This window comes from uncultured Dysgonomonas sp., from assembly GCF_900079725.1.
Lineage (GTDB): Bacteria > Bacteroidota > Bacteroidia > Bacteroidales > Dysgonomonadaceae > Dysgonomonas.
Map to the genome: position 1 here is coordinate 2,601,518 of NZ_LT599032.1, position 230,686 is coordinate 2,832,203.

At 39.3% G+C, this 230,686-nt stretch carries 194 protein-coding genes, 1 tRNA gene and 3 pseudogenes (1 of these 198 only partly in view); 94 read left to right on the forward strand and 104 right to left on the reverse strand.

The annotated features are described in order from the left end of the window. Positions 1-510: 510 nt before the first annotated feature. Positions 511-1,983, forward strand: a complete 1,473-nt coding sequence (locus QZL88_RS10805) for a hypothetical protein (protein ID WP_296941054.1) — start codon at positions 511-513, stop codon at positions 1,981-1,983. A gap of 68 nt (positions 1,984-2,051) precedes the next feature. Here the strand turns inward: QZL88_RS10805 and QZL88_RS10810 are convergent, their stop codons facing one another. The 7 genes from QZL88_RS10810 to QZL88_RS10840 all read right to left on the reverse strand — a co-directional run bounded on the left by QZL88_RS10810 (position 2,052) and on the right by QZL88_RS10840 (position 12,666). Beyond that, positions 2,052-3,023, reverse strand: a complete 972-nt coding sequence (locus tag QZL88_RS10810; protein ID WP_296941056.1) for a polyprenyl synthetase family protein — start codon at positions 3,021-3,023, stop codon at positions 2,052-2,054. Positions 3,024-3,179: 156 nt separating this feature from the next. Beyond that, positions 3,180-4,724, reverse strand: coding sequence for a PglZ domain-containing protein (locus QZL88_RS10815; RefSeq protein WP_296941058.1), 1,545 nt, complete (start codon positions 4,722-4,724; stop codon positions 3,180-3,182). 133 nt (positions 4,725-4,857) lie between these two features. Next, on the reverse strand, positions 4,858-5,982 hold the full coding sequence (locus QZL88_RS10820; RefSeq protein ID WP_296941060.1) for a glycoside hydrolase family 18 protein: 1,125 nt from the start codon (positions 5,980-5,982) through the stop codon (positions 4,858-4,860). A 61-nt stretch (positions 5,983-6,043) separates the two neighbouring features. Beyond that, positions 6,044-8,560, reverse strand: coding sequence for a zinc-dependent metalloprotease (locus QZL88_RS10825; RefSeq protein ID WP_296941062.1), 2,517 nt, complete (start codon positions 8,558-8,560; stop codon positions 6,044-6,046). A gap of 303 nt (positions 8,561-8,863) precedes the next feature. Further along, positions 8,864-10,216, reverse strand: a complete 1,353-nt coding sequence (locus tag QZL88_RS10830; protein WP_296941064.1) for an FISUMP domain-containing protein — start codon at positions 10,214-10,216, stop codon at positions 8,864-8,866. A gap of 232 nt (positions 10,217-10,448) precedes the next feature. Beyond that, positions 10,449-11,297 (reverse strand): LytTR family DNA-binding domain-containing protein, encoded by an 849-nt coding sequence (locus tag QZL88_RS10835; RefSeq protein WP_296941066.1) that lies wholly within the window; start codon positions 11,295-11,297, stop codon positions 10,449-10,451. A 310-nt stretch (positions 11,298-11,607) separates the two neighbouring features. Continuing rightward, the gene (locus tag QZL88_RS10840; RefSeq protein ID WP_296941068.1) at positions 11,608-12,666 is read right to left on the reverse strand and encodes a tyrosine-protein phosphatase; all 1,059 of its coding nucleotides are present in this window, start codon (positions 12,664-12,666) and stop codon (positions 11,608-11,610) included. A gap of 267 nt (positions 12,667-12,933) precedes the next feature. Here QZL88_RS10840 and QZL88_RS10845 point away from each other — a divergent pair, with 267 nt between their 5' ends. Next, entirely contained in the window at positions 12,934-13,941 is a 1,008-nt protein-coding gene (locus QZL88_RS10845) for a tyrosine-protein phosphatase (RefSeq protein ID WP_296941070.1), read from the forward strand. Between the two features lie 228 nt (positions 13,942-14,169). Next, positions 14,170-14,574: a DUF5856 family protein gene (locus QZL88_RS10850; protein WP_006800761.1), complete on the forward strand. Its 405-nt coding sequence runs from the start codon at positions 14,170-14,172 to the stop codon at positions 14,572-14,574. A 327-nt stretch (positions 14,575-14,901) separates the two neighbouring features. On the opposite strand, the gene QZL88_RS10855 is transcribed toward QZL88_RS10850, so the two are convergent. Next, positions 14,902-15,045 (reverse strand): hypothetical protein, encoded by a 144-nt coding sequence (locus QZL88_RS10855; RefSeq protein ID WP_296941072.1) that lies wholly within the window; start codon positions 15,043-15,045, stop codon positions 14,902-14,904. A gap of 473 nt (positions 15,046-15,518) precedes the next feature. On the opposite strand from QZL88_RS10855, the gene QZL88_RS10860 reads away from it, so the two are divergent. From QZL88_RS10860 to QZL88_RS10875, 4 genes are read left to right on the forward strand one after another with little or no spacing between them, the layout of a single operon-like run. After that, positions 15,519-17,186 (forward strand): formate--tetrahydrofolate ligase, encoded by a 1,668-nt coding sequence (locus tag QZL88_RS10860; RefSeq protein ID WP_296941073.1) that lies wholly within the window; start codon positions 15,519-15,521, stop codon positions 17,184-17,186. Between the two features lie 60 nt (positions 17,187-17,246). After that, the gene (locus QZL88_RS10865) at positions 17,247-18,107 is read left to right on the forward strand and encodes an N-acetylmuramoyl-L-alanine amidase-like domain-containing protein (protein ID WP_296941075.1); all 861 of its coding nucleotides are present in this window, start codon (positions 17,247-17,249) and stop codon (positions 18,105-18,107) included. Between the two features lie 12 nt (positions 18,108-18,119). Further along, positions 18,120-18,995: a type II CAAX endopeptidase family protein gene (locus QZL88_RS10870; RefSeq protein WP_296941077.1), complete on the forward strand. Its 876-nt coding sequence runs from the start codon at positions 18,120-18,122 to the stop codon at positions 18,993-18,995. Positions 18,996-19,027: 32 nt separating this feature from the next. Continuing rightward, positions 19,028-20,440, forward strand: a complete 1,413-nt coding sequence (locus QZL88_RS10875) for an undecaprenyl-phosphate glucose phosphotransferase (protein ID WP_296941079.1) — start codon at positions 19,028-19,030, stop codon at positions 20,438-20,440. Positions 20,441-20,529: 89 nt separating this feature from the next. Here QZL88_RS10875 and QZL88_RS21210 read toward each other — a convergent pair whose 3' ends face one another. Beyond that, positions 20,530-22,467: an FISUMP domain-containing protein gene (locus QZL88_RS21210; protein ID WP_363927922.1), complete on the reverse strand. Its 1,938-nt coding sequence runs from the start codon at positions 22,465-22,467 to the stop codon at positions 20,530-20,532. Then, positions 22,373-22,918 (reverse strand): hypothetical protein, encoded by a 546-nt coding sequence (locus QZL88_RS10885; protein ID WP_296941081.1) that lies wholly within the window; start codon positions 22,916-22,918, stop codon positions 22,373-22,375. Before QZL88_RS10885 ends, QZL88_RS21210 begins: the two co-directional genes overlap by 95 nt. A gap of 301 nt (positions 22,919-23,219) precedes the next feature. Between QZL88_RS10885 and QZL88_RS10890 the strand changes: the two genes are divergently transcribed. The 12 genes from QZL88_RS10890 to QZL88_RS10945 all read left to right on the forward strand — a co-directional run bounded on the left by QZL88_RS10890 (position 23,220) and on the right by QZL88_RS10945 (position 43,362). Further along, complete coding sequence (locus QZL88_RS10890; protein ID WP_296941083.1) at positions 23,220-27,278, forward strand: two-component regulator propeller domain-containing protein; 4,059 nt, start codon at positions 23,220-23,222, stop codon at positions 27,276-27,278. A 199-nt stretch (positions 27,279-27,477) separates the two neighbouring features. Continuing rightward, positions 27,478-27,636, forward strand: coding sequence for a hypothetical protein (locus QZL88_RS10895; protein ID WP_296941086.1), 159 nt, complete (start codon positions 27,478-27,480; stop codon positions 27,634-27,636). 326 nt (positions 27,637-27,962) lie between these two features. After that, complete coding sequence (locus QZL88_RS10900; RefSeq protein ID WP_296941088.1) at positions 27,963-31,178, forward strand: TonB-dependent receptor; 3,216 nt, start codon at positions 27,963-27,965, stop codon at positions 31,176-31,178. 34 nt (positions 31,179-31,212) lie between these two features. Next, positions 31,213-32,853 carry a RagB/SusD family nutrient uptake outer membrane protein gene (locus QZL88_RS10905; RefSeq protein WP_296941090.1) on the forward strand — a complete coding sequence of 547 codons (1,641 nt, stop codon included), beginning with the start codon at positions 31,213-31,215 and terminating at the stop codon, positions 32,851-32,853. A gap of 433 nt (positions 32,854-33,286) precedes the next feature. Beyond that, positions 33,287-34,399: a basic secretory protein-like protein gene (locus tag QZL88_RS10910; RefSeq protein ID WP_296941092.1), complete on the forward strand. Its 1,113-nt coding sequence runs from the start codon at positions 33,287-33,289 to the stop codon at positions 34,397-34,399. Between the two features lie 49 nt (positions 34,400-34,448). Beyond that, the gene (locus QZL88_RS10915) at positions 34,449-36,731 is read left to right on the forward strand and encodes a GH92 family glycosyl hydrolase (RefSeq protein ID WP_296945058.1); all 2,283 of its coding nucleotides are present in this window, start codon (positions 34,449-34,451) and stop codon (positions 36,729-36,731) included. A 20-nt stretch (positions 36,732-36,751) separates the two neighbouring features. Continuing rightward, a complete protein-coding gene (locus QZL88_RS10920) occupies positions 36,752-38,137 on the forward strand; it encodes an alpha-L-fucosidase (protein WP_296941094.1) in 1,386 nt (461 codons plus the stop codon). Between the two features lie 24 nt (positions 38,138-38,161). After that, the gene (locus QZL88_RS10925; RefSeq protein WP_296941096.1) at positions 38,162-40,513 is read left to right on the forward strand and encodes a GH92 family glycosyl hydrolase; all 2,352 of its coding nucleotides are present in this window, start codon (positions 38,162-38,164) and stop codon (positions 40,511-40,513) included. 208 nt (positions 40,514-40,721) lie between these two features. Continuing rightward, complete coding sequence (gene tatA, locus QZL88_RS10930; protein WP_006800774.1) at positions 40,722-40,922, forward strand: twin-arginine translocase TatA/TatE family subunit; 201 nt, start codon at positions 40,722-40,724, stop codon at positions 40,920-40,922. A gap of 122 nt (positions 40,923-41,044) precedes the next feature. Beyond that, positions 41,045-41,476 (forward strand): GNAT family N-acetyltransferase, encoded by a 432-nt coding sequence (locus QZL88_RS10935; protein WP_296941099.1) that lies wholly within the window; start codon positions 41,045-41,047, stop codon positions 41,474-41,476. A gap of 500 nt (positions 41,477-41,976) precedes the next feature. Then, entirely contained in the window at positions 41,977-42,399 is a 423-nt protein-coding gene (locus QZL88_RS10940) for a hypothetical protein (protein WP_296941101.1), read from the forward strand. Between the two features lie 12 nt (positions 42,400-42,411). After that, positions 42,412-43,362 carry an NAD(P)-dependent oxidoreductase gene (locus QZL88_RS10945; RefSeq protein ID WP_296941104.1) on the forward strand — a complete coding sequence of 317 codons (951 nt, stop codon included), beginning with the start codon at positions 42,412-42,414 and terminating at the stop codon, positions 43,360-43,362. Here QZL88_RS10945 and QZL88_RS10950 read toward each other — a convergent pair whose 3' ends face one another. Next, positions 43,363-43,842, reverse strand: a complete 480-nt coding sequence (locus QZL88_RS10950; RefSeq protein ID WP_296941106.1) for a low molecular weight protein-tyrosine-phosphatase — start codon at positions 43,840-43,842, stop codon at positions 43,363-43,365. 74 nt (positions 43,843-43,916) lie between these two features. Between QZL88_RS10950 and QZL88_RS10955 the strand changes: the two genes are divergently transcribed. Then, entirely contained in the window at positions 43,917-44,285 is a 369-nt protein-coding gene (locus tag QZL88_RS10955; RefSeq protein ID WP_296941108.1) for a DUF3795 domain-containing protein, read from the forward strand. 32 nt (positions 44,286-44,317) lie between these two features. Here QZL88_RS10955 and QZL88_RS10960 read toward each other — a convergent pair whose 3' ends face one another. After that, entirely contained in the window at positions 44,318-45,220 is a 903-nt protein-coding gene (locus tag QZL88_RS10960) for a DUF6268 family outer membrane beta-barrel protein (RefSeq protein WP_296941111.1), read from the reverse strand. A gap of 152 nt (positions 45,221-45,372) precedes the next feature. Between QZL88_RS10960 and QZL88_RS10965 the strand changes: the two genes are divergently transcribed. From QZL88_RS10965 to QZL88_RS10980, 4 genes are all read left to right on the forward strand, one after another. Continuing rightward, on the forward strand, positions 45,373-46,395 hold the full coding sequence (locus QZL88_RS10965) for a histidine kinase (protein ID WP_296941113.1): 1,023 nt from the start codon (positions 45,373-45,375) through the stop codon (positions 46,393-46,395). A 36-nt stretch (positions 46,396-46,431) separates the two neighbouring features. Next, positions 46,432-47,133: a LytTR family DNA-binding domain-containing protein gene (locus QZL88_RS10970; RefSeq protein WP_296941115.1), complete on the forward strand. Its 702-nt coding sequence runs from the start codon at positions 46,432-46,434 to the stop codon at positions 47,131-47,133. A gap of 43 nt (positions 47,134-47,176) precedes the next feature. Beyond that, a complete protein-coding gene (locus tag QZL88_RS10975; protein WP_296941117.1) occupies positions 47,177-48,049 on the forward strand; it encodes a LytTR family DNA-binding domain-containing protein in 873 nt (290 codons plus the stop codon). A 215-nt stretch (positions 48,050-48,264) separates the two neighbouring features. Continuing rightward, a complete protein-coding gene (locus tag QZL88_RS10980; RefSeq protein WP_296941119.1) occupies positions 48,265-49,140 on the forward strand; it encodes a 4Fe-4S dicluster domain-containing protein in 876 nt (291 codons plus the stop codon). Positions 49,141-49,158: 18 nt separating this feature from the next. Here the strand turns inward: QZL88_RS10980 and bla are convergent, their stop codons facing one another. The 6 genes from bla to QZL88_RS11010 form a co-directional block, all read right to left on the reverse strand. Next, positions 49,159-50,040: a class A beta-lactamase, subclass A2 gene (gene bla / locus QZL88_RS10985; RefSeq protein ID WP_296941121.1), complete on the reverse strand. Its 882-nt coding sequence runs from the start codon at positions 50,038-50,040 to the stop codon at positions 49,159-49,161. Positions 50,041-50,043: 3 nt separating this feature from the next. Further along, complete coding sequence (locus tag QZL88_RS10990) at positions 50,044-50,331, reverse strand: chaperone modulator CbpM (protein WP_296941123.1); 288 nt, start codon at positions 50,329-50,331, stop codon at positions 50,044-50,046. An 18-nt stretch (positions 50,332-50,349) separates the two neighbouring features. Next, positions 50,350-51,270, reverse strand: a complete 921-nt coding sequence (locus QZL88_RS10995; protein WP_296941125.1) for a DnaJ C-terminal domain-containing protein — start codon at positions 51,268-51,270, stop codon at positions 50,350-50,352. A 107-nt stretch (positions 51,271-51,377) separates the two neighbouring features. Further along, positions 51,378-51,965, reverse strand: a complete 588-nt coding sequence (locus QZL88_RS11000; protein WP_296941127.1) for a 3'-5' exonuclease — start codon at positions 51,963-51,965, stop codon at positions 51,378-51,380. Continuing rightward, complete coding sequence (locus QZL88_RS11005; RefSeq protein ID WP_296941129.1) at positions 51,959-52,534, reverse strand: DUF5063 domain-containing protein; 576 nt, start codon at positions 52,532-52,534, stop codon at positions 51,959-51,961. Before QZL88_RS11005 ends, QZL88_RS11000 begins: the two co-directional genes overlap by 7 nt. A 118-nt stretch (positions 52,535-52,652) precedes the next feature. Further along, positions 52,653-53,390 carry a DUF5131 family protein gene (locus tag QZL88_RS11010; protein WP_296941131.1) on the reverse strand — a complete coding sequence of 246 codons (738 nt, stop codon included), beginning with the start codon at positions 53,388-53,390 and terminating at the stop codon, positions 52,653-52,655. A gap of 344 nt (positions 53,391-53,734) precedes the next feature. Here QZL88_RS11010 and QZL88_RS11015 point away from each other — a divergent pair, with 344 nt between their 5' ends. Both QZL88_RS11015 and ffh read left to right on the forward strand, forming a co-directional pair. Then, the gene (locus tag QZL88_RS11015) at positions 53,735-55,171 is read left to right on the forward strand and encodes a triacylglycerol lipase (protein ID WP_296941133.1); all 1,437 of its coding nucleotides are present in this window, start codon (positions 53,735-53,737) and stop codon (positions 55,169-55,171) included. A 122-nt stretch (positions 55,172-55,293) separates the two neighbouring features. Next, positions 55,294-56,613: a signal recognition particle protein gene (gene ffh, locus QZL88_RS11020; RefSeq protein WP_296941135.1), complete on the forward strand. Its 1,320-nt coding sequence runs from the start codon at positions 55,294-55,296 to the stop codon at positions 56,611-56,613. Positions 56,614-56,680: 67 nt separating this feature from the next. Here ffh and QZL88_RS11025 read toward each other — a convergent pair whose 3' ends face one another. The 18 genes and pseudogenes from QZL88_RS11025 to rsfS form a co-directional block, all read right to left on the reverse strand. Further along, entirely contained in the window at positions 56,681-57,889 is a 1,209-nt protein-coding gene (locus QZL88_RS11025; RefSeq protein WP_296941137.1) for a vWA domain-containing protein, read from the reverse strand. Positions 57,890-58,081: 192 nt separating this feature from the next. Beyond that, on the reverse strand, positions 58,082-58,885 hold the full coding sequence (locus QZL88_RS11030; RefSeq protein WP_296941139.1) for a M48 family metalloprotease: 804 nt from the start codon (positions 58,883-58,885) through the stop codon (positions 58,082-58,084). 238 nt (positions 58,886-59,123) lie between these two features. After that, entirely contained in the window at positions 59,124-59,861 is a 738-nt protein-coding gene (gene ubiE, locus QZL88_RS11035) for a bifunctional demethylmenaquinone methyltransferase/2-methoxy-6-polyprenyl-1,4-benzoquinol methylase UbiE (protein ID WP_296941141.1), read from the reverse strand. A 21-nt stretch (positions 59,862-59,882) separates the two neighbouring features. Further along, the gene (locus QZL88_RS11040) at positions 59,883-60,449 is read right to left on the reverse strand and encodes a zeta toxin family protein (protein ID WP_006800797.1); all 567 of its coding nucleotides are present in this window, start codon (positions 60,447-60,449) and stop codon (positions 59,883-59,885) included. A gap of 5 nt (positions 60,450-60,454) precedes the next feature. Continuing rightward, on the reverse strand, positions 60,455-61,405 hold the full coding sequence (locus QZL88_RS11045) for a phosphoribosylaminoimidazolesuccinocarboxamide synthase (protein WP_296941144.1): 951 nt from the start codon (positions 61,403-61,405) through the stop codon (positions 60,455-60,457). A gap of 515 nt (positions 61,406-61,920) precedes the next feature. Then, entirely contained in the window at positions 61,921-62,907 is a 987-nt protein-coding gene (locus tag QZL88_RS11050; protein WP_296941145.1) for a PhoH family protein, read from the reverse strand. Positions 62,908-63,093: 186 nt separating this feature from the next. Continuing rightward, positions 63,094-63,699, reverse strand: coding sequence for an SIS domain-containing protein (locus tag QZL88_RS11055; RefSeq protein ID WP_296941148.1), 606 nt, complete (start codon positions 63,697-63,699; stop codon positions 63,094-63,096). 175 nt (positions 63,700-63,874) lie between these two features. Beyond that, positions 63,875-64,288, reverse strand: a complete 414-nt coding sequence (locus QZL88_RS11060) for a hypothetical protein (protein WP_296941150.1) — start codon at positions 64,286-64,288, stop codon at positions 63,875-63,877. Positions 64,289-64,477: 189 nt separating this feature from the next. Next, a complete protein-coding gene (locus tag QZL88_RS11065) occupies positions 64,478-65,689 on the reverse strand; it encodes a cofactor-independent phosphoglycerate mutase (RefSeq protein ID WP_296941152.1) in 1,212 nt (403 codons plus the stop codon). 61 nt (positions 65,690-65,750) lie between these two features. Continuing rightward, positions 65,751-68,192, reverse strand: a complete 2,442-nt coding sequence (gene thrA, locus QZL88_RS11070) for a bifunctional aspartate kinase/homoserine dehydrogenase I (RefSeq protein ID WP_296941154.1) — start codon at positions 68,190-68,192, stop codon at positions 65,751-65,753. Between the two features lie 31 nt (positions 68,193-68,223). Further along, the gene (locus QZL88_RS11075) at positions 68,224-69,777 is read right to left on the reverse strand and encodes a S41 family peptidase (RefSeq protein WP_296941155.1); all 1,554 of its coding nucleotides are present in this window, start codon (positions 69,775-69,777) and stop codon (positions 68,224-68,226) included. Between the two features lie 91 nt (positions 69,778-69,868). Continuing rightward, positions 69,869-70,477, reverse strand: a complete 609-nt coding sequence (locus QZL88_RS11080; protein ID WP_296941157.1) for an L-threonylcarbamoyladenylate synthase — start codon at positions 70,475-70,477, stop codon at positions 69,869-69,871. Positions 70,478-70,679: 202 nt separating this feature from the next. Further along, positions 70,680-71,843 (reverse strand): FISUMP domain-containing protein, encoded by a 1,164-nt coding sequence (locus QZL88_RS11085; RefSeq protein WP_296941160.1) that lies wholly within the window; start codon positions 71,841-71,843, stop codon positions 70,680-70,682. Between the two features lie 231 nt (positions 71,844-72,074). Next, positions 72,075-72,857: pseudogene (locus QZL88_RS11090) on the reverse strand (SDR family oxidoreductase); the annotation flags it as partial. Positions 72,858-72,990: 133 nt separating this feature from the next. Beyond that, positions 72,991-73,878, reverse strand: a complete 888-nt coding sequence (locus QZL88_RS11095) for a DMT family transporter (protein WP_296941163.1) — start codon at positions 73,876-73,878, stop codon at positions 72,991-72,993. Between the two features lie 55 nt (positions 73,879-73,933). Continuing rightward, entirely contained in the window at positions 73,934-74,464 is a 531-nt protein-coding gene (locus QZL88_RS11100) for a hypothetical protein (protein WP_296941165.1), read from the reverse strand. 153 nt (positions 74,465-74,617) lie between these two features. Then, positions 74,618-76,648 (reverse strand): ATP-dependent zinc metalloprotease FtsH, encoded by a 2,031-nt coding sequence (ftsH, locus tag QZL88_RS11105; protein WP_296941166.1) that lies wholly within the window; start codon positions 76,646-76,648, stop codon positions 74,618-74,620. Between the two features lie 78 nt (positions 76,649-76,726). Next, on the reverse strand, positions 76,727-77,086 hold the full coding sequence (gene rsfS / locus QZL88_RS11110; RefSeq protein WP_006800810.1) for a ribosome silencing factor: 360 nt from the start codon (positions 77,084-77,086) through the stop codon (positions 76,727-76,729). Between the two features lie 142 nt (positions 77,087-77,228). Here rsfS and miaA point away from each other — a divergent pair, with 142 nt between their 5' ends. From miaA to QZL88_RS11145, 7 genes are all read left to right on the forward strand, one after another. Continuing rightward, positions 77,229-78,146 (forward strand): tRNA (adenosine(37)-N6)-dimethylallyltransferase MiaA, encoded by a 918-nt coding sequence (miaA, locus tag QZL88_RS11115; RefSeq protein ID WP_296941167.1) that lies wholly within the window; start codon positions 77,229-77,231, stop codon positions 78,144-78,146. 612 nt (positions 78,147-78,758) lie between these two features. Beyond that, the gene (locus QZL88_RS11120) at positions 78,759-81,239 is read left to right on the forward strand and encodes a DUF4965 domain-containing protein (RefSeq protein WP_296941170.1); all 2,481 of its coding nucleotides are present in this window, start codon (positions 78,759-78,761) and stop codon (positions 81,237-81,239) included. A gap of 16 nt (positions 81,240-81,255) precedes the next feature. Continuing rightward, positions 81,256-83,565: a GH92 family glycosyl hydrolase gene (locus QZL88_RS11125; RefSeq protein WP_296941172.1), complete on the forward strand. Its 2,310-nt coding sequence runs from the start codon at positions 81,256-81,258 to the stop codon at positions 83,563-83,565. 6 nt (positions 83,566-83,571) lie between these two features. Further along, positions 83,572-85,071: a glycoside hydrolase family 125 protein gene (locus QZL88_RS11130; protein WP_296941173.1), complete on the forward strand. Its 1,500-nt coding sequence runs from the start codon at positions 83,572-83,574 to the stop codon at positions 85,069-85,071. Between the two features lie 144 nt (positions 85,072-85,215). Further along, positions 85,216-86,553: a dihydroorotase gene (locus tag QZL88_RS11135; RefSeq protein WP_296941175.1), complete on the forward strand. Its 1,338-nt coding sequence runs from the start codon at positions 85,216-85,218 to the stop codon at positions 86,551-86,553. A 91-nt stretch (positions 86,554-86,644) separates the two neighbouring features. Next, positions 86,645-87,694: a linear amide C-N hydrolase gene (locus QZL88_RS11140; RefSeq protein WP_296941177.1), complete on the forward strand. Its 1,050-nt coding sequence runs from the start codon at positions 86,645-86,647 to the stop codon at positions 87,692-87,694. Positions 87,695-87,808: 114 nt separating this feature from the next. After that, positions 87,809-88,522, forward strand: coding sequence for a DNA alkylation repair protein (locus tag QZL88_RS11145; protein WP_296941179.1), 714 nt, complete (start codon positions 87,809-87,811; stop codon positions 88,520-88,522). 86 nt (positions 88,523-88,608) lie between these two features. On the opposite strand, the gene guaA is transcribed toward QZL88_RS11145, so the two are convergent. Then, a complete protein-coding gene (gene guaA, locus QZL88_RS11150) occupies positions 88,609-90,129 on the reverse strand; it encodes a glutamine-hydrolyzing GMP synthase (protein WP_296941181.1) in 1,521 nt (506 codons plus the stop codon). A 175-nt stretch (positions 90,130-90,304) separates the two neighbouring features. Next, positions 90,305-90,931: a hypothetical protein gene (locus tag QZL88_RS11155; protein WP_296941183.1), complete on the reverse strand. Its 627-nt coding sequence runs from the start codon at positions 90,929-90,931 to the stop codon at positions 90,305-90,307. 698 nt (positions 90,932-91,629) lie between these two features. On the opposite strand from QZL88_RS11155, the gene QZL88_RS11160 reads away from it, so the two are divergent. From QZL88_RS11160 to QZL88_RS11175, 4 genes are all read left to right on the forward strand, one after another. Continuing rightward, on the forward strand, positions 91,630-92,160 hold the full coding sequence (locus QZL88_RS11160) for a sigma-70 family RNA polymerase sigma factor (RefSeq protein ID WP_296941185.1): 531 nt from the start codon (positions 91,630-91,632) through the stop codon (positions 92,158-92,160). A gap of 14 nt (positions 92,161-92,174) precedes the next feature. Beyond that, complete coding sequence (locus tag QZL88_RS11165) at positions 92,175-92,717, forward strand: hypothetical protein (RefSeq protein WP_296941187.1); 543 nt, start codon at positions 92,175-92,177, stop codon at positions 92,715-92,717. Positions 92,718-92,730: 13 nt separating this feature from the next. Continuing rightward, positions 92,731-94,065: a hypothetical protein gene (locus QZL88_RS11170; protein WP_296941189.1), complete on the forward strand. Its 1,335-nt coding sequence runs from the start codon at positions 92,731-92,733 to the stop codon at positions 94,063-94,065. Positions 94,066-94,197: 132 nt separating this feature from the next. Beyond that, positions 94,198-94,899: a head GIN domain-containing protein gene (locus tag QZL88_RS11175; protein WP_296941190.1), complete on the forward strand. Its 702-nt coding sequence runs from the start codon at positions 94,198-94,200 to the stop codon at positions 94,897-94,899. A gap of 74 nt (positions 94,900-94,973) precedes the next feature. Here the strand turns inward: QZL88_RS11175 and purE are convergent, their stop codons facing one another. From purE to QZL88_RS11215, 8 genes are all read right to left on the reverse strand, one after another. Next, the gene (gene purE, locus QZL88_RS11180) at positions 94,974-95,480 is read right to left on the reverse strand and encodes a 5-(carboxyamino)imidazole ribonucleotide mutase (RefSeq protein WP_296941192.1); all 507 of its coding nucleotides are present in this window, start codon (positions 95,478-95,480) and stop codon (positions 94,974-94,976) included. Positions 95,481-95,484: 4 nt separating this feature from the next. Next, on the reverse strand, positions 95,485-95,865 hold the full coding sequence (gene gcvH / locus QZL88_RS11185) for a glycine cleavage system protein GcvH (protein WP_006800830.1): 381 nt from the start codon (positions 95,863-95,865) through the stop codon (positions 95,485-95,487). A 24-nt stretch (positions 95,866-95,889) separates the two neighbouring features. Next, positions 95,890-96,642 carry a hypothetical protein gene (locus QZL88_RS11190; protein ID WP_296941195.1) on the reverse strand — a complete coding sequence of 251 codons (753 nt, stop codon included), beginning with the start codon at positions 96,640-96,642 and terminating at the stop codon, positions 95,890-95,892. Next, complete coding sequence (rpoN, locus tag QZL88_RS11195) at positions 96,639-98,099, reverse strand: RNA polymerase factor sigma-54 (RefSeq protein ID WP_296941197.1); 1,461 nt, start codon at positions 98,097-98,099, stop codon at positions 96,639-96,641. Before rpoN ends, QZL88_RS11190 begins: the two co-directional genes overlap by 4 nt. Positions 98,100-98,605: 506 nt before the next feature. Then, the gene (locus QZL88_RS11200) at positions 98,606-99,430 is read right to left on the reverse strand and encodes an MBL fold metallo-hydrolase (RefSeq protein WP_296941199.1); all 825 of its coding nucleotides are present in this window, start codon (positions 99,428-99,430) and stop codon (positions 98,606-98,608) included. 91 nt (positions 99,431-99,521) lie between these two features. Continuing rightward, positions 99,522-99,854, reverse strand: a complete 333-nt coding sequence (locus QZL88_RS11205) for a zinc ribbon domain-containing protein YjdM (protein WP_296941201.1) — start codon at positions 99,852-99,854, stop codon at positions 99,522-99,524. A 163-nt stretch (positions 99,855-100,017) separates the two neighbouring features. Continuing rightward, positions 100,018-104,619, reverse strand: a complete 4,602-nt coding sequence (locus tag QZL88_RS11210; protein WP_296941203.1) for a translocation/assembly module TamB domain-containing protein — start codon at positions 104,617-104,619, stop codon at positions 100,018-100,020. 10 nt (positions 104,620-104,629) lie between these two features. Beyond that, positions 104,630-104,992: an arsenate reductase family protein gene (locus tag QZL88_RS11215; protein WP_296941206.1), complete on the reverse strand. Its 363-nt coding sequence runs from the start codon at positions 104,990-104,992 to the stop codon at positions 104,630-104,632. 146 nt (positions 104,993-105,138) lie between these two features. On the opposite strand from QZL88_RS11215, the gene QZL88_RS11220 reads away from it, so the two are divergent. The 4 genes from QZL88_RS11220 to QZL88_RS11235 are packed head-to-tail and all read left to right on the forward strand — an operon-like array spanning position 105,139 to position 108,348. Then, the gene (locus QZL88_RS11220; RefSeq protein WP_296941207.1) at positions 105,139-106,011 is read left to right on the forward strand and encodes a YicC/YloC family endoribonuclease; all 873 of its coding nucleotides are present in this window, start codon (positions 105,139-105,141) and stop codon (positions 106,009-106,011) included. A 20-nt stretch (positions 106,012-106,031) separates the two neighbouring features. Continuing rightward, entirely contained in the window at positions 106,032-106,595 is a 564-nt protein-coding gene (gmk, locus tag QZL88_RS11225; RefSeq protein WP_296941209.1) for a guanylate kinase, read from the forward strand. Then, the gene (gene nadD / locus QZL88_RS11230) at positions 106,592-107,176 is read left to right on the forward strand and encodes a nicotinate (nicotinamide) nucleotide adenylyltransferase (protein WP_296941211.1); all 585 of its coding nucleotides are present in this window, start codon (positions 106,592-106,594) and stop codon (positions 107,174-107,176) included. The genes gmk and nadD overlap by 4 nt, the downstream gene beginning before the upstream one ends. After that, positions 107,173-108,348, forward strand: a complete 1,176-nt coding sequence (locus tag QZL88_RS11235; protein WP_296941213.1) for a Xaa-Pro peptidase family protein — start codon at positions 107,173-107,175, stop codon at positions 108,346-108,348. Before nadD ends, QZL88_RS11235 begins: the two co-directional genes overlap by 4 nt. 172 nt (positions 108,349-108,520) lie before the next feature. Here the strand turns inward: QZL88_RS11235 and QZL88_RS11240 are convergent, their stop codons facing one another. After that, positions 108,521-109,636, reverse strand: coding sequence for an FISUMP domain-containing protein (locus QZL88_RS11240; protein WP_296941215.1), 1,116 nt, complete (start codon positions 109,634-109,636; stop codon positions 108,521-108,523). Positions 109,637-109,963: 327 nt separating this feature from the next. Between QZL88_RS11240 and folP the strand changes: the two genes are divergently transcribed. Beyond that, entirely contained in the window at positions 109,964-110,803 is an 840-nt protein-coding gene (gene folP, locus QZL88_RS11245) for a dihydropteroate synthase (protein WP_296941216.1), read from the forward strand. Between the two features lie 3 nt (positions 110,804-110,806). Here the strand turns inward: folP and QZL88_RS11250 are convergent, their stop codons facing one another. The 4 genes from QZL88_RS11250 to QZL88_RS11265 all read right to left on the reverse strand — a co-directional run bounded on the left by QZL88_RS11250 (position 110,807) and on the right by QZL88_RS11265 (position 114,223). Next, entirely contained in the window at positions 110,807-111,508 is a 702-nt protein-coding gene (locus tag QZL88_RS11250) for a 16S rRNA (uracil(1498)-N(3))-methyltransferase (protein ID WP_296941217.1), read from the reverse strand. Between the two features lie 3 nt (positions 111,509-111,511). Then, on the reverse strand, positions 111,512-112,081 hold the full coding sequence (gene xpt / locus QZL88_RS11255) for a xanthine phosphoribosyltransferase (protein WP_006800843.1): 570 nt from the start codon (positions 112,079-112,081) through the stop codon (positions 111,512-111,514). A gap of 12 nt (positions 112,082-112,093) precedes the next feature. Next, positions 112,094-113,476 (reverse strand): nucleobase:cation symporter-2 family protein, encoded by a 1,383-nt coding sequence (locus tag QZL88_RS11260; protein ID WP_296941220.1) that lies wholly within the window; start codon positions 113,474-113,476, stop codon positions 112,094-112,096. A gap of 78 nt (positions 113,477-113,554) precedes the next feature. Then, entirely contained in the window at positions 113,555-114,223 is a 669-nt protein-coding gene (locus QZL88_RS11265) for a DUF2625 domain-containing protein (protein WP_296941222.1), read from the reverse strand. Between the two features lie 729 nt (positions 114,224-114,952). On the opposite strand from QZL88_RS11265, the gene QZL88_RS11270 reads away from it, so the two are divergent. Beyond that, a complete protein-coding gene (locus QZL88_RS11270) occupies positions 114,953-116,257 on the forward strand; it encodes an anaerobic C4-dicarboxylate transporter (protein WP_296941225.1) in 1,305 nt (434 codons plus the stop codon). A 13-nt stretch (positions 116,258-116,270) separates the two neighbouring features. Here QZL88_RS11270 and QZL88_RS11275 read toward each other — a convergent pair whose 3' ends face one another. Further along, on the reverse strand, positions 116,271-117,191 hold the full coding sequence (locus QZL88_RS11275; RefSeq protein WP_296941227.1) for an endonuclease/exonuclease/phosphatase family protein: 921 nt from the start codon (positions 117,189-117,191) through the stop codon (positions 116,271-116,273). A 411-nt stretch (positions 117,192-117,602) separates the two neighbouring features. Between QZL88_RS11275 and QZL88_RS11280 the strand changes: the two genes are divergently transcribed. The 4 genes from QZL88_RS11280 (at position 117,603) to QZL88_RS11295 (ending at position 122,458) form a co-directional block, all read left to right on the forward strand. Further along, on the forward strand, positions 117,603-120,218 hold the full coding sequence (locus QZL88_RS11280; protein ID WP_296941228.1) for a valine--tRNA ligase: 2,616 nt from the start codon (positions 117,603-117,605) through the stop codon (positions 120,216-120,218). Between the two features lie 83 nt (positions 120,219-120,301). Beyond that, positions 120,302-121,033, forward strand: coding sequence for a lysophospholipid acyltransferase family protein (locus QZL88_RS11285; RefSeq protein ID WP_296941231.1), 732 nt, complete (start codon positions 120,302-120,304; stop codon positions 121,031-121,033). 37 nt (positions 121,034-121,070) lie between these two features. Next, a complete protein-coding gene (locus QZL88_RS11290) occupies positions 121,071-121,556 on the forward strand; it encodes a GNAT family N-acetyltransferase (RefSeq protein WP_296941233.1) in 486 nt (161 codons plus the stop codon). An 11-nt stretch (positions 121,557-121,567) separates the two neighbouring features. Continuing rightward, complete coding sequence (locus tag QZL88_RS11295; RefSeq protein WP_296941236.1) at positions 121,568-122,458, forward strand: transporter; 891 nt, start codon at positions 121,568-121,570, stop codon at positions 122,456-122,458. Between the two features lie 5 nt (positions 122,459-122,463). Here QZL88_RS11295 and QZL88_RS11300 read toward each other — a convergent pair whose 3' ends face one another. From QZL88_RS11300 to QZL88_RS11310, 3 genes are all read right to left on the reverse strand, one after another. After that, positions 122,464-123,600: a hypothetical protein gene (locus tag QZL88_RS11300; protein ID WP_296941238.1), complete on the reverse strand. Its 1,137-nt coding sequence runs from the start codon at positions 123,598-123,600 to the stop codon at positions 122,464-122,466. Between the two features lie 192 nt (positions 123,601-123,792). Continuing rightward, positions 123,793-124,272 (reverse strand): GtrA family protein, encoded by a 480-nt coding sequence (locus QZL88_RS11305; protein WP_006800854.1) that lies wholly within the window; start codon positions 124,270-124,272, stop codon positions 123,793-123,795. 29 nt (positions 124,273-124,301) lie between these two features. Next, positions 124,302-126,053 carry a glycosyltransferase family 39 protein gene (locus tag QZL88_RS11310; protein ID WP_296941242.1) on the reverse strand — a complete coding sequence of 584 codons (1,752 nt, stop codon included), beginning with the start codon at positions 126,051-126,053 and terminating at the stop codon, positions 124,302-124,304. A 239-nt stretch (positions 126,054-126,292) separates the two neighbouring features. Between QZL88_RS11310 and QZL88_RS11315 the strand changes: the two genes are divergently transcribed. After that, positions 126,293-126,880 carry a bifunctional nuclease domain-containing protein gene (locus QZL88_RS11315; protein ID WP_044216515.1) on the forward strand — a complete coding sequence of 196 codons (588 nt, stop codon included), beginning with the start codon at positions 126,293-126,295 and terminating at the stop codon, positions 126,878-126,880. Positions 126,881-127,447: 567 nt separating this feature from the next. On the opposite strand, the gene QZL88_RS11320 is transcribed toward QZL88_RS11315, so the two are convergent. Beyond that, positions 127,448-128,356 (reverse strand): DUF1080 domain-containing protein, encoded by a 909-nt coding sequence (locus tag QZL88_RS11320; RefSeq protein ID WP_296941246.1) that lies wholly within the window; start codon positions 128,354-128,356, stop codon positions 127,448-127,450. Positions 128,357-128,493: 137 nt separating this feature from the next. Here QZL88_RS11320 and QZL88_RS11325 point away from each other — a divergent pair, with 137 nt between their 5' ends. From QZL88_RS11325 to QZL88_RS11335, 3 genes are all read left to right on the forward strand, one after another. Then, the gene (locus tag QZL88_RS11325; protein ID WP_296941248.1) at positions 128,494-129,573 is read left to right on the forward strand and encodes a DUF4831 family protein; all 1,080 of its coding nucleotides are present in this window, start codon (positions 128,494-128,496) and stop codon (positions 129,571-129,573) included. Between the two features lie 142 nt (positions 129,574-129,715). Further along, complete coding sequence (locus QZL88_RS11330; protein WP_296941250.1) at positions 129,716-130,195, forward strand: CYTH domain-containing protein; 480 nt, start codon at positions 129,716-129,718, stop codon at positions 130,193-130,195. After that, positions 130,188-131,651 (forward strand): hypothetical protein, encoded by a 1,464-nt coding sequence (locus QZL88_RS11335; protein ID WP_296941252.1) that lies wholly within the window; start codon positions 130,188-130,190, stop codon positions 131,649-131,651. The genes QZL88_RS11330 and QZL88_RS11335 overlap by 8 nt, the downstream gene beginning before the upstream one ends. Before the next feature lie 222 nt (positions 131,652-131,873). Here QZL88_RS11335 and QZL88_RS11340 read toward each other — a convergent pair whose 3' ends face one another. The 3 genes from QZL88_RS11340 to QZL88_RS11350 form a co-directional block, all read right to left on the reverse strand. Further along, the gene (locus QZL88_RS11340) at positions 131,874-132,776 is read right to left on the reverse strand and encodes a DMT family transporter (protein ID WP_296941254.1); all 903 of its coding nucleotides are present in this window, start codon (positions 132,774-132,776) and stop codon (positions 131,874-131,876) included. 71 nt (positions 132,777-132,847) lie between these two features. Further along, entirely contained in the window at positions 132,848-133,888 is a 1,041-nt protein-coding gene (locus QZL88_RS11345) for a GNAT family N-acetyltransferase (RefSeq protein ID WP_296941256.1), read from the reverse strand. Positions 133,889-133,891: 3 nt separating this feature from the next. Further along, positions 133,892-134,680 (reverse strand): class I SAM-dependent methyltransferase, encoded by a 789-nt coding sequence (locus tag QZL88_RS11350; RefSeq protein ID WP_296941258.1) that lies wholly within the window; start codon positions 134,678-134,680, stop codon positions 133,892-133,894. Positions 134,681-135,107: 427 nt separating this feature from the next. On the opposite strand from QZL88_RS11350, the gene fsa reads away from it, so the two are divergent. After that, positions 135,108-135,764 carry a fructose-6-phosphate aldolase gene (fsa, locus tag QZL88_RS11355; protein ID WP_291110012.1) on the forward strand — a complete coding sequence of 219 codons (657 nt, stop codon included), beginning with the start codon at positions 135,108-135,110 and terminating at the stop codon, positions 135,762-135,764. A 79-nt stretch (positions 135,765-135,843) separates the two neighbouring features. Here fsa and QZL88_RS11360 read toward each other — a convergent pair whose 3' ends face one another. Further along, positions 135,844-136,431 (reverse strand): phosphoglycerate mutase family protein, encoded by a 588-nt coding sequence (locus tag QZL88_RS11360; protein ID WP_296941262.1) that lies wholly within the window; start codon positions 136,429-136,431, stop codon positions 135,844-135,846. Positions 136,432-136,616: 185 nt separating this feature from the next. Between QZL88_RS11360 and QZL88_RS11365 the strand changes: the two genes are divergently transcribed. From QZL88_RS11365 to QZL88_RS11375, 3 genes are all read left to right on the forward strand, one after another. Continuing rightward, complete coding sequence (locus QZL88_RS11365) at positions 136,617-137,585, forward strand: hypothetical protein (RefSeq protein WP_296941264.1); 969 nt, start codon at positions 136,617-136,619, stop codon at positions 137,583-137,585. Between the two features lie 262 nt (positions 137,586-137,847). Further along, positions 137,848-138,801 (forward strand): nitronate monooxygenase, encoded by a 954-nt coding sequence (locus tag QZL88_RS11370; RefSeq protein ID WP_296941266.1) that lies wholly within the window; start codon positions 137,848-137,850, stop codon positions 138,799-138,801. Between the two features lie 79 nt (positions 138,802-138,880). Further along, the gene (locus QZL88_RS11375) at positions 138,881-140,275 is read left to right on the forward strand and encodes a transglycosylase SLT domain-containing protein (RefSeq protein WP_296941268.1); all 1,395 of its coding nucleotides are present in this window, start codon (positions 138,881-138,883) and stop codon (positions 140,273-140,275) included. A gap of 30 nt (positions 140,276-140,305) precedes the next feature. Here QZL88_RS11375 and QZL88_RS11380 read toward each other — a convergent pair whose 3' ends face one another. From QZL88_RS11380 to QZL88_RS11410, 7 genes are all read right to left on the reverse strand, one after another. Then, entirely contained in the window at positions 140,306-141,562 is a 1,257-nt protein-coding gene (locus QZL88_RS11380) for a hypothetical protein (protein ID WP_296941270.1), read from the reverse strand. Between the two features lie 262 nt (positions 141,563-141,824). Further along, the gene (gene pnp / locus QZL88_RS11385; RefSeq protein WP_296941272.1) at positions 141,825-143,990 is read right to left on the reverse strand and encodes a polyribonucleotide nucleotidyltransferase; all 2,166 of its coding nucleotides are present in this window, start codon (positions 143,988-143,990) and stop codon (positions 141,825-141,827) included. Positions 143,991-144,781: 791 nt separating this feature from the next. Beyond that, positions 144,782-145,393 carry a porin family protein gene (locus QZL88_RS11390; RefSeq protein WP_296941274.1) on the reverse strand — a complete coding sequence of 204 codons (612 nt, stop codon included), beginning with the start codon at positions 145,391-145,393 and terminating at the stop codon, positions 144,782-144,784. Positions 145,394-145,535: 142 nt separating this feature from the next. Further along, positions 145,536-146,309 (reverse strand): acetylglutamate kinase, encoded by a 774-nt coding sequence (argB, locus tag QZL88_RS11395; protein WP_296941276.1) that lies wholly within the window; start codon positions 146,307-146,309, stop codon positions 145,536-145,538. Positions 146,310-146,398: 89 nt separating this feature from the next. Next, positions 146,399-146,668 (reverse strand): 30S ribosomal protein S15, encoded by a 270-nt coding sequence (rpsO, locus tag QZL88_RS11400; protein ID WP_006800342.1) that lies wholly within the window; start codon positions 146,666-146,668, stop codon positions 146,399-146,401. 80 nt (positions 146,669-146,748) lie between these two features. Continuing rightward, positions 146,749-147,120: a DUF3127 domain-containing protein gene (locus QZL88_RS11405; protein WP_296941279.1), complete on the reverse strand. Its 372-nt coding sequence runs from the start codon at positions 147,118-147,120 to the stop codon at positions 146,749-146,751. A gap of 62 nt (positions 147,121-147,182) precedes the next feature. Then, positions 147,183-148,319, reverse strand: coding sequence for an AI-2E family transporter (locus QZL88_RS11410; protein WP_296941281.1), 1,137 nt, complete (start codon positions 148,317-148,319; stop codon positions 147,183-147,185). Positions 148,320-148,399: 80 nt separating this feature from the next. Between QZL88_RS11410 and dacB the strand changes: the two genes are divergently transcribed. Next, entirely contained in the window at positions 148,400-149,845 is a 1,446-nt protein-coding gene (gene dacB / locus QZL88_RS11415; RefSeq protein ID WP_296941284.1) for a D-alanyl-D-alanine carboxypeptidase/D-alanyl-D-alanine-endopeptidase, read from the forward strand. 86 nt (positions 149,846-149,931) lie between these two features. Here the strand turns inward: dacB and QZL88_RS11420 are convergent, their stop codons facing one another. Continuing rightward, a complete protein-coding gene (locus QZL88_RS11420) occupies positions 149,932-151,065 on the reverse strand; it encodes a redoxin domain-containing protein (RefSeq protein WP_296941286.1) in 1,134 nt (377 codons plus the stop codon). Between the two features lie 415 nt (positions 151,066-151,480). Between QZL88_RS11420 and QZL88_RS11425 the strand changes: the two genes are divergently transcribed. The 6 genes from QZL88_RS11425 (at position 151,481) to QZL88_RS11450 (ending at position 157,127) form a co-directional block, all read left to right on the forward strand. Next, positions 151,481-153,640 (forward strand): S9 family peptidase, encoded by a 2,160-nt coding sequence (locus QZL88_RS11425; protein ID WP_296941288.1) that lies wholly within the window; start codon positions 151,481-151,483, stop codon positions 153,638-153,640. Positions 153,641-153,686: 46 nt separating this feature from the next. Beyond that, positions 153,687-154,238, forward strand: coding sequence for an RDD family protein (locus tag QZL88_RS11430; RefSeq protein ID WP_296941290.1), 552 nt, complete (start codon positions 153,687-153,689; stop codon positions 154,236-154,238). Between the two features lie 622 nt (positions 154,239-154,860). Next, positions 154,861-155,223 (forward strand): 6-carboxytetrahydropterin synthase QueD, encoded by a 363-nt coding sequence (queD, locus tag QZL88_RS11435; RefSeq protein WP_296941292.1) that lies wholly within the window; start codon positions 154,861-154,863, stop codon positions 155,221-155,223. Further along, positions 155,204-155,785, forward strand: coding sequence for a radical SAM protein (locus tag QZL88_RS11440; RefSeq protein WP_296941294.1), 582 nt, complete (start codon positions 155,204-155,206; stop codon positions 155,783-155,785). Before queD ends, QZL88_RS11440 begins: the two co-directional genes overlap by 20 nt. A gap of 5 nt (positions 155,786-155,790) precedes the next feature. Then, positions 155,791-156,705 carry a ribonuclease Z gene (locus QZL88_RS11445; RefSeq protein WP_296941296.1) on the forward strand — a complete coding sequence of 305 codons (915 nt, stop codon included), beginning with the start codon at positions 155,791-155,793 and terminating at the stop codon, positions 156,703-156,705. Between the two features lie 80 nt (positions 156,706-156,785). After that, positions 156,786-157,127, forward strand: a complete 342-nt coding sequence (locus QZL88_RS11450; protein ID WP_296941298.1) for a T9SS C-terminal target domain-containing protein — start codon at positions 156,786-156,788, stop codon at positions 157,125-157,127. A gap of 65 nt (positions 157,128-157,192) precedes the next feature. Here the strand turns inward: QZL88_RS11450 and QZL88_RS11455 are convergent, their stop codons facing one another. The 3 genes from QZL88_RS11455 to QZL88_RS11465 all read right to left on the reverse strand — a co-directional run bounded on the left by QZL88_RS11455 (position 157,193) and on the right by QZL88_RS11465 (position 158,919). Next, positions 157,193-157,657 carry a hypothetical protein gene (locus QZL88_RS11455; protein WP_296941300.1) on the reverse strand — a complete coding sequence of 155 codons (465 nt, stop codon included), beginning with the start codon at positions 157,655-157,657 and terminating at the stop codon, positions 157,193-157,195. Between the two features lie 135 nt (positions 157,658-157,792). Further along, on the reverse strand, positions 157,793-158,290 hold the full coding sequence (locus QZL88_RS11460) for an outer membrane beta-barrel protein (protein WP_296941302.1): 498 nt from the start codon (positions 158,288-158,290) through the stop codon (positions 157,793-157,795). 92 nt (positions 158,291-158,382) lie between these two features. Next, positions 158,383-158,919 carry an HDIG domain-containing metalloprotein gene (locus QZL88_RS11465; protein WP_296941303.1) on the reverse strand — a complete coding sequence of 179 codons (537 nt, stop codon included), beginning with the start codon at positions 158,917-158,919 and terminating at the stop codon, positions 158,383-158,385. A 77-nt stretch (positions 158,920-158,996) separates the two neighbouring features. Between QZL88_RS11465 and QZL88_RS11470 the strand changes: the two genes are divergently transcribed. The 3 genes from QZL88_RS11470 (at position 158,997) to QZL88_RS11480 (ending at position 163,911) form a co-directional block, all read left to right on the forward strand. After that, the gene (locus tag QZL88_RS11470; RefSeq protein WP_296941304.1) at positions 158,997-160,160 is read left to right on the forward strand and encodes a DUF1343 domain-containing protein; all 1,164 of its coding nucleotides are present in this window, start codon (positions 158,997-158,999) and stop codon (positions 160,158-160,160) included. A gap of 20 nt (positions 160,161-160,180) precedes the next feature. Further along, on the forward strand, positions 160,181-161,320 hold the full coding sequence (locus QZL88_RS11475) for a hypothetical protein (RefSeq protein WP_296941305.1): 1,140 nt from the start codon (positions 160,181-160,183) through the stop codon (positions 161,318-161,320). A gap of 131 nt (positions 161,321-161,451) precedes the next feature. Further along, positions 161,452-163,911, forward strand: a complete 2,460-nt coding sequence (locus QZL88_RS11480; protein WP_296941306.1) for an SIR2 family protein — start codon at positions 161,452-161,454, stop codon at positions 163,909-163,911. A 132-nt stretch (positions 163,912-164,043) separates the two neighbouring features. On the opposite strand, the gene QZL88_RS11485 is transcribed toward QZL88_RS11480, so the two are convergent. Next, positions 164,044-165,798 (reverse strand): DNA polymerase III subunit gamma/tau, encoded by a 1,755-nt coding sequence (locus tag QZL88_RS11485; protein WP_296941307.1) that lies wholly within the window; start codon positions 165,796-165,798, stop codon positions 164,044-164,046. 225 nt (positions 165,799-166,023) lie between these two features. Between QZL88_RS11485 and QZL88_RS11490 the strand changes: the two genes are divergently transcribed. The 3 genes from QZL88_RS11490 to QZL88_RS11500 all read left to right on the forward strand — a co-directional run bounded on the left by QZL88_RS11490 (position 166,024) and on the right by QZL88_RS11500 (position 169,007). Further along, a tRNA-Leu gene (locus QZL88_RS11490) sits at positions 166,024-166,108 on the forward strand. A gap of 256 nt (positions 166,109-166,364) precedes the next feature. Further along, positions 166,365-167,402 carry a site-specific integrase gene (locus QZL88_RS11495; RefSeq protein ID WP_296941309.1) on the forward strand — a complete coding sequence of 346 codons (1,038 nt, stop codon included), beginning with the start codon at positions 166,365-166,367 and terminating at the stop codon, positions 167,400-167,402. Between the two features lie 243 nt (positions 167,403-167,645). Continuing rightward, on the forward strand, positions 167,646-169,007 hold the full coding sequence (locus QZL88_RS11500) for a site-specific integrase (protein WP_006800576.1): 1,362 nt from the start codon (positions 167,646-167,648) through the stop codon (positions 169,005-169,007). Between the two features lie 312 nt (positions 169,008-169,319). Here QZL88_RS11500 and QZL88_RS11505 read toward each other — a convergent pair whose 3' ends face one another. From QZL88_RS11505 to QZL88_RS11520, 4 genes are all read right to left on the reverse strand, one after another. Next, positions 169,320-169,619 carry a helix-turn-helix domain-containing protein gene (locus tag QZL88_RS11505; RefSeq protein WP_006800577.1) on the reverse strand — a complete coding sequence of 100 codons (300 nt, stop codon included), beginning with the start codon at positions 169,617-169,619 and terminating at the stop codon, positions 169,320-169,322. 3 nt (positions 169,620-169,622) lie between these two features. Then, positions 169,623-169,790: a helix-turn-helix domain-containing protein gene (locus QZL88_RS11510; RefSeq protein ID WP_083820975.1), complete on the reverse strand. Its 168-nt coding sequence runs from the start codon at positions 169,788-169,790 to the stop codon at positions 169,623-169,625. Between the two features lie 151 nt (positions 169,791-169,941). Then, a complete protein-coding gene (locus QZL88_RS11515; RefSeq protein ID WP_006800580.1) occupies positions 169,942-170,244 on the reverse strand; it encodes a DUF3408 domain-containing protein in 303 nt (100 codons plus the stop codon). A 501-nt stretch (positions 170,245-170,745) separates the two neighbouring features. Next, the gene (locus QZL88_RS11520; RefSeq protein ID WP_296941316.1) at positions 170,746-171,693 is read right to left on the reverse strand and encodes a hypothetical protein; all 948 of its coding nucleotides are present in this window, start codon (positions 171,691-171,693) and stop codon (positions 170,746-170,748) included. 643 nt (positions 171,694-172,336) lie between these two features. On the opposite strand from QZL88_RS11520, the gene mobC reads away from it, so the two are divergent. Together mobC and QZL88_RS11530 are read left to right on the forward strand one after the other, a co-directional pair. Continuing rightward, positions 172,337-172,675 (forward strand): plasmid mobilization relaxosome protein MobC, encoded by a 339-nt coding sequence (mobC, locus tag QZL88_RS11525; RefSeq protein ID WP_044216445.1) that lies wholly within the window; start codon positions 172,337-172,339, stop codon positions 172,673-172,675. Then, positions 172,665-173,978 carry a relaxase/mobilization nuclease domain-containing protein gene (locus QZL88_RS11530; protein WP_006800584.1) on the forward strand — a complete coding sequence of 438 codons (1,314 nt, stop codon included), beginning with the start codon at positions 172,665-172,667 and terminating at the stop codon, positions 173,976-173,978. The genes mobC and QZL88_RS11530 overlap by 11 nt, the downstream gene beginning before the upstream one ends. 441 nt (positions 173,979-174,419) lie before the next feature. Here the strand turns inward: QZL88_RS11530 and QZL88_RS11535 are convergent, their stop codons facing one another. The 3 genes from QZL88_RS11535 to QZL88_RS11545 all read right to left on the reverse strand — a co-directional run bounded on the left by QZL88_RS11535 (position 174,420) and on the right by QZL88_RS11545 (position 177,658). Next, on the reverse strand, positions 174,420-174,611 hold the full coding sequence (locus QZL88_RS11535; RefSeq protein WP_006800585.1) for a hypothetical protein: 192 nt from the start codon (positions 174,609-174,611) through the stop codon (positions 174,420-174,422). 80 nt (positions 174,612-174,691) lie between these two features. Continuing rightward, positions 174,692-175,228: a Crp/Fnr family transcriptional regulator gene (locus QZL88_RS11540; protein ID WP_006800586.1), complete on the reverse strand. Its 537-nt coding sequence runs from the start codon at positions 175,226-175,228 to the stop codon at positions 174,692-174,694. A 432-nt stretch (positions 175,229-175,660) separates the two neighbouring features. Further along, positions 175,661-177,658, reverse strand: a complete 1,998-nt coding sequence (locus QZL88_RS11545; protein ID WP_296941321.1) for a BCCT family transporter — start codon at positions 177,656-177,658, stop codon at positions 175,661-175,663. Positions 177,659-178,103: 445 nt separating this feature from the next. On the opposite strand from QZL88_RS11545, the gene nhaA reads away from it, so the two are divergent. From nhaA to QZL88_RS11590, 9 genes and pseudogenes are all read left to right on the forward strand, one after another. Then, on the forward strand, positions 178,104-179,429 hold the full coding sequence (gene nhaA / locus QZL88_RS11550; RefSeq protein ID WP_291028323.1) for a Na+/H+ antiporter NhaA: 1,326 nt from the start codon (positions 178,104-178,106) through the stop codon (positions 179,427-179,429). 3 nt (positions 179,430-179,432) lie between these two features. After that, the gene (locus QZL88_RS11555) at positions 179,433-180,827 is read left to right on the forward strand and encodes a potassium transporter TrkG (protein WP_291028321.1); all 1,395 of its coding nucleotides are present in this window, start codon (positions 179,433-179,435) and stop codon (positions 180,825-180,827) included. A 101-nt stretch (positions 180,828-180,928) separates the two neighbouring features. Next, a complete protein-coding gene (locus QZL88_RS11560) occupies positions 180,929-181,627 on the forward strand; it encodes a TrkA family potassium uptake protein (RefSeq protein WP_291028318.1) in 699 nt (232 codons plus the stop codon). A gap of 99 nt (positions 181,628-181,726) precedes the next feature. Beyond that, a complete protein-coding gene (locus QZL88_RS11565) occupies positions 181,727-183,070 on the forward strand; it encodes a DUF389 domain-containing protein (RefSeq protein WP_291028316.1) in 1,344 nt (447 codons plus the stop codon). Between the two features lie 244 nt (positions 183,071-183,314). After that, positions 183,315-183,629 (forward strand): annotated as a pseudogene (locus QZL88_RS11570) (glutathione peroxidase); the annotation flags it as partial. A gap of 3 nt (positions 183,630-183,632) precedes the next feature. Continuing rightward, complete coding sequence (locus tag QZL88_RS11575) at positions 183,633-184,064, forward strand: pyrimidine dimer DNA glycosylase/endonuclease V (RefSeq protein ID WP_291028312.1); 432 nt, start codon at positions 183,633-183,635, stop codon at positions 184,062-184,064. A gap of 27 nt (positions 184,065-184,091) precedes the next feature. Next, positions 184,092-184,556, forward strand: a complete 465-nt coding sequence (locus QZL88_RS11580; protein WP_291028310.1) for a TspO/MBR family protein — start codon at positions 184,092-184,094, stop codon at positions 184,554-184,556. A gap of 116 nt (positions 184,557-184,672) precedes the next feature. After that, positions 184,673-185,437 (forward strand): SDR family oxidoreductase, encoded by a 765-nt coding sequence (locus QZL88_RS11585; RefSeq protein WP_291028309.1) that lies wholly within the window; start codon positions 184,673-184,675, stop codon positions 185,435-185,437. Positions 185,438-185,469: 32 nt separating this feature from the next. Next, a complete protein-coding gene (locus QZL88_RS11590; protein ID WP_291028307.1) occupies positions 185,470-186,378 on the forward strand; it encodes an AraC family transcriptional regulator in 909 nt (302 codons plus the stop codon). Between the two features lie 157 nt (positions 186,379-186,535). Here QZL88_RS11590 and QZL88_RS11595 read toward each other — a convergent pair whose 3' ends face one another. After that, positions 186,536-187,090 (reverse strand): hypothetical protein, encoded by a 555-nt coding sequence (locus QZL88_RS11595; protein ID WP_291028305.1) that lies wholly within the window; start codon positions 187,088-187,090, stop codon positions 186,536-186,538. Positions 187,091-187,213: 123 nt separating this feature from the next. Here QZL88_RS11595 and QZL88_RS11600 point away from each other — a divergent pair, with 123 nt between their 5' ends. The 7 genes and pseudogenes from QZL88_RS11600 (at position 187,214) to QZL88_RS11630 (ending at position 191,041) form a co-directional block, all read left to right on the forward strand. Beyond that, a complete protein-coding gene (locus QZL88_RS11600) occupies positions 187,214-187,588 on the forward strand; it encodes a MarR family winged helix-turn-helix transcriptional regulator (RefSeq protein WP_291028302.1) in 375 nt (124 codons plus the stop codon). 30 nt (positions 187,589-187,618) lie between these two features. Next, positions 187,619-189,253: pseudogene (locus QZL88_RS11605) on the forward strand (CoA-disulfide reductase); the annotation flags it as partial. A gap of 156 nt (positions 189,254-189,409) precedes the next feature. Further along, entirely contained in the window at positions 189,410-189,613 is a 204-nt protein-coding gene (locus QZL88_RS11610; RefSeq protein WP_291028300.1) for a DUF6132 family protein, read from the forward strand. 13 nt (positions 189,614-189,626) lie between these two features. Next, entirely contained in the window at positions 189,627-189,929 is a 303-nt protein-coding gene (locus tag QZL88_RS11615; RefSeq protein ID WP_291028298.1) for a rhodanese-like domain-containing protein, read from the forward strand. An 8-nt stretch (positions 189,930-189,937) separates the two neighbouring features. Next, positions 189,938-190,174 carry a hypothetical protein gene (locus QZL88_RS11620; RefSeq protein ID WP_296941330.1) on the forward strand — a complete coding sequence of 79 codons (237 nt, stop codon included), beginning with the start codon at positions 189,938-189,940 and terminating at the stop codon, positions 190,172-190,174. Continuing rightward, the gene (gene trxA / locus QZL88_RS11625) at positions 190,175-190,651 is read left to right on the forward strand and encodes a thioredoxin (RefSeq protein WP_296941332.1); all 477 of its coding nucleotides are present in this window, start codon (positions 190,175-190,177) and stop codon (positions 190,649-190,651) included. It abuts the gene before it with no gap. Between the two features lie 12 nt (positions 190,652-190,663). Further along, positions 190,664-191,041: a winged helix DNA-binding protein gene (locus QZL88_RS11630; RefSeq protein WP_296941334.1), complete on the forward strand. Its 378-nt coding sequence runs from the start codon at positions 190,664-190,666 to the stop codon at positions 191,039-191,041. 210 nt (positions 191,042-191,251) lie between these two features. Here the strand turns inward: QZL88_RS11630 and QZL88_RS11635 are convergent, their stop codons facing one another. From QZL88_RS11635 to QZL88_RS11670, 8 genes are all read right to left on the reverse strand, one after another. Then, positions 191,252-191,869 carry a class I SAM-dependent methyltransferase gene (locus QZL88_RS11635; protein ID WP_296941335.1) on the reverse strand — a complete coding sequence of 206 codons (618 nt, stop codon included), beginning with the start codon at positions 191,867-191,869 and terminating at the stop codon, positions 191,252-191,254. Between the two features lie 17 nt (positions 191,870-191,886). Then, on the reverse strand, positions 191,887-192,801 hold the full coding sequence (locus tag QZL88_RS11640; protein WP_296941336.1) for a phospholipase A: 915 nt from the start codon (positions 192,799-192,801) through the stop codon (positions 191,887-191,889). 67 nt (positions 192,802-192,868) lie between these two features. Further along, positions 192,869-193,057 (reverse strand): DUF2892 domain-containing protein, encoded by a 189-nt coding sequence (locus QZL88_RS11645; RefSeq protein ID WP_296941337.1) that lies wholly within the window; start codon positions 193,055-193,057, stop codon positions 192,869-192,871. A gap of 2 nt (positions 193,058-193,059) precedes the next feature. After that, a complete protein-coding gene (locus QZL88_RS11650) occupies positions 193,060-193,371 on the reverse strand; it encodes a hypothetical protein (protein WP_296941339.1) in 312 nt (103 codons plus the stop codon). Between the two features lie 2 nt (positions 193,372-193,373). Then, positions 193,374-195,164, reverse strand: a complete 1,791-nt coding sequence (locus QZL88_RS11655) for an efflux RND transporter permease subunit (RefSeq protein ID WP_296941341.1) — start codon at positions 195,162-195,164, stop codon at positions 193,374-193,376. Further along, positions 195,161-197,788: an efflux RND transporter permease subunit gene (locus QZL88_RS11660; protein ID WP_296941343.1), complete on the reverse strand. Its 2,628-nt coding sequence runs from the start codon at positions 197,786-197,788 to the stop codon at positions 195,161-195,163. The genes QZL88_RS11655 and QZL88_RS11660 overlap by 4 nt, the downstream gene beginning before the upstream one ends. 4 nt (positions 197,789-197,792) lie before the next feature. Then, positions 197,793-198,875 (reverse strand): efflux RND transporter periplasmic adaptor subunit, encoded by a 1,083-nt coding sequence (locus QZL88_RS11665; RefSeq protein ID WP_296941345.1) that lies wholly within the window; start codon positions 198,873-198,875, stop codon positions 197,793-197,795. Positions 198,876-198,898: 23 nt separating this feature from the next. Then, positions 198,899-200,209 (reverse strand): TolC family protein, encoded by a 1,311-nt coding sequence (locus QZL88_RS11670; protein WP_291031321.1) that lies wholly within the window; start codon positions 200,207-200,209, stop codon positions 198,899-198,901. Between the two features lie 192 nt (positions 200,210-200,401). Here QZL88_RS11670 and QZL88_RS11675 point away from each other — a divergent pair, with 192 nt between their 5' ends. From QZL88_RS11675 to QZL88_RS21215, 4 genes are read left to right on the forward strand one after another with little or no spacing between them, the layout of a single operon-like run. After that, entirely contained in the window at positions 200,402-200,803 is a 402-nt protein-coding gene (locus QZL88_RS11675) for a DUF134 domain-containing protein (RefSeq protein WP_291031323.1), read from the forward strand. Next, entirely contained in the window at positions 200,804-201,118 is a 315-nt protein-coding gene (locus tag QZL88_RS11680) for a NifB/NifX family molybdenum-iron cluster-binding protein (RefSeq protein WP_296941348.1), read from the forward strand. A 5-nt stretch (positions 201,119-201,123) separates the two neighbouring features. Continuing rightward, positions 201,124-201,492, forward strand: coding sequence for a NifB/NifX family molybdenum-iron cluster-binding protein (locus QZL88_RS11685; protein WP_291031327.1), 369 nt, complete (start codon positions 201,124-201,126; stop codon positions 201,490-201,492). 3 nt (positions 201,493-201,495) lie between these two features. Next, positions 201,496-201,720: an MBL fold metallo-hydrolase gene (locus tag QZL88_RS21215; RefSeq protein ID WP_291031328.1), complete on the forward strand. Its 225-nt coding sequence runs from the start codon at positions 201,496-201,498 to the stop codon at positions 201,718-201,720. A 103-nt stretch (positions 201,721-201,823) separates the two neighbouring features. Here the strand turns inward: QZL88_RS21215 and QZL88_RS11695 are convergent, their stop codons facing one another. The 10 genes from QZL88_RS11695 to QZL88_RS11740 all read right to left on the reverse strand — a co-directional run bounded on the left by QZL88_RS11695 (position 201,824) and on the right by QZL88_RS11740 (position 214,435). Continuing rightward, a complete protein-coding gene (locus tag QZL88_RS11695; RefSeq protein ID WP_291031330.1) occupies positions 201,824-202,819 on the reverse strand; it encodes an acyl-ACP desaturase in 996 nt (331 codons plus the stop codon). A 466-nt stretch (positions 202,820-203,285) separates the two neighbouring features. Then, positions 203,286-203,777: an RteC domain-containing protein gene (locus QZL88_RS11700; protein WP_296941354.1), complete on the reverse strand. Its 492-nt coding sequence runs from the start codon at positions 203,775-203,777 to the stop codon at positions 203,286-203,288. Between the two features lie 706 nt (positions 203,778-204,483). After that, positions 204,484-205,458, reverse strand: coding sequence for a beta-ketoacyl-ACP synthase III (locus QZL88_RS11705; protein WP_296941356.1), 975 nt, complete (start codon positions 205,456-205,458; stop codon positions 204,484-204,486). Between the two features lie 10 nt (positions 205,459-205,468). After that, complete coding sequence (locus QZL88_RS11710; RefSeq protein ID WP_291031336.1) at positions 205,469-206,362, reverse strand: radical SAM protein; 894 nt, start codon at positions 206,360-206,362, stop codon at positions 205,469-205,471. Positions 206,363-206,373: 11 nt separating this feature from the next. After that, on the reverse strand, positions 206,374-207,642 hold the full coding sequence (locus QZL88_RS11715) for a TolC family protein (protein ID WP_006798107.1): 1,269 nt from the start codon (positions 207,640-207,642) through the stop codon (positions 206,374-206,376). Positions 207,643-207,649: 7 nt separating this feature from the next. Next, on the reverse strand, positions 207,650-210,724 hold the full coding sequence (locus tag QZL88_RS11720; protein ID WP_296941362.1) for an efflux RND transporter permease subunit: 3,075 nt from the start codon (positions 210,722-210,724) through the stop codon (positions 207,650-207,652). Then, a complete protein-coding gene (locus QZL88_RS11725) occupies positions 210,721-211,755 on the reverse strand; it encodes an efflux RND transporter periplasmic adaptor subunit (RefSeq protein WP_291031342.1) in 1,035 nt (344 codons plus the stop codon). Before QZL88_RS11725 ends, QZL88_RS11720 begins: the two co-directional genes overlap by 4 nt. Positions 211,756-211,789: 34 nt before the next feature. Then, complete coding sequence (locus QZL88_RS11730) at positions 211,790-212,779, reverse strand: NAD(P)-dependent oxidoreductase (RefSeq protein WP_291031344.1); 990 nt, start codon at positions 212,777-212,779, stop codon at positions 211,790-211,792. Between the two features lie 22 nt (positions 212,780-212,801). After that, positions 212,802-213,761 (reverse strand): LytB, encoded by a 960-nt coding sequence (locus QZL88_RS11735; protein ID WP_291031346.1) that lies wholly within the window; start codon positions 213,759-213,761, stop codon positions 212,802-212,804. Positions 213,762-213,772: 11 nt separating this feature from the next. Further along, on the reverse strand, positions 213,773-214,435 hold the full coding sequence (locus QZL88_RS11740; RefSeq protein ID WP_291031348.1) for an AfsA-related hotdog domain-containing protein: 663 nt from the start codon (positions 214,433-214,435) through the stop codon (positions 213,773-213,775). A gap of 531 nt (positions 214,436-214,966) precedes the next feature. Here QZL88_RS11740 and QZL88_RS11745 point away from each other — a divergent pair. The 3 genes from QZL88_RS11745 (at position 214,967) to QZL88_RS11755 (ending at position 216,778) form a co-directional block, all read left to right on the forward strand. Then, complete coding sequence (locus QZL88_RS11745; RefSeq protein ID WP_291031351.1) at positions 214,967-215,560, forward strand: TetR/AcrR family transcriptional regulator; 594 nt, start codon at positions 214,967-214,969, stop codon at positions 215,558-215,560. Positions 215,561-216,140: 580 nt separating this feature from the next. Then, on the forward strand, positions 216,141-216,455 hold the full coding sequence (locus QZL88_RS11750) for a helix-turn-helix domain-containing protein (protein WP_291031353.1): 315 nt from the start codon (positions 216,141-216,143) through the stop codon (positions 216,453-216,455). Continuing rightward, positions 216,452-216,778 (forward strand): helix-turn-helix domain-containing protein, encoded by a 327-nt coding sequence (locus tag QZL88_RS11755; RefSeq protein ID WP_296941367.1) that lies wholly within the window; start codon positions 216,452-216,454, stop codon positions 216,776-216,778. Before QZL88_RS11750 ends, QZL88_RS11755 begins: the two co-directional genes overlap by 4 nt. Positions 216,779-216,814: 36 nt before the next feature. Here the strand turns inward: QZL88_RS11755 and QZL88_RS11760 are convergent, their stop codons facing one another. Next, the gene (locus QZL88_RS11760) at positions 216,815-222,457 is read right to left on the reverse strand and encodes an N-6 DNA methylase (RefSeq protein ID WP_296941369.1); all 5,643 of its coding nucleotides are present in this window, start codon (positions 222,455-222,457) and stop codon (positions 216,815-216,817) included. Next, a complete protein-coding gene (locus tag QZL88_RS11765) occupies positions 222,447-222,890 on the reverse strand; it encodes a DUF1896 family protein (protein ID WP_296941371.1) in 444 nt (147 codons plus the stop codon). Before QZL88_RS11765 ends, QZL88_RS11760 begins: the two co-directional genes overlap by 11 nt. 288 nt (positions 222,891-223,178) lie before the next feature. Between QZL88_RS11765 and QZL88_RS11770 the strand changes: the two genes are divergently transcribed. Further along, a complete protein-coding gene (locus QZL88_RS11770) occupies positions 223,179-223,829 on the forward strand; it encodes a GNAT family N-acetyltransferase (RefSeq protein WP_296941374.1) in 651 nt (216 codons plus the stop codon). 2 nt (positions 223,830-223,831) lie between these two features. Here the strand turns inward: QZL88_RS11770 and QZL88_RS11775 are convergent, their stop codons facing one another. The 4 genes from QZL88_RS11775 to QZL88_RS11790 form a co-directional block, all read right to left on the reverse strand. Continuing rightward, a complete protein-coding gene (locus QZL88_RS11775) occupies positions 223,832-225,940 on the reverse strand; it encodes a type IA DNA topoisomerase (RefSeq protein WP_296941376.1) in 2,109 nt (702 codons plus the stop codon). A 36-nt stretch (positions 225,941-225,976) separates the two neighbouring features. Then, positions 225,977-227,527, reverse strand: coding sequence for a DUF3945 domain-containing protein (locus tag QZL88_RS11780; RefSeq protein ID WP_296941378.1), 1,551 nt, complete (start codon positions 227,525-227,527; stop codon positions 225,977-225,979). Positions 227,528-227,748: 221 nt separating this feature from the next. Then, positions 227,749-228,795, reverse strand: coding sequence for a DUF4917 family protein (locus tag QZL88_RS11785; RefSeq protein ID WP_296941380.1), 1,047 nt, complete (start codon positions 228,793-228,795; stop codon positions 227,749-227,751). A gap of 48 nt (positions 228,796-228,843) precedes the next feature. Then, positions 228,844-230,686 carry the end of a hypothetical protein gene (locus QZL88_RS11790; protein WP_296941382.1) on the reverse strand. 1,892 nt of this gene lie beyond the right edge of the window, so 1,843 of the gene's 3,735 nt are visible here — the last part of the coding sequence; the start codon falls outside the window, past its right edge; the stop codon is at positions 228,844-228,846.

Consider the following 230,686-nt stretch of genomic DNA (forward strand, 5'->3'; position numbering starts at 1 on the left):
AGAGAGAGAGAGAGAGAGAGAGAGAGAGAGAGAGAGAGAGAGAGAGAGACTAAATAAAATCATTTCCCTACGCACATATACTCCCCCGTATCTAATAATATGTGCACGTAATCTAATAAAGAATTTTAATTATAAAACTGTAACGATTTTTTTTCAGGAAAAAAATCCCTTTCGTTGTAAATATTATTCTCTGAAATACACAAATCATATAACCTTAAAGGATATCAAAGAAAGAGTTTTGATTGTATCCGGGTTTTACCTGTACTATCTCAATTCCATAAATTTATTTTGTCTTTATTTGTCTTTATCTTGTCTTCACTTTCTAAAATACAGCTTGGGAAAGTTGTATGAAGATAATTTATGGTCTTGGAAAAACTCTTTCTTTTCTATTAACACAAGTTTCAAATTTTGCTTATCTCCGGATTATTCAGAGATGAGGTATTATTCCTTTTCAGATTTCGATCAAACAGGCATGCATATCTATAAATCACAAACTAAATTATTTGACAAATGAATTATGAAAAATTAAACACAAAACTCTCAAAACAAAGAAAGGTATTCTTTTTTTTATTAATCGCATTGTTTTTTAATGGATTAAGTGTTAATGGACAGGTCACGATAGGGGATAATACCAGCCCGCAGGACTATTCAGTACTGGAAATATCTACAGTATCGACCAAAGGAGGACTTCGGCTACCACAGTTGAATACAATCCAACGAAACGGATTGAAATTAGATGAATTAGCCTCCTCTGATAATGAAAAAGCCCGAGGATTGGCTATCTTCAACATTGAGACACAATGCTTTGAATATTGGAATTCGAGCAAATGGATCAGCTTATGTGAAAGTGAACATCAGGAAGGTACTGTTGATTTTTCGGGTTGTAACAGTATTAGTGTCAGCGGTGTATATGACACGGATTTAACTCCTAATAAGCAGAATATCCGTATAATTGTACCTGTTGAAGTAACAGAGTTAGGCAGCTATCGGTATGAAGCTGTAGTGAATAATGTAACTTTTGTAGCCAGAGGTACTTATGTCAACTTCGGGCCACAGGATGTCTATTTGTATCCATCTACAGTTTCGGGCCCTGTACAATCAGGGGTTACCTTAAATGCAACCTTAACCATTGGTCCGTTAACCGATAATACTTACGTTATTTGTGATGAGATTCCTATCAGGTTTGTCAGCCGATCAACGTCAATACTAAAAATATTAAACCTCACAGGTGGTGAAGATTATTGGGATATCACTTCTTCAGACGGAGGTAACAACAGAACAAATAATCCTGTAGATTGGGCTGCCAGATGGGTAAAAGGTGAATATATCAGTACTACGAGCCGCACTGCTCTGGAATATTCAGGAACCGCCGGAATACAGATTGTAAGTCTTAACCCTACTGCAGGCGGGGCAATCGCCACACTTGACGAGCTACTGGAAGAAGTATCTATCGTATGGGTGGGGGCAAACGATAATGCATCACGATTCAATTCCGGAATCGTAACGGTGCTAAGAGATTGGGCAACATCGGGTCAAGGGTATATTGTAACAGTAGCCGATAAAATATCAGGAGGATCTATCCCTCAGAATTTAGGCTTGATTATTGAAGACGGATCGTCTGTCAACGGGTTCACCACAGCATCTAATCTGCCTGAAATATTTAAAGGAACAGATGTACCATATGATCTTGCAAATGGGTTGGAAGTTGCCCGCGACGGAAGTAACGCGGGGTATATAACATGTAAAGGTGGGATTACCTTTCTGCAAACAGGGAGCGGGGTATCTCCGGTCCGCAGGTTAGGAGTATATAATCCGGCCACAAATACATTTGGCTTTGCGGATAAGTTTGGTCAAAGCGCCACTTATTCCAGTTCCGGCGGATTTCCTTCAAACGGATCAGGGTCGACAGCGACCGGATATAACCTTCAACGGATACTTATTGATATCTGGGCTTACATGCTCGCAAATGCCCCTATAAAATAAACAGTTACTATATAAAAAATGTCCTGATAGTAATCAGGACATTTTCTTATATATAGGTTTAATATTCTTCAATAAGCTCTTTCCACTATATATTCCACAGCGGCTTCCAATGCTTCGCGCACCTCAGTATACGAAACCGTCGCGATTATTTCCTCTGCACGATTTTTATATTCTTCCATCTTGCGGTAAGCATATTCTATACCTCCATGCTCTTTGGCATAGCTGATAAGCTTATGTATGTTTTCGTCGGTATAGTTGTAAGAGACTATAATAGACAATAGTTCTTTTTTCTCATCTTCCGGCGCATTCCTTATAGCATATAATAAGGGAAGCGTAACTTTTCCTTCACGTATATCATTACCTGTAGGCTTGCCGATGGCATCGGTAAAGTAATCAAATATATCGTCCCGTAACTGGAAGCAAACTCCGAGGTATTCTCCCAATTTGGTAAATCTCTCGACCTCTTCACTTGACGCATCCACCGACATTGCTCCTATACGCATACATACCGACATAAGGGATGCTGTCTTTTTTCTGATTACCTGAAAATATTCATCTTCATCCAGAATCAGCTCTTTGACCAGCGAGAGCTGGTTTAGTTCCCCTTCGGCAAGGTCGCGGCCCAGATCCGAAACGCGGGATATGATCTCAATATTTCCGGTCAATACACTTTTAATCAAGGCTGTGGAAAGAAAATAGTCACCCGCGAGCACGGCCATTTTATTATCGTAAATAGCATTCAGCGAAGCCATTCCTCTTCTTATTTTAGATTCATCAACAACATCGTCATGTATCAGGGAAGCTGTATGCAGAAGTTCTACTGTGATGGCGGAGTTATAAGTCGTATTGTTTATTTCTCCACAGGCCTTTGCCGCTAATAGTAACAGAATGGGACGTATCCGTTTACCATCCGATTTCATTATATAATCTATAATCTCCTGAATCCTTACGTTATTACAAAAGACAGAATCTTTGTAATAGGTATTGAATTTTTTCAGTTCTTCCGTTACTGGTTTTGCTATTAAAAGCTTTTTATCCATACTAAGTTTTGTTGAGATGCAAATTTAGGAATAATTCGGGTTATAGCATTATATATTTATAACTTTGAACATCATCGGGATACTTTTTAAGGAATAAAAAGAAACTACTTTGCCTTATTGTGCTTTTCCTGTAAAATAGGAGAAAAACAGAGCTGTTTATTTTCCTGTCAGTGTAATAACAGGAACGATCATTTCCTCCATCGAAATACCCCCGTGCTGGAATGTATCGGTATAATACGATACATAATGGTTATAATTGTTTGGGTATGCGAAGAAATCATCTCCTGTAGCAAAAATATATTTTGTACTTATATTGGGAGACGGCAATCCTGCTTTCTCCGGAGAATGGATGTCATACACCTTTTTACGGTCATACTCGAGATTCCGTCCGAATTTATAACGTATATTAGAGTTTACGCTCTTATCTCCTATGACCTTCACCGGATTTTTCACGCGTATAGTACCATGGTCGGTAGTAAGTACAATTTTATAGCCCATCCCTTTTGCCTTTCGCAAAATATCCATCGTGCTGGAATGTTTGAACCACGAACGGGTCAGCGAGCGATAAGCCGCTTCGTCCGAAGCCAGCTCGCGTATCATCTTCGACTCAGTGCGTGCATGGGACAACATATCTACAAAATTGATAACAATGACATTCAGTGACTTGTTGTTCAACGAATTCATATTCTGGACAAGTTTTTCACCTGATGAAGACGATAGCAGCTTATTATAAGAGAAGGTATATTTCCCTCCGTATTTTTCCAATTGCTTCTGTAAAAATATCTCTTCATTCAGGTTCTTTCCCTCGTCTTCATCCTCTTCTACCCACAGCTCAGAGTAAGACTTCACAATCTGTGACGGCATCAGTCCGGAAAAAATAGCATTACGCGCATACTGCGTAGCTGTAGGCAGGATGCTGAAATACTCCTCCTCCGAGATATTGAAATCGGCAGCCAGCAGGTCTTTTACTTCCCACCACTGGTCGAGGCGGAAGTTATCGATCAGGATAAAGAAGACTTTTTCTCCCTTGTCCAGTAAGGGCAGGATTTTTTTAGGAAAAAGTTCGGGACTAATCAGTGGCTTGTACTTTCCATCTTGTATCCATGATTCATAATTCTTCTTTATATACTTGCAAAAGCTATTATTTGCCTCCTGTTTTTGTACACGTAAAAGATCTGCCAGGGGGCTTTGTGAAGCATCCAACTCTATTTCCCAATATACCAGTTTCTTGTAGATATCTATCCAGTCGTTGTAATCGGGAGAATCATTGATGCGTTTGCTTATCTGGGAAAACTCGTCCCGATAACCTTCAAGCGTTATTTCGGAAACGATATCATCTTTGTGCAGGTTCTTTTTCAGGGACAGGAGTATCTGGTTCGGATTGACAGGCTTTATCAGATAATCAGCTATTTTCTTGCCTATGGCATGTGTCATGATCCCTTCATCCTCACTCTTGGTAATCATAATCACCGGAATATTGGGGTCTATCTCTTTGATAAGGCTCAGAGTTTCCATACCTGCCAGTCCGGGCATGTTTTCATCGAGGAATATAATGTCGAACGATTCGCTCTTTACGCTGTCCAGTGCATCCTGGCCGCTGTTCACAGGTGTTACTTCATATCCTTTCTCCTCGAGGAAAAGAATATGAGCGCGCAACACATCTATTTCGTCATCGGCCCAGAGTATCCGTTTTTTTCTCATTCAAAACCTATAGTTACAAGGCAAGCCACATTTATATTTTATAAAGTGGCTTGCTATATTATTGTGCACTTTAGTTAATAATCAAAAGTACAAACAGAAGTCCAATCCTTAAAACGGAGAGGGTTAAAGTTTATTATTTCAGTACCTGATTAATTGCGTTCAATAGATACTCTTTAGGATCGGAACTGTACTCCCAGAACATAACTCCGGCCATTCCGTTGGTCTTCACGTACTCGCATTTTGCTTTTGCCGATTCTTCATCGTCATAGGTTACAAACTCACCCTTATAAAAATTGAACAGGTAAGGAGCCTGCGCCGCTTCGTCCCAATATCTGTAATACTCATTCTTGTTTACCAGGCTGTCTTTGATAAATGTGTACCCCTTTCCCTGTATTTGTTCGGTTATCGGGTCACCTACTCCTTTCGATGAATCTTTCTTCGTTTTATAGATGCGGCCATAGAAAGCGATACCCATTACCAGCTTTTCCATAGGTACGCCTGCTGCATTAAAGGCTTTTACAGCTATATCGGCACTATTGGATTCGCTGTATTTATCCGAGGCTAAAAGGTTGGTGTGATGGATCGCTTTTTCTTTCGATTGGGAGTCATAGGTCATTATATTCACATAGTCGAGGTATTCCTGAGCCTTGCCCATCTCCGTATTGTTTATAAACTCTTGCGAGCCACCGACAGCAGTAGTGAGCAGGTATTTCTTGTCCGATGCCTTTTCGAGTTCATCCAGTTCGGCTCTGATGGCGGCGAACATCAGTGTATAGTTCTGCTTATCTTCGGGGCGGAATACATTACCTGTATCCCCTTCCATGGCAGGATATTCCCAATCTATATCTACTCCGTCGAGGCTATATTTATTCATTATATCGACAGCCGATTTGGCGAATGTCTTTTGTCCTTCGGGAGTCAATACTGCGTCGGAGAAGTTCCGGCTCCATGTCCATCCCCCAACCGATATAAGGATTTTCAAATCCGGGTTTTGCTGTTTCAGTTCATTCAGCTTCCTGAAATTGACTGTGTCGGTCGCTTCATTTGTCAGGAAAGCTTTCCCTCCCTGTACATCTACAAAGGCGTAGTTGATATGAGTTATCTTATTAGGGGATATTTTACTCACATCTGTCAGTCCGTTGTATCCGCCTACATATGCAATTATTACAGGTTTGGATCTGTCTTCCCCGCTTTTTTTGTTACAGGATGTCAATACAACAAAGAGTAATAAAATGGAAATAATAATGTTCTTATTCATAATTATTAAATTAGAAATTAATAAAGAATATCTGTTGGGATGTTCCAACTATCTATTCACATTATTTGCCGGTATCCAATGCTGTTTCTATCTGTGCCAATAAGTCCTGCAAATGGCTGCGCTTGATCCCCGATGAAGAAGCAGCGGCATTGCGTATGCTCTGGCGCAGATCGATTAATTGTGTACGGGCAATACCTGTTGCATCCGAAGCTCTTGTTTGTGCCTGCGGAGCCGCATTCTTAGGGTCTACAATGCTGATGAGGGCATTGACATAGTTCTTTTGCAGGTTGCGGCGATAGATGTCGATTGCTTTTCCGTTTGTAAGTTCAGACCATACACTCTTTTTCAGGTCGTTGAACATATTGATAGCCGTATAAGCTCCGGCACCGTTATATGCCTCGTCACGCAACATCTTGTCTATTGTATATTTGCTGATCAGACGGTCCAATGTTCTTTTCTGAACACTTCCGATCGAATTTACCGGATCTACGCTTGCTTTTGTTATCAATGTTTTGTCGATCAGCCATTCGGGAGTAGTAAATAGCTGTTGGTCGAGAAACTGCATCGCTTCTTTCTGTATGTTTGCCGGAACAAACTCCTCTGAGTTACCGGATTGCTCCACTACTACAGGGGTGCGGTAAATACCGGCTATATTTTTGGCAACATGTCCCATATAGCGGCCATATTGTGTTACAACTTCTCCATATATGGAAGTTGCCATTGCATAATCCTTATTCGGTTCTTTTGTCCAATCCAGTATTTGCGGAACAATGCGCTGGAGGTTTTTTATGCCATAGCCACTTGCCAGCATGGCATTGTCGCCAAGGTCTTCGCTCTGGTTGCGTGGATCGTCAGGGTCGGTTTCCGTTCCGAAAGTAAAGCGTTTGTCGCTCTGGAGTTTTTCCATTATTGTCTTGTTCGAGAATGGAATTTCGTCCTCTGCAGTGGCATATTCGGGCAAGTATCTGTAACCCCATTCTATCGACCAGTCATCATATACGCCGATACGGGGAAACAACCCTTTTTCCGAAATATTATCTTCGGGCTGGGCGATATAATTGAATCGTGCGTAGTCCATTATCGAAGGTGTATGCCCGTTAGCTTCCACCCACTCTTTGTTTCTGAGGTTTTCGACAGGTACGGTTGCCGAAGATCCGAAATTGTGTCTCAGCCCTAATGTATGTCCTACCTCATGCGATGATACAAAACGGATAAGTTCACCCATCAGCTCGTCTTCGAATTTCAGTTTCTGGGCGCGTTTATCCACGTTTCCAGCTTGTATCATGTACCAGTTGCGTAGCAAAAGCATTACATTGTGATACCAGTTGATATGCGTTTCTATAATCTCACCGCTGCGGGGATCATGCACATGCGGGCCGCTGGCATTGGGTATATCCGAAGGTTTGTAGACGATTGCCGAGTGACGTGCATCCTCGAGGCTCCATGTGGAATCTTTAGGCGCTTCCAATCCTATGATCGCATTTTTGAACCCTGCTTTCTCAAACGCTTTTTGCCAGTCGTTGACACCTTGTATGAGGTATGGTACCCACTTTTTCGGTGTGGCAGGGTCTATGTAGAAAACAATCGGCTTTTTCGGTTCTACCAGTTCTCCGTTCACATATTTCTGTAACTCTCCCTCTTTCGGTTCCAGTCTCCAACGGGTAATTTTCGATTTATAATCTATCCCCTGCGAATTGGAATCGAAGTCGGTATATCTTACCGCAAAATAAGCTACACGGGGATCGAACAAGCGCGGTTTCATCGGCTCTTTTGGAAGCAAGACGAGGGAACTGTTAAGTTCGTATGTCATGGGGTCGTTAGGGTAATAATGTGCTGCCTGAGGCGGGTATCCCATTGGTGGTACCTGTGCATATGTCTTAACCGTTTTGATCTCAACATTTATAGGATATGCTTTTATGGTGTCTATATAACTCCTGTCGGCGAAGTGGCTTCCAATACCCCTGTACTTCTTCATGTTGGTGTCGAAGAAGAAAACATTATTGTCGCCATTCAGAAAATCGGTTATATCTATGACGGCGGCAGATGTTTTGCTTACAGAATCTTTGTGCAGAGCCTGTATGGCAAATGTAGCCATAATGGGTTGTATATTCGAGTTCTTTACCGACTGGTACATGCCCAGTGTATCGTTTGCCTGCTCTAGATATGAAATACTGCGAATAAAGACTTTATTGTTAGGTGCTTTTTCGAAACGGATGACGTTTTCCCCTATCTGGTCGCCCGGATAGCCAACCATTGATTTGTATCTGTTGACAGGAGCCTTGGAGATTCTGTTCACTACAAGTATATCGCGTTCCATAATGGAATCGGGAAGTTCAAAGTAGAATTTATCCTTTACCTTATGTACTTTGAAGAAGCCTGTATTGGTCTTTGCTTCTTTGGTTATCACTTCCCCATATGGCTTGGGTGCTCCGGGTGGTGTGGCAGGCTTAGGTGCCGGGGCAGCTGCTTCTTTTTTTTCCTCTTTCTTTTTTCTTTTGAAGGGATTTCTTATTTGTGCGTTTCCGCCTAGTATCCCTACTGCAAGGAATAGAATAAGAATCAGGTTCTTCTTGTGCATAGTTGCGGTAATTAATTGTAAATAAAAATAGTTAATATACAAAACTAAAAAATTTAATATATTAAATCCTAAGTTTTGGATAAATAAGTATTGAAAAGGTAGTTTGTGTTCACTTATAGATATGAAATAAAGTAGACAATCGAGAGAAGTACTCAGAATATAATATTATTTATTAAGGCCATTTTGGGGAGCAGAAAGGGATACGGCGTTGAAAGGTTAAATAATACCGGCAAATCCCAAAAAATACCCTATTGAAAAGACAATAGAGTATTCTATATTTTACAAGACAGACGTATAGGTATTTTATTCATCTTTCTTACAACGTACAAAGTACATATCGGTGGTATTGGTAGAACTTCGCGATATTGAACCTTTTGATCGAGAGAAATCTCTGATCCAAGCCACGTTGAAATAAGCGCTTGCACACCAGTAAGCTACATTTCCACCATATCCCATCACAGTACCGTCGCGTCCGTATGATGCAAGAAAAACTTCAAAGCCGCCATTGTCGGAAGTAAATGACTGCCCCTGGGATGGATAACCGGCGATTGCTACTGTTGTTTTCATTGCTGTTCCATGATTATCTCCCCTCGCCACTGTACCATCATAACCGATGTCGGTGGCTTGTGTAACCGTACTGAACTTGCCCGGATTAGCAATTATTGCTCTTTCCAGATCGGTCCACTCCTGATCATTGGATAAATGCCAGCCCTTCGGGCAGATGCCTTGCAGTTTCACATCATCTGCATTCGCCCCCCCTTCATCCGCACTTCCATTAGGAAAAGGTGTCTTCCCTTCTGCTGTTCCGAAATTCATAGCGGCCGCCCAATTATAGAGAACCCCTTCTCTCGCTATATTAGCAACCTGATTATTGGGGTAGAAATATTGATGAACTGTAGTACTTTTATTCGATTTGTTATTGAGAACGAAGGTTGTTCCATCCACTTGTTTCATCGCCCGCAAGTTCTGTGTCATCCATACTCCGTCGTCGAATATTTTCTCATGTCTGATTTCCTGGTCTTCGGTAATCCAATTGGGTGGGGTAGATGTGTCACAGTTATAACTACGTTGTATGTCGTATGTAGCATCCCGTTTCTTATATCCTACATAGAAGCGGGTATAATTATATTCTTCATTGTCCCTGTCATCTGCCCATTTACCAATATAGCCCAGGGCATAGCTGTTTGCAGCACGGTCGGCTTCTTTGTCTTCGGGCCATCCGGTTGGATCGTCGGGGTCTAGGAAGTCGAAATTCCGGTTACTAACACTGCGTAATATCTTGTTTTCCAATGGATCGGGATAGGGAACCAGTGGTACCCATACAGATCCGTCCCAAACATGTACACCGGGACATCGTCGGTTAACCGGTGTCTCACTGATAGCAACATTATATACAGTTAGGCCTACATGTGTCAGTGAATCCAACGTTTCTGTTTGAGTCTTATTTGCATCAAGGCTCTTTCCTAAATCTCCGTTTAATGATTCGAGTGATACCCTTGGCAATAGTAAGCCTTTGGTGGTAGTTCCAGTTTGTTTCAGGTCAAGTAATGCACCCGGACTTGGTTCTTCTCCGGAGCCAATTGTTACTTGAGCTATTGAATTGATAATACTCGCCAATAATAGAATTAGCAAGAGAATCTTCTTGATCTGTCTCATTATATATGCCTCGTTCTTAGATTAGTTCTCCAAAGAAAAGTCATAAAGACACAATTATCAAGTAATTGTGATGGATACAATGTTTTTGTGACGGATATATTGTGATTCACATTTTATTTCACAGCAATTGTGTTGGGTACATCCGGTTGAAGAGGAAAAGATAAAGATAAAGGAAGTACTTAGTAACTGTTTAAATTTGGTAGATGAAGCTTTTTGAAAAACTAAAAGCTTCTTACATAATCGCGGATTGTATCTCTTTGAGGTAGGGTTTTGATACCGGAATCTCGATAGTTGTATTGTTTAGCCTGATGCCGTAGTTCTGTTGTTTCCTGAATATTTCCTTTATATATAAAGTATTTATAAGGAAAGCTCTGTGGCATCGCATAATTGAAGGATAATCTCTTAACGTATCAATTATTACCGACAAGGTAACACGCAGTGTTTTATGCTGGATATCTTGCTGTTCGGTGAGATAATATATTGTTACATAGTTTCCCTGAACTTCTGCATACAGAAAATCTGTCGGGGCTAATTCCAATGTTTCTTTCAGTTTGCTGGTAATAATAATCCCGCACTTGTTGAATACGGGATTATTCTTTTTGCGATTTTCCCGTTGATCGGATCGAATAGCTATGTGGTAAATTATAAAAGTCGGAAAAAAAGCAATTGAATAACCGATGAGATACAATACAATTAACTGTACTACGGGAGTATATTGTGAGGAAATCCCTTTAAGATGAAACCAGTTATTTATAACAATCATCAGTAAAGGCATAAGGATGGTCACAATGGAAATAGGAACTGATAAGAATTTTCCTTTTGTCCAGTTTTTAGGATTATAATATTTTCTGAAGATAAGAGGGAAAATATAGGCAACTACAGCTGTTACTACTATTGTGGATAATGTAATATATAATATGATCTCCAACGAACGTTGATCGGTAGGCAAACTGTTGGGCTTGAATATAGACATCATTACAAATACACAAAAAGAAGGAATTGTAACAATTTGCCACTTTTTATGTTTATGAGGGAAAGGTTCCTTTAAGTAGTTTTGTATTTTTTGAAATAATAAAGGCATCTACAGTATACTCTATATTAGTCTTCCGCATTCTCTTATACACAAGAGAATGCATAGTAAAGATACAACAAAAAAGAAATATAAGCTTTATTATATATGTTAAAGTCAGATTGTCAGGATAGAGGGCTCGTTGATAGAAGTATGGAAAGAAATATTACTGCGTGAAAATAGATATTTAACACTATTTAACTGACGGGATGCTTTGCTCAGCAAGACAAGCTAATTATTAATTCTTTTCTGTGTTACCTTTGTTACCTTTTTCGATTTTTCTAACCAACCCAACTGACCGGGAGTAATAGGTATTTACCGGTCAATGCAGTAATATCTCTTTTAGCTTTTTCTTTTTGTCAGGGGTAATTTTCAATTGGTTAAGCATATAATCATCTACTGAGCCGCTCATTTCCCTGATGCATGATATTCCGTATTTCAGGTACGCAAGGTCTGTTTTGGTAAGCATAGTGAGTGCTTCCTGTCGCGATTCGGTGAGACTATCGGCATCTTTTACCAGTTTGGTTCGGTCTATCCCTATTCCTGACCACATATAGTCATCCTCTATTACATCCAGAGGGACGTCCAGTGCGCGCAGGAGAAAATAGGTAGCCAGACCACTCTGGTCTTTACCGAGGTAACAATTATATGCTATCGGATAATTATTTTCGTCGCAGAGATAATCGAAAAAGCGGGCGTAATCATCTGCAAAATTGATAATCATATCCTTGTACGTATCTTGTGTATAGATTACAGCATCGCCACGAAGGAATTTGCCTTCCAGTACTTTCTGTGAAATAGAGCTATAGCCTTTCTCTGAAATGGGGATACGTACATTATTTGCACTTTTGAAACGGTCTATAAAGGGCCTTTTCACATCTTCGGACCGGAGATCGATTATTGTCTTTATTCCCAGGCAGGATAATTCGGTACTATCATGGGGAGTCATACGAAAGAAACTACCCGAACGGAATATTTTGCCCCAACGGATAACGCGGTTGTCATTTGTTACATATCCGCCTATATCGCGGAAGTTCTGTATGCTGTCCATTTCGAAGAAGCGGTTTGTGATAATGTTGGACATTGTTCCTGCAATCTTTATCCGGAAGTATTTACGCTTTTCTACCGAGTCGGAGGTATTATTTATTATAGCGATATAGTCATTTGATTTTACAGTAAAAGATGGAATGGACGGGAACACACTATCGTTATCCGAAACGAATATTTCGGCCGGAACATTATCCGTTTCCGGATACAGTTCCCACTTTAATATATAATTACCTTTGGCATCTCTTTCGCACAATGCAGTGACCGTAGGCTTAGAGGTACAGTTGTAAAAGGTAGCTAATACTGTAATATAGGCGAATAGTTTTAATTTCATGTCACAAGCAATCATTTATTTAAGGTCTGCGACCTCTTTTATTACTTTAGTATCTCTTTAAAACATATGTTAGATAACGATATTATATAAGGTTTTGATCTCCGTATCAACGGAGGTCTTATAGCAAAGATACATTAGTCTGATGTGTTTGTCAATAGAATGCATTCTTTTTGCGAAGATTTACCTTTTTTTTACACTTGAATGTGATTTAACTCTATGATAGGAAATATTTCAACTAAATCCGTATATTTGCCATGTATTAACAATATGGTAAAAGAAGAGGTAAATAATTATCAGGAAAGGACATCTCTGTTAACAATGGATAAAGCCATTCGGAAAGCTCAAATAATACGGGAGAAATATTCAAAGGAAGCAAGCCTGAAGCTCGAAGCTAAAGGCAACTGGTCTTTGTATGCAGGGAGTTCTGTGGATACGATAAACAGGACTATGCCCATATTGACAGGCAATGGCAGTGGTAGCTTCTTCCTTAGTGTTAGTACGTATAGCCGCGTTTATTTTGAACTGGTTTGTGGTAACGAACGATTGATTCTTACCGAAAGACACCTTCCCATGGCCGGAGGATATAATTTCCGCGATCTGGGCGGTTTCAGAACAATGGATGGGCGATATACAAAATGGGGTAAGCTTTTCAGGGCAGACGAATTATCCAATCTTACCGCCGACGATCTGAAATACCTCTCGAGTATACCAATAACTTCTGTTATAGATTTCAGGGCACAAAGCGAAGCCCGCCGTTCACCGGACAAACTGCCTTCTACCGTTCATTTTACCTATCCTATAGCCATTACACCGGGCAACCTTAGTTCGGAAGGAATTCAGGCTAATATGCTGAAAACGAATATCGACTCTCATATGAAACATATGAACCGCCTGCTGGTAAGCAACCCGGCATGCGTGAGGGCTTTTCGTATATTCTTTGCAATAGTGCAAAACAATCTTAGTGCTCCTCTCATCTTCCATTGCTCTGCAGGGAAAGACAGGGCAGGTATGGCTACAGCGCTGGTGCTCTTTGCCTTGGGTGTGGATGAAGCAACAGTGATGGACGATTACCTGATGTCGAAAATTTATCTGAGTGATAAATATGATGCTTTCATAGCAAAGTATCCACGGGCAGAATCAATATTCACGGTAAAGCGTATGTTTCTGCAGGCGGGCATAAATCAGATAAAGAGGGACCACGGTAGTATAATGAATTTCCTCACCAAGGAACTTAAAGTAGATGTGGTGAGAATGAGACGCTTATATCTGGAATGATAAAGAACGGATGGGTATCGGCCCATTATAAAATATCATGATTCGCTGAAACAAAAGTGATGCCTTTATTGTTTATCTATTGTATGTCGCACAGGTCAGACTGAAAATCTATTATAGATAGAATCAATATTAACATTTACATATTCAATTGTTAATACTTGGATTTGAAAATCGCAATTATTATCTTTGTCTATATAGAAACAACATAAATAAATAAATTTTATAATTATGAGCACATCTACATTAAAAGAAAAGAAAGCTGCATCAGTAAATGCAGAAATCGGAACATTTTTAGGTAAAGTATTTGCTTTTAATAGCAGTTTGAAACTTCACCACTGGCATATAACCGGCAAAGGTAGTTATGCAGCGCATATTGCACTTGATCAGGCTATCGGCGACCTGTTGGATGTAACAGACCGTCTGGTAGAAACTTCTTATGCAGTAAAAGGAGACCTGGATATTGTAATTCCTGAAACAAAGAATCCTACAAACATTGTAAAACATGCTGAGGACTTCTTTAAATATACAGAAGGGCAAAGAGAATTATTTGCTGAAGCTTTCACTCAGGCAATTATTGATGACTATCAGGAAGCAATCCAGCAGTTATTGTACCGTCTGAAAAGACTACAATAATAATAGAACTGATACAAGAAAATAAGGAATAATAGGACAGGGATTAATAGATAATCCCTGTCCTTATTTTGTATAGCTATACAATCATTCTTACAAGGTGAGGGCAGACGAAATATGTGTTTTTATGCAGAAAGTTTATCTATATATGTAGCTGTTAGCCTTTAGCTGATAGCTTGTAGTTCTTTGATGTATTGGGATAAGTTTTAAGTACTAAGTTGAAAGTTATATGAGATACGGGTAGACAAGACACGAGATACAAGTTGTTCACTGATGACTGACAAGCTAATTATTAATTTTTCATTCTTAATGCGAATCAGTAGTTGAGATTTAATGTTCTATTTTATCTAACGCGCCTATCGGCTTGTTTTTCATTTTGCCTTGATGCAAAACGAAACAAAAAATCAAGGCTGCATCCCTTTGGCGACCCAAAACCGCAGCTTCGGTGGTGCAAAATAATACGGAATCATCCATAGCCGGATTATCAGTCGTGTATAGCAACTACCGTATTTTGCCCTACACCTCCGCTTTACGGATTGGGTACCCCGCCTGTGGAACGGAGCGCTAGCCTTTTGGTTCGTTTTGGGCAATGCCAAAATGAACGTTTAAGCGCAACGTAGTGCAGCAGAAAATAATAGAACAATTTTATACTACAATAATTACTCTAACTACTGATTGGAATTCTTAATTATTAATTGCTTTCTGTGTTACCTTTGTTACTTTTTTAACCATATAGAGTTAACAGATGCAAAATAGGCAGTGCAAAATAAGGGAAAAGTTGTCAGATCTGTCAGATTTTAACTGTAGGCAGTTAAAAAATGTAGATAAGAGCAGTAGTTAAAATTCCCGATTTTTCGTTTACCCTGTTACAAGGTTATTAAAAGCGGCTTTGAACAATAAAAATTTATATCTTTGTGCTCCCAAAAGAAAATACACAGTAACAAAGGATGAAAACAGATATTGAAATAGCCGGAAGTATCCAACTTGATAAGATTTCAGATGTAGCAAATAAAGCAGGAATCAATGCCGAAGAACTGCATCAGTATGGTAAACATATAGCAAAAATCCCTGCCTCCTTCATTGACGACCAGAGAATGAAGAAGAGCAATCTTATTCTTGTAACAGCCATCACACCCACAAAGGCCGGGATAGGTAAAACTACCACATCTATCGGCTTAGCTTTAGGTCTGAATAAGATCGGAGCTAAAACAATAGTAGCACTTCGCGAGCCTTCTCTCGGGCCATGCTTCGGGATGAAAGGCGGAGCTGCCGGAGGTGGTTACGCCCAAGTACTACCGATGGAAGACATCAATCTCCACTTTACCGGAGATTTTCATGCCATAACATCTGCGCATAATATGATTACAGCTCTGCTCGACAACTATCTTTACCGGAACAGGGGTACAGATAATTATCTCAAAGAGGTAGTATGGAAAAGGGTGCTCGATGTAAATGACAGAAACCTCAGATATATTGTATCGGGACTAAACGGTTCAGAAAATGGGGTTCCGGCCGAAACGGGATTCGAGATTACTCCCGCATCAGAGATTATGGCAATCCTTTGCCTGTCTTCTGATATAGAAGATCTTAAAAGGCGCATTGGAAATATTATACTTGGTTATTTTGCTAACGGGAATGTGTTCACTGTAAAAGATCTTGGTGTAGCCGGTGCCATTACCGTACTGCTAAAGGATGCGATAAACCCGAATCTGGTACAAACCACAGAGCAATCTCCTGCCATCATACACGGAGGGCCGTTTGCCAACATCGCTCACGGATGCAATTCGTTGATAGCGACAAAGATGGCTATGAGCCATGCCGACTATGTAATCACCGAAGCCGGATTTGGTGCAGATCTTGGTGCAGAGAAATTCTTCAATATCAAATGCAGAAAGGGGCAGATATCACCCAAGCTCACCATTATTGTAGCCACAACTCAAGCTCTGAAAATGCATGGAGATGTACCGATTGAAAGCATCAAGGAGAGGAATAGGGAAGGGCTGATAAAAGGGTTCGCTAACCTTGACAAGCATATCGCGAACATGAAATCGTTCGGACAAAGCGTTATGGTTGCTCTAAACCGGTATGGATTCGATTCCGAAGAAGAAATAGAATTGATAAAAGATCACTGTCATCAATTGGGGGTAAGTTTTGCCTTGAACGATTCTTTTACAAAGGGAGGAGAAGGAGCAATTGAATTTGCAGAAGAGGTAGTCAGACAAGTAGAGAACAGACCATCCCAGGATCTTAGCTTTACATATAAAGATAGTGATTCTATAGAAGAGAAAATAAACAAGATCGCCAAATCGATATATGGGGCGGCATCGGTCAGAATTGGAGATAAAGCCCGCAAAAAGCTGGCTCTGATAGAGAAGCAGGGGATTAATCATTACCCAGTCTGTATTGCTAAAACCCAATACTCTTTTTCAGACAATGCTCATGCTTATGGTACACCCACAGGTTTTACTCTTACTGTGAATGATATTGTAATTAACAATGGAGCTGAGTTTATAGTAGCTATTGCCGGAAGTATTATGCGCATGCCGGGTTTACCTGCTGTCCCTCAGGCTGAATATATTGATATCGTAGATGGTAAGATTGTAGGACTGAGTTAAGATGTCAGGTATATCTATTGCTTTGGTAATTATATTATTAACTATCTTTGTGCTTTAAATATGAAACCTGTAAGATTAGTTATACTCATACTCTCATTGCTGGCTCTGTCGAATGTAGCTAAAGGAGGAGATATAATCTCCACTCCGTCCGATGTGCGTATCTACGAAACCTATATAAAGCAGTTTGAAAAGCAGAGAGACAGGCCTTTTGAAGAAATATTGATCAATACCGCCAAATATTTTCTGGGAAAACCATATGTTGCGTCCACACTAGAGATATCGGATGCGGAGCGAATGGTTATTAACCTGAGAGAATTTGATTGTACTACTTTTGTCGAAAACTGTATTGCGTTGTCACAGGTTATCAAATCCGGTGATTTTTCTTACAACCATTATCTGCAAACACTAATAACAATGCGTTATCGGGACGGTGAGGTTGCCGGCTACACATCGCGCCTGCATTATACGAGTGATTGGATATATGAAAATGAAAAACATGGGATGCTGAAAAATATCAGTTCAGAAATCGGAGGGGAGAAGGTTAAAAAGGATATCAACTTTATGACAATACACCCTCAATTATATAAGCATCTCAAAAACAACGCACAAAACATTGATAAGCTGGATAAAATAGAGAAGGACATTTCTAAGAGAAATGCTTATGAAGTACTGCCGACAGCTGGAATCTATAATAATGGGCAAAAAATAAAAACCGGGGATATAATTGTATTTGCCACATCAATAGCGGGTTTGGATTATTCTCATGTAGGAATTGCTTATTGGCAAAAAGAGAAGTTACATTTCATTCATGCATCGAGCAAGGCTAAACAGGTGATTATTGAGCAAAAAACACTTCTGGAGTATTGCCAGACTTCAAAGAATTGTACAGGCGTAACTGTGCTCCGCATTAATCAAAAATAAAAAGCGATGGCTATGGATAACAAAGGTATATTATATAATATGGGAGGCTGGTCACAGTTTTTCTTCTTCTGTTTCCTTTCTTTTTCAGGATTGATTATGGCTACCCTGGTTATTCTTTTGATGGTGCCTGCCGATAATCCGTTACAGTCAGTGCCTGCTATCCAGATCGCCCAGGTAATACAAACTGTCTTTCTGTTTTTAATTCCTTCGTTGGTTTATGCTTTTCTGTACCAGGGCAGTATCAAGAATTACTTAAATACAAGGAAACAGATCGATACATTATTCTTACTTGGTACAATCCTCCTGATTATTTTTATCCAACCAGTGATAAACTGTATAGGATACTACAACCAGCAGATGATATTGCCGGAATTCTTCGATTGGATGAAGGAATATGAGGAATCGGCGGAGAAAACATTGAAGCTGGTATTCGCAGATAGAACAATCATATCCCTTATCATTAATCTTTTGGTGATTGCGGTCCTGGCAGGTTTGACAGAAGAATTCTTTTTCAGAGGCTGCTTACAACAGATAATGCTGAAGATTGTGAAAAACCGGCACCTTGCCATCTGGATCACTGCGATTATTTTCAGTGCCATTCACTTACAATTTTACGGATTTGTACCCCGCGTATTATTAGGTGCATTACTCGGTTATCTGTTCGTATGGTCCGGAAGTATATGGGTTCCGGTCATTGTGCATATAATACATAACGCTATAAATGTGGTACTCATTCATATGTATTACGATACGCCACAAGCCAGCCAGATAGAGAATTTCCGCTTCGAAGAAAATGCACTGCTTATATCTGTAAGTTTCATTATATCCGCTTTAATAATATTTATGATATACAGAAGAGGGGTAAATAGGCTAAAATCTGAGAACTAAATATTATCTTTGCATTCTGTTTTATTTACACTATGGATAGTACGGATAGAAAAGAAGGATATGGTTACCTGATTGACTGGATAGTTCGTTTTGGCGACTTGTTCCTTATTAATATATTTTTTTTACTGGCGTTCTTCATATTTCGCCAAGACGATGTAGTAACCGAAAGCCTGCATTACAGAGAGAAAATCATAGCATTTCTATTGATTAACCTGTGCTATTTCCTTACTTCTTCATTTATACGGTTTCACATTACATCAAACGTTGTATACCTTGATAAAATAGTTCAGCGTTCATCAGCATTTATAACTCTTTATGCATTGTTGGTGACGGCAGGATTCTCCATTTTCCATATTATAAGTATTCCTATCATCCCGTGGATTGTAGGCTTTTTTATCATGGGGACTATTTTTGTAGGGTGGCATGTATTATTCCGTCTCTTACTGAAGTCGTATCGGAAGAAGGGATATAACTATAGACAGGTTATTATTATAGGAGCCGGAGGTAGTGCTATAAAGACATACGAGTCGCTTATTTTCAGTGAGTTCGGTTATAAAATTTTAGGATTCTTCGATAATGATACTTCAAAGAAAGATGTATTACCTAATTACCTTGGAAAAATTTCTGATATAGAAGAGTATGTTCAGGGTGTAAAAGTAGATGAAATGTTCTGTACCCTGTCAGGGAATCAGGACGAGTTGATCTATGATTTAGTAAGATTCTGTGAAAAAAATATGATCCGGTTCCATCTTATACCTGAGTTTCATAAATATATGAGGAGGCGATTTTCTTTACATTTTATAGAATCTACTCCTGTATTGAGCCTTAGATATGAGCCTTTACAGCATTTTACAAACAGATTTATTAAGCGGACATTCGACCTTATTTTCTCAGGTCTCGTACTGACCCTTATTTTCCCATTTGTATATATCATCTTCGGAGCCATCATAAAATGGTCTTCCCCCGGGCCTGTATTCTTTAAACAAAAAAGAACAGGAATCAAAGGTGAAGAATTCTACTGTTATAAGTTCCGGTCGATGCGGTTGAATGAAGAGGCGAACAAAAAGCAAGCCACAGCAGGAGATCCACGTATAACCAAAGTGGGTGCCTTTATGAGAAAAACAAGTATTGACGAACTACCTCAGTTTATCAATGTATTTAAGAATGATATGTCTGTTGTCGGACCTCGCCCGCACATGCTTCAACATACCGACCTCTATAGCTCTCTTATAGATAAATTCATGGTCCGCCATCTGGTGAAGCCGGGTATCACAGGTTGGGCACAGGTAACCGGATGCAGAGGAGAGACCAAAACCGTAGAGGAAATGGAAGAACGTGTAAAAAGAGATGTATGGTATCTCGAACACTGGACTTTCTTCCTCGATCTGAAGATAATCTACCTCACCGTTGCCAATGTCTTCAAAGGGGATGAGAAGGCGTTTTAGCGTATTATTATCAGTATAATAACAGTCCATATACTAAAATAAAAAACCGCAGGAATAAATTCCCACGGCTATTATAGGTACCAGCTAAATCAGTCTTTCTTGCACCGGACAGAATATTGACCAGACCGGGCTGGGTACCGGCGGTCTGTTCCACCCATATAATAATAAAACCCGCGTGACACAGCAGAGGAACTATTATTCGTTGCGCTGGCCGTCCAAATATAAACGTTTTCTCCATAAAAATTAGATGCAGAGTTGTACACCATACCGGCGAGCAAAATATTCATGCCCGGGGCTATTGAAGGATCATTACTGATAATGTTACTTTGTCCGTTAGGAGGCAGCGTCTGGCCCGGAGAAGGGCAAGGATCTATCATCGCCCAGCCATGGGTAGTACCTCGCTCATGCCCTCCCACACCAATGGTAATAGTCCCGTTAGCATCAGGTAAAGAACTGTATTTACTGGTGTTGACGTTGTATTCTATTTCCAGTTCCGTCCATTCCCAGTCACTGGGGAGGTGCCAGCCATTAGGGCATATGCCTTGTACTCTGTCCGGATTCTGATTCACATCCTCAGCGTCCTTAATAAGCGTATTCCCGTTCTTCCCTCCTTTTCCTCCGGTAGCCGCATCCCAAGTGTATAATAAGCCTAGGCGGGGATTATTTGTATAAGTTGATAATTTTCTCTCCGGATAATGATAATAAGCTGTATTATAAACCGAATTTACTCCATCGCCTTGCATCAGCTGTCGTCCGTGTAAGTGTGGATTTCCCACAGCATAGTCGGTTGCTGCCAGGTTGTTGAGCATCCATCGCCGCTCCACTGTGTTCAGCGGGGCATCTTCGTAGCCAAAGCGTCCTGATAGGAATAGGTTTCCGCTTTGATCGCGGTGAAGCATCGTACCATTTGCGGTAGGCCCTTTAGAGGTATTGCCTGTAGCGTCGGCTTTTACCTCTGCTATGTCGGCTTCACTGAAGCCTGCTACTCTGGCCCAGTCTTCCATAGGCGGGTCGTACATGTTGGTGTTGCAGTTCATGATGCGGACCAATATATCATCGAACCGCTTGGGTGCCTGCGTATCACTGAATGTGATATCGGATGTGTCGTAGCGTATGCCGGAATTACCTACTACATAGGCTACATCTATACTGGCGGTGGTACCGTCTTTGAGGGTTTCTCCGCCGGTGGAGGGGCTGACACTCGACATAGATGATGTGCTGAACAGCGTATTTTTCCAGGTCGCATTACCTTGTACCGGGAAAGTTCCTGTATATCCGGGGTTATAGAGAAAGCTGTTGTCAAAAGAGTCGTTTACCTTCAGTGCGTAATTGGTCTGGTTAAGAGTGACATATCTGTCATTCCCGCATTCGGCATAAGTGAACGCGAGCCTGCTTTCCTTGCTTTTCCAGGGATTGGTAGCGGTAACTTCCGTATCGGTCATGGCATCGGGTAGCAGTTCCATTGTGGCGGGTGAACTTACTAATGTAGACGGTGACAAAGGGTTGCCTGTAAACGGGATGGCATCGAGTCCGCTGACAGTTTCCAGAGTCCAGCTAGGGCCCGGATCTTTCTGCCAGGCTATTTCCAAATCCTGAGATGTCATTCCGCGGGCATCTTTTCCACTGGGTAGATCAAAGTAATCCTGATTGAAATTCAGCCCGGCCAGAGTGGCGTTTGCTTTCAGAGGTCTCCATTGCTCACCATCCCATACATATGCCCCGTTTCCATAGAGGCTGCAATTGTCTATATGATACACGACTAATCCGGTATGTATGGCATCTTGGTCTGCCTTTGAATATTGCTGCCCTTTGAGTTTATATTCGCTACCGTCAGCTTCAAACATCGGATACAGGTTTTTTAGGTCTGTGAGCATCACCCGGGGCAGTGCCAGTCCTTTTTTAGCTGTCACTGTATTTGATGAAATATCTTCTCTAAGGTCGAGTAGCGCCCCCGGATTGGGAGTCTCGCTGCTGCCGATGGTTACCTGGGCTGTCATAGATGCAGGTGCTGCAAAGCAAAAGCACATAAAGCCATAAATTAAATTCTTTCTCATAGGTTTTATAATTTTGTATGTTTGTTTTGTGGTAAACCTGAAAAGCCATGCCTTTTCCCTGCCTATAAAAGATTCTGCAGCCCGTTTTCTCAAACAATCCGTCAGATAGTGAAGACAAATAATACATATATGGCAGGAGAAAAGGCACAGCATTGGCCTCTGTAATCTTTTGGGAATAAAAATTACAGGATTTTTGTTTTTTTCGGATTTTATTCTTACTTGATGCGTAAATGCGCGTTGTGCATGTACGTGTTCTGCAAGGTTTGGTTAGTTTTGGTTTATGCTCTCTCTCTCTCTCTCTCTCTCTCTCTCTCTCTCTCTCTCTCTCTCTCTCTCTCTCTCTCTCTAGTAAAATAATGCTAACTCCCAAATGTTCAGGAGAAAAAGTTTGGTTGTTTGCTGCATTATTTTGGCTGTGAAACATAATTGTTTTATTTATCTGAAAACAGATACCGTTTCTTTTATAGAATATTTTATGATAATTTATCCTTGTCTTTCTTTTATATTGACAAAGGAAATATATACTGCTTAAAGAAATATGAATAATTGATAGGATATTTTATTAAGTTTGGATATATGAGCATGTTGAATTTAGATATGCAATACAAATGAGACATAAGGAACAAAAAATCAAATATAATTGCATTATATGACGTTTATTTATTTTATCCGAATGTTAATTGTATTTTTGTAAAAAGAATATCCCTTTTTATCAATCCATGGCTATGAATGATCTGCTTTTTCAATTTAATAATAGAAAAAATAACAGGAATTTCAGGAAGTCTTATTTATTGGTTGTCTTTTTTCTGACCAATATCTTCCTGTCCTATGCGTCATATACATTACATAGGGCCGATAAACTCGATTTGTCGAACAATGCGATTCTTTGTATGTATCAGGACAAAGATGGCTATATGTGGTTCGGTACATACGATGGATTGAATCTGTATAACGGAAAAAACACCTTTGTCTACAGATCCGAATTCGATAATGAGTTTTCCTTATGCAGCAATATTATCCACAATATCACACAAGCAGACGAAGGAAACCTGTGGATATCTACATTTCTAGGACTGAATAAGTTCTCGTTGAAAGAAAGAAAAGTTATAGAATCATATCCCGAATTGCCGGAGGCCAAACTTCTGGCTGCGGATAAGAAAGGAAATACCTGGGTTATAAGTAAAAAGAACTATATATCCCATTATAACAAGGAGAATAAGAATTTTACAGATATTCATTTGCCGGGGGCTGATATGGATAATGTGAAGGCGCTGTTTGTTGGTGGTGATGACGAACTCTATATGATTACTGCTGATGGAAAATTGAAAAATATAGAAATTGCCGGAGATTCGAAAAATAATGATATCAGATTGCAGATAAACGAATCATTACTACACGATAAAAGCATAATAAATGCTTACTATGAAGATAACAAGATTTATTATATAAGTGCCGAAAGAAAACTCTATCTGTATGATCTCTCAGATAATAAGAGGATATTGATCACAGACCTATCGGCGCTGATAGGAAAATATGGAGGGATATCCCGTGTGGTTTCTTTCAAATCCGATTTGTTTGTCTCCTTCAACGATAATGGGTTGATAAGGCTGGATGTAGAGAATGATTATCAACCTGAAACCGTTTACCTCGGGATAAGGGTTTTCTGTTTGCTGCAAGATAAAAAACAGGATGTGCTTTGGATTGGTACTGATGGGAGGGGGGTGCAAATGTATTATCAGGGACATGATCTGTTCGGAAATATTATATTCGACAACTTTTTTTCAGGTACTCAAAAGCCGGTCAGATCTATTTATGCTGACGAATCACAGAACCTGTGGGTGGGTACAAAAGGTGATGGTATAATGCGAATCAAAAATTACGATGAACACAATCAGCGTGAAGTGTCTCAGTCCCAGTTTGTAAATTATACAACAGCCAATGGGCTATCGAGCAATCTTGTATTTTGTTTCTTGAGAAGTAAATACCGGAATATACTCTGGATAGGGACCGAAGGGCCGGGTTTCTCCTATTATTCATATAAGGATAACACGGTAAAATCTTTATCGGAAAAGGATGGAAGTACAATAGGGAAAGTACATTCGATCTGTGAAGTGAATGATTCTACTCTATGGATGGCGACGGCCGGTAATGGTTTGCTCGAAGTTATCATTAAGGATGAAAACTCCCGTCTCTCAGTCAAATCGGTAAATGAATACATTCTGAAAAAGGGAGATAAGACTTGTGTTGAATTTCATTCTATGTTTTACGACGGAGCATCTACTCTATTTATCGGAAGCCGTGGAGGTTACGGTGTGGCACGTTATAATATAAAAAGTAAACAGTATGATTTCATTCAGATGAAAAATGCAGAAAATACAGCTATCGGAGATGTATTGTGTGTTTACCAGAGCAAAGACTCTACCTTTTATATTGGTGCCAGTTCAGGGATGACCCGTATCCAATTTTTAAAGGATGGTAATACTGTAATTAAACAGTTTGACCGGAGAAATGGCATGATTAACGATATGATTCATGGAATACTCGAAGATGCTGACGGGTGTATCTGGTTGAGCTCAAATAAAGGTCTTATAAAATATAATCCGCACAACGACTTTTTTCATAATTATTCATATCCCGATCTTAAGGTGACAGAGTTTTCCGACGATGCTTATTGGAAATGCCCCCAAACCGGCCGGCTCTTCTTTGGCGGAATAAACGGACTTACATGGGTAGAACCTAAGGAGGTAAATCTGCAAAACAATTATAAACCCGACCTCTACTTCTTCGACTTACAGATAGCAGGCGAAAGCCGGTCGCTTTACGATTATACAAACAAAAAAGACGGATACCTGGAGATCGGGGCTAATATCTCTTCTTTTACCATTTCGTTTGTTGCAACGGATTATATAAATGGCGAAAATTATGAATACTCGTACCTGCTTGAAAACTATAATACAACATGGACCGAACTTCAGAAAACAAACGAAGTTACATTCACTAATCTGCCACATGGCGAATATGTGCTGAAAGTGAAATATAAAAATGATGTGCTCGACTCGGAAGAAAAGTACTATTCTTTGAAAATAAGGAAGCTGCCGCCATGGTATCTGACCAGTTGGGCTTATCTGGCATATGTAGTCGCATTCGTCCTTATCTGTTCTTATATTATATATCTTATCCGTAAGCGAATAATGGATAAACAAATCCAGATTGCACAGAAGATAAACGAAGAACAGAAAGAAAAGCTACTGGAAGCGAAGCTGAATTTCTTTACGAATGTTACCCATGAGTTTTGTACTCCTCTGACAGTGATAAAAGGAGTAACGGACTATATTGAAAAGTCGGCCGAAGTAGATAAAAATATTCGTAAATATACAGGTATATTACGTGATAATGTCGCCAACCTGAGCGGATTGATACAGGAGATTCTCGATTTCAGGAAAATGGAAGAAGGCAAGTTGGACTTTAGCTACGTCGAAGAGGCTTTGGTTTCGGATTTGGTAAGAAGGCAAATGGACTGGTTCATTCCTATTGCAGAAGAAAATAGTATAATGTTTGAAGTCTCAATTCCTGACGATTTATATTGGAATACGAATATATTCGGATTCAACCGGGTCCTGGTAAATCTGGTATCCAATGCTTTTAAATATACTACAGAAAAAGGCGAGGTGAAAATATCTGCCGGGATAGATAACGACCAGCTCGTACTTAGTGTCTACAATACAGGACAGGGTATAGAAGAGTCGAACATACCATCCATATTCGATCGTTACGGTGTGCTCGAGAATACCGAGGCAAACAACTCTTATCCGTTGATGACATCACGGCATGGATTGGGGTTATCCATTTGCCATGATATAGTAGAGTCTCTTGGTGGACATATTTCGGTCAGGAGTGAAGTCGGCAAATTTGCTGAATTTATCGTCGTGTTGCCCGTCCTTCAGGTAACAGCGGAAGAACGTTTGGCTGATGAAGAGAATAGTCTGCCAATGGATACCGATTCATTTAGACAATCTGCAGGAGAGAAGCAGACAATCCTGATTGTTGATGACAATAAGGATATAGTGTGGCTCATCTCGGATATTTTATCCGAAAGTTATCATATCAGAAGCGCCTATAATGTTCCCGAAGCTCTCAAAATTATAGAATCAGAGACCCCTTCCCTTATTATCACCGATATTATGATGCCGGGTATGAACGGTCTGGAGTTTATAAATAACCTCAAGAACGATAAATTTACAAAACATATACCACTTGTAATTGTATCCGCTAAAATCAGTGAGAAAGAGCAGGCAGAGGGTCTCGATATAGGGGCCGACGCTTATCTGACGAAACCTTTTTCGTCACTTGTACTTCGTTCGGTCATAAACCGTTTATTGGTGGTGAAAGATGAGCTGAAGGACTACTTCTATTCACCCGAGAGTGCCTATAAATATTCAGACGGGCAATTGATCCATCAGGAAGATAAAGCTTTCATGGATTCTGTTATAGATATTATATCGGATAATATGGAAGAAGAGAACCTACGGCCCGAATTCATCGCCGAAAAGTTGAATATGAGCACTCGTAGCCTTTATCGTAAATTCAAGAAAATAACAACACTTTCCCCTAACGATTTCATTAAAGATTACAGGTTTACACAAGTTGCCAAACTGCTTATTACAACCAACCTCACCATTCAGGAAATCATGTATAAGGTAGGTATTAACAATAAGTCATACTTCTATCGCGAATTCCTGAAAAAGTACAACATGACACCTAAAGAATACCGGCTACGCAAGTAATTAAGGGCTATTTCAGCCTCATTATGCTTCAGTATCTTAATATACCAAATAAGTATACAGGATCGCCAATGGCCAGCTGGAATACTTATTTGGACGAATAGGATAGTCCCTTCTGTTTTTATATTAATTAACATTGCTGTATGATTGCTCTGACACCAATAAGTGAAAGGCAATATAGATATTGAATAAATAACATTATATGTTTTCTATAAAACAAACAGTATATATGTTCAATGTACTACAAAATACAGGAATGATTAACTGCATTTTTTCGCTTGAAAATTTGGAGGTTAGTTGTATTTTGCTAGAGAGAGAGAGAGAGAGAGAGAGAGAGAGAGAGAGAGAGAGAGAGACATAATTTAATAAAAAATAGTCTAATCTTAGCAGGACAGGTACTTAAAGTATCCATTTGTTCTGTCTTTTTATACGTTAAAGAATCATTGACCTTATTTCAGAAAGTTAAAAACCTTCTGGAATAAGGTTTTTTTGTGTCTAAATTTTCTGAAAGCCTTCTGAAAACCATGTGTTGATACATGGTGAATATATTTGATTATTAACCTTTAAAATCTTTATTTATGAAGAACCTGCTAATCCTTTATTTATGATGCTCAGACCCGAGGTGTTTTTCATCTCATTTAAGTAATGTGTGTATTTATTCCCAGTTAACTTAATTAAAATTATATTATGAGAAAATTTGTAGATAAAATTTCAACATGCGACTACAAAAGCTATGGTAGGCGGATACTTTTTTTGCTACTCATGTTTGTATTCGTGCAATATTCATTTGCTTCGGACTCTGCAAATGACGTAAAAGATACTAATAATATTACGCAAAATAGCACTACGGTAAGAGGTACAGTTAAAGACCAAAATGGAGAACCTCTGATCGGTGTAAGTGTTGTAGTGAAAGGAACTACAATCGGTGCGATTACTGATGTAGACGGGGGATTTTCTGTTAGGACTCCCGACGGAAATCAAACTCTTGTATTTTCTCTTGTAGGATTCCTTTCTCAGGAAATAGCATTGAAAGGACAGACTACCCTCAATGTAGTGTTGGTTGAAGATGCTAAACTATTGGATGAAGTAGTTGTTGTTGGGTATGGTACGATGCGTAAATCGGATGTAACAGGTTCTATTGCTACAGCTAAAGGTAGTGATATTATCAAAAACCAGTCTTTCAATGCTCTTGAAGGGCTTAAAGGTAAAGCTGCCGGTGTAAATATCTTCTCCAATACAGGACAGCCTGGCGGCGAGATGCGCGTTATTATCCGTGGTATCTCTACAATCAATGCTTCGGCAAGTCCCTTATATGTGGTTGATGGTGTGGTTATGTCAAATTTCCAATTCCTCAATCCGAATGACATTGAATCTATTGAAGTACTGAAAGATGCTTCATCTGCGGCAATCTATGGTGCTCGCGGAGCTAACGGTGTTATATTGGTAACAACCAAGCGTGGTGGTAATACAGGAAAACAGGCCCGTATTTCTTACGATGGATCTGTCTCTGTTAGTACAATGGCAAGGTATATGGATGTTATGGATTCTTACGAATGGATGTCTGCATTTAAACAAGGTCTGGAAAATGCCAATGCTTGGCAAGGAAAGAATTTTACGACAGATTTGTCGCAAATATTCACAGACCCTCGTTTGTTTAACTCCGATGGAACACCTATCTACAATACAGATTGGCAAAAAGAAGCCAGCAGAACCGCTCTTTCCCACAATCATCAACTTAGTATCCAACGGGGCGATGAAAAATCGTCGGTAGGAGCATTTATAAACTATACCGACCAACAAGGTATCCTGCATAATTCTTATTTTAAACGTCTGAATGCTAAATTGGCTTATGATGACAAACCAACCAGTTGGTTGTCTACTGGTATCAATTTATTGGTAAACCATACATGGGGAAACAGAACTTCCGATAATCCATACGGACAAGGTGCATTGCGTACCATGATAGAGCAATTACCGTTTCTACCTGTTGAATTAGACGGTGTGTATTCTCAAACGAATGACATCAAAACAACATCTATTCCTACAAATAAAGATAATCCAAATAGTTCGAAACAAGGATTTGGTCCTGAAGGTGTAGGTAATCCGGTGGAATTACTTAAGCGGATGGAAGCGATGCAATATAAAACACAGATTTTCGGTAACGCCGCTTTGACTTTCCATATAACAAAAGATCTGGACCTAAAAACACAGTTCGGTATCGATTATCAAAGCAACCGTAATCGCAATTATACTCCGTTTACTCCGCGTCCGATGATTAATCAATCTTCGACGGGTTCAGCTTCTGAAAATACTTCAAGTACTTTGTATTGGCAGGAAGAAACATACCTGACTTACAAAAAGGCACTTGGCAAGCATTATGTTAATGCTATGGCGGGTATGTCTTGGCAAGAACGTGATTATACATATTTCAGTGCTTCAGGCAGCAAATTCATTGATGATTTTTATGGTTACTACAATCTGGGAAAAGGCGAAGACCGCCCGGCAGTAAGCAATGATCATGACAGATGGTCAATGAACTCTTATTTCGTACGTGGAGTATATAATTTTGACGAAAAGTATATGGCGACTGTTACCGGCCGTTACGATGGTTCGTCTAAATTTGGGAAGAATAACAAGTACGCCTTCTTTCCTTCAATCGGTTTGGGATGGATGGCTTCTAATGAAAACTTCTTGAAAGACAATCCTGTTATTAGTAAATTAAAGCCACATGCATCTTTTGGGGTAACAGGTAACTCTGAAATCGGAACATATGCGTCACTAGCTACTGTAAGCCAATCGAATACTATTATTGGCAACGGATTGAAAATAGTTTCGTATCTGGATAGAATGCCTAATCCGGATCTGAAATGGGAAAAAACAAATCAGTTTGATATAGGTGTTGACCTTGGTTTATTCAATAACCGGATCAATTTTGAGGCTTCATATTATTATAAATATACAACTGACTTATTACTTGATCGCCCTCTTCCTCGTTCGACCGGTTTTACATCTGTAAAATACAATGTAGGCGAAGTTTCTAACCGTGGACTGGACTTATTACTTACTGCGCATATTTTTGATAATCGTGATTTCCAATGGACTTCTACTGCCAACTTAAGCTTTAATAAAAACCGTGTCGAAAAACTGGATGAGAGTTCGTCTGTAGATCCGGTTACCGGCAAGCGTCAGATTACTCTCGATGGTTTTGTTGGCTATGATATATTAATTCGCGAAGGAGAAGAACTTTCTACGTTCTACGGATATAAACGTGCCGGTATATATGATGGCAATCCTGCCAACTGGGATGCCAATACAATGAATATACCGTCAACTATCGGTGAAAAGGTTACATATAAGCAACGCGAAATTATAGGTAATGGATTGCCTGACTGGATGGGCTCTTTTATTAATACGTTCAATTATAAGAATTTTGATTTGACTCTCGATCTACAATTTTCATTGGGAGCAGATGTTATGCAAGAATATTTCCATTCAACTGAAGGACGTTTCCTTACAAATGGTATCGATCGTCTTTATCAGGAAGCATGGCATCCTACACTGAACCCTAATGGTACAGCGCAAGCTATACGTTTGGCCAACTTTGGACAGGGTAGCAACGCTAATGCTGATGATACATGGGTTGCAGACGGATCTTACCTGCGCGCTAACCTGATCCAGCTTGGTTATACATTCAGACCTGATATGGTTAGAAAAATTGGACTTTCGGGATTACGCTTATATGGCAGTGTGAATAATGCTTTTCTTATCACTTCATCTGATTATTTGGGATATGATCCGGATAACTCGTCTCGTCTGGGTGATAACAAGTGGGGTACTAATCGTCAGTTCTTTACTTATCCGCGTCCAAGAACATTTACGTTCGGTGTTAATGTAACATTCTAATTTATTGTAGTAAAATCATAAAAATAAAAGTCATATGAAATTACATAAAATATATCTATCCGTCTTTTGCATGATCGTATTGTCTCTCTTGATGACTTCATGCGATAGTTTTCTGGAAGAAAAACCGCAGGATGAAAAAACTGCCGGACAATTTTGGAAGACTGAAGCTGATGCTCAGTCAGCAGTGAATGCTCTTTATTTCGGAGGTGTTCCGTATTTGAATAACACGGATGTGGATGGAGGTTGGACTCCAAAAGCTACTATGTGGGGCGGGATCATGTCCGGATTATTTGTAGATAAACGTAAGGACAGAACCTTTACCAATGCATCTGAAGGCTCGAACTTTAATATAGAGTCATTCGATGCTACCGCATTGAAACTATGGCACGAGTTTTATAAAGGTATTTCCCGTGCAAACTTTGTTATCGCCAATATTCCCGCAATGACTGGTGTATTGACCGGCGACAAAATAAATAATTTTACTGCGCAAGGTAAATTTTTCCGTGCATACGGCTATTATTATCTGGTAAAAGAATTTGGAGATGTTCCGTATGTAGACCAACCATATCTATCTCTGGAAGGTATATACAAAGAACGTGTTCCTGCAGAGCAAGTGTATAAAAATATAGAAGCGGACTTGCTTAGTATTATTGAAGGAGATGCGTTGCCAAACAAGGCATTCTATGATAATGGTTGTTATGTAACTAAGGCAATGGCGCAAACTCTTTTAGCTCAGGTCTATCTGCAATGGGCGGGAGCTCCTCTCAATGGAGGAAATGAATACTATACCAAAGCCGCCAATATGGCAATGAATGTAGTTAAAGGAGGCCAGCACATCCTCGAACAGGCTAATGGTAGCAGCGACGATCTTAACTCTGCATTTAATGTTATTAAAACGACAAAAACATCTAAAGAAATTATATTTGCTAAAGAGTACAACCAGACCAGCTACAATGTAGGTAACTCTTATGCTTGCCGTTCAATTGGTGCAGATGCTTTCCAATGGGGAGTTTTCAAACCGGGAGGTGACGTTTTGTATAATGCATACCTGCCTTGCGACATGTTAATTAATAGCTATCATGCTGATGATATCCGTGGGCATGAAAAACAATTCTTCTTCAGAGATTATAGCTGGACAGATAAAGATGGTAATGTGGTAACCAGAACGCTGAATAATGTCGGAAACTGGGCATGGTTTGATGAAGTATCGTTAATCGGAGGTAAGGACGGAGACTATAATATGCCGACATTCCGCTATGCCGAAGTGTTGCTGATTGCAGCTGAAGGTCTGGCACGTACAGGAAAAGAAGGTGATGCTGAAGGTGAAGCCCGTTTCTATCTTAATCAGGTACGCAAACGTGCAGGGCTACCTAATGAGACAGCTACCGGAGATGCTTTGATACAATCTATTCTAACTGAACGTTTCCATGAATTCCCATTAGAATTCAGAATTTGGGACGATATCCGCCGCACACGTTTATATCCGGAAGCAGATGGGCTGCAATCAGGTAAATTAAAATGGGTTGCACTGGAATCTGCTAAAATTCAGAACAAGCCTGATGGTAGTATTAAAGTAGGTGCTATTCCTGTACATGCTTTATTATGGCCGATCCCGTTGAGTGAAATGCAAGCGAATCCGTCTTTGCAAGGGCACCAGAATCCGGGATGGAATTAAAATAACTACTTACGGTCTTTTACTGTAATGTGCTAAGGCGCTTTTTCTACTTTGCATTACTTTATGAATAAGACCGGAAAATATTCTTTATGCGGATACTCACCTTTTGTGAGTATCCGCTAATTAAAAAGGAGAAACATCAAATATTTATTATTATCTGTGGGAAATATTATAATGAATATTTCGGATCATGAATTAATAATAAGTAATCATAACCAATCAAAGCATATGGCGCGTCCAGAATCTGCTTTTAGCTTATATAGCAAAAGTATATACAGCCCGATTCTATGTAATTATCAACATAATATAGAGGAGAAACACACTACATGCCTATTTAAGTATTCAGGATACCTTTATTGCCGAACAGGATAATTAACCTTTTTCCTATAATAATTATACTTGCATCAAATCTAACCCCTATAACGAAAACATAATGAAAAGAGTTCTATTTCTGGCTTTTGCTATATCAACCCTGACTTGCCAAGGTCAGGAGATAAAGGCTGACTATCCGCAGCTTACAGATAACAACCCCACTACCTATTACACAGGTACGCCGGGTAAAAATAAATTGACATTTCAAGTCTCATACAGCACTCCCGTATTGAGCTACAAAATATATTCTTCGGGAGAGACACCAGCCCACGACCCTGCCAACTGGGTCTTGAAAGGTTCCAATGACGGAAAGAAATGGACTGTTGTTGACGAACAGAAGGATCAGAAATTCTGCTCCCGCTTTCAGGAAATTCTTTGTGTAGTAAAAAAGCCTGCTATATACAAAGAATATATGCTTGAAGCCAGTACTTCGGGTAAAGAAAACGTAATTATTGCTGACGTTATCTTATCCGATAAAAATATGAAAGCCGGATGGGAAAACTTCAAATATCCGAAAGTGGTATTCGAATCGTTGAATCCGGATACCGGGGGCAGTAAAATCTATCACGATTTGGTACAGAATCCCGATGAATATGTGAAATATCATACTCAGAAGGTGGCTGAGATTTTATATTACACTGCAGGTGACCCGATGGTAGATGTACAAGAGATAGATTATACATTGAAAGATTATAATGGAGTTTCAGCAAAAGGCGGAAGTTCTCCGAATATAAATATAGTATATAGCACTCAACATATCGAAAAGTCAGCAAAGGAATCTCTCTATAAACTTGATTTCGAGACTCGTGGAGTTCTTTATCACGAATTGACCCATGGCTATCAGTTCGAACCGAAAGGAATTGGTAACTATGGAAACAATAAGACTTTTTGGGCATGTATAGAAGGTATTGCCGACGCCGTAAGGGCTGAGGCCGGTTTATTTGATATGAGTACACGCAAGCCCGGTGGCAACTGGATGGATGGATACCGTACCACCGGCTTTTTTCTTCAATGGCTGACAACAAAAGACCCTGATGCTATCCGTAAATTCCACATTACTGTAAGGGATTTGGATGTGTGGAGTTTCGATAAGGCTATTAAAGCAGTTTTTGGGCAAGAATCAAGTATTGAAGGTATGTGGAACGAATATCAGGAATTTTTGAAAAAACAATAATCAACATATACAAATGAAGTTAAGCACACTCACTCTTTCTTACTTACTTATGAGCGGCGTAGTATCCGCACAGGAAAAAGTATCTTTTGTCAATCCGATGATAGGTACGGTGAAAATGGGACATACATTTCCGGGAGCTTGTGTTCCCCACGGTATTGTCCAATTAAGCCCGGATACGGATACTATCCCTCATAGTATAAACGGCGTATATCAGAAAGATACCTATAAGTATTGTGCAGGTTACCAGCACGACGATAATACCATTGTCGGATTCAGTCATACACATCTTAGCGGAACAGGACACTCCGACCTCGGAGATATACTTATTGTGCCTGTTACCGGCGAATATAAATTTAACCCGGGTGTTGCTGATAAACCCCGTTCGGGTTACCGCTCACACTTTTCACACGATACGGAAGTTTCCCGTCCGGGATATTACGAAGTCGTATTGGATGACTACAAGGTAAAAGCGCAACTGACTGCTACCGAAAGAGTAGGGGTGCATAAATATACTTATCCCGCAAACGAAGAACAAAAGTTATTGCTCGACCTTACCCATGGAATATATAATTACGATGGAAAGGTGCTGTGGGCAAGCCTTCGTGTAGAAAACGATACTCTGATTACAGGATACCGCATTACTAATGGCTGGGCAAGGGAAAATTATACCTACTTCGCCATATCTTTGTCGAAGCCGATAAAGAACTATGGCTATGTAGACCGCGAAAAACCAAAATATACGGGATTCTGGCGTAAGTTCAACCTACAGAAGAACTTTCCTGAAATAGCAGGGCGTAAAATTGTCTCTCATTTCGAATTTGGGTCGGATAACTCTCCGCTTATTATGAAAGTTGCTTTGTCGGGAGTAAGTACAGAGGGTGCATTAAAAAACCTTGAAACTGAAACTAAAGGTAAATCTTTCGATAAAATCGTAGCAGAAGCATCTGCGAAGTGGGAGAAGGAGTTGAATGTAATAGATGTTGAGGGAGACAGTGATAAAAAGACCATGTTCTACACTTCGCTCTATCATACTATGATTAATCCGTCGGTTTATCAGGATGTGGACGGACAATACCGAGGTCTGGATCATAATATACATCAGGCGAAAGGATTTACCAACTATACCATTTTCTCAGTGTGGGATACCTATAGGGCACTTCATCCGCTGTTCAACCTTATTAACAGGGAACGTAGCGTGGATATTGTAAACTCTATGTTGGCTCATTACGATCAGAGTGTACACAAGGCACTGCCTGTATGGTCGCACATGGGAAATGAAAACTGGTGTATGATAGGTTATCATTCCGTATCTGTATTAGCCGATGCTATAGATAAAGGGTTGGCTATAGACAAGAAGAAAGCTTTGGAAGCAATGGTAAGTAGCTCGAACGTAGATTACTACGATGGAACGGGCGAATATAAGAAATTGGGATACGTACCATACGACAGAAGTGGAAGTGGCTCATCCATCACACTTGAATATTCGTATGATGATTGGACGATCTACAATACTGCTCTGAAAATGAATAATCAGTCTATGACTGATACTTATAAGAAAAGAGCATTGAACTATCACAATGTATTTGATCCGGAACTGGAATTTGTTCGTGCAAGGATGAGTGATGGTAGCTGGAAAACACCTTTCGACTTACTGGATACCCACAATCAGGGATTTATTGAAGGCAATTCATGGAACTATTCTTTCTATGTGCCTCACGATGTAAAAGGATTAGTAAAACAGATGGGAGGCGATAAGCAGTTTGTGCAACGTCTCGACTCATTGTTTACAATGCATTTGCCTGACAAATTTTTCGAAGATACAGAGGATGTTACCCGCGAAGGTATTATGGGTAACTATGTTCATGGTAATGAACCTAGTCACCACATCGCTTACCTGTATGCATGGACTTCACAACCATGGAGAACTCAGTATTGGGTACGCGAGATCATGAACCGCATGTATCGTAATTCTATCGACGGACTTTGCGGAAATGATGATTGCGGGCAGATGTCGGCATGGTATATCTTCTCGGCTATGGGATTCTATCCTGTTTGTCCGGGCTCGAATGAATATGTGTTCGGCGCTCCGTATTTTCCTTACATGAAAGTGAAAGTGGGCGATGGAAAGTATCTGGAGATAAAAGCAGATAAGGTAAGTGACAAGATGCGTTATGTGAAATCGGTTAAACTGAATGGAAAGCCTTATACAAAGGCATATATCACATATGACGACATAAAGAACGGTGCGGAACTTACATTTGAGATGGCTGCTACTCCTAATAAGAAAAGAATATTCAGCGAAGAAGATAGGCCATATTCATTGTCAAGATAGACATCTAAAAACGTATTATTATGAAGAAATTATACACTCTGGTTCTCCTGGTGTCTCTGTCATTGTCTGTTATGGCTCAGGCAGGAAAATCGTTGGTGCAACTTCAGCAGGAGTTTGTAGATCTGAGGTTCGGGATGTTTATCCATTTCAATATACCGACATTTATGGAGGATGATTGGGCTGATCCCGACGCATCTCCGGCTATATTCAATCCTGCGAAACTGGATTGTAACCAGTGGGCAAAGACAGCCAAAGAAGCCAATATGACATACGGATGTTTAACTACCAAGCATCATAGCGGATTTTGCATATGGGATACGAAAACTACCGATTACAGTGTGATGAACAGCCCTTTCAGGAGAGATGTGGTGAAAGAATATGCGGATGCTTTCCGTGCACAGGGCTTAAATGTAATGCTTTATTATTCTATTCTCGATACGCATCATAGACTCCGTCCGGGATGGATTACGCCGAAGCATATAGATATGATAAAAGCCCAATTGACCGAGCTATTGACTAGCTATGGAGAGATAAAGGCGCTGATTATCGACGGATGGGATGCTCCCTGGTCACGTATTTCATATGATGAAGTTCCATTTGAAGATATTTATTCCCTGATAAAGTCTTTACAGCCGGATTGCCTTGTTATGGATTTGAATGCTGCGAAGTATCCGGCAGAGGTTTTATATTATACGGACATTAAGTCCTATGAGCAGGGCGCAGGGCAACATATTTCGAAAGAGAGCAATAAACTTCCCGCATTATCCTGCCTGCCCATCAATTCGGCTTGGTTCTGGAAACCTGATTTTCCCACAACTCCGGTGAAATCGCCTGAAATGCTTGTTAACGACAATATCATCCCTATGAATGAGGTTTATTGTAATTTTATCCTGAATGCAGCGCCTAACCGCGACGGACTAATAGATGCTAATGCGGTCGAGGCTTTCAGAAAGATAGGAAAACTATGGAAAAATAAAGGACCTGTCGCTAAACTGCCGGCTTATCCTGCCCCCGTTATTTCTAAGAATATTGCAAAGAATAAGAAGACAAATGCCAGTTGGAGCAATGATATGAATATTATGGATTTTGCCAATGACGATAGTTTCCGTTCTGCGTGGGAGTCTAACAGGGCAGTAAAAAAGCCCTGGCTCGAAATCATTCTGGATAACACAGAGCAGGAATTCAATTTAATTACCATTGCTCAGAGGGGGGAAAGTAACTTTAGTAAATACCGGATTGAGTATTTTCACAATAATAAGTGGATGCCCCTTTTATCCGGTGAAAACAATGATATAATAAAAGTACATAGATTTAGTAAAGTACGGGCCGATAAAGTCCGTATACAAATAGACGAATTCAGTAAACCTCCGGTTATTACCGAATTTGGAGTATATAACGAAAGATAAAAACTACACGTTAAAAAAAATAATATGAAAAGTAAATTGCCCTTAGGGCTTCTTCTCTCGGCCTTATTGCTGGTCTCGTCATGTAAGGAAAAAACTCAGATTGCGGACGAATCGGCAGACCTGTCCCTCAATGCTTATGTAAATCCTTTTGTAGGTACATCCGGGTTTGGGAATGTATATCCCGGCTCGCAGATACCTTTCGGGGGAATACAGATAAGTCCCGATACAGATAAAGATTATTATGATGCCGCTTCCGGTTATAAATATAATCATATGACCATTATGGGTTTCAGCCTTACCCATCTGAGCGGAACGGGGATTCCCGATCTCGGAGACTTCCTTTTCATTCCGGGCACAGGGGAAAAGAAGTTTACGCCGGGAACACACGAAAATCCCGATGAGGGTTACCGTTCACGTTATAGCCACGACAGGGAATGGGCTTCTCCAAACTACTACGGAGTCGACTTGCTGGATTATGATGTGAAGGCGGAGATGACCTCCGGTATCCGTTCGGGGATATTCAAGTTCACTTTTCCTAAGACAGACAGTGCCTTTGTGATGCTGGACATGGACCATGTACAATGGTTCAAAACGGCATGGTCGCAACTCCGTATAGAAAACGATTCTACTATCTGTGGATTTAAACTTGTGAATGGCTGGGGGCCCGAACGTTATGTTTACTTCGTAGCCCGTTTTTCCAAACCATTTGTCCGTTCGGGTATCATGCAGGATGGGAACCCCGTAATATATGATACGAAGCGTTTCCGCAGTGATCGTGTTGCCTATGGAAATAAGATCATGGGATGGCTCGATTTTGAAGCTGGTAATGGAGCCGAAATTGAGGTAAAAGTAGCGATCTCTTCTACCGGAACATCAGGGGCATATACCAACCTGAAAGAGCTGGAAGGGCAAAATTTCGAAAGCCTTAAAAAGAAGGGCGAGACTCTTTGGGCTAAAGAGTTAGGTAAGTTTAAGGTAAAAGGGACAAAAGAACAATTGGAGACATTCTATACTTCGGTTTATCACGCGTCGTTACATCCTTTTATATATCAGGATGCAGATAATAAATACAGGGGGCATGACTCGAATATACATCAGGCCGAAAAGTTCACCAATTATACTGTATTCTCATTATGGGATACATACCGGGCACACCATCCATTACTTAACCTGATTAACCCGGAACGTAATGCCGATATGGTGAACTCCATGCTGGCGCATTACGACCAGAGTGTGGAACGTATGCTGCCTATATGGTCTTTCTATGGAAATGAAACATGGTGTATGATTGGTTATCATGCCGTATCTGCTATTTCGGATGCCATTGTGAAAGATGTGAAAGGATTCGACTACGAACGTGCTTATCAGGCGATGAAAACGACAGCAATGAATCCTAACTACGATTGCCTGCCCGAATATACAGCGATGGGATGGGTACCATTCGATAAAGAACGGGAATCGGTTTCCAAGACACTGGAATATGCCTATGATGATTATTGTATCGCTATGGCCGCAAAGAAATTAGGAAAAGAAGAAGACTACAAATACTTCCTGAACCGTTCGCTTGCTTATCAGAACCTTATAGATCCGGAATCCGGATTTATGCGGGGGCGCGACTCTCATGGAGAATGGCGTACACCTTTCGATGCGGTCGCTTACACCGGGCCGGGATCGGTACACGGTTGGGGTGATATTACCGAAGGGTTCACTTATCAGTACACATGGTATGTACCTCAGGATGTACAGGGATATATCAATGAAATGGGAGGGAATGAGATATTCGCCCAGCGTCTCGATTCCATGTTCACAATGGAACTACCGGATGATATTCCGGGAGCGCACGATATACAGGGGCGTATTGGGGCATATTGGCATGGCAACGAGCCTTGTCATCAGATACTGTATCTATACAATTATGTGAAACAGCCGTGGAAAGGACAGGAGAAGATACGTTATGTACTGGATACCTTCTACGGAAACAAGCCTGATGCGTTAAGCGGGAATGATGATTGCGGACAGATGTCGGCATGGTATATCTTCAACTGTATAGGCTTCTATCCCACTTGTCCGTCGAGCAATATCTATGCTATTGGTTCCCCGGGGCTCGAAGCGGTAGAAATGACTCTCGGTAACGGGAAGAAAATATCTATGACTACAGAGAATTACAGCAAGCAGAATGTCTATATCCAGTCTATGACTCTCAACGGAAAGGAATATAACAAAACTTATATTACCTATGACGATATAAAGAACGGGGCTGATATAAAGTTCGTTTTGGGAAGCAATCCGAACAAAGACTGGGGTACGTCCGACGAGTCTGTTGCACCGTCTATATCGAAACCGAATCAAACATTGCGTTATCAAAAGAATAATTAAATAGTAAACAGGTGGGAGAAGTGGCAATCCCGGGTGGTTGTCACTTCTTTATTAAATTATGGCAGCAGGTTGGTGGGTTAAACGAGGCTAATCTGAGATTTGACGCGATTTGAATATAAAAAATGCAAAAAAATGACTGGAATAATATTATTCTGACTACTTTAGTGAACTAATTATTTAATAAGTAAATATAATTGAGATAAACCAGATGAACACATTATTATTTCTAGGCAACCTTGGAACCGGGGAGATTATTATCATTGCCATCGTTGTTTTATTATTATTCGGAGGAAAGAAAATTCCTGAACTTATGAAAGGTATCGGAAAAGGTATCAAAAACTTCAAAGATGGGGTAAACGGCCTCGAAGATGATATAAAAGGTACTACAGAAAAGATAGACAACAAGTAAGTTTGTTCTGTCATGTTTAGAATATAGGAAACTCGGGCTTTACAGTCTGGGTTTCTGTTTTTTATAAATTAACTGGGCGATGGAAATCAGGCTTTCTCATCAGTCTCGATTATTATTCGATTATGGAAATTTCAGAGATCAGGGAGTTTACACAAGAAGGTTTTAAGGCTGTACAGAAACTTACCGGGACATTAATATCTTCCGGCACGGTTCATTTGACGGAATCATATTATAGGGAGCTGCTGGCTTCCGCCAATAGTCATCTGTTCTTTATTACGGATGATGGGAATATTGCCGGAATGCTTACTGTTGGCATATATAAAAGCCCGACAGGGGCAAAGGCATGGATTGAAGATGTAGTAGTTGATGGTTCGTATCGCGGGCAAGGTTTAGGCAGATTACTTGTAGAGCATGCTATAGGTTTTTCAGAATCGTTAGGCGCCGATTCATTAATGTTGACATCTAGCCCTTCACGCATAGCGGCCAATAAGCTTTATCAGTCTTTGAATTTCACACAGAAGGAAACAAATGTGTACCGTATGACGTTTGAATAAAACTATCAAATAGTAACGCGCCCTGATATTTAAAATCAAGTGTTACTTTATTTGTATAATTTTATCTATACAATGCGGATAACAAGCGTGTTACCAGCCGGAATAATTACGATATGAGAAAATAGCGAAAAGGTGTTACTTTTGTTACCTTTTATTTTTAACCACAGAGTAAACGGAGTAGCACGGAGTCTTTTTATTTACGGGATGCTTCACTCAGCATGACAAAGTTGGTTGTAGTTTACTACTAATTGCACAGAGTGTTACTTTTGTTACCTTTTTGCGCCTTTGCATCTTTGCGAGTACCATCTTTTAGATGTAAAATAAAGAGAAAGATACAAAGTCCTGTGAATAAAAGTAATTCAAATGGAAAAGTGTAAAAAGTGTCAACTTTGTCAGGTTTTGTGAGAGATACGATCTACAGGTTTTCCCTCATTTGTACATCGGTTAACTCATAACTAAAGAGCAAATTATTACATAACAATAAATATAAAAATACAATTATGGATATATGTCTGGATTTTGACGGTACATGCGTATCGCACGAATTCCCCAAAATAGGGAAAGATATAGGAGCAGTGCCTGTCCTGAAGGAACTGACGGAAAAAGGCCACAAACTGATCCTTTTCTCAATGCGCAGCGACCGTAAGAAAAAAAAGAAAGTGGACGGTCAGGAGGTCGTGGTAGAAGAGAATGTACTGACCGAAGCAGTACAATGGTTTGCCGATAACAATATCCCATTATATGGCATACAGAAAAATCCTACACAGCGATTCTGGACTTCTTCGCCAAAAGCTTACGGGCATCTCTATATAGACGATGCCAATCTGGGTTGCCCGCTGATTACGGATGATCCTGAGTCCGACAGGGCGTATGTGGATTGGGTGAAAGTACGGGAAATGCTCATAGATAAAGGAATCTTATAAAAAGGTAACAGTATGAAAAAGATATTGATGGGGCATAATTTCGTAAGAGAAGGATTTGCTTCCCTCGAAGGAAAGTATGAAGTTATATATCCCGAAAAACAATTGTTTACGAGGACAGAAATACTGGAACAGATAGCAGACGCGGAAGCTTTCGTCCCTAATTTTTCCTTCCAGACCGATGAAGAAATGATAGATGCAGGTAAAAAACTGCAACTGATAGCCAATTACGGAGTGGGATATAACAACATAGATACCGCTTACGCAGCCACAAAAGGCATTACGGTGACCAACACTCCCCAATCGGTACTGGAGCCGACAGCGGAGTTGTGCTTTGCCCTGATAATGGCAACTGCCCGCAAGGTGGCCTATTACAATCATAAGTTGCATAATGGTGTGCGTCTCGACTGGAGCCTCTATGGTGATTTGGGTATGCCCATTTATGGGCAGACGCTCGGCATATATGGTATGGGACGTATCGGACAGGCGATAGCCCGCCGTGCGGTGGCCTCGGGAATGAAAATAATCTATTGCAACAGGCATGCCTTGCCTAAAGAGGTGGAAGAGAAGTACGGCGCGGCGTATGTAGATTTCGATACATTGCTACGGGAAGCTGATGTAATATCTCTGAATGCACCTGCAACAGCCGAAACTTATCACCTGATGGGAGAACAAGAATTTAAAAAGATGAAGAGTTCCGCTATTCTTATCAATACTGCCCGTGGGCAACTGGTAGATGCTCAGGCTCTGGCTAAGGCCTTACAGGAGGGGGAAATATATGCTGCCGGACTGGATGTGTACGAGAACGAACCGAAAATTCCGCAGGAACTTATCGGATTGGACAACGTAGTCCTTTCCCCTCATGCCGGAACAAAGACATATGCTGCCCGCCTGGATATGGAGCAGGAAGTAGCAAAGAATATAATTAACTTTTTTGAAGGAGGGGAGATAGATAAGGTAAACTGATTACAGTTCGTTTTTCTTCAGTCTATCCAGTAATCCTTCACATGCGTCTTCCAGTAGATTGAGGACTAGCTCGAAGCCATCGGCACCCGAATAATAAGGGTCGGGGATATGGTCGTGACCGAATCGTTTCGAAAAATCTACCATGCGGTACACTTTCTTTTCCGATTCCAGATCAGGAGCAAGGCGCATGATGTTATGGTAGTTGCTGTCGTCCATAGCCAGTATGACATCAAACCGGTCAAAATCGAGGCTTGTGAACCTGCGTGACAGCGAATCGAACTTATAGCCCCTGCGTGCACCGTGTTGTCGCATCCGGTGGTCAGGCAGGTCGCCATCGTGGTAGCCAGATGTCCCTGCCGAATCGACAGATATTTTATCTTGCAGTCCCTGTTCCCTGACCATTCTTTTGAGGATGCCTTCGGCGGCGGGAGAGCGGCAGATATTTCCGAGACAGACAAAGAGTATATTATATTCTTTCATAAGATTTTTTTTATTTGAGAATGGCAAAGATACAAAATCCTTATCTTAGTTACATCTTAAACTAACCGATTGACATGATGGACGAACACAAACAGGAAAAATCGGAGATAGTCACTCCCAAATATTATTCAGGCAGAGTCCCTGCCTGCGGCGTATTTTGCGGAGGATGCCCCATGTATGTAAGGGATAAAAAGCCCTGCCCGGGTGCCGGTATTAACAAAATCAGATGTGAGAATTGTAAGACATTTCACCTTTGTTGCCAGTCGAGAGGAATAGTACATTGCTACGAATGTAGGGTATTTCCCTGCTTTAAATTCAAAGGCTTTGCCAAACGCTGGCTGAAATACGGGCAGGACTTCATCGAAAATCAGAAGTTATTGAAAGAAGTAGGAGAACAAACATTTCTGGATTATTTTAATAATAAGCTGGATGATAGTAAGTAAGCTGGTTATGATTTTCATCTTCGGAGGGTTGATCAGAATTTATATGCCAGTGCCAAAGATACGTAAGGGGCCACTTTAAACTCCGGGTCATGCTCCCTGTCCATTGCCTTGAAAAAGGATTTGAGTGTTCTTTTTGTATAATATGCCGGACGAATAGCCGACACGCCGGCGGTTAGTGAAAGAGAGAATGATTTGCCAAGTGTAAATTCGGGGCGGAATCCGGCTACCATATATTGGTGCGTGAACATCATGTCTTCACCGTTCACTTCTTCCAGAGCCATCGAACCATTCATCTCGCCGATTATACCGAGTTTGATATTTTCATGGACCCGCATACCTGCCGAAATCTCCACAGCGTTCATCATGGAGACTTTGACTTCGTAGCGGCCTCCCAATCTCCAATCCAGATAGAGAGAAGGGAATGCCATAGGATAGCCGAACGAGTTGTTTACGGCCAACCCACCGCCTATATCCAGGTTATCTTTCAGGTGCCAGATGAAGATAGCACCACCATGCGCCAGAATATTCTTCATCTTAATTCTTGATATATCGGCATGCGCTGTGTATGCGCCCGCTCCCAGAGATGCCAGGAGCGACCATTTTTTGCTGACAGGTCTCATATGGAGCAGGGATATCTGGGCATTCAGTATTTCCGACGGGCAAAGGTCTGCAGGTATATTTTTATTGTTGAACGAAGTATATGAACCACCTATGGCCATACCCCATGTGGTGGGGCGGTTGTTTTCGTTCATCTTCATATAGAAGGGTATTTGTATACCTCCCGATATTACTTTTGCATCACCTTTTCCTCCCGTTTTGTTATTATCTATATCTTCATAGCTGGAGGAGCCGATGTATTCAGTCTTTAAGAATGCCTGTGCGTACGCCCCGGTATTTACGGTTGTTATTAGTAGAAGGATAAATAAGAATCTCATGGATGGGTTATTTTAATATTATATGTCTAAGACGGATTTGTTTATGCAAATATTATATATGGAAAGTCTTTGTTGATAATGTATTTGACGAATGGCATGTTGCTTATGATAAACGGTAAATTTCTTCTCTCCTAATGAGTTATATTTGTAATATGAAAAATTATCTCACAAAAGGCTATATATCCTTTATTGCTCTTATCTGGCTGATGTTGGCTTCATTATTTCTTTTCCAGTATATGAATCAGGTCTCTGTTATAGAGGCTGTCTTGTTTTGTTTTAGTCTGTTCCTGCCAACTTGTCTTATTACATCCTATTTAAGTAATAGCCTGTTGCCTAAAGCAATTAGAAGTAAAAAGATGCGCCGTTTTGTCGTTCAGTTTATTATAATTATGCTACTGACGGGAATAATTCATTTGGCGATTTTTATCATATTTGAAAAATTGGAAGAAGCAGAAATATTTGAACCTTCAGAACTGATGAGAACTCATTATTCCGCTGTGATTGAGTATATAATGACCTTGCCTGCTATTTTTGTTATTAACCTCGGTTTTTGCGGAATCAGATTCTATTTTGAACACAGTAAACTTCAGGAGATACATTTAAAGACTCAACTACAGGTGCTTCAGCAACAGATAAACCCCCATTTTATGTTCAATGTATTGAATCATATCTATATACTGATGCAAAAAGATGTGGATAGGGCGTCGGAACTTCTGGTAAAATACTCTGAAATATTGCGTTATCAGCTTTATAATGGTAAAGAAGAATTGGTGCCATTGAGTCAGGAAATACAATTTCTGAAAGATGTGATCGAAGTGGAGAAAACCCGTTGGGGAAAAGAACTGCACGTGGATTGTACATGGCAGATAGAGAATGGTGATAGAGACATACAGCCACTGCTCCTCATTACCTTTATAGAAAATGCATTTAAACATGTCTCCCGCTCTATATCGGAAACAGGATTTGTAAATGTTATGGTGTGGCAAAAAGGAGACTTATTATCAATGGAGGTGAAAAACTCGAAACCGGTACAGCCGATAAAAAAGAAGAATGCTTCGGGACTAGGCTTGATAAATGCAAAAGAGCGGCTCGATATCCTATATCCTGACAGATATAGTTTATTTATAGAAGAAAATGAACAGACTTATATTATCCAGCTAAATATTACGTTATAAGGTTATACAAATAAAACCTAAAAACTATTCGCTGATATGAAATGTCTGGTAGTGGACGACGAACCTATAGCACGGGAAGGAATTATAGATTACATAGAAAAACTTGACTTTCTGGAGGTTTGCGGAGTATGCTCTTCTGCAATAGAAGCAGCAGAGGTATTGAAAAAGACAGATGTAGATCTTATTTTTCTGGATATTCAGATGCCCCATCTTACCGGAATTGAATTCTTAGAGGCCTTGGAAAATAAGCCGTTAACGATACTTACCACAGCATATTCAGAATATGCGCTGGAGGGGTTTCGTCTACAGGTAGTTGATTACCTCCTGAAACCAATCACCTTCAAGCGTTTTTTTCAGGCAGCGCTAAAAGCAAAGGAAATATTTGAACTGAAAAGCCATGCGTATAACGAGAATGTCAATGTGTATGTCCGGCAGGGAGATTCTTTTGTAAAGATCGCATGGACTGATATATTGTATGTAGAAAGTATGCAAAACTACCTGAAACTCCATTTCAACGATAAAACACTTATTATCCATCAGACGATGACTTCCCTTGAAGATATGCTCCCGAAAGATTCTTTTTTCAGGATACACAAATCATTCTTGGTAAATATTGCTCATATTGAGACGATAAACGGAGGGAGGATTTTTATCGACAGCAGAGAATTACCCATATCCCGGCAACGAAAAGACGAGCTTCTGAATACGGTTGTATATAAGAAGCTGATAAGTAAATAATAACGGGATAATATATATCTTTGCTATTCCTTATAGAGTACAAATGGATGGAATAATCAGATATTTAAAACAACCATATCCAGCCAATGAAAAGCCATGGCAGACTGTCATCGTGGCATTTATTGCTGTTTTTCTACTGCTCGCTCTATTCCAGCCTTTTCACCTGCAAGGTGTATTTAATAAATGGCTGATAATAGGGGGATATTCATTGGTGACGGCAGTATGTACTTTTATTGTAACTTATGCATTTCCCGTAATTTTCAAAAAGTTCTATCAAGCTGCTACTTGGACTAACTGTAAGAATATGCTCAATAACCTGATTATAATTCTGACTATTAGTCTAGGGAATTTTTTGTTTGACATTTCTATCTGGCATAGAGAACCTGAAATATTTCTATCTGTTTTCCTCTTCTATTTAGTTGCTACGTTTATTGTTGGGTTGGTTCCTGTTACTGTCATTTCATTCTTTATACAAAATAATGCACTGAAACGGAACCTGCGCGAGGCAAAAGAGAGTAACAACAGACTGCTTGAACGTTTGGCTGCAAATGAGCCGGCTTTGCCATTTAACTCCGGCATGATTACATTGAGTGGTACTACCAAAGACTCCGTTAGTTTTAACCCCGAAACGCTCCTTTACATTGAGTCATCGGGAAACTATACTACATTTTATTATCAGGAAAACGATATTGTAAAACAAAAGCAACTCAGAGCGACGATCAGTCAGATAGAGACAGACCTGCAACCTTATCCTGATATTGTACGCTGTCACCGGGCTTTCATGGTGAATATAGCACAAATTGTTTCAGTTACAGGAAATTCTTTAGGCTTCCAGTTAAAACTGAAATATACAAAGGACGAAGTTCCCGTATCGCGCACCTACACAAAACTCATCCGGACCCGTATTGCGGGATAAACAAGTTCATGTCTTATTATCACCGATTTATGATGGGCAAACTTAGCTGTTTGTCACATTTATTGCTGTCTGTCACAGAACTTTTGACACTGTTCCGATCCGGTCTATATTTGCCTCAAATCAACAAACAATTATCGTATGAATAGTATTGCTTTTACTTTAGGCTTTGTCTCAGGATTATTGTTAGCTCTATTAATCTATTAATAATTTAACGTATGAAATTCAAACATTTTGTTCCTTTACTTATCGGGCTTTTACTCGGATTCTCTTTAGGCTGGTGGGGATTCCGGATCATTTTCCCCTGGATTGGCGGCTGGATTACAATCGGTTCGTTGGTAGCATACCGGCTGAAAGGGAAGAATAAGGATCTGGGACGTCGTATTACTATTTTAATGATTTCACCGGTGTTTCTTCTCTTTTTGGGAGTCATGCAACGGGAAAATCTGCAACTGGAAGAGAATGTGTTTTATATATTATTATTTATTTCCACCGGACTATTTACCCGGGTACTGGTGCATTATGCCATTGCCAAGATTATCGGTCCGTTGATCTGGGGGCGCGGTTTCTGTGGATGGGCCTGCTGGACAGCTGCTATTCTGGAATGGTTGCCTATAAAAGAAAACCGTAAGATTCCTGTCAAATATACCCGTATGCGCTATCTGGTATTTGTTTTTTCCATATTGATACCTGTAGCTTTTATTCTGCTGGGTTACGATTGGCAGACGAATCATATAAATGAAGATGGGGGTATTGTGCAAGGGGGAAAACCCGGCGCTCTCATCTGGTTCCTTGTGGGCAATGGTCTTTATTATTTTGTCGCTATTATTCTTGCCTTCAAATTCAAAAAGAAACGTGCCTTTTGCAAAATTGCCTGTCCGGTATCGCTGGTTATGAAAGCACAGACAAGTATCGCTTTGATAAAGGTAAGACCTACCGGAAACGAGTGTACCTCTTGCGGCTCCTGCAATCGTAATTGTCCGATGGATGTGGATGTAGTAAGCTATATCTCGAAAGGGAAAAAGATAAGTTCAAGCGAATGTATCCTGTGCGGAAAATGCGGGGACATATGCCCGCAAAGCGCTATCAGGTAAATCCACCACCTATCATGTCTATCTTGTAAGAAAGTCATATACAGCCTTCGATATTTCGGCTATTATCCTCATATTCGTGGCTTCATCTTCCATCGAATCGGCAACAAAAACGGTAAGTGAATAATAACGGCCATCGGGTAGCCGGATGATTGCAATATCATTTTCCGCGGCATTCAGCCCCTCGGCATTGCGGAAAGAGGCACCTGTCTTATGAGCGACAATTGTACCCGGAGGGAGCAAGCCTCTGATCTTTTTCGGCCCGGTTGGAGTATCCACCATAGCATTCCACAGAAAGTCGTGGAAATGCTGAGGCAGTATATTGCCTGTCCTGAATTTTTCCAATACCCGTGCAGCTGTAAGGGGAGTACTCCAGTTGGTATATTGCACTTCCCAAGGGCCATGCATCTCTTCTTCGGTGGCGGCAATGGCAAAATCAGTAAATCCGAGGCTTCTTATATATTGGTCTACTGCGGAGGGACCACCCACAAAGCGGAACAGGATATCACATCCGTTGTTATCGCTCAGGGAAACTGTATATTTTAAAATTTCGCTAATCGATAATTCCATGTTTCCATCGGGATAATCGTCTCTCAGAGGACTATGGGTGTTGGGCAAAAGCTCAGCTTTAGGGATGAATATCTTATGGTTGAGCGATAGGTTATTCTTATCCAGATAGTCGAGCACAGCCAGTGCCAAATGAAATTTGTATGTGCTCTGTGTCGGATAATGGAACTCGTTATTGACTGTCAATGTGTCTTTTCCATCGACTATCAATGCAACTCCGACAGTAGCCCGTTTGCCTCCGATAATTTTTGCTATATCATTTCTTAGCACATCATTTTGGGAAAAAGCATGGGTTGTGATTGCAAATACGCTTATAAGCAGGAATAGGTGTTTCATATATCAATCTATTAGCCTTATCTGTTCTTTCAAACGGTGTATCTCCTCCTGCATCTCATCTATCTTATCCAGAAGGTTTTGAATAACATCTATACCTGCTACATTGATGGAAAGATCGTAATGCCACCGCACATATTGGTCAAGATGTTTCAGTTGCGAGATATGTATGTAACGCTCATTTTCTATAATACTGATCTGTATAAGCCCTTCACTTTCGAGTTGTACGATAAAATCAGGCTCCACCTGATTCTGTATGCAATACTCCTGTATGATGATTAATTCTGATGTCATAACATTGATGCTTTAGGGTTAAGACTTCGCTAACTTTTCGAACAATTCCTTTTGTTCATTATTCAGATTGACGGGTATCTCTATTGAGTATGTTATGATAAGGTCCCCAAACTGCCCATCCTTTTTGTAGACAGGAAATCCTTTGCCCTTCAATCTTACTTTTGTTCCATTCTGGGTCCCTGCAGCTACTTTCAGTTTTACTTTTCCGGTGAAAGTATCTACGGTCTCTTCCCCGCCAAGAACAGCTGTGTATAGGTTAAGGTTGGTATTGGTATATAAATCGTTCCCTACCCGTTTAAATTTAGGATCTTCTTCTATAATAAACGTAATATACAAATCTCCATTCGGTCCGCCATTTTTACCCGGCGCTCCTTGTCCGGCCAATTTTATTACCTGCCCGTCGGACACTCCGGCAGGAATAGTTATGCGCAGGTTCTTACTATCCAGAGTGAGTGTACGTTTGTGGGTTTCAGATGCATCGCGCAGGCTTAAATGGAGTTCGGAGGTATAGTCTTGGCCTCTGTACCCTCTGCTTTGCCTGCTGCCACCAGACGGTCTTCTTCCCCCAAACAGCGATTCGAAGAAATCGGAAAATCCGCCTTCATCGTCTCCTCCGAAACTATATGAGCCTCCTCCGAAACCGCCAAAGCTGCTATAGTCGGCAAAACCTCCGTTTTGAGATTGTTGCTGACGGGCTTTTTCGTATTCTTCAGCATGCTTCCAGTTTTCACCGTATTCATCATATTTTTTTCGCTTTTCGGAATCGGAAAGTACTTCGTTAGCTTCATTTATCTGCTGGAACTTCTTTTTTGCTTCTTCATCATTTGGGTTGATATCAGGATGATACTTTCTGGCCAGTTTGCGGTACGATTTTTTGATATCGTCAGCACTGGCTGTCTTGGATACGCCCAATATGCTATAATAATCTATAAATGCCATATATGATTAATTTCAAGATTTAAAAATTTCATTATTCAAAGATTGGGAAAAGCAATCCTTGACTCTTCATTTTATATCTTAGTCTCTCCGTAAGTCCCTTCGTGGGATCAGGGGGCTGTTTTTTCCCTTACCTTTAATTCATTGTATATTTTAAGGCAAGCCCATGCATCAATGGCTGCGTACATTTTCTGTGCATCGGATAGCACATCTGCTTCCCAGTTTGACAGGCGTTGGCCTTTCGATATCCTTTTTTCAAAAAGTATGCCATAAATGCGTTGCAGACCATTGTCTTCGATGCTATAACTTTTTACAAAAGACTGTAGTTCAATGAAATTGGATGGAATGAAAGCTGCATTCCGTTTATGTATGGCAGAAAAATCGTCTTTTAAAGATAGTCCTATTTTTTTGATTGCCGGATTTACCAGAATTTGTGCCAAACAATCAGGTAATCCTATTATATTGAGACGAAAAAGGAAACACGTGTCATCTGTAGATAATTGCATCAGTGCAATCTGATGAGATACACCTTTGCGGAAAGCCGGGCGGGTTTCAGTATCAAACCCGATAGCCGTTTGTTTTTTGAGATAAGCAGTAGCTTTCTCGGCTTCACTTTCACTTTGTACAACAATTATCCGCCCATCGAATCTCTCCATTGGCATTACGGATAATTCCTCTTTTGAAATTGTTTTTACCATAATTCTTCGTTGTCAGTCTGTTCAAGGTCTTCGTCTTCGAGGGCATCCGGCTCTGTTGAGTATTTTATCGAATGTAGTGCCCGTAAAACGTTTACCAGCTTTTGCCCCCAGTATGTTTTGAAGTTCTCCATACACACATAGAGGGCGTCATTCATATTTTCGGTAATGCCCCGTTCGAATATGGTGATGAAGTTCTTTATATCCTGATAGATATCTGCAAGGTCTTCACTGATACTTGCCGATATCGGGGTTTCGCTGTATTTCATATCTTGAAGAAATACTTCAAGGTATGTATCGTTATTTACATATACATTATATAATTTGGAAGTGATGAAATTGTATATGTCTTCTGTAACGGTTATTTCCGGTTCTTCGTCATTTACGGTATCGGTTTCCGGAACAAGACTTGCTTTAAGGTATAGCAAGGGTAGGAGTTTGGTTAATTTATCCGTAAGATCTGTTTCCGTGATTTCTTCGAAATTTTCCAGAAAGGCACAATACTGGACGGCTACAGTTACAAATTCAATCGCATCTTTCGAGTATACTATTTCTTTTAGTTGATCTGTCATTGTTGTTTCTTATTTTATCCGGTGCATTTGTATTGCATGGATTTTCCTCTGTTATTATTAAATAACAAATTTAGGCGATTATTTGTTAAGTAACGAAAGGATAAGATATTTTAAATATTTATCTTTTCCCAATGTACTTCTTATAATCTATACCCGCTTTCCTAGCCTGCGAATGCTGCATCCGACGGGGTATCGTATACGATTTCCCATCTTTAATAAAATTTGTCCCTGTTTGTTTGAACCAAAAAGAGATATCGTTTTCTACACAGAGGTCGTGTATTTCCATTATCCAGTCAAAATCACATGCCCGTGTATCCTTTCCCGATTCTCCTCCGGCAGTGACATGCTCCACCCATGACCCTATATCATAAGGCTTTAGGTCGACTCTCTCTAAAAGAGGTTCACAGATGATTATCTTGTGCTTAATCGGGGATTTCTTATAGATAGGTAGACGGTAATCGACCCTATCCTGATTTTCCACCGTGCAGGCTATAGTCACATTATCGTATCCTTCTCCCCAATCTTCGGGTAGGCCTATATGTAATCTGTCGATTCGCTTAGTTATCATCAAAAAGTTGAGGTCGCTGCGCTCACGCATCATACTCCATGCCTGGGGGCGCCATTCGTCGGCATCAGCATGGAAAAAGTCAGAAGTGAAGCAGGTAAAAACATCTCCACCGGGAGGAATTTTATATTCTCCGTTTCGTTTTTTCTTTACAGGCTTATCGAAATCCTTAGTCTGTTTAACAATAGTGCTGTCTACACCGCGTCTGGCATCGCCGCGATACATGTAGCAATTGAGACAGCCTGCGCTTATTTTGTGGCAACCGTGCCACGGATTCCAAAGTGATGACATCAGAAATGAAAATCTTTATCTATATAGTGAAATAGTTTTATAAAACATAAATATACAATGTTTGGCTAAGATAATGAAAAAGGATAAATATATAAATTCTGTTACTTTTGTTACTTTTTGGGAGATGTTGTGCACGGGAGCCCTTTAATTACATAAATGCTGCTTATGAAAAGAGAGAAAAAGTAACAATCAAAAAAATTGTATAAGGTGTCAGATTTACATATGCTCCGCTCCTGTGACCATTGGTTGTCAGATTTTTGAAACAAGCCTTTTATAAAACACAATAATTATTGCATATATATTAACGAATAAAGTTTACTTTAGCATAGCAAACAAATTACACAATGGATATCTTTTTGTATGTATTATATTTCCTGATTGCATTGGCTGTTATATCAACCGATATAGCAAAGAAGTTATTCAATAATGCAGGTTTATCTTATTTTGTATTGTTTCTCGCAAATAATACACTCCTTTTTCTTTCAGTTACTGATAATTTAATATCAAAGCAGGGCTTAAATTTCGCACCGGCAGGATATATTGCATTTTCTCTCTTATTGGTTTATTCATGGATACGTATTCAGTTGGTTCCTTGTAAAACAGATACTGATATTCCTGTGGCTGTAAAGATAGTTTATCAGGGACGACGTCTTTTATTATTGTCTGTGTGGCTTATAACAATTCAGTTGTTAGTTGTTTTCAGCTATGGCATTATCAGTCGTTATGTACCTATAGCCTCCGATAGTTTCAGATATAACAATATCATAGCCTTTTCTTTGTCGCTGCTTACCTTTCTGAATGGATGGTTCAGAGTATTTTTCTTTTCGTTAAGATTACGTATTGTACGGCGGATATTGGTCTCGATATTTATATGGGTGCCAATAGTCAATGTTTTCGTAATCCTTTATATATCAAGGATTGCTTTTAATGAGTATGATCATGCGTGCAATAAAGCTTTTAATGAAAGTATGAGGAGAGAGTCATTTGTATGTGAGACGAAATACCCTTTACTGATGTTGCATGGAGTAGGATTTCGGGACTTTAAATACCTTAATTACTGGGGACGTATTCCCAAGCACCTGATCAAAAACGGTGCTACGGTTTATTATGGACATCAGGAGGCATTAGGTACCATTGAGGGTAACGGATATCTGGTGAAAGATAAAATCCTTGAAATAATAAAGCAGACAGATTGCGGAAAAGTTAATATAATAGCTCATTCGAAAGGAGGACTCGATGCCAGATATACAATAACGGCGCTGGGCATGGATGAGTTTGTAGCGTCGCTAACCACTATATCCACTCCGCACCGGGGGAGTGCACTCGCCGATTTCGGAAATAAGCATTTATCGGATGGAATGTATCGTTCGGTCGCAAATCTCTTTGATAAATATTTCCGCAAAATAGGCGATAAGAATCCCGACTTCTATACGGCAATGCATCAGTTTACAAAAGAATATGCCGAAAAGTTCAATGATGAAACTCCTGATATAGAAGGGATATATTATCAGAGCTATATGTCGCTTATGAAAAACTGCTTGAGTCATAGCCTGCTTTCTGTTCCTTATCTCATTATGTGTTTGCACAATAAACAGAATGACGGATTGGTGAGTCTGGAATCTGCCCGGTGGGGCGAATTCCGAGAAGTATATACAAACAGGCGAAGAAGGGGGATCTCTCATGGTGATATGATAGACCTGACAAGGGGTAATTATAAAAGTTTCGATGTGATAGAAACATATATCAGTATTGTTTCAGATTTGAAAAATAAAGGGTTTTGATATCGATTGTCATACACATATAATATACATGATGAGAAAAGCACAATCAGTTTTTCACTTTATAGCAAAAGTTTATATCTTTGTGCTCCCATATAACATTGATAATAAATAACAACAATAATATGTTTGAAAGTCTAAGTAATAGATTAGAACGCTCGTTTAAGATACTGAAAGGTGAAGGTAAAATCACCGAAATAAATGTAGCCGAAACGCTGAAAGATGTACGTCGTGCATTACTCGATGCCGATGTTAACTACAAGACAGCTAAGCAGTTTACCGAAATCGTTAAGGAAAAGGCATTAGGACAGAATGTACTTACAGCCGTGAAGCCTGAACAGTTGATGGTGAAAATCGTTCATGACGAATTGGCTGCATTGATGGGGGGTACGGCAACCGATATAAATCTGAAAGGTTCTCCGGCTGTTATACTTATGTCGGGTCTTCAAGGTTCGGGTAAGACTACTTTCTCGGGTAAGCTGGCAAAATTGCTGAAATCCAAGAAAGGCAAAAATCCATTACTTGTTGCCGGTGATGTCTACCGTCCTGCTGCTATCGAACAGTTGAAGATACTGGGCACGCAGATAGAAGTTCCTGTATATTCGGAAGAAGATAACAAGAATCCGGTACAGATAGCCCAGAATGCGATCAAATTTGCGAAACAAAACGGAAATGACCTTGTAATTATAGATACAGCCGGACGCCTGGCTATAGATGAGGAGATGATGAAGGAGATTACAGCGGTAAAAGATGCTGTAAAACCTGACGAAATCCTCTTTGTAGTAGACTCCATGACGGGGCAGGATGCTGTAAATACCGCCAAGGAATTTAACGACAGACTCAACTTCGACGGAGTTGTCCTTACCAAGCTGGATGGTGATACCCGTGGTGGTGCTGCGTTGTCTATCCGTTCGGTAGTGGATAAGCCGATCAAATTCGTGGGTACAGGCGAGAAGATGGATGCACTCGATGTATTCCACCCTGAACGTATGGCCGACCGTATTCTCGGTATGGGTGATATCGTTTCACTCGTGGAAAGGGCGCAGGAGCAATATGATGAAGAAGAAGCGCGCCGTCTGCAAAAGAAGATTGCCAAGAATCAGTTCGACTTTAACGACTTTATCGGGCAGATACAGCAGATAAAGAAGATGGGTAACCTGAAAGATCTTGCTTCTATGATTCCGGGAGTGGGAAAAGCCATTAAGGATTTGGATATTGATGATGATGCCTTCAAAAGTATTGAGGCTATCATTTATTCCATGACACCAAACGAAAGGTCTCAGCCTGAAATTCTGAATGGAAGTCGCCGTCAGCGTATAGCTAAGGGTAGCGGGACATCTATACAAGAGGTGAATAAACTGATTAAGCAGTTTGATGAAACCCGTAAGATGATGAAGATGATGACACAAATGAAAGGTGGCAAAATGCCTAAGATGAGAAGATAATATCCTTACAAATAAGAAAGTTAAACCCGGCCTGTGATATTACAAGCCGGGTTTTGTTGTATATACACTATCGTTTAGCTTTTCCTTCCAGTTGGATACTTTTTTTAGCTGCTTGTGTTTTTACAGCCCTGTAGATAACATCATCAAATGAGCCTTCAACCTTTTCCTTATCCATCTTCGATAGTTCTTCATCTATATGCTGTTGGCGCTGTTTGCTCAGGTTTTTTATTTCCTGTTCCAGTTTTTTACGCTTTTCTATCAGTTCATCCACATATTTCTGACGTTCTTCTGCTGACATTTTTTGCATATTGTCAGGTAGATCTTTTTCAGGTATATTGGATATCTTCTTACCATTCATCACTTCATTTATCAGTTCTTCAGCTCCATAATAAGTATCCTTGTTGGCAGCCGAAAGGTTATATTCGGCCCGTCTTGCATTGATCGCTGCATCGCCAGCATTAACCTTTGCGCTTTGCAGTTGCTTCACTTCTGTCAGTTCTGATGAACTGCCATAGTATTGGCGTGTGTTGTCCAATTCGTATTGCAGTTTATTTATCCTGTCGTCGTAGGGGGTTCTTACAGCAATATTGTTCACACTCATGTCGGTTTGGATATATTCCCCTTTTGTCTTATCGGCTATCTCTTTCCATATGCGGGCAGCAGTTGGCTCATTCCCCATTAGTATGGTATTGATTACAATCCCTTTCTTTATAGCTTCCGAGCAGGTTTCAGGATAATGGACGTCGTCTTTATAGTCCATATGTGGAGGATAATCGCCTACAAGAAATATAGCCCGGTAAGTATTGGGCAGATTGTCCCATTCCATTTTATTCACTCCTTCGTATAGTGCCTGATTTACACTTTCGGGTCCATCTCCGCCGCCACTGGCATTCATTGCCATGAGTTGTTCATACAGATTGTCCATGTTTGTCCCCAAGGGAATAATTTTGGTTATAAAATCGTCTCCCCTGTCGCGGTAAAAGAGCATACCTACTTCTATTTCCGGGGCAGGATCGGTTTGTGAAAGACTACTTGTTATAGACCATATCTTCTCTTTTGCCGTACCTATCAGTCCTCCCATGCTACCGGTGGCATCGAGAAGGAATACTACCTGTATTTTGGGTTTGGCTATCCGGTCTGTTTTCTCTTGCAGATTACTTGCCGGTAATTCGGATGTGATATGACGTCCCGGTTTTTTGATGAAGGCTACGCAAGTACAGTAGATGAATATACTTACAGGAAGTATAAATAATAGAATGTAAAGTCGCTTTTTCATATGCTTTCGTATTAAGTTAGTTATCGTTATACCTAAAGCAAATATACGTGATATGAAAATTATGTATCGGGCAAAACGGGTGAACAGGCTTTCTTAAATGGTAAAGAAGGATTATGACTGTTCTATCCGAGGAAAAGCAAGCCTGCAAAGTCATACTTTGCAGGCTTGTATAATCTATTTGATCAGTGGGTCTTATTTAGAAGAGATAAGAGACGCGCGCAGTGAATTGTTAGAATTAACACCGATAAACTTAGAGGCAGCGCTTAGTTCGGCTGTATCATCATCGGCTGCAGCTTGGTCTGCAGATTCCATTTCAGCAAATTTAGTTAATGCAGAAACTAAAGCATCAGCTGATACATTGTTCTTTGTCAACAAATTATATGCATACTCATCTGCCTTCTTATTTTGCTCATCGTTATAAGGAACCTGTATGAGTTCGTTGATTACTGTACCCATTTTGTCTCCTGAGAATGAAAGTAGTTTTTCCAACTGTGCAGAACCTGCTTTAGTCGCATTATCTTCAGATGCGACTTTTAATAGTGAGTCACGAACATCCTTGTTTGCGATATGGCCAATCTGAGTAGAAATAACGGCCAGAAGTTCTTCGTCAGATAGCATATCCATCATACCTGTATAAATACGGATGCTACCATCAGCTGTAGCCAGAATGTTTACTTCAGGATTTTCATACACTTTATAGTTAAGGCTTAGTCCGTCTACAGAAATATAGTCTGTAGCTACCAGGCCTGCCAGTCTTTTGTAATAGTCAGAGTCCTCTCCGGCGATAGTATTATTGTTGTCCATAAACTCTACTATCTTTACCGAAGCTTTGTTGGCTACTATATCAGAAGCCATATCTCCGGCAACATCGCCTACAGCTTTTGTTACAGACTTACTCGCTTTTTTCAGGGCTTTTCCAAATTGTGCATTTGCGGGAAGTGATATCGCACACAAAACAGCAACTAATGTTGTTGCTAAAAATAATTTTTTAGTCATAGTTTTAATTGTTTGTTTAAAATAGGTTTAGTATGTAGTTTTTTAATTTAAAAATCTCCGTGTGTTATTAGAAGCGTTAATTTTGTCATGCGCTCTTTCTGATGGCAAATATATCACATTATTCTTAAATTAAACAATTATAACTTAAAAAATGAATTTTTTGATGTTCTCCATACTCTTTTTCAGTATAGATAAATTTGTTGAGAAAAGATATAAAAAAATTAACTGTAAATGTTACTCATTTGGTAGCCAGATACATGGAACATGTACCCATTGTGTAAGTTTTATAAAATGCCTCACTGAACCCGTTCTTTAGGAGTGTGTTGGTCATGTCTTTGCCTTGTATAAAGGCCTGTATTGATTTTGGGAGGTAAGAGTATGCCGTTTTATCTTTGGATATGATCCGGCCTATTGTGGGTATAAACAAGTTGGTGTATAGCCAGTAACCCTGTTTCATAGGGAAATGTGCAGGAACAGTCAGTTCCAGTATCATCAGTTGTCCTCCCGGTTTGAGTACACGTAATATTTCTTTGAGTCCCTTGTCGAGATCCTCAAAATTGCGGACGCCGAAAGCGACCATGGCGGCATCAAAAGAATTATCGGGAAGAGACAGGGCCATACAATCTTCTTTAGCGAAGCTGATCTTATCTGATAATCCCGCTTTAGCTACTTTTTTTCGGCCTACTTCCATCATTCCTTCCGATATATCTATGCCCAGTATAGACTGCGGTTTCAGGATATCATAGGCTTGGATAGCCAGATCTCCTGTACCGGTGGCAATATCGAGAATTGTTTGAGGATTCAGCTTTTTTAGCATGGAAAGTCCCTTCTTACGCCAGCTGATATCGATTCCCATCGACATAGTACGGTTCAACGTATCGTAATTTTCAGCAATAGAATCGAACATGCGCTCTACTTGGGCTCCTTTGTTTTCGGAACTGGAATAGGGTACTATTTTTTCGGCGTCGTAGGTCATTTCCGTTAAGCGTTGTTGTATTTATATGTTCTTGAGATAATAGAATATATCCTCATCGTGAATATCGATGATTTTAGTCCTGTTTCCCTCTGCAATCATTTGGAAGGGGTCTGTGGAATTATCTACCAGAAGCCAATAATCGGCAATAGGGATAAACATGGAGAAAAGGTTTCTCATGCCGGCATAATAGCGTCTTACAACCACATCATCGTCGACATGATGCCCTCCAAACCGCACACGTTGTTCGACACGTTTGATCGCCAGTTCGGGCGATTCGAGCCAGAAGTAGATAAGGGTAACAAAATAACCCTCCTTTTGTGCCCTGCGTATAAAGTTGGCATAAGATTTGGTAGCCAGTGTTGTCTCTATTGCAAAATCCTCCTGCATGCGCAGCATCTCGTTCATGCGCATAATCATAAGGCGGCCGGCATCGATAGCTACGGTCTCCGGCTGGAAAGGAGAAAGACCTTTGGCTATTTCATCGGCATTGATAAACTCCTTACAGTCGAGCATTTCGGGAAACATGGCATACGACGCGGTTGTTTTTCCCGCGCCGTTACAGCCTGATATGATATAGAGATTCGGCATTTCTCTTAACCTCTTTGTTTTAGATATTCGTTTATATTTTTTTCGAGACGTACAGCCACATCAGCAGCTTCTGCCTTTACGAATTTCTCACCTACTATCTTTTCATATAGTTCGATGTAGCGTTCCGATACAGAATTACAGTATTCTTCGGTCATTTCGGGTACTTTCTGTCCGTCTTTTCCCTGAAACCCGTTATCCATTAACCATTTGCGTACGAATTCTTTCGACAGCTGGCGTTGTTCTTCCCCTTTGTCGAATAGTTCCTGGTAGGTATCTGCATAGAAATAACGAGACGAATCCGGTGTGTGAATTTCGTCGATCAGATAAATCTTGCCGTCTTTTTTCCCAAACTCGTATTTTGTATCTACCAGTATCAGGTTCTTCTGAGCTGCCATTTCAGTTCCACGTTGAAACAAAGCATAAGTATATTTCTCCAGTTGCTCGTATTCTTCTTTGCTCACCAGTCCCTGAGCGATAATCTCCTCTTTCGAAATGTTTTCATCATGTCCTACATCTTCTTTTGTAGTAGGGGTAATAATGGGGGTAGGGAATTTTTCATTTTCTTTCATCCCTTCCGGTAGAGGTACACCGCAAAGCGTCCTTGCTCCGGCTTTGTATTCGCGCCATGCACTACCTGTAAGATATCCGCGGATAACCATCTCTACTTTATATTGTTCGCACCTCAGACCAACGGTTACCATAGGATCCGGAGTATCCAGTTTCCAGTTAGGGACAATATCGGCGGTAGCATCCAAGAACTTGGCTGCAATCTGATTCAGGACTTGACCCTTGTAAGGTATGCCCTGTGGTAATACAACATCGAATGCTGAAATACGGTCGGTAGCGATCATTACCAATAGATCGTCACCTATCGAATATACGTCTCTCACTTTACCATGATAAACGTTTGTCTGTCCCGGAAAATTAAAATCTGTTCTTACTAAAGTATTCTTCATTTGTTTAAAAATCTAATTTGTTCAGTCTTATAACAAAAAAGTACGCTCAAAGTTACGCCAAAGTTGCTTAAAAAGCAATAAAGATGTTAATTAATAAGTACAGCCTTCCGAGTAACTGATAGTACTGTAGTGGTAAATATTTAAGTATTTGACAAACAGTCTTTCTTGTGCAAAAGGTAACAAAGGTAACACAGAAAACAATTAATAATTAAGAATGAAAAAATTAGTAATCAGCTTGTCATGCTGAGCAGAGCGAAGCATCTCGTCAGTAAACAGTGAACAACTTGTATCTTGTATCTCGTTTACTTGTATCTCTTTTCAAAAGATAACAAAAGTTACACTTTTGCCGCATTTCTTCATTGTCATATTTTTTATTATAAAGTGATTATTTATTAATCGTTATATACAATTTTCAATATAGATAAATGAAATTGGAACGAATTATAGTTTTTACTTCTTTTCGGAGTTTAAGCAATAAAAAAGGTGGAAAATATTTTCCACCTTTTTCTATAAATCTAAATTCTTTCTCCTTTTACAGTTGTTGCTTTTCTCTCTTCCCGCTTCTCCCTTTTATCCTCTCTTTCGTATGCATCTACAATGCTCTGGACGAGTTTGTGACGGACGATATCGGTCTTGTTAAACTCGATATAGCCTATCCCTTTCACATCTTTCAGTATGCGCAAGGCATGTTTCAGTCCCGACTGCTGGGACGGAGGAAGGTCTATCTGGGTAATGTCACCCGTGATAATCATTTTGGCGTTCATACCCAAACGGGTGAGGAACATCTTTATCTGGTGCGTGGTTGTATTCTGCGCCTCATCGAGAATAATGATCGCGTCACTGAGTGTGCGTCCGCGCATAAAGGCCAAAGGAGCTATCTGTATCGTCTTATTTTCGATATACTCCTTTAGTTTGGCCGGGGCTATCATATCTTCAAGTGCATCATACAACGGTTGCAGATAAGGGTCTATCTTATCCTTCATATCTCCCGGAAGAAATCCGAGTTTCTCCCCTGCTTCCACTGCAGGGCGGCTAAGGATTATCTTCTTTACCTCTTTATTTTTAAGGGCTTTTACTGCCAAAGCAATGGCTGTATATGTTTTTCCCGAACCCGCAGGCCCGATACCGAATACCATATCGTTTTTGAAAAAACTGTTTACAAAATTCTGCTGGTTTGGTGTGCGTGCGAAAATCGGTTTACCGGTCAGTCCGTAGATAATGAGGTTGTCCTGTTTTATTGTGTTTGGGGATTTCCCTTTTACAATGTCTATGATATCTTCTTCTGTCAGTTTGTTCCGTTCATTCGCATATTTCTCGAGCTCCCTTATCTTTTCTTCAAAGGCAGGAACATCTTCGGCATTACCGATTGCTTTTATAGCATTGCCACGAGCTACGATACGCAGCTTTGGAAAAAGGGTTTTTAATAATTGTATATTGGCGTTGTTTATCCCGAAAAAGACAACAGGGTCTATATGTTCTAAAATAATTATTTGTTCTATCATTCAATTCTGTATCAAGAATGTACCATGTGATTTATTCTGTTTTGTCGGGTAGTGGTATGTAATGGTATGCAAAGATAAGGATATTCGATAATATATTCGTTATTCATCTATAATTATTCTTTCAGCCAATAATATGCAAAGAATGGATATTATTGGCTGAATTGATTTAAGGATGTTATTCAATTATTACTTACTCATCTCTCTCGATTTATCTCCCAGGTATCCCCCATGATGGCGTTTGGCATAATCGGAGGGTGAGAAATTGATCCTTTTCATTGTACCCACTACAAGTATATCGCCTATTACGGTCATCACTGTGGTAGAGGTGGTCGGTGTCAGTCCCAGATTACAGACTTCCTCCGGCCGGCCGGTAAGGATGCATACATCAGCTTTCTGTGCCAGTAAGCTGTCCGGGTCGCTGGTGATAACAATAAACTTTATCCCCGGAATAAGATTTTTTGCAAGAGATATAAGTTCGATGATCTCCCGTGTCTTTCCCGAATTGGAGATAGCCAGGACTATATCGTTTTCTTGCAATATTCCCAGATCGCCATGTTGTGCCTCACTCGGATGCAGGAATACAGAGGGTGTTCCCGTGGAGCTGAATGTAGTTGCAATGTTTTGTGCAATCTGTCCAGCCTTTCCCATACCGCTGGTTACCAGTTTGCCTTTCTTATTATTCACTTGTTCTACAATAAGGTCTATGGCCTGCGTATATGCGTCGCTCACCGGGATATTTAGTATGGCACTAGCTTCAGCGCTCAATAGAGAGCGGATATTTTCTGTATTCATATATTTAATTTTTTGCTATGCCAAAGATATAATATTTATCTCATTTTATACAGAAAGCTTTTTGGTTTAATAAACTCCTTTTCTTTCCGCTTAATTTCGCGAAAAAAGAAGCAAGTATACTTCCTGCATTACAGGTCATATACTTGCTCGAGTGTGTAAAAAAATCAAACCTATGTTATTTCAGTGTGATGAGTTTTTCTTTTGTACTATCAAAAATTGCTTTTTTTATGGATAGGACTTTTCCTGATGAGTGGTAAGAATAAATCCAATAGTGACAAATTCCGGACCATTCTTTCGAATGAGGATCCCATGTTGTATATAAAACGTCTGTTACTTTTTTCTTTTCGTTATATCTATAGTTATGTTTCTGAACCGGAAGCCAATATTGTCTTTTATCTTTCATAAATACGGTCCTTTTTGTGCATAAGCCTTCTATATCATATTGATATATGATTTTTACTTCATTGCCTTTTGTTCCTTTATAGAAAGAGATTGCTTCTGTTTTGCCTTCTTTCTGTGAATAGAGGCTGACTGATAGAAATAGAATTGTAAATAAGATCGTTAAGGCTTTAGCTTTCATAATTATCATTTTAATTGGTGTTTAGAGTTCTTTCTGAAAGAATATCCAATTTTTATGCCAAAAAATATAATATTCTGATTTGCATTGTTTTATGTTCATTCCTTAATTTGTGATCATGTCCACTAACGGACAGAGTGGACACAAAAAAGTCCGGAAAACTTATTTCCCGGACTTCATATATGCATTATAGACCGCTACTTATTTATCGCTAAACAAGGTTTCCATAAATTCTTTTCCTTTTATTAGCCCGTATGCGCCCTTTGGTGATTCGAACTCATCATATAGCTGTACGCCATCTGCCTCTCCGTTCGACCGGTAGATAAGGAAGGGTATAGGCTTGTTTGTATGTGTCTTAATAGCACATGGGGTAGGGTGATCGGGCAGGATGGCGATAGTAACCGGCTCGTCCCATCCTTTAGTCGCTTCATATATTGGTTTTACAACCCTGCTGTCCAGAAATTCGATGGTACGGGTTTTTAACTCATAATCGCCTTCATGTCCGGCCTCGTCACTGGCCTCGATGTGTAGATATACGAAATCGTCGTTCTTCAATGCTTCGACGGCCGCTTGCGCTTTTCCTTCATAGTTGGTGTTCCATAGTCCGGTAGCACCTTTTACATGGATAAGTTTCAATCCTGCATATACGCCGATACCCATAATAAGGTCTACCGCAGAGATTACCGATCCGCTTTTTATTCCGAATAATTCCTGCAAAGTCTGCATTTGAGGGCGGTAACCCGGAGACCATGGCCAGATACTGTTTGCAGGGTCTTTGCCTTCGGCGATTCGTTTCTTGTTGACAGGATGATCTTTTAATAGTTCCTGCGATTTCAGGATCAGCTGATTCAGGTAATCGGCAGATTCTTTTGCTTCGGGTGTTTCCGGCTTTATGAGGACATCCCTGAATGGTGTTCCTGTAACGTCATGCGGGGCCGTGCAATCGAGATTTTTATTTCCTCCTTCAAGTTTCAGCAGGTGGCGATACGATACTCCCGGATAGAAGCTCACTTTTCCGTCGTTCAGTTCCTTATCCAGAAAGTGAATAAGTTCGGCGGCTTCTTCATTCGAAATATGTCCTGCCGAATGGTTTTTTATCTTTCCGTCTTCGATGCAAATCAGGTTGCAGCGCATGGCCATTTCGCCCGGCAGAATATCCACGCCCATACTGGCGGCTTCGAGTGAACCTCTGCCTTCAAAAACCTTAGGCACATCGTACCCGAGTACCGACAAGTTGGCTATTTCACTACCCGGTTTAAATCCGGGAGGGATGGTATCCAACTCACCGCTTTTGCCTTTGGCGGCAAGCATGTCTATATATGGCTTCTTGGCCACTTGTAATGGAGTTTTATTCCCTAATGCGGCGATAGGCTCATCAGCTGCGCCATCGGCCAGGATTATAATTGTTTTCATAAGACTATATTTAATAAAATTATAAACAGATTAATATTCTGTTTTTCATGGACCGAGAAGGTTACCTCACATTTGCAATACTAATAATATCCGAAAATACCCCCGCGGCCGTGACGCTTGCGCCTGCGCCGTATCCTTTTATTATCATAGGGTATTCGTTGTATCGCTCTGTCGTTATCTGTATGATGTTATTACTACCTTCGAGATCATAGAAAGGATGGTTTTGTCCTACCTCCTGTAAGCCTACTTCACATTTTCCGTTCTCGTATTTCGCTACAAAACGGAGGTGCTTATGTTCGCTTTCCAGTTTCTTACGCCTTTCCTCAAATTCGGAGTCCAGTTGACGGATATTTGCCCAGAATTCTTCAATGGTGCCATTGAAATACTCTTGCGGGACAAACAGGTTCTTTTCCACATCGGCCTGTTCTACCTGATATCCGGCTTCACGTGTAAGGATAACCAGTTTGCGGACAACATCCATCCCACTGAGGTCGATACGCGGATCGGGCTCTGAATATCCGCTTTCCTTGGCCAGATAAATGGCTTTGCTGAAAGGAATATCTTTGCTTATGGTATTGAATATGAAATTGAGCGTACCCGAAAGTACAGCTTCTATTTTTACTATTTTGTCTCCCGAATTGATCAGGGAGTTCATTGTATTAATGATGGGAAGCCCGGCGCCCACATTTGTTTCGAACAGGAATTTTATGTTGCGTTCGCGTGCTGTATTCTTCAGCTTTGTATAATTGTCGTAGGCAGACGATGCCGCTACCTTATTGGCTGTGACCACCGAAATGTTCTGTGACATCAGGTCTCCATATATCTGTGATACAGGCTCACTGGCTGTGCAGTCTACAAATACGGCATTAAATATGTTCATATTTATAATCCCGTCGCGTAATATTTCGGGTGAACTCGGTATACCTTTTTCGTCCAGTTCGGTTTTGTAATTATCAAGGTTTATACCTTCGCGGCAGAACAGGGCTTTGCGTCCTCTGGCTATACCCACAACATTTAACTTGAGTGCATACTGTTCCATCAGTTTCGGTTGTTGCTGGCGGATTTGCTCTATCAGGTTTCCTCCCACTGTACCGATGCCGACAATGAAAAGGTTCAATGCTTTGTATTCCGACAGGAAGAACGAATCGTGAATAGAGTTCAACGCTTTTCGCAGATACTTATTCTTGATAACGAATGAAATATTTACTTCCGAAGCTCCCTGTGCACAGGCAATGACACTGATTCCACTCTTGCCAAGTGTTTCAAAAAGCTTTCCGGCAATACCCGGCGTATATTTCATATTTTCGCCAACGATAGCAACTGTGGCGAGTTCGCTTTCAAGTAATACACGGTTGATACTGCCTAATGATATTTCTTTCTCGAATTCTTCTTCAAGTACACTTACAGCAAGTGCGGCGTCTGCCGAACGGACGCCTATGGATGTACTGTTCTCGGACGAAGCCTGTGAAACAAGGAACACACTGATGCCATTCTTTGCCAGCGCGCGGAATATACGGAAATTGACGCCGATAATACCTACCATACCAAGCCCCTGTACTGTGATCAGGCAAGAGTCCGAGATGGAAGAAATACCTTTTATCATGGCCTTGCTTTTCCTGATCTCTCCATCGTGCGAGATGTATGTCCCCGGTGCTTCGGGCTTGAACGTGTTCTTTATGCGAATAGGTATATTCTTATGATATACAGGGAATATTGTAGGCGGATAAATCACTTTTGCCCCGAAGTTACAAAGTTCGGTAGCTTCGGTAAAAGTAAGATTTTCGATTACATGCGCGTTATTTATCACTTTGGGATCGGCCGACATAAAGCCGTCGACATCCGACCATATTTCCAGAATATTGGCATCGAGAGCCGAAGCGAAGATTGCAGCAGTATAGTCTGATCCTCCCCGTCCCAGATTTGTAATCTCCCCTGTAGTTTTACAGGTGGATATAAATCCGGCAACCAATACCTTTTTTGATGAATTTTCGAAAGCGTTGCGTATCAGTTTATTTGACAGCTCCATGTCGGGTGTATGTTTCCCGAATGCAGAGTCGGTCTTGATAAGCTGTGTTACATCAAGTACCTCATAGTCTGAGAATGAGTAGCTGATTATCAATGTAGAGAGCCGTTCTCCATAACTGACTATCTTGTCAGATGTTTTTGGCGAAAGGTCATTGATAAGAAATACTCCTTTGAAGATATTACTTAGTTCGTCCAGTAACTTGTTGACTTCAACTGCCAGTTTCTCGCGTTGAGGTTCGGATATATCAAGTTTGCTGACAACCGTTACATGTTGTTCCACTATTTCTCTGAATTCCCGTTCGTATGAATAATCTCCGGCTGCCGCCAACCGGGAGGTCGTTAATAATTTGTCCGTTATACTTTTGAAAGCTGAAACTACTACGACTATGGGTTCATTAACCCCGCTTATTATTTTCTTTACGTTTGCTATGTTTGTGGCGGAACCTACGGATGTGCCACCAAATTTCATTACCTTCATTTAGTATATTGTTGGTTTTGCTTTTATTGCTTTATTTGATATTTAAACTTTTGATGTCTTTTCTGTCTGTGTACATCAGGTTTCTATTCTTTTTTGTATCAAGGGACGACTTTCCTCTTATCATCATATCTATAGCATTACTTTTTGTGTAGATTTTTGTATTCCCATCAGTTAGTTTGGCAATAGCTGCACTCAGCAATGTCTCATCTTTATCTCCCAATCCTTTCAGACCAGAAGCTAATGTTTTGAATTCGTCAGCCTCAACATCAGGTTTGAATCCGTTAGAATAATTAGAAGACTCTTCTTTAGGATAAAGTTTATTATGCGATTTGAATGTAATTGGCCATAATACATAAGTATTCCGTTCATTATTATCCTCGTATATTGCCCAAGAACCCACATCTTTACCCACAGTGTTTTCGCCCACCAGATAGATATTCTTTCCAGCATCTGTGTAATAAGGCCTCAATGTGTTTATTGTCATTTCACTTGCTGAAGCAGTATAGCCTGTACCAATGAAGCATATATTATCTAGTTGCTTTCCTAAAGTTGCAATAGGTGCAAGTTTTTGTCCATTATTATTTTCTACATTATTTGATAGATATTCATACATCCAACTTATTTTTGTCAAATTTGTATCGGGCAATTTATCCAGTTCAGCTTGTATCGTTGGATTGTATGTTTTTACCTCAAAAATATCTTTTGCCCCTCTTGTAATCGGAGCCAGAGCACTGACGATAAATTTGGCACTACGCACCAATCCTCCACCATTATATCTAAGATCAAATATTAAATCTTTTACACGTTCTTGCTCGAAGCGAGTAAATATCTTCGCTAATTCTACATCGTAAGGCAATGTTGTTTCTCCTCCTGCTTCATAAGAATTGTATACAATATAGCCAACATTGCGCCCATTTATTGTATATATGGTATCGAGTAGAATAGGATTCTCGTTATAGTTAGGAGTGGTGTATAGAGTCTGATTGGTTTTTATTTGCTTTGTTTCAGGATCGTAAATGTCAATCGTATAACTAGATTTTCCCCTCTTGAGAGCATCTACCCAATATAATCCACCAAGTGAGGTTTCATTTTGGTCGTAAAGATTTTTGTCATCGACTTTGATTATCGCCTGTCCTCTTTTCAGACCCATTGCTTCGGCCTGTGTACCTTTCTTTACATAAAGAATTGTAATGGCAACGCGAGGATTTTCATACCATGCCGCAGTATATTCAAATCCTAAATCAGAACTTGTAGTAGCATTGTCAGCAATAGCTGTTTTAGGTATATTTATATGCGTACCTTCCATTCTTGAAAATGGATAGCCATCGTATAAGCTGGCTTCATAACCTAATAAACTATCAAAAAAATCATATGGATCTGAATTGAAACTTAGATTAGATTCGTTTGGTAGCTTATCATTCCATAAATAGAAGTACGACATACTATCTAGTATCCAATTATTTACATATTCGTTGTCGGTTTCATCCCCCTTATCTGTCGGTTTGCTATCATCATTATCGTCACATGCAGAAAAGAACATGAATAAGGATAAGATAGAAAATAAAAATATCAGTTTTGCTTTCATAAATATCAGCTATTTAGTGCGTATTATAATAAATTGCCTGCAAACCTCCATGTTTTATAGACGTTTGCAAATATATGGATTATATATCCTTTTACAAAATTAATTCACCTTTGCCCTGCCGCATTATTTCCGGTTCATCGCCCGTACAATCCACGATTGTAGACGCTTCTATACCACCATATCCTCCGTCGATGACAATGTCGACCAGGTCCTGATATCTTTCATAGATCAGTTCAGGATCTGTAGTGTATTCTATCACTTCATCATCATCTTTAACGGATGTTGTCATAATCGGATTGCCTAAAGTATGAACGAGTTCGCGTATAATATTATTGTCGGGAATACGAATACCTACGGTCTTTTTGTTCTTGTATATTTTGGGAAGGGATGAAGTCGTGTTCAGAATAAACGTAAAGGGGCCCGGCAAGTTCTTTTTCATCAGCTTGAATGTATTGTTGTCCACTCTGGCATATTCACTGATATTGCTCAGGTCGTAGCATATGATCGACAGGTTACTCTTCTCTGGATTAATGTCTTTCATCCTGCATATTTTCTCTACCGCCCGTACATTGAGCGCATCGCAGCCAATGGCATATACTGTGTCGGTAGGATAGACAATAAGCCCGCCGTCTTGCAAAACTTTAATAATCTTATCTATCTCTTTCTGATTAGGATTTTCTTCGTATAACTTTACAAGCATAGTATAAATTAAGACAATGGTATTTTCCCTAATAATTAATTATTATTGCTGTAATACAATCGAGCTCTATAGAGGTATCAATTGTATTATTGTCAAAGATATAGCAATAATCTTTAATCTTTCTTCACAAATTGAAAAAACTTACACAATTAACATAGACTTAATACCCTTTGATTGTAAAGGATAATTGCTCTTTTGAGGGTTAATCTTTCTTGCAGCGGACCGAGAAGTGATTGTTTCGTGAACTGGGAGACCAGTCTATAGAACTGGTACTATTGTCTACCCGTCGCTTCCAAGAATTGGCTCCATTGTAGGAACTGCTGGCCCACCAGTGATTGCTTACGCCATAGCCGGTTACCCTGTTTTGATTTGCGAAACCCACCAGATAGCCTGCAAAACCTCCCTGGTCGGAAGGCTTGCTGGTTCCCAGATATGCCCCTGCTGCTTCTGTGGAATTTTTCATTACATTTCCCACATTTGTGTCGGTTGCTGTAGTCTGGGAGCTGTACAGATCGGGGCGGAGTTTGAGCGCTTCGGTTAGTATATACCATTCTGTATCGGTGGGCAGATGCCATCCCGAAGGGCATACACCCTGGCGCCTGACTTCGGTAGCTGCTCCGGATGTGCTATATTTTTCGTCGTTTGCTGCATAAGTAGGTGGATTGTCAACGTTGCCTTGGCCGTTTGTGGTATTGCCTTTCTGCGAAGAGGCAGCAGCCCAGTTATATAATTTGCCATTCTCGCGGATGCGGGCGGCCGTTGCACCTGTATTGCTGGGAGTATAATATTGCATGGCGACATAAGTATCCGCCGGGCTGTTTGTTATCCCTTGTGTATAACGTAAATTCTGTGTCATCCATATTCCTGCATCGATTATAACAACCTCGACCGGAGTACAGCTATACGGACTGCCTGCCTTAACCGAATGGAAACGTGCCGTATGGTATGTCTCTCCGTCTCTGGAATCGACCAGATCGGCCTCGGGGCCGGCTAAAGATGGAGGTATGATATTTAAAGGATATGCGACCATCGGTTGCCATTTGCTACCTGTCCATACATGTACACCGGGACATAGGCGGTCGGCTTCACTGGTTTCTATTTTTTTTGTATTGTATACAATTGTACCTATATAGTCGGAATTACTCGTAACTCCACTGGCAATGCTCAAGGTGTTGTTTGCCGCCAGTTCCACACGTGGCAGCATCAACCCTTTGTTGCTGGTGCCATTCAGATTTTCTTTTAGGTCTAATAATGCTCCTTTCGACGGTGCTTCAGTAGAACCGATTGTTATTTGTGAAAATGCTCCTATAGGGGTTAGAACAAGTATTACAATGGATATGTGAAGTAATGAAAAACGGATTTTCATATTGGCTGATATTATAATTATAAACAAATCGGGGCAAAAGTAGTTCTTAATAAATAGAAAAATCGTATATCTCGGTTTGGTTTTATCCGATTGAGAAAGATGAGCCTTTGTGTATATTTCCGGGAAGATAGAGGTTAATATAAATAACGGCTCATAAAATACTATTTATGAGCCGCAGATCAGGTATTATTTTGTTTATTTCTTTTCGATATAATCTTCAACAATGGCCTGAGTAAGCCCCATATTGGAGAATCCTCCGTCATGGAACAGGTTTTGCATGGTTACCATACGCGTCAGATCTGAGAACATAACGATACAGTAGTCGGCACAAGATTCTGCGCTGGCATTACCCAGTGGGGACATCTTCTCTGCGAAGTCGAAGAATGCGTTCATTCCGCCGATTCCCTGTCCGGCAGTAGTCAATGTAGGTGATTGAGATATTGTATTTACACGAACTTTTTTATCACGGCCGTATACATAACCGAAGCTGCGTCCGAAAGATTCGAGTAGTGCTTTTGCGTCAGCCATATCATTATATCCGGTAAATGTACGTTGAGCAGCAATATGTGTAAGCGCAAGTACAGAGCCACCTTCGGAAATAGCATCCAGTTTTTTTGCAACCTGCATCATCTTATGGAAAGAGATAGCTGAGATGTCGAGTGTCTTATCTAAGAATCCATAATCGAGGTTGTCATATGCTCTCTCTTTGCGAAGATTCACCGACATACCGATTGAGTGGAGTACAAAATCGATTTTACCGCCAAGAGCTTCCATCGATTGTACGAATACTTGTTCAAGGTCTTCTACACTGGTAGCATCCGCAGCAATAACTTTTGCATTCAGTTTTTCTGACAGGGCTTTGGTTTCACCCATTCTTACGGCTACCGGAGTATTCGATAGTGTAATAGTTGCTCCTTGTTCCACGGCTTTTTCGGCCACTTTCCATGCAATTGATTTTTCGTTCAATGCACCGAAAACGATTCCTCTTTTACCTTTTAATAAATTGTTACTCATTTTTATCGTTATTTGATGATTATTAGCTACTTAAAAAATCTGTGATAGCTGTTCGTTAATTCTTTATCGCACAAAAATAGTAAAAATGTGCAATAATTGGTGCTAATAGATATAAAATTTACAGGATGTGCCCTCAACTTACCGGAACTTCGGACTTCTTCTTCCCTGTAAGAATTACCAATAATACCGCGCCTATGATAATCAATAATCCAAGCAGGCCGTTCCATCCGAATGGTTCGCCAAAATGGAGTATCCCTACAGCTGTGGCGACTACGGGTTCTAACGATCCCAGTATGGAAGTGATGGTAGACCCGGCGTGCTTTACAGCGGCAACAAGTGCGAGATTGGATATGACCGTTGCAAATAATGCCAGGCCGATAAGATTGAAAACGGATGGTATATCCGGCAGAAGTTCGATGCCTGTAGTAGAATAGGAAAAAACAGCAAAGATAAATCCACCGAATAACATTACATAGAAAGTAATGGTTTCGGGTTCCAGCCTCTTTATTTCAGGGCTGTTGAGCCATACGATATATATGGAATAGGTGAAAACTGTCATCAATACAGCCAGTAGCCCTGTAGTATTGATAAACCCGGAATCACTCCAGGATAACATAGCCACGCCAGCCAGAGATAAGATAGCTGCAAATAAGAGATTCCGTGACAATTTCTCCCTGTAGAATATGATCATCATACAAGAAACCGCCACAGGGTAGAGGAAGTGTATGGTAGTGGCAACCCCGCTCGAAATATAATTATATGAGTACAGCAGCCCCATAGCTGTCAGCGTATATAACAAGCCCAGACAGAGAAGTTGTGCGGCAGCTTTAGGTGATATCCGGAGATTCCTTTTCCTGATAAGGCATACTACTCCTATTAGCAACACCGAAATCAGGCATCTGTAGAAAAGGATAGATGGTGCATGCATCCCCGTTTTTAGCAAGGGGATAGAGAAGAATGCAATGAGTCCGAATGTTCCCGATGAAATGAGTGCGAGTATGATACCTTTTGTCTTGTTCATTTTGTCTCTTTTTAAACGGGTGCAAAGGTACCAATTATTTTACTAAACTATCTGTTTATTCGATACTGTCTTTTATCGGCTCTTCTACCTTGAAGCTGTCTTCCATCAGTTTATATTTTTCGTGCTTCAATTCGTATTCCATGTTGCTCTGCTTGATGATTAGAACTGTCCTTTCCTCTGCGTCGAAAGCATAAATTATTCCATATGCTTTCTCTCTGTTTTTAGACATTCTATACTTTACAGAAGAGGATCGGTATTGCCCGAATTTACCCGATGTGACAGGTTCTTTCGTAACGTCAAAGTCTTGAGAGAGTTTCGAAAAATAATTTTCCAGCATTTCTTCATGATCGGTTTCAAAAGGAGATACGGATACAAAAAATATAGTTTCACTGCTGAATCTTTCTTCAGCATCAATGTAGACTCCTCCCTCTGCACCCTTCTCTGTCTTCACTTTCCAGTATGAAGGATATTTGAATGATATGCCCTCATAGGATAATTCTTTATCCGGTTGTTTTTTGCATGAGGCAAGGGGTAAAAGTAAGATGAGGATTAAGGTACTTAGTCTAAGCTTTATGGATTTTGTCATAGTAGTTCTGTTTTATACAAATCTAATAAATATATTTCAGATGCCTGATGCCTGCCTGATTTTTGATTAATGAACCAAAAATCGCAGAAATAAAAAACCCTTCACTATGAGGAAGTAAAGGGTTTTACATATTTTGATCTGGAAGATTTATTATTAAGGTTGTCCTTCCGGGGTAATCATATCCGGGTTATCTGCATCTTTCTTAATCTCTATTTCTACATTTTTAGGCGGCTCTTCGGTTTCCTTTAGTATCTCTTCGGAACGGGAAACCCACTGACGCTCACCAAATATCTTCTTCAGGTCCTCGGCAAATATAACCTCTTCCGTTACTAGCAGATTTGCCAGTTTTTCATGACCGTCGGAATGTTTACGAAGCAGGTCTTTAGCTCGTTCATATTGTTCGTTTATCATTGCCTGCACTTCCTTATCTATCAGCAGGGCGGTTTCTTCGCTATAAGGCTTGGTGAAACCATAGGCCTCGCCTGATGAATCATAATAACTTATATTCGGCAATTTGTCGCTCATTCCCAGATATGAAATCATAGCATATGCCTGCTTGGTCACCCGTTCCAGGTCATTGGCTGCACCGGACGATATATGACCGACAAACACTTCCTCGGCAGCACGGCCTCCAAGCAATGCACACATTTCATCTAGCATCTGCTCTTTGGTTGTAATCTGCCTTTCTTCGGGCAGGTACCATGCAGCACCGAGGGCCTTGCCTCGCGGAACAATGGTAACTTTCACCAATGGATTGGCATATTGCAGAAACCAGCTTAGTGTAGCATGTCCGGCTTCGTGTATGGCAATGGTCTTTCTCTCATCGAGAGTTGTCACTTTATTTTTCTTTTCCAAACCTCCCACAATACGGTCTACTGCATTGGTGAAGTCATCTTTCTGAACAACTTTCTTCCCTTTACGGGCGGCAATCAGTGCAGCTTCATTACATACGTTGGCAATGTCCGCTCCTGAAAATCCCGGTGTCTGGCGGGCAAGGAATTCCACATCTACCGTATCGTCGATTTTTACGGGACGAAGATGTACTTTGAATATTTCCTTACGGTCATTTACATCCGGCAAGTCAACAGTTATCTGGCGGTCGAAACGTCCTGCGCGAAGTAGCGCTTTATCCAGAATATCGGCGCGGTTGGTTGCAGCAAGAATGATGATACCACTGTTTGTACCGAAACCATCCATTTCCGTTAACAACTGATTCAATGTATTTTCACGTTCATCGTTCGAACCCATATTAAGGTTGCGTCCACGGGCGCGCCCGATAGCATCTATTTCGTCGATAAAGATGATACACGGCGATTTTTCTTTAGCCTGCTTGAACAAGTCCCTTACACGGGATGCTCCTACTCCGACGAACATTTCCACAAAGTCGGAACCCGACAGAGAGAAGAACGGAACATTCGCCTCTCCTGCAACGGCTTTTGCCAACAATGTCTTACCTGTTCCCGGAGGGCCTACGAGTAATGCGCCTTTTGGTATTTTACCACCTATTTCTGTATATCGTGAAGGATTCTTAAGGAATTCCACGATTTCTTCTATTTCTTCTTTGGCTTCCGATAGCCCGGCTACGTCTTTGAATGTAACACGCAGATCGGAACCTTTGTCATATAGCTGGGCTTTTGATTTGCCCACGCTGAATACTCCGCCGCCACCGCCGCCGCCACCGCCTGACATACGGCGCATCATATAAATGAATAGCCCGAATATCAATACGATAGGCAGGAAGCTCAAGAGTATATCCCACGCGCTGGTAGTATTTGGTTCGTAACTGACGTCGATGTTGTAATTATGCTCTGCCCTTACTTTGTCATAAAAGTCAGAGAATTTGTCGGCAGAAGGTATTTTTACCAGAATGGAAGGTTTGTCTCCGGCCTTATCGGCATCAGCCTTAAATACATGATTGACCGAGTCTTTGCGGACAGTGGCCTTTAATGTATTGCTTTTGTTGTCGACTACAATCTTGCTTATACTGTTATCTTTCACATAGCCCTGAAACTCGGACCATGCTATCTCTTTCTGAATTCCGCCTGTATTCTCGGAGAAAAAGTACATTCCGATAATAGCGGCAAATACAATAAGATACACCCAATAGAGATTAAACGGCATCTTTGGGCCTTTCATTCCCGGCGTTTTCGGTTTGTTATTTTCTCCTTTATTATAATTATCCATATATTATTCTGAAAGTAATATCTTTTTAATTCGTTTTTGGTTTTACGGAATACAACAATCAATAAAGGCTATTTGTTGTCAGTCGATATCAGGGATACTTTCCAACTTGGCATCGGCCCATAAATGCTCGATGTTATAGAATTCACGCAATTCCGGTAAGAACACGTGTACAATAACCGTACCATAATCTATTCCTACCCAACGGCCTTCACGCAATCCGTCGATGGAAATAGGGCGTTCTTTCTTCTTTTTTTTCAGTGAATCCACGATTTCATCAGAGATAGCACCTACTTGGGTAGGCGTATTACCTTCGCATATAACAAAGTATTGGCAGATAGTTCCTGGTAGTTCTGTCATATCTACTATGACAATATTCCTTGCTTTTTTATCCTGACATGCAGCTACGATGCTGTTTGCTAAACTTTTACCTTCTTTCATTCGTAATTATAAAGTGTTTGAATCTGTTTGAACCTACAAATATAAGGGGTTTTTTGAACAAATCGCTTATATATTATAGAAGAACAAAGATTTAAATGAAGAAAGATGAAGAGGTAAAATAAAATCAACTTACTTTTGTATAATGAAAATATATGACCTGATAACAATAGTAGGCCCAACCGCATCCGGCAAAACTAACTTTGCCTGTCATCTGGCTCATTCTCTCGATACTGAAATCATCAGCGGAGATTCACGGCAAGTATATAAGTCTATGGATATAGGCACAGGGAAGGATTTAGCGGATTACATAGTGGATGGAGAAAATATATCTTATCACCTCATTGATATCCGTGAGGCAGGCGATAAGTATAATATTTTCGAATATCAGTCAGATTTTCATCAGGCTTATACCGATATTAAAAGCAGAGGTAAACTTCCCATTTTGTGTGGAGGTTCGGGACTTTATATTGAGTCTGTACTGAAAGGATATTCTCTTGTGAATGTTCCTGAAAATAAGGAATTGAGGAAGAAATACGAAAAATACAGTTTGCCGGAACTTACTGATATATTGGCAACATTCAAAAATCTACATAACACTACTGATATAGATACGGCCCAACGTGCTATCCGGGCCATAGAGATAGAAGAGTATAAACAAGAACACCCTTTGGAGCAAAATGAATTTCCTCCGTTAAACAGCCTTGTTGTCGGAGTAGATATTGACCGGGAACTTCGTCGCGAAAAAATATCGAAGCGTCTTAAAGCCCGTCTCGAGGAAGGGATGATAGAAGAGGTACAAAATATATTGAATAAGGGGGTCGGGCCTGATGACCTCATTTATTACGGACTGGAATACAAATATGTCACACTCTATCTGTTAAAGCAACTATCTTATCAGGAAATGTTCTCTCAACTCGAAATCGCCATCCATCAGTTCGCCAAACGACAGATGACCTGGTTTAGGGGGATGGAAAAAAGAGGAACTCATATCCACTGGATAAATGCGTCACTACCCATGAACGAAAAGGTAGAGAAAGTGCTGGGGCTTCTTCAAAAATAATAAAAAGAAAAGTGTAATGATGCTCTTTAAATTTGATGTAACTATTTCCGTTATATCGATATACAGTAAATACAATGTCCTTTAAAAAGCTCTTCGGATAGGATTCCCTGCCTGTTTTGAGTCGTTTAAGCATCTTTTTAACCGTTTTTCACTTGGCTTTTGCTTGCAAAATTTGTGATAAAATTGCCTGAAAGAGCTGGACAGAAGCCTGCAAAGGTCGTTTGCCTCTTATTTTTATTCAATACTTCTAAAGCTTAACCATTACGTTTTGGGTTAATGCCGGGTTAAATCATAAAATTGGATATATATTCTTGTTTCTTGAATAGGATTTTAGTATCCATGTAAATTATATAGAATAGATTTACAGTGGATTAAACAGCCTCTTATTTAAGCATCATGAAAAAAATATGTTTTATCACCTCCCTGATATACTTATTTTCTGTTTGTCATGCTTCCGGAGAGGAAAAATGAACAGAAAGAGATTTCCGGTGTAGTCTCCGGGAACTATGAGAAAAATCCATCCTTCGATTAGATGAAACTCGTTATAAACTCTGTTCTGATACAGCTTATACCAGTAAGAAATAAATAATAACTAATTATAAAACCAATTTAATGAAGAAATTACTATTTTTTTGTCTCGGCATAAGTGTTTTGCTGAGTTGTAAGACTGAGAAAGTGCACGATTATGAAATCGTCAAAAGTGATCTGCGAGCCCCGGCCTATCCTCTGATAACAATAGACCCTTATACTTCGGGCTGGTCGTTTACCGACAATCTCTATGATGGAAATGTAAAACACTGGACAGGGAGTGATTTTCCTCTTATCGGTGTAGTGAAAGTGGATAATAAGGTCTATCGCTTTATGGGAATAGAAGAGACTCCGATGCAGACAGTTGTTCCAAATTCGGAACAAGGCGGCTGGACAGGAAAATATATAACCACTAAGCCTGCCGGGAACTGGTTCAATAAAGACTTCAATGATGCTGGATGGAAAGAAGCTCCTGCTGCTTTTGGCTCTATTCCGCAGGAAATTACAGCTAAGACAGAGTGGAATACCGAGTATATATGGGTAAGACGTATTATCAATCTGGATGAAGACTTATCTGGAAAGAAAGTATATCTTGAGTATTCACATGACGATGACGCGATTATCTATATCAACGGTATAGAAGTTGTCAATACAGGAAATGCCGCTAAGAAAAATATTCTGGCTCCATTGTCAGAAGAGGTTGTTGCTACACTGAAGAAGGGAGAGAATATTATTGCCGGTTACTGCCACGATCGCGGAGGATTGGCTTTGCTTGATTTTGGATTGGTAATGGAAAAAGATCATAAGAGATTATTCGAGACCACAGCTGTTCAGAAATCTGTAGATGTACAAGCAACACAGACTCACTATACATTCGCATGTGGTGAAGTAGATCTTAAACTGACTTTCACCGCACCTTTATTTATGGAAGACCTGTCTCTTCTTTCGCGTCCTGTAAATTATATTTCATACAATATTTCATCCAATGACGGTAAGGCGCATGATGTAAGCCTATACTTCGAAGCTTCACCTGTTTGGGCGCTAGACAAACCCTTGCAGCAATCGATGAGTGAAGGATTCGAAGATGGAGATCTGATGTTCCTTAAGACCGGTAGTCTGGACCAGAAAATATTAGGAAAATCGGGCGATAACGTACGCATAGACTGGGGGCATTTTTATCTGGTAGCCGAGAAGAAGAATACGATATCAGGTATAGGAGACGCTGAAGAACTGAGAGCAAACTTTATAGAAGGCGTCAAAAAAGAATCTACCGATAAAAGGGAGAATACCGGTGATAAGCTGGCTCTGACCCGTTCACTGGGCTCTGTAAATAATGCTGTTGCCGGAAAAATAATGATCGGTTATGATGACATATACTCTATCCAGTACTTCGGAGAGAATCTGAGGCCGTATTGGAACAAGGGAGGAGACCAGACTATTACAGGTGTTTTCCATAAAGCAAATCAGGAATATGATAAGTTGATCGAAAAAGCATACCTTTTTGATAAAGAGTTAATAACAAAAACGGCACAGGCCGGAGGTAAAGAATATGCCGAACTCTGCGCCCTTGCCTATCGTCAGGCTATTACGGCTCATAAACTGGTAGAAGCACCGAACGGGGATTTACTCTTTTTGTCGAAAGAAAATTTCAGTAACGGCTCCATTGGTACGGTAGACGTAACATATCCGTCAGCGCCTCTTTTCCTTTACTACAATCCTGAACTGGCGAAAGGTTTGCTAAACCATATCTTCTATTACAGCGAAAGCAACAAGTGGGTGAAACCTTTTCCTGCTCACGATATAGGTACTTATCCTCTTGCCAACGGGCAGACATATGGTGGAGATATGCCGGTAGAGGAAGCAGGGAATATGCTGGTTCTTACCGCTGCGGTTGCTCACATAGAGGGAAATGCCCAATATGCTGAAAAACATTGGGGTGTATTGACTACGTGGACTGATTATCTCGCTGAAAACGGACTCGATCCCGATAACCAATTGTGTACAGATGACTTTGCCGGACATTTTGCACATAATGTTAATCTTTCTATAAAAGCTATAATGGGTGTTGCATCGTATGGCTACCTGGCCGATAAATTAGGGAAAAAAGATGTGGCAGAGAAATATACCTCCAAAGCAAAAGAAATGGCGAAGGAATGGGTGAAAATGGCAGATGACGGAGATCATTATCGTTTAACATTTGACAAGCCTGGAACATGGAGTCAGAAGTATAATCTGGTTTGGGATAAAATATTGGGTATGGGTATCTTCCCTGCGGAGGTTGCACAAAAAGAAATTGCTTATTATCTTCGCAAACAGAATAAATACGGGTTGCCTTTAGATAATCGTGAAACCTATACCAAAACAGATTGGATCATATGGACAGCTACTCTTACTCAAGATCAGGAAACGTTCCAGAAGTTTATCAGTCCGCTATACTTATTTATGAATGAAACTCCCGACAGGGTACCCATGTCAGACTGGGTATTTACTGATCGGCCGAATCAGCGCGGGTTTCAGGCAAGATCAGTAGTCGGAGGGTATTATATAAAAATGTTAGATCGTTAATTAAAAACACAAAAAAATGAGGAGAATAGGATTATTATTCTTAAGCATTGTCGGTTTGCTGGGCGCGGCAAAAGCACAGCAAGCGGAATTAGTTGACTATGTGAGTCCCTTAGTAGGTACCCAGTCTAAATTTTCCCTATCCACGGGTAATACTTATCCGGCCATTGCCATGCCCTGGGGTATGAATTTCTGGATGCCACAAACAGGAAAAATGGGCGATGGATGGGCCTATACCTATGATGCCGACAAGATTCGCGGCTTCAAACAGACACACCAGCCCAGTCCCTGGATAAATGACTACGGCCAGTTCGCTATCATGCCTGTTACAGGAAAAGCTGTATTTAATCAGGATGAACGTGCCAGCTGGTTTGCACACAAAGCTGAGATTGCCAAACCATACTATTACAAAGTATATCTGGCAGACCATGATGTGGTAACGGAAATGGCTCCCACAGAAAGAGCAGTTATGTTTCGTTTCACATTCCCCGAAAACGATAAGTCGTTCGTCATAGTAGATGCCTTCGATAAAGGCTCATATGTCAAAATAATACCCGGAGAAAATAAGATTGTCGGATATACCACCAAGAACAGTGGAGGAGTACCCGAAAACTTCAAGAACTATTTTGTTGTGGTATTCGATAAGCCGTTTACATATAAAGCATCGGTGGCAAGCGGTAATATTACCGAAGGAGGACTCGAAGTATCTGATAACCATGCCGGAGGGATAATCGGCTTCTCCACTAAAAAAGGAGAAATCGTACATGCAAGAGTAGCATCCTCTTTCATCAGCCCCGAACAGGCAGAACTTAACCTGAAAGAACTCGGTAACGACTCATTCGACCAGATCGCACAGAAAGGACGCGATCAATGGAACAAAGTGCTGGGACGCATCGTAGTAGAAGATGATAACATAGACAACCTGCGCACATTCTACTCGTGCCTCTACCGTTCGGTACTCTTTCCCCGCAGTTTCTACGAAATAGACGCAGCAGGCAAGACAGTACACTACAGCCCCTACAACGGAGAAGTACTACCCGGCTATATGTTCACCGATACAGGCTTCTGGGATACCTTCCGCTGCCTGTTCCCGTTCCTGAACCTGATGTATCCCGAAATGAACACCAAAATGCAGGAAGGACTGGCCAATACCTATAAAGAAAGTGGATTCCTCCCTGAATGGGCCAGCCCCGGACACCGCGGCTGTATGGTAGGTAACAACTCGGCATCTGTCGTTGCCGATGCCTATCTCAAAGGGCTGAGAGGATATGACATTGAAACTCTCTGGCAGGCCGTTATACATGGAGCCAATGCCGTTCACCCTAAAGTAAGCTCTACCGGACGTTTGGGCTGGGAGTATTACAATAAGCTGGGCTATGTTCCTTACGATGTGAAGATAAACGAAAATGCTGCACGCACACTCGAATATGCATACGACGACTGGTGTATCTACCAGTTGGGTAAGAAACTGGGTAAACCGGCAAAAGAAATAGATATCTATGCTAAACGTGCGATGAACTACAAGAACCTGTACGACTCTGAGCATAAGTTGATGCGCGGAAAGAATCAGGACGGTACATTCCAGTCTCCGTTCAACCCGTTGAAATGGGGGGATGCCTTTACCGAAGGCAACAGCTGGCACTATACCTGGTCGGTATTCCACGATCCGCAGGGACTAATAGACCTGATGGGTGGCAAGGCAGGTTTCAACCAGATGATGGACTCCGTATTCAGCGTACCACCGTTATTCGACGACAGCTATTACGGGGGAGTAATCCATGAGATACGCGAAATGCAGATAATGAACATGGGGAACTATGCGCACGGTAATCAGCCGATACAGCACATGATCTATATGTACAACTATTCGGCCGAACCATGGAAAGCACAGTACTGGGTACGTGAGGTTATGGATAAACTCTATACCCCTAACCCTGACGGTTATTGCGGGGATGAGGACAACGGGCAGACTTCGGCCTGGTATGTATTCTCTGCAGTAGGATTCTATCCTGTATGTCCGGGTTCGGATGAGTATATCTTAGGTTCGCCATTGTTCAAGAAAGTTACACTGAATCTGGAGAACGGTAATAAAGTAATTATCGATGCAGCAAACAATAATAAGGCTAACAGGTATGTACAATCAATGACTGTAGACGGACAGGTGCACACCAAAAACTACCTGACGCATGATCAGCTGATGAAAGGTACAACCGTTAACTATCAGATGGCATCGAGTCCGAACCAAAGCAGGGGTGTTAACGAAAATGACCTGCCTTATTCCTTCTCTAAGGAACTCAAAAGTATAAATACTAAGAACAAGAAAAAATAAGAACAGATGGGCAATAAAACTTATTTGAAAAAAGGAATATTGGGCCTCTGTGTTTTAAGCTCGGCATTCTTTGTTGGTGAAGTGCAGGCTTCCACGTCTTTTCCGGGAGGCAATCTGGCTATGGTACAGGATAATACGGTGATTAAAACTCCGGTAGATTATAAAAGTAACCGTCCTGAGAAATCGAAACGTTTATTTACATCCAAAGCTGTAGAAAATGAAATAGTACGCGTTAAAAAGCTATTGAAAAATGCTAAGCTGGCCTGGATGTTCGAGAATTGTTTTCCGAACACGCTGGATACAACTGTCCGTTACCGCAAGACAGATGGTAAAGACGATACGGTGGTTTATACAGGAGATATCCATGCTATGTGGTTGCGCGACTCGGGAGCACAGGTTTGGCCATATGTGCAACTGGCGAATCAAGACCCTGAGTTGAAAGCGATGCTGGCTGGTACAATTCGTCGCCAATTCAAATGTATTATCATCGACCCGTATGCAAATGCATTTCTTGATCCATACGATCCTAATCCGGATCATCAATGGATGTCCGACTTAACGAATATGAAACCGGAACTGCATGAGCGCAAATGGGAGATAGATTCGCTATGTTATCCGCTGCGTCTGGCATATCATTACTGGAAAACCACAGGGGATACTTCTGTATTTGATGAAGAGTGGCTACAGGCAATCACTTTAGTATTGCAGACCTTTAAGGAGCAGCAGCGTAAAGATGGTGTAGGGCCTTATAAATTCCAACGTAAGACAGAACGTCAGTTAGATACGCTGAATAACGACGGATTGGGTAATCCTGTAAATCCTGTGGGGTTAATTGTTTCATGTTTCCGTCCGTCTGATGATGCTACTACTTTCCAATTTCTTGTACCTTCCAATTTCTTTGCTGTTACCTCGTTGAGGAAAGCTGCAGAGATACTGGCTACTGTAAATAAGGAAACTGAACTGGCTAAAGAGTGTACAGACCTTGCTCAGGAAGTAGAAAGTGCATTGAAAAAGTATGCGGTTTATAATCATCCTAAGTATGGACAAATATATGCTTTTGAAGTAGATGGTTTTGGCAATCAGTATCTGATGGATGATTCCAATGCCCCAAGCCTTTTATCTTCTGCTTATCTGGGAGATGTAGATGTAAATGATCCTATTTATCAGAATACACGTAAGTTTGTATGGAGCAAAGACAATCCTTATTTCTTTAAGGGTAGTGCAGGAGAAGGTATTGGCGGGCCTCATATTGGTTACGATATGGTTTGGCCGATGAGTATCATGATGAAAGCATTTACAAGTCAGGACGATAAAGAAATTCAGGACTGTGTGAAAATGTTGATGAATACAGATGCAGATACCGGGTTTATGCACGAATCTTTCCATAAGGATGATCCGAAGAACTTTACCCGTTCATGGTTTGCATGGCAGAATACATTGTTTGGAGAACTGATACTTAAACTGGTAAATGAAGGCAAAACTGATTTGCTGAATGATATAAAATAAATATATTCATAACCGTTTTTTTAAGAATCGTACAACTTTCCACGTTGTACGATTTTTTTTGTCAAGAAATTCTTGATTTTTCATTCTTCATTATTAATTATTTTCATGTTACCTTTGCATGAAACCATTTATTTTTTTTGAATCATGATACTCATTCATAAAGCAACAATCATAAACGAAGGAACATCTTTCACCGGTTCGGTATTGATAGAAAACAATGTTATTGCAGAAATATTCAGGGCAGAAGATATTCCTGACCAGTTGCTAAACAATGCAACGGTTATCGACGGCAGGGAATTATGGCTGATGCCCGGAGTGATCGATGATCAGGTGCATTTCCGCGAACCGGGATTAACCCATAAGGGAGATATTGCCAGTGAAAGCCGTGCCGCTATTGCAGGAGGAGTTACATCTTTTATGGAAATGCCCAATACTAAGCCGCAGACTACAACAATTGAACTTCTTGAGCAAAAATTTGAATTGGCTGCCGAAAAGTCATTCGCCAATTATTCTTTCTATATGGGAGCCACAAATGATAATATTGCAGAGTTGAGAAAGGTGGATCCGAAAAAAGTATGTGGTGTAAAAGTATTTATGGGCTCTTCGACAGGGAATATGCTCGTAGATGATAAAATGGTCTTGCAATCTATCTTTGCCGAAGTGGATATGCTCATTGCCACACATTGCGAAAAGGAAGAAATAATACGGGAAAATCTGGCCAAATATAAATCTGAATTCGGAGAAGATATACCGATTCAGTATCATCCCCTTATCCGTAGCGCCGAAGCCTGTTATCGTTCGTCTGCCGAGGCTGTTGAGTTGGCAGACAAATATCAGACCCGTTTGCATATTTTACACCTTTCCACCGAGAAAGAGATAAGTTTGTTCGACATTAAGCCTCTTGCCGAGAAGAAAATCACAGGGGAGGTCTGTGTACATCACCTTTGGTTCTCTGATGAAGATTATTCTAAATACGGATCACGTATAAAATGGAATCCTGCCGTGAAAACCAGACAGGACAGGGGCGCCCTGATGCAGGGACTTCTGAAGAATAAACTGGATGTAATCGCTACCGACCATGCCCCCCACTTGATTGAAGAAAAGCAGGGAGGAGCATTGAAGGCAGCATCGGGAGGGCCTTTGGTTCAGCACTCGTTGCAAATGATGCTTGAGTTGGCTAAGAAGGGAAAAATAACGAAAGAACAGGTGGTAAATAAAATGTGTCATGCACCTGCCATTATGTACAAGATAGAGAAAAGGGGCTATATCCGTAAAGGATACTTTGCCGATCTGGTATTGGTGAATCCGAATAAACCCTATACCGTTACCCGGGATAATATTCTGTATAAATGCAAATGGGCACCACTGGAAGGTGAGACGTTCTCCACCTCGGTAGAGAAAACATTCCTGAACGGAAAAATCGCCTTTGAAGATGGTGTGGTTTATGATATGAGAGGTGAAAGATTACGCTTCGAAAGGTAGATACAATGTCTTTTATTTACTGAAATTATAAACTTTTAATCATTAGAGATTGTTTTCATATAAAATATAAACAATTCAGATTAAAAGATTTATGAAAAGAACCATTACAAAAATTGCTTTATTAGTAGCAGTTTTGCTACTTGCGCAATCCGGCGCAATAGAGGCCTGTACCAGAATCGTCTATCACGGGCTGAACAATACAGTATTGACGGCAAGAACTATGGACTGGAAAGAAGACAGCAGGAGTAATCTGTGGATCTTTCCCAGAGGAATGGAACGAAACGGTGAAGTAGGCAGTAATCCTTTACGATGGAAATCGAAATATGGAAGCGTAATCACTACAGCCTATGACATTTCCAGTACAGACGGTATGAACGAAAAAGGACTCGTAGCCAATTTGCTCTGGCTAGCCGAATCGGCATACCCGGAATGGGACCAGAAGAAGCCGGGCTTGTCCATCGCTGCGTGGGTGCAATATATGCTTGATAATTTTGCTACTGTAAGCGAAGCTGTTACATATATGGAAAAAGGAACTTTCGAAGTGGTTTCGGATATGATGCCCGACGGTTCCAGAATGGCTACCCTTCATTTATCATTGTCAGACTCCGACGGAGATAGCGCCATTTTCGAATATATAAACGGGAAACTGGTGATACACCATGATAAATCTTATCAGGTGATGACAAACTCGCCTGTATTCGATCAGCAGTTAGCGTTGAATGAATATTGGAAAGGTATTGGCGGGTTGACTTTTCTTCCGGGGACTAACCGTGCTGCCGACAGGTTTGTAAGAGCTTCGTATTACATAAATGTAATCCCGAAAGTAGATGATACAAGACTGGCTGTAGCCAGTGTATTCAGCGTTATACGCAACACTTCGGTGCCTTTTGGGATAAGTACACCTAATGAACCGAATATTTCATCTACAAGGTGGAGAACAGTATCAGACCAAAAGAATAAAGTTTATTATTTCGAGTCTGCCTTGTATCCGAATATCTTTTGGGTAGATTTCAAAGATGTCGATTTCTCCGAAAAAGCATCAGCAAAGATGCTGGATCTGGTAGGAGGCAAAACTTATGCCGGGAATACAGCTCATCTGTTTATAACATCCGAACCTTTTAAGTTTCAGGGTACTAACTAATCACTTTTAAGAATAAGAAATGAGGGGATATTTCATACGAGATATCCCCTTATTCTTTTTATCAGGATATTAAATGTAAATTCTATCTTTACATATAATATAAATAAAGGTAGTATGCAACAGATAATAGCAGATATCCGCCGGACATTACGGGACAATATAGACGAGAAAACACTGAGGTCAAGCCAGAGCTACTTCAAGGAAAATGTGAAGCCTTACGGAGTGAGGGTGATAACTGTCAGCAAAATAAGTAAAGAGTCTTATAATGTGATAAAAGACAGGCGAAAAGAAGAGATATTTGCTCTGTGCGAGGAGTTATGGCAGTCCGGCTATCTCGAAGAATCTTTTATTGCAGGTAAATGGGCCGACTATATTCACGATAGGTATGAGCCAGCTGATTTTCAGGTGTTTGAAAAATGGGTGAACCTGTATATAAATAATTGGGCTTCATGCGATACCTTGTGTAACCATGCAATAGGGACATTTATAGAAATGTATCCTGAATATATATCGGAACTGAAAAAATGGACTAAGTCGGATAACCGCTGGGTTAAGCGTGCAGCTGCGGTTTCTTTGATCATACCTGCCCGTAAAGGATTATTCCTGAGAGATATATTCGAAATAGCAGATGCCCTCCTTTTAGATAAAGATGATATGGTACGGAAAGGATATGGTTGGATGCTGAAAGCAACAAGTGAAGCGCATCAGAAAGAGGTATTCGATTATGTGATGTCAAAGAAAGATGTGATGCCACGTACCTCGTTAAGGTATGCTATAGAGAAAATGCCGGCGGGTCTGAAGGCTGAGGCAATGAAGAAAAGCAAATAAGAAGATACTATTTATACCTTCAATACGTACAAAAAAAAGTGTTTCCGGCACAGGAAACACTTTCTCAAGAGAATATCTTTGTTTTATTACTCCCACTCGATAGTGGCGGGAGGTTTCGACGAAATATCATAAACAACACGGTTTACACCTTTTACCTTGTTGATGATCTCATTCGACACCTTAGCCAGAAACTCGTATGGTAAATGTGCCCAATCGGCAGTCATGGCGTCTGTAGAAGTTACAGCGCGCAATGCCACTGTATTTTCGTAAGTGCGCTCATCACCCATTACGCCTACCGATTTGATAGGAAGTAGAATTGCTCCGGCTTGCCACACTTTATCATAGAGCCCTTGTTCACGTAGCATACGGATAAATATATCGTCGGCATTCTGTACTATTTCTACTTTCTCCGGAGTGATATCGCCCAATATACGGATGCCTAGTCCGGGACCCGGGAATGGATGGCGTTTTATGAGGTTTTCTTTCATACCCAATTCCAAGCCAACGCGGCGTACTTCATCTTTGAATAGCAGACGTAGAGGTTCTACCAGTTTCAGATTCATTTTCTCAGGCAGTCCTCCTACGTTATGGTGCGATTTGATGACATGGCCTGTGATAGAAAGCGACTCGATAATATCGGGGTAAATAGTTCCCTGTCCCAGCCATTTTATATCTTTCAGCTTATGTGCTTCTTCATCGAATACATCAATAAAGCCTTTGCCAATGATCTTACGTTTCTTTTCCGGATCGGTTACACCGGCAAGTTCTTTGTAGAATCGCTCTTTGGCATCTACACCTATTACATTCAGCCCGAGATGTTCATAATCTCTCAGTACATTTTCGAATTCGTTTTTGCGGAGCAAACCATGATCTACGAATACACAAGTCAGGTTCTTTCCTATGGCCTTATTCAGCAGAACGGCTGTAACGGAAGAGTCTACACCCCCCGATAGGGCAAGGATAACCTTATCGTCACCAAGCGTTGTTTTTAGCTCCTCAACAGTGGAATCGATGAAAGAAGCAGGGCTCCATCCTCGTTTCGAATGGCATATGTTAAGGAAGTTGCTTAAAAGGCGTGTGCCGTCTGTAGTATGGTAAACTTCAGGATGAAACTGTACGGCCCACGTTTCCTCTCCCGCTATTTTATATGCTGCTGCTGACACATCAGCGGTACTGGCTACTATTTCGAAATTTTCGGGTACTACGGTGATAGAGTCTCCATGCGACATCCATACCTGAGTGCCTTCAGTTATTCCGTCAAATAAGGCAACGCCGGACTTTATTTTTGTCAGATGCGCCCGTCCGTATTCACGGGAATCGCTTTTTTCAACTTTTCCTCCCGATGTATAGGCCAGATATTGTGCACCGTAACAAATACCCAATACCGGATATTTACCTCTTATCTGGCTGATATCGGGCTTGAAGGCAGTAGCATCATTCACCGAAAAAGGACTTCCCGAGAGGATTACTCCTTTTACAGTATTGTCATCGAAAGGGAACTTGTTGTAAGGGACAATTTCGCAGTAGGTATTTAATTCTCTGATTCTGCGACCAATCAATTGGGTGGTTTGTGACCCGAAATCGAGGATAATGATTTTCTCTTGCATAAAAATAACAAGTATAAGTTATTGTTTTTAATGCGCACAAAGATACATTATTTTTCTGATATTTTGTTTATCGTTATATGTCATTTAACACGAATTTCTGTGGGTTATCCTATCATAAGTATTATAGGTTGTTTGTATTTGAGAAATAAAATTTAAGCAGGCACTTCTTCATTCGTCATCGTCGTTCGCCACAGGGGGGAGTGAACTGAACCCACTTTACCGTTGGTGGACGTGTTATATGTGTATAGGGAAGTCTTCTTTCGAATAGGGCAAAACGCTGTTTTAAGGAATCAGTATTTGTTATTTTAAGCCCTGTGTATTTATTACGGTGATTATCATATACTTTATCAACTACATATTGCCAGTCTTTATGTAATTTGTCGGGGAGGTAGAGGTCGATAAACAATGGCTTGTTATAATCCCTTTCTGTCCAGATGAAATAATAATAGCCCTTGTATGCATCACGGTCTGTGTTCTCGTTTCCTGCGAACACAAACGAGGTGTCGCGGGGATATTGCTCTATTGTTTCGGCAATTGTTCTTTTTATGCTGTCGGGCAATGTAAACATTAATGTATGATATCCATCTTCTGAAATGTCGGGTTGAGTAAGTGTTATATTACAGAATCTGTCTATTTCGCTTATTCCGTTTACGTAAAAGATCCACGCTGTATCAGGAGGCGAGGGATGGTTGAAACGATATTCTACTAGATACATTCTATTTACAGGTAGTTGCTGTATCTTGTCCTTCTTACAGGATATAAAGGCTACAATTAAAGAAGCTAATAGCAATAGTTTCTTCATGGTAAAGTTATGTTTTGTTTTAATCAGTAGATAAAACTAACGTTTCTTTTCGATATATATAAACTTTATAGAATATTTTTTGGCGGGAAGTTTATCTATGTATGTAGCTGTTAGCCTTTAGCTGATAGCTATTAGCTCTTTGATGTATTGACGGGCCCCTCAATCCCCCAAAGGGGGACTTACAGAGAGGATAAAAAGTGACAGATAGGGAATAGTGTAAAATGTGTCAAGTTTGTCAAGTTTTGTGCATAAGCTATTGGCTAACAGCTATCAGCTAAAAGCTGATATATGTGTAACCTTTGTTACCTTTTGCGCTTAATGTCTTTGTGAGTTACTGTTCTCTTTGTTGGTGCGGACTTCCCTTTACGAAGAAACCCAAAAGTAACAATGGTAAATACTGTAAAAGTGTAACTTTTTTCGGTGGAAAGTGAAGAGTACACAGTTACAGGTAATAAGAATATAAAGGTTCTTATTGTGAACCAGTATCCTATCAGATTTTATACAAAAAGAATAAGACAGAGAATTTTTCTTAAAAAAAAATCTGTTCTTTTGTAACACTTCTTTTTTTCTTGCGTACATATAAATAAAGAAAGGTGTTTATGTCATATTTCGCACAATTGACTGTCTCGGTTATTCTCTCAGGAAGTCAATAAACAAGTAATATGAGTCCTAAATAGAAAAGGTAACAGGATTAGTAGATGATAAGTTTCGACTCAGGTATAATCGAACAGTGCAGGAAAGGCGACCGCAGGGCGCAAATGCAGATGTATACGACCTTTTACAAAAGGGTTTACAACACATGCTTTCGTGTACTCCGCGACTCTGCCGAGGCTGAAGATACGATGCAGGATGCTTTTCTCAAAGCCTTTTCAGGGTTGGATAGTTACAGCGATTCCGTTCCTTTCGAGGCATGGCTGGTACGGATAGCTATTAATGCATCCATAGACAAGCTGAGAAGAAGAAACATGGAGATGACAGAACTGCATGAAAATATGAATTATGATATTGCCGATACGGATGATAATGCCGATTGGGAGCAAATAATGGAAAAGGTAGGTCAGGTGAAATCAGCAATAGATAAATTGCCGGAATCGAGCCGTCTGATTATAAATTTATATCTGATAGAAGGTTATGACCATGAAGAGATCGCTGAAATACTAAGCATAGCGCCGGGTACAGCCCGCATACAATATATGAGAGCAAAACAAAGATTAATCGAACTTATCTGAAAGGAGGGCGAGAGATGAAAAATAGAAAAGAATACATAGAAAAGAACAGAGAACTGTTTGACGATAAAGAACCATCGGCAGGTCATATGGAGCGATTCGAAGCATTGCTTAACAAGCAGGCAGATGTTCAAGAACCTGAAAAGAGACCAGCTAAAAGGCTGAAATTGATAAGCTTTATCTCTGTTGCCGCGTCTATTGCGATACTGATAGGAGTGGCCGTCAAATTCTATGCTCCACAAAGCATAGAAGTGGCTCCGCCGACTGAAAATTCCATTGCGACAGATGAATTCAAGGCGACAAACGATTATTACAATCAGCAGATGGAGGAGCAGATAGCAGATATTATGTGCAAACTGGCCTATACCGATACCGAAAATCAGGCACAGCTGAGTCGTGATATAGAGAAGATAATGAGCAGTAATACTGCTTTTGTGGATGAGATGTCGAAAAATGAAAATCAGGAAATGGCTATACGCTATCTGGTGAAACACTATAAAACAAACATTCAGAAACTTGAAAGTATAAATGAAAAATTAGGTAAATACACAAAATGCTAAAAATGGACACACGATGAAGAAGAATATATTATTAATGACTTTATGCTGCCTGACACTCTTTCATGCATTTGCTATTGAAAGCACAGGCAATCAGCCACAGGATTCCGCCAGAGTATTCAAAAAGAAATTGAATCTCAATCTGGATAAAGTATTGGATGGAATAGACATAGATTCGAGCCAGTTTATGGAATTGAATGGGCTCAACCTTAATTTAAACATGGACTCTATCACGGCATTGAATGACTTCAACATCAATATTAACACTGATTCTATCACTGCACTGGCAATGAATGCAGCAAAAGAAGGTATTAAGACAGCAAAATCGAGCCTTAGAAATCTCAACATTGACGGAAAAGATTATACTGCATACGCTTTTAGCTATAATGGCAAAGGTCCTAAGCAGCGTGCAGAGGGGACTCCCGACCGGATAGAAAAAAAGAGTTTTTCGAATATATCAGAAATAGAATTCTTTCATAAATACGGAAATATAATTGTGAAGGAATCAAATTCCAGCCAGATAGATCTGGAAATACAATATTTCGATAAGAGAAATCAATCCGGCTCATGTAATATAACAACAAGCAACAGGCTTCTTTCCATCACTACTAATAATACCGGCAGAAGTAGTTCGAGACCTCAGATTAATTATATAATAACAGTCCCCAAAAATATATCCCTGAATATTAATCTTGATTATGGGGATATGAAGATGGATAGGTTCAATGGAGGTCTTAATGCTAATCTTTCCTATAGTGATTTTTCGGCACAATCACTGGCTAAGGCTGCATCTGTAAAAGCAAGATATAGTGATGTGAAAATAGGGGATGCGCAGGATATTACATTGTCTGGTTCATACTCTGATTTCAAAATAGAGAAAGCCGCGAAGATTGAGTCATCAGGTAACTACAACGATTGTCGGTTCAGTAACATACAAACCCTTGTGATACCAAAATCCTCGTCATATGGTGATCTGAGAATAGGGACTATTGGTAGCATGACAGGGCAGCTGATGTATGCAGATATAATCATAGATAATCTGCTGTCTGATATCGACATTCGCAGTTCTTATGGCGATGTCACGATAAGGGGGATGTCGCCTAAAGTGAAAACGATAAATGTAAAAGGCAGTTATTGTGATGTTGCAATAGGACTCCCGCTGAATATGTCCGCAACATTTGATGCAAGCCTTATATACGGCGACCTCAATATTTCGAAAAAATATACTGTGAAATATACCGAATCTATTGAAAAAGGTAATAAGGTAACTAAGAAAGGCCAGATAGGAAATGGCAAACCTACTGCAACTATAATAGTATCTAATAACTATGCCGATATTGATATAAGGTAATTGAAATAGAGTATTTAACGCAATGTTATTAAACCATGACTAACTGTCGCGGTTTTAGATACGAAAGCAATAATTAATTAATGACGCGAAGAAGAGTCAAATAGGTCTGCGACCTTAAAAATAGAAAGAACTATGAAAGTAAAAAGTATTATCCTGTTAGTAGTATGTTGTGTGATATCTTTAGGCATATCGGCACAAGTGGTAAAAGAGAAGAAACCGGTAAGCTCATTTAACAAGATTGCCGTAAGTGGAGGTATAGATATTTATTTTACCCAAAGCAACTCGCACTCATTGGAGATAGAGACTGATGCGGAGAACATGCCGAAAATTGAAATAACAGTAAGTAATGGCAATCTCGAACTGAGACGGAAAGACGGCGAGCGCTTTAAAAGAAACTCCAGGATATACGCCTATGTTTCTGCCCCTGCATTAGATGCGATAGCTATATCGGGAGGTTCCGATTTCAATGCAAAAGAATTGAATAATAAAGGAGCGTTGTCTATAGCAGCCTCAGGCGGTGCGGATATAGAAATAGACAGGTTGAATGTAAATGAGGCAAATTTTGCTTTCTCCGGAGGTTCTGACTGTGATATCAAGGACTTAAGGGCTAAAAAACTCAAGATCGCAGCATCAGGCGGGAGCGATTCAAATATAAATATCGGCAGTGCCGACGAAGTAAGTCTTTCTGTTAGTGGCGGAGCTGATGTAGAACTATCAGGAAAGGCGAAGACCATCTCTGTTAGTTGCAGTGGCGGAGCCGATGTTGATATCAAAAAGCTGACATACGACACTATCAATGCTCACAAGTCGGGTGGAGGTAGTATAAGTAAGTAATAGATTTGTGATAAGAGTAAAGGTGTACTTTCGGGTACACCTTTACTGTCTTTTTCTTCGGAAGAAATCGCTTTTTAATTCGTCTTGAACTTATACTGAACTTTGGCTAAATCTTCATTAGCCTTTTCAATTTTACTTTTCAAGGTTTCTTTATAAGCGACCAGTTTCTTATGCAAGTCTTCATCTCCCGTAGCTATCATCTGCAGGGCAAGGATAGCCGCATTCTGGGAACCGTTGATTCCCACTGTGGCAACAGGTATTCCCGGAGGCATTTGCACGATAGCCAGCAATGCGTCCATTCCGTCCAGCGAAGCATCGATAGGCACTCCGATAACCGGAATAGATGTCATAGATGCTATAACACCCGGAAGATGGGCCGCCATACCGGCAGCTGCAATAATTACTTTGATGCCGCGGTCGTGTGCTCCTTTAGTAAAAGCCTCTACGCGTTCGGGGGTCCGGTGTGCCGACAAAGCATTTATCTCGAATGGAATCTCCATTTCATCGAAGAACTTTGCAGCTTTTTCCATTACGGGAAGGTCAGATGTGCTCCCCATAATTATACTTACAATAGGTTTCATTTAATTATTTACCAATTAGTTTTTTGTAATCTGCTGCCGAAAGCAAGCTGTCCAGCTGGGCGGCATCACTTACAGCAATTTTAATAATCCAGCCTTTTCCGTATGGATCTTCGTTAATCAATTCAGGCTTGTCTTCCAGATCGGCATTTACTTCAAGCACCTCTCCGGATACAGGCATCAACAGGTCGGAAACGGTTTTTACAGCTTCTACGCTGCCGAATACTCCGTCTTTGTCGATTGTTTCCCCTTCGGTAGTAACATCTACATAAACGATTTCACCCAGTTCGCTTTGAGCAAATTCTGTAATACCAACTACTGCTTTATCGCCTTCAACTTTGATCCACTCGTGATCTTTTGAATACTTCAGATTTTCAGGAAAATTCATAATCTATTTATTTTATATTATTAATTATAAGTTATTTATAAACATGATAACACCCCAATATGCCCCGATCAATACGCATAGGTAAGAAACAATAAGGCCAATTAAAAAGCCTGCATATACTTGTCCCGGAGTATGGCGCTGAAGCACCAATCGGGATACGCCCAAACACCCTGCTAAGATAAACAAAATGATGAACAAAATGAATGGATTCAGCCCTTTAACGTTGTAACAAACCGACAAAGTGCAACCGATCAGTCCTCCAATCCCCATCATATGTGCGCTGATCTTCCAGAATTTAGTAGTGATGGCAGCTATTACAATCAGAACAAGCGGGGCAGCCAGTACTCCGATAAACCATGCATATAATCCGGCCGATACGAAGTAATAAATCAGTAGGCAGTAAGAACAGAACGCTGCGACAAACGGGATTAACCTGTCATTCCTATTTTTCAGATCATAATCTTTTATCAGCCCTGCTTTTCTCAAAAAGAATATACTACTCGCCGGAATCACGCATGTAAGGAAAAATACGGGGGTGATAAACCGCATAAACTGCCCGGCAAAGATCAACCTGAAATCCGTATACAAAAACAAAAGTGAGACTCCATATATTCCCATAAAAAAGGGATGCAGGATAATAGATATTATTCGGGCAGGAAGTGGCTCTTTTTCTTTTGGTGGTTCATATGAGAACGGCGATTTGCCGGAACCGGATTCATCCCCAATATTAGCGGGATGGTTTCTTATCTCCAGCGCATTGTCTATTTCTTCTATCATATTTCCTTTCTTAATCGGGCAACAGGCAAGTTCATCTGTTCCCGGTATTTAGCTACAGTACGGCGGGCAATTATATATCCCTTCTCTTTCAGTATCTCTGAAAGCCTGTCGTCTGTAAGCGGTCTCTTCTTGTCTTCGTGTTCGATACATTCTTTTAATATGGCTTTCACTTCGCGGGAAGAAATTTCCTCGCCCGTGTCAGTCTGCATCGACTCTGAGAAGAAGTATTTAAGTGGGTAGATCCCAAAATTAGTCTGCACATATTTACTATTGCTCACCCGAGATATGGTGGATATATCGTATCCTGTGCGCTGAGCCACATCTTTCAGTATCATCGGTCTCAACTGGGCTTCGTCCCCTGTAAGGAAAAAGTCGTATTGCATATCCATTATAGTCTGCATAGTACGCTGAAGCGTATCCTGCCTCTGCTTGATAGCATCGATGAACCAACGCGCGGAATCCAGCTTCTGCTTCACGAAGAGAACAGCATTCTTGCTATCAGCGGACATGCTTTCCTTATTGTCGGCGTATCCTCTGAGCAGGTCGGAATATTCGCGGCTTACCTTCAGATCGGGAATGTTACGGTTATTCATGCTAAGCAGAAGTTCACCGTTATATGTTTCTATAATAAAATCGGGAACAATGGTACTCAATGTGATGGACATGGAATCTCCCCAGTTATTACCCGGTTTAGGATTCAGTGTGGTTATTTCCTGTATTGCACCTTTTAGCCCGGTTTCATTGATATCCAGTTGTCTTATGATTTTGTCATAATGCCTTTTAGAGAATTCCTCGAAGTAATTGCTGATTATCTTTATAGCTAATTCCGTATTGTCTGATTTTTCTTTTCGTGTCAATTGCAAAAGGAGGCATTCCTGTAGATTCCGGGCGCCTATACCTGCCGGCTCGAAATCCTGGATTGTCTTCAGTATTTCTTCGAGTTTAGAAACCGGAATATCCAGATTTTGCTGGAAAATAAGGTCGTCCGAAATAGCAGAAAGAGATCTGTCCAGATAGCCGTTTTCGTCAATGTTACCTATGATGTATTCGGCTACTTTTTCGTCATTCTCTTCCAATTCACATTCACCCAATTGCTCTATCAGGTATTCGTGCAGGGAAGCTGCTACCGAAAATGGTATTTCGTCCTGTTTGCCGGAGGCTTGTCTATTACTATCCCGTAATTGATAATCAGGTATCTCTTCTTCATTCATGTAGTCACCTAAAGTCAAGTCTTCCTGAGATATATTTCCATCGTCTTCCGAATTGTAATCATCATCGAAATCCGATGTATCATCGGTTGGTTCGAGGCCTTCTTCCAGAGCCGGGTTGTCTTCGAGTTCCTGCTTTATACGTTCTTCTAACTCAATAACAGGCAACTCGGTTAGTTTGATAACCTGCATCTGAAGAGGAGAAAGCTTCTGCTGCTGTTTGAGTTGTAAGGACTGTTTTAGAGCCATAAAGTACCTGATAAAATTCTATTAAGACAAAGATAATAATAAAAACAATATTTTAACGTAAAGGTTCAGCTATTGAATAACATAAGAATTGTAAAGTTTTTCCTTCCCTGCCTCCCGACGGGCAGATCCATTAAGCTCTATGAGTTTTTGATTGTATGGAAGAATCTGAGCGACCCGGGTATTTTGTTAAAATCTGACATATCTGACATATATTTAGCTTTTAGCTGATAGCTGTTAGTATAGGCTGTCGCACAAGTGACTTTACAGCAGGCAATAAACAACTCGTATCTCGTATCTTTCTTCAAAAAGGTAACAAAAGTAACACGGAAAGTAATTAATAATGAAGAATGAAAAATTAATAATTAGCTTTTACCCTCTCTGTAGCCTCCCCTTGGGGAGGTTGGAGGGGCCCGTCAATACTTCAAAGAACGATAAGCCAACGGCTAAAGGCTATCGGCTATAATTATATAGATAAAGTTTTTTGAAATGCTTGCGGATTCGGATTATCAGAATTCTCTCAATCCCGAAACCTTATATCTGCTGAGGGTTTCCAGTTTTACATCCCTGTTTACAACAACACCATTGGTAGCCAATGCCTGTTCTACGGTTTTGAATGCAATCTCGGGATGGTTATTGTCCTGGCTGAGATGACAGAGCCAGATATTCCGGAGATTTTCATTATAGATACTTGCAATAAATTCGGCCGAAAGGCGGTTGCTCAAATGTCCCATCCCGTTTTTTATACGCTCTTTGAGGTAATATGGGTACTTGCCGGTCTGAAGCATATATTCGTCATAATTGGCTTCAATTACAAGATGGTTGGCTTTGCAGGCATAATCCCTGATCTTGTCCGTGATGCGGCCTATATCCGTAACAACGACAAGTGCCTGTCCGTCAAACTCAATATGGTAGCCTACATTTTCGATACTATCGTGAGGGACGTCAAAGGCGGTTATATTAAAATCGGTGATTGTGAACGGCACTTCTTTTTCAATAACCCTTTTCGATTGATACAGATTAGCTTGTACCACTCTGTTGCGTTGGATTCCTTCGTGTACAGTTTCGGTCGCGTAAACCGGAATATTATACTTGTCCCCGAAGCATCCGACAGTTTTGATATGATCGGCGTGGTCGTGCGTGATAAGGATTGCTTTAATCTTTTCGAAAGCCACACCGTATTCGCGTAATGCTTTCGTTACATTACGGATTCCTATTCCGGCATCTATAAGGATACCGTTTTCTTTGGTTCCCAGATAGTAACAGTTTCCGCTACTACCACTGCCCAGGCTGAAGAACTTATATTTGTATTCTGAAAATAAATCATATTGCATAACGTGCAAAGTTAAGGAGTATCCGGATAAAAAAAGGTGTCCGTAACGTTAAAGTTATGAACACCTCCGGATATATATTTTGAGCGGGTTCTTATCCTTTTTTCAGGAAGCATGTTTTTAAAACAATGCTCGACCCGTCTATTTTACAATCTACTTCTGTCGGTTCTTCGGTCAGACGGATACTTTTTACTTTCGTCCCGCGCTTGATGACCATCGACGAGCCTTTTACTTTCAGGTCTTTAATAACTGTTACAGCGTCACCGTCAAGTAATTCTGCGCCATTGCTGTCTTTAGGGGTTGTGTCTTCTGTTTCTGTGTTTGCTTCGCCTGTCCATTCGTGAAAGCAATCGGGGCAAACATATGCCGTACCGTCGAAATAAGTATTTTCCATGCTGCACACCGGACAATTCGGAGTTCCTTCCATTTTTGCTAATTTTTTAGTGTTAAAAATGCAAAGATAACGCTTTTAGGCTGTGAAGCCAAAACCACTGATTTATGTGTGGAAAAAATGACTAAGTTATATAATACAAAAGACAGAGTAAAAAGAATAGGGTTTCTTCCATCTTTTTACTCTGACTTTCATTATTTTATTTTTTCCGTTCATCACTTATCACCGGCTGCTTATTTACAGTCGTTTGTGTCGAATCTGCCGGTAGGGCAGGAGTGGCTTGTTGCTCTGCCGGAGTTGTTGTATCTTGTTGAGGCTGATTTGGTGTCTGAGCCTGGCCTTGCCCCTGTTGGGCTTCATTTCGTCTGAATCTTCTTGGCTTAAATGACTGGAACAGACGCTTCAGTGTGGCGGCTTCTTTGTTGTAAATAATACCTACACCCTGAGTTGTGGGCGCCTGGCGATAATATTTATCATTGGTATGGCTATATGCTCTCAACGTCCACATTGTGTTCAATTTATATTCCAAGTCGAAATTTCCGATAAAGTTATTATCTACACTCGTTTGGTCTGTGCGGTATCCTAAGTCTGTTTTCAATATCAGCCTGTCGTCCCAGAATGTACGGGAAACATTTACCTGCATGTTCATGTCGGACAATGTGCCGTCGTTCGATTCCACAGTAGCGCCTACCTGCCATTTATCTCCCAGCATATTACCTACTAGAGACGACATGGCACCGGATAGGGCGCTGCCGGCGATGCTGGTCCATATACCATCGCCGAAGTTTGCTCCGCTGCTTCCCGAAGTTGGATAGAATGTACCCATAGCAATCAGGGATGCAAATTGTTTTATTTTCTGTTCATCGGTGCTGATATAGGTGTTTACTTTTCGCTGCACATCATCATTTGCATCAGGCAGGCTAATGTTATAGGTGAGGTCCATATTATCCATATTTCCTACAATACCGAGTACACAGTCCACAGATACCTTGGACGATGAATTATCCATCACAAAACTAGGGTCTAATGTTTCCAGTGCTGCCCTCACCCTTCTGTAAGCCGTGATTTCAAATCGGGTTTTCATCGGGTCTCCGATAAAATGCAATTTACTGCCGTTCTGTATTTTAAAGTCCAGTTTCTTTATGTTTTGCAGATTCAGTTTCACGGTCCCGTCCGTCAATGAATAGTCTCCATATGCCGACATGTTCTCATTCAGCATATTATAATTGAATGTGATAGACCCATTTCCTTTTGCCTGCAATTCATCGCCTGTAGATGGGTCTATGATAATGCCGATTGCCAGATCGGGAGTTACATCGAGTTTTACAGTCAGTTGTATTGGTAGAGGCTGATCTTTGGCCTTAGCGACCATATCTTTGAGTGAGTTCCTTAACTTTTCTTCCGGCACATTTATATATACTACACTCTTATAATCGGTTGCTTCGGAGTGTTGAGGCAGAAGGATATTCAAATTCGAATTTTTGTCATTCTTTATCTGCAGGTTCATATTGATGCCGTCGTTGGTGCCGTCTATCCTGACATTGCCTGAGGCATAAACCCGTCCGTAGAAAAGACTGTCGGTCCTGTGCTCGGTATTCAGCACCATGAGTTTGTTCATCCGCATATTGAGCGAATATTTCATATTGTCGAAGTTTTTGTGAGTCACAGTAGCACTTACATTGGCGGTATTGCCCTGGCTGTCTTTCAGGGTCAGGTTGTCGAATCCTATCCGGTCGGGGCTTACCCTGATGGTATCGGATATGGTATAGGTTACGTTGGTGTAGTCTATCCCTATCTGTGTATCGTTGAACCCAAGGAACCCCCTCACAAGCGGCGCTTTTGTGTTTCCTTCTATCATCAGGTTGGAGCTGATGGTTCCGTCGACCTTGTTGAGCATATCGGAGACGAATGGCTGTACCCAGCGCAGAGGCATCTTTTCCATCCTTAACTGGAGGTCGAGTGAATCCTGATTGGTGTATATAGTACCATCTATTTCGGCGAGGGTTTCTTCTGCTTTTACCAGTGCTGCCTGCATGGCTACTCCTCCGTATTCGTTACTCCAGTGACTGTCGAGGTCCATTGTGCCCAATGTGTCGCTGAAGAGGACGATGTCGGCGATCTGAAATCCTTCTGTATACAGTTCGGGCTGGTCGAGTATATTGGTGAGCAGGACATCTCCGTGAATACATCCGCGGATGTTCTTCACATCGAATGCTTCCAGCAGGTCTCCTATCTCGGCATGGGTGAAGTAAACCCTGAGGCTATCACTTTTTTCACTTGAAATCACCCCGTCTATATTGAAATACGGTTTTTTGTTCACTCCCAGTCCTACATTATGTATCTCAGTACGTGTCCCTTCGTTCAGTATTTCGGCGGGCAGCAGATTTAACGCCAGTTTGTCTACCATGATGTCTGACGGAGTTATCTTGAGGGAAGAAACAAGTTCTTTTTTCTCATTGCGGCTAAAGCTGGCCAGGGCTTCTATATCTCCTTTTATATTGATATTGGTACTGTCACTGGTCACGCTTACGAATGTGTAGATTGTATTTTTCTCTCCGTTGGTATTGAGGGCGATGTTATACTTCCCTTTATCCATCATTACGCTGCTGGCACCTGAAATGTTGAAGGCCGAGTCGAGGTTCATAACATCCAGAGTCGTATTTTTAATTTCAATTTCGCCATAACGGAGGCGTGGAACATTCCCTTTCACCGACAGTTGTTTGTCTATGGTATTGATGCGTCCGCTTATCGAAGCCGGATCTATAATATCGACAGGTAAGACAAATATTTCTCCCAGTTTTTCAGTATTGTTGGCTGTAATATTGAAAGTGAAATTGTTTTGCTCTTTCTTTGTCCGTTTTCTCATTTGGAATACATCGGGCAGATATCCGTTCATCAGGTTTGTAAATTCGTCACTAATAGTAGTAAATGAATATTGTCCTGCTATATTGGCTGTCAATAGGGAAGAGGTGAGTGTGATAAATTTACTGCCATCCTCTTTTTTGCCTGATTCCAACGTAAATTTACCCGGTTGGAATGCGAAATTATCATCATGGAAGTCGAGGCTGTCCAAATCTGCCTTTCCTACAATATTGTCAATGTCCAATCCTTTGAACTGCCCTTTCAGAGCCATGGTCAGACGTGGATTTACCCAGTCGGGGTTCTTATAGAAAGGGTCTATTTGTAGCGAATCTAGTCTGAGGCGTAAATTGATATCAGGTACTTTGGCCTGAGACATATCAGCGTCAACGAATATTTTTCCTATCTTCCAGTCGGCACGGGCAGTCAATCCCATTTTTTGAGCATTGTAAAATCCGCTGAAAGGAACGTTTTTCATTGTTTCTTTTTCGAATTGTAGGGCATCTATACTTCCCTGCATCTGTGCAGAGAGAGACTCTCTTTCTGTTTGCCTCGCTCTCAGGTCTATATGCGCAGAGAGATTACCTAATCCTGCAGTACCTCCGAGCAATCTGCCCAGATTAAAGTTGCGTGTTTTCAGTCCGGCATTTACACTGAAGTTGGTAAATGTGGTATCCACACCACCGGTCGCCAGCAGTGAGACAAGTCCTTGCCTGCACCATGCTTCGGAATTGAGTTTGAACTTATTCAACTGTCCAGTCAATGTTCCTTTCAGGAATATGTCTCCCATGTCCCTTAATATATCAGGAGTCACAAAGGTGGAATCACCGAGTTTTGCAAAATCGGAGATTGCTCTGGTCGATGCTTTCAGTTTATTGATAGAAAGATTTATATCCGAGTTTCCGTATCGCTCATAATTACCCAGACTGGCCAGCCCCTCAAGGACAAAATCATCACCATAGGTGAGGTTTATATTTTCGATATTCACAGCAGGCAACGTTCCCGATATATTGGTTTTCAACGAAAGTTTGTTCCTCAGGAATTTGAGATTCGGCAGGAATGCGGTTAAATCTTCGGCGGATAATTCCGTGTCGTCCGTGCCTATTTCGAAAGCGCTGTTCGATAAGTTATATCTTACTTTAGTGGTTATCAGGTGAGAGTTAGGTAAGTTTAAGGAGAGGTTTTCTACCCAGAGTTGCGACTTGTCGGAGTATAAATGCCCTTTCAGGCTTTTGATTTCAACTCCCGACTTTTCTTTTGCCGACAGACTGTTGAGCGCGATGTCGAATTTGTCGGCATCTATCGAGTTCAGGTCTACATTCGCATTCACATCGTATAAGGATATATGGGATGCATTGAACATCTGCGGTGTCTCCGGCACAGACAATACGTCATAATTCAATCGACCGCGTTTCAAACTGACGTCTTCGATGACCACTACCAGCGAGCTTTTGGTCGTATCCACTTTGGTGGTGTCGGCGCTCGAAAATGCATCTATTACAAACTGGAAGTTAAAGTCGCTTACACTATCTTTCTGATTTACATTTATCAGGAAATTATCTACCGTGATTCCTGTAATAGCGAGTTTATTACTTTTGATAAATTCCCAAGGGCTGAGGCTTACGCTCAGGTCCTGCGCATAAAGCAGTGTATCCCTGGTCTGATCTTCTATATAGATGCCTTTCAGGCTTACATTATTGAAAAGGCTTAAACGGACTTCGTCTATCGAAACCTCCGTTTTCATCGTCTCTTTCAGTTTGTTTACGGCAAAGTCCGCAACCTTTTGCTGCACATACGGTATGGAAAGCAGTACATATAAAAGCACGTTAAGCCCGATAAGTCCAAGGACTATATACAGGAATATCTTGAAAAGTTTCTTAATCAGGCTTTTCTTTTTCGGGGCTTCTTCCGGCGCTAATTTTACGTCTTCTTTTTCCTCCATGCAGAACTATTTATTTTTTTAGTCTTTCAGACCATTCTTCCTCATTGAACCCTACCAGTACAAAGTCATTTCCTATCACCAGCGGACGTTTTACAACCATTCCGTTGGATGCGAGTATTTCTATCAATTCGCCTTCAGATGCAGACTTAACCTTCTCTTTCAGATTTTCTTCCTTATAAATCCTGCCTGAAGTATTAAAGAACTTTCCGATAGGCAATCCGCTCTTCTTTATCCATGCCGCCAGTTCTGTCTTTGTAGGGTTATCTGTAGTTATATCGCGGCTCTCTACGGAGACATTATTCTGTTTTAGCCATTTGGCCGCCTTCTGGCATGTGCCGCATTTTGGATATTGGAGGAATAGTTTTGTACCCATTCTGATTTCTTTATTTTATATTTTAACTATTTACAAAAATAAGTAATTACTAATGATTAACGCAGATTGTGCATTTAAAGTTCTTATTTTTTAATCGGAACGTATAATATTTGTGTATTTTTGTGCCTAAATCTAAAATTAGCAGCATGATACAATCAATGACAGGTTTTGGGAAAGCCACAACCGAACTTGACAAAAGGAAAGTTACAGTAGAGATTAAATCCCTTAACAGCAAACAATTGGACTTGTCGGTTCGTATGCCAAATCTATACAAAGAGCATGAAATGGAAGTCCGCAATATGCTTTCCCGTGAATTGGAACGTGGAAAAGTAGACTTTCTTATATATGTGGAAAATATAGGTAATGAAACAGCTAACCAAATCAACCACAATCTGCTCGAAGGATATTATAACCAGATTAAGGAGTCGGCCCGTAAGCTGGGAATAGATACTCCTTCCGATTGGTTTTCAACACTGCTTCGTTTACCGGATGTATTAAAATACGAATCGCAGGAAGTGGATGAAGCCGAATGGGCTGCCGTTTCGAAAACAATAGGTGAAGCAAAGAAGCAATTGCTTGCTTTCCGCAAACAGGAAGGGGCTATGCTGGAAAAGCTGTTTGAAGAAAAAATAGGGAATATCTCACGGTTATTGACAGATATAGAACCTCATGAAGCTGAACGTGTGGATAAAATAAAAGTACGGATAACCGAAGCTCTGCAGAAAATAGAAGACTTTGACTACGATAAGAATCGTTTCGAACAGGAGATGATCTATTATATCGAAAAACTGGATATAAACGAAGAAAAGGTTCGTCTGACAAATCATCTCAGCTATTTTCTGGAAACAATGAAATCGGGTTCGGGACAAGGCAAGAAGCTGGGTTTCATTTCTCAGGAAATGGGACGTGAAATAAATACAATGGGTTCGAAATCGAATCATGCGGAAATGCAGCAGATAGTTGTACGTATGAAAGACGAATTGGAACAGATCAAAGAGCAGGTATTGAACGTATTATAATAAGATCTCTTATAAAATTAATGGGCAAGTTAGTCATATTTTCGGCTCCTTCAGGCGCAGGTAAATCTACAATCGTCAATTACCTGCTATCGCAGGATTTGAACCTTCAGTTTTCAATATCGGCTACCAGCCGTCCGCCAAGAGGAACGGAAAAGCACGGAGTGGAATACTATTTTCATAGCCCCGAAGAATTCAGGGAAAAAATCGCCCATGGAGAGTTTCTCGAGTATGAGGAGGTATATACGGATAAGTTTTACGGTACGCTGAAAGCAGAGGTGGAACGTATTATGAACGGTGGAGGCAATGTGATTTTCGATGTGGATGTAGTAGGCGGCTGTAATATAAAGAAATATTACGGAGATAAAGCTTTATCTGTTTTCATAGAACCACCTTCCATAAATGAACTGCGTTGCCGTCTGGAAAAAAGAGGCACCGACTCGCCCGAAGTTATCGAATCCCGTATTGCAAAAGCTGAATATGAAATGACATTCGCTCCTCAGTTTGATGTGGTAATACACAATGATAATCTGGAAGAGGCAAAAGCAAAAGCATTGAACGTGATAACTGATTTTCTGAAGAAATGAATATCGGCATCTTTTCAGGGTCTTTCAACCCGATACATATCGGGCATCTGATTCTCGCGAATTACATAGTGGAATTCACGGAAATAGAAGAGGTGTGGTTTCTGGTAAGCCCGCAAAATCCGCTGAAATCGGAGGATGAGCTTTCGGACGAACATATACGCCTGGAAATGACAGAACTTGCATTGGCAAAATACACAAAACTAAAAGCCAGTGATTTTGAATTTTCAATGCCCATCCCGTCTTATACGGTGAATACATTGGATGCTTTGCGAAATGAATATCCCGGACATGATTTCACCTTGATAATCGGAGCTGATAATTGGAATGTATTTGAAAGCTGGCGGGAATACGACAAGATCCTCGAAAATTATAAAATTAAGGTATATCCGCGATTGGGACACCGTATCACTATTCCTACGAAATTGAGGGATAAGGTTGAGGCTCTTGATTCTCCTATTATAGAGATTTCATCGACATTTATCAGGGATAGCATTTATGAGGGAAAAGATGTAAGAGCTTTTTTGCCGGATGACATATATGATTATATTTTGAATAAAGGATTGTATAAAAAAAGATTATGAACAATAAGGAAGCATTGACAAGAGATTTGGAGATTCGCTGTTCCCGCCTGCAAAAAGTAATGCAGTCAATGGAAGTAGAAGCTTGTGTATTAAGTACGTCTGTGAACGTATTTTATATGACAGGCATGGTTTACAATGGTTACTATTATCTGCCGGCCGAGGGTAGCCCTATGCATTTTGTTAAGCGGCCCGAAGGTATTGCTTTTGAAAATACGATCTATATCCGGAAGCCGGAACAAATTGCGGAAGAACTTCAAAACAGAGGCATGTCATTGCCCAAGACTTTATTATTGGAGACAGATGTCCTTTCCTTCGGTGAATGCGCCCGTTTGATGGGAACATTTAATATAACCAAAGCTGCTAATGCTTCAACTTTTATGCGTAAAATACGCAGTGTGAAAACGGATTTCGAACTGGAACAGGTGAGAGCCTGCGCCCGGAAACATGAAGCTGTTTATAAGCTGATTCCGTCCGTTTACAGGCCAGGGATGACTGATATAGAATTACAGATAGAGATAGAAAAGCTGATGCGTCTGCACGGCTCTATGGGTATCTTCCGCAGTTATGGCGACAATATGGATATCTATATGGGAAGTTTGCTGGCCGGAGAGAATGCAGAAGCTCCGTCTCCTTACGATTACGCTTTGGGCGGAGCAGGTAGTAGTCCTACTTTACCTCTGGGCGCATCGGGACAAAGAATAGAAAAAGGGCAAACCATTATGGTGGATATGGCAGGAAATTATTCGCCTTGGATGACCGATATGACACGTGTTTTTTCGTTAGGAAAGACATTAGATATCGCCTATCGTGCTCATCAGGTGTCGATAGATATTCACAACCATATTATGGATATTGCCAAACCCGGAACCGGTTGTGCCGAACTGTATAATATCTCGATGGAAATGGTAGTAAAGAATAATCTTGAACCATACTTCATGGGAACGAAGCAGCAGGCTAAGTTTGTCGGACATGGACTAGGCCTTGAGATAAACGAGCCTCCGGTATTGACTCCCCGTTCGAAAGAATTACTGGAAAAGAACATCGTTTTTGCATTGGAACCTAAATTTGTGATTCCGGAAGTAGGAGCTGTCGGGGTAGAAAATACATATGTGGTAACTGAGAGCGGAATAGAGAAACTGACCATATTGGAAGAGGAGATAATAGAGTTGTAACTTTTTTCTATTGGCATCGATTTGCAAGTTATATGTTGCTTTTAGAGTAAATGCGTTTGCATTTTAGGCGATGTTCCGACTCCAAAATTGTACAAGTTTTATTGATATAAAATTGGGATATTGTTGTAAAATAATATCCCAATTTCCACAATTTATTATCGAGCAATCGAGCTTAATCTTTTTTACATCTCACAGATAACAGATAGACATCTATATGAGGCATTCTGGCAGCTGCATACGTATTTTTGTCGAGCGCGGCAGCCTGTGTTCCAAGTACACTATTGGTAGCCCCTACCCAGAAAAAGGCTGTTTGTTTATTGTAACCAAGGGATATTTCCCCTGTTTTCTGATCCCGTGACATGCGCCCCAAGAGGATTCCGTTAAATCCTCCCTGTTCTCTACTACGGCTCACTCCGTTAGAGTTATTTTCCATAGATTGCATGTTCCATCCGGTATTTGCTCCTATCTTACTGTGAGCATATTGACATGGATTAGCTTCAACAGCATCTCTTAGTTCCCACCATTCATCTAGGGTAGGTAAGTGCCAGCCATCGGGACAGATTCCCTGTATTCCGATCAAATGAGTGGTATTTCCTATTTCGGTGCGTGTCAGCTTGGTCGCCGCCATCAGGTTATACATGTATCCGTAATGAGGATTCGTTCCCAGATCGGATTGGCTACCACGAGGGTAATAAAACCTCGGCTCTAAATAAGTAGGATCTGTTTCCATAACGGGATAATCGAATACCAGTCCGTTATTAGTTCCATCGGGCCATCTATCAGCTCTAAGGTTTTCGAGCATCCACCATCCGGCATCAGCAAACTTACCTATCTTATATTGTTCGGGTTTGGCCGAATTGCGATTGTCTACCAGAATATCGGTTTCGCTGGGAAATATTCCTTCCGATAGTAAGATCCATTCATTTCCATCCCATGTATATACACCGGGATATATTTCTTCACAAATATCTAAGTTGATATTATATACTGTAAGCCCTGTATGAGACTTATCTTCAGAATCTTTCTTGCTGCTTGTGTTGTTTTCATAATCTGTATCCCCCAAAAACATAGGGAATAAATCCGCATTGCTGGTCAATTTCACCCGGGGAAGCATCAATCCCTTGGTTGCATTGGTGTTATTAACTGTTGGCTGATTCTCTTTTAGATCGAGAATGGCTCCTTCCGAAGGAAGAATGGTTGATCCAATAGTAACTTGAGCATTCGCATTATAATAGCTAAAGAACCCGGCTAAAACGGGTATAAATAGTTTAGAATACAGTGTCTTCATTCTGTGTGTGTTTGTAAATGTCCTTGATAAATCGATAGAAACCAAAAATAGAGGTCGCAAATGAAATGCAGGTGCTATATTTGCAAAATAAATATCCCATATTAGCAAGCTGTTGTATTTCAGTTGTTTATTTTCGATGTTTATCCCGCTAATTTCCACTTACCTTCACTTCGTTGATTGCGAGTTGTCAGATTTTAACATTTTGACTAAGCCTGAATAAGGATAGGAAAGCTGATACTGTGACAAAAAAACGCTTACTTTGTATCCACATTGAAAAAAGTTTGATTTACCTGTAATCTGTTCACAGAATCACTATAAGAAAATCCGATGAAAACAATCAATATTAAAGGAGAACTGCTAGATCTGTCTTATCCCGTTGTAATGGGGATACTAAATGTTACTCCCGATTCATTTTATTCGGGTAGCCGCAAAGAAACCGAACAGCAGGTTATAGATAGGGTTTCGGAAATACTTTCTCAGGGAGGAACGATTATAGATATAGGTGCACAGTCAACCCGTCCTTCTTCTACCTTGCTCTCTGCACAGGAAGAAATAGAGCGGCTGAAGTTTGCTTTGCCTGTTATCAGCAGGGAATTCCCCGATGCTATCCTTTCGGTAGATACTTTCTATGGCGATGTAGCCCGTTTTTGCGTTGAGGAACATGGAGTAGCCATCATAAATGATATTTCGGGCGGTGAAATAGGCAAAAGTATGTTCGATACGGTTGCCCGGCTTAATGTGCCTTATATATTGATGCATATGCGCGGTACGCCGCAAACGATGACGGATTTGACAGACTATGATAATCTGATTCAGGATATCTTCTATTATTTCTCTAAAAAAGTAGCTGAACTGCATTTACTCGGTGTGAATGATATTATTATCGATCCCGGATTCGGGTTTAGTAAAACGATGGATCAGAACTATGAGTTAATGGCTACTTTGCGGGGTTTCTCTGTTTTTGAATTACCTCTTTTGGTCGGTATTTCGAGAAAAAAAATGATTGCCGGTTTGTTGGACACAACTCCTGCCGGAAGCCTCAATGGAACCACCATCCTGAATACCTTTGCCTTGCAGAACGGGGCGGATATCTTACGGGTGCATGATGTGAAAGAGGCGGTGGAAGCGGTGAAAATAGTGAAGAAACTGGAGGAATATAAGTTCTGACTGTCAGTTCAGAACATGTAATGTGTGACAAGCAACCAGTGCAGCCGTTTCGGTACGTAAACGACTTTCGCCTAAAGAGATCGGTTCAAAACCGTTATCTATAGCCATTCTTACTTCCTCTTCAGAGAAGTCGCCTTCCGGCCCGATAAGAATGAGGGCATTACCGCTTTTCTTATAAATATCTTTCAACAATACTTTTTCCTGTGGATAACAATGGGCTATGAACTTTTGCCCGTCAAACTCCTGTTTGATGAATTTAGAGAAAGATTGCATATCATCCAGTTGGGGCAATAAGGCTTTTTGAGATTGTTTCATCGCCGAAACAAGTATCTTTTCTATCCGCTGAGCCTTTATCTCCTTCCGTTCGGAATGTTGGCAAAGAATAGGGCTGAGGCGGTCGATCCCTATTTCTGTAGCCTTTTCTGCAAACCATTCTATACGGTCGATATTTTTTGTCGGGGCAAAAGCTATTTGCAGGTTGAAGTCCCAGTCTTTGGGTTGTTCTATTGTTTTTAGGATGTTTACTATACAATGTTTCGGGTTGGCCTGCATTATTTCGGCATCATAAAAAAAGCCTTTTCCATCGGTCAACAATATTTCATCGCCTTCTTTTTTACGTAATACTTTTATGCAATGCAGAGCTTCCTCGGCAGGCAGCTCTACATTGGAGAGAATATCAGGGGTAAAAAAGATTGTTTTATCCATTGTTTAATCTTCGAAGATGATCTTATTATCGCCCAATTCCTTTATTTTAGCCAGCGACTCTATGTGGATACCGAGTTCACGCAGACGTTGTCCTCCGTCCTGAAAGCTTTTCTCGATAATAAAGCCCATGCCGTAAAGTTCGGCCCCGGCCTCTTTGATCAGGTTGTATATGCCGATGGCCGCGTTACCGTTAGCTAAAAAATCATCGATGAAAACGACTTTGTCGTTCGGGTTCAGGAAATCTTTACTTACGCAGATTGTATAGTCCTTATCCTTGGTAAAGGAATGGGCAATAGTAGACACCATATTTACCATTGTTTTCGGTACTGCTTTTTTTACAAATACGACAGGCAATTCGAGCAGGTAACCCAGCATGATAGCAGGGGCAATGCCACTGGCCTCTATTGTTATAATTTTATTTATCGGCAGATTTCCGAACTTGCGGACAAATTCCACTCCTATCGACTTCATCAGGATGGGATCCATCTGGTGATTGATAAAGCTATCTACTTTAAGGATTCCTCCGTCAAAGCTTTTTCCATCCTTAAGGATACGGTCTTTTAGTAATTTCATAACAATAAATATTTAGTCTTTGATACGGATAATCACATTAGCAAGGATGGCAACAACTCCTCCGGTAGTAATTCCCGAAGCAAAAATCCCTTTTATAGCAGTCGGCATCTGGGATAGGATATCAGGAACCAGTTCCACACCGAGCCCACAGGCAAAGCTGACCGCAAGTACCAGTATGGCTTTTCTATCTATGTTTTGTGATGCAATAATGCGTACTCCCGATGCGGCAACAGTACCGAACATCAGCAATGTGGCGCCTCCAAGTACGGGCTCAGGCATAATAGAAAAGATACCTCCGATGAAAGGGAAGGCACTCAATATAACAAGGAATGCGGCGATATAGTAACCTACTCGGCGACTGGCTACCCCTGTCAACTGGATCAGTCCGTTGTTCTGTGCAAATATAGAATTAGGGAAAGAGTTGAATACTCCGGCTATAGCCGAATTGATACCATCGGCCAATACTCCACCCTGTACACGTTTCATAAATTTAGGACCTTCTATAGGTTCTCCGCCAATCATCGAGTTTGCTGTGATATCACCGTATGCTTCTATAGAAGTAATAAAGTAGATAAGAGCTACGGCAATGAAAGCAGAGAGGTCGAAGCTTAACCCGTACTTGAATGGCTGGGGAATGGTAAATGCTCCTATTTCACCCATATTAGAAAAATCGATCCACCCCATAAAGTATGACACAACATAGCCGATAACAATACCTATGATGATCGAACTCATGCGGATGTACTTATTCTTTATGCCGTTCAATATAAGAATGGATACAAGAACAAGGGCTGCGATACCCAGATTCTGCAGACTGCCGAATCCTCTTTCTCCTTCAAGACTCATGGCTCCGAATCCGCCACCGCAGGATATAATTGCCACTTTAATGAGGGAGAGTCCTATCATTGTTACCACAATGCCCGAAACAAGTGGAGTGATGATCTTCTTTGTATATTTCAGCAAGCGGCTCACTATCATTTCCACAGGAGAGGCAGCGATACAGACTCCGAATATAGCGGCAAGAATGGCAGCTTCGGTCATATCGCCTTTAGCTGCGAAACTGGCAGTCAGCGCACCGATGAAAGAAAAGCTAGTTCCCTGTATACAGAGTAAGCCACAACCCACAGGGCCGAAACGGCGGCACTGTATAAATGTAGATATACCCGAAGCCAGTAAAGCCATGGAAACAAGGAATCCTGTGGTTTCTGCACTGAAATTTAACGCCCGGGATATAATTAACGGAGGGGTTATGATAGCCACAAAAATAGCCAGCAGGTGTTGAAACCCTGCAAACATAGCCTCGCTGAAAGGCGGTTTATCCTCAATCTGATAAATCAGGTCTGTTTTTCGTATCGGTTGGATAATTTCATCCGCTTCTTTCTCTGTGACTTGCATATACTTTAGCTATTTAAAGATTTTAAAAAATTAGATTTATACTAATGTTATTTCACCTTACACTATCGGCGTGCCATCTCAGCCGAGAGTATCTTTCATTTCCATATTGAATTCGTACACATCCTTCACTGGTATAACCCTTCTGGAAACATTGTTTATATCTTTCCCCTCCTTTGTCCACAGGAAAGGCACAAAGCTGTATGCATAATCGGGATTGAGCGCTGCGACATCCTTTTCCCAGCCTTTCCAACGCAGCCCTTCATAAAAGTCGTTCATATCCGTTTCGAAACAAAATAGAAGGAACTGGCTATACCCGATTTCCATCGGTATCCATCGCAGCGATTCGGGTGCAAAATAATACATATTGCCCGCGTCCTTTCCCAGAAAGCCCGCATTAATCGCATAAAATCCCCCAATGGCATCATCTGCCACGAGCATATATGGTGCAGGTTCACCGAATTCTTCAAATGTTTTGCCTTGATTCCAGTCCGGCAGGGTTCTCTTCATCCGGTCGCTACCTGAGCCCAGGATTCGTATCCAACCATTGTCGATGAGTAGTCCGCCTGTTTCGTAGATGATTGCTCCCATCAGGGAACGTGTGGTGACTTGGGTATTTACCAGAGCATTTTCGGCTCGCTGACGTTCGCAAGGTAGAATTTCCACCTTGTTTTTGGCCATGCTTATCCATTCCTTGATAACAGGCCAACCCGGATCTTCCGTATTTACAAGCTCTTGTAGTGTACGCATAGGTACAGGTTTTAGAATAAGGTGCAAAATTAGTATAATTATAGATATATGCTAAATAATGTAGGGGGAATAATGTAAAAGTCAACGTTAAATATGACATTTTGGAAAAAAAGAGAGCTTCATCACGAATCAGGCCGCCAACAGTGATTGAAGTAAAAGTTGATAATTCGATTCCATTCTCAATTTGTTAAAATCTGACATGTCTGACACTTTTTACAGTAAACAGTAAATAACCCGTAATTGTTAAAAGGTAACAAAGGTTACACATATATCAGTAAACAGTCAACAGTTAGCAGTCAACAATTAGAACTCCTTCAAACTTATTACTCAACGCTTACTACTTTGAAAAGGTAACAAAGGTAACAGGTTTTATGGTTTTTGTAGGGGCGAAACATCTTTCGCCCGCAATCAGTATAGAGCGAATGTTTATTGGCTCCCCCGATTTTCAATTCGCCCCCTACAGTTTTCCAAAAAAGTAACAACCAACTGCCACGGGAATATAGCGTATATAAAATCTATCCCTTTCTGATATTTCAAAGATCACTTTTATTGCCAAATTCGTTAATAGGCATATAAAAATAATATAGATAATTATTTTCTGTTTTGTTGATGAACTTACCCTCTTCAAATGTCATAGATCCGGAAAGATTATCTTCTCAGCAAAACATTCACATCTTTATTAAATTATTATATTTGACATCAATTTTTAATCGCATAATATAGACTTATATGCTGATACAATTCCTCTTTGTCCTCACAGCCATTATTATAGGAGCCCGGATACAAGGCATCGGATTAGGTGTAATGGGAGGATTGGGGCTTGCCGTCCTTGTCTTCGGTTTCGGGCTGGAACCGACTTCGCCACCCATAGATGTCATGCTGATGATAGTCGCCGTTATTGCGGCGGCAGGTTGTATGCAGGCGGCAGGCGGACTCGATCTGATGGTATCGATGGCTGAGAAATTCTTACGGAAGCATCCGCAACGTATTACATTGCTAAGTCCGATAGTCACTTATCTGTTTACCTTTGTTGCCGGAACAGGGCATGTAGCCTATTCTGTATTACCTGTAATAGCGGAAGTTGCCCGTGAGACAAAGATACGACCCGAGCGACCACTTGGTATCGCTGTAATCGCATCCCAGCAGGCTATAACTGCCAGCCCTATCTCGGCGGCCACAGTAGCATTGCTAAGTATGCTGGCAGGATATGATATTTCCTTGCTTGACATCTTAATGATAAGTATACCATCGACTCTGATCGGAGTATTATTGGGTGCCTTGTTCAGTATGCGAGTGGGAAAGGAATTGCATGAAGACCCTGAATATCTCCAACGGGTAGAGGATGGCATGTTTGCTAAAAGTACCTCGATAGAAAAAATAGATTATAAGTTGAAGAGTAAGGCGGGACTGTCTGTTCTTATATTTATTCTGGCAACTGTCTTTATCATCCTGTTCGGGTCAATAGAAAGTTTGCGTAATATAGGGGGCAATAGGTTGAATATGCCCATTATTATTGAAATATTGATGTTATCTGCTGCTGCCCTCATCCTGCTCACTACAAATACAAATGGGATAAAAGCGGCACAAGGCTCTGTCTTTATCGCCGGAATGCAGGCAGTAGTTGCCATATTCGGAATCGCCTGGATGGGGGACACTTTTATCAATGGAAATATGGAGCAATTGCGCACTTCTATCGAAGGAGTAGTAACCTCAATGCCCTGGATATTCGGAATCGCTCTATTTGTAATGTCTATTCTGCTATATAGTCAGGCTGCCACCGTGCGCGCACTGATGCCGCTTGGCATTGCACTAGGGATATCTCCGTGGATGCTGATAGCTCTTTTCCCTACGGTAAACGGATATTTTTTCTTGCCAAACTATCCTACTGTTGTAGCGGCTATTAATTTCGACCGTACAGGGACTACCCGTATCGGTAAATGGGTTTTGAACCATTCCTTTATGTTGCCGGGATTGGTTGCTACCATCGGAGCCGTGTGTACGGGCATACTGATGATTATGTTATTGGGAAAATAATACGGTTATCCTGTTATTTAATAGTAAAGGTGCTGAGTACAGCCCTGTGATCGGACGGATAATTATTGAACTTTATATTACTAAAAGGACTTTCTTCCCCTACAATCTGAGAATTCTCCAGTTTGATATTATCCCCTGAGAAGAATACAAAATCGATACGGTCCAGTACTTCTGTATATGCCTTTGTCTCAGGCAGAGTTGTCCATGTATGTCCGGGATCTTTGACTTCATCCGGATATTTCTTTCGATAAGAATCATTTAGTCCGGCATCTATAAAGGCTTTCGTAGATGGCCATGCGACAGCTATTTTACATAGCTTTGCCTCTACAGCATTGTTAGTCCAGTCCAGACAGGATGGTTCGTTAAAGTCTCCTGTCAAGAATATCGGATACCCTTCTTTCTGAATGGTCAGGATATCTGCTACATTAGATTTCACTTCTTTTTCACGCGATTTTTTTGCAGACTCGATAGCTTCTGCGGCAGTGGAAAGAAGTGGGGCTCCACAATATTCGATTCCGTTCAGCTGGTATGGTTCGTAAGGGCAATACATCAGATGAACATTGAACATCCACACAAAATGGCTGTCATCTATCTTTATTTTTACTCCTTGCTTATTCTCCGATGTGTCTACAATAGGGTATTTACTAATGATGGCTGTACTTCTTCCATATACATAGGAATGCCAGTTCAGACTGTCTGCTATCTGCTTTGCCGTGTTATGGTCCTTACGTGTGGCTTCTTGTATGCCTATAATATCGGCACCGCTGTTTACCAGGACTTCGGCCGTGGCTTCGATGGATTTACCTCCACCCATCCATATATTAAAGCTCATTACCTTTAGTGATATGGGGTCTGAAGCTTTTTTATTTCCGCAAGATGCTGTTGTGGTAAGCAGGATAAACGATAATAAAATCAATCCGGATATGTTTTTCATATTATATTGGGACTATATGTTTTTCGGGGATACAAGATACATCTTTACTTGGATACTGCAAAATAAGAAATGATTGAAAACTATTTCGTATTTTTGTTCCCTCTAAAAGTTTTAAGTAACTGTTAGGGAATTTCTCGTTCTAATTTTTTAGAGTTGTTTTTGAGGCGATTTTTGCTTCCGCGAAGTGATGGTAGCGGGCTACCTGAGCTGAGTGAAAGTGAAAATTAGCCAAAAACAGACTAAAAATGAACGAAGAACTACTGGTTTTTCATGTAAAAAACGTTTTTGTGAAAATCCCTAACAGTTACTAAGGTCGCAGACCTGTTTATTATTTTGGTAAATAAAGCAACAATAGTCAATTATGATTCAGAAGTGCATCATTAAAATCTATCTGTTACTAAATGATTAATTATGGAAATTGCAAGTAAATACAATCCTGCTGAAGTAGAAGACAAGTGGTATAAATACTGGTTGGAAAACAGGTTCTTTCATTCCGAACCCGATAGTCGTGAACCCTATACGATTGTTATCCCTCCACCTAACGTCACCGGTGTGCTGCACATGGGGCACATGCTGAACAATACTATTCAGGATATACTTGTACGCCGTGCCCGCATGATGGGCAAAAATGCTTGCTGGGTGCCGGGTACCGACCATGCCTCCATTGCTACTGAAGCAAAGGTGGTGGCAAAACTTGCGTCTGAAGGCATAAGTAAATATGACCTTACACGTGACGAATTCCTGAAACATGCATGGGACTGGACTCATAAACATGGTGGCATCATCCTTGAACAGTTGAAAAAGTTGGGAGCATCGTGCGATTGGGATCGTACATGTTTCACTATGGACGAAAAACGGTCGGAAAGTGTAATAAAAACATTCGTAGATTTATATAATAAAGGACTTATTTACCGCGGCATCCGTATGGTAAACTGGGATCCTGCCGCCAAAACCGCAATTTCGGATGAAGAGGTTATCCATAAGGAAGAGCATGGAAAGTTGTATTACCTGAAATATAAAATTGAAGGGGAAGATGGCTTTGTGGTAATTGCTACCACCCGTCCCGAAACTATCTTTGGAGATATCGCTGTATGTATTAATCCGAACGACCCCAAAACAGCATTTGCGAAAGGTAAGAAAGTTATTGTGCCTATCGCCAATCGTGTTGTACCTATTATAGAGGATGAATATGTGGACATGGAGTTCGGAACAGGATTTCTGAAAGTTACTCCTGCACATGATGTGAACGACTATATGCTCGGTGAGAAATACAATCTAGAAGGACTCGATATTTTCAACGATGATGGTACATTAAACTCATACGGACTTCAGTACGAAGGCATGGATCGTTTCGATGTGCGTAAAAAGATAGAGAAGGACTTGCAAGAATTAGGTCTGCTCGAAAAAGCGGAAGCATATACCAACAGTGTCGGATATTCGGAGCGTACACACGTGCCTATCGAACCGAAATTATCGATGCAATGGTTCCTGAAAATGGAAAATCTGGCAAAACCGGCACTCGATGCAGTTGAAAACGATACAATCAAATTCTATCCGGCCAAGTTTAAAAATACATACCGCCATTGGATGGAAAATATTAAGGACTGGAATATAAGCCGTCAACTATGGTGGGGACATCAAATTCCGGCTTATTATTTGCCTGAAGGAGGTTTTGTAGTAGGAGAAACTCCAGAGAAAGCATTGGCCGAGGCGCAGAAGATAAATCCAAGTTTGCAAATGGAAGACCTGCGTCAGGATGAAGACTGCCTCGACACATGGTTCTCTTCGTGGTTGTGGCCAATATCTGTTTTCGATGGAATAAACCATCCTGACAATGAAGAAATAAACTATTATTATCCGACGAATGACTTGGTAACAGGGCCGGATATCATATTCTTCTGGGTAGCCCGTATGATTATGTCCGGATATGAATATCGTAATAAGGCTTGTTTCGAAAACGTTTATTTTACAGGGATTGTACGCGATAAAGAGGGGCGTAAGATGTCGAAACAATTAGGTAACTCTCCTGATCCGCTCGATCTGATTTCGAAATACGGAGCAGACGGCGTGCGCATGGGATTGCTGCTCACTGCTCCGGCAGGAAATGATATTCCGTTCGATGAGGCTCTTTGTGAACAGGGGCGCAACTTCAATAATAAGATATGGAATGCTTTTCGTCTGGTAAAAGGATGGGAAGTGGACAAGAATATTGAGCAGCCTGAATCAGCTAAAATAGCGATAGAATGGTTTGAAAATATATTGGCTAAAACAACCGCGGAACTCGACGATTCTTTCGGTAAGTATCGCTTATCCGAAGCTCTGATGGCAGTTTACAAACTGTTCTGGGATGAATTCTCATCGTGGTATCTGGAGATGGTGAAGCCTGCTTATCAGCAGCCGATAGATGCTAAGACATATGAAGCTACGCTTGGCTTTTTCGATTCGCTGCTTCGTCTTCTTCATCCGTTTATGCCGTTTATCACAGAAGAATTATGGCAGGCATTAACCGAAAGAAAAGAAGGCGAAAGTATTATGGTTTCCGATATGCCAAAAGAATCTTCATCTGATAATGAGTTGCTCGAAGCCTTCGAAAAGGTTAAAGAAACTATTGCGGGAGTGCGTACCATCCGTCTGCAAAAGAATATACCGAATAAAGAAGAATTATCGCTTGAGGTTATTGGCGGATACAATACTGCTTTCGATAGTGTTATTTCCAAGATGGGAAACCTTACATCGATAAAGACTGTAAGTGAAAAAGATGTTACGGCGGTATCTTTCTTAGTTGGTACAACTGAATTTTCCGTTCCTCTGGGTAACAATATCGATATAGAAGCCGAATTGGAGAAACTGAATGAAGAACTCGTTTATCTCGAAGGGTTCCTCAAATCGGTAGCGAATAAACTCAGTAACGAAAAGTTTGTAGCTAATGCCAAGCCTGAAATTGTCGAAAATGAGCGCAAGAAACAGGCAGATGCGGAAAGTAAAATAAAAACGATAAAGGAAAGTATTGCTAATCTGAGCAAATAGATTCCCTGATCGTATGAAGATAAAAGAAAGGAGCTGCACCGGTAGCAGTTCCTTTCTATTTAACCCTCCAAAAGATAAATAATATGGCTCGTATTTTATACTTTCCTTACCAGTGGTTAATATTTGTTCCATTACTGATTCTGTCCACCATTTGGTGTACACTGACTATTATAATAGGCTCTGTCATTGGCAACAATAAATTCTGGGGATATTATCCCGGAGTGATTTGGGGCAGGTTTGTATGTATGGCCGCATTATTAAGAATCAAAATTAACCGGAATGAGAATCTCGATAAAAATCAGTCGTACGTCTTTGTGGCCAATCATCAAAGCGCGTTCGATATTTTCCTGATATACGGTTATTTGGGGCATAATTTCAAATGGTTGATGAAGCAAAGCCTGAAAAAGATGCCTTTAGTAGGTTTTGCCTCCGATAAAGCCGGCCATGTCTTTGTAGACTCCACCACCCGCAAGGGAATAGTGGATACGATGCGAAAAACAAAAGAGACGCTCAAAGATGGTATGTCTACTGTTGTTTTTCCGGAAGGTCACCGCTCTCCGGACGGGAAGATGGCTGAATTTAAGAAAGGCGCCTTCCAGACGGCGCTTAGCCTTAAACTGCCGATAGTTCCGCTTACCATCGATGGAGCGTATAAGGTATTGCCTATTCATTCGTGGATAATGAATCCTGTGAAGATAACCCTTACTTTCCACGACCCGATAGAAACTGCTAATCTTAAATCGGACGATTTGCCCGAACTCATAGATAAGGTATATGCCGTAGTAGAATCTTCGCTACCTAAAGAGAGCCGGTGAACTATGGCTTTTAAAGGCTGATTATATCAAGACTATAATGGATGAAATACTAATCCGTCCCATAGAGGAAAAAGATAATAAGGAGCTTGCTGCTTTAATCAGGGCTGTGTTTGATGAATTTGGTTCTGAAAAGGTAGGTACGGTATATAGTGACCCTGAAACAGATGCTCTTTTTCAATATTTTTCAGAAGATAAAGCAGAATACTGGGTTGCAGAAGAAAATGGGTTACTTATAGGGGGATGCGGCATATATCCGACAAAAGGTCTATCCGAAGAATGCGCAGAATTGGTTAAGCTTTATTTGTCGCCCTCGGCCCGAGGAAAGAAGCTTGGTTTTCGTTTATTCGAAAAGTCTATTGATCGTGCTATGGCACTAGGATATAAACAACTCTACCTTGAGTCTTTTCCCGAATTTTCCAAAGCCGTGTCTATGTATGAGTCTTTCGGTTTTAAACAGTTGGAGCATCCTCTAGGGAACTCCGGACATTATGCATGTACTATTTATATGCTCAAGAACCTTTAGTTTTCACGATTATGCTCAATAAGATAAAATCGTATATGATGCCTATAGCCATGATTACAGGGATTATACTGCATCAGTATATGGGGGCACTTTCTTTTCTTACGCCTTATCTTATTGTATTGATGCTGCTAATAACTTATTGCAACATTTCTTTCAGGGATATTCAGTTTACACGCCTTCATCTTTGGCTGATACTGATACAGGTTGCAGGAAGTATTGCCGTTTATTTACTTCTGTTGCCCGTACATCCTATAATTGCACAGGGAGCTATGATTTGCATTCTTGCGCCTACAGCTACATCGGCTCCTGTTATTACAGGTATGCTGGGGGGTAATGTAGCCAGCCTGACGGCATACAGCCTGCTTAGTAATATGACAATAGTTGTTGTTGCTCCTGTCATATTTGCTTTTACCGGTGAAGTAAACGCTACGTCTTTCACAGATTCGTTATGGGTTGTCTTTCAGAAAGTATTTATATTATTGTTCCTGCCGTTCTTTGGTGCTCTTCTCCTACAAAAGTTTCTGCCGAGAGTACATTACGAGATACGGAAAGCCAAGAGCCTATCTTTCTACATCTGGTCTGTCGCATTAGTAATTATCACAGGAAAGACCGTGCAGTTTATTTCAGATCAGGAAAGCCCTAATTATATTGTAGAGGCGGGTATCGCACTGGCAGCTTTGGTGGTCTGCGTCTCTCAGTTTCTCGCCGGTCGCCGGTTAGGGCGCATCTATGATGATACTGTTGCCGGAGGGCAGGGGCTTGGACAAAAAAATACCATCCTGGCTATTTGGATGGCACAAACGTATTTGAATCCCATTTCTTCGATTGGGCCGGGAGCATATGTGCTCTGGCAAAATGTTGTAAATTCTTTTCAGGTATGGAAAAACCGAAAGAACTTATAGCGGATTTAATTTACACTGGCTTTGGGTTGTACGAAAATATCTGATGGAACCAGTACCATGTTTTTCAGGTATTCAAATTCCAACTCGAAACATTCACTGAATATTTCATCAGCAAACCCGTTTTCGAGTTGTTTTATTGTCCAGAATTTTCCATTCATTTTTCCATTCCTCTTTATTAAGTCCTCATCGTCTATATTCGCTGTGAATAAGAATATCAGACGTCTTGTGTCTTCATTTTCGAAGACATATTTCAGCAGGAACTTAATGGAAAATTCTATCTCATCACCTACCATCTTACGGATACTGTTGCGTGCAGCCAGATTAATCTCGTGGTTGAAAAGCATGTATTTCTCGAAGGGGTAGTCGAGTTTTCCCGGATTCAATATATCATTCAGCGGCCTTTCCTGTAAATACACTTTAGAATTTGAAATCAATGCTACTCTGACTACAGGATGTAAAAATTTGTTTTTCATGTTTATGGATACATTCTTTGCAATCTTACCTGTAACTTCACCTTTCTCGGTTACGATCGGGATCCATTCCTCTTTCCTTAGTCTGGCTACCAGATTACTGATCTTGAGAACCTGATAAACCCCTATCGATAGAATGATAAGAATTGGCAATATAGAGAAGATTATAACTTCGGAGATATGGACGTTCTGGCTACTTACAGTGAATTGGCGATACAGCATTATACCAAAAACATGAAGGGTGAGTCCGTATTGGATCAATGTGGCCGAATCGTAGAATTCATTTAACAGAGCTTTTTGTATCAGGTTCTTCTGACGAAAAAAGTGGGCGGCCATATATGTTTTACTTGCCCTGAGAAGCATGAAAAGGCAGATTATGATGACTTCACAGATAACGATGTATGTATTTGGTTTTTCTACATACGGATGAATGACAAGCCATACAGCAAGGCTGATAAGGATGGAGATGCCTGAAATGTAAAATGTGGCACTAAAAGCCCGGCTTTTATAGTACATCCGGAAAAATAATTCTCCGAAAAAAGCCAGAGCGAAGCCTGCGCATAATGCGAATTGCTCCTTTACGTTCATAGTGTGTAATATAATGAACAGGATGAACGGGAAAAGTCCTATTACAGGATTTGATGCGTGCTTTCTTAAACCTTTACTTAGCATTTCTTTAATTCTATTATCAGAGAATGGTTATGTGAGTTTGTTCTTTAAGTAATAGTGCTTTATTTTTCAATAAAGCTGGTTCATTAGGCGTAGTCTCGTCACAATTTATTATTCTCTTTAGTATTTAAACAAATTATGTGAAATTTTGTTTGATAAAAACCTTGAATTGTTATCAAAGAATATGACACAAAATTATTTTTTATGTTCTTTGAATGTGAAGAACTTATTTATGGCAAATTGTATAGCAGCAACAATGAAAATGGCGAATACTTTGGCCAGCATATCATCTATTTTCATTATACCTATGAATAATGTCAGTAACATAGAACTTATGATCATGCCTACTATGGCAATAGAGGCAAATGACATAAATCGTTTCAGTTTCTGATCGGTAACTTTAAATGTAAAATAACTATTCAGAATGAAGTTGTTTACGACGGCCAAAGTCTGGCTTATTATATTGGATATAAGTATATCCAGCATGCCTATAGACATGTTTCCCTTCAGCAATGAACTTATCGTTGCCGAAAACGGGTAATGTACTGAGAATTTATTTACCAACAGGTAAAATATTCCCATATCTATAACTAATCCTACAATACCGACCAGACCATATTTGATTAATTGTCTGATGGCTTTTCGCTTAGCCAGTCCGGTTAACTGCTCTTTCATGTGTGCTTTTTAAGTTTGTCTAAAATATGCTAATTCTTCTTTTTTATCTTGAAGAAGAGTATTTCGTTTTTGTTTTCGTTCATCTTATCGCTCGATTCGAGCAGAGTAAATTGATACTCTTTATATTGCTCTTTTATTCTGTCTATATCCAGTTCTAAGGCGATAAAGTAGCCATAGTCGGGCTTTTCTTTCTCTATATTCTTAAAACTGTTGTGCATCGAGAAATTGAGAGAATACAGGTTCCTGTAGCTCTTCAGATAGTTGGTGACATATACATTGTCTTTGAGCTCATACTTCCTTGCTAGGTGCTCGGCAAACGGACGGGTCGAATATGCGTTTTTATAACCGGGCAATAAATAAGAGTCCATAAATAAATTAATTGCCAGCATCAATCCGAATCCGGCCATTAATATTTTCAGATTCATCTTTTTTCTCAACAGATAGAAGCTGTTCACTATGGCCGCAAGCAATACCATTATGCCCAATAGGCCAAGCCATCCCGGATGCAGGAACAGATTAAAGAATACATGAATATCCCGCAAGGTTCTTTCCCGTTTCGACAGGGATTGTGCCATTTCTTCGGTTATTATACCTGTATATGCCAGTATAACAAGCAACAATGCCAGTATGCTTACAGTTAACAATATCGAGGTTGATATGCGTACAGCCAAAGGTTTAACATCTGTAAGATAAATAAAGAAGCGGGCGATAAAAATAGCAATAAACGGATAAGTGAGCATAATATATGTGCTCCGCTTCGAAGAGGGAACCGTAAAAAATATAATGGCTACAACTGCTACAAGCAGACTGAACAGAAGTACCTTATCCATGGATATAATCTTAGAGATGAAAGATTTTATTGTACCCGATGGTTTTTTGTATTTGATGAAGAATAAAGATATAGCCAGTAATATGGTCCAGGGAAGAAATCCGGCAATAAGAGAAATAGAATAGTAATACCATGGATTTTCCACTCCCAGTTCATAGTCTATGTTGAGTATTGAAGAGTCTATACTCAGAAATCGTCCGAAATTCTCGGCAAAAACCTTATTTAGAAAAGCATCTCCCTGAATCTGATATGCTGCATAATACCAAATAAGCGGAACGATGAGAGCCGAAACTAATATAACTAGGCATTTTAGCATTGCTTTAAAGAAATTTTCGCGCTGGAAGAGGAGGTATATTCCAAAAATAAGACAAGGCAGGAGAACTCCTACAGGCCCTTTAGCTAAAGTAGCCAGACTGAGGAATGTCCAGGCTGAGAGAAGCAATCCGAGTCGGCGTTTTTCATGCCACGTATATAACTGAATGAGTGCGGCAACCATCAGGAATGTAAGCAGCATATCTATTCGTGTAGTCATGCCCGCCCGATGTATTTCGAAACAGGTGATTATTATCAGGCAGGATACAAAGGCTTCAAGAACCGGACGGCGGCGGGCAAAAAACATGAAGCAAATGCCTATCATGGCAATGAATGCCAGAGCTGAGGGTAGACGGGAGGTGAATGGAGTCACTTCTCCTTTGTTTATAGCAAGGGAAAAACCGGAAATCAACCAATGGTTTAACGGAGGTTTGTATGCGAACTCATCGGCATAGCTGGAAGGAATAATCCATTCTCCCTTTTCGATCATAGATATAGCCAATGCTGCCTCGCGAGGCTCTCCCTTAGTATAGAATTCCCCGAGTCCAATCCACGGCAAAGTAGACAATGTAGCTATGAGGAGAATAAGTAGAAGAGGTTTTTGCAAGTATAGCGTTTGCAGAAAGTGGGATTTCTTCATATACCTATTGTTCGTTTTTTCTTTGCAAAGATAAGTTTTTATTCTATTGGTAATCATAATTCACAATTAAATATAGGCAGATGTCCGGGCACATTCCGAAATAGCAGAAAATGGTCTTTCCTAATCGGGATAGGCTATGTCCTGGTCGGGGTAATAGTTTAAAATGTTTTAAAACAAGAATGATTCTCGCAGCGATACAAAATAAATCAGTATTTTTGACCTCATATTATATCGACAACATGGATGACAGAATAAAATTATCAGTTTTAGGTTTCTCTTTCAACCAGACACAATCAGGGGCATACGGTCTGGTTCTGGCTGAAGAAGATGGTGTACGCCGGCTGATGATTGTAGTGGGCACTCCCGAGGCTCAGTCTATAGCTTTCAAATTGCAAGGCTCTTATCCTCCGAGACCTCTTACCCATGATTTGTTTCGTTCGCTGTTACATCAATTTGGTATCATTCTGCGCGAAGTGGAAATTTATAAATATGAGAATGGAGTTTTCTTCTCCCGCATGATATTAAGTCAGGGAGATAAAAACATTCAGATAGAATCCAGAACATCCGATGCAGTGGGAATTGCATTGAGGACGAAATCTCCTATATTTACAACGGAAGCCATTATGCAGGAGCAAGCGATCGTATTTGATGAGAACTCTATTCAGGATGCAACTAGTCCGGAAGATGAAAGGGATCACCTGGCTCTGGATTATTCTCTCCTTAACCAAGATGAACTGGAAACTCTGCTGAAAGATGCAATTGACGGAGAGGATTACGAATTGGCATCTTTGCTTAGAGATGAATTGAAACGAAAAGGCAAGAAATAATATCACTTCTGTTTACTATATCGAAAAACTACACTGCGAGAACATCTTTTAAGTTTTATAAACAGTACTTTACGCAACGAATCCGCATTTGTCCAGTCTTCTTATTAAGAGACAATCAGATTGGGTACATTTCTTTTTACTTTAATAAGTATTGCTTCTTCACAAATGAACTATCATATAGAATAGCATTTATCTAATTCTGGAACAGGATGGTTTCTGACCAAGCCTCTGTACATACTTGGAACTGCTAAAAGAAAAGATTATTGGAGACAAACATTCAATCAGCAAGGATAATAAATTATGAATAATACGGGAGCTGCGTAATGTCAGCTTTCGGAACAGATTGTATCCTGGTAAATTATGCAATGTTTTTTATAGTTAAATGCTTGGGAATCGATGAGGCCGGGATTGCCAAAGCTATATGTACTAATATTTCCGGTCGTGCAAAACGGTAAGTCAATCTTCAGACCACCATGTTTAAACACTATGAAAAGGGCATCAAATTATTGATGCCCCTTTTTTATTGATCTCCGGGTCAATCAGCGCAAGATATCAGATGTGAACAGCTCATTTGAAATATTTGCCGTATTGGGAAGGTATCTCAGTGATTTTCCGTATTTTGATATCTTTGAAAAACACTTCACCAGCTTCGCTTTGTAACTGTATTTTGCCTTCGTCCAGAGGATGAGTTATATTGTTTTCGTCTGTATATCTTAAATTAGACAAGGCCATTACAACCTCCCCATTCACAATATGAAGGCTTTTACCCTCGAAGCAGATCAGATCAATGTCGTTCCATTCCCCCCTAGGCTTGCCATTAGGTTTGTTTACAGCACAATAATAACCATCAGGAATACCGGCTCCCATTGTGGTTAGCGGTGCTTGGGGATCGAAAACCATCTTTCCCGAATCGTTTCGCACACGTACATCCATTTGAGTTTTGCCGATGCACCAGTAATCGCCATTATTGCCTTCCGGACTGCTTTCTATAAGCTGGAATTCGTGGCTTAGCATCCAGCTCCTCCAGTAATCTATACCCGGTTCACCTTGCGAATGATAAAGTATACCCGAATCGTAAGCTTTATTCAGGCGGGGTTCCCATTTCATCTCTCCCCATCTCATTTTCAGTCTGAGATGGTAATTCCGGTAGCTCTCTTTTGTGAAAACGCAACCGTAAACTTCTCCGCTGATCCTCAGAACGGGATCATTGTTTTCGTCAGATACAACTGTAAAGACATCTTTATAGCTTGTATTATAGCCAATCGGTTGAATTGTATCACCATTGGCATTTTGGGGTATGCTACCATTATAGCTATTTTTCATTTCATAGCTCAGATATGATTCCCATTCAGACATGTTTTTGTCAAGAAGCGTTTCCCAGCCGTCTTCATTATTCGAAGGCTTATTGCCACAGGCCCAAAACAGAAGTGCTGTAAACCCTAAAATTAGGATTTTAGAAGATGTAAGATTATTCATAGCTTTTAAATGAATTAAAGAAAGCCAAATATACACATTAATAAGAAATGCTTCACTGATCAAAATTCAAACAGCTTCTAAGTATTTCGCAAAAAATAATTAGCTTTGTGAGATTAATATTTTTAAATGAAAGACTTATGAGATATTATATAAGTTTATTATTGTTCCTCCTTATCGGGGCCAACTACGGGACAGCCCAGAACACAGTGAAGATGAGTGCTGTGAAAGCAAATGATTATGGTGTTGCCTATTCGCTGCCAAAAACATCGCTGGTAATTACTGTAGATTATACAAAAAAAACACGTAAAGCCGGAGAATTTTTTCAGTATGCCGAGCGCTATCTGAGTATTTCTAATCCTATAACAGAAGATGCGGTATCTTATACATTGGATAAACTAGATGCAACTGCAAAAGGTGTAGTTGATAAAGATAAATCATACCTTGTGGAATTCAGGTCGAATACTACTGCTCCATTTGTAACGCTTACAAAAGATGGCCTGATATGTGCTATCAACGATGATTATACATTTCCAAAAGAAGAAACTAAAGGAGACGCTTCTGTAACCTCGGCAAGCCTTCCAAATCCGCGCAGTTTCCTGTCGGAAGAGATATTGAGAGCCGGTTCTACTGCGAAGCAGGCCGAACTGATAGCCAAACAGATTTATCGGTTGCGCGAAAGCCGTAACAATATACTTACCGGAGATGCCGATAATATGCCGCCTGATGGTAACGCATATAAACTGGTAATGACTCAACTGGAAGAACAGGAGAAAGCACTCACAGCCATGTTTGCAGGCACAGAAACAGCGGAAGCGGGAACAAAGGAGTTTGTTGTAATCCCTGATGAAAAGAATATAGACAACCGTATTATCTTCCGTTTCTCGTCTAAGTTGGGTGTTGTAGGTGCCGATGATCTTTCCGGTTCTCCTGTGGCCCTTACTTTAAAGAATAAAGAGCCAAGACAAGTACAGGTACTTACCCCTAAGGAAGAGAAAGATATGGAAAAGAAATTCTCGGCAGGAATAATTTATAATATTCCGGGAAAAGCCAGTCTGCAGATATCATACAACGGACGAAACTATGTACAAAAAGATTGTGACATTGTACAATACGGTGTACAGGATGTACTCGTTCCAAAGATGTTTGATAACAATAAATTACCTATAAAGGTTATCTTCTATCCTGATATGGGAGCTATAAAGCAGATTATTCAATAAAACAGTGAGTATATAACCGATATGCCAATGAGGTAAAGTATAAGTACTCTATCCATTGGCATATTGTTTTTCGCAGGGTGGTCAGGATAATCGGCTGAAAACATTTACTAATTTATTTACCTTCAAATTTGCTGATTAGATTATGGCTTTAGAAATAGAACGGAAGTTTTTAGTCAGAGGCGACTTTAAGCAATATGCTTATGCACACGAGGAGATCGTGCAGGGCTACTTGTCTTCTGTGCCTGAACGTACCGTCCGTATCCGTATAAAAGGAGATAAAGCGTATATTACGATTAAAGGTGCAGGGGATGAGTCGGGCATGTCCCGTTACGAGTGGGAGAAAGAAATACCCGGAGAGGAAGCCCGCGAGTTGATAAAGCTATGCGAACCGGGTATTATCGATAAAGTGCGCTATTATATCAGGAATGGAATCCGTAAATTTGAGGTGGACGAATTTTATGGCGAAAACGAAGGGCTTATAATGGCCGAGATAGAACTGGCCGATAAAGAAGAAGGCTTTGACAGGCCCGACTGGTTGGGAGCGGAAGTGACAGGAGACAGCCGTTACTATAATTCATCTTTAGTAAAAGATCCTTACAGCGAATGGAAAAATAATGATTGATACCGAAGTAAAAGTACACGATAATTTTTCATTAGAGTTTAAGATTGGTTTTATTACCAGTAAAAACACTAAGGATGTGAATGATTTCAAGATCAACACCTGGTTGTTTCTGCCCAATAGCCTCGATATCAATCGTTCTACCTATAAGAAAAATGATTTCTATAGAGATGTAAAGAATAATATCCGTCTCATTACCCCGATATACTCACTGGCCGAAATACTTAAAGCGGGGCGGGGACCTTTGCCCCGTTTACAGAAAGCGCTGGACGATTTGGCGGTGAACCCTGCCGATGAGGTAAAGTCGGAGAGCTTTGTCTATCAGGTGAAAATGTTTGTTTGTATTCTCAAAAGTGCCTTGCGCCGCCATGTACAGATAATAAAGAATACGGCAACGGATGAAAAAGTAGCTTTACATGTCGAAAATTATATACGTGATATCAGGGACATAGCATTGCAATATCGTGAAATGTGGGATGAGCTGACCAACCCCGATATTACTCAACAGCAGAGAGAATTCTTTCTTTATGGGGATGACTTTCTGGGGAATATTATAGAGCAGTATACATTTCAGATAATGAGATTACTGGAAGGGCGGCCTCTATATGCACGTTTAAAATCCGAATTACATAGATTGGTGGAAGACGAAATCGCCCATCGTAAAAAGCGTGGGTTCAGGCTGTTGGATAAGAATGATGAAAAACATAACAGCCTCGTTATTTCTCAGCGGAATATCTTGAAGAAACTTGTAGAAAGCGACCTTTTTCTGCAAATAGTGCGGAAAAAGGACGGATTGCTGGCCGAGCAGTTTTATTATAGTATAGCGGCGGGCATAGCTATGGTGTTTGCTACTGTCGTGTCTTTTTTTGCCACATTGCGGTTTGGTAATTTTACCACCGACCTGTTTATTATACTGGTCTTCAGTTATATGTTCAAAGACCGGATAAAAGATATGATGCGCTACTATTTTTCGTCCAAGCTGGGCAAAAAGTATTTCGATACCAAATTGAAACTGAGTATCCGCAAGCAGGAAATAGGATGGATAAAAGAAGCGTTCGACTATATCGAAGAAAGCAAGCTGCCCGAAGAAGTCCGCAATATAAGAGCCCGTTCACCTCTTGTGGAAGCCGAAAATCAGTTCTATGACGAGAAAATTGTGCTCTATCGCAAATGGGTGAGCCTGTCGAGAGAGGATATAGAAAAGTATAAGGAATACCGCTTATCGGGCATTAATGACATTACCCGTTTCAACCTGCTGAATTTTACACAGAAGATGGACAATCCTTCTATTCCGCTATATATGTCCGATGAGGAGAAAGGTATTGTGGAGATAGAAGGCAATAAAGTCTATTCATTGTACTTTATTGTGCAATGCATATCTGACAAAGACGAATACTACAGAAAATACCGTGTGTTGTTCAACCGCAATGGGATTGCAGATGTGAGCGAGCTCAATTAGATAAAGGTTACAGGAAGATTTCTGCGTCTTTTCTTTTTCTGGTTCTGAATATAAGCATATACTGTAACACTGGCTATGGCAGCTACTAAAGTTACGGCTAATACTTTTTTTGTCATATCGTTAATTTTATATCAATATCTATTAGGATATAGTAAAGATACTAACAAAAATCGGAATACAGATGTATTGAAAACAAGAATATTTGAGATAAAGACAGTCTCTTTATCCGGGCTTGAATTTCAACTTGAAGCCATTCTCTGCCACATAGACACCCAACAGGATGAATACGGAGCCAAACAGTGCTACAATAGTGATATGTTCATCGATAACAATTGCAGATGTGAGTAATGTGACAAGTGGTACGAAATAGATATAATTAGATGTTTGCACCACTCCTAATTCTTTCACGGCGCTGTTCCATGCGATAAAACACAGCAGCGACGCTATTAACCCGAGAAAGATGAGATTTGATGCTATTACGGGATTGATGAGCAAAGAGGGAGTGAATGTAGCAGAATCCATCAGGGAGAAAGGCAGCATGGTTATAATTCCGTAAAAGAAAACTTTCCGGGTAATAAACAAGGTGGAGTATCTTCCGTTCAGCTGTTTGAGTATAATGCCGTAGAAAGCCCAGGACAAGGCAGCCAATACTGTCAGCATGTCGCCAAGAGGATTGATCTGCAAAATAAAACTACCATTGAAAACAACCAAAGCCATACCTACAAGCGCGACCAGCGATCCCGTAATAAGACGGGGTCTTAATGGCTCTTTTTTGTAGAAAAGGAATGTCAGCAAGGCGGTGAAAATAGGTGAAGTACATACTATCAGTGAAACGTTGGAAGCCAGTGTTATACCCAAAGCCGTATTTTCAAATACAAAATATAATGCGCCTCCTGTCAGTCCGGCAGCAACGCACAACAGTTCATCTTTCTTGCTGTTTGCAAAAAGAGTGCGTGGACAGAAAAACCATATTCCAATGTAAGCCAGCACAAAGCGGTAAAGGAATATCTCGACAGGAGAAAGGCCATATCCGATCAGTATTTTTGTGGATACAAATGTCGTCCCCCATACTATCACCGTGAAGATGGCGATAATATGATACCAATATCTTTTGTTTGCAATCATAATGTGTTTGGAATATGGCTACAAAAATAATGGATATGGCCCGTTTTTATGGTATAATAATCCAATAAATTTTAACAAAAATCTACAGTCCCGTCCATACCTTCAAGTGTAGCATCAACCAGTTCGCATACCATCACATTCTCTTCAGGGAATCCCAGTATATGCCATATGCCATATGCCGATGTGGGCTTAAATCCAAACCGGTGATAGTATGCCGGATCACCACAAAGGAAAACGGCTTTATAGCCCATCTCGCGTGCAAGCCTAAAACCTTCACGAATTAATGCAGAGCCGATACCCGAATTCCTGTATTCGAGAAGGACGGAAATGGGTGCAATCAGAAGGGCTTCCGTTTTGCTGTTGTCGGCTCTGGTTACATATGTTTTTGTGAACATGATTTGTCCGGCTATTTTATTATTCACTTTTGCAACCAAATCCATCTCAGGAATATAATTGTTACCCTGCCGTAATTCTTGGGCGAAGTCCTGTTCGTCGCCATCCTTTACTTTTGCTGTTTCAAAGGCTGTCTTTATAAGATTGTATACTTCGGCTTGTTCTTCATCTTTAATTTTTCTTATTTTCAGATCATTCATATTGCTGTTTTTTACTGAATGGAGTTTCCACCATAGGCTATTTTCATTTTTTTGATAATTTACAAAGCCGCATTTCTGCAATACCCTGTGTGACGCGATATTACCTTTTTCGGTCTCTGCTGTTACGGATTTTACTTCCGGTTGACTTAATGCCCATTCGCACATTGCCTGTACGGCTTCAGTCATGTAACCTTTATTGCGGTAACGGGTATTTGTACCATATCCTATTTCAACACATGCATTTTCCTGCGGTGAATTTTTAAAATTGGCACTGGCGATGGCTTTATTCTCTGATTTTAATATGATTTGCCTGTTGGTAAGCCAGATAAAGTTATCTGTATCTGATAATGCTTTTTGGTATTGATACTCCATGGCCTGTTGGACATGTTTATCGAGGCATTCTCCGGAAGGCACCAACCCCATTTCTATTTCCATTCTGTCTTCTCCGAGTAAGAGTAGACGGAATTGCTCCGCCGATAGCGGAACAATTCTCAATCGTGCTGTTTCTATAACCATCATTTATCAGATTTTTTGTCCGATATAGAATACATAGCTGTAGTAATCTTTATATTTCTTATACAAATTGATCTCTGTCAGCTGGCTTTCTACAAACTGTTTGGCTTCTTCACTATTATTTTGTTGTTTCAGGAATGGGCCTACTGCCGCTTCTACTAAATCGTAGAAGTTTTCGAGCCAGCAATTTACAGGTAATACAAAATGAGCGACAGGTATATAGCCTGTATCCTGCATTACAGCTACTTTATTAGGAATAGTGTCGACCCCGTCATAGTTCAACGTCCAGAATTCTTCTATTTCCTGCGGCCGTTCTTTTGTAATCCACGACACTTCCGACACTGCGATATATCCTCCCGGCTTAAGATATTGATGCCATTCGCGCAGTCCTTTTTCGAAGCCTATATGATAAATAGAGCCTTCGGCCCAGATAAGATCGAGTTCATTATCTGAAAAAGGAAGATCTTCCATCGAACCTATAAGGTTAGTGAACCTGTCTTCAAATCCGGTGTGTTTGACATTTTTATCCAGTATTTCTATAAATTTTTCCGATAAGTCGATGGCTGTAATATGTCCTGAGGTATTTTCTGCAAGTGTGATAGTTTGCCCTCCTGTACCGCAACCAATATCTGCGATCTTTGAGTTGACAGAGATATCTGGTATAAAATTCAAGGCTTGCTTAGTTATCTCTATGCTTCCCGGCCCTTGCCTGTTTACTAACTTGTAAAAGTCGAATATCAAATCAAAATCTTCTACCAGTTTTATTTCTTTTTGCGTTGTTTTTATTTCTTTACTCATGATAATTGATGCTTTTAGTTTGTGCATATCGTGCTATGAGGGTATAACAAACCTTCATAGATGATAGTCACAAAATGTTTTTAATAAAATAGAATAGAAAAATCACCCGAAAATGAAGTATTCGGGTAAAGAATGAAGGGATAGCCGGTAAAAGTAAGTTGTATTACATATTACGGGCTATTTACAGCACCAATATATTCTTACGTGTAAGAGACATAAATTCTTTTAATGTTAATGCAAAGATATAATTAATATCAGACCGGACAAAAATATTTGGGTTTAGCAGAATCGGTGTATACGTATAAGAAAGGCTTTCATCGGAGAATGCCATATGCCTAAAAAACAATAGGCTCATTAGAGTTGTTTTTATTAAAATATATTCGGAACTTAGAGGTACAGATAATAACCCATTAAAAAATAACCTATTATGAAGTTTTTTATCGACACAGCCAATTTGGATCAGATCCGTGAAGCCAACGATCTCGGAGTATTAGACGGAGTAACAACAAATCCTTCCCTGATGGCAAAAGAAGGGATAAAAGGTGTGGAAAACCAGCGTAAGCACTATGTGGAAATTTGTAACATCGTGGATGGCGACGTCAGCGCCGAGGTAATAGCGACGGATTATGCGGGGATGATAAAAGAAGGAGAGGAGCTTGCTGCTCTTCACAAAAATATTGTGGTAAAAGTACCTTGCATAGAAGATGGAATCAAAGCTATAAAGTATTTCAGCAAAAAAGGTATACGGACTAATTGTACACTGGTCTTCTCTGTGGGACAGGCGCTATTGGCCGCGAAAGCCGGAGCGACTTATGTGTCGCCGTTTGTTGGGCGTCTCGATGATATTTCCAGTGATGGTATAGAACTGGTAAGCAAGATAGTGGATATGTATTCCACATACGATATGGATACGCAGGTTCTCGCGGCTTCGATACGCAGCACGCAACACATTATCCAATGTATCGAAGTGGGGTCGGATGTGGCCACATGCCCCTTGGCCGCCATCAAAGGGCTGCTGAAACACCCTCTCACCGATAGCGGATTGGCTACTTTCCTTGCCGACTATAAGAAAGTGAACGGATAACGGATAATCGGGGAAAATATATAATGAGTGCAGGTAGTGTTATATTGCCTGCACTTCTGTTTTTTATAACTTCAGCCGATTAAGGAATCCATTCTACAATGTATCCTACCGGATTTACTTTTCTCCATTTTATGAAATCCTCTACATTGTTTATTCCATCCCTGATAACAGCCTGATAATACTCTACCCCTATTATTCTCCCCATTTCACGGGTTTCATATTTCAACTTCAATATAGTTTGCCTCTGTGCAGGAGTCATAACTTCATTTATTCTTTTTGCCATTCGTTCAAAATATCCGTCGTATTTTGAGCCTTTCAATATATGGATGATATCGATTTTCCATACCGATCCGTCTTCATCCTGATATTGTACATGCCATTCGATACATTGTTCTTCCGTTTCAAAGCCGTTTATATACTCCAGCCGGGTGATACCGGGTTTTGCAGCAAGTTTTGTCATTGCCTCGAAACTATCGGATATGAGTAGCGGGGAAGAATATACATGAAAATCGATATCTTTGTTGGACATCAGTAATCCCGTTTTAAGAGAACCTACAAGGTTTACTTCTGCACCGACTGATTCCCAGATTCCGATAATTCCGGTTTTCTCTATTATTTCATGTGCCTTTTTCTGATTCTTTGCTGCAATATCGATAAAACTTTCCATAGTTAACGCTTATTTCTGGAAACTAAGGTATTTAAATCTTTTGTATATTCATGGGTTAAATGCCTGTTCGTGTTAATTATGAGTTATTTTATCCAATCGATTTTCACCGTAAAGAGTCTATCATTACCATTTTTTTTGTAAGTTTGTTAGAGTCGTCTTTTTATAAATTTTCAATAATATACCCAATGTCAATATTCGGTTATGCAATCCTTATCTTTATCATTATCCGGCTTGTAAATCACTTTATGAAACAAAGCCGCGAGCAGAGCCAAACTTCATCGAGCGGATTTAATTGGGCCGATTCCTATTCTCAAAGGCTTCGCTCTGTGCTTAAGACCTGTGAGGGATTCGACGATGATGAAATAATAGACAGTGCTGTAGGTTTTTATTTATTCAGCTATGATAGTGTGGCTAAGGAGTTTATTTTCATAGAAGAGGATGATGTGATTCATCGGTTGTCTTACCGTGATCTTATAGATTATAAAGTGAGGGAGAGTAAAGATTACAGGATAATAATTGATCTCAAAACCTCTTTTTCCGGCAAACCATATATTTCACTTGTATGCTTCGAGCGGGAAAAGCTTTTGCGAAAAATGCCTCAGCTGCAATATAAGATGCATGAAATAGATAATCTATATGAACTAGAACGGGATAAGATTGATGAAATTGAGGATGTCCTATCCGGGATTATTGAAGAAAACAAGGCGGTTGCTGATACTCCTCCTCCTTATAAGGAAGAACAAATCGTGAAAACTGAGGTGATAAAGGTTGAGATTCCTCCTGTTTCTGGTAATGTCGCAGATATAGTTACAGCAATAAAAGAAGAGAAGGAAGAGGCTATTGCATTTTTAGATGGAGAACAAGAGATAGAGGCTGTAGAGGAAATTTCGGATGTATACGAGGTCGCTCCGGAAGCGGAAGAGCAATCAGAGCCACTTATAGTGGAAGAAAGACCAATAGAGGCAGCTCCTGAGATGGGGGAAGAAACTCCGGCAATTGAAGGGGAAATGCAAATATCACTTTCGGAAATAGAAGAATATTCGCGCGGAAAGTTTCTGGAATATGAAGTCCGGTCTGCGGTAAGTGATGCTAAGATGAAGGGACTGAGATATATCAGTCTTTCCAAAGAACAACTGGAGAGGTTAAAGTCATAAACCGGTTCTAAGGTTGGACGTGTATTGAATTCTTCTGGAAAAACTTTATCTATGTAGAGAGAAAGTGAACAGCGAAAATAAAGAATGTGATAGAAAAGAAGACAAATGAAAATCATGTAAAAAGTGTCAGATTTGTCAAGTTTATAGAGAAACTACGTAAAAAGATATTCTTAATTTTTCATTTCTAATTATTAATTGTTTTCTGTTACCTTTGTAATCTTTTCGTATTTATACTTAACAAGTAAAAACCAAAATATAAACAATGACAAACAGAGTAACATCTTTATTTGGAATAAAATATCCCATTATTTCGGGAGGAATGGTATGGTGCAGTGGCTGGAGACTGGCTTCGGCCGTGAGTAATGCAGGCGGATTAGGGCTTATTGGTGCCGGATCGATGCATCCCGAAACACTACGTGAACATATCCAAAAATGCAAAGCTGCAACAGATAAACCTTTTGGGGTCAATGTGCCGTTGATGTACCCTGAGATAGATACGATAATGGATATTATTATTTCCGAAGGAGTGAAAATAGTATTCACATCGGCAGGTAATCCAAAGCTTTGGACCAAAAAGTTACAGGATAACGGTATTATAGTAACCCATGTTGTATCCAGCTCTAAGTTTGCCCTGAAATGCCAGGAAGCGGGTGTAGATGCAGTTGTAGCCGAAGGATTTGAAGCCGGAGGACATAATGGACGTGAGGAGACATCCACTATGGTACTTATACCTCAGGTGAGGCAGAGTATACATATTCCGCTCATTGCAGCCGGAGGAATCGGTACCGGTAATGGCATGCTGGCAGCTTTTGCATTAGGTGCGGAAGGGATACAGATGGGTACACGTTTTGCCCTGACACAGGAGAGTTCGGCTTCTCAGGAATTTAAGGAACTCTGTATTAACCTGAAAGAAGGTGATACTGTTCTCTCTCTGAAAAAGCTCAGCCCTACCCGCATGATAAAGAATGAGTTCTATAATGCAGTACAGTCTGCCGAAGACAGAGGAGCATCGGTGGAAGAAATGCGTGAGTTGCTTGGACGCGGCCGTTCTAAAAAGGGAATCTTTGAAGGTGATCTTGTTGAGGGTGAGTTGGAAATAGGACAAGTAAGTTCCTTGATAGATAACTTGCCTACAGCCGCAGATGTGGTAAATCATGTCGTTGCGGAGTATAATATCAAAGTGGAAGATATAATCACGGGCGATTTTAAATTATAAAAATACTGGCATGTCCTGATCTGTTATAGGTCTGAACTGTCAGAGCGCATTCACAATATATAAAAACAGGAGAAGCACTATGAAATATAACCTTATCGTCTACCTGTTGTTACTTTCATCTTGCTTTTTTTTCTCATGTAAGAAGAAGCACGAGCAGTCTGTTTACGACTTTGAGCAAATAAAGGAGAAAGGGGAACTGACCATTATTACACTCAATAGCTCTACCTCATACTTTATTTACAGAGAGGAGCCGATGGGGTATGACTATGATCTTGCTCAGGACTTCTGCGATCATTACGGATTGAAGTTGAATGTAAAAGTGGCGGAGAATACCACCCGGCTGATAGAAATGCTAAAGAGGGGAGAGGGAGATCTTATCGCTTATGCAGTGCCTATACAAAATGAACTGAAAGATTCTATATCCTATTGCGGGCTGCAGCAGATAACTCATCAGGTTCTTGTTCAGAGGGCGAATAAAGGAGATACTATAATAAAGGATGTGACTGGTCTTATAGATAAGGAAGTATATGTGGAGGCCGATACTAAATACCACCAACGCCTGCTCAATCTTGATTCGGAATTAGGCGGGGGAATCAGGATTCATACAGTCAGCGAAGATACTATTACCAGCGAGGATCTGATAGAGATGGTATCGTTGGGCAAGATAAGATATACAGCCTGTGATGAATATATTGCCAGGTTGAACCGCACTTATTTCAGGAATATTGATATCTCCTTGCCAATAAGTTTCGAGCAACGGGCTTCATGGGCCGTACGGAAAGATATGCCGAATCTGGCGAATGCTCTTAATGAGTGGTTTGCTGAGAATGACAATACACCTGTATACAAGAGTATCATAAAGAAGTATTTCGAGTTGAGCAAACAGCTCTTTGAGGGTGAGTATATAACCCCGAAAAATTTGCCTAAGGGTGCTGTTTCTGTCTATGATGAGCTCTTCAGGAAACATGCTAAGAATACAAAATACGAATGGCAATTCCTTGCTGCTATTTGCTATCACGAGTCCCGCTTCCAGAACAATCTTACTTCGTGGGCGGGAGCTGCCGGGATTATGGGGCTAATGCCTCGTACTGCCGCCTCATTGGGCTTGACCAGTGAAGACCGCATGAATCCTGACCTGAGCATCGGGGCGGCAGTTGAATTGCTGGACAGGTTGGATAAAATATTTCGTAAGATAGAGAGTATCAGTGAGCGTGAGAAATTCATACTGGCTGCTTATAATGCAGGAAACGGGCACGTAAATGATGCGCAGGCTCTAGCTTCAAAATACGGAGCTAATCCTTATATATGGGAAGGAAATGTTCAAAAGTATCTCGAACTGAAAAGCAATCCGGAATACTATAACGACCCTGTATGTAAAAGCGGGTACTTCAGAGGTGGTGAAACGATGAAGTATGTGAATAATGTATTGGCTACGATGAATCGGTTTAAAAGGATAAGTGAGAATAAAAAGTGAGTTGAGCTTTATTCCCTCCTGCTTCACTTTTTAAGGTATCGTATTTATCCCGTTATACTCTGCCATCTTGATAGCCCATGCCATTGCATTTCCAAAAAAGATAGAGTTGGAAACGTTATATTTGGTACCTCGTCCGTAGTTTGCCCTTTCTACAGGGATGTTATTATTGTCTAATCCGAAAGGATATGCCATTGGAACGGCAGAGCCCTTTTGATATACGATAAACCCGCCATCTCCTACGAAAATCAGATTCTTCGTTTTATGTCTGAATGAGTTTATGTAGTCACTATTTGCAACGCCCATAGAGTGGTCATAGGCGGTCGAATATTCGATAATCTGATCGGAAGGCAATCCGGATACAAGGCTTGTATATGAAGCATCTTCTCCCCAGTACTTTCCTCTGAGATCGCCAAACGGCCCATTTATTACTTCATCATTTATTGTTGTTGAATACTGATAAACAGAACCGGAAAAGGCATCGGATGTAGTGTTTTTCTGGGTGATATTGGTGTTTCCAAAAACAGTTCTTAAAAATATCTGAGAAGATTTCTGAGTATCAGCAGATACACCTCCCGGGTCCTCCAACAATAATATAAGAACCCCATTCTGATTCAAATAATTATTTAACTTATCAGCAGTGTCCTGATTTAATATCCTTGACGGATAACTGATAACGATTATATCCGGCTTTTCGGCTAGTTTTGCATCGAGTGTACCTAAATAATCAATATCCACTAGAGACGGTATTCGGAGATAGTCTAATGTATATCCCTTAAAACCCACTATACTATTTAGATCATCACCAAAAGCGGCCTGATTCTGTAATAAAATACTTCCGCCGGCATTTGGCGAAGTTGCTCCTACGGAATAATTATCCAGCCCTATTCCCAAAATCTTTTTTGTGTTGTAATATATCTTGGGGCAAGGTTCAGGCAGTCTTGTCCACTCTGTGGCCTGCCATACATAGAGGCCCGGACACAGACCATATGGCGTATCGTCGGTCAGATTATAGACCATCAGCCCGGTATGCTTCTTTTTGTCTTCTTCAGTTGCATTTTCTACACAGGGGTCGAGTTTTTCCAGCCGTTGTAATGATACGCGTGGCATTCCCAGCCCTTTCTCTGAATTTGCTAATTGGGTCGGATTATTATATTCTTTAAGATCCAATAAGCTTCCCTTGTTAGGTGTTAAATCGGCTCCTACTGTTATCTGGGATTGCATATAATTACAAAGAATAATTGATATGCAAAGCAATGCCGCCTTCAGCTTTGAAGTGCTAAATTTCATGTTGTTTACTCTTTTATATTTGTAGTTTTAATAAATGGAAAAATTGTCTTTAGTCTTTATCTCAGATGCAAATGTAAACATAAATTGTTGTCATAATATTATTTTCATAAAAATTACTGTTCTGAATGTATTTAGTGCTCAGGGTAATTTTATTCCCATACCATATAGATAAACCAATTGTTGTTTTGTGCATAAAAGAGTTATTTATAGCAAAAAAAAGAGGCTTTAATTAAAGTCTCTTTTCTATCATAAACATGAAAGATTAGTTATTTCCTTCATTGTTATTCTTCTGTACAGGTTTTTCCGGTCTTGGAGGACGTGGAAGAAGTACCTTACGGGATAATTTGAATTTTCCGGTCTTAGGATCGATGTCAATCAGTTTCACTTCTATTTCGTCACCTTCTTTCAGTCCGGCTTTTTCCATGTCTTCTATGCGATCCCAAGAGATCTCAGAGATATGAAGCAGACCATCTTTGCCCGGAAGGAATTCACAGAATGCGCCATAAGGCATTACTGAGCGAACTTTAGCTGTATATACTTCTCCTACTTCCGGAACGGCTACAATGCCTTTGATTTTAGCAACAGCGGCTTCGATAGAAGTTCTGCTTGTTGCTGATATTTCTACGCGGCCGTAACCATCGATTTCCTCGATAGTAACAGTGGCACCGGTTTCTTCCTGAATACCTTGAATAATCTTACCTCCAGGGCCAATAACAGCACCGATAAATTCTTTGTTGATAATAATAACCTCGATACGCGGAGCATTTTCTTTGAAGTCTGCGCGCGGCTCAGGTAATGTTTCAAGGATTTTACCCATAATATGTAAACGGCCTTCACGTGCCTGATTCAGGGCTTTTTCGAGTATCTCGTATGACAATCCGTCTACTTTAATATCCATCTGGGTAGCAGTGATACCGTCTTTTGTACCACATACCTTAAAGTCCATATCACCTAAGTGGTCTTCATCTCCTAGGATGTCGGAAAGCACAGCAAAGTTTGTACCTTTCTTCTCTGAGATAAGTCCCATTGCTATACCCGTTACTGGTTTTTTGATCTGCACGCCGGCATCCATCAGAGCCAGTGTACCGGCACAAACAGTTGCCATAGAAGATGAACCATTCGATTCAAGAATATCAGATACTACACGGATAACATATGGGTAGTTAGCTGGAATCATTGGTTTCAAAGCTCTGTGAGCAAGATTTCCGTGTCCTATCTCGCGACGGCCTACTCCGCGTTGCGGACGGGCATCTCCGGTAGAGAACGGAGGGAAATTATAGTGTAAAAGGAATCTTTCTTTTCCGTTGTTAAGTACGTCGTCGATGATTTTCTCATCCAGCTTGGTACCTAAAGTAACTGTGGTCAGTGATTGAGTTTCTCCACGGGTAAAGATAGCAGAGCCATGCGCTCCCGGCAGATAATCTACTTCGCTCCATATAGGGCGGATTTCTGTAGTAGAACGTCCATCGAGGCGTTTACCTTCGTCAAGGATAGAGCGGCGCATTGCTTCTTTTTCCACATCGTGGTAATAGCGGGATATCAAAGAACCCTTTTCAGCCAGTTCTTCTTCTGTCAGGCCTGCTTTATATTCATCTACGATAGCTGCGAAGTTATCGCCACGTTCGTGCTTGTTTGTGTTAGCCGATGCAGCTACGGCATAAGCTTTGTCGTAGCATTTTGCCCATACGTCTTTACGAAGTTCTTCATCGTTTACTTCGTGGCAGTATTCGCGTTTTACTGTTTTGCCCACAGCTTCCATCAGTTCTATCTGAGCCTGGCATTGTACTTTGATAGCTTCGTGCGCTACTTTAATTGCTTCCAGCATTTCTGCTTCCGAAACTTCCTTAAACTCGCCTTCTACCATCATGATATTCTCCATAGTAGCACCTACCATGATATCCATATCGGCTTGCTCCAGTTGAGCGAAAGTCGGATTAAGGATAAATTGTCCATCTACACGTGCAACTCTCACTTCCGAGATTGGCCCATTGAAAGGCACATCGGATACTGCAAGGGCAGCAGAAGCTGCAAGCCCGGCCAGTGCGTCCGGCATATCTATGCCATCTGAAGAGAACAGTGTTACATTCACAAATACTTCAGCGTGATAATCATCCGGGAATAACGGGCGAAGCGCACGGTCTACCAAGCGGCAAACCAATATTTCATAATCTGACGCACGTCCTTCTCTGCGAAGAAAACCTCCGGGGAAGCGGCCGAATGCGGCAAATTTTTCTTTATACTCTACCTGTAAAGGCATAAAATCAACGTCCGGTTTAGCGTCTTTTGCAGCACAAACTGTAGCCAGCATCATGGTGTTACCCATGCGTAGCATTACAGATCCATCTGCTTGTTTTGCTAATTTTCCGGTTTCAAGGGTGATAGTCCTTCCATCACCTAAATCGATACTCTTTGTAATCGGATTCATCATAAAATATTTTTTTCTAAACTTCTTAAAATCGGACAAAGGTACGCAAAGTTTTTGAGAATTAAGGGGATGGGGGATGAAAAGACAATATACATGGGTCAAACCCTTTTTATTCTTAAGCCTTAGTCACTCAATAACTTTAAAAAAGTAACAAAAGTAACACAATTTTGGATCCGTCAATTTGCGCTTCGCTCCGATTCAGTAAACGGATAACAGTTAATAGAGGGTGATTCGCTTGGTGCTTACAACTTGCTGCATTCTGTTAAAATCTGACATTTCTGACACTATTTACAGTCAACAGTTAGTAGTAAACAATAGAGCTCCTTTATACTTATTACTCAACGCTTACAACTTTCAAAAGGTAACAAAGGTAACACATTTTTCAGCTATTAGCAGGTCGCTATTAGCCAATAGCTTATGTAGGAAACTGGACACATTTTCCACTATTTTCTATCTGTCACTTTTTACCCTCATTGTAAGTCTCCCATGGGGGCAGGGCTGTTAAGTTCTCTACTTTGTTCTGTTATTTTCTGCTATCATCCTGAGAGGAACGAAGGATCCCGACCCTGAAAAACGAGATGTTTCACTCCGTTCAACATGACACAGAGGGTAAAAAAAATAGAACTTAACAGCCTTGCCCCCATGAGGGATTGAGGGGGCTCTTGTTTATATCTCAAAGAGCTATAAGCTATCGGTTATAATTATATAGATAAAGATATTAAAAAGTGTTCAAATTAAGATATAAAAAAACAAGCCCCGGATTTCGGAGCTTGTTTTATATTCTGACCTGCCGCTTAGAACTTATATCCTACTGTCAGGTAAGCGTTTGCGTTTTTATTTGATACGTTGTCGACATCCACGATGTTGACAAGGCCGAAATCATACCCCAGACCAACTCCAATTTTGCCAAATTCAGCTCCGACGCCAAGGCCAACTCCAAAGTCGAATCGTTTTACACGATTACTACCAAAAGAATTAACACTTACTTCAACACCTGATTCCGATATTTTTGTTTTTCCTCCAATTCCGTATGCTACATAAGGTCCGGCATGAAATACTATTTTGGTAGCATCTGTAACTGCTAATTTGTAGCCGAGGTGAATTGGAAGTTGCAGATACATTAAATTGCTTGTAGCATCTTTCGATAATCCAACATCTTCTTTGCACCCTTTTGTCGATAGTTCGAGACCTGTTAAGAGATATAAATCGGATGTCAGCGTATAATCTAATGTTACGCCAACATTAAAGCCTACTTTGGCCTTTACATCATCTGTCGCATCTCCTGTAATAGTGGAGAGATTCATTCCTGCTTTAACACCAAAAGTTGCAGGTTTTTCCTGGGCATTCACATTTGCAACTAATAGTAATGCAATAATAACTAAGCTAAATTTTAGAATTGTTCTCATAATTGTCTTATTAGGTTAAATTAAAACTTATCGTAGGCAAATATATATTCTTTTTCCTAATTCCCTGAACAAATAGAAAGAAAGAATGTAAGAATCCATCTAATAGATTATTTATTAATGCCAGCCTAATCAGAATGAAATTTTAAAACAAATAAACTCGGGTGCCGGAACCTGTCCCAATCTCATTTGCGCTTGTTATCACCACTTCTTTAACACCTGCTTCGATAGATTCGAATGCGTTGTCGAGCTTAGGTATCATGCCTCCTTGTATAACACCTTTCTGAACCAAATCCTTAAATTCTGCTTTATTTAGTGATGGGATTACGCTATCATCATCATTTTCGTCCATTAACACGCCTTTCTTTTCAAAACAATACACAAGGCTCACCCCGAAAATATTGGCTAAGGCTTTCGCAGTTTCTCCTGCTATTGTGTCGGCATTTGTATTTAGTATATTGCCTTGTTTGTCATGGGTGAGAGGGGCTAATATGGGTACTATACCCTGAGATATCAGAGATGACAGTATTCCTGTATTCACCTCTTTTACATCCCCCACAAATCCATAATCTATATCTGTTACAGGTCTTTTTTCGGAACGGATCAGATTCATATCTGCGCCTGTAAGTCCAAGGGCATTCACGTCCAGGGCTTGCAGTCCTGCCACAATATTCTTATTAACAAGGCCTCCATAAACCATTGTTACTACTTGCAGGGTCTCTAAATCGGTGATGCGGCGGCCGTTTATCATACGGCTTTCGATACCCAGGCGCTCTGCCAGTTTTGTTGCCGATCGACCTCCGCCATGGACTAGTATTTTATATCCTTCTATACGGGAAAAATCTTTTAGAAGTTGTTTCAGCGATTGTTCTTCTTCTACAATTTTTCCACCTACTTTTATTATAGTTAGCTTCTCCATATGTTTGCTGAATGAGTGTGTATAAAGATAAAACAAAAAGAGATTGTTCCAATAGAAACAATCTCTTAATAAATCTTTTCTCCGAAAGATTACTTTCTGATACCTAGTTCTTTGATGATAGCACGATATCTTTCAATATCATTATCTATCAGGTAATCAAGTAAACGACGACGTTTACCTACAAGGCGTCTTAGAGATCTTTCAGTGTTATAATCCTTCTTATTTAACTTCAAATGTTCAGTTAAATGCGAAATACGGTATGAAAACAATGCTATCTGAGCTTCAGGTGAGCCAGTATCAGTGTTAGACTTTCCGTGTTTTGCGAAGATTTCTTGCTTTTTAGCTGAATCTAAATACATAAGTTGTTATTTATATTATTTAACGAGGTGCAAAGATAAAACTTATTTTTTGACAGACAAATATTTAGCCCGAAAATCCATCAAAATGGAAGATCGTCGCCACTGTCTCCGCTAAAGTCCACCGGGGTAGCAGCTTGTGTAGGTTGGCTTGCTTGTCCGTATGATTGTGTCGGAGCATGTTGACTTGTGCCTGCAGGCTCTACTTTCCAAGCTCTGAGGTCTGTGTACCAGTTCCCGTTATATTCGCGGCTTTCTACATCGAAAGACACATCCAGAATATTTCCTATTTGAAGTATAGACTCGTTTATTTTATCACCCCAGAAGGTCATGCATACTTTTTTAGGATACATACCATCGGTTTCGAGAATGATGCTTTGTTTTCTCCACTCTCCGTTTTTACCCATACCTGTCTGCACAGGAAGCACTTGAATTAATTTTGCTGTTAACTGCATTATTATATTATTTTGTTGATTTTCAAAAATGAGGCATAAAGATACAAAAAAATCAATTAATCTCAACTTTCATCGAAAGGTATCTCCTGTTGTGATTCTTCTATGGCTTGCAGTTTTTCGGCTGAGGTGATAAATTCTTTATAATATGATAGTAGCATGGTAGTTAGGGGGATGGCGATTATCATACCCACTATGCCTAATAGTGAACCCCATACTGAGAGAGATAGTAGAATGATTGCCGGATTCAGGCCCATTGCTTTTCCCATTATTTTCGGCACTAAGAACAGATCCATAATACATTGCACAATTACATATATAAGAGCCACTAATCCCAGCATCACCCAGAAACTATCGTCTGTCTGCGATGCCCGCAACCAGCAAAGCAATATTGCCGGCGGGAATGTGATGACCTGAAGATATGGTATCATATGTACAAGACCTACAAATATGCCAAACATAATTGCCATCGGCAAACCTATGATCTGAAACCCGGTAGCATACAGCACAGCCAGAATGCAGCAGATAAAAGCCTGATGGCGGAAATATTTATTCATGCTGGTTTCCACATCCAGTGTTATGCGGCCTACTATCGGGCGGTATTTAGGTGGGATAAGGAATCTCCAGAGCTCATTTATCTTATCATAATCGAGCAATATAAATATCAGGTATAAGATAACGATAAAGACTACCGTAAGTCCGAAAAGAAAGGATATTGTACCCGAAAAGAGGGACTCTACGGCTGGGCTTACATATTGAATAATCTCTACAAGATTGTCTTTCGATAAAGTGCTTTGCAGTTCCTTGTAGTCAACATACCGGCCTATAATATCAGCCACACTTACCGGAATTCCGTTTTGGCTTATGGCGGACAAATCATAACTGGCAATCAGGCCGTTAATTTGCCATATCTCGTTTTCGATAAGGGGAACCAGTATAAATCCGAGTAGTGTGAATATCCCTGCCACTGATAGCAGTGTGAGTACAACGGCTATAGAGTGGGGGAGCTTTAATTTTCTTTTGTAAAAGCGTACTAATGGATTCAGCATATAAGCTAAAAGCCATGCTACGAAAAAAGGGAGTAATACGTCTTTCAGTAAATACAGAAAGTAGAGGGCGGCTCCTATAGCCAATACACTTATCAACAAGCGGATAGTGCGGTCGAAGGTGAAAGGCTTGTCGAATGGTTGTCCCATTGTCATATGCAGATGCTGTTTTAAATTATTTGATATATCTTTACAAAGATATTTTATTTTTTCTTATTTCCCGTAACAATCTGTCTATGATGAAAGCAAAGAGCCGATATTTATTAACATTCTTGGTATTAGTTCCTTATATACTGAATGCGCAGGTAAAACAAGCCGGAATACAAACTTTTCTTAATCATCAGGGGCTCAGGCATGCCTCCGTTGGTATTTGTGTAAAGGACTTGTCAGGGACGAAACTAGCCGGACATAATGAAGACAGGGCATACACTCCCGCATCTATACTAAAGGTAGTAACTACCGCCACCGCATTGGAAATATTGGGCCCCGATTATAAATATCAGACTACTCTGGCCATAGACAAAGATAAGCCGGACAGGTTATTGGTGCATGGATATGGTGATCCTACACTGGGAACCGAACATCTGGATAATACGCCTGACGCGTTCCTTTCCCGATGGACAGAACAGATAGGGCAGAAATTCGATTCAACAAAAAAATTGGATATTACCATTGTCGATGATTATTTTGGATATGAAGGTGTATCGCAGCGATGGACATATCAGGATATGGGTAATTATTACGCTGCGGCAAGTTATGGTATCAGTATTTATGATAATACATATAAGCTCTTTTTCAATACAATGCGTCGCGATACATGCCCTGTTATAATAAAGACCCAGCCCGAAATGAACCTGTCGTTTCGCAATACCCTTACGATGAATACTACAGGGCAGGATAACGGATATATTCACGGGGAACCTTTTTCCGTAAACAGGCTTCTTTCGGGAGACATCCCCGGTGGAAGGTCGTCGTTCAGTATAAAGGGCGATATTCCCGATCCGGGCTTATATCTCGGCGAAGTATTGGCAAAGCAGTTGACTGATAAGGGCTTTAGGTTAGGCGCGGTAGAAAGCACGTATGACAGGTATTTCAATCAGATGTATTCGAAGAATAGAAAGACTTTTAATGAAGATATATTCTATCGCCACGAGTCTTTTCCATTGAAAGATATCATAAAGGATACCAATGTAAGGAGTAACAACCATTATGCGGAACATCTTATACGCACTGTAGGGCGTACAAAAACGACAGATATATACTCCTCTGCTCTGGATGCAGGGATTGACAAAACGAAAGAATTGTGGAAAGCCCGGGGATTGAATACCGATGCGCTTACCATGTTTGATGGAAGCGGGCTTGCCCCGTCTAACGCCGTGAGTCCTGCATTTATGTGCGACTTACTGGTGTATATGCAGGCAAAAAGTAAGTATGCCGATGCTTTTCTGGAGTCGTTGCCCAAAGCGGGGAAAGACGGAACTGTAAGCAACCGGCTCAAGGGAACACGCCTTGCCGGAAAGATATCGATGAAAAGCGGCAGTATCTATGGTGTGCAATGCTTTGCAGGATACTATACAGACGGAGATAAGAAATATGCTTTTACCATAATGGTTAATAATTTTACGGGTTCGCGCAGCCAGATAGTGCAGGCTATAGATAAGCTGTTGCTCTCGATGTTTTGAGGGAGTAAGAAAAATATTGGATGATTCAAAAAAAATATAGGGGCGAATATTTATTCGCCCCTACTTCATATTATTGATTGCTTATCTCACTTTTTCTTTTCGCCGGTCAGTTCTTCCATCTTGCTTATAACTGCACGGATAGGCAAATCTCTTTCCAGAATGATACCGGTCGGTGAAATCAGTATATTGTAAGGTATTTCACGGATGTAATAGGTATCGAAAGGTTTTGCAGCCCATCCCCCCTTCACAGGTAATATATTCCATTTTACAGAATCGGCTATATTTTCAGTAAAAGGTACCTGTTCCGAATCTTTTACAATGGAAATGAATTCGATGTTCTTTTTTTGCTTTTTCAATTCATTGTAGACATCGATTGCGTCTTGTTTCTCATCGCGGCATACATCGCATGTGGTAGCTGCAAATAGAAGAAGTACATACTTACCTCTAAAGTCAGATAACTGAACGGTTTTGTCCTGCATATTTTTTATTGAAAATCCCGGTGCATAAGCATTGACAGCTGACAATTTTACTTTGTCTCTAAAACTTTTGAGTTCAGCTGTCAGAGGAAAGTCAATCGCTTTGCCTTTCAATAAAGACAGGTTTTCGTCAAGCCGCGGGATGGAAGTCTCATCTTTGAAAAATGTATTTATCAACATTACGCTAGCTATCTTGTCCGGATTTGCTTTTACATATGCGGCTGCTATATTGGATAACTCGAAATTAATGTTTTTTAGTTCAACCACGTAATCTTTTACTACCAGGCTGTCTTCGTTTTTAATGTTCTTTTCGGCAGTATTCAATATATCGGCACGCGATTTGAGCAAAGCTTTATTTTTTTCCTTGAAGCTCGTTAAATCATCATTTACGTCACCACCTTTTACATCTATCAGGTCGGGATATAGTACGTCGCCTTTAAGCTCTACCTTCCATCCTTTGTTGGCAAGAACAAAAGTGCTTTTTGTATTTTTATTAAAGTACAGTGAATATTCTGTCAGTGTATCGATTTCGCTACGGAAAGAAAATTCACCTTTTGCACTGATAGCAACAGTGTCTATAAATACGGAGTCTCCGATCTCATGCGACATGAAAAAATAATCACCTGTTACATTGTCGAGTTTTCCGCTTATTTCAAATTCTTTTGGATTTTTGCTGCATGACGTGACTATTGCAACAAACAATAGTATAAGTCCGGTGCAGTGTAATATATTGTTTTTTAACATATTGTCGTTCTTTAGATAAGGTCGTGGACCTATTTGTTGTTTTTTAATTTAAAATACCACAAGTAGTTAGATTGAAAAATATATCATTAAATACGTTCTTATGTTATGTGTAAATTTCCCTTTCTTATACTTAGTAACGCAAAAGTATAACTTTTATTTCTAAAACGTTTAAAAAAATAAATTGTTCTAAAAAAAAACTAATTGACTGTCTGGCCTATTGCCTCTTTTGATGATAATAAACCATTGAGATGTAAATCTGTACCTGTCAGATAAATCTGCGACATAGAAATTCACTATCTTTGTTCACTAAAAAAACAGCATGGGTATGAAAACGAACATGAATCGCAATTCACCAAAGTACAGGATAATTTTGTCATGCGAGCTTCCATACATCCTTTAAAAATAAAATTATAGTATGAAATTTATTAATTCCGTTTTTTTAGCCATAAGCATTTTGCTTCCAATGAAATCATACAGCCAAGAAACACCTCTGACATTAGAAGACCTGACGCCCGGAGGTAAAACATTCAGCAAGTATCGTGCCGAAATGCCTCGTCAATTGGGATGGTATGGGGATAAACTGACCTACATAAAAGGTGATTCCGTAATAGTTGCTCCCAATACAGATAAAGAGAAACCTCAAGTATTGCTTAGTCTTCAGGATATTAATTCAGGTATGGGACTGAACAACGATGAGGCGCTGAAAAGTTTAAATACCATTCAGTTTATTTCTCCGCAGTCGAATGATATACTGATTGCCACTCCTGACAAAATATATTTGTATGACTTTGTGACAAAAAAGATGATGGCTGCGTTTCTGTCATTAGACGGAATAGATAACCACGAATGGTCTGAAAAAAGTAAAATGCTCGCATATACAAAAGATAATAACCTGTATATACAAGATTCGGAAGGGAAAGAAACGGCCATAACAAACGAAACCGATCCGGGCATCGTCTCCGGGCAATCTGTTCATAGGAACGAGTTCGGTATTAACAAAGGTATATTCTGGTCGCCGGCAGGAAATCTTCTTGCATTCTATCGTATGGACGAAACTATGGTTACCGATTATCCGTTAGTAGATGTTTCGGCGCGTATCGCCAAGCTGAAAAATATAAAGTATCCGATGGCCGGAATGAAAAGCCATCATGTTACAGTCGGAGTATACAATCCTGCTACACAGCAAACAGTATATCTGAAAACAGGTACTCCTAAAGAAAAATACCTGACGAATATAGCATGGAGTCCCGATGAAAAAAGTATCTATATTGCAGAGGTCAACCGAGGGCAGGATACTTGCATTGTAAGAAGTTATGATGCTGTGAGCGGGAAACTGCAAACGACCTTATTCACTGAAACTCATCCGAAGTATGTAGAGCCTGAGAATCCCGTGTTATTTCTGAAAAACGAGCCGTCGAAGTTCTTGTGGCAAAGTGAGCGCGACGGATTTAACCATTTATATCTGTATGATACAACCGGAAAATTGTTGAAGCAGATTACTTCCGGCAAATGGGATGTTACATCTGTTCTGGGATTTGACGAAAAAGGAGAGAATCTCTTTTATGTATCTACTGAAGTAAGCCCGATAGAAAAGCATATTTATAAACTGAATCTGAAAACAGGAAAGAGAGAGCAACTGTCGAAGGAAGAAGGCGTTCATGACGGAATACTTAGCGCTTCGGGAAAATTTATCTGCGACAAATATACTTCGCAGAACAACCCCGGAAAGGTGACAATTACAGAAACCAAATCGAATAAGTCATATATCTGGTATTCAGCAAAGAATCCTTATAGAAATATACAGCTACCCGAGATAACATTGGGTAAGTTGAAAGCAAATGATAATGTGACAGACCTGTATTATCGTCTGGTGAAACCGCTAAATTTTGACCCGAACAAGAAATATCCGGTCATTGTTTATGTATATGGAGGGCCACATTCCCAAATGGTAGATAATTCATGGATGGGACAGGTCAGAGGATGGGATATATACATGGCTGAAAAGGGCTATGTAGTATTTACGATGGACAACAGAGGTACGTCGAACAGGGGAATCGATTTCGAAAATATAACGCATCGCCGACTTGGAGTGGTGGAAACAGATGACCAGATGACAGGTGTGGAATACCTGAAGTCGTTGGGCTATGTAGATGTCGACCGGATAGGAGTACATGGCTGGAGTTATGGCGGGTTTATGACGCTGAACCTAATGCTTCGTCATCCCGAAACGTTTAAGGTAGGTGTAGCAGGCGGGCCTGTTACGGATTGGAAGTATTATGAAGTGATGTATGGCGAACGTTATATGGATAGCCCTCAGGAGAATCAGGAGGGATATAAGAATTCCAGCATGGTAGAACGTGCCGGAGACCTTAAAGGCCGCCTGATGCTTATACATGGAGATGAAGATCCTACTGTGGTGATGCAACAGAGCTTGCAATTCCTGCATTCTGCCATTAAAAAGGGTACACATCCCGATTTCTTTATATATCCGGGGCACGGACATAATATGACGGGGCGCGACCGTGTGCATTTGCATGGACATATAACGCGTTATTTTGAGGATTTTTTGAAATAGGAAACGAATCGCTTATGGTGTTATGGGGAACGACTTTAACCAAATAATGTCTTCGAAAACAGCCGACGAATTAATAAAGATTGCACGGATAAGCAGGGATGATTATCAGCCCGAAGCCTTAGACGCAGCTGATAGTGAGTTGACAAAGAGGGAAATTCCGGAGCAGGAAATTGAAGATATAATAAAAAGAATAATAGAGACTGAGGGAAAAGCTATAGAGATAGAGAATAGTACCGTCGGTTCCGGAATAAGATTTCTTAATTTCCTGATCGATTCATTCGTCTGGTTGATTGCCGTCTTCGTATTAACACTCCCGTTAAATGCACACAGAGGCAGCCAAATACTGATCGGTTATTTGATTATACTCGCTTCTTATATTTTATACTATGCAGGTTTGGAGATCAAGTTCCAAAAAACATTGGGTAAAATGATTACCAAAACAAAAGTTGTAACGTATAACGGGGAAGTGCCGAGCAATGCCGATATAATAGTAAGGACTCTTTTGAGGATTATTGCTCCGTTCGACATCGTTTCATTTCTTTTTACAAAAAACGGATTTCATGACAGGTTGTCGGGAACGAAGGTAATAAAAGGATAGTTGACGATATTTTCATACACAGGTGAATCAGATGCCGATAATTTTATCTATGTATGTAGCTGTTAGCCTTTAGCTGATAGCTTGTAGTTCTTTGATATATAAACAAGAGCCCCCTCAATCCCCCATGGGGGGACTTACAATGAGAGTAAAAAGTAATAATAGAAAAGCTGTTACCTTTGTTACCTTTTGAAAGTTGTAAGCGTTGAGTAATAAGTATAAAGGAGTTCTACTGTTGACTGCTAAATGTTGACTGTTTACTGATATATGTGTAACCTTTGTTACCTTTTAACAAGTAGTAAGTTTTAAGTACTAAGTTGAAAGTTATATGAGATACGAGTAAACAAGACACAGGATACAGGTTGTTCATTGATGACTGTTTACTGTAAATAGTGTCAGATGTGTCAGGTTTTAACAGGATGTAATTAGTAAATGTAAATATATCAATATGTTATAAATTGAACATTGCGACTTAACATCTTTGTGTGAGAATACTGTTTACCATCTACTGTAAAAAATGTGTTACCTTTGTTACCTTTTAATGGTTGAAAGTTGTAAATGTACCATTGATAGAAATGTTTTTAATAGAAAAATATATATATCCGGATTGGAATAGAATAATAACATGTATAAAATAAGTAAACAATTTTCGTTTTCCGCTTCACATATACTCGAGGGTTTGCCTCTCGAGCATCCTTGTTCGCGGCTGCACGGGCACAATTATGTAGTCACTGTACATTTGCAGGCAAAGCAATTGAATAATGTCGGATTTATAAAAGATTACAGGGAGCTCGATAGTCTAAAAAAATATATTGACGATACACTCGATCACAGGCATTTGAATGACGTATTGCCATTCAATCCGACGGCCGAAAACATGGCAAAGTATCTTTACGATACTTTCAAAAAGGACATTCCCGAACTATATGCGGTAGAAGTATCTGAAACCCCTAAAACAACAGCCATCTATGAAGCTGATAGTGAATGAGATTTTCTATTCGCTGCAAGGTGAAGGGGGGCGTACGGGCGAAGCGTCTGTATTTATCAGGCTTACAAAATGCAATCTGGTATGCAGTTTCTGCGATACTGATTTTGCCGATGGTGACGAAATGAGTGTGGACGAAATACTGGAAGCTATCAGTGTCTATCCATGCAAGTGGATCATATGGACCGGTGGTGAACCTACCATCCAGTTAAAAGACGAACATCTGGCTGTATTCCGCGAACACGGATATAAGCAGGCAATAGAGACAAATGGTACGCGAAGGGTACCTTCATTGATAGATTATATCACCTGTAGCCCTAAGCAGGACTATGAAACAATAAAGAACCGGATTTCTTTTGTCCATGAGATTCGTATGCCTATACAGGCAGGAGATCCGGTGCCGGATATCTCGGTATTTCCAAAAGCCGATAATTACTTTCTGAGTCCTGTATTTGATGCAGATAAAATCAATCTGGAGAATGTCGCCTATTGTGTGGAGCTTATAAAACAGCACCCTCAGTGGCGGCTTAGTCTGCAAACACACAAACTGATACATATTGAGTAGTAAGAATGGAAAGATTTGAATTGGATATATTGGGTTGTGGCTCTGCTACACCTACAACATTACACAATCCATCATCACAGGTGCTGAATATCAGGGAAAAATTATATATGATAGATTGCGGGGAGGGAACTCAGTTGCAATTCAGGCGTAGTAAGCTGCGTTTTGGCCGTCTTAATCATATATTTATCTCACATCTGCATGGAGACCATTGTTTTGGTCTCATCGGACTGATATCGACATTGGGGCTTCTGGGGCGAACGGGTGCTCTTGTAATACATACTGTTGCCGGACTTGAAAGTACACTTCGTCCCGAAATCGACTTCTTCTGTAAGGACAATCCTTTTGAGGTTAAAATAGAAGTATTCAATCCGAAAGTAAGCGAAGTTATTTACGAAGACAGGTCTGTTTCAGTGAAAACGATACCGCTCGTGCACAGAGTGCCTTGTGCGGGATTCCTCTTTCAGGAAAAGCAAAAAGAGGCGCATCTGCTACCTGATATGATAAAATTCTACAATATACCGATAAGGGAATTGGCGAAAATAAAACAGGGGGCTGATTTTGTTACCGAAGAGGGTAAAGTTGTACCTCATGAAAGACTGACAATTCCTGCCGAACCTGCGCGTTCCTATGCTTACTGCTCCGATACGGCTTATAGTGAGAAGATTATTCCTGTCATTGAAGGTGTGGATCTGCTTTATCACGAAGCTACATTCGCTGATACGGATAAGTCACGTGCTAAAGAAACAGGCCATTCGACCGCCAGGCAAGCCGCGCAGATAGCGAAGATGGCAAATGTAAAGAAGCTGATGCTGGGACATTTTTCGGCTCGCTATCCTGATAATAGTATTTTGCTGGAAGAGGCCAGGGAGGTATTTGCAAACACTGTACTTGCTAACGAAGGACTTCGTGAAAAATTGTGAAAGCCCTTATTTTTTTTAGTCTTTTTATTCTTTTATAAGGTTTAATGCCTATATTTGTGAATATTAGGAATAATAGATACATGGTAAATTTGAGAAACATACTATTCCTTATATTGTTTGGTGGAGCCACTTTCTCTGCACATGCTGGAGAGATGGATTTTCCGTCAAATATTTTTGCGTCCGAACCTCAGCAGACTACAGATAAAACAATGAATCTGATTGTTGAAGTGAATGGTGGTACGGTTAGGATTCCGTTGGAGAATGTTCCTACATCGGGCTATCTTGAAGTATATAGTATTCTGGGGGTAAAGGTTACCAGTGTCAATCTGAAGACGTGTATCGGAACTTGTCCTCTTGAGTTACCTAAAGGACTTTATATAATAAAGGCGGGGAAGGTAGCACAGAAGATCGTTGTCAGATAACAAAAGATATAATATAGTAGGAGAGCCATTCGGAAGAGTGGCTTTTTTATTCAAAGCGTTACAGCCTATTTAGTAAGTGATACCTCCACTTCCATAATACCTCCCCAGGGATCACCTGCCATCATATTTTCGTGGATAGATAGTTTGCATATTCCATCGGAAGGTATACTGTAGCTTAGATTCCGGTCGAAAGGTCCATCCATGCTGCCGTTAGGAAGTGTTATCTGAGAGAATCTGATATTCGCAAGGGAATCTGTAGTAAATAACTGAGCGGTAATCTTCTTATAGCCTTTTGATTCGAATTCGACGTAAATGATCTGATCCTTTTTCTTCTGTATGGCTACCTTGCCCTTTCCGTTAACTACATTGAGGCGAATCATTCCGTTGTGGGATGGAATCATTGCCGGAATGTTCTCTATCTTTTCTGCCGGTTTATCGGTATTGGTTTCCGGACTGTCTTTCTTTATTGGCGAAGAACATGCATAAGACAGTAAGCAGATTGTGATTGTGGGTATGATTAATCTGATCATAAATAATAAAAGGAATTTTAATAGCAAGTGCTCATATTAAGATAACAATACGCAAATATCAATTGTTTGGAGATTCACATAAAAAAGGATAACCTCGCCGAGATTACCCTTTATAATTAATCCTTTTTTATATTGTCAGAACTGGTACATGAAACCTACAGATACCACAAATTGTGAATAGTTCTTGATAATGGCTTCTTTTGCTTCAATCTGGATAAATGTATTGTCAGCCAAGGAGACTTGCCCTCCGAAACCTAAATTTAATCCTATGCGGTTATTTGAATATTTAGGGCCATCGAAATTAGACCTACCGGGGTCGTATGTCCAGCGGGTTAAATTCAATCCGGCAAGAGGATATAATGACACGGCTTCAGAGACTCCGAAGACGTAGTGTCCATCGGCATTGATCCCGAATGCACTAAGGTTGTGCCTGTCTATATAGTATTTATATTCGGCAGTTCCTCTCAGATGTCTGGTAAAGCCATATTGTGCCCGCAGGCCTATTCCTAACGATTCTACTTCCGAGCCGTAATTTAGATTTCCTGCGAATGAGAGCTTTCCGGTCTGGTCTTGAGATGAAGCCGTAGTTATTGCAGAGAAACAAATAGTTAAGATAATTAGAATTTTCTTCATAGGCATTCTATTTGTGTGTATTGTATTATTAATTGGTTTCGTAAGCAAAGATACGAATTTTTAAGAGAAGGGAGGTTCGGGGTTGTTTCTTGTCAGAGGAATATGGCGCACCATCTGTCGAATTGCCGGACAGAAGTTTCTCCGAACTTAGACAGGCTTTGTCGCACTTTGTCTATCGGTCGTTCCTCTCCCAGTCGGGTTTTAGAGAAGAAACAATCTGCAAAGCATATTAGTTTTTCTTCTATACTTACTGGGCGCATATCTCTGTGGGGTACGGGCATTTTATTTTCTATAATTTCTTCAAGCGATATTCCGGTACCGGTATGCCTTTCGCATACAAGTGCATGCACGGGGTATCCGGCATTCTCCACAATTTCGCGTCCGAGATAGCCATGTGCGACGTAAGGATCTATGCCAAAACACTTTATGGAGGGTGCATTTGTCATAAAGATGCCTATGTCGTGAAGCATGCCGGCTTCGCTTACAAACTTACTGTCGATATTCAGTTCCGGATGATTTGCTACTATGGATAAAGCCTTGTTGGTAACATCGGTGCTGTGCTGTATCAGGATATTATACAGATCCGAGTCTTTTTTATAATATTTTTCAATTATAGCTAATGTATTCATGTAGTATTCGGTCTTTTTTTTGTATAAAAATAAGTAAGTTTGTAAAACGGCTTTTCACTTTCAAAACAATCAGATAAATGAAAAAGTTTTACATATTTTCCCTTACGCTTATATGTCTTATCTCAAGTATAACGGTTATTGCTCAAACTCTGTCGTTAGGTGCGGACAGGCTTGATGTTTTATTACCCGAAATCAAAGATAAAAAAATTGCTTTAATAGTTAATCAAACTTCTGTATTATCTAATGGAACGCACCTATTGGATACGCTTTTATCCCGAAAGGTGCAGATAACGAAAATCTTTGCTCCCGAACATGGTTTCCGGGGAAATGCAGATGCGGGAGAGAAGGTCGTGGATGGTAGGGATACTAGGACCGGGATTCCTGTTATTTCCCTGTATGGAAAAAATTATAAACCGACGGCAGATCAGTTGAAAGATACAGATATACTTATTTTCGACATCCAGGATGTCGGTGCACGTTTCTATACATACATCAGCACGATGCATTATGTAATGGAGGCATGTGCTGAAAATGGCAAAGAATGCATTATCCTGGATCGTCCCAATCCGAATGATCGTATTGACGGACCTGTTTTGAACTTAAAGTATAAATCATTCGTGGGTATGCATCCGATTCCGGTATTGCATGGGCTTACTGTGGGCGAATTAGCCCGGATGATAAACGGTGAAGGCTGGCTGAAAGGTGGGATAAAATCTGATCTGAAGGTGATTACAATGACGGGGTGGAATCATGGGGCTTATTACTTCCTTCCTGTAAAACCATCACCTAATCTGCCAAATGAATGGGCAGTAGGTTTATATCCTTCCCTCTGCTTTTTTGAAGCTACAAATGTGAGTGTCGGGCGTGGTACCGATTTTCCTTTTCAGGTAGTGGGAGCACCTAATCCGAAATATGGAAAGTTTTCCTTTACTCCACGGCCCAATGAGGGGAATAAAAGCCCGTTGAATGTCAATAAGACTTGTTACGGACTCGATTTAAGGAAGTATAAATATCAGCCCGGAATTGATTTGGGATTCCTTATAGATTTTTATAAAAAATCCGGACTGGGTGCTGCATTTTTTACGAATCCCAGATTTATGGATCTATTGGCTGGTACAAATGTTCTAAGATTGCAGATTATTAAAGGTATGCCGGCAGAAGACATTTATAGAACATGGGAAAAAGACCTGATTGAATACAGAACAATGCGGGAAAAGTATTTGTTGTATGCAGATAAATAACTATATCATAAAGTAGGCGTATGGCTGATAACGATAATAGATGTCCGCTTTGCGGAAAAAACACAAGCGAGGGAGAAACCTTCTGTGGCGACTGTCAGGAAATTGCTCAAAATGCATATCCGGAGGAATTATTGTATAATAAAGACGATTCAGAATCGATATTTATAGAAGAGGAGAAGGCTGTGCCGGAGGAGGGTGATGAGGATTCATCTTATGAAAATGAAGAAAAACCAAAAGAGAACAGCGTAGAGGAAAATTTGCAGCGGGCTTCCCTTTCGAAAAGCAATAAGAAGTTGTTTGTTTTTGTTGCTATAGGGTTAGTGTTTATGCTCTTGTTAGGCATAGGGGGGCTTTTTATGAAGAACAAAGACGAGGAAGCAACGGAATCCCGATGCTGGAATAAATGCATTGAGGAAAACACACCTTTAAGTTATTCCAAATATCTGGTTCATTATCCCGAAGGGAGATACAGTAGCGAAGCTCAGAGTAAAATCATGCAACTACGGGAGCAGGAACGAAATGAATGGGAGTCTCTTCGCAAATCGGGGAATGTAGATGCTCTTTTTTCTTTTTTGGCAGACCATCCGCAAACGCCATATGAAAGGCGAATAAAACATGTAGTGGATTCTCTTAGCTGGCTTCAGGCAATGGAGCAGAATACGCCTGATGCTTATCAGGCTTATCTCGATAATGTAAAAATAGGTCGTTATTCAGGAGAATATGAGGATGTAGCAAAACAGAAGTATGAATATCTCAGCCAGCTCAAGGCCATTGAAGGGGACGAACTAAAAAATGTAGAGAAAGTATTGTCGGACTTCTTCAAGGCTCTTTCGTCCGTGAATAATAAAGATATACAAAAGAGTTCCGCATCGGTGTTGCTTAAGTTCTTTGATATGGAAAACCAACCTAATACCGTTATTGCAGATTCTATAAAGGCAGCTCTTAAAATTAAGAAGATAAAAAGTATCTCGTATAAATTGCCATCTGATTATCCTGAAGTTATAAAGGATAATAAAGGTATTTATTTTGCCACGCTACCTATAAAGATTGAAACTACATTTGCTGACAAGAAAAAGAAGAAAGAAAACTCAGAGCATACCTTCAATATAGAACTGGATGGAGGGAAGCAAATCCGGTCGGTGTATCTGAAAGAGAAGTAATCGTTTTATATACTTACAAAGTATGCAAAGTGTATTTGAATATAAATTCTATTACTAATAAAAGATGCATAATTTAAAAAAAATAAAAAAAATATTTTTAAATTTACATTAATTTATACAAATCTGATGCTATGACTTTAGAAAATGCAGTAGATAATATTCTTTCAGGAGAATGTATTCTTTTTACAGGTGCTGGATATTCATTTGGAACAACTAATTTGAATAACAATAATCCTAAAAATGGGGGAAGATTAACGTCATTTTTATATTCAGAATGTGGCATTGTAGAGAATGATTTTGACTTGAAAAATGCATCTGAAATATATCAAGAAACCCATGGGGAATCAAAACTTATAGAATTATTACGAAAGGAATTTACAATAAAAGAAGTTAGTCCTAACCATAGGGTGATAGCCTCATTGCCATGGAAAAGAGTATACACTACAAATTATGATAATTCTTTAGAGTTGTCTTTCACGCAAGAGAGTAAACTTCTTACAGGAATAACTATTAATGAAAAAATAAATCAATATTTAGATAAAAGAACATTTTGTGTCCATTTAAACGGTTTTATAGAGAACTTAACCCCATCAAAGCTTAGAAATGAGTTTAAATTAACGAATTCAAGTTATTTAACTAGCGATTTTTTAAGAAGTCCATGGATAGACCTATTTAGACATGATATTCAAAATTCTAAGGCTGTACTTTTTATAGGATTTTCATGTGAAGGGGATTTAGACATTTCTAGAATTATTGCAGAATATACCACCCATGATAACATTTTCTTTATTGTAAAAAAAGGAGAGAGTGGTTTGTCTATTAGGAAATTAGAGAGATATGGTAAAGTATTTGATCTTGAATTAGAAGGGATAAGCTTGTTAATAAATGAGAGAAAAAAACAATATATCCCAACGGAATCAACTTTTTTAGAACCGAGATCATTTGAGAAGGTAATAAATAATTCTAAAGTTCCCCAACTCAAAGATAAAAATGTTATAGATCTTTTTTATAAAGGTGTGTTAGATAGTGGATTGATTAATTACTCTATTATGGATAATGTGAAGTATCCTTATTACATAAAGAGAAAACAGATTAACGACATCATAGAATATATTAACGATGGCGGTCGTAATATATTATTGCATTCAGATTTAGGTAATGGAAAGACCTTAATGGTTCAAGGGATTGCGAATGAGTTGACCAGAATAGGGTATGAAGTTTATTTTTTCAAAAAAGTATACACTAATACTAATGAAGAAATAGAATCTTTATGCAGAAATAAACCAAAATCTGTTATTATTATAGAAAATTATTCTAATAACTTGGACTTATTAAAAAGAATAAATCTTTTCAGAACGGAAGAGACAATAATAATAGTAACAGAAAGAAGTATATCGAACGATACAAACTATTTATTGTTAGAAAAATTTATATTCGGAGATTCAACAAATTATTTAACTAAAAATATAAATATCCTTTCTGATGAAGAAATAGAAGCACTTATCAAAATTGCAGATCTTTATGGTTTGTGGGGAGAAAACGCTCCTTCTTCTATTGAGAGGAAAAAGTCAATTTTCATAAATAAATATGATAGTTCATTTAGATTGTTTTTATTAGCTTTATTGGAATCCCCTGATATAAAAGAGCGCTTTAATAAATTATTGTTATCAATAAAAGATGCTAATGAATCTTTTTTTCAAGCAACACTTCTTATACTGTCTAGCCATCTTTTTGATTTCAACTTGAATTTTGATGATCTCATTAATATATTGGATGACGAATTGCTTGAAAACCCATCTTTTTACAATAATGATAGATTATTAGAGATAATTGATTTTAAAAGTCAGAGCTTTCTAGTTCGTTCTTCTGTGTTAGCAGAGTCTTTACTTGTTAAAAATCAATTTCATGATGAATTGATTGATTTATTGATAACAGTAGTAAAGAGATTAGATGTAAGGTTGTATGATAAAAATAGTTTTCAAATAATAAAAAGTATAACATCTTTTTCGAGGCTTCAGAATATTTTTAACCTTAATGAGAATCCTAAATATAGACCAATAATATTAGGCTTTTTTGAGGAAGTAAAAAGTACTCATTATGCAAAAAAGAACCCTCATTTTTGGTTGCAATATGCAATTGCGAAATTGTCAATCAGGGACTACCCCATTGCAAAAAAATATTTTGATACGGCATATGGCTTTGCCAAAGAGGATTCTAATTTTGAAACATTCCAAATTGATAATCATTATGCAAGATACTTGATTGAAAATGAGATCATCAATGGATCAATAGAATCATGTATGGATATTTTTATTCAGGTTCATAATATTTTATCAAATAGAAATGATGCTAATGCAAATCGACACTATCCTATCAGGGTTGCTATAAACTATGGGAGATTTTATGATACATATTATGCTAATATTAGCGAACAAGACCAAAAAGTTTTTCTTTTATCGTGCAGAGAAATGAAAGACAGAATTGATCAGTATAAGAAAATCACTCATGTGAAGAATATTCATAAAAGTGTAAAAAAATGTGAAGAAGAACTTTTTCGTATTTTTCAGAAAGAAAGAATTTCTTTGTTATAACATTAGCCTCTAGTTTTTGAGTTTCTTTAATGGATTGGCCTTAATAAGCTATTTCTGAAAGTTATGACTTACTTTGCTTTTGGGTGACTATGAGTCATTATGGGGGGACTTCCAATAATTTGGTTATTATTTTTATGAAAGCTCCAAACCGAATTCGTCTTTCAACCGGCGAAGACTTTCATTCTCTTCCATCATCAGATTGAATTTCTCGGCTGGAGTAAAGGCAAGTTTCTTCTCATTGTCCTCACTTATACGAACTTGCATTTTTATATGGGTATTGCGAAGCTGCGTTCTCAATTTTATCAGAATATCCATTCTGTGTTCTAACAATCGTTGCTCCTGTACGGGATTATTAACCACAACCTCAAATAATGTATTTTCTATAAGATTTGGCAAGCAGTTGAGCATTGTGTTCTTTAGATGATGTTCCTCTGTAAGGGCTTCGGCAAATGCTTTCCATTCATTGATGAGCTGGAGAGGGGTAAATCTTTCATTTAAAGATTCGACTTTCACTTCAACCTTTGCTTCTTCTTCCTTTTTCTGGCCAAAAGCTGATATGGAGATACCTAATCCCCCTGCTGACAATGGCTTTGGGGTATTTATGGTTGGCGTACTGCTTGTAGGCTGAGACGTACTTGGGATATTTCTTGTAACGGGTGCTGGAGCTGTAGCAGGCCGGCTATTTTGAGGTAGCGGAGTTGTCTGATTTGTTGGAGGAGTCTGTTTGGCCTCCTGTTGCGAAAATATAGGATCAATTACCTGCTTTTTTTTTTGATCTTCCAAGCCTGTCTGAGGGGAAGATAGTTGACATAGTCGTATGACGGTCAGATCGGATAGTAGCCGCTTGTTTCGGCTTAGCCTGTAATTGAGATCACTTTCGTTTACTATATCTATTGCCTTGTAGAGAAATTCGTTGTTGCATTTCCTGGCGGTCTCAATGTATCTGTCACGGATAGAAGCACCCACTTCAAACAATTCAGCCGTCTTCGGGTCTTTACATAGAAGCAGGTCTCTGAAATGAGAGGCAATGCCAGTTATTACATTGTTGCCGTCAAAGCCTTTACTCAATATTTCATTTAATATGAGCAGGCCATCCACAACATTGTTGGCAAGGATACAGTCAGTAAGCCTGAAATAGTATTCATAATCCAGTACATTCAGGTTTTCTATAACCGCCTTGTATGTTACATTTCCTCCTGTGAAACTAACCACCTGGTCAAAAATAGATAATGCATCACGCATTCCCCCATCGGCTTTTTGGGCCAGTACATTCAAGGCTTCGGGCTCTGTCTGTACATTTTCCTGAGACGCTACATATTGGAGGTGCTCGACGGTATCTTTTATTGTAATGCGGCTGAAGTCATATATTTGGCAACGGGACAAAATAGTAGGCAATATTTTATGCTTCTCCGTTGTTGCAAGGATAAAGATAGCATGATGCGGAGGCTCTTCCAACGTTTTAAGGAAAGCGTTGAATGCTGCTTGCGAAAGCATATGTACCTCGTCGATGATATACACCTTATATTTTCCGATCTGCGGAGGTATACGCACCTGTTCTATCAAAGAACGTATATCGTCTACCGAGTTGTTGGATGCAGCATCGAGTTCATGAATGTTAAAAGAGCGCTGTTCGTTGAACGCCACACATGATTCGCACTGATTACATGCTTCGCCGTCTGCTGCTGGTGAAAGGCAATTGATAGTTTTAGCGAAGATACGTGCACAGGTTGTTTTTCCTACTCCACGCGGACCGCAGAACAGGTAGGCATGTGCCAGTTTCCCTGAAGCAATCGCATTTTTGAGAGTAGTGGTCAATGCGCGTTGCCCGACAACTGAGTTGAAAGTCATAGGGCGGTATTTACGTGCTGAAACTATATAGTTATCCATCTCAATTTCTTCTTTAGCAGGACAAAGCTATGAAAAAAAACGGAAAGAAAAAAGCTAAAATTTACCCGAAAGCATTAACTTAAAAATTGTATGTCTGTTCCGGGTTTCCGGGTCTTTTCCAAACTTATACGATCTTATTTTTGTCAAAAATTCTATTTTTTGCATATAAAGCATTGTTATTAGAAAAATAATTATACCTTTGTACCCGCTAACGCGATTAGCTACGCGGATGTGGCGTAATTGGTAGCCGCGCCAGACTTAGGATCTGGTGCCGTGAGGCGTGGGGGTTCGAGTCCCTTCATCCGCACCAAGCTGAAAGGCAAAAAAAAGAAAAACCCTGATAATTAAACAATTATCGGGGTTTTGTATTTTTATAATACCGCTCAAATTTACAATTTAACGCATTTTTACCATAAAACCTGTAACTAAATCGTAACTCTAAATTAGAGATACAAAATAGTTACGATTTAGTTACGACTTTGATTGTAATTCATTCTTATACAGCACTTTGCATAGCATAAAATCTAACTTGATTTTTTAATTTTACAACCAAAAAAAGCATGTTTATGATTAAAGAAGAAGTTAAAAACAGGAGCACATTCAGTGTAATGTGCTACCTCAAAAAGAATGAATTAAAAAACGCGGAATGTGCCGTATATATCCGTATAACAGTGAAAGGGCAACTTGTGGGATTTAGCTTGCAGGAATCAATACTTCCTTCACTATGGAGCCAACCCAAAGAAAGATGCAAAGGCAAAGACCGTAAATCAGTTGAGTTGAATGATAAAATTGATTCGGTTAAATTAAAACTAAAGCAAATACACAAAGAGCTGGAGCTTGAAGGAAAGCCTGTAACCGCTCAGATTATAAAAGATATCTATTTTGGTAATTCTCCTTTTGTCAAGACAAAGACTATATTGGATATTCATAAGGAGCATAATGAAAGATGCAAAAAATTAGTCGGTATAGATTATTCCCAGTCCACTATGTACAAGTTTGATACATCATTAAAGTACCTTACAGAATTCATGAAAAGTGCATTAAAGATTGATGATGCAGATATAAATGAAATTAAAGAGGATTTTATCCGCAAATATGAGTTGTATCTAAAGGTCAATAAAGGGCTTTCTAATAACACAACCATTAAGCAGCTTAAAATCTTCAAAAAGATGATTCGTATAGGACTTGCTAATGACTGGATTCAAAAAGACCCTTTCTATAATCTGAAGTTCAGGCAAGATGAAGTACATATCGGGTTCCTTACAAAAAGCGAACTTGAAATGTTAATAAACAAGACGATAGATAATGAGAGATTATCGCAGGTAAAAGATGTATATGTTTTTTGTTGCTTTACCGGATTAGCCTTTGTCGATGTGAAAAGTTTAGAACCAGAACATATAACAACAGACAACGAAGATGTAATATGGATTCGTAAGCCCCGGATGAAAACAAATAATATGAGTAGTATCCCTTTATTGGATATCCCGAAAAGGATATTAGAAAAATATTCTACGAATATTAACTGCATGAGAAAAAAACAACTTTTACCGGTACCCTCAAATGCAAAGATGAATGTTTATCTGAAGGAAACAGCAGTCATTTAGAAAAGGGAGAGCAAATGACGGTAATTAAAACTTAATCAGCGGATTAAGCAAAACGGTTCTTTTGACCAAAAGAGAATAAATGCACAAAAAAGCAAAGTTGGCGGTGAGTTCAGTTACCAAATCGTTACCTGAGTAACTTTGTTGAATTGGAGTTTATTCGTCACTTATTCAATAGTTTGCGTAATTTTGCATAGCACTGGATAACTCTAAGTAAACTAAATTTGTAATTAAAAAATTAGAGTTATGGCAAGAAGTACATTTAAGGTTTTGTTCTATCTTAAAAAGAACAATTTAAAAGATGGTAAAGCCCCTGTGATGGGAAGAATCACTGTAAACAGTACCATCTCACAGTTTAGCTGTAAGCTAAACATCAAGCCCGAGCTTTGGGATACCAAAGCAAACCGAGCATCAGGCAAAAGTCTTGAAGCACAGAAAATCAATCAGAAGCTAGACAACATCAAAACCCAAATCGGCAAGCAATACCAAAGTATCTGTGACAAGGATAATTTTGTTTCTGCTGAAAAAGTTAAAAACGCATATTTGGGTTTCGGTGATGAGTTCCGAACATTCTTTTCCATTGCTGATGAGTTCTACGAAAGCTATGCTAAACGTGTAGGCAAAGATCGCACCGAAGGCTCTTACGAACAGCTGATTATCAATCGCAGGAGAGTAGAGATGTTTCTTCGGGACAGATATAATCTTTCCGATATTCCAATCAAGGAAATAGAGCCTCAATTTATTGAGGACTATTATGCCTATTTGTTGGAAGAACGCAAGCTGGCAGGCAGTACTTTGCTTACTGCTGTAACCAAGCTGAAACAAATCATGTTGATTGCTCAACGCAAGGGCTATATCCATGTCAATCCTTTTGCCAGCTTTCGATTCAAAGCCCAGACTCGGGATAGAGGTTATTTGACCGAAGATGAACTTCGAAGGTTTATGACTGTGGAACTCAGAAGATACAAGCAACGTCAGATTCGAGATATTTTCGTCTTTCAGTCATTTACGGGTTTGGCTTACGCAGATGTCAAGAAATTGACCTTTGATGATATTCAAACCTCTTTCGATGGCGAATTGTGGCTGATAGCTAAACGCAAGAAAACTAACGCTACGTTCTATGTCAAATTATTGCCAATAGCCAAACAACTCATTGAACAATATCGCCTTGTAGCTAAAAATAATTTTGTATTTCCTGTACCAAGCCACAGCGATAATATGAATCGTTGCCTTCAACGTATAGCCAAATTATGCGGTGTAAATAAGCGAGTTACGTCACATATGGGGCGCCATACAATGGCTACAACAGTGTGCCTCTCGCAAGGTGTACCCATCGAAACAGTCTCTCAGATGCTTGGGCACAGCTGCATAACTACGACTCAAATTTATGCCAAAATCACCAACGACAAGATAAGTAAAGATATGGCGGTATTGACAGATAAAATCGGGGATAAGTATAAATTGGAAACAGATCGACCTCAATCCGATTTCAGAAACATCAAACGAATCACTAAAAAGCAAAAAGAAATGTTGCCCCGAAAAAAGAGAGAAAATAACCCCGTTAATCCATCAACTTATATCATCCCCAAATGGGCTAAGGTGGAATAGAATAAGAACAATGATGGTCAGCTCAGCCCTTTTGTTGCAGGAGAAGGTCACTTCTTACAAGGCAAACAAGTCAAGCCCGAAGCCCTACGGGTCGAAAACGAAAATCTCCATCCTCTGGGATAGTATTTTCGCCCCGAGGCTTGCTTGTTTCCTTGCTCGAAGTGTATAGAAATATCCTGCAACGAAAATGACTGACCCGACGATGACGCATATCTTCAAACTAAAACAAGCATCCCTGATTAACATCAAGAATGCTTGTTTTCATTTTATGCGTAAGTGGCAACTCAACTCCCTCTCCTTAGAATCTGCATATCAAAAGGGCAATTCTGGCGATTGGTAGTTATTATGCAATACCTCTTGAAGTTCTTTCTCGGGATAAAGTATTTTCCCACCAATCGTTGTATAACAGATCATTCGCTTATCTCGCAGAGTTTGAAGCGTTCGAGGTGAGATATGGAGATACTCCATTACTTCCTCTCCACTCAGATACCGTTCGTCTGCCAATGTTGGGCGATGCTTGTCTCTAACATCCTGCACATCTTCAATGGATTGCTCTATCTGCTCCAAAAGTTCCTTGAACTCTTCAGACTCGTAATTGATAAATTTATCCATAAGTTACTTTTTGGCTGGTTTAATTTCTGTTTGGAGTAGGCAATGAGTATCCTCTTCCTTGTAATAGACCTTACCACCTAACATTGCAAATGGTATCTTACCATTATTCCGCCAAGTCTGCAAAGTACGTTTCGAGATTCCCAAAGCACGGCAGACATCTGCCGAATCCATTCATCCGTCTCTGGGATTGGAACAATAGACGGCTCTTAATGCAGCCATATCAGAGGTTAATCTACTAATCTGTCGTTTTAACAGTTCCCATGTATGTAAATCGATACAAACAATCTCCATAATGATTCTATTTAGTTGTTATTTTTTCGTTTTACTCTTTATCATTATTAAATGTACTTGCCAAAGAACGTTTTAACCCTTCATTAGCAGCACGAGTTATCAACTCTTTGTTTTGCAACAAGTGATCCGCAAGAATATTCGATAACAGCATAGTCGGAGTGATCTCGGGTACAATATGTTGCAGCGAGGCAACAAGCATCTGGAGTTTCTCTTTCATCCGAACATCTATATAGACCGGAGTATAATCCTTGATCTTTCGTGTTGTCAAAAATCGGTTGGTATATTCTTCCTCGTCTTTTTTACGAGAGGGTTTTGCCTTGGTGGAATTTGGCATTCATGTGCTATTGCCAAACATATCGGATATATTTGGTTTCTCATCTACTGTTTTATCTTTTTCAATATCTTCACTCATAAGTTATTTGTTTTAAATGTTATAACTATTCCTGATAATACTTATATCTGTATTAGGCTTGTTTGTTTAGAATAATCAAATAACTCAAACATCTCTGATACGATTGGTCTTGCCCATGATTCTACATTTTCCGAAAGAATAAGCAGTATACAACTTTGTATATCGCTGTTTCCGAACTCAGGTGCAAGTATAGCACATTCCGGGGCTCTGCGCTGTGAGCATAACAGCATTACCTAACAGGTTATGTTTGTATGGCATTGATTATAAGAATGATTCAATTAGAGTCTATACTCAGAAAGGAGTAATTTGGGAATAGTGGTCAATCGACTGTTTTATGTTAATGTTCTCTATATAAGCAGATAGTGTAAGTTTGGGGAGAAGCGTAAATATTTATAGGAAATATAGCCTGATAATGTTTTTTAACTATTCGAGGTTAGATTTGTTTAGCTCATCTATCAGGGTATCTATATTTTCAAGCCCAAATATCTGTTCCCGTTTGTTACGGTTACGGCAGTTGAGTAGTTGTTGCATACCGATATAGTGTTTATTATCACCATACCGCTCTTTGTTACCCTCTGTACGAAAAGATATAAAGTCTTTATTGCCATCGCCAACCGATACCCATTTATCTTTGATGTATTTGTGCTCACTTAGTTGGTCAAGGAGATAGACCAATGTCTTTTGGTTGGTTACCTGTAGCGGTTCGGGGAGTTTCCCCGAAAGAAGTTTCTTCAGTTCAGATATTTTTATTTTTGAGCGAAACAATTTGAGAGCTTCTATGCAATCGGCTAATAATAGATATTGTTCTTTGCTAAGTTTGGGTTGGTAAGAACGCTTGGTAGATTTAGGCTTAACAATTGCTTTGGTCTCTTTGGCAATAGTAGTTTCCTGTATAGGTGTCTTTTCTTGAATAGCCTCTACTTTAGGCTTTGGAAGAAGCTTCTCATATTTGATGCACAAGCATTCCAAACTTACGAGGTCTACCAATTCTTGGAAATAGGGCAAATCAATTTTACTTAACTCTGTAGTATAGTTGCTTGGAGTTATCGTAGCTATTGGTTTGACAAACGTGCGATACCGATGATAAACATCTTTGCTTGTCTCATCATAAAAGTCACTATACCAGAGATAATCCTCTCTGCCATTACGAAGATATTTGGGTAAGCTCGCCAAAGGAGGATTGTTGCGGATGATATCCAGCACTTTGCTTTTATAATGGAGTATCTCTGCCTCTGTGAGTTGTGGCTGTGAGACCAAGCCAAGTGCTGTTTCATAGTTGATTGCCACAAAGTCATTGAGACTCTGCTGTACAACCCGAAATACTTCGGGAACATTGCTATCATAATCTATGTTTTGCTCTCCATTATACATGTACTAAAGATAGTAATATTACCAATAGGAGCAACAAGAGTGACTCTTTTTTGTCAGGCAACATGGCAAATAAAAGCATCCCCAAGCAAAGCTATACACATCATATTGTCAGTGATATAACTATCAAATATACGTTTTATATTTGCCAAAGTATCCATGTCGGATACATCTAATTTATACAACGATATGAGAAATTTAATCCACTTTCTACCATTTATTTGCTCCGGCTACCCTTGAAGAGCAATAGGCAATACATTGACAGTATTGCAACATCGGAAGTATCCGATAATACACTCCCTTCGGAGTGAAAATGTTGCCACCGATTCAAAAAACAAAGAGACCATCGCCTCTTTATTTTTTTCTCGTTGTCAAAGGAGCAAGGTAATCTTTCGGGTAACCCAAAAAGCTCTCCGAGACTTTTTGAATTACTACCGAAAAAACCTTGCTCTGCGAGGCAGTGACCACGCGAAACATAAATCCGGCGTTCCTTGAATTTATCCTCCGCTTGAAAATACGCTCACGTTGGTCGCCTATTTTAAGGTCACTTTACAGCCCTTTCGTTTCTCTCCCGATGGTCGCAAAACTGTCGGACTGTCCTGTACTTTGAGGTACAGGGAAGTTCATAACCTCAAATATAATGGTTATGGAGAATAGGAAGAAAAAGGGAAGACCGTCTAAAGGAGAAAACAAATTGACAGTCTCAATCAATCTGAAATTGACCCAAAAAGAATATAATTCCGTGAAAGGAAAATCAGATATATTGGGAATAAAACCGACACAATATGCTCGGGAGATGACTATTAATGGAGGTATCAAATCTCGCTTTACGTTGGAGGAACTCGACCTGATGCGGAAGCTGGCTGGTATGGCAAATAACCTGAACCAAGTAGCTAAGCGAGTGAACAGAAATGAGTTTCTGCAAGTAGGTTTAGACTTGGTTATACTGGCAGGTAAGATTAAAGAATTAGTAGATGATCGCTAAAAATATTAAAGGGAAATCGTTCAAGGGCTGTGTCAATTATGTGATAAATGACACAGCGGAATTACTCGAAGTCGAAGGTGTATTTGCGGATAGTACCAAAAGTATGATCCGCAGTTTTGCTATGCAACGCTCCGGCAGAAAGGAGATAAAACAGCCTGTCGGGCATATTCCGATATCCTTTGCTCCCGAAGATAGAGCAAGAATGACCAACGGTTTTATGCTCCAATTAGCCAAAGGATATATGCAAGAAATGGGAATCAAGAATACGCAATATATTATAGTCCGGCATCACAATACCGATAATGAGCACCTGCATATTGTATATAATCGAATCGATAATAACCTGAAGTTGATCTCTGTTAATCAGGATTATAAACGGAATATCAAGGTCTGTAAGAAACTAAAGGATAAGTATAATCTGACTTACGGTAAGGGAAGAGAAAATGTAAAACGAGAGAAATTAGATAATCCCGATAGGGTAAAGTATTATATTTACGATGCGATAAAATCAGTTTTACCGACTTGTAAGAATCCGGCTGCTCTACGATTTGCCCTTCAAGATTTGGGTATTGAGCTTATCTATAAACATAAAAGGACAACTGAAAATCAGGGGATTGGAATGGGCATAAATGAGATCGAGGGTGTATCGTTCAAATACGATAATGTCTGTTTCAAAGGCTCGGAGATTGATCGAAAATTTAGCTTTGGAAATCTGCGAAAGGAATTTGATAAGAATGTTTTGGAGGCAAGAAAACGAGGTCGGGAAGAACTTCTGCAACAACAAGCAGAGCAAAAAGCGAAACAGGAAGCAGAACTGAAAGCCCAAAAAGAGGCTGAATATAAAGCAAGAAAAGAAGCCGAAGCCACTCCGAAAAACACAAAGATTGGAGGGGTCGAGCTAACTACTGAACAGTGGAAAATATTGAAAGAGGGTGGATTTATCTATCTCGAAAACATGAAAAGTTCGAACGGACAAGTAGTATCGGCTTATGTTTTTACGGATGATAAACAGGAAAAAGTCTTTGTCTCCAAAGAACAGCCCGACAGTTTCGTTAAATATGGAAAGTACGAAATGCGTGTTCAGGATAAGATTTTGGTGGAAAATGGCTATATGACAAAGGCTAAAGTTAAGTGGTATGGCATCGGAACTTTTGCATATCCGTATTTGTGGAAAGAGAATAAAGATGACGTTGAATATAAGGAGTCATTTGGTGATCCGAGAGTGCCGAAGGAGAAAAAAGAAGAAGCGAAAAGACAGATTGTGATTCCGAAAGTGAAGAAAAATAGGGGCCCGAAATGGTAAGAAAGTCCTCTTGCAATTTTATTTGATATTTTTAATATCCTATACTCTCGTAGTTAGAATAGCATATTTTAAGAGAATAGAATCAACTGTATTCTAATGATAAAGCCTACAATGGCTAATAAAGCTATCAGCCTACTAAAGAAGAAAATATATTTGGCACTGTCCATTTATATAATTAACTTATGTCTTTTTTCTTCCATCCTAATCCTTTCATCATCAATGAAAATCGGGTAGTAATATGAATCAATATAAATACTATCATTACAAGACCAAGCCTATAATGCCACATCCCGATAGAGGAATTTCCACCTTCAAGAAATAAAATAAGAATAATCCCCGTAATCGTCTCCATTAAAAATAATACAGACAAGACTATTGTAACTTTGCTTTTTTTCCCTATCCCACTTTTTATAAAGTTTCTATACCATGCCCAATGTGCCTTTATGTGGAATCCTCCGACAGTAAGCGATAAAAATCCTGTAATAATGCCCAATACTCCCAGAGATCGTGATTGCTGGTATGTCCTGCTACATGTAGTTTCACCCCACTGTATATCAAGAGTAGAAATACAGGTATTAGAATTAAATCAATAATAAATATAGATTTTCCTTTTGTTAATGATATTTTTCTCATTCAGCCGATCTTTAAGTATTATAAATACAAAGGTCGGTAAGTGAAAAGGATTAAGACGATAACAATTGTAAAGAAATGAATTAAGTTCGCCTGTTTCTGATTCTGCTTAACGAAACGGGAGTTATGCCAAGATAGGATGCAATGTAATGTTGAGGAACTCTTTGCAATATATGTGGGTATTCTTTTAACAATTCCTCATATCTCTGTTGGGGAGTATTCTTTATACGTGACAGAAAGAGTTTTTGATAGGTGTGAAATCTATCTATTATTTTGTGTTCGTACTCTTGTTTGGCTTCCGGTCTTTTATTTACCAGGTCATAGAAATCTTTCTTACTGACAGTCCGAATTGTAGTAGGTTCTATACTCTCAAGAGAAAATAAACTAGGTTGTCCTGCGTACATACTATCAAATGAAGCAACGATACTTTCTTCAAAAAAGAATTGAAAAGTAATGTCTTTTCCCTCATTATAGAAGTATAGTCGTAAGCAACCTTTCTCAATATAATAGAGATTCTTGGCAACCTCTCCTTCGTTTAATAAAACCGTTTTTGAAGGTATTGTCCGTTGCTCGAAAGAATCTTTTATTCCGCTCCAAAATGATAACGTTATATGAGGCATAGATTTATATACATCTTTAAATCAAAAGATATAAAGTTAGTAAATATTTTTGTAATTCATGCTAAAACAGGGAATTGCCTCCCTGTCTTCAATTTATGTTACAGTCACTCAAAATAAGTTTCGTCTAATCTGCCAATACTTTACAATTAAAGAAGAACTCAAAATAAAAATCTCATACACTATAAATAGCGATATGCCTCTCTAAGATATCTTACCTAAGCTCTTCTACGAGCTTTATTTATAAGCTTTCTCTATCTTCCCAACCCTTTTTGTTGTTTTGGCTCTTTGATCTTTACCCCAATACTCTGTAAAAACTTCTTTTTCTGCTCCCTGAACCAATCCACATAATATATATCGTCAATCGCCAAACACTGCTTTTTCTCCTTATCCCGAGCAATAGAAACTACCGCCTCTTTCGCTTCAACGTTTTGCTTATGTTCTGGTGAATACAACTCTCCCGAATATGCGGCTTTCTGTCCCGACAATATNTTCATATTCTCTGAGGACATCAGCTATCACTTCCTCTTTTGTCATATACTGTATATCATTTCCTTTACGCCCATCATTAAAATAGGTAATCGGTATATAAGGCGTTTCCATATCAACATTCGGAGTATTCTCTTCCTCGATCATATACTCCGAGATCGTTTGAGGCTCAGCAACGACACCATATCGGAAATTTCGTATTTTATCATGCCTTATAAATAACTCTATGGATAGAGGAGTTTTTTTACCTGCTATTATTTGAGCTTCAATATCATTTTCGGATAACTCTTGCTGAAGTTCGCCGAATGCTTCTTTTACCGTGCCATTCAGGAAGTCCTTGACATCCCTCTTATGGGAAAATGTAAGTATTCTGTTCAGCCGTTCCTTCCATCTGCTCCCGTCCCATGCAATACTACCATAGGGCAGTTTGGTATTATGAAATAAATGATCGATTTGCAAAGCTTTCCATAAAGAAAAACATAAGAGTAGCATACTCAACCCAAAGGGTAATGCGGAAATGAGAGTCATCGTCTGCAGTGAGGCCAGACCTCCTGCCCGAAGCAGTGTAAGAGAGAGAATGATGAGCAGTACACCCCAAAATATATTTTGCCACTTCGGCGAGTTCTTTTTATCACCGGATGCTATACTGTTCATAACCAATATACCGGAGTCTGCCGAAGTAACAAAGAAAACACCAATCATCAAGATTGCTATTATATTCAATAAACCGGTGAGTGGAAAATATTCAAAAAAGCGAAACAGGAGAGTATCCGGATTGTTCGCCAATAGGCTCAATTCTCCATTTGCTACGAATTTATCCAGCCAAACACCACTACTGCCAAATATAGTCATCCATAAGAAATTGAATAAGGAAGGAATCAGTAGAACAGCTATAATAAACTCACGTATGGTACGCCCTTTCGATATACGTGCAATAAACAACCCAACAAACGGAGACCATGATATCCACCATGCCCAATACATAATTGTCCAGCCCGAGAACCAGCCCTGAGCTTCTGTTTCATAGGCAAAAGTATTAAAGGTTAGATTTGTTAAATTACTGATGTAATAACCGATACCTTCACTAAAAGTGCTAAGTATATATATTGTTGGTCCTGCAATCAAAATAAATACCATCAGAATAAAAGCAAGAGACAGATTTAGTTCACTTAATCGCTTCACACCTTTATCTACGCCTGTAAAAGCTGAAAATATAGCGATACCCATGACTACGATAACGATAATAGCCTGAAATGTAAAACTGTTCTCAGATACCAATCCTATACTTTGCAATCCTGCGTTTAGCTGTACTACACCAAATCCCAAAGTTGTCGCAATTCCGAAAAATGTACTGCACAGCGCAAAAGTATCCACAATATTTCCGATAGGACCATATATTTTATCTTTCAACAGAGGATATAAACCGCTTCGTATTGCCAACGGCAATTTATAGCGATAGGCAAAATAAGCTAATACCAATCCTACCACAGCATATATGGCCCAGGCATGTATTCCCCAATGGAAAAAAGTATATAGCTGGGCTTCCTTTGCCCGTTGAAGCGTATCGTCTATTGCCGGATTTGCATAATGAGACATTGTTTCTGCCACACCGAAATACATAAGCCCGATCCCCATACCGGCTGCAAACAGCATCGCTATCCATGAGAAAAAGCTGTACTTAGGCCGGGAATTATCCGAACCTAAGCGAATATTACCAAGTTTACTTAAAGCTATGATAATAAGAAACAGAACGAACAAAGTTACCATCAATACATAAACCCAACTCAGATTGTTGAAAAAATAGGTTTTTACAACCGACAGAGATTTGTTGGCTTGTTCGGGAAAAAAACCACAATAAAGCGATATGAAAAGTATAACAATAAGCCCCGGTAGAGCAACTGATTTGGTTAATGTGGTTCGAAATGAAAATTTGTTTTTTGTCATATTATTTATGTCTTTTTTGCTTTAAAGGGATAAAGAGGGAATCATATCTTCATCTTAAGCAGCTATTCTATTTGTAAATGGGACAAACAAAAGATGATACCCAAATAGTGAAATCTAAAACATAACCCCACGGCAGAACTCATCATTACAAATGATATAAATAGTTCTTAGGTGATAATAAGATTAAAAAAAGAGCTCAGGATATATAAAGAAAGGCAATAGATAATAATAAAACCGTTCCTGAACAGTACCGGATTTTCCGGTATTAAGAGCAAAAGTAGTAAAATTAGAGCTTGATCAAAAGTTAATTTATGTTTATGCACTCATTGTAAGGATTCTACACCTATTAAAATAGAGTTAATCGGTAATATTTTTTCTAGTCGAAAAAAATAAATTATTTTTGATGTTTATTAAAACATCAAAAATTCCCATAAAATCCGGATAGATGACAGGAGAAAAAAAAGAAGCTATCGATAAGGTAGTCCAACCCATTCAGCGGTTTATATTACAAGAAAAGGCCGGAGGTATAGTCCTCGGGCTGAGTGTTATCATAGCTATGATTTTAGCCAATTCCCCATGGTCGGAAGACTATTTCCATATATTGGAACATAAGCTGGGATTTATATTTGATGGAACACCTTTCTTTGAATATAGCATCCACCACTGGATTAATGACGGGTTGATGGCTGTTTTCTTCTTTGTTGTCGGCTTAGAACTCAAAAGGGAGATTGTTGGAGGAGAATTGTCCAATCCCCGCAAAGCCCTTTTGCCTATTGGTGCAGCAATCGGCGGTATGCTGGTACCTGCACTTATCTATATCGGATTTAATCCATCAGGAGAAGTTCATCACGGATGGGGAATACCGATGGCAACCGATATTGCTTTTGCTTTGGGCGTTTTGTACTTGTTAGGGAGTAAGATTCCACTATCGCTGAAAGTATTTCTTACAGCACTGGCAATTGTTGATGACTTGGGTGCAGTCTTGGTCATTGCATTTTTCTATACTTCTGACATCTCTTTCTTCAGCCTTGCTACAGGCTTTGCTTTTGCACTTATTATGTTTATAGGTAATAAAATGGGAGTCCGGAGTATTTTATTCTATGCCATTTTTGGTATTCTGGGAGTATGGACATCATTTCTCTTGTCAGGAGTACATGCTACAATAGCTTCTGTTATTGCAGCCTTTATGATTCCTGCCGATGTCAAAATAAGGGAAAATCTGTTTGTAGAAAGAATAAAGCACTATTTGAATAAGTTCAGGGAGGTCGATCCGAAGAACGAAATACCGACACTTACAAATGACCAATTGCATCTGTTAGAAGAAATAAAAATAGATACCAATAAAGCCATTCCTCCATTGCAACGCTTAGAACACAGGATGCATCCTTTAGTGACATTTGTTATCATTCCAATATTTGCTCTGGCCAATGCCGGTGTTTCACTGAATATTGATATGGAACAATTATTCAGTACGAATATAGCTCTTGGTGTAGGCTTAGGCTTGTTAGTGGGTAAGGTAGTGGGTGTTGTCGGCTTTACCCTTTTACTGATAAAGCTTAAAGTCGCACCCTTCCCTCAAGGAATGAATGTACGCAACCTGTTTGGTTTAGGATTGCTGGCATCTATCGGCTTTACCATGTCGCTATTTATCACATCGCTGGCATTTACTCATCCCGAATATATGGTACAGGCTAAGATCGGTATTTTTGCTGCTTCTATCATCGGGGGAGTGTTAGGATATATCACATTAAGCCGCTCAGTAAAAGCATAAATAATGTTGTCCCGAATAAAATATATCGGATTAAATCCGGCAAGATTGTTTGTTCTCAGTTTTTTAGGTTTGATTCTTATCGGAACAATCCTACTGTTACTACCCATATCCACGACAGGGAGTATCAGTCTGATCGATGCTCTTTTTACAACAACGAGTGCAGTCTGTGTAACAGGTCTGGTAGCATTGGATACAAGTAAAGATTTTACATTGTTCGGACAAACAGTCATCATGGTTATGATTCAAGCCGGAGGTTTGGGTATACTAACTTTCGCCAGTTACTTCAGCTACTTCTTTAAAGGAGGATCGTCTTATGAAGACCAACTGACAATAGGTAACATCTCGAATATAGAAAAGATCGATGAAATCTTTAAAACGTTAAAACGAATATTGATTATAACGATTGGCATCGAAGCTGTGGGGGCACTCTTTATCTTTACAAGTTTAAATCCTGCTTTAATACCTTACTTGGGTGACCGGATTTACTTTTCAGTATTCCATTCCATATCCTCTTTTTGCAATGCAGGCTTTTCCACATTGCCGCATGGTATCATGGAAAACGGATATGTGGATAATTATGGATTCCAATTGAGCCTGATATTTCTTTTCGTTCTCGGAGGATTAGGATTCCCTATTGTAATCAATTTGTTGAAATACCTGAAACATTTAATCCGCAGAACATTCTTACAGATTTTCAATCACAAAAAAGACGTTTACAAGCCCTGGGTGATGAAACTGGGAAGTAAGATCAACCTGATAACAACATTTTCTTTAATCGTTATCGGAACAATCCTTATTTTTATAAATGAATATAACAATATACTTGCTTCCCATCAGGGAGTCGGAAAATTTGTTACCGCATTATTTACAGCAACAACGCCCCGTACAGCCGGTTTCAATTCCATTGATTTTAATCAACTACATTTATCATCTTTGATTATCATAATCATTCTGATGTGGATCGGTGCTTCTCCTGCCTCTACAGGAGGAGGTATAAAAACGAGTACATTTGCAATAGCAGTATTGAATTTTATCAGTTTGGCCAGAGGACGAAAGAATATAGAAGTGTGTAGCCGGGAGGTATCCGAAACATCCATAAGACGTGCTTTTGCGGTGATGACACTTTCTGTTGTTGTCTTAGCAATAGGGTCATTACTTATTTCATATTTCGATGAAGGCTTGCGTTTATTAGATATTATCTTTGAATCGGTTTCGGCCTATAGTACGGTTGGATTGAGTTTGGGGATCACTCCCGGTTTAAGTTCTGCCAGTAAACTGGTGCTGATAATACTTATGTTTATAGGTCGTGTAACAACACTCACTTTGCTTATTGCTTTCTTTAAGCAGGTAAGGATGTCTAATTATACTTATCCATCAGAGGAGATATTGATTAATTAAGGTCTCAGACCTATTTATCATTTGGTAAGTATAATAAAAATAGGTAGTTATGATTCCAATATAGATTGTTAAAGTCTTACTGTTACTTAAAAAAAGAAAAGATGAAATATATTATTGTCGGACTCGGAGTATTTGGTTCTTCGCTTGCTGAAAAATTAGTATCACAGGGAAATGAAGTAATCGGAGTGGATACAAAGATGCAACGGGTAAATGAGCTGAAAGATAAGATAACACATGTTGCATGTTTAAATGTAACGGATGCAGCAGCAGTAGAAACACTGCCCTTAAAGAATACAGATGTGGTGATTGTCTGTATCGGAGAAGATCAGGGTGCTAATATAATGGCGACAGCTATGTTTAAAAACCTAGGCGTAAAACGGCTTATCGGAAGATCTTTGAATCCTCTGCAAGAGAATGTATTACAGGCAATCGGTGTGCATGAAATTGTCCGCCCGGAAGAAGAAACGGCTGAAAGATGGGCTAAGAAACTAACGCTCCGGGGAATGGTAGATTCTTTTGAGTTAAATGAGAATTACAGCATGGTAGAGGTTGTGGTTCCGGATATTCTCATTGGTAAGACAATCGAAGAAGTCGGCTTTCGTAAGGAATATAATATGCTCGTGTTGACTGTTATCAAAAATGTAGAAAAAAAGAGTATAATCGGGAAAACCAGAGTTGTTGCGGATGTACAGGGTATACCAAACCCCGATACAATGTTAGAAGAAAATGACATCTTGGTTGTTTACGGGTCGAACAAAGATATTAAACAATTTATAAGTAAGAACAAAAATCATAAATAGAATAAGTGTGATTGGTAAATATATAATTGATAAAAAAGAAGTACCTTTTCCGTAGAAATTCAAATCAGGAATACAGCCTGAATACTAATAATATATAGTATGTACAACTTAATACGAAAAGTAGTCACTTACGTCAGTCTACAAAAGCAAACAGAAGACTTTGAAGAAATCCACAATTCAATAATACAGGGGATTTCTTTCAAGGGAACCAATATCTGGATATTAGTTTGTGCTATTATTATAGCATCAGTGGGGCTTAACACCAATTCAACTGCTGTGATAATAGGAGCCATGCTTATTTCTCCTTTGATGGGGCCAATCAATGGAATGGGATACAGTATTGCTATTCATGATTTCGGATTGCTTCGTCAGTCACTTAAAAACTTTGGTTTTGCAGTATTGGCCAGCCTTATAGCATCAACTGTTTATTTTTCAATAACCCCTGTTCATACAGCTCATTCTGAACTTTTGGCCCGAACCAGTCCTACTATTTACGATGTATTGATTGCTTTATTCGGAGGCTTTGCCGGTATTATCGCAATCAGCAGCAAGCAGAAAGGAAATGTCATTCCCGGCGTGGCTATTGCTACGGCTTTGATGCCACCTCTTTGTACAGCCGGCTACGGTTTAGCTACGCTCCAATTCTCTTTTTTCTATGGAGCATTCTATCTGTTTACCATCAATACAGTTTGTATTGCTTATGCTTCGGTTTTAATTTCTCAAATGTTGAGGTTTCCAATCAGAGATACCAATATAAGTGAGACAAGAAAGAAACGTATCAATCAAGGTTTGTCCATTGTACTTATTATAATCATATTACCCAGCATATATTTGGGTTATCGGATGTCCCAAAATGAGAAATTCAGAGTAAATGCAGAAAAGTATACACGGTATATAGGAATATATAAAGGGAATTATTTGCTCAACAACGAAATTAGTGCGAATAAAAAAGAAATTAATCTGATATACGGGGGATCTTCATTGACAGAAGATGATAAAAAAGCGATTATCGATCAGGCAGGCTTATTCTCTTTAGATGATGCTAAGATAACGATAGAACAAGGGTTGGCCATAGATAATGATATAGCTAAAGATAGACAAAAAGCTCAATCTGAAGAAGAGAGGTCCCGGCAACAAATAGCCCGCTTAAATGTAGAGATTGCGGGGTATAAACAAAAAATAGACAGTATACAAAGCCAATATCTTATAGGGAAACAATTATTGTCTGAATTGACCCCTTTGTATCCTCAGATAGAGAGTTGTTTATATGCAGAAGCATATATTTACGCTCAAAGCGACTCCTTACTTCAAGATAAAACAGGGGTATTTATGATTACATCTAAACGCATTCTGCAAAAGAATGATCAGATAAAGATAGAGAATTGGCTCATGAGAAGATTGAGTAAAAAAAAGGTTAAGGTTTATTTTGATAAAAGCAATTGATAATAATTGTATATTAGGGATACAATATATTACTTACTTTGCTTATATATAGTTTGAAAATGGCAGACACGGAACGCCTGTCGTGGTATTTAAAATAGATATTCGTGAGGTCATATAAGCATCCCTATAGCATAAAGCCCTATAATATAGGATCAGCAAATTGACATGGGCAAAAAGATCTTCTGTTTTCATCTCAGCTTAATAGAATTTCTTTTTACTTTTGTTATATGAATTTTTTTGTATTTTTGAGATATCAGATTTCTATTGCAATCAGTTTTGGAAACAAGGTCCCCGAATTAATGATGAAATCACCTTCTTTTGTGAAATGAAGAATAAAACGATATTTAGCACCTTAGGAAAAATTGATATTAACGGAGACAATGCCGATCCTCTTTATAAATACCTGAAAGAAAATAGCAACGGATTCTTGGGTGATTCTATAAAATGGAACTTTACTAAATTTCTGATAGACAGAGAGGGGAATATCATTAATCGCTATGCTCCGATAACCAATCCGTCAAAGATTTCTGGAGCTATAGAAAAACTCTTAGCAAAATAATACATGCGATTATGGTCTTTACATCCCCAGTATCTTGACTCGGCAGGGCTTAATGCCTCCTGGCGTGAAGGGTTATTGGCTAAGAATGTGCTCTTGGGCAATACAAAAGGATATACAAATCACTCTCAGTTGATCCGTTTTAAGAATAGCCCCGAGCCGAATCTTTACATCGATGCTTTCCTTACTGAAATATATAAGGAAGCTGCGAGAAGAAATTTTTCATATAGCAAAGAGAAAATTCGTATGATTGAGAATATTTCTCCCATCCCTGTAACTAAAGGGCAATTGGAATATGAATATGAGCATCTGAGGCGAAAACTTCAAAAACGAAGTCCTGAACTTTTAGTGAAGTTACCCTCATTGTCTGATCTAAAAACACATCCTTTATTTGAAACAATAGAAGGAGGAATTGAGGATTGGGAAATCATAACATAATTAGCAAGAACAAAAACTAATATTCATATGAGAAAGTTTCTATACATATTACTTCCTGTAATTATCTGTTTTTTAGTCGGATTCACAGCCAGTTATTTTCAATCGGAATCGATACAGACATGGTATCCGACATTGAATAAACCTGCAATAACTCCACCCAATATAGCTTTTCCGATTGCATGGAGTATAATATATTTATGCATGGGTATTTCTATCGGACTAGTATTGAACTCAAAAGAACAGAACAAGAAATTTCTTACCTCATTATTTGTCGTTCAGTTGTTCCTTAATTTTATATGGAGCATTTCATTCTTTTATCTGCAAAACCCTCTTTTAGGTTTTATCAATATTATCTTGTTGGATCTGGGCGTATTATATTATGCTTTTAAATGTTATCCGGCGCAAAGAGTGAGTGGGATCTTATTTATTCCCTATATTCTTTGGCTGTTTTTAGCAACATATCTAAATGCTTATATTCTGATATACAACTAAAGTCTTTCGAAGAGAGGCTAGCCAATTATTTGATTTTTACCATAAGCGGATTGAATCATACAGTATCAATGAGCTATATACCAGTATCTTTGTGTTGTAATTAAAACTATTGAATTATGTCACAACAATCAAAAATCGCATTGGTAACAGGCGGCAGCCGTGGGCTAGGTAAAAATATGGCTTTAAATATAGCCCGTAAAGGGCTGGATGTAGTCCTTACCTACAACAGCAAAAAGGAAAGTGCTTTAGAAACAATCGCAGAGATAGAGCAACTCGGACAAAAAGCCATTGCTCTCCAACTCAATACTGCCGATGTAAAAAGCTTCGATTCTTTTTTCGAATTACTTAAACAGGAGTTGTCTGTAAAATTTGGTACTCAGAAAATAAACTATCTGGTAAATAACGCAGGCATCGGAATTAATTCAGCTTTTGCCGAAACAACCGAAGAGGATTTCGACAGTCTTTTCAATATCCATTTCAAGGGTGTTTATTTCTTTACCCAAAAAGCATTGAACATACTCGAAGACGGAGGTGGTATCATCAATATCTCAACAGGTCTGGCACGTTTCTCCCGGCCCGGATATTCCGCTTATGCATCTATGAAAGGAGCTATTGAGGTATTAACAAGGTATCAGGCAAAAGAACTTGGAGCCAGAGGTATTCGGTCTAATGCTGTTGCTCCGGGTGCTATTGCAACCGATTTTGGCGGAGGTATTGTCAGAGACAACGAGGAAGTCAATAAAATAACTGCCAGTACAATCCCATTAGGAAGAGTCGGTCTACCTGATGATATTGGTGGAGTAGTTGCATTTTTATGTACTGATGACGCACGATGGGTGAATGCTCAGCGGATTGAGGTCTCCGGAGGCCAAAGTATTTGATAAGGAAAAAGAATATATAAGTTGGCATTATAATGGAAAAGGCATTGTCATTAGCAGATTTTTATCGCATTAAATTAGGAATCTTACCAAGTGAGATTATCGGGAAGATAGGCCAGTTCAATGTCTTTTCATTAGGTGATTATATACAGCCTGATCATACAATCCCATACAGTCGTAAAGATTACTATAAGATAAGTCTGATATCCGGTAGTAATACAGTTCATTATGCCGACAAAACGCTGGTTGTAGAAAATAATATGCTCTTGTTTGCAAATCCACAGGTTCCTTATAATTGGGAACCTCTGAGCCTTGACAAGACAGGTGCATTCTGTGTTTTTACGGAAGACTTCTTCAAAGGATATGGCGATTTTAAAGCATATCCTCTATTCCAGCCTCATGGAATACCGATATTAGATCTGAATGATGAAGAGTTCAGGCAGGTACGGACAATTTATGATAAAATGTTTAGGGAGATTACTTCCGATTATGTCTATAAATACGATGTCCTTCGAAATCTGGTTACAGAGCTTATTCACACAGCATTGAAAATGCGCCCTGCTATAATGCAGCCTGTTGGACACAAAGAGTCTCATGCATCTGACAGAATCACATCTTTATTCCTCGAACTATTGGAAAGGCAGTTCCCGATAGAATCGACCATGCAAAGTATCCGACTTCATTCACCAAGTGATTATGCACAACAACTAAATATTCATGTCAATCACCTCAACAAGGTACTGAAAGAAGTCACCGGAAAAACGACAAAGCTATTAATATCAGAGCGGATAGCCTTGGAAGCAAGAGCCTTACTGAAACATACAAACTGGACGATCAATGAAATTGCGTTCTGTTTAGGATTCGAAGATCCTTCACACTTTATTAAGTTCTTCAAGAAGAGCGAGCAGGCTACTCCGAAGGTATTTAGAAAAAATGCGGGATAAGTAACTCTTCGAAACAAAATATACCTCGGAAACCTGATTGAATACAAAACTGAAATTTATCCCATCTTTCCTATATTTACGGGATATATATTCAATCAGATTAGTGATATTACAAATCAGATGGCTAACCCTATAAGTAGAACTTTGTCCCATCAATTCAAGAGCAACTTTTGTTCAAGTGGCTATTATTGAGATGATTCTTAATCTTTTCGATTACATTTTTTTTATTTTTGATGTTACTTGTCTGGAAACGATATCTTAAAGAATTCAAATAATGTGTGCCTTCAAAGAAAATATTGGCTGTAAGTGTTTCAAAAAAGATAAGCATTTCCTCTAATTTTTCTTTTTCTGAAGCTTCTACAAATTCCCCTCTAGCAATCATTTCGGGAAGTTCAGAGCCTGAAAATGAAGTTAGCCCTGTAGACATTACACGACGAGCATAAATACGATTGATAAATTGGGCACTTGCTTTCCCACTTTCTAAACCTTTGCTCTTGCCTGCCATTCCAATAATGGCCTCCATTTCTATTATATCACCATATACTGTAATCGGATTGGTAATAAATGTGTCTCCAGTACTACAAACACCAATCTTTTCATATTCTAACACTTTTCCTTTAAGTTGAGGGATGCTATTTAATAACTCCAATCCATTAATCTCGTAGTCAATTCCAGGCAGTTTGAACTCCAATTTCAATAAGTTGTTTCTCATTCAACTGTCGATGAGTAATGGTTGAGGGATGTAGCACAGAAGTCCTGATTTGATAATTAATATCAATTAAATTTGATTATATCAAAATATTAATTTCCTTTGTTTATTATTTCCATTGGAATTATGATTTGTTTAATCAGATTAAAAAATATACAGAAAGCTCTTTATAGACTTGATAAAGAATTTTTAGAGGATAATAGAGTCACATTAAATGAAGCTTTTATCTTATACTCCCTGTATAATAAAAAGACCTCTTGTGCCAGCTATCTATCCAATCAGATTGGTTTATCAAACTCTCGAACATCCAGAATATTGGAAAATCTTGAGATAAAAAAATACATTATAAGAAGAATCGGGAAACCAGATAAAAGAAAGATGATCTTTTCCCTAACAGATAAAGGTAGAGAGAAAATAAAAGAAATACAGTCGAAAGAAAATAAATATACAGAGTTTATAATTCGATTAGTTAAAATGATAAAAGAAATCATTACACCATAAGATTATATCAATTATAATAAAAACAAATATATGAAAATACTTATCATAGGTGGGGTTGCCGGAGGAGCTTCTGTTGCAGCCCGTTTAAGAAGAATGGATGAACAAGCTGAAATTATTTTATTTGAAAGAGGTGAATATATTTCTTATGCCAATTGTGGCTTACCATATTATATATCGGAGGTACAATAGCGAACAGAGATAATCTTTTCGTCCAAACTGTAGACGGGTTTTCTAAGCGATTCAAGATAGATATCAGAGTATTACAGGAAGTAATCTGCATCAATAGGGAAAAGAAAAGTATAACCATACAAAACCTTGTTACAAATAAGGAATATACTGAATCTTATGACAAACTCATTGTATCTACCGGATCAGAACCGGTGAAACCTCCAATCAAGGGCATCGATAGTAGAAAGATATTTACACTTCGTAATGTACCTGATACCGATAAAATCAAGAACTTTCTTATAACTCACAAGCCGAAAAAAGCAATTGTCATAGGCGGTGGATTTATTGGACTGGAAATGGTAGAAAACTTATATCATGCAGGACTCGAAGTGCAGTTAGTTGAAAAGGCGGATCAGGTTATGGCTCCGATTGATTTTTCTATGGCCGCAATAGTTCATCAGCATCTTAGACAGAAAGGGGTACGGCTTTATCTGAAAGAAGGAGTAACCTCTTTCCTCGAAGGAGAAAATGGCATTCGAATAGGACTGGAAAGTGGTAGAGAACTTATCTCCGATATGGTTATTTTAAGTATTGGTGTTCGCCCTGATATTAAGATTGTAAAAGATGCAGGGCTGGAACTTGGAACTACAGGAGGAATTAAAGTTAATAGTTATATGCAGACCAGTGATAATAATATCTACGCGTTAGGCGATGCCGTAGAAATATTGAATCCGGTAATAAATAAACAAATGCTGATTCCTCTGGCAGGTCCGGCCAATAAACAAGCCCGTATTGTTGCAGATAACATACTGGAGGACAATAAATATATGTACTCGGGAACTATTGGCACATCTATTGCCAAGGTGTTTGACCTAATCGTTGCGGCGACAGGACTTTCATCCAAAATGCTGAACAGAGAGTGTATTGAGCATATATCATCTTTTACCCATGGGAGTTCGCATGCAGGGTACTATCCCGGAGCATCTCAACTGTCAATAAAGATAAATTTCTCTCCCTTAAATGGAAAGCTTCTGGGGGCTCAGGTTGTAGGAAAAGAAGGAGCAGATAAAAGAATTGAGTTATTTGCTCAGGTTATAAAAAAAGGAGGTGCAATTTACGATCTGATAGATATTGAGCATGCATATGCTCCGCCTTATTCATCAGCTAAAGACCCTGTCAATATGGCTGGATATGTGGCCGATAATATTCTTAAAGGAAAGATGAAGATTGTCCAATGGCGGGATATTAAAAAAAATAGATTTTCTCAAAACTATCCTGCTGGATGTCCGTACCACAGAAGAATGCAAAGAAGGGTATATCGATGGGGCAGTAAACATCCCCTTAGATGAACTGCGTTCCCGAATCAAAGAAATACCGAAAGAGAAGTGTATTCTTATCTATTGTGCTGTCGGATTACGAGGGTATATTGCTTTCCGAATATTAGCACAATATGGATTTTCGAATGTTGTAAACTTATCTGGCGGATATAAGACATACGTAACAGCAATAACAAAGCATTCTTTATAAACAGAAAAGCTTAACTATTATTCTGAATTTAAGATGAATTATGATTTACTTAACTACATTTCCTAAAGAATTATATTCTATAGGAAATTAAATATTATCTTTGTAAGAAATATAAACGAATTGAATATGCAAATCATAAAAAACAATTGGACATATCTGGTAGGAGCCCTAATCGGAGCAATAGGCGGGTATATGTATTGGAGGTACATCGGATGTAGTACCGGTACTTGCCCTATAACATCATCACCTACGATCAGTACTCTATATGGAGTATTATTGGGTGGCTTATTCGGCGGAATTTTTAAAAGGAATAAAGTAAATAAACAGTAATAGAATAAATAATATGGCGGGATTTCTTAGCAGATTATTCGGACTGGAGGATAAAGCCGACTTTAGAGCTCTTTTAGAAAATGGAGCTATACTTCTGGATGTTCGTACAAAAGAAGAGTATAAACAAGGGGCGGCAATCAATTCAATCAATATTTCGTTAGATAGTTTAAGCAGTAATTTATCGAAACTGAAAAAAGACAAACCGATTATTGCTGTATGCGCCAGTGGCATGCGTAGCCGCAGTGCCGTAACTCTCCTAAGAAATAAAGGTTTTCAGGAAGTATATAATGGTGGAAGCTGGTTTAATTTTAAATAAATAACAAAATGAATCGTATATTAAAGAATTGGGATTTGGCCCGAATAATTCGGTTGTTGTTGGGAGTGTTGATAGCTATCTATTCAATATCCTCTAAGGATTATATATTTCTTGTCTTAGCCGGATTACTGTTTTTTCAGGCAATTATGAATATTTCATGTTGCGGGTCTTCAGGATGCTATACGGATAACAAGCACAAAGGAAATATCTACGGTAATCAGATAAAAAAATATAAACCGGATTAAATGAAGTATACAATATTACTCCCCCTAATGGCATTATTACTTATATCTTGTAATAACAAGACAGAAACGAAAGATCAAATAAAAGAAACAACTAAAAAAGAAAATAAAATGACAACAATACATTTAACAAAAGCTGAATTTTTATCAAAAGTTGCTAATTTTGAAACAAATCCTACTGAATGGAAATATTTAGGGGATAAGCCGGCCTTGATTGATTTCTATGCCGACTGGTGTGGGCCATGTAAGGCTATAGCTCCTGTATTGGAGGAATTAGCGGCAGAATATGAAGGCCGTATATATATTTATAAAATAAATACAGAGACAGAGCCTGAACTTGCTGCTGCTTTTGGAATAAGAAGCATACCATCTTTGTTGTTTATTCCGATGGAGGGACAACCTCAAATGGCTGCCGGAGCATTACCCAAACAGCAATTAAAGGAAGCTATTGACAATATTTTATTAAAAGAACATGAATAAACTAAAACCAAAATGGCAGACAATATAAACAATTCGCAGGTAAGAACATTATGCCAGATCAGGGATGTGTATCGGGCGATATATGACTTTGAATTAAATTTTCAACAATTATATGATCTTGGCCTGAATGAAGGAATGCTACTCTGTTCGCTAAATGCTCAGAAATATTCGTCCAATGAATTAGCGAGCGTATTGGGACTGAGTAATTCGAATACATCGAAAGTAATAAAGTCGGTAGAGAAGAAGGGGCTCATCAGACGTATTGTAGGTAAAGAGGATAAGCGCCAGATGTATTTTACCTTAACCGATTTGGGTAAGAAGAAACTTGAATCGATAAAATGTGCTGAGCTTGATATTCCCGAAACACTGAAACCTGTAGTCAAACCATAATAATCAAGAATGAAAACAATTTTATAGGTAAAGAAATTGGTGTTATTCCGGTGATATATAGAGTTAATGTGGATATTGCGAATAAAGTAATAGCAATCGATCACACAGAAGAAATTACAAAAAGAAAATCATGAAAAATTCAAAAAAGTATATTGATCTATAAAGCAAACAGCGGCAATGGTAAATGATAACCATTGCCGCTATTTTTATTTATATCTTTTGCCCAATAAAGCGTATTACAGAGGCTTTCCCATTATGGCCTATACCTTCTGCCAATTCTATTTCCCTTTCTTCCAAGAGATTGATCGCTAAAGAATCAAATATCAATAAAATCTCTTGTTTCGAATACATCATATCCACATGTGGAGGACCTCCGGCCGATGGATTTTGTTGCTGATGCTTTACATGCTCTTTACTGAATCCTTCGATAAGAATATGCCCTCCGGTTTTCAATAAAGGCAACAACGATTGGTGATACTTTGCTTTTAGCTGTTCAGGCAAGTGAACATAAGTAAGAGCGATGGCATCGTAAGAGTCTCTAATATAGTTTTCGGAGACATTTTCAAAATCAATTACTTTGAACGAAATATCCACATTGTTTTTTTGTGCCAATCTTAGAGCTTTCTCTCTGCCTTGCAAACTTTGATCAAAAGCATCTACCGTCCAACCCCTCACAGCTGCATATACGCTATTGCGTCCCTCTCCATCAGCAGGAAGAAGAATTCTTCCTATCGGAAGAGTATCTATCGTTTCCTTAAAGAATAGATTCGGGGTTTCCCCGTATCGGTATTCTTCAATATTGTAACTTTCGTCCCATTTACTATTCATCGTTATTCATTTTTTTATTAATATGCACTGAAAAAATCCGGCTTTATCGTAAACCCTATTCTTAATTGATTTGTATATTTTTTATAATTCAGCAACCCTTCTCCATATCCTGCATAATAATCCAAAGTTAAGTATTGGTTTGAATTTTTCGATACTCTAAATGATAAAGATGTATGTAAGTTAGGGTTTATAAACTTATCCCGTGGGATTATATTAAGACTGAACCACCATAGATTTTCCTTATCAATATAATTGATGGAAAAGATACCATAACCTTTATAGCGTAACAAATCTTTATTATTATCCCCTTCTATATAAGGCAGATACACTTGGGCCTTAGCGGATAATCGCATATTGTAAAAGTATTTGACTGACAGATTTATATAGTTCCAACTACGAGAATCTTCTTCGGACTTGCCATTCGATTCATGTTCCATAGAAACCATTACCGCTCCTTTCAGTTTGTCATTTTTTATGACATACCGTCCTATCCCTATTCCCGGATTATAATTAGTATCACGGAAAGGACTTGATTCATCATAAATATCCCAGAACGATTTTTGAGAATAAGTGATATATAAGAACGAATTAAAAGGAAATACACTTCTGGTAACCCTGTGACGAATGCTAAACTGGAAGAATGCATCTGCTGTTTTTCGGGTTACCGATTTGTTTAAAGGGATTCCCGTTACCATATAATTATCCTTATATACCGCAAAAGGAGCCTGCTTGTCGAGCACAGACCTTACAAGATCTTCCGAGACTTCAATCGGTTTATGTTTCAATACATTTATCGACTGCATCTCATTCAGATAGTTATTCCGAAGAGAAAGACTATCTACCTGTAAGATGGTATTCTCTTGTGAATAAGCAATCGGAGCACGTATAATGAGAATAAAGAATATGATTATTGTATAAATTCTAGTTTTCATATCTAAAAAAGAGAGCAAAAGACTATTTCGATATTCGGTTTTGCTCTCTTTAAATTAATTAATCAATTCACCGTTTAACTTTTAATTTATCGAGCAGGATTTCTAACGGGCAAAATTTAGTGAACGAAGACTGTATAAGATTCACACCAACAAATGCAGGTAAGAACAGCCATCCGATAGAAATAAAATAAGCCAGAGAAATACCTGTTAGTACCATTGTTCCCGCTACTATCCGTATAATATATTCACGTTTCATAATCAAATCAGTTTAGAAAAATTCTCTACATCAAGGACAAAAGCATGTACAGGAAAAGGATTTTTTGTCTCAATATTACAACTATCAATATCTAAAATAGCCTTGTCTGCTATTTCTTTTGTTACAAAGCTGAAAAGCATTATCGAATTAGTTTTTGCATTACTTCCATTCGCTGCAAACCAGCCCAAGTTTTCTTCCTTCTTTTTATATCCGGTGATATTTGTTACACTAAACCGTTTTACTCCGGCCTCATGGAGCAGACTTCCTACCTGCTCCTGATATTCCTTTATACTTAATACAACTAATAGCTTCATAATCATTTTACTTTCTTTTTCAACATTTTGAAATACAATAACGGCACAACAATCAGTGTCAGCACAGTAGAGGTTATTGTTCCACCCATCAGTGAGATTGCTAACCCTTGGAATATAGGGTCGAATAGAATGACGATTGCCCCCAAAACTACGCCACCTGCAGTCAGTATGATAGGTGTGGTGCGTACAGCTCCGGCTTCAATTACAGCTTGTTTTAATGGAATACCATCTTTGAGCCGTATGTCGATAAAGTCTATAAGCAATACAGAGTTGCGTACCATAATTCCCGCTAAGGCAATGAATCCAATCATAGACGGAGCACTAAAGTAAGCTCCCATAATCCAGTGGCCGAAAATAATACCAATCAATGATAGAGGTATAGCAGCCAACTGTACCAACGGTGTAATAAAGTTTTGGAACCATGCGACAATGAGTACATAGATAATAATTAATACAAATAAGAATGCTAATCCTAAATCGCGGAACACCTCGTATGTTATTTGCCATTCTCCATCCCACTTTAAGGAAAAGTTGTCTTCATATTTTGGTTGCTTACTATATTCTTCAGATAAAGTGTATCCTTCAGGGAGTTTTACCTGAGATAACTTATCCGACACTTCCGTAATAGGATATATAGGGCTTTCTAAACTTCCTGCAACTTCGGTTAATATGTAAACTACACGTTTTTGATCTTTGCGGTGAATACTCTTTTCCTTTTCACCTTTAGTGACTTTCACTAAATCGCTAACGGGAATTGCCATACCTTGTTGATTCACAACTTTCATGCTTAGTACATCTTCTATGCTTGATTTCTCTTTTTCTGACAGTTGAAGTACAATACCTACTTGATTGACTGATGAAGGTTGATGCAATATACCGACAGGCATACCCGATAGAGCCGCTCTCATATTCTGAACAACTTGTGCATTTGGAATTCCCAATTTCATAGCTTTGTCTTTATCCACCTCAAACTTATATTCAGTCTGAGCATCTTCTACCGACCAATCCACATCAACAACGTTATCTGTCGCAGTCAGTATATCTTTGACTTGTTTGGCTACAGCTATTTGTTGATCATAGTCAGGACCATATATCTCGGCTGCAATTGTAGACATTACAGGAGGACCGGGCGGTACCTCTACTATTTTTACATTGGCATTGTATTTTTTGCCGATAGCTTGCAAATCGGCACGCACCGATGTCGCTATATCATGACTCTGTTCGCTACGTTCTCCTTTGTCAACAAGATTAACCTGTATATCAGCTACATTGTCACCCATTCGCATATCATAGTGGCGAACCAATCCATTGAAGCTGATAGGAGCAGAAGTTCCCACATAAGTTTGATAATTGGTTACTTTATCATTTCGGCTGATATATACAGCTAATTCTTTAGCTACGGCGGCAGTACGTTCCAATGTCGTTCCCTCCGGCATATCTATTACCACTTGAAATTCATTCTTATTGTCGAAAGGCAACATTTTTACCGGAACAGATTTTGTATAAAACAACACAAACGATCCCAGTAAAACGACAGTTAAGCCAATCATAAATGTCCAGCGGCGTTTTCTGTTTTCCAAAAACGGTGTTATTATTTTAGCATATAATTTGTATATTTTCGTTTCGTGCAAATCCGTTTCTTTTTCTTCACTTTCATGTTCTTCTCCTTTTTTATCTTTATGTCTTAAGAATAAATAGCCGAAATATGGAGTCAAAGTCAGAGCTATCAGTAAAGAGAAAATCATGGCTATGGATGCACCTATAGGCATCGGACTCATATATGGCCCCATCATTCCCGACACNCCTGAGATAACTTATCCGACACTTCCGTAATAGGATATATAGGGCTTTCTAAACTTCCTGCAACTTCGGTTAATATGTAAACTACACGTTTTTGATCTTTGCGGTGAATACTCTTTTCCTTTTCACCTTTAGTGACTTTCACTAAATCGCTAACGGGAATTGCCATACCTTGTTGATTCACAACTTTCATGCTTAGTACATCTTCTATGCTTGATTTCTCTTTTTCTGACAGTTGAAGTACAATACCTACTTGATTGACTGATGAAGGTTGATGCAATATACCGACAGGCATACCCGATAGAGCCGCTCTCATATTCTGAACAACTTGTGCATTTGGAATTCCCAATTTCATAGCTTTGTCTTTATCCACCTCAAACTTATATTCAGTCTGAGCATCTTCTACCGACCAATCCACATCAACAACGTTATCTGTCGCAGTCAGTATATCTTTGACTTGTTTGGCTACAGCTATTTGTTGATCATAGTCAGGACCATATATCTCGGCTGCAATTGTAGACATTACAGGAGGACCGGGCGGTACCTCTACTATTTTTACATTGGCATTGTATTTTTTGCCGATAGCTTGCAAATCGGCACGCACCGATGTCGCTATATCATGACTCTGTTCGCTACGTTCTCCTTTGTCAACAAGATTAACCTGTATATCAGCTACATTGTCACCCATTCGCATATCATAGTGGCGAACCAATCCATTGAAGCTGATAGGAGCAGAAGTTCCCACATAAGTTTGATAATTGGTTACTTTATCATTTCGGCTGATATATACAGCTAATTCTTTAGCTACGGCGGCAGTACGTTCCAATGTCGTTCCCTCCGGCATATCTATTACCACTTGAAATTCATTCTTATTGTCGAAAGGCAACATTTTTACCGGAACAGATTTTGTATAAAACAACACAAACGATCCCAGTAAAACGACAGTTAAGCCAATCATAAATGTCCAGCGGCGTTTTCTGTTTTCCAAAAACGGTGTTATTATTTTAGCATATAATTTGTATATTTTCGTTTCGTGCAAATCCGTTTCTTTTTCTTCACTTTCATGTTCTTCTCCTTTTTTATCTTTATGTCTTAAGAATAAATAGCCGAAATATGGAGTCAAAGTCAGAGCTATCAGTAAAGAGAAAATCATGGCTATGGATGCACCTATAGGCATCGGACTCATATATGGCCCCATCATTCCCGACACGAATGCCATCGGCAGTACGGCAGCGATAACAGTCAGCGTTGCCAAGATAGTCGGATTCCCTACCTCATTAATAGCATATAGCGCAGCTTGTAACGGTGGTAGTTTTTTCATCTTGAAGTGACGGTGCATATTCTCCGCAATCACAATAGAATCATCTACCACAATACCCGTCACAAACACCAACGCAAACAAGGTGATGCGATTGAGCGTATAACCCAAAAAGTAATAGGCAAAGAGCGTAAGGGCAAACGTTACAGGTACGGAAAGAAATACGACCAATCCTCCACGCCATCCCATTGCTAACATCACAAACAAGGTTACGACTACGATAGCAATAGACAAGTGGAATAGCAATTCGGATACTTTGTGCGAAGCTGTTTCGCCATAATTGCGAGTCACTTCTATATTCAGATCCTTTGTAATGACATCTTTTTTCAGGTGATCTACTTTATCAATAACCACCTCTGCCAGTTTCATTGCATCAGCACCTTTTTTCTTAGCAATAGAAATAGTTACAGCCGAATAGTCGTCGGGCATGCCGGCTTTTTTATCGCCTGACGCAGCTCCATATCCAAACGAAACATATTGTTTGGGTACTTCGGGTCCATCTTCTACTTCTGCAATCTGATACAGATAGACAGGTTGATTGTCATTTGTTCCTACAATCAGATTCTTCACTTCCTCTACATTCGCAAAGAAATTGCCTGTCTGCACAGAGTAAACCATATCTCCTGTTACGATATTTCCGCTTTGCATCTGTGCATTATTTGCTTGCAGTGATTGGGCTATTGCTCCAAAGTCGAGCTTGCTTTGAGCCATCTTGTCTTTGTCGAGCATGACTTTCACTTGTCGGCTTTGTCCACCTACAATATTCACTTGTGCTACATCAGGTATTTTTTTTATCTCGTTGCCAACTACTTCTGCTACCTGACGAATCTGATAATCGCCCATTTTGTCACTCCAAAAAGTGAAAGCTAATGCAGGCACATCATCTATGGCTCGTGATTTTACCAATGGCATAGTAGCACCTTGTGGCATACGATCCATATTCTTCATCATTTCGTTGTAAAGTTTTACTAACGAACGTTCCACATCTTCGCCCACATAAAATTGTACGGTGAGCATACCCATACCATTCATAGACGTAGAATAAACATGCTCTACACCTTTGATATTCGATATGATTTTTTCGATAGGTTGTACAACACCCGATTCTACTTCCTGAGGTGTTGCTCCGGGATAACCAATCATGATGTCCGCCATAGGAACTTCAATCTGAGGTTCTTCTTCGCGGGGTATGAAATATATGCTGAACAGACCTAAGAGCATAAAAGCTAGCATGAGTAGGATACTCAATTTAGACTTGATAAACGCTCCGGCTATTTTCCCTGAAATTCCGTTTTCCATAATTTTATTTATTTACAGATACTTTTACTCCGTTATATAATTTGCCTTCGGCTTTGGATACAATTTTGTCGTTTTGGCTCAACCCCGAAAGAACTTCTACCTGATTGCCGATTGTCTTGCCTAAACGTATCCAGCGAAGATTAGCTTGACTTTGGTCGTCTATCACATATACTCCCGTAAGCTGATCACGGTATACAATAGAGCTTTTGTCCAGCATGATTTTAGATGTAATATTCTCACTTGTTTTATTCGGTATCAATATATTTACATACATTCCCGGACGTATATTTTCTTTATCTTTGCTGTCAATAGCCAACTTCATCGAGTATTGTCCTCCTGTGCGGAATGCCGACGGACTGAGTTCGGATACTTTTCCATCGATCGTTATCCCTAATGATTTCAATTCCATCTTGGCTACATCGCCTACTTTTACATCCTGTATATAGTTTTCGGGGATAGATGCTATAACCTGCAATTCACCATTCTGCTCAATCGTCAAAATAGGCATTCCCGGATTTGCCATGCTCCCTTCGTCCACCATTTTTTGTGTTACAACTCCCGAAAATGGAGCACGTATATTGGTGTAGGAAAGCATCGCATTTACTTCGTTCATCTGTTGGCGAGCCATTTGTACTTTCGCATTCATCGAAGTATTCTGCAAAGCCACATTTTCGAGTTCCTTATCTGATACACTGTTTTGGTTACGCAGTGTTTTGAAACGCTCATAATCACGTTGGGCATTTTTTGCTGCTGCTTCAGCCTCTGTAATCATAGCTTGTACCTGACCCTTTTTTGCCAGAATATCATCGCTGCTAATAGATACGAGGAGTTGTCCTGATGCTACCTTGTCGCCTGGTTTTACATATATCTTGTTTATATAGCCCATCATTCGGGTGCTGATATTAGCTGTTTGCTTGGCTGTGACCTCACCGCTAAGGTAAAATCCTTCGTTTGTAGATTGGCCCGGAGAGTAAGCTTCTACTTTTACTATAGTCTTATCTTTATCCTCTAACTTATCAGAAGAAGAGCAGGAGTAAAGAGTTGATATTCCCACTATTCCTAAAAATGTATTTCTTAAAGTTTTCATTATTAATTGATATGTTTGATTTGTTACTTAACCTTTGATAAAAAATCGAGATATGCCTTAGTTATATTATATGACATGATGGCCTGTGCCAACAATAGTTTCTGTTGAGAAAGTTGAGCTTGCGCCATCAGTAAATCTGTGGTACTTACCAGACCTTCCCGATGACGGTTGGAGAGGATACGTAAGGCTTCATCAGCTTGTTCTACGCTTGCTTTCTGTTTATCGATTTCTATTTGGGAATCGTTCAGATCTCGCTTGGTTTTATCCAGCTCTAATTGTTCTTTTTTGATATGTAAGTTCAGCTCTTCCTGCATCTTGTAATGTTGGAATTGAGCCGATTTCATCCTACTCCGATTCTGATTTCCCGAAAATATTGTCCAACTTAGATTTATACCGACCAAGTACGAATCATTTCGAAATTTGAACGCTTTAGAATCATTTAAACCATATGAGCCAAAAGCATTAATTCGTGGCAGGAATGCCATTTGAGAGGATTTCACCATCATGTTTGTTGCATCCACAGCTTTGTTTAGTGCCATGATATCGGAACGCAGAGCCGAGAGGTCCCTATCTTGAGGCAACTCTATTTTCTGGGACAATGAATCTGTTGTAAAGACATCACCATCAGCCTCAAACCCCATCAATAGGCGAAGTCCATCTGATGCATTATAGATATTACTCTCAGCTTTTGCCAAAGCACTCTCAATAGTATTGACTTGTACCTGAGCATTTAACACATCTGATTTCTGAATCAAACCCTGATTATAAAAATTAGTGACAGATTGATGTATTTGTTTTACATCTTGCAATGATTTTTGCAAAATAGAATGAGCCTGATAAGACATTTGCAATTGAGTATACGCTTTTCGTACTTCAAACTCGATATATTCTTTGGTACGTTCTGATTTGTATTTATAGGCTTCCTCGTTAGCTTTTGCACCTTTACGAGCATAAATCATATCCATATTTAATAGTGGCAGCTTAGCTTCTATCTGAGTACCATAGTTTTGCCTTGCTCCGGGATGATTCAGCTTTACCGGGTCAAAATCCATTGCTGTTACTGATTCCTGTTGTAAGAGGAAGCCAAAAGCATTCAATGGATTATTTGTACTTAAAGCTGTATACCCTACCGTAATTTGGGGAAGGAATACGGCATCGGTCTGGTGATAGTTTGCATTCGCTATTTTCCCATCCAAATCGGAAAGTTTGACATTACTGTTGTTTTTTACTGCCATTTCTACGGCTTTATCAACGGAAATGTATGGTGAATTTTGCGCCTGAATTGATAGGCTAAAACAAATCGCACTTAATGTAATAATTATTGCTCTTTTCATTTTTATTATATCCTTATTTATTTCATTTTTTTATTTCCAGCGGAAATATAAGACAAAGGAAAATATAATTTTCCAAAGAAACAAATTTCCATAGGAAAATATAATAAAAATATTATTCTCTCTTTAATTATGAACATATGTTCATAATTATATTATCTTTGACTATTCTAAAATCGGAATCAAATAATATTTATGGCTCGAATAAAGAAAAAGAGACTTGTACAAATGGCTCCTTGTTTTGGAGGATTCAAACCTTTCGGAATACTCAATGAAAAGCAGGGCAGAGTTATGATAAATATTGAAGAATACGAGGCCCTCAAGCTATGTGATTATGAACATTTAACTCAGGCTGAAGCGGCAGAATTAATGAATATCTCACGCCCTACATTTACTCGTATCTATGAGAGTGTCCGTTCTAAAATTGCACGAGCATTCATTGAAGGATTATCCATTACTTATGAGGGAGGAGATAGCTTGATTGCTGAATGGTATACGTGCGATAAATGCGAAATTATATTTACACTGAAAGATGGTGGCGAAATGAAATGTCCTCTTTGCTGCAATAAAGAAATAACATTAAATAAATTCGAGTAGATGATTATTGCGATTTCAACAAATATGAATGATTTAGATCAGCCAGTTTCTGAGAACTTCGGACGAAGTCAATGGTTTTGCTTGTACGATACGGATACCGAGAATATGAAGTTTGTTGAAAATATAGCTGGCTCAGCAAAACAGAATGCGGGAGTGAAAACCATAAACTTCTTACTTGAACAAAATGTAGACACTGTTATATCAGGCCGTTTTGGTACAATAACAATGGTTCTGTTAAGAGAAAAAAATATTCAGATAATCATTCCACAGAGAACAAAAATATTAAGTGAAATTATCAATCAATTAAAAAATTAAAAGTTATGAAAATAGCAATACCAACAAGAGTGAATGCTGTTGATGATCATTTTGGACATTGTGAATCCTATTCTATATTTACAATCGGAAAAAATAAAAATATAGAAAGTACTGAAACGTTACCTTCCCTTCAAGGATGTGGTTGTAAAAGTGATATCGCCTCAGTTCTGCAAAATAAAAATGTAGCGATCATGCTTGCCGGAAATATGGGCACAGGCGCGTTGAATACCCTGACAAAACATGGAATAAAAGTATATCGCGGTTGTTCTGGGGATGTTACAGAGCTAGTTAATGATTTCTTGAACGGCAAAGTGACCGACTCCGGAGAAGGGTGCAATCATCATGAAGAAGGTCATCAATGCGATCATCATTAATGAATGAAAGCAACTGTTCTAATCGATAATAATCCGCATCCTCAACTTGAGTTATATAATGAGCACGGCGTAAACATTTATTTTGAAATCGATGATCAGAGATACTTATTTGACGTAGGAGCTTCAGACAAATTTTATATCAATGCTCTGCAATTAGGTATTGAAATAGAGGATGTTGATTATTTAGTAATTTCTCATGGACATAATGATCATGGGTTATATCTTTAGCCGCTATATCATCAAATACAGCACCGAGTGCATCCATTTTTATTGCATCCATCAAGAATTGTAATTTATAATTATATAGATATGATTACTAAATCGAATGATATTATTTCACAGCAGGTTGCACCCATTTGAAAATATAAGAATCGACTGGAATAACCAACCGTTCTGATATTTTAGACATACGCCCAGGAAGCTTCATTAGAAAATCGCGGGCACGTTCTGCCTCGTCTGTTAATCCTGAAATCTTATCTATCTGCCATTTGTCTATCAGTTTTTGAATAATATCCACATAATCAGTAGCAGTATATACCCCAATGCGCTGTGCAGCATTTGAAAACTGTTCGAAGGCAGTGCTTATTTTTTCTTTTGATTCCCTGAGGAAGTGAGCGGGCATAACTATCTTTTGTTTCATCATATATTGGAATGCTAGCATCATTTCACTGGGGTCTACCTCAAATATGCGCTTTACAAATTCGCTGTAAGCATGGTGATGCCTCATTTCGTCACTTGCAATACGTTTACACATTCTAGACAATTTCTCATTACTCATTTTTTTAGCCATTTCTGCTACCCGATTATGTGAAATGAAGGTTGCCAATTCCTGAAAACTGGTGTATACAAAGTTTTTGTACGGGTCTCTTCCTGTACCAATATCAAAACCATCATTTATGAGATGTTGTGTGGTCTGCTCAATCTCTCTCATATTCACTCTACCGGATAAATAAAGGTATTTGTTTAATAAATCGCCGTGACGGTTTTCCTCCCCTGTCCAGTGCCTGATCCATTTTGACCAACCGTTGCGCTTTTCACCGTCGACATTGTCTATACCTTCTACATCCATTAACCACGATTCATAAGTGGGCAAAGCCTCCTCAGTTATGGTGTCTCCTACCAATACGACCCAGAAGTCATAAGGTAGCTCTTTCGCTAGTTCGCGTAATTCTTTTACATCTTCAAAAAAAGTTTCATTTTCTGAGTTAGGAAGATAATCGGATGGTTGCCATATTTTTTCAACAGGAACCAAAAACTGAGTAATAAAATTATCTACATTCTTTTCTAAGAAGTGCATGACTTCTAAACGGATATTTGTAATTGACATTGTACTATATTAATTAATGCCTTCTGCAAGTGATCTTTCCTTTTTCTCTCAAACTTCTGAGAGGAGTATATCTTTTACAGTAAAAGGCTGGTGTATTGTAAAGGTAAAATTATTTTCAAGCACTAATAGTAAATTGTTTTATTTTGTCTTTTTCTACAAGTTATTAATAGTTAAATGCCTATTATATAATCGGATGAAATAAATTCCCATGAATGTTATTTTACTCGTTTCTTTATGAAAGATTTATAGTAAATTCTTCTGTTGAATAAGGTTATAAACTATTTGTACTTCAAGCTAGAACTGATAAATATAGTTAGCTAATTTATTTATATATAAATGAATACTGATGTATAGTATGAAAGTGGATATGTCTGCCTCTTTTAATTTTGAATATTACCAGTTTTCAGGGTGAGAGTTCCAGTAAATGTCATATTGATTATAACGTAGCTTTAACTTTAAACTTTTCTTATTTATTTTTTCTATCAACCTCATCCATACGGTCATTTAATACTCTAACCAATTTATCCAGAAAGGTGGTACGGTTTATTCGGTTACGCATTTCTTTAAAGGTTCCATAGTAATCTCCTAAATCTATATTGAAAACAACTTCTATATAAGCAACTATTTCTTTGATATTCAAACTTCCATGATTAAAGCAACCTGCTTTTCCCCAAGCATAGATAAGTTCAACCAGATCAATTTTGTTTGCAGTCCAAGTTATTCTTGTTTTAGGATATAAGAGTGGAGGATTTTCAATTAAGTCCGAATTTAGAAGATTACTTCCCATATTATTATGATAAGAAAGCAAATCTTTCTTTGAATGGGAAAATTTATTTTCAGAAAAACATTTAAGGTTTTTGTTTGGTGTAGTAATTCGCCATTCAAGTACCTGCATACTCAGCCCAACCAAATACACTGCCTTCATTACAATCTTTAAAGCATTTTTTTCCCTTCTCACCGGATAATAATTCACAAAATCCGGTAAGTTTTAAATGAACAAATCCAAGGCTATAATATAATTCCATATGGGTTGTTGCAAATTGGAGCCTGGTTAATAGCTTTAAAGCGAATTCGTCACATGATTCTTCTAATTGTGAAATATATTGTTCTTCTTGTGAGGGTTTCGATAATAACCGAAATAACCTCGTTTGCATTAACTTCTGCATAATAATTGATTTAAATGTTATAGTAAATAATTTTTAATTGACTATACATCAGTATTTTTATCTTTCCATTCATCATAAATATGAAGATTACGTGTCATCGTATACATTTAATTATCTCTTTATTTCCCAATTCTTTTTATTATTTCCACAATATTAAAAAATAGAGTAATGATGCCGAAGCCAAAAAGGATCAGCCATTGGGGTATTTGGAATAAATATTCCTCAAGTATTTGCAAAGTTGTTACAGTAGGCTTGAAAAGCAAGACACCTATTACAAATGTAAACCAGAATATAAGGTTGATATATAAGTTTTTTATATATCTATTTGAATCAAATACAAGATATGCCATTAATAGAAAGGAGAAGGTCACTATTAAATTTTCTACTAATACAAAGCTATATATCCCTCTACTGTCCTCTATATGTATCTCGAATAAGAGGTGCATGAACGCACATAGAATATTGATGATAATTAATAATATTGTCATTTTATTGGTTTCAATATGACCATTTTAAATAGATGCTTCCCCATGTAAACCCTGCTCCGAATGCGGACAAAATTAGATTATCTCCTTTCTTTAATTTCGATTCCCATTCATATAAACACAGGGGTATTGTACCTGCACTTGTATTTCCATATTTATGAATATTTACCATTACTTTTTCCGGTTTTAGTCCCATTCTGTTACCGACAGCTTCTATTATACGGATATTAGCCTGATGAGGAACCAGCCAATTGATATCTTCGTTTACAAGATTGTTACGCTTCATTATTTGAGTTGACACATCTGCCATTCGAGACACAGCATGTTTAAATACAATTCTTCCTTCCTGATATACATAGTGCATTTTGTTTTCAATTGTATTATGGGATGCAGGATAAATAGAGCCGCCTCCTTTCATATTTAAATGTGATGTACCGACGCCATCCACATGTAAGAGAGAGTCTATGATTCCCGTATCATCAAGAGTCGGTTCCAATAATACTACTCCCACAGCATCGCCGAACAACGGACATGTAGTACGATCTTCGTAATTGGTAATTGCTGTCATTTTATCTCCGGCAACAACTATAACTTTATTTTTTCCTGCTTTTATAAAATTAGAACCTAATTCCAATGCATATATGAATCCGGCACAAGCAGCCTGTATATCAAATCCCAAAGCGTTTTTTATATTACATTCTCGGGCCGTAATAGATGCTGTTGATGGAAATACATAATCAGGGGTTGTTGTCGCAAATATTAATGCTTCGATTTCATCCGGGTTTGTATTTGTTTTTACCAGAAGTTCTTTTACGGCTTTCACCCCCATATACGAAGTGCCTTTTTCTTTCAGTACTCTGCGTTCTTTAATGCCTACTCTGGTTGTAATCCAATCATCATTTGTATCAACCAATTCGGACAAATACTCATTTGTAATAATATCATCAGGATAGTAAGCTCCAATTCCTTTTATTGCTGCTCTTCTCATTGTTAAATAATTAAAGTGATCTAATATTTTTTCTATAATTTTTAAGTTTCGTCTCATCTACTTTATCAATTATGGTAGAAAGCTCTTTTATCAACCTATCCTTGTCCGTCGGCAAGAACCCTGTCATTGGTAGAGGGTTAGAAACTGTATTTGCAAAAAAATTGGTGTTTATATTCAAACTTTTAATGAAAGTACGTAATTCCTTGAGCCTTTCATGTTCGGTAGCTTCTTTAAAGAATCCTTGTTCAATGTCATTTTGTAACGGAGTATCAGGAAACACGGTCAATGAAACTACCGAAACTATATAAGGATTTAACTTATTGAACATATCCGAGGTTGCCAACGCATTTCTCTCTCCATTACCATGCCCTGCTAATCCTGTAAGATAAGATACGTAGTACTCTATTCCGGCTTCTTCAAATTTTTTCAGATTCTCAATTGTTTGGGCTGCCGATGTTTTTTTATTCATGTATGATAATGTTATATCATCTCCCGATTCGGTTCCAACTGTAATTCCGTTGAATCCTAAATGACGTAGGTTTTTCAATTCTTCCACACTCTTTTTAGTTATATCTGTAACCCGTGCAAACATACCTATGCTTTTGCATTCAGGAAGATATTTACGTATCATAATTCCTATATCCAAAAGCCTGTCATAACTCATTACAAACGGATTTGCTCCGACTAAGAATAGTCGCCGGGCTTTGGGTTGATAATGTTGAATGATTTTTAAATCATGTTCAAACTCATCTTTGGGCGACATCTTAAATTTTATATCCGGATATAAACTACAGAATTTACAATTGTGGTGACTGCAACTTATTGTTGCCTGAATCAGAGCGGAATTTGCTTCATAGGGAGGACGCCATATGGTTCCTGTGAAGTGCATATCATGTACATCCATATTTTTATTTTTTATTGACCTGTAATTTTTTTATAATGAGATAACTTTATTAAATATCTGGTATGCCTATCAACCAATGTGTCTTTTGCCTTTTGCAAAAGTGTTTGAGCATCTAATAAATCATTCAGGGTAATAAGTCCTGATTTATAATAGTTGTTATTGAGTCTTAGATTCTCTGAAGCGTTTTTTACAGAACTCTCTGCTATTTGTATTTGCTGATAGGCTACTTCCAGTTCTTTATAATAGTTTTTCATCTGGACTATTATTTTTTCTCCAGCATCAATTTTATTGTATTCGGATATTTTTTCATTTATCTTTTTTTGTCTGACCGAATGGGTTCCTCCCCACCAACCAGATATGGGTATGGAAACCGAAACAAAAGCCATTCCAACAGTATGTTTTCTGTCTACCATATTTTCAAAAAAATAGTTGGCTCCGACTGCTACCGTTGGTAATAATTTCCCTTTTTCAATTTGGGTTTGATATTTGGATACTTCTATACCTTTATCTAGTAGATTATATGTCTTATTAGCATGCAAAGCGGCATCGGAATTAACAGAAAAAGCGTTTGGATGAATTGCATTTTCAAATGCCACCTCTGTAATTTCTATGCTGTCTGATATTATTCCTATATGTTGAGATAATAACATTTTAACAGCATCTATATTATTGTAGAGTTCCATTTTACTCGCTTTTACTTCGTCCAGTTTTAATTGAACTTGCAATTCATTGTTGTGGGTTATTAAACCTGCCTTTACTGAAGCACTTACTTCTTTGAGGGTTTGACCGACTAGTTCTTCGATGACTTCGAGAGTTTTTAGTTTTTCTTTAAGTTGTATATATTGCCAATAATATTGTTCGGTGAGCAGTTCTACTTCATCTGCAACAATCTCCGATTGATTTTTCTGAATATCAACTAGTTTATCTGCTAGCTTATTGCCATTCATTATTTGCCCACCTGCGAAAATAGGTTGTGTCACACTGATTCCTCCATAAAAACCCTCTCTAATAAGAGATAAATCCATACCCATTATGCTTGTTTCCAATAAACCGGAATTAGACTTTAATCCGATTCCGTTTGCTTGAACCGAAGGGAAATATTTTGTAAAAGCATTCTTTTTCCCATGTTGAGCCTCTTGTATGCTCAATACCGATTTTTTCATCTCATAATTGTTTTGTTTTGCCAACTCCTTACATTCTTCTAGTGTTAGCTTTTGTTGAGAAAAGCAATCATGGGTACTGACCAACACTAAAATATATATCAGAAAAAATATTTTCATCTCAATACTATTTATTTAGTTCTTTATCCTTGAATTTGAATATTACAGAATATGCTACGGGTAGTATTGTTGAAATAAATACCATAGTTATTAATGTCCCGAAAAAGATAACCGAACCTAGCGGTGTCCACAATGGACTACCGCCGATAACCATAGGTATAACCCCAACGGCTGCGGCTGTAGATGTAAGAAAGATCGGGCGCATTCTACGGCTTCCTGCCTGAATAGCAGATTTCTCGACTGTTAATCCTTGCTCTTTTCTGAGAACTTCTGCATAATCGAGCATGATGATACCATTTCGCAATAGAATACCCATTAAACTTACGACTCCCAATATAGAGGTAACACTGATATCGGAACCCATTATTTGCATACCAATACTTGTCCCTAATAAGCATAACATTGTGGAACCTAGTGTGAGTAAGGCTAAGGCTATTTTCTTGAAATGGAAGATTAGAATAAATAGCATCAAACAAACCGTAATTAATAAACCATTTACGATTTGGGGCAGTCTTTCTCCGTCAGCTTCTTTCATACCACCGTAACTTACTTTTATTCCTTCGGGTAATTCAATTTCATCTATTTTGTTTTTTATTTTATTTGTTATGTTTATTTCATTATACCCTCTTTCCACTTCGGCTAATATTGACAATGTGCGGACACCGTTTCTTCTTACTATTTGTCCTTCATTCCAGTCGGGAGAGATAGATGCAATTTGTCTTAATGGAATGTTTGACATGCCACCCATCGTAGGTATATTGACATTACCGATATTTGAAAATGATTCTTCCTGTTTTCTTTCTGATTTTAGTATTACTTTTACAGGATAATCTTTCTCCCAAATATTCGTAATAGGAAATCCATCTCCCAATTCCAAGGCGGTACTCATTGCAATAATTGATTTGTCGATGCCCAGTTTATTCGTTTCGTTCTGATTTAGCCTAATTGAAACTCCCGGTAAATTTTCTTCAAAATTGGTTCTTATAAGTAATAACTCCGGCATCTTTTTCATTTCTGCCATAAGTGTTTCGCTTGCTTGTTTTATTGTGAGAATATCTTCTCCGCTTACTCTGATTTCGACAGGATATCGGGCTTCCGAAAAATCCATCTGCTTAAACTTTATATACGCTTCAGGAAAATAATCAGAGTATTTACGGCTATATTCATCAAGAATCTCTTTTGTTGCTTTTTTATCAGAAGTATTAACTATAAATTGCGCAAAATTATCCGACGGGAATTGTGGCACATAAGTATCATGGAACCTCGGAGAGCTTAAACCTACAAAAGAGGTAACTGATACAACGCGACCATCTTTTCTAAGAATATTATCCAAACTGTCTGCTATCTCTGTTGTTTGATATATTGATTTTCCATTGGGTAGAAATATTTCTACTGCAAATTGATCTCTTTCAACAAATGGCATTAATCGCAGCGGTAAATTGAAAAACCAAAACGCACCAATAGCAATGATTAGCACTCCGGTCAATAAAGTCGCGTTCTTATATTTAAAGCATTTGGATAAAAGAAGATCATAGCCTACCTGAACAATATCTAAGAAATTTTTTCCTTTTTTCTTTTCCCGATGCAACCCTTTTTTTATAAAAGTGTATTGCATAAATGGAGTGAATAAAAGAGCTATTAGCAGAGAGAAGCCTAATATAATAGTCATTGCCCACGGATATGTTATAAGAAAATCATTAAACATACCCTTGGTTGTTAAAAGAAAAGGAAAGAATGTTACACTTATAACTAAAGTTGCCGTCAGAACTGATTTAAAATACTTTCGAGGACTTTGAGCGGTGGCTATAATAGGTTTCTCACCTTCATCCAACTTTTCAACATAATTATCAATAATTACGATGGAATCATCGACCACCATTCCTAATGTCACTATTAATGCCGAGAGAATAATAGTATTCAGTTCGATGCCAAAAGCATAAAACATGGCTAATGCACTGAAAATAGTTATAGGGATTGTTATAGCCGATACTAAAGCTACCCGCATAGGCATAAATGCTATTACGACAATTACAACTGCAATTACAGCAATCAACATTTCCAATAAAAATGAATTCACCGAATTATCTACTACTTTGGATAAATCGGCTATTGAATAAAGTTTTACATCTTTAGGAATATCATGTCGAAAATCATCAAGTATTTCATTAACTTGTTTTCCTTTTTCTACAACATTGACCCCTTTCCTCATTTCTATGGAAAGAAGGATGCATTTAACCCCATTGTTTTGAATGTAAGGTTCGGAGTCCGGATATTCTCTTGTTATTTCTGCAATATCTTTCAGCCGGACAATATTTCCCGACAGATCTGAATAAATAATCTGTTCTGCTACATCCTTTTCCCAATTTAGTTCACTTTCAATATGAATGGGAGCAACTAAATGAGAATTTTTGACTTCCCCACTATAAGTTTTATATCCTTGTGTCTGTAATTTTGCAATAATCATAGCATTATTAATGCCATAATTTTTTAATTTATCTTGATCAACTCTGATAACGATTTGTTCAGATAACAATCCAACGTTTTTTAACCCAGAAACACCATCTACTTTGCGTAATTTATCTTTCAAGGCATCTGAATATTCCTGTAATTCACGATAGGTCTTATCTTCTGATTCAATGGTAATCAGAATAGCAGATGTTTCTCCAAAATCATCAAGGGCTTTCAACGCAACTACTCCATCAGGCAAGTTGCTTTTCAGGTCTTCTAGATTGTGCTTGAATTTGGACCAAAAGGCATCTTTGTCTTTTATATTTTCATTGAGTTCAATATTAATAATTGAAACCCCGTCCTTGCTTTGTGAAAATGTTTTTTCCTTATTAATTTCCTTATATTCAAATATGAAATTTTCCAGTGGCTTTGTGAGCTGCTCTTCTATTTCGCTTGAAGTTAATCCCGGATAGGCAGCAACGACCAATCCTTGTCGTATTGTGAAGGTCGGAAAATCCTGTTTAGGGGCTACATATAACCCATAGACACCCACCGCTACGAATACAATAACAATCAAAATTACAATTCTGTAATATTTTAGGGCTAAATCAATTATATTGCTACCTTTTTTCATCTTATTTTTACTTTCATTCCTGCACTAACCTTTTGATTACCATTTATGATAATTAGATCACCATTACATAGTCCTTCTTTAATAATTACTCCCTTATCTGATAATTTGTCTATTATGACAGATTGTTTGTAGGCAATATCATTCTCTACTTTCCATACAAATCTATTATTATCGTTATCTATCATTATGGAATTGTTGGGGATGATTATTTCCTCATCTTCATTTTTATCATACATAATTGTAACATCGCAAATCATTCCCGGCATGAACGTCCCTGTTTCATTATCTAATTCAATTTTAATGTCGTATGTATGTGATAAGGGATTCGCCATTGAACTTTTTTCCGTGATAAAAGCTGTATATTCTGCATTTTCGTCAAGAGCCATTATTTTTATTATAGCTTTTTGACCGATACTGATCTGTGATACTTCTTTTTCTGGAATCGCAACTTTTATCTTTATTTTTTCCAATTTAACCAAGTTAAAAACTGGCACACCGGGCATTACATTGGCACCGACTTCTGTTATTTTCTTAGCTACTACACCGCTAAATGGTGCGTATAGATTGCAATTGTCCAAATTATTTTTGGCTATATTCACCATTGATTTTGCATTTTGTAAAGCCGTTTGTGTTTCGATCCATTTTATTTCGGGAAGGCTGTTATCATCATATAATATTTTTAGCCGATTGTATGCATCTTCCGCTTGTTTATATGTGGAAAGAGCCATATCGTAGCTATTTTGATGAACAACTTTATCAAGGTTTGCCAAGAGTGTACCCTTTTTTACATGCTGATTTTCACCACAATAAATTTGTTGTATATTTCCGGTAACTTGAAAGCTAATCATAGATGAATATGATTCTTCAATAATACCAGAATAATTATAGATAGGTGAATTGAGAACAGGCTTTATTGATATAATATCAACTGGTACACTTTCATCGTTTCTGTTTACTTCTTTTTTGCAATTCACTGCTGTAAGTAGTATGAATATCATGGTGATAATTAATATAATATATCTATTTTTCATATTTTTAGCGATGTATTAAACTGCTAATTTAACTTTACAATGTTATCATTTTCGATTCTTCGGATTTGCTTTCTGTTTTGTAAGCAGACAAAACTTTCTCTATTCCTTCTTCCATATCAACCTTAGCTTCCCATCCTAAATTATTCGTTTTCTGTTCTTCCGATAGTTTATAATTTATAGACAGAACATCTACCATTCGTATTGACAGACTGGGACTCTTCTTAATTCTGAAAAAAGAATACAGCATTTGGAGAATGACAGCTTTAGTCATCAATGTTCGTTTTGAGTATTTCTTCTCTGGTGGATTATTGTTTGTTTTTTGTGCAATGAGGTTTATAAAATCGTGAATGCCTTTTTCGCTATCCTTAATACCAAAATATTTTTTGCCTACGGACTTTTCATTGTATATTGCCCGGATAAATAAGTCGCATAAATCATCAATGTAGCTCAATGGAGCATGTTTTTCTCCACCGGTAACAAAGAATAAACTATTATTATTCAAATTTTCGATAATTGTCGGAATAAATACATTATTCCCCGTTCCGTAAATCATACCGGGTACAATCGTAGTTGCTTTTATATTTGACATAAAGGAATCAACAATTCGGTCGGCAGCTAACTTACTTTTGGCATAATCAGTAAATTGCATTTTACAAACTCCTTTAATCCGGTATGCTGCAATTGAAGAACAGTTTATTAACCGACATTTACCATTATTATTCAAAATTGCTTTGCAGAGATTTTCGGTGCCCACAACATTAGATAAAATATAATTCTTTTTTGTTGTTCTTGAAACTTGCGCCGCCAGATGAACAATCACATCACTCTCTTTCACAAACTCGACGAGGGAATTAATATCTGATAACTCACCATATACTAATTTTACCGCTTCGGGTAATTTGCTTATATTACTACTTTTACGAACAAGGCACGTGACAGAATCATTGTTTTTTAATAGCATTTCAATTAACCTACCTCCTAAAAATCCTGTCCCCCCCGTTATTCCAATTCTAAGATTTTTCATTGTTTTTTATCTTGAGTGTAGTTTATTTACGCATTTTCTCCATTAAGAAAGTGTAGTATGAGTATATATACCCATGCCTTAAATATGCCAGGATAGGTTTTTCTGCCTGATTAGGTATTGGAGATTTTACCAGCAGGATTTTCTCATATTTGTGAGATTTCTGGAATTTCAAAAAATCCTGTAGACTCCCTATATTAACAACTTCTAAACCTTTATCTCTTATTGTCTCTTCTAATGACATCAGTGATTTATTTGTAGAACCGGGTGAGCCGATCAATAGCGCATATTTTACTCGATTAAGTTTTTCCTCCGGCATATTTGAGATCTCATCCAAAGGGCTGATTTTACCGTCTGCCCACATACATTGAGTATTAATCATAACATGCTCTTTATCCGGAAAAGATTCATTTATGAAATCAAATATCTGATTGGAATGTTTCTTTAAGAAAGTTACGTATGAAATAAACTTTATAGGTTTCCCATTCGACTGCTCTAAAATTCGTTCCTTATAATTCCCCATTTGTATTAATATCATATCTTCAGGGAAAAGCGATGCATAATTCTTTATGATGATATGATTTGGCTCGCATAATAGTACGTATTGATAAGTACCATCAATATTTTCAAATAATTTACGCAACTTTCGGACAAATGGACAGGGTTTATCTATTATTTTTATACCTCTATGCAACAATGCTTTTTCTTCGTGAACAATAGAATCATATCCTGTATTTACTACAATAAAGTCGCTTCCTTTTGGTAAATCATTAAAAGTTTCAACAGCCGGTACTCCAAGCTTTTTAAACCATTTCAAATCGACACCGACTTTGCCGTTATCATTGCTAATCCAATCAATAATCATATATCTAGTCGGTTCATTGGGGCTTTTCGCAGATCTGATCGCTTCTGGAAAAACTTTATTCATCACCTGACTCTCAAGCCATTTGCATCTTCCATCGTTCACAAGCTCTATTACTTCCATACTATTAAATTTTACTTTTCAATACGACTAAATAACTTCTCATACCCTCTATTCAACATTTGAATATTGGTTGCTGGGATTTTCTCTAAACATGTATTTTTTACCATTTCAGTTCTACTGTTTAGTCGTACCCTTGTGTATATCTCTTTCTCCATAACAGAGGCGTTAACTTTTACATCTGCGCATAATATCTTATTTTGATATAAATAAAAATGCATAAACCGTTCCTGCCTTGATTTTTTATTTTTAAGCATAATATCTTCCATTATCATAATAAGAGGTACATCCAATTCGATGAATTTTAATACATTTAAGTTTATATTATCCATTATGTTAGAATAGCCAACAGTAGGGACACTATGTATGGTATGGGCTACGGCGATTCCTGCTTGTCTGACAACCTCAATAGCCATTATGAAGGGCAGATGATCCAATTCGTGATCAAAGCAAAACAAACAATCGTACTTAGGAAGTGCAATAGAATATAAATAGTGATGCGAATCGATAGTATCTAGACCTAGATATTCCTTTGGAACTGTTTTTATTTTCGATATTAAAACATAATCTTCATTCTTCTTATGAACATATTTACTATCTATTTTTTCGATAGTGTTTACATCAATCGTTTCTGTTACTTTATTAATAAAGTCATTCAAATCATAATGTTGCTTCATATCAGTTTGTTTTTTTTATTTATAGTACGTATGGACTGTACAAATGTATTTATTTGATTTTAATAATCAATGCTATTTATTATGTTTTTTTGATGTTTTACGTTTAATATTATATATAAGACATTAGCCTTTATTGTATTATTGTTTATTTATATTGTTTATTATGAGATATTTAATCGTATGTTAATTGTGTTTTATTTTATTGAATATACATATGATACTCTAAAGTAAATAATGATAGCTTTAAATCATTTATTAAATAATAGTACGTATAGACTGTTTTTTATTTATATATATGATTTGTATTTAGTTCAAATAATTGAAATATTCAAAATGTAGATGTTCATTATTTCATATTTGAATAATTAGTATATATGTATGTTTTTATAATATATACTATATAACTTATTACCAGAATAATATATATATTAAATAAACAGTATATACAGTATTATATTTGATTTTTTTAATTTATATATATATATTTGTGAGTCAAAATTCGTATATATTGAATATTAACATTTTAACAAAATGGATACTAAAGACTTAGTATTTACTGAAGCATTTAAGCTATTTTCAAAAAAACCATATGATCAGGTTACATACACTGATTTGGAGAAAGCAACAGGTTTAAGTAGAGGTGCTATTTTGTATCATATAAAAAACAAGAAGAACCTATTTGGGATAGTGGTTAGCGAATTTATTCTAAAAAAAAGTTCCATTCCAGAACTATCTTTCGAGAATGGAGATAGTCTTAAAAATTTCATAGATCGATTTTTGGAAAATTCCAGATTGGAAAAGAAGTATTTAAAAAAAAGAGGTATAGAGAATATAAATTTATCTATGCTAAATCTAAGTTCCCAGGCATTTTATTATTGTCCTGTAATGACAGAAAGATATTCGGAATGGATGAGAAGTCAATTGAGTACTTGGACGAAGATTGTCAGAATTGCTATTGATAAAGGGGAGATACGTAATGATATGAGTGCTGATCTAATAGCCTCATTATTTCATAACGTTTATTTTGGGCTTGCTTATTCGGGTAGTGCACTCCCTAATGGATATGATTTGGAAGTGCTTGAAACAGAGTTCAAGACTATATACAGTTTCATATCTTGTAAATAATAACTATAGAGTAGATGTTATAATACGTTTTCTCTTTAATAAATATAGGTAGCTAAATAAGATATAAACTCTTAAAAAAGTCTTAATTGAGAGATCGTTAATTTTCAAATTGAAATCTTTCTAAAAAGCAGGTAATAATGGCCATATCTAATTATAAAATAAGCATAGCTTAGTATTTTTATATTTAATCGAATATATAAAATCTCTTATACTGAAAGAGTAGGAACTTCTCGTTTTTCTTTTCTCCAATATATATATAATCTGTATTCTTATATCCCCCATATTTATTCCATGAATCTTTAATTAATTCATTTATTCTATTCTGTAAATAAGTGCATTAATAAACTAAATACTCCCCAGATTAATAGTTAAAAAAATTATTATTCTCTTACATATTTAATACAAAAATACATTTTAAAGAAATTCTACCCCATTCCTCTCGTCTATTTTTTTATAATTGATAATTTACATTACTTTATGCATCAACCGTTTATATGTATCTATCAAAAATATCCCACCTAACTGTGGAATATAAGATCTTTTAATCTCAGATCTTTGCATCAAATCAATAGTTAGTAGCATGAAAGTAATAGTTATAGAATCGGAAGCCTATAAAAGACTAGTACGAAAAATCGACCGGATTCATTCTTTTATACAAAAACAAGAGAAAGAAAATACTATCATACAACAATCCGATCCATCAGAGGTGTGGCTAAGTGATCAAGATGCTGCTACCATATTGCGGGTAAGTAAACGCACCATGCAGCGGTTACGCAGTAACGGAGAAATAACTTATTCAATCAGGGGAGGAAAAGTGTGGTATATGTTGGCAGAGGTCAAACGTCTATTACCGGGACTTGTGGTAAACAAGGATAAGAAAGGAGGTAACCCATGAGCAATGACGAAGGATTAAAAGATTTCATACAAAAGTGGTTCGAGCAATTCATGGGACGTTTTGACCGATTGGATAAATTTATGGATATCATGAGCGGACGCCATAACGTACTAAATGGTGAACGTCTTTTAGATAATCAAGACTTGTGCCAAATGCTGAACGTAAGCAAACGGACATTACAACGTTACCGTTCGGCAGGCGAACTGACCTACATAACTATCCATCACAAGATATTTTACACAGAAAAAAACGTAGAGAAATTTATCCGCGATCATTTTAGAGATAACGATAACATAGCTGGAGTTATGGAAGAAAAAGAATAAAATACGACCGCAGAACTCTTCTGCGGTCATCTTCATTTAGAGCTTCAGACCTCTTTTTTCTTCTTTTGGAGGACTACTACCCACCGATGCAATAACAAATCTATCTCCCATAACCTCTTTCACTCCTTGCAAAGTATTGGGCATAGGAGTATCTTGAACCACTGCCGATTTTGGGCTATTCTGAGATTGAGCCTGATTCTTTTCTGAAGTGTTTTCTTGTCCTTCGCTTTGCTCAATAGGCTTTAATGATAACTCTATCTTACGTTCCAAAGCTGTGAGTTCCGTTTTTAAGTCCTTCAAATCATTCTCTTTCGACCATATGCTTTCCACTACCTGCCTGAGAACAGGTACGTCCAGCATCCGTTTATCGGTGTCTGTCTGGTACTTCTCCAAAAGTTTGGGCATACTGTCGAGTGCATTCAGAAAATTTAGCGAAGCAGTTTTAGGATCTGCCGCCAAACTCCCGTAATTATAGTTGTAGAGTATCTGTCCCTCTCCACGCACAAAAAAACGGTTTTGTACCAAATCATAGCCGTCTTTATTGGTAGTCTCTGATTTTACCAATAAATCAAATCCATATAACGAACCGATTTTCTCGTGAGCTCCATGTGTACGTGCTTTGTCCGATATTTCGTTCAACTTCTTTCCGATAGCAATCGGATCAGTAGCTTGAAAACCATCCAATTTTACAGGATTGAGCCGTGTCCCATCAGGAGCAATCTGTACCTTGCTATTGAAGGCTTCCACATCTTTGGAAATGCGATCAACATATCCTTTATTGGATTCTACGGTCTGCATGATATTTTCTAATTTGTATCGGCTCGATGATTTTCCACGAACAAAAGCCTGCCTTTCACTTTCTAAAGCAGCTATCCTCTTTTCTATCCTTGCTTTTTCCAGCAATTCAGTATTCCCTGACAGGATAGCCACATATTCAGAAAAGTTCATACCGCTTTTCTCATCCAGACTGCCCTCGTCAATGGTTCGAGTACCCAAATTATTGTTTTTAAGCTGTTTGATAAATAGCTGTTTGTTGTGTAGCAAACCAAATTTATATGCATCGAGTGATTTTTCCACGGCATAAATCTTCACATCTACCTTATTATCAGCATACAGTTTCGCAATCTCATTGCCTTTGCGTATTGCCCGTCCGTCGCGCTGTTCCAGATCAGACGGACGCCACGGTGCGTCCAAATGATGGATGGCTACTGCCCGTTTCTGAGCGTTCACGCCTGTCCCCAACATCTCGGTAGAGCCGAACATCACACGGATTTTTCCTTCGTTCATATCCTTGATCATGGCTTTACGTGCTTTCTCGCTACCGGCTTCCTGAATAAATCTCACTTCGGATGCAGGGATGCCGTAATCCTCCACCAATTTGCGTTTTATCTCTGTATAAGGGCTCCACTGTCCGGGCTTGTATGTACCCAAGTCCGAGAAAACGAACTGAGTACCCTTTTGAGCATCATATTTTTTGTAATAGTCAGCTATGGATGCCGCACAATGACTGGCTTTGTTGTCCACATGGTCGCCATATGTATCGGGGTCGATCATCCGCATATCAAGCGACATCTTACGGGCATAATCGGTCGCTATCAGCATTTTTGCTTTTTCTTCCCGTTCCGAAAGTGGTTCTCGTCCCAAAAGAGTGGCATCGCCTGTTTTGGCGAACTCCATCAGTTTACCGATAAATTCCTGCTGGTCAGGTGTGGGTGGTATATTGTGTAGAATCTCATTTTTATCGGGACGGTCTATACCGATATCCTGTGCGGTACGGTAATCGGTAATTTCGGAATAAAAAGAAGCCAGTTCCGGCACTTTGATAAAATAGCGGAAACGTTCTTTCTGCACAATCTGATTAGTTACCGAGAACTCGTAGTCTTTTGTTTTCTTGGCAAAGATAGCTGCCCAAGCGTCGAAAGTATTAATACCCTGCCTTTCCAGTTCTTTGGGACGCAGGTATTTGAATAACAGATATAGTTCTGTTAGTGAGTTGGATATTGTTGTTCCCGACGAATAAGTAGCTCCTAAGTCCTTACCTGTGCGTTCTTGTATGGTACGCAAAGCAAAAAGCATATTGAGTGCCCGTTGACTACCTTCGGTATTTCCTAAGCCTGCTACACGGTCGTGTCGGGTGGTAAAAGTCAGGTTCTTAAATTTGTGAGATTCGTCTACGAACAAGTGGTCTATACCGATCATCCGAAAATCAGACATATTGTCCTTACGGTTTTCGATCTGGTGAGCTATTCCTTCCAATTTAGTTTCGAGATTGGCTTTACGTTTCTCACAACCTTTCAGCATCCCTCTCGAAACCTCTTTGCCCTGCGAACGCAGCACATCGAGGTTTTCTTCTACACTATCAAGTTCAGCCTGTAAGATGCTTCGTTGTATCTCCGGAGATTGGGGTATCATCCCGAATTGCTCGTGTGTTAAAATCACCGCATCCCAATTGTTGTTTTTCATTTCGTTGAAAATACGATTGCGGTTCTGTGGTGTAAAATCCTCCTTACCCGGATAGAGTACCTTTGCATCAGGGTATGCCGTACAGAAGGTCTGTGCTATTTCGTGAACATTGGCTTTCAGACCTGTGATAAGGGGCTTATTCACCAATCCGAGCCGCTTCATTTCCATTGCACCACAACACATAATCAGCGTTTTACCGCCGCCCACCTCATGATCGATGATCCCGCCACCGTTCAATTTAAGCATCCAGATGGCATCTTTCTGGCTCTTGTATAAGTCGAGAATACCCAAACCTTTCAGGTCGAGTCCGGGAAAAGTTTGGTGTGATCCATCGTATTCGGGTCGTACAAAACAGTTGAACGTGCGGTTATAGAGGTCTGCAAGCCTGTCTTTAAATTCGGAAGTTTGTTCTCTGAGCCAGTCCGAAAAGCCGTTACGCATCTCATCTATCTTGGTATTGGCAAGCTGAATAGCTTCTCCATCACGAACCTTTGTTTCTTTGCCGTCTACCCGAATTGTTTTTGTAATATCGGGAGTGGTGTCGTGCAAGGCATGACGCATCAGGGCAATGCCATCGAAGGTACGGCTCTCCCCTTTAACAGCATATTGGTCTTTGATTTTGGCGTTTTTAGTATCAGAATTTATGCTGAACTCATCTCTGCTGGGAGCATAATGTATATTTACATCCGTTTCAAAAAGGTAGGATGCAAAAGCAGCATAGATACCCGAAGGTATCCACCGTTCACCGAAATTGAAATCCAGATCGTCGAAAGCTATCGGTTTGGGTATAGCGTCTTGTAGAGCGGTCAAAGATTCTCTGGCAGCTTCATGGTCAGGATTGCGGTCGATAAAGTTTTGGACTTCGTCAACTTTTGAAATAACGTTACCCGATACAAACTTGTCTGCAACCTCATAACCCCCGACAAGCGGATTGAAATAGATCTTCCCTTTCAGCTCATCAAGTATGCCCTCTTGCGTATTATTTGTCAGAGAGACCATGTGATCTAAATTTACCGTTCCGTATTTATTGAGACTGGAGACAAGAGCTTCGTATGCGTTATCCACTTTAGAAATCTCATCGGAGTTAAAAGCTACGGGACGTTCAAAAATATCAGCTTTGATCGCTTTACCTTCCCGGTAGCGTTCTAAGGAGAGTATTTCCCGCCCTGCGGCATCCATCTTGATAAGGTCGAGATTCTTTGCATCGTTCAGATTACCGAATTTTTGTGTAAAATCATCGTATAGGCGATTAAGCATCTGCCGTAATGCCGGATTTTCTTTAAGTGTATCGGCTTCGTTGTTATACAAATGATTATAGGTATCACGTATTTCGATATAGAGCGATGCCTGTTTTTGCTGGCTCGGTGACAGTTCCAAAGGATGGAACATGGGTTGGTGTCCGTCAATATCCCGCAAATAGCCTATACGATTATCTGTATCGGTTACCAATGAGCCATTTTTATAGTGTTTTGGCAATCCGTTTTCGGGTATAGGCATCGGAATAGGCTTCAACCGTTCAGCTCGTTCTTTTTCCAACCGCTCAGTGCGTTGTTCGGGTGTTTCGGTCGGCTTAGTTGTTGACGGACTTTTAGCTTGTACTCCCTTTTGTTGTGGCATAGGCATACGACGACGGGAACGTTTGGGCTGTTTAATCTGTGAACGTTCTTCGGCAGAAAAGCCAAACAGGTCGTATAAGGTAACAATCGGCTGTTGCTGGATATCAGGAGGCGATACTTTCTGTTGTTCTATAACTTCTCCTGTGTCTGTATTTACAAACAAGCCACTGGCTTCATCCTTGATGATTGTATCTTTTTTTGTTTCAGGTACAACTTTCGTCTCTTCTTTTGGAGAGTTAATACGTGGCTCCACAACTGCTTTTTTGTCCTGCTCGGACAGTTCAGCCCATACCTTTCGGTTTCTGGCTTCTCCAAAAGGATAGAAATGGACTAAATCTTCGAGGGTAGGTTCATAAGCTGATTTGGGGCTTAGCTCCACCATATCCGAAACGGAGATTTTTTCTATCGGAGTTACAATAGTTTGTTGTTCTTGATTTTGGGGAGCATGAGATAAGTAGTGCTCCAGATCGAGGTATTTGGAAAAATCTTCATTCAGCATCCGGTATAGTGTTGCTGCAATGGCTTCTGTTCCGCCGGAGTGGGTAAATTCCATTGCAGGTTTGCCGTAAGGATCTGTACCTACTTTTACATCCGTTTGTACCACCCTGTCGAAGTCTTTGAAGAGATTATTTACGAATATACCGTTGGATAGTTTGCGGGATTCAATAAAATCTTGCTGCCTTTGGGTTGGCAAGATCGTTGAATTCTTGCGTTGCAGGATAATCAAATCACTGCCGACCTCTGTTCCTGCTTCTTCTGTAAATAAGTTATTGGGTAAACGGATAGCCGATACGACATTGCAACTATTCATCAGGTGTTCACGGATTGGCTTGTTCTGTTCCGAGTTGAGAACGCCCTGCGAAGTGATAAAGGCTATTAATCCACCCTCGCGTGCAGCCATCACACTTTTGGTAAAAAAATAATTGTGGATTGCCTTCGTTGATTGACTGACTGCGGGTATCTCATGCTTGGAAAGTAAGGGATCAAATACAGCGACATCCCCGAAAGGAATATTGGATGCTATCACATCATAATGCTGTGCATATCGTCCTTCCATTTTTTCGTAACCCTCGATCCGTATTTTATCTTGCGGATGCAGGTGTGAGAGAATCTTACCTGTCAGCAGGTCTTTTTCAAAGGCTGTAACCTCAGCATCCGGCACGGTTTCTTTGAACGAGGATATAAATGCTCCTGCTCCGGCACTAGGTTCGAGAAATCGCACAGGTTTGATACCGTTGTTATTCAAAGCCAGTGTCAAAGCATCGACAACAGGCTTTGGCGTATAAAAAGCAGTCAGCACTGAATTTTTCAGCGAACTGATATAGCGTTTGTACTCGGCATCGTCTTTTGCTCCATCCCGTAACACTTGATGTAATTCGGTTACGAGTGAAAACAGATCATGTTCAGAGGCTTTCCAATGGGCCATATCTTCCGGTTTGGCGGCGGGATTCAACACGGCTTTTATCCCACCAAAACCAGAATAGGCTGCCAGCTTTTCTTTTTCAGCATTGGTAGCCTGTCTTTTTTCTCTATCGAGAGCGAATGCAATGCGGATCGCTTCGATATTGTCCCGAAGGTGGGCTTTCTTGTTATAAGCCATTTTCGAGCAGGATTTGTATTTCGCCTGTCAGTTCCGTGTAAAACTGATTGTACTGTGGTGTATCGGCAAAATCATCAGAGAAGGTGTATTTTTGAATCGTATCGGTAAGTCGAGACAATAACTCTATGGCTATGCCTTCGGCCCCAGTCGGATTTACTTCTTTGAAAAATTCTTCCCAAAGGATAGTTACAAGAGTTCGGTAGGTAGAGAAATGCAAGCCTTCATATAAGACTTGCGAAGAGATGACTTCCGCTTCGTCGTGGGTATGACCTGATTTTATGGCTTGGCTATACGCCTCTGCTGCGGCATCACCGCGGGCAGCAATAAAGTCATAGTCGGTTGCTTTATCAGGATGGGTATCTTGTAAGTAGGATAATAGGGATAGCCGGAAATAGGATAATTCTACGGCTGATGTATTTGATTTTGTTGCCATATCATTGATTTTTTAGTGAGGGTCGAAGCCCCTTCTGTTATTGCTTTTGTAAGAATGAAACTTACAATCGGAAAAGAAAAAAAGCATCCGGAGCTTAGCCCCGGATGCCACCACTAAAAAATCAATGTTAAACGACTATTCCGAATCGTAAAACAAAGACCTTTCAGTGGCAAATATAGTGAAATTATTATTTCAATGGTCGCTCCTTACTTGGTGTCGTTGCGTATCCGATCACTTATATTTAAATTTGTATGATTCATTGAATCGTAATATCAAACAGCAATTGTCATGTCATTACCTGATGTCCGAATAGATAACTTGAAAGAATCTGAATATGAAGAAGCAGCTACTATTTTAGTAGATGCTTTTGAATCGAATCTCGCTTATGCTTCAATCTTCGTTAATAAGTATAGATTGCGAGACGGATTGTTTTGGTTATTCAAGACCAATCTATTTCTAATAAACAGAAGACAGTCTGTGACAAAAGTCGTTAGAATGAAAAACTCAATGGAAATAATAGGAGTATTCAGCTTATTACCTCCCAATGGAATAAAATCGGAACTTCGCGATTATTTCAAGATCGGAATACCTCGATTTATTATCAGTTTTGGATTCTCGGCTTTACGCACAATGCTTAAGATGGATGCTCTTAACAAACAGCTTCTAACCAATGCCATCGGAGCCAATGAATATTATTATTTATCAATGGTTGCCATAAAAGCAAACTATCAGGGCTCAGGGATTGGTTCTTATATGATCGACAATTGCTTGCAAAAATTGAGATCTATAAATCGAATATGCCATATTGTTGGTTTAACAACCCAACTTTCGGAAAACGTCATTTTTTATACCCGATTAGGATTCCAAAAATTGGATGAGGGTGAAATTCAACTGAAGAAGGGCTGTTATTACAATTATAATATGAAATTGGATCTATAGTTCTACTTCGATCGCTTCTTCTTGCTGTCACCTTTGCGTGGCGGGAACTCAAAAACTGTTTTGTAATCCGCATCGAGTTTGATAACTGCATCGAATGTACTTCCGGTCTTGGAACTTACGAAACCTTTTATCAATGAGGTTTTGCCATTCATAATAAGATCAGTAAGTTGTCCGTCTGTCAGTTCTTTTTTAGCAATGGTACGGAATACTGTCAGTCCACAACTTTCATCTTTGCATTTTACGACCTTCGGGTAAAATACCATCTGCCCGTTCTTACACTTGGGGCAGGAACAGGTATTACGGTTATCCGTGCGTTCGATAGTGGTAGAAAGCAGCTCCGTAGTGATCTGTGAAGCATAAACTTCTATTCCTTTATGAAATGTAGCGGCATCCATCTTACCCAAAGCAATTTTATTGAGGGCTTCTTCCCATTGCCCTGTCATAGCGACATCGGCAATTTTCTTATCCTTGACCGCCAGATAAACCACCAATCCTTTATTGGTGGGGACTAGAGACTTTTTCTCTCGGATAATATACTCACGGGAGAAGAGTGTTTCGATAATGGATGCACGGGTAGCAGGTGTACCGATACCACATTCTTTCATCGCTTCACGCTGTTGTTCATCCTCTACTTCTTTGCCTGCTGACTCCATCGAACTCAATAAGCTAGCTTCGGTGTGCAGTGGACGAGGTTTGGTTTGCTTTTCCTGAATCTCGCAATCACGAACAGAAAGCTTATCTCCTTCCAAAAGAGCAGGTAAAGCAATAGAATCCTCTTCATCGTTTGACTCGTCTTTAGCTTCAAATACCGCTCTCCAGCCGGGGACGAGTGTAACACTTCCTTTGCATGAAAAGTGTACGCCATCGGCATCAAATGATACGGTGGTGTTCTCTTTGATGCATGGTTCGCCAAAGGCTTCCAACATACGTCCGGCAACCATATCGTAGATAAGTTGTTCATCTTTGGATAGATTGCTTGCAGATTCTTCTGTAATAATGAGGGCATGATGGTCGGTAACTTTTGCATCATTGACCGAACGGGTATTGAGCTTGGTATCAAATCGTCCATCGATATAATCTCTAAAATAAGCATGCGAGCGAAGTGTAGCGATCAGGTGCGGTATTTCCTCCAGTACATCTTCGGAAATATAACGGCTACCTGTTCGGGGATAGGAAATTTTCTTAGCTTCATACAGACTTTGAGCTATCGTCAGGGTTTTATCTGCTGAAAAACCATGTTTGCTGTTGGCTTCCTTTTGAAGCGTAGTCAGGTCATACAATAATGGTGGTTCTTGCTTAACTTCTTTATGTTCTACCCCTGTAACCTCTATTGCTCCAATAGCTTTGACCTTTGCCGTAACTTCTTCGATATGGGTTCGACTGTCGTATTTATCTGTCGAATGAACAGCAAATGTTGTAGATTCCTTAGCAGTATGGAGTTTCAAACGAAAATAAGTTTGTGGTTTAAAATCTTTGTTTTCCAAATATCTGCTACAAATAATCGCCAGTGTCGGGGTCTGTACTCTTCCGAGTGACCAAACACCATAACCTGCGGAGATCGAAAGTGCCTGACTGCTATTGATTCCGACGAGCCAGTCTGCCTGACTTCGGGCTTTGGCAGAAGCATACAGATTGTCATAATCTGCTCCGGGACGAAGCGTTTTGAAACCATCTTTGATGGCTCTGTCGGTAAGAGAACTGATCCAAAGTCTTTCGAACGGAAGGGTGCATCCTATATATTGGTATATATAGCGGAATATGAGTTCCCCTTCACGTCCGGCATCAGCACAATTAATAACTCCATCAGCCTGAGAAAATAACTCCTTGATTACTTTGAGTTGTTTCATCACGCCGGGATCGTTCTTATATTCTTTGCCCTCTTTGACTTGTCGGGGCAATAGTTTAAATTCTTGTGGAAGTATCGGTAGGTTCTCTTTCTGAAATCCTGCAATACCGTAATGCTCCGGCATGGCTAGTCCTACCAGATGCCCGAATGCCCACGTAACGGCATATCCGTTACCTTCCATATAGCCGTCTTTCTTATTATTCGCTCCAATTATGGCTGCTATACTCTTAGCCACAGATGGTTTTTCTGCTATTATTATTTTCATTTTAACGTTGATTTTTTAGTGGTGTTAATGATAAAACTACATCTTACGTCCTTTGCTTTTCTTGGGGGCAGCAGGAGATTGTTTTTGTTCCTGTTGTTTCTGCTCGTTCTTCTCGACTTGTTTGGTGGTGGGCTGTGTCTGACCTTGCTTTAGCGGCTCCTTAGAATGTTTAGTCGCTTCGTTGGTCTTACCTTCGTTATTGACAGCCACCTGTGTTTTACTCTCGGCAGCAGGAATAACTTTCTGAGAATCTTTTGCCGCTTGTTTTGCTTCGATGGCTCGTATCTGGTCGGGATGTTTAGAGGTGTGGCGAACTTTGCCCTTGTCTTCATCAATCCATACCCATGCATTGTACTTCTGCCCTTTCTGATCGGTAGCTTCTACTTTTTGTGATCCCGAAGCATCGGGTTGTGGTTGTTTGGGACGGGATTGCATACCTTCAATAAAAATCGGCTCTTTGTTGCAGAGCTTAGTAAACTCTTCTTTACTAAGTTGTACACCTCCTTGTTTAGAATAAACCCAGACCTCATCCATCTTACGGGCTTTGGGAAGTGGTTTTTCTTGCCCTTCTCCCTGTTTAGCTTGTCGCTGCTGATTATGTTGCTGGCGTTGTTCGTCGCTAAATTTAAAATCGAAGTTTTTATTGACAGCATTGAATTGTACAAAGCGGTCAATCTTCTGAGGTTCTTCTCCCGGCTTTACCTTTTTATCCATTCCTTCAACCCATACGGCTTTGCCTTCTTTCAAGCCCTGCTGTTGTTCGGGAGAAAGAGGGGCATTCTTCAAGGTCTGCGGAATATTAATTTCGGAGAGTGGTACAGCTTCAAGGCGGTTCGTTAGTTTGTCAAGCGAGATAACAGAAGGTATTTTCTCTCCATTGACCTCAAGCTCAAATACACGTGCCCCATGCCCTGTTTTTTGGAGTTGTTCTTTATCCTGTTCGGTAAAGACCACACCCATAAAAGGTTTGTCAAAATCGGGCTGCTCCTGCTTGGGGTGCGTCACCAACTTGATACTGCCATCTTTCTGTGGTTCCAATGACAAACGAGCTTGCATCGGAAACTCATTTCCGTCAATGGTAGGTTTGATGTCGACCAGACCGGGAGACTTGTGTCCATAGACCATTGCTTTGAGGGCATCTTGCAATTTCTCACCAGAGAGTCCCAGCTTTTCACTTTCTTTCCAATCGATCTTATTGAGATCCAAAGGCTGGAACTTGCCTGTAAGCTCAATATGTATCTTTACCTTACCATCAAATTTAAGGCGATACGGATCGAGGGCTTTGTCGGTGTGGTCGATGCGGATAAGTTTATCGAGAAAAGCCGCTATTTTATCTACGGCGGACATCCCGACGGCATAAACACCGGTGTGTGAGGGATGATTGAACTGTGCTGACATCTTTTTGAAGAAGTTTTCCAGAAAGTTGCTGTTGGTGTCAACCTTCAAGAACTTGTCGGCATTTTCTTTGGTGGGTTCAACGGTCTTGAGTTTACCGTCCTGTTCCCCTGTGATGACTTTGAGCTTGCCATCTTCGCCTTGGGTCAGTAAGACTTTAGGCTCTTCGGATTTTACTTTGTTTTGATCCATGATAAATGATTTTTTATTCTGCATTACTATTAATGCAGAGCGAAAATACATTTTACTAATGGACTGATTGCAAGGTTTTAAACAGGAGGTAGCTTGTGTCCGGGATTGTCTGGGGTGGTTTGGAATATGGGTATAAAAAAAACCGCCCGAAGGCGGTTAAATGAATATTAATTAGAACAATCAATAATTGCAATATATAAAATAAATTGAGATATATAATTTTACTGCCAAACATTCGCGGTTTTCGCATTATACATACGAACAGGGCATTTGAATTTCTTTTCTATCTTCTTGATATGTGCATAGTCGCTTTCAGAATACACCCCAATATAGATGCTGCGCAACCTATTTGTTATGGGTTGCTGTGCAGCCTTATTAATAGCATCAATTATGTGAGTATCATTATCGCCAAAATTAAATCCGAATGTTATCAATGAACCTGTTATTGAAGACAGCTCATCATAACAGAAAGATAAGTATCTATTATGCATTATATGCGTAAGTTTTTCCGTTGCATTGCCCGCCGTCACAAAAATGGGATATTCCTTCTTTTCCATTCTTGCTTTGATATTATCCAAAAGATAATCTCCGTCGTATTCTTCTTTGATTATATCTATTCCAGCATCAAACAAAGGAAGCGCACCATGTAAATAAAAAACGGATTGGCTGTCTTTATGTTTTCCCCAACGTAGTTCTGAATACTCGGGTTCATAATCCGGCACATATTCACCATCTTCTAATGGGTTTTCAACTTCCCGACCAAAACCATCTCCTGCATTTTTAGATGTGTTGCGCATCAACACCCAATAGAGCAATAAATCATAGTTTGATGAAAAGACACAGCCTTCATTAGCCAAATAATCTTCTAAAAATGCGCAACAAGCGAGGCTTTTTTCTTCTGGTATTTTAAAAACATGTTCAGGATGCATCACTTGAACAGCGTCAATCAAACTATCTTTTAGATTTTCACTTGTTTGCTTGATTTGGTCAATCAGCGATTTATCAGCCTTGAAAACGTTAGCGACATCAGCAAAAAGATCTAATTGCTGCATAATCACCTCGAAATTCTTGGTATTGATACTTTTGAATAACTGTTTCAGCAACTCATTTTCTGAGTTTTCAATGAATGTGCTGAGTGCATTATACGAAAATATCTTGGCATCATAGGCCATACTAAACCCGTTGCCTAACAACAAATGCTTGGTTCGTTTTTGCTTTGCAAGATGTTTGACAACATCTTGGTACGTTTGAAGGCTGTCAATACTCATGATTTTAATATTTTAATGTGTTATCATTAGCTTCTAAGCGGAACTTTCTCAACTGTGCTTTGTATTTACCTTGATTTTATCTTCTTTTTCTTTGAAAGACGAAATATAATCTTTCTCTTGAAGTTTATTCACAAGGTCAAAGTTCAATTGATTTTTGGGTAACGATGGTCTTTTTCCGTTAATTGCAATATCAGAATAAGGCTCTCCGAGAACGTTCAACAATTCCGTCGTTTGTTCGCTGCTCAATTGATGACTTTGCAAAACAAACATTTTTAGTCGATTATCCATTGAGCAACCATATTGAAGAAGGCTCTTTAATAAGTCGAAATCCAATTCTATGTATGGGTATGTAGCCAAAATATTACAAACAGCATTACTTAATTCCCTGTCCCCTATAATCAAATCGTTTTCTATACTTTGTATTAAGAGAATCTTTTGTTGGGAATTAAATTCGGTCGAATCTAAAAGAGACAATACATCATTTTTATCTAATGAATATTCAGATAAAGTTTCTATAAACTTCTGTGTATACCTTTTCAGCAAATTAATATGCTTTCCCGAGAAGTGTTCTTTCAGATATGCAAAGCGGTCAACTGATAGTTGAAAATAACCATTCTTCATCATCAAATCAACTTTTCTGTCCGATAAGTTTTCAAAATCTAATTCTGAATATACATATGGACAGCAAAGTAAAAGGTTTTCAAAACAATTATCAGAAATGGATTCATTAATAATAAGAGCATATGATATTTTTACTTGCAACTTATTTTCTTTGTTCAATTTCACTTTTGCAAGTGCTTTATAATTTTCCTCTATATTTAAAAACGACACCAATATTTCATCAATAATATCTTCTTTCAAATTATAGTAGCAAATAACATTATCCCATGTTGCAGCCATTTTGGATTTTTGAACGACTAATTCGATAAGACTATGTTCCATTTCATCAATGTTTGAAAGGATGCTTATGATACAATTTTGCTTTTCGACAATTTTTTTCCTGTTGATGAGGCTCACAGTGTCTTCCTCTTTGCATAGCAATTCAATAACCAATTCTTCCGATTCTTGTGTGTTCTCAGGTATTGATAAAAATATATTTGAAATGTATTCGTTAAGGTTGCTATCAACATAGTCCATCAACTGAGTGCAGCCTGATGTTTTTATAGTGGTATAGTTGGCAATATTCAGATTGTCTTTATTCTCGGAAGAACTTTTCTTTCCGATGAAAAGAGCAATCATTTCTTTATTGATTTTATACAAATCATTTTCATAAATAAAATCAAGCAGTTGATTTGTCGCTCCCTGAATTTCTAAGTTCTCAAACTTGACATTTAGGTTTTTCAGTACTTCTTGGATTTTAGGCTCATTATCAAATACACTGACAAAATTTTTCTTATGTTGCAAATAACCAGCAATACCTCGATTTGCATTTTGTTTTTTTATCGCGCTAATATCCATGCATTCTATCATCAATTTTAGATATTTATCCTTTCTCTCATCAGAATAGCCGGATTCTAAGATGATAAAATCCCAAAAGGTAGTCCACGCTTTACAAATATCTGTGATAAACAAATCTATATGCAATCCATTATCTAAAAATCCGTCAATAAATGAAATTGATACTTTGTTTTTGCTACACAATTGCTTTAATAGACTTCCATATTGGTCATCATATTCATACTTTTGGGGAAGTATGTGGTCTATTAGTGAATAGTTCAGTACTTCTTTTGATTCAAATTCTTTTGCCCGGATTTTTTTAATTAGATTCTCTATTTTCGTCAATTTAAAGTCAAATGGCAAAAACTCACGATTTCTAATACTGAACAAAAATTCTTTGTCATCCCGTGTCATCAGGCCTTCATGGAAGTATGAAATATAGTCATGATAATTC

Coding starts and splice junctions, on each gene's coding strand:
- QZL88_RS10805 (WP_296941054.1), top strand. CDS start 511: ATGAATTATGAAAAATTAAACACAAAACTCTCAAAACAAAGAAAGGTA.
- QZL88_RS10810 (WP_296941056.1), bottom strand. CDS start 3,023: ATGGATAAAAAGCTTTTAATAGCAAAACCAGTAACGGAAGAACTGAAA.
- QZL88_RS10815 (WP_296941058.1), bottom strand. CDS start 4,724: ATGAGAAAAAAACGGATACTCTGGGCCGATGACGAAATAGATGTGTTG.
- QZL88_RS10820 (WP_296941060.1), bottom strand. CDS start 5,982: ATGAATAAGAACATTATTATTTCCATTTTATTACTCTTTGTTGTATTG.
- QZL88_RS10825 (WP_296941062.1), bottom strand. CDS start 8,560: ATGCACAAGAAGAACCTGATTCTTATTCTATTCCTTGCAGTAGGGATA.
- QZL88_RS10830 (WP_296941064.1), bottom strand. CDS start 10,216: ATGAGACAGATCAAGAAGATTCTCTTGCTAATTCTATTATTGGCGAGT.
- QZL88_RS10835 (WP_296941066.1), bottom strand. CDS start 11,297: ATGCCTTTATTATTTCAAAAAATACAAAACTACTTAAAGGAACCTTTC.
- QZL88_RS10840 (WP_296941068.1), bottom strand. CDS start 12,666: ATGAAATTAAAACTATTCGCCTATATTACAGTATTAGCTACCTTTTAC.
- QZL88_RS10845 (WP_296941070.1), top strand. CDS start 12,934: ATGGTAAAAGAAGAGGTAAATAATTATCAGGAAAGGACATCTCTGTTA.
- QZL88_RS10850 (WP_006800761.1), top strand. CDS start 14,170: ATGAGCACATCTACATTAAAAGAAAAGAAAGCTGCATCAGTAAATGCA.
- QZL88_RS10855 (WP_296941072.1), bottom strand. CDS start 15,045: ATGGATGATTCCGTATTATTTTGCACCACCGAAGCTGCGGTTTTGGGT.
- QZL88_RS10860 (WP_296941073.1), top strand. CDS start 15,519: ATGAAAACAGATATTGAAATAGCCGGAAGTATCCAACTTGATAAGATT.
- QZL88_RS10865 (WP_296941075.1), top strand. CDS start 17,247: ATGAAACCTGTAAGATTAGTTATACTCATACTCTCATTGCTGGCTCTG.
- QZL88_RS10870 (WP_296941077.1), top strand. CDS start 18,120: ATGGATAACAAAGGTATATTATATAATATGGGAGGCTGGTCACAGTTT.
- QZL88_RS10875 (WP_296941079.1), top strand. CDS start 19,028: ATGGATAGTACGGATAGAAAAGAAGGATATGGTTACCTGATTGACTGG.
- QZL88_RS21210 (WP_363927922.1), bottom strand. CDS start 22,467: ATGTGCTTTTGCTTTGCAGCACCTGCATCTATGACAGCCCAGGTAACC.
- QZL88_RS10885 (WP_296941081.1), bottom strand. CDS start 22,918: ATGTTTCACAGCCAAAATAATGCAGCAAACAACCAAACTTTTTCTCCT.
- QZL88_RS10890 (WP_296941083.1), top strand. CDS start 23,220: ATGAATGATCTGCTTTTTCAATTTAATAATAGAAAAAATAACAGGAAT.
- QZL88_RS10895 (WP_296941086.1), top strand. CDS start 27,478: ATGTTTTCTATAAAACAAACAGTATATATGTTCAATGTACTACAAAAT.
- QZL88_RS10900 (WP_296941088.1), top strand. CDS start 27,963: ATGAGAAAATTTGTAGATAAAATTTCAACATGCGACTACAAAAGCTAT.
- QZL88_RS10905 (WP_296941090.1), top strand. CDS start 31,213: ATGAAATTACATAAAATATATCTATCCGTCTTTTGCATGATCGTATTG.
- QZL88_RS10910 (WP_296941092.1), top strand. CDS start 33,287: ATGAAAAGAGTTCTATTTCTGGCTTTTGCTATATCAACCCTGACTTGC.
- QZL88_RS10915 (WP_296945058.1), top strand. CDS start 34,449: ATGAGCGGCGTAGTATCCGCACAGGAAAAAGTATCTTTTGTCAATCCG.
- QZL88_RS10920 (WP_296941094.1), top strand. CDS start 36,752: ATGAAGAAATTATACACTCTGGTTCTCCTGGTGTCTCTGTCATTGTCT.
- QZL88_RS10925 (WP_296941096.1), top strand. CDS start 38,162: ATGAAAAGTAAATTGCCCTTAGGGCTTCTTCTCTCGGCCTTATTGCTG.
- tatA (WP_006800774.1), top strand. CDS start 40,722: ATGAACACATTATTATTTCTAGGCAACCTTGGAACCGGGGAGATTATT.
- QZL88_RS10935 (WP_296941099.1), top strand. CDS start 41,045: ATGGAAATTTCAGAGATCAGGGAGTTTACACAAGAAGGTTTTAAGGCT.
- QZL88_RS10940 (WP_296941101.1), top strand. CDS start 41,977: ATGGATATATGTCTGGATTTTGACGGTACATGCGTATCGCACGAATTC.
- QZL88_RS10945 (WP_296941104.1), top strand. CDS start 42,412: ATGAAAAAGATATTGATGGGGCATAATTTCGTAAGAGAAGGATTTGCT.
- QZL88_RS10950 (WP_296941106.1), bottom strand. CDS start 43,842: ATGAAAGAATATAATATACTCTTTGTCTGTCTCGGAAATATCTGCCGC.
- QZL88_RS10955 (WP_296941108.1), top strand. CDS start 43,917: ATGATGGACGAACACAAACAGGAAAAATCGGAGATAGTCACTCCCAAA.
- QZL88_RS10960 (WP_296941111.1), bottom strand. CDS start 45,220: ATGAGATTCTTATTTATCCTTCTACTAATAACAACCGTAAATACCGGG.
- QZL88_RS10965 (WP_296941113.1), top strand. CDS start 45,373: ATGAAAAATTATCTCACAAAAGGCTATATATCCTTTATTGCTCTTATC.
- QZL88_RS10970 (WP_296941115.1), top strand. CDS start 46,432: ATGAAATGTCTGGTAGTGGACGACGAACCTATAGCACGGGAAGGAATT.
- QZL88_RS10975 (WP_296941117.1), top strand. CDS start 47,177: ATGGATGGAATAATCAGATATTTAAAACAACCATATCCAGCCAATGAA.
- QZL88_RS10980 (WP_296941119.1), top strand. CDS start 48,265: ATGAAATTCAAACATTTTGTTCCTTTACTTATCGGGCTTTTACTCGGA.
- bla (WP_296941121.1), bottom strand. CDS start 50,040: ATGAAACACCTATTCCTGCTTATAAGCGTATTTGCAATCACAACCCAT.
- QZL88_RS10990 (WP_296941123.1), bottom strand. CDS start 50,331: ATGACATCAGAATTAATCATCATACAGGAGTATTGCATACAGAATCAG.
- QZL88_RS10995 (WP_296941125.1), bottom strand. CDS start 51,270: ATGGCATTTATAGATTATTATAGCATATTGGGCGTATCCAAGACAGCC.
- QZL88_RS11000 (WP_296941127.1), bottom strand. CDS start 51,965: ATGGTAAAAACAATTTCAAAAGAGGAATTATCCGTAATGCCAATGGAG.
- QZL88_RS11005 (WP_296941129.1), bottom strand. CDS start 52,534: ATGACAGATCAACTAAAAGAAATAGTATACTCGAAAGATGCGATTGAA.
- QZL88_RS11010 (WP_296941131.1), bottom strand. CDS start 53,390: ATGTCATCACTTTGGAATCCGTGGCACGGTTGCCACAAAATAAGCGCA.
- QZL88_RS11015 (WP_296941133.1), top strand. CDS start 53,735: ATGGATATCTTTTTGTATGTATTATATTTCCTGATTGCATTGGCTGTT.
- ffh (WP_296941135.1), top strand. CDS start 55,294: ATGTTTGAAAGTCTAAGTAATAGATTAGAACGCTCGTTTAAGATACTG.
- QZL88_RS11025 (WP_296941137.1), bottom strand. CDS start 57,889: ATGAAAAAGCGACTTTACATTCTATTATTTATACTTCCTGTAAGTATA.
- QZL88_RS11030 (WP_296941139.1), bottom strand. CDS start 58,885: ATGACTAAAAAATTATTTTTAGCAACAACATTAGTTGCTGTTTTGTGT.
- ubiE (WP_296941141.1), bottom strand. CDS start 59,861: ATGACCTACGACGCCGAAAAAATAGTACCCTATTCCAGTTCCGAAAAC.
- QZL88_RS11040 (WP_006800797.1), bottom strand. CDS start 60,449: ATGCCGAATCTCTATATCATATCAGGCTGTAACGGCGCGGGAAAAACA.
- QZL88_RS11045 (WP_296941144.1), bottom strand. CDS start 61,405: ATGAAGAATACTTTAGTAAGAACAGATTTTAATTTTCCGGGACAGACA.
- QZL88_RS11050 (WP_296941145.1), bottom strand. CDS start 62,907: ATGATAGAACAAATAATTATTTTAGAACATATAGACCCTGTTGTCTTT.
- QZL88_RS11055 (WP_296941148.1), bottom strand. CDS start 63,699: ATGAATACAGAAAATATCCGCTCTCTATTGAGCGCTGAAGCTAGTGCC.
- QZL88_RS11060 (WP_296941150.1), bottom strand. CDS start 64,288: ATGATAATTATGAAAGCTAAAGCCTTAACGATCTTATTTACAATTCTA.
- QZL88_RS11065 (WP_296941152.1), bottom strand. CDS start 65,689: ATGAAAACAATTATAATCCTGGCCGATGGCGCAGCTGATGAGCCTATC.
- thrA (WP_296941154.1), bottom strand. CDS start 68,192: ATGAAGGTAATGAAATTTGGTGGCACATCCGTAGGTTCCGCCACAAAC.
- QZL88_RS11075 (WP_296941155.1), bottom strand. CDS start 69,777: ATGAAAGCAAAACTGATATTTTTATTTTCTATCTTATCCTTATTCATG.
- QZL88_RS11080 (WP_296941157.1), bottom strand. CDS start 70,477: ATGCTTGTAAAGTTATACGAAGAAAATCCTAATCAGAAAGAGATAGAT.
- QZL88_RS11085 (WP_296941160.1), bottom strand. CDS start 71,843: ATGAAAATCCGTTTTTCATTACTTCACATATCCATTGTAATACTTGTT.
- QZL88_RS11095 (WP_296941163.1), bottom strand. CDS start 73,878: ATGAACAAGACAAAAGGTATCATACTCGCACTCATTTCATCGGGAACA.
- QZL88_RS11100 (WP_296941165.1), bottom strand. CDS start 74,464: ATGACAAAATCCATAAAGCTTAGACTAAGTACCTTAATCCTCATCTTA.
- ftsH (WP_296941166.1), bottom strand. CDS start 76,648: ATGGATAATTATAATAAAGGAGAAAATAACAAACCGAAAACGCCGGGA.
- rsfS (WP_006800810.1), bottom strand. CDS start 77,086: ATGAAAGAAGGTAAAAGTTTAGCAAACAGCATCGTAGCTGCATGTCAG.
- miaA (WP_296941167.1), top strand. CDS start 77,229: ATGAAAATATATGACCTGATAACAATAGTAGGCCCAACCGCATCCGGC.
- QZL88_RS11120 (WP_296941170.1), top strand. CDS start 78,759: ATGAAGAAATTACTATTTTTTTGTCTCGGCATAAGTGTTTTGCTGAGT.
- QZL88_RS11125 (WP_296941172.1), top strand. CDS start 81,256: ATGAGGAGAATAGGATTATTATTCTTAAGCATTGTCGGTTTGCTGGGC.
- QZL88_RS11130 (WP_296941173.1), top strand. CDS start 83,572: ATGGGCAATAAAACTTATTTGAAAAAAGGAATATTGGGCCTCTGTGTT.
- QZL88_RS11135 (WP_296941175.1), top strand. CDS start 85,216: ATGATACTCATTCATAAAGCAACAATCATAAACGAAGGAACATCTTTC.
- QZL88_RS11140 (WP_296941177.1), top strand. CDS start 86,645: ATGAAAAGAACCATTACAAAAATTGCTTTATTAGTAGCAGTTTTGCTA.
- QZL88_RS11145 (WP_296941179.1), top strand. CDS start 87,809: ATGCAACAGATAATAGCAGATATCCGCCGGACATTACGGGACAATATA.
- guaA (WP_296941181.1), bottom strand. CDS start 90,129: ATGCAAGAGAAAATCATTATCCTCGATTTCGGGTCACAAACCACCCAA.
- QZL88_RS11155 (WP_296941183.1), bottom strand. CDS start 90,931: ATGAAGAAACTATTGCTATTAGCTTCTTTAATTGTAGCCTTTATATCC.
- QZL88_RS11160 (WP_296941185.1), top strand. CDS start 91,630: ATGATAAGTTTCGACTCAGGTATAATCGAACAGTGCAGGAAAGGCGAC.
- QZL88_RS11165 (WP_296941187.1), top strand. CDS start 92,175: ATGAAAAATAGAAAAGAATACATAGAAAAGAACAGAGAACTGTTTGAC.
- QZL88_RS11170 (WP_296941189.1), top strand. CDS start 92,731: ATGAAGAAGAATATATTATTAATGACTTTATGCTGCCTGACACTCTTT.
- QZL88_RS11175 (WP_296941190.1), top strand. CDS start 94,198: ATGAAAGTAAAAAGTATTATCCTGTTAGTAGTATGTTGTGTGATATCT.
- purE (WP_296941192.1), bottom strand. CDS start 95,480: ATGAAACCTATTGTAAGTATAATTATGGGGAGCACATCTGACCTTCCC.
- gcvH (WP_006800830.1), bottom strand. CDS start 95,865: ATGAATTTTCCTGAAAATCTGAAGTATTCAAAAGATCACGAGTGGATC.
- QZL88_RS11190 (WP_296941195.1), bottom strand. CDS start 96,642: ATGATAGAAGAAATAGACAATGCGCTGGAGATAAGAAACCATCCCGCT.
- rpoN (WP_296941197.1), bottom strand. CDS start 98,099: ATGGCTCTAAAACAGTCCTTACAACTCAAACAGCAGCAGAAGCTTTCT.
- QZL88_RS11200 (WP_296941199.1), bottom strand. CDS start 99,430: ATGCAATATGATTTATTTTCAGAATACAAATATAAGTTCTTCAGCCTG.
- QZL88_RS11205 (WP_296941201.1), bottom strand. CDS start 99,854: ATGGAAGGAACTCCGAATTGTCCGGTGTGCAGCATGGAAAATACTTAT.
- QZL88_RS11210 (WP_296941203.1), bottom strand. CDS start 104,619: ATGGAGGAAAAAGAAGACGTAAAATTAGCGCCGGAAGAAGCCCCGAAA.
- QZL88_RS11215 (WP_296941206.1), bottom strand. CDS start 104,992: ATGGGTACAAAACTATTCCTCCAATATCCAAAATGCGGCACATGCCAG.
- QZL88_RS11220 (WP_296941207.1), top strand. CDS start 105,139: ATGATACAATCAATGACAGGTTTTGGGAAAGCCACAACCGAACTTGAC.
- gmk (WP_296941209.1), top strand. CDS start 106,032: ATGGGCAAGTTAGTCATATTTTCGGCTCCTTCAGGCGCAGGTAAATCT.
- nadD (WP_296941211.1), top strand. CDS start 106,592: ATGAATATCGGCATCTTTTCAGGGTCTTTCAACCCGATACATATCGGG.
- QZL88_RS11235 (WP_296941213.1), top strand. CDS start 107,173: ATGAACAATAAGGAAGCATTGACAAGAGATTTGGAGATTCGCTGTTCC.
- QZL88_RS11240 (WP_296941215.1), bottom strand. CDS start 109,636: ATGAAGACACTGTATTCTAAACTATTTATACCCGTTTTAGCCGGGTTC.
- folP (WP_296941216.1), top strand. CDS start 109,964: ATGAAAACAATCAATATTAAAGGAGAACTGCTAGATCTGTCTTATCCC.
- QZL88_RS11250 (WP_296941217.1), bottom strand. CDS start 111,508: ATGGATAAAACAATCTTTTTTACCCCTGATATTCTCTCCAATGTAGAG.
- xpt (WP_006800843.1), bottom strand. CDS start 112,081: ATGAAATTACTAAAAGACCGTATCCTTAAGGATGGAAAAAGCTTTGAC.
- QZL88_RS11260 (WP_296941220.1), bottom strand. CDS start 113,476: ATGCAAGTCACAGAGAAAGAAGCGGATGAAATTATCCAACCGATACGA.
- QZL88_RS11265 (WP_296941222.1), bottom strand. CDS start 114,223: ATGCGTACACTACAAGAGCTTGTAAATACGGAAGATCCGGGTTGGCCT.
- QZL88_RS11270 (WP_296941225.1), top strand. CDS start 114,953: ATGCTGATACAATTCCTCTTTGTCCTCACAGCCATTATTATAGGAGCC.
- QZL88_RS11275 (WP_296941227.1), bottom strand. CDS start 117,191: ATGAAAAACATATCCGGATTGATTTTATTATCGTTTATCCTGCTTACC.
- QZL88_RS11280 (WP_296941228.1), top strand. CDS start 117,603: ATGGAAATTGCAAGTAAATACAATCCTGCTGAAGTAGAAGACAAGTGG.
- QZL88_RS11285 (WP_296941231.1), top strand. CDS start 120,302: ATGGCTCGTATTTTATACTTTCCTTACCAGTGGTTAATATTTGTTCCA.
- QZL88_RS11290 (WP_296941233.1), top strand. CDS start 121,071: ATGGATGAAATACTAATCCGTCCCATAGAGGAAAAAGATAATAAGGAG.
- QZL88_RS11295 (WP_296941236.1), top strand. CDS start 121,568: ATGCTCAATAAGATAAAATCGTATATGATGCCTATAGCCATGATTACA.
- QZL88_RS11300 (WP_296941238.1), bottom strand. CDS start 123,600: ATGCTAAGTAAAGGTTTAAGAAAGCACGCATCAAATCCTGTAATAGGA.
- QZL88_RS11305 (WP_006800854.1), bottom strand. CDS start 124,272: ATGAAAGAGCAGTTAACCGGACTGGCTAAGCGAAAAGCCATCAGACAA.
- QZL88_RS11310 (WP_296941242.1), bottom strand. CDS start 126,053: ATGAAGAAATCCCACTTTCTGCAAACGCTATACTTGCAAAAACCTCTT.
- QZL88_RS11315 (WP_044216515.1), top strand. CDS start 126,293: ATGGATGACAGAATAAAATTATCAGTTTTAGGTTTCTCTTTCAACCAG.
- QZL88_RS11320 (WP_296941246.1), bottom strand. CDS start 128,356: ATGAATAATCTTACATCTTCTAAAATCCTAATTTTAGGGTTTACAGCA.
- QZL88_RS11325 (WP_296941248.1), top strand. CDS start 128,494: ATGAGATATTATATAAGTTTATTATTGTTCCTCCTTATCGGGGCCAAC.
- QZL88_RS11330 (WP_296941250.1), top strand. CDS start 129,716: ATGGCTTTAGAAATAGAACGGAAGTTTTTAGTCAGAGGCGACTTTAAG.
- QZL88_RS11335 (WP_296941252.1), top strand. CDS start 130,188: ATGATTGATACCGAAGTAAAAGTACACGATAATTTTTCATTAGAGTTT.
- QZL88_RS11340 (WP_296941254.1), bottom strand. CDS start 132,776: ATGATTGCAAACAAAAGATATTGGTATCATATTATCGCCATCTTCACG.
- QZL88_RS11345 (WP_296941256.1), bottom strand. CDS start 133,888: ATGATGGTTATAGAAACAGCACGATTGAGAATTGTTCCGCTATCGGCG.
- QZL88_RS11350 (WP_296941258.1), bottom strand. CDS start 134,680: ATGAGTAAAGAAATAAAAACAACGCAAAAAGAAATAAAACTGGTAGAA.
- fsa (WP_291110012.1), top strand. CDS start 135,108: ATGAAGTTTTTTATCGACACAGCCAATTTGGATCAGATCCGTGAAGCC.
- QZL88_RS11360 (WP_296941262.1), bottom strand. CDS start 136,431: ATGGAAAGTTTTATCGATATTGCAGCAAAGAATCAGAAAAAGGCACAT.
- QZL88_RS11365 (WP_296941264.1), top strand. CDS start 136,617: ATGTCAATATTCGGTTATGCAATCCTTATCTTTATCATTATCCGGCTT.
- QZL88_RS11370 (WP_296941266.1), top strand. CDS start 137,848: ATGACAAACAGAGTAACATCTTTATTTGGAATAAAATATCCCATTATT.
- QZL88_RS11375 (WP_296941268.1), top strand. CDS start 138,881: ATGAAATATAACCTTATCGTCTACCTGTTGTTACTTTCATCTTGCTTT.
- QZL88_RS11380 (WP_296941270.1), bottom strand. CDS start 141,562: ATGAAATTTAGCACTTCAAAGCTGAAGGCGGCATTGCTTTGCATATCA.
- pnp (WP_296941272.1), bottom strand. CDS start 143,990: ATGATGAATCCGATTACAAAGAGTATCGATTTAGGTGATGGAAGGACT.
- QZL88_RS11390 (WP_296941274.1), bottom strand. CDS start 145,393: ATGAGAACAATTCTAAAATTTAGCTTAGTTATTATTGCATTACTATTA.
- argB (WP_296941276.1), bottom strand. CDS start 146,309: ATGGAGAAGCTAACTATAATAAAAGTAGGTGGAAAAATTGTAGAAGAA.
- rpsO (WP_006800342.1), bottom strand. CDS start 146,668: ATGTATTTAGATTCAGCTAAAAAGCAAGAAATCTTCGCAAAACACGGA.
- QZL88_RS11405 (WP_296941279.1), bottom strand. CDS start 147,120: ATGCAGTTAACAGCAAAATTAATTCAAGTGCTTCCTGTGCAGACAGGT.
- QZL88_RS11410 (WP_296941281.1), bottom strand. CDS start 148,319: ATGACAATGGGACAACCATTCGACAAGCCTTTCACCTTCGACCGCACT.
- dacB (WP_296941284.1), top strand. CDS start 148,400: ATGATGAAAGCAAAGAGCCGATATTTATTAACATTCTTGGTATTAGTT.
- QZL88_RS11420 (WP_296941286.1), bottom strand. CDS start 151,065: ATGTTAAAAAACAATATATTACACTGCACCGGACTTATACTATTGTTT.
- QZL88_RS11425 (WP_296941288.1), top strand. CDS start 151,481: ATGAAATTTATTAATTCCGTTTTTTTAGCCATAAGCATTTTGCTTCCA.
- QZL88_RS11430 (WP_296941290.1), top strand. CDS start 153,687: ATGTCTTCGAAAACAGCCGACGAATTAATAAAGATTGCACGGATAAGC.
- queD (WP_296941292.1), top strand. CDS start 154,861: ATGTATAAAATAAGTAAACAATTTTCGTTTTCCGCTTCACATATACTC.
- QZL88_RS11440 (WP_296941294.1), top strand. CDS start 155,204: ATGAAGCTGATAGTGAATGAGATTTTCTATTCGCTGCAAGGTGAAGGG.
- QZL88_RS11445 (WP_296941296.1), top strand. CDS start 155,791: ATGGAAAGATTTGAATTGGATATATTGGGTTGTGGCTCTGCTACACCT.
- QZL88_RS11450 (WP_296941298.1), top strand. CDS start 156,786: ATGGTAAATTTGAGAAACATACTATTCCTTATATTGTTTGGTGGAGCC.
- QZL88_RS11455 (WP_296941300.1), bottom strand. CDS start 157,657: ATGATCAGATTAATCATACCCACAATCACAATCTGCTTACTGTCTTAT.
- QZL88_RS11460 (WP_296941302.1), bottom strand. CDS start 158,290: ATGAAGAAAATTCTAATTATCTTAACTATTTGTTTCTCTGCAATAACT.
- QZL88_RS11465 (WP_296941303.1), bottom strand. CDS start 158,919: ATGAATACATTAGCTATAATTGAAAAATATTATAAAAAAGACTCGGAT.
- QZL88_RS11470 (WP_296941304.1), top strand. CDS start 158,997: ATGAAAAAGTTTTACATATTTTCCCTTACGCTTATATGTCTTATCTCA.
- QZL88_RS11475 (WP_296941305.1), top strand. CDS start 160,181: ATGGCTGATAACGATAATAGATGTCCGCTTTGCGGAAAAAACACAAGC.
- QZL88_RS11480 (WP_296941306.1), top strand. CDS start 161,452: ATGACTTTAGAAAATGCAGTAGATAATATTCTTTCAGGAGAATGTATT.
- QZL88_RS11485 (WP_296941307.1), bottom strand. CDS start 165,798: ATGGATAACTATATAGTTTCAGCACGTAAATACCGCCCTATGACTTTC.
- QZL88_RS11495 (WP_296941309.1), top strand. CDS start 166,365: ATGATTAAAGAAGAAGTTAAAAACAGGAGCACATTCAGTGTAATGTGC.
- QZL88_RS11500 (WP_006800576.1), top strand. CDS start 167,646: ATGGCAAGAAGTACATTTAAGGTTTTGTTCTATCTTAAAAAGAACAAT.
- QZL88_RS11505 (WP_006800577.1), bottom strand. CDS start 169,619: ATGGATAAATTTATCAATTACGAGTCTGAAGAGTTCAAGGAACTTTTG.
- QZL88_RS11510 (WP_083820975.1), bottom strand. CDS start 169,790: ATGGATTCGGCAGATGTCTGCCGTGCTTTGGGAATCTCGAAACGTACT.
- QZL88_RS11515 (WP_006800580.1), bottom strand. CDS start 170,244: ATGCCAAATTCCACCAAGGCAAAACCCTCTCGTAAAAAAGACGAGGAA.
- QZL88_RS11520 (WP_296941316.1), bottom strand. CDS start 171,693: ATGTATAATGGAGAGCAAAACATAGATTATGATAGCAATGTTCCCGAA.
- mobC (WP_044216445.1), top strand. CDS start 172,337: ATGGAGAATAGGAAGAAAAAGGGAAGACCGTCTAAAGGAGAAAACAAA.
- QZL88_RS11530 (WP_006800584.1), top strand. CDS start 172,665: ATGATCGCTAAAAATATTAAAGGGAAATCGTTCAAGGGCTGTGTCAAT.
- QZL88_RS11535 (WP_006800585.1), bottom strand. CDS start 174,611: ATGAGAAAAATATCATTAACAAAAGGAAAATCTATATTTATTATTGAT.
- QZL88_RS11540 (WP_006800586.1), bottom strand. CDS start 175,228: ATGCCTCATATAACGTTATCATTTTGGAGCGGAATAAAAGATTCTTTC.
- nhaA (WP_291028323.1), top strand. CDS start 178,104: ATGACAGGAGAAAAAAAAGAAGCTATCGATAAGGTAGTCCAACCCATT.
- QZL88_RS11555 (WP_291028321.1), top strand. CDS start 179,433: ATGTTGTCCCGAATAAAATATATCGGATTAAATCCGGCAAGATTGTTT.
- QZL88_RS11560 (WP_291028318.1), top strand. CDS start 180,929: ATGAAATATATTATTGTCGGACTCGGAGTATTTGGTTCTTCGCTTGCT.
- QZL88_RS11565 (WP_291028316.1), top strand. CDS start 181,727: ATGTACAACTTAATACGAAAAGTAGTCACTTACGTCAGTCTACAAAAG.
- QZL88_RS11575 (WP_291028312.1), top strand. CDS start 183,633: ATGCGATTATGGTCTTTACATCCCCAGTATCTTGACTCGGCAGGGCTT.
- QZL88_RS11580 (WP_291028310.1), top strand. CDS start 184,092: ATGAGAAAGTTTCTATACATATTACTTCCTGTAATTATCTGTTTTTTA.
- QZL88_RS11585 (WP_291028309.1), top strand. CDS start 184,673: ATGTCACAACAATCAAAAATCGCATTGGTAACAGGCGGCAGCCGTGGG.
- QZL88_RS11590 (WP_291028307.1), top strand. CDS start 185,470: ATGGAAAAGGCATTGTCATTAGCAGATTTTTATCGCATTAAATTAGGA.
- QZL88_RS11595 (WP_291028305.1), bottom strand. CDS start 187,090: ATGAGAAACAACTTATTGAAATTGGAGTTCAAACTGCCTGGAATTGAC.
- QZL88_RS11600 (WP_291028302.1), top strand. CDS start 187,214: ATGATTTGTTTAATCAGATTAAAAAATATACAGAAAGCTCTTTATAGA.
- QZL88_RS11610 (WP_291028300.1), top strand. CDS start 189,410: ATGCAAATCATAAAAAACAATTGGACATATCTGGTAGGAGCCCTAATC.
- QZL88_RS11615 (WP_291028298.1), top strand. CDS start 189,627: ATGGCGGGATTTCTTAGCAGATTATTCGGACTGGAGGATAAAGCCGAC.
- QZL88_RS11620 (WP_296941330.1), top strand. CDS start 189,938: ATGAATCGTATATTAAAGAATTGGGATTTGGCCCGAATAATTCGGTTG.
- trxA (WP_296941332.1), top strand. CDS start 190,175: ATGAAGTATACAATATTACTCCCCCTAATGGCATTATTACTTATATCT.
- QZL88_RS11630 (WP_296941334.1), top strand. CDS start 190,664: ATGGCAGACAATATAAACAATTCGCAGGTAAGAACATTATGCCAGATC.
- QZL88_RS11635 (WP_296941335.1), bottom strand. CDS start 191,869: ATGAATAGTAAATGGGACGAAAGTTACAATATTGAAGAATACCGATAC.
- QZL88_RS11640 (WP_296941336.1), bottom strand. CDS start 192,801: ATGAAAACTAGAATTTATACAATAATCATATTCTTTATTCTCATTATA.
- QZL88_RS11645 (WP_296941337.1), bottom strand. CDS start 193,057: ATGAAACGTGAATATATTATACGGATAGTAGCGGGAACAATGGTACTA.
- QZL88_RS11650 (WP_296941339.1), bottom strand. CDS start 193,371: ATGAAGCTATTAGTTGTATTAAGTATAAAGGAATATCAGGAGCAGGTA.
- QZL88_RS11655 (WP_296941341.1), bottom strand. CDS start 195,164: ATGATGGGGCCATATATGAGTCCGATGCCTATAGGTGCATCCATAGCC.
- QZL88_RS11665 (WP_296941345.1), bottom strand. CDS start 198,875: ATGAAAACTTTAAGAAATACATTTTTAGGAATAGTGGGAATATCAACT.
- QZL88_RS11670 (WP_291031321.1), bottom strand. CDS start 200,209: ATGAAAAGAGCAATAATTATTACATTAAGTGCGATTTGTTTTAGCCTA.
- QZL88_RS11675 (WP_291031323.1), top strand. CDS start 200,402: ATGGCTCGAATAAAGAAAAAGAGACTTGTACAAATGGCTCCTTGTTTT.
- QZL88_RS11680 (WP_296941348.1), top strand. CDS start 200,804: ATGATTATTGCGATTTCAACAAATATGAATGATTTAGATCAGCCAGTT.
- QZL88_RS11685 (WP_291031327.1), top strand. CDS start 201,124: ATGAAAATAGCAATACCAACAAGAGTGAATGCTGTTGATGATCATTTT.
- QZL88_RS21215 (WP_291031328.1), top strand. CDS start 201,496: ATGAAAGCAACTGTTCTAATCGATAATAATCCGCATCCTCAACTTGAG.
- QZL88_RS11695 (WP_291031330.1), bottom strand. CDS start 202,819: ATGTCAATTACAAATATCCGTTTAGAAGTCATGCACTTCTTAGAAAAG.
- QZL88_RS11705 (WP_296941356.1), bottom strand. CDS start 205,458: ATGAGAAGAGCAGCAATAAAAGGAATTGGAGCTTACTATCCTGATGAT.
- QZL88_RS11710 (WP_291031336.1), bottom strand. CDS start 206,362: ATGGATGTACATGATATGCACTTCACAGGAACCATATGGCGTCCTCCC.
- QZL88_RS11715 (WP_006798107.1), bottom strand. CDS start 207,642: ATGAAAATATTTTTTCTGATATATATTTTAGTGTTGGTCAGTACCCAT.
- QZL88_RS11720 (WP_296941362.1), bottom strand. CDS start 210,724: ATGAAAAAAGGTAGCAATATAATTGATTTAGCCCTAAAATATTACAGA.
- QZL88_RS11725 (WP_291031342.1), bottom strand. CDS start 211,755: ATGAAAAATAGATATATTATATTAATTATCACCATGATATTCATACTA.
- QZL88_RS11730 (WP_291031344.1), bottom strand. CDS start 212,779: ATGAAAAATCTTAGAATTGGAATAACGGGGGGGACAGGATTTTTAGGA.
- QZL88_RS11735 (WP_291031346.1), bottom strand. CDS start 213,761: ATGGAAGTAATAGAGCTTGTGAACGATGGAAGATGCAAATGGCTTGAG.
- QZL88_RS11740 (WP_291031348.1), bottom strand. CDS start 214,435: ATGAAGCAACATTATGATTTGAATGACTTTATTAATAAAGTAACAGAA.
- QZL88_RS11745 (WP_291031351.1), top strand. CDS start 214,967: ATGGATACTAAAGACTTAGTATTTACTGAAGCATTTAAGCTATTTTCA.
- QZL88_RS11750 (WP_291031353.1), top strand. CDS start 216,141: ATGAAAGTAATAGTTATAGAATCGGAAGCCTATAAAAGACTAGTACGA.
- QZL88_RS11755 (WP_296941367.1), top strand. CDS start 216,452: ATGAGCAATGACGAAGGATTAAAAGATTTCATACAAAAGTGGTTCGAG.
- QZL88_RS11760 (WP_296941369.1), bottom strand. CDS start 222,457: ATGGCTTATAACAAGAAAGCCCACCTTCGGGACAATATCGAAGCGATC.
- QZL88_RS11765 (WP_296941371.1), bottom strand. CDS start 222,890: ATGGCAACAAAATCAAATACATCAGCCGTAGAATTATCCTATTTCCGG.
- QZL88_RS11770 (WP_296941374.1), top strand. CDS start 223,179: ATGTCATTACCTGATGTCCGAATAGATAACTTGAAAGAATCTGAATAT.
- QZL88_RS11775 (WP_296941376.1), bottom strand. CDS start 225,940: ATGAAAATAATAATAGCAGAAAAACCATCTGTGGCTAAGAGTATAGCA.
- QZL88_RS11780 (WP_296941378.1), bottom strand. CDS start 227,527: ATGGATCAAAACAAAGTAAAATCCGAAGAGCCTAAAGTCTTACTGACC.
- QZL88_RS11785 (WP_296941380.1), bottom strand. CDS start 228,795: ATGAGTATTGACAGCCTTCAAACGTACCAAGATGTTGTCAAACATCTT.